Raw genomic sequence first — 230,686 nt, forward strand, 5'->3', positions numbered from 1 at the left:
CCGACCATTTAAATATTGGGGCCTTAGCTCAGCTGGGAGAGCGCCTGCCTTGCACGCAGGAGGTCAGCGGTTCGATCCCGCTAGGCTCCACCAATCATTATTACAAATGAATTAGAATTAAAATAAATATATGGCGGTGTAGCTCAGCTGGCTAGAGCGTACGGTTCATACCCGTGAGGTCGGGGGTTCGATCCCCTCCGCCGCTACCATAATATTTTGGAGGAATACCCAAGTCCGGCTGAAGGGATCGGTCTTGAAAACCGACAGGGGTGTCAAAACCCGCGGGGGTTCGAATCCCCCTTCCTCCTCCATATTTATTTTAATTTCATATCGCGGGGTGGAGCAGTCTGGTAGCTCGTCGGGCTCATAACCCGAAGGTCGTAGGTTCAAATCCTGCCCCCGCAACCAAAGGTCCCGTGGTGTAGCGGTTAACATGCCTGCCTGTCACGCAGGAGATCGCGGGTTCGATTCCCGTCGGGACCGCCATTATTTTATTAGGCTCAGTAGCTCAGTTGGTAGAGCAATGGACTGAAAATCCATGTGTCGGCGGTTCGATTCCGTCCTGAGCCACCATATCGAGTTCAATGAAATTCTATATATATTTATGTTGGCGGTTGTGGCGAAGTGGTTAACGCACCAGATTGTGGCTCTGGCACTCGTGGGTTCGATTCCCATCAATCGCCCCATCTTTTAAATATTACTGCGGGTGTAGTTTAGTGGTAAAACCTCAGCCTTCCAAGCTGATGTCGTGAGTTCGATTCTCATCACCCGCTCCATTATGGGCCTATAGCTCAGCTGGTTAGAGCGCACGCCTGATAAGCGTGAGGTCGGTGGTTCGAGTCCACTTAGGCCCACCATATATTCCACAGTAGCTCAGTGGTAGAGCTATCGGCTGTTAACCGATCGGTCGTAGGTTCGAGTCCTACCTGTGGAGCCAAACGGGGAAGTACTCAAGTGGCTGAAGAGGCGCCCCTGCTAAGGGTGTAGGTCGCGCAAGCGGCGCGAGGGTTCAAATCCCTCCTTCTCCGCCATCGAAATTTATATAAAATTGGCCCGTTGGTCAAGCGGTTAAGACACCGCCCTTTCACGGCGGTAACACGGGTTCGAATCCCGTACGGGTCATCTAAAAAAGCATGCAGAATCTGCATGCTTTTTGTTTTTTATCAGTTTTTGAAGCAGAAACTTTAGCGACGGTCACCGCCAAGGAAATCCCCAAGAGAACCGAGAACACTTCCTTCTCCGCGAGACTGTGTTCCAACAGGAGAGTTTGCAAACATTCGATCAGCAAGGCGACTAAATGGGAGAGATTGAATCCACACCTTTCCTGGACCTGTTAATGTTGCAAAGAATAATCCTTCTCCACCAAACAAAGCTGTTTTTACTTTTCCTACATATTCAATGTTATAGTCTACATCTTTTGTCATAGCAACTAAACATCCTGTATCAACACGTAGACGTTCACCACGTTCAAGTGTTTTCTCGTGGATTGTACCCCCGGCATGAAGGAAAGCAAGACCATCACCTTCTACTTTTTGCATAATAAATCCTTCTCCACCAAAGAAACCTGTTCCAAGTTTTCGTTGAAAATCAATTCCAACTGCTACACCTTTTGCTGCACAAAGAAAAGCATCTTTTTGACATATGATTTTACCGTTTAGTTCGCTTAAGTCCATTGGGATAATCTTTCCTGGATAAGGGGCAGCAAAAGAGACGCGACGTTTGTTATGAGCGCTATTCGTAAATGCTGTCATAAAAAGACTTTCGCCTGTTAGTACACGCTTACCAGCTCCCATAATCTTTCCAAATAGTCCACTTCCGCCAGAACTTTCTGCTCCATCTCCAAAAATGGTTTCCATTTCAATGTTTTCTTCCATCATCATCATACTTCCAGCTTCTGCTATAACACTTTCACGTGGATCAAGTTCAATCTCTACGAACTGCATATCATCTCCATAAAGTTTATAATCAATTTCATGTGAATTCATTTGTTCTCCTCTTTTCAAATAGTTTTCTCCTTGTAATACGTTATACAAAGTTAAAAAGTTTCAACATATAATAGAATAAACACAATGTTCTTTTCTAATGTATAGGATTATAAAGCATATAATTAGAAGACGATCTTAAGTAATGACAAATAACAGTATCGTAACATAAGAAAAAACACAGTCAAAAGACTGTGTTTTTTAGAAGAAGTAGCCGATAAAAAGACCAATGGATAATAAAAATCCAAAGAACGTATTTGTTTGTGCTGTAGCTTTCATAGCCGGTACCATTTGAATTGGCATTGTTTTTCCAATAAATCCTTTCACAGCTTGGATTGGTTTTGGAAGGCTAAGGAATACTAATAATAGCCAAGGGCTTGCTACTCCTGCAATAATAAGTCCAATAATCCATACATAAGATACGATGAACATAGAGGCTAACACTACAATAGACTGCTTCTTTCCGACGAGAATAGCTAACGTCTTACGGCCGAACTCTTTGTCTCCGTCAAAATCACGGATATTGTTTGCAAGTAGAATAGCCCCTACAAGAATTGCAATAGGAATAGATACGACAACACTTTCTGCTGTAATCTTTCCTGTTTGAATGAAGAAAGAAATCAATATGATGGAACTTCCCATCATAAGTCCTGATACAAGTTCTCCAAACGGTGTGTAAGCAATAGGGTATGGACCTCCAGTATAAAGATATCCAACAGCCATACAAAAAAGGCCGATAAGCGCAAGCCACCAGCTGCTACTCATGCAAATATATACCCCAATAATCATTGATAATAAGTATAAAATAAGAGCACTGTTCATAATTGTCCGAGGAGAAATTCCTTCACGAACAATTCCGCCACCAATTCCTACCGAGTTTTCGTTGTCAAGTCCACGCTTAAAGTCGTAATATTCGTTGAAAAGGTTCGTAGCAATTTGAATAAAAAGACAAGCAATTAACATTGCTAGAAAGATGGGAATATTAACTGAAGTAGATTGCATAGACAGAGCTGTTCCAATTAAGACAGGAACAAAAGCTGCTGTTAAGGTATGTGGACGTGTTAATTTCCACCATACTTTCCATCCTTTTTTTGGCGATTGAGCAGCACGCGGTTGGGATGATTGCATGCTTGTTCTCATCCTTTCTCTAGAAAGATATTTATAAAAACATTTTAAATAGACGTTTTTAGACAAAAACACCTAACATTAGTGTAGAGAAAATCACGAGAAAGTTCAACTTTTTTCATTTACTAAATCTTTGTGCAAATAAAGTTTAAAAAGGAATATAGAGATTACATTTAGATTATGAAGCCCTTCACTAGCATTTTTAAAGAGAAAGATTTATAATTATTTAGTTGCGTATTTCTACAATATTAGACAAGCATTTATTTTAAGATAAGATTTTTTTCTTTGTTACAACTTTCTATCTTTAAGAGAAGATTTTACCATATAGGTTTCCCTGAAATAAATTGGGAAATAAAAATAAGATTATGTCAGATTTTACTGGAGGGAGCTAGTGTGATTACAAGTATTGAGGAAGCGAAACGAAAAATTGAAGACGCTAGTTTACGTGCTAATAAATTAGAGAAGCCTCAGTTTGTTAGTATTGTAAAGCAAATTGCTCAGTTTGATCCTCTCTCTGTTTACTATAATGGGCGCCATTTATATGAAGGGAAGCGTTTCTTTTGGAAAGATGCGTATGAGCCTTTTTATCTAGTTGGATTTGATTATGCCCATATTATTGAAAAGAATAAGGGTAGAGATCGTTTTAAGTATGTTGAAGAAGAATGGAAGCGTTTTATTAAAGGTGCAGAGGACAACAAAACACCGTTTGGGACAGGTAACTTGCTTTTTGGAGGATTCTCTTTTCATCCTTATCAAAAGGAAGATAATTTATGGACGAGTTTTCCTGTTAGTCGTTTTTTTGTTCCTAAAGTTCTTTTTACCTCCTATAATAAAGAAGCTTTTTTAACCTTTAATCGATATATTAAGCAAGGCGAATCAGTAGAGGACATTATAAAAGAAATGGAGCATATTGAAGAAACTTTTCTTGCTTCTGATACTCTTCCATCTCAAGTTCATAACAGAGATGCTGTTCAACATGAAGTCGCTCCTGAAGAATGGAAAAGAGCTGTGAAGCATGCAACAGAACAGATTAGAAGTGGTGAAATAGAAAAAGTTGTATTAGCACGTGAATTACAAGTAACATTTCATGAAAAAATATGGAGTGAATATGCCTTATCAAGCTTGCTAGAAGAACAGAATTTAAGCTATATTTTCGCTGTTGAACAAGATAGCCAATGTTTTATCGGTGCTTCTCCAGAGCGGCTTGTAAAAAGTGTTGATGGTGAGGTCTTTTCAACGTGCTTAGCAGGCTCTATCCCAAGGGGACATTCTGCAGAGGAAGATGAAAAATTAGGGGAAGAGCTATTGAACGATGAAAAGAACTTGTTTGAACATAACCTTGTTGTAAATATGATTGAAAAGGCCATGAAAGAGACGTGCTTAAATGTATATGCCCCTGAGCATCCAACTCTTTATAAAGTAAAGCATATCCAACACCTATATACTCCTATTAGAGGAAAAGCAAAAGAAGGAACAACTCTTATTGAACTTGTGGAGAAACTGCACCCAACTCCTGCTCTTGGTGGATATCCTAAAGAAGAGTCTATTGAGGTGTTAGAAAAGCTAGAGGTGTTTGAAAGAGGATGGTATGCAGCTCCAATTGGATGGCTTGATGGGGATGGTAACGGTGAATTTATTGTTGGAATACGATCAGCATTGCTGCGTGGCCATGAAGCATCACTTTTTGCAGGTTGTGGAATTGTGGCAGATTCAGATCCTCAAAGTGAGTATGAAGAAACAAAAACAAAATTTAAGCCAATGCTTTCAGCGTTAGGAGGAATGAACAATGACAAGTGATGCTCTTACTTCATATGTAGCAACATTTGTAGATGGACTAGTAAGCAGTGGCATTGTGGACGTTGTTATCAGTCCTGGATCTCGTTCAACTCCGCTTGCACTTACAATGGCAGAGTGTGACGAACTAAATGTGTATACTAATATTGATGAACGATCTGCGGCTTTTTTCGCTTTAGGAATAGCGAAAGCAAAACAGCATCCTGTCGTTTTGCTTTGTACGTCAGGTACAGCAGCAGCTAACTATTTCCCTGCTATTGTAGAAGCCCATTATTCTCGTGTCCCGCTTGTTGTTGTAACAGCAGATCGACCGCACGAGTTAAGAGAAGTAGGGGCTCCGCAAGCAATTGATCAAGTAGACTTGTACGGCAAGTATGCCAAATGGTTTGTGGATGTTTCTATACCTGAAAGCTCAGTAGAAGCTCTTCGGTATATTAAACAAGTGGCTAAAAGAGCTGTTCATGTTGCTGAACGCGGTGGCCAAGGCGTTACACATGTGAACTTCCCGCTTCGAGAGCCACTTCTCCCTAACTTAGCAGAAGTGCATAATTTCTTTGAAGAAAGAAGAGAAGAGCGAAAAAAAGTAAGCGAGAGAATTGGTTCGCAAGCTGATGTTGCTTACGTAGAACAATTGTTGGAAAGAGCAGAAAAACCTCTTTTCATTTGTGGCCAACAAATTTCTGAAGAAGGAAGCAGGGAGATTGTTGCTTTAGCAGATATGCTTAATATTCCTATTCTTGCTGATCCTTTATCAAATATTCGAACAAATAATCTAGTGCAAGATGTTGTAATGGATAGTTATGATACTTTCTTAAAAAATGAAAGGGTAGCTGAAGAATTAGCACCAGATCTTATTGTTCGTTTCGGTGGAATGCCTGTTTCAAAAACAACGCTCAAGTTTATGACAAACTACGCTCCAGAAAATTTCATAATGGTAGATCATACATTAGATTGGCGTGATCCGACAGGAACGATAACAGATGTTATTGTATCGCATGAAGAATTTTTATGTAGAAGCTTAAGGGAACAATGTGAAAACATCACTTTCTCAAAAAATTGGCTTTCAAAATGGATGAATGTGCAAAATATCACAAGCGATCTTCTTCAGCAGGCAATGGCTAATACAGAGGAACTTGATGAAGGAAAAGTTGTTGTAGAACTTCAAGAAGCTCTTCCAGAACAAAGCCTTCTTTTTGTTGGAAACTCTATGCCTATTCGAGATGTTGATACATTTTTAAGAAAGTCATCTAAAAGTCTAGATGTATTAGCAAATAGGGGAGCTAACGGAATTGATGGAGTTGTTTCAGCAGCACTTGGTGCAAGTACTGCTTATCATCATTCTGTATTGTTAATTGGCGATGTATCTTTTTATCATGATTTAAATGGGTTATTAGCTGCACATTTGAATGAATTGAACCTAACCGTTGTGCTTGTTAATAACGATGGTGGGGGTATCTTCTCTTTTCTTCCTCAAGCAAAGGAAGAAAAGCATTTCGAACTTCTGTTTGGTACGCCGCTCGGAATTGATTTCTCAAATGCTGTAAAAGCTTATCATGGGTCATTTCATAAAGCGAGCAATTGGGCGGATTTTCGTTATTATCTTGAGGAATCTTTCAGAACCAAAGGTGTTACAGTCATTGAGATTGAAACAGTGCGTACGAAGAATGTTGAAACACATCGAAGTATGTGGAAAGATATTGAGGATGCTTTAAATGAGGAAAAGGAAAAATGAACAAAATCATTCGTGGAGTGAATTATAATATTGAAATCGAAGGAGAAGGCCCACCTCTTCTGCTTCTTCACGGTTTTACAGGATCTCAGGCAACATGGAAACATGTGAAGGAATATTTTACCCATTATAAAGTGATTACAATAGATCTTATTGGACATGGAGAAACAGACAAGCCTGCTGACCCTAGTCGTTATACGATGGAGGAAACTGTAGCAGATTTGGTTCAACTGTTCTATGAGTTAAAGATTGAAAAAGCAACGGTTCTTGGTTATTCAATGGGTGGAAGAGTTGCATTATCGTTTGGAATTTTATATCCTCATAAAGTGACGGCACTTATATTAGAAAGCTCTTCACCTGGTCTTAAGACAATTGAAGAAAAGAAAGCTCGTCAATTGAATGATGAGCAACTTGCTTCTTTCATTAACGAAAAAGGAATAGAGGCTTTTGTGGAAAAGTGGGAAAACATCCCGCTCTTTCATTCTCAAAAGTCCCTGCCAAATGATATTATTGAAGAAGTAAGAAAAGAGCGATTAAAAAATGTTCCCCGCGGTTTAGCAAATAGCTTAATTGGGATGGGGACAGGCATGCAGCCTTCATGGTGGCCGCTTTTGTCTACTCTCAATATGCCAATACTTCTTATCACAGGAAAACTTGATATAAAGTTTTGTCAAATTGGTTTAGAGATAGATGAGCAGCTTACAAACTCTTTTTTAGAAAGAGTTGAAGAAGTTGGGCATGCTATACATGTGGAAAAACCTCGAATTTTTAGTAAAATAGTAGATGGGTTTTTACAAAGTGTACATGAATAAAGGAGGACTAAAAAATGTCTACAGTAGAATGGACTGCAGAACGTAAGTACGAAGATATTTTATATGAAACGTACAATGGAATTGCTAAAATCACAATCAACAGACCAGAGGTGCATAATGCATTCCGTCCCCGTACGGTTTCAGAGCTAATCGATGCTTTTGCATATGCTCGTGATGATGCCAATGTTGGTGTTATTGTATTAGCAGGTGCTGGTGAAAAAGCATTTTGCTCTGGTGGAGATCAAAAAGTACGTGGTCATGGTGGCTATGTTGGGGACGATCAAATTCCTCGTTTAAACGTACTTGATTTACAACGTTTAATTCGTGTTATTCCAAAACCAGTTGTTGCGATGGTTTCAGGATACGCAATTGGTGGAGGGCATGTTTTACACTTAGTTTGTGACTTAACAATTGCAGCGGATAATGCTGTGTTTGGTCAAACAGGTCCAAAAGTAGGAAGCTTTGATGCTGGTTATGGTGCTGGTTACCTTGCTCGCGTTGTTGGACATAAAAAAGCACGTGAAATTTGGTTCTTATGTCGCCAGTACAGTGCACAAGAAGCATTGGATATGGGTCTTGTAAATACAGTTGTTCCTCTTGAGAAGCTAGAAGAAGAAACTGTTCAATGGTGCAACGAAATGCTTGAGAAAAGTCCAACTGCTCTTCGTTTCCTAAAAGCTGCGTTCAATGCAGATTCAGATGGACTAGCAGGTATGCAACAATTTGGTGGAGATGCAACGCTTCTTTACTACACAACAGATGAAGCAAAAGAAGGAAGAGATGCTTTCAAAGAGAAACGTACTCCAGACTTCAAGCAGTTCCCAAGATTCCCTTAAAAATAACAAAGAGAAAGCAGCTTAATGAATTTCGTTAAGCTGCTTTTTCGATAAAGAAGGAGTAATAATATGGAACAGACAATGCCAAGCTGGTTAAAAAAGAGAGCTTTTCTGTCTCCGAACCGGATTGCAATTAAAACGATGAAAGAAGAAATTACATTTAAAGAACTTTTTATAAAAGCAGAAGAAATAGGGAAGAAGTTAGGGGCACTTGGGATAGAAAAAGGAAGACATGTTGGGATTCTTGCTCACAATAGTTTAGATTTCGTCATTTTTCTTCATGCACTGCTTGGTATAGGAGCTAAAGTTGTGTTTTTAAATACTAAGCTAACGGAGAAAGAGCTGTCGTTTCAGCTAGAAAATAGTAAAGCTTCTATTCTTATTACAGATGATGAACTATTTAAAACGTCAATTACAGGTATTCAAAAAGCTTCATTTTCAGAAGTGAAAAAACTTGAAGAGCGTAATCTATCTTTCCAAGAGGAAGTTTCCCTTTCAGATGTAGCAACAATTATGTATACATCAGGAACAACAGGAAATCCAAAAGGGGTTGTTCAAACGTATGGGAACCATTGGTGGAGTGCGACTGGATCTTCTTTAAACTTAGGTCTTCATGATAATGATCGTTGGCTTTTGGCCGTACCACTTTTTCATATTAGTGGATTTTCGATTTTAATGCGCAGCGTCATCTATGGAATGACTGTAATTCTTCATGAGAAATTTGAGGCAGAAAGAGTGCAACATGCTATTTTTCATGAGGGGGTAACAATTATATCCTGTGTAACAGCAATGCTACAGAAAATGCTAGAGCATCTTCACGAGCCGTATCCAGATACATTTCGATGTCTTCTCTTAGGAGGAGGTCCAGCTCCTTTGCCAATACTAGAAAAGTGCAAAGAAGCAAACATTCCTGTCTATCAAACATATGGAATGACGGAAACTTCCTCACAAATTGTAACTCTTTCACCTGAGGATGCGCTTACTAAACTTGGGTCGGCTGGAAAGGTGCTTTTCCCTGCGCAGCTAAAAATAAAATCAGAGAATCATCAAGAAGTAGGAGAGATTGTTGTAAAAGGACCGAACGTGACAAAAGGATATCTCTACAACGAGGAAGCAACAAATAAAGCCATTATAGATGGGTGGCTTCATACAGGAGATATGGGATATGTTGATGAAGATGGTTATTTGTACGTACTTGATCGACGTTCAGACTTAATCATCTCAGGGGGCGAAAATGTATATCCGGCAGAAATAGAATCTGTGCTTCTTTCGCATCCTGCTGTTAAAGAAGCTGGTGTAACAGGTCAAGATGATGAAAGATGGGGGAAAGTTCCGGCTGCTTTTCTTGTCGTGGCACACTCTATAGAGGAAAGTGAGCTAAAATCGTTCTGTCAAAAAAGACTCGCTTCCTTCAAGATTCCAGCAAACTTTTATTTCGTAGATGAGCTAACAAGAAACGCTTCAAATAAATTAGTGAGACGAAAGCTGTTTTCTTTGCTAGAAGGTCAACAAAATGAAGATTGAGAATATCATCTTATATAGGTTGAGTCTGTCATTAAAAAGTCCTTTTTCCACAAAGTATGGAACAGTAAAAGATAGAGAGTTTTTACTTCTTAAAGTGAAAGATGAAACAGGAGCAGTTGGCTGGGGAGAATGTGTTGCTTTTGATGCTCCATGGTATACGGAAGAAACGGTAGATACGTGTGAATATGCGTTAAAGCATTTTTTAATTCCCTTTTTGAAAGGGAAAAAGGTAACACACCCAAGGGAAACAACCAAATTGTTTTCATTCGTTCAAGGTCATAGTATGGCTAAGGCATCGCTTGATTTAGCTCTATGGGACCTTTATGCAAAGAAGCTTGGCAAACCGTTAGGAAAGGTCCTTGGAGGCACAGCTTCTAAAATCTCTTCAGGAGTAGCTATTGGTATTAGTGATGAAGAATCTATGATTCAAAGTATTGATAGATATGTAAAAGCGGGATATAAACGCTTTAAAATTAAAATTAAACCTGGTCACGACTATGAAGTTTTGAAAAAGATTCGTCAACAATTTCCAGATTTACCGCTTATGGCAGATGCTAATGCTTCATATACATTCACTGATATGTCTCTTCTAGAACAGCTTGACACTCTTAACTTGATGATGATTGAGCAGCCCTTTGGAAAAGATGAATTTTTTCAACATAGCGAACTTCAGAAAGTATTGAAAACACCAATTTGTCTTGATGAAAGCATCACATCTGTTGAAAAAGCTTACCAAGCGATTCAATTTAAGAGCTGCAAAATTCTTGTTGTGAAACCAGGGAGAATTGGTGGGCTATCTCCATCTCTTCAAATTCATGAGCTAGCTCTTAAACATCATTTTCCACTCTGGGTTGGTGGGATGATTGAGTCTGGTGTGTCTCGTGCTCATAATGTAGCACTTGCAAGCTTGCCTGGTTTTACAATTCCAGGTGACATTTCTGCGTCAGATCGTTATTGGAGGCGAGATGTGGTCAAAAAAGGGATTAAAGTTTCTGATGGTCATATTGAAGTACCATCAGAAAGTGGTTTAGGATTTTTCATTGATGAGCCTTTTATTGATCAAATTGCAACTAAAAAAGAAGAATTTTAAATATAAAAGCTCGGAAAGAAGAATAATTTCTTTCTGAGCTTTTATATTTAGAGAGAAGATATTTGTGAAGAACAGAACGATAATATGATAAATATACAAAAAAAGTTGACATTTCTTCAATTAGGCTATATTTTTTGTATTAAGGAAACTTTTTAGTTTTTGGGCATAAATTATTCTAAAAAGAAACAAGGTATTTTTTTGCTCAAAAAGTTTCCTTAGGGCAAAAAAATAGTGTGAGCTCAAAAGGGGGATGTGTTTTGAAGAAGTTAGCCGTAATAATAGGGGCATTTTTGTTTATTTTATTACTGGCAGGTTGTCAAAGTGAAAAGGCAAGCTCGTCAGGGGATAAAGGAGAAAAAGTAAAAATCACAGTTACAACAGGTCAAGTTGCAGATATTGCTAAAAGTATTGGTGGAGACAAAGTTACAGTAGAAGCCTTAATGGGACCTGGTGTTGATCCACATCTTTATCAACCTTCTCAAGGAGATATTAAAAAAATACAAGAAGCAGATATAATTCTTTACAATGGTCTACATCTAGAAGGAAAGATGGGGGATATTTTTGAACGAATCCAGAAAGAAAAACCTGTTGTGCCTGTAGGAGAAGCTATTCCAAAAGAAAAGCTCATTAAATCTGCAGATGATGCAAAGCTTTATGATCCACATGTTTGGTTTGATCCAGAGCTTTGGGTGTATGCGGTTGAAGAGACAAAGGAAGAGCTTGTGAAGCTTGATCCTGATCACAAAGGTGAATATGAAAAAAATGCAGAGCAATATATAGAAGAATTAAATAAGGTGAAAAAAGAAGCGGAAGAGAAGTTTGCTGAAATCCCGAAGGAACGTCGTGTTCTTGTTACAGCTCATGATGCTTTTGGTTACTTCGGAAAAGCTTACAATATGAATGTTATGGGACTGCAGGGTTTAAGTACAGACTCTGAATATGGCTTAAAAGACGTTCAAAATTTAGTAGATACACTTGTCAATAAAAAGATTAAAGCTGTATTTATTGAAAGTAGTGTCTCTAAGAAATCAATCAATGCAGTTGTAGAGGGAACGAAAAAAGCAGGTCACAATGTAAAAATTGGTGGAGAACTTTACTCAGACGCAATGGGTGAAGAAGGAACAGAGGAAGGTACATATATTGGGATGTACCGTCACAATATTGAGCAAATTTCAAAGGCGCTTAAATAAAGGAGGTAGGACATGGAACCTATAAGAGTTGATAACTTAACGGTTGCTTATCATAAAAAACCAGTTCTTCAAAACGTTAGCTTTTCGATTCCAGAAGGAAAGCTGATTGGAATTATTGGACCAAATGGAGCTGGGAAGTCTACGCTTATTAAAGCAATATTAGGGTTGATACCAAAAGCAAGCGGACATGTATCTATTTATGATAAGCCATATGAAAAACAAAGAAGCCTTGTTGGTTACGTACCTCAAAGAGGATCTGTGGACTGGGACTTTCCAACAAATGCACTTGATGTTGTATTAATGGGAAGATACAGACACATTGGCTGGCTGAAATACCCTTCTAAAAAAGATAAACAGTTTGCAATGGAGTGTTTGAATAAAGTTGGAATGTCAGCATTTGCTGGAAGGCAAATTAGTCAGCTGTCTGGAGGACAGCAGCAGCGCGTATTTCTAGCAAGGGCACTCGCTCAAGATGCTAAAGTTTACTTTATGGATGAACCGTTTGTTGGAGTTGATGCTGCAACTGAAAAAGCAATTATTACTCTACTAGATGAACTGAAAAAACAAGGAAAAACGGTTCTTGTTGTTCATCATGATTTGCAGACTGTTCAAGAATATTTTGATTGGGTTTTTCTATTGAATATGAGAAAGATTGCAATAGGCCCAACAGAAGAGGTATTTACTTTTGATAATTTACAAACCACATATGGCGGGGGATTGGCATTTTTAAATCAAGAAATGCTTGTCACATCTAAAAAGTAGAGGAGGGAGGACGATGGAAGTTATTCAAGAAGTTTTTAAGAATGGAAACGTTCAGTGGGTATTGCTTGGAACATTACTGTTAGGTCTTTGCAGTGGAGTTCTTGGCAGCTTTGCTCTTTTAAAGAAGCAAAGTTTAATTGGAGATGCAATGGCACATGCAGCTCTTCCTGGAATATGTCTCGCTTTTCTCATTGTAGGAGAAAAGGCGCTTATTCCATTTATCATTGGAGCTACTATACTAGGAATGATTGCAACTTACTGTATTCAATTCATTGTGAGGCATTCACGTATTAAAGAAGATACGTCGATTGGCCTTGTGCTTTCTGTCTTCTTTGGTATTGGGATCGTTCTTCTTACGTATATCCAGCATAATGGAGCCGGAAATCAAAGTGGACTTGATGATTTCTTATTCGGTCAAGCGGCTTCTCTTGTTGGAGCAGATGTTCAGATTATTAGTATCATCTCTCTGCTTCTTTTATGTGTAACAGCTCTTTTATTTAAAGAACTTAAGGTCATCACATTTGATCCACAGTTTGCAAAAGGGTTAGGACTTCCTGTGAGAGGATTAAATGGTTTATTAATGACAATGATTGTACTTGCGGTTGTTATTGGCTTGCAAGCAGTTGGCGTGATTTTAATGTCTGCTTTACTCATCACTCCAGCTATTACGGCGCGCTACTGGACAGACAAGTTGAGCGTTATGACAATCTTATCAGGGGTAATGGGCCTTGTTTCTGGAGGAATTGGAACAATTGTGAGCTTAAGTTACGCCTCTTTACCAACAGGTCCTGTGATTATTTTGTCTTTAACTGTCCTCTTTCTTTTTTCACTTTTATTTTCTCCAAAGCGAGGGCTCATTTCCACATTGATTAAAAGAATGCGTTTTAATCAAAATATGCTAAAAGAGGATGTTCTTGTTCTTTTTTATGAAGGAGAAGAGCGGGCAAAGCTTCAGAAAAAGCAAGATTATTCTCCATCTATGTCTTCTTCAGATCTTATGAAAAAAAGGTTTATTTCACACAGGAAATTAGAACGAAATTTAAAAAAGTTATGTTCAGAGCGGTTATTGAAGAAGAATAGTAGAGAGGAATATCGTTTAACAGAAGAAGGTCTTTCAGTAGCTCACGAACTGACCTTAAAAAGAAGGCTAATGGAAGTGTATCTTATGAATGAAATGCACTATGGTCACCTCCAATTAAGAACAGCTCACGGGGAAATCAGAGATATACCAAAAGATATTCTAACAGAACTTCTGAACATTCTTAAAAATCAGGGTCGTACGCCTTTCCTTTTAAAAGAACAAGAGAGCAAACTAACAGAAACAAAGCCAGAAAATATATCGTAAAGGAGGTTAGGAATGTGAGCTTTGAAGGATGGATTATTATTACTGGAATGCTCGTTGGGATTGTTTGTGGAACAATTGGCTGTTTTTTAATTCTCCGTAAGATGGCAATGCTAGCAGATGCAATTAGTCATACTGTACTTCTCGGTATTGTTGTAGCTTTTTTAGTCAGCAACAGCTTGGACGGTATTTACATGCTGATTGGATCAGCCTCTGTTGGACTATTAACAGCTTGGTTTGTTCAGCTTTTGCATCAAAGCGGTGTTCAATCAGATGCAGCTATTGGGGTTGTGTTCACATCTCTTTTCGCGCTTGGCGTTGTTCTGGTGACCGTCTATGCAGATAAGGTGCATTTAGATGTGAATCATGCTCTTATGGGCGATATTACATTCGTGCCATGGAATACACTGGAGCTCTTCGGCTATTCTTTAGGCCCTAAAGCAGTATGGATGCTTGGAACTGTAGCTCTTATTAACTTTATATTAATATGGATTTTTTATAAGGAGTTGAAGATTACTTCTTTTGATCCTCAAATGGCACTTGCGCTAGGTATTCCAGTTACATTTATTCACTATTTGCTGATGGGGATGCTTTCCTTATCAACAGTTGCCTCATTTGATAGCGTTGGTGCCATTTTAGTTGTTGCAATGCTTATTGCTCCAGGAGCAACAGCCTATTTATTAACTGATCGTTTAATCGTCATGATTATACTAAGTGCGGCTGTTGGGGCAGTAGCGGCTATTGTTGGGTACTATAGTGCATCATATTGGAACATATCTATAGCAGGAGCAATGGCAGCTTCATGTGGTTTGCTTTTCTTGTTAGCTTTTCTTTTTTCACCAAAGCATGGCCTTCTATTTAAGCGACTGTCACAACAAAAGCTTAAACAAAGCGAAGCTTTTTTGGGAAAGTAGGGACCCTTCAAATGAAGGGTCTTTTTTGTATAAATTCTCCTTTACTGACAAAGCTAGTATGTGAATAGAAAAGGAGAATTTAACATGAAAGAAATTCTAATGAAAGATTCAAAGGTTATGCAAACAAAGCTTGTTCTTCCTCTTGATACAAATAATCTAGGAACAATGTTTGGAGGAAGAGTACTGGCCTCCATTGATGAGATGGCTGCTATTGTTTCGATGAAACATTCTGCTTCAACAACAGTCACAGCTTCTATTGATTCCGTAGATTTCTTATCTCCCGTAAAGGTTGGGGATATTTTAAGTATTGAAGGACTAATTGCTCATACAGGAAGAAGTTCAATGGAAGTATATGTGAGAGTGATAAAAGAAGATTGGAAAACAAAAGAGAGAGTCACTACCACAACTTCTTTTGTCACAATGGTAGCTATCAATGAAGAGGGGAAAACAATAGAAGTTCCAAAAATTGTGCCCCAAAGTGAAGAAGAGAAAGAAATTTATGAATCAGCTTTAAAGCGTAAAAGGCAAAGAATCTAACTATAAATGAGCATGCCATATAAGCATGCTCATTTATTTTTTCTATAGGACAGAACAACTAATTGATAAATGTTATCAATTAGTTGTTGACAAAGAGAATCATTCTCAATTATGCTAGTTATAGAAGAGCAAAGAGAAAAAATATTCTGATTGCTTGTTGAGGATACTTAACTATGATTATGGAACGCCAAGAATTTAACATAATGAACGTGAAAATAGAAGAAATAAAAGAAGGGTGGAGCTAAAATGGGATCGATTTTAGTTGTTGGAGGAGACCGTGTTAAACATATTACAACAAGATTAGAGAATGAAGGGTACAATGAGGTGATCCATTTAGACGGACGTAAGGCAAACATGGTAAAGCGAGATATTCCAGAACATATTCGTTTCGTGCTTGTTATTACTGATTTTATCAATCATAATCTTGCAAAAGTAATTAAAGAGAAAGCGAAAAAAAGTGCTAAACCAATTTACTTTGTTCATCATTCGTGGAGCGCAATTTACCGAGTAATTCAAAAGATGGACTAATAAAAAACGAAAGAGGGATAGTATGAGCTGTAAGGACATAAGGAAAGAAGGGTTGTTCTTAGATTGGATAATAGAAAGTACAAAAAGTGAAGCAAAGTGGAAGAAGCCTATTATAAGGGCAATAGAGAAAATTACAACTTTGTTCTATCAAGCCCCGCAAAAAGAACGTTCTTCTCTCTATTTACTTCAACTTATTGACAAGTACTGGCATAATATTCCGAGAGAGTCTTTTCAATCCTTAACTGAATACTACCTTTTGTTAGCAAAAGTCAGTGATTACTTATTAACAACTCTTTTATATAATCAAAAATCCCCTCTTAGAGAGTCCTAGGAGGGGATTTTTTTAATAGGCACCTTCTGGGTCATTATCATCTTTTGATTTGAAGTTCTTCTTCAGGTAGCCGCGATCTTTCATGAAAAGGCTCCAAAAATACACAAACCCAGGGAAGAGAATGATGAACGCTACAATATAAGTTATAAACAGAGCTTTAAAAGTTGCCGGATCTGTAAAACCTTCTTCAAGTGTTACATTTGGGTAAACCATATATGGAAGATGAGAGCGACCATATACATAGCTTGCAAAGAAATATTGAATAATAACCATCACAACGGAAATGCGGGGTCTTCCAAGCCTTGATTTTGTTGGAAGGAAGAGACACAGTCCTGCAATAATAAAAGCAATAATAGAAGCGACTAGAGCCCAAACATGATCCATCATATTGTTGTAAATCCAAGGGCTTTCAGTTCGTAATGTTGCTATAACAAGAAACCCAGCAATAAGGGAGCATGGGCCTGTAATGAGAGCATCACGTCGATATACTTCGTATGCATTGTACTGATCAGATGTTTTGGAGTAATCTGTCAATAGAAGTGATGAAAGAAACAGCGTTGACGTGAAGGCAAATAGCATAAACATATATACGTTTGGGCTAGTAAAAAGTGCTTCTAAATCTAAATGGTCGTTTCCATCCACTTTTTTAATATAGCCACCGTGTGTGATAGGGAGAACGCAAATTAACAGAGCAGGGATGAAAATACCTGATACGCCAGAAACGTAAATCAGTGCTTTTTCATATCCTTTAGCCATGTGAGAAAAAACAAGGAATCCACTTCGAATCGCAAGCAAGAGAAGCATAATACTTCCTGGAATAAGGAGAACCGTTCCGAGCGTAAATGTAGCACTTGGAAAGAAACTAAATAATCCAACCACAATAGCTACGATAAATACGTTTGTAACTTCCCATGTTGGTGAAAGGTAACGGTTGGCAATGTTCGTTGCATTCGTTTTTTCTTTGTTAATATACACCATAGACCAAAAACCAGCTCCAAAATCCATGGAAGCCATAATGGCATAGATAAAAACAAGTCCCCACAAAAGAGTAACAGCAATGAGTGTATCTGCCATTTAAATTCCTCCTTCAGAGTTTAGTTTAGCTAAATCTTCTGAAACAGGATGTCTCTTGAAGTAATAGCGAAGTACAAGAACAACAGCTATTCCTAAAATAATATAGACAAGAAGGAACAGGAAAAAGAGTAGACTTAAATCTGCTGATGTTGTAACAGCCTCAGACGTCTTCATCATACGGTAAATGATCCATGGCTGACGTCCTGTACAAGCAAAGATCCATCCAGATTCAATGGCAATTACAGCAAGTGGGCCTGAAATAATAAATGCCCAGAGAAAAAGTTTCGGAAATTCTTTTCTCTTTAAGAATTTCGTCCACACGAATGCTGCCAGAGCTAACATAAGAAGAAATCCACCAATAACAACCATTGAGTTAAATAAAGTGTGAATAAATAATGGTGGCCAATATTCTTTTGGGAAATCATTAAGCCCAATTACAGTCGTATCAAAACTGTTGCCAGCTAAAAAGCTTAACGCCCACGGGAACTCTATTCCGTATTTAATTTCTTGATTTTCAACATCCGTGAATCCTCCGAGTGTTAGTGGAGCATGATCCTGAGTTTCAAAAAGCCCTTCAGCACCTGCTAGTTTTTCTGGCTGATATTCATAAAGGTGCTGTGCTGATTCATGACCGTTAAGGGCTGTTAGAAAAGAGAATATTCCTCCAACTGTTAAACCGATAATAAGAGCCTTTCGATGGAAAGAGTATACCTTTTTATCTTTGCGCGAGCGTAGCATTTTGTATGCAGCAATCGAAGCAATAATAAAACCAACCGTTGTATATGCTGAGACAACAACGTGCCCTGCTGTGACTAAAAAGCTTGGATTAAAGAAAGCCGCCCAAGGTTCAACATTAGTAATATTTCCATCTGTAATTGTAAACCCTGCAGGAGTTCCTTCAAAAGCATGTACATTTGTAATTAAAACTGCTGAAGCTGCTCCCCCAATCGCAATAAATATTACACTCACAATGCGCATAAAAGGAGAAATGCGGTCTGCTGCATAAACGTAAATGGATAAAAAGAGAGCTTCAATAAAAAAAGCATAAATTTCAATTTGGAACGGAAGAGACATAACTTTACCAACAACCTCCATAAAACCAGGCCATAATAAAGAAAGCTGTGTTCCGGCAATTGTTCCAGTTGGAATAGCAACGCCAAGTAAAACAGAGAAACCTTTGATCCAACGCTGTGCCATAATGTTATAAGACGGATTTTTTGTTTTTTGATATAAAAGTTCTGCAATGAGAATCATAAGAGGAAGACCAACGCCTAGTGTTGCAAAAATAATATGAAAGCCCATTGTCATTCCAAACATTGAGCGCGCTGTAACTAAGTGATCCATAATGCTCCTACCTTTCCAGTGAAGTATCAATAAACCTTATTGTCCACTTACTGGAATTAATTATTCATGATTTTGGAAGGTAGGAAAACTTTTCATTTGCAAATAGTAATGGTTACGTTTTATAATAGGGATATGATTTTGAAAGGAGCACGATAACTTATGAAACAAAATTTACATCCAAATTATCAGCCTGTAGTATTTATGGACACAAACAGCGGATATAAATTTTTAAGTGGTTCAACAAAGAAATCAAACGAAACAATAGAGTGGGAAGACGGAAACACTTATCCGCTTTTAAAAGTAGAGGTTTCATCTGACACACATCCATTCTACACAGGACGCCAAAAATTTGGTAACCGTGATGGACGAGCAGAGCAATTTAAGAAGAAATATAATATGAAGTAAAAATAACAATAAAAGGAGGATGTTCTAAAAGGATAAATTTTAGGACATCCTCTTTTTTAAAAATTTGATATAATAAACAATGAATTTAATATTATAAGATATGATAAGGGGAGTAGAAAAATGTTAGAACAAGTTCTAGAATATAACAAGCAATTCGTTGAGAAACAAGAGTACAAAACATTTGAAACAACAAAGTTTCCAAACAAGAAATGCGTTATTTTAACATGCATGGACACAAGACTTATCGAACTTTTACCAGCAAGTATGAACTTAAAAAACGGAGACGCTAAAATTGTAAAATCAGCAGGTGCTGTTGTTTCAACTCCATTTGGCGGAATTATGCGCAGCCTTATTGTTGCTATTTATGAACTAGGCGCAGATGAGGTATTTGTTATTGGTCATCATGACTGCGGAATGAGCAGTATCAATCCAGAGGCCGTAAAGAAAAAATTTGTTGAGCGCGGTATTACAGAAGATACAATCCACACGTTAGAAAATGCTGGAGTTAACCTTGATGACTGGCTTCGTGGATTTGATAATGTAACAGATAGCGTTCAACAAAGCGTTGATCAAATTCGCAACCATCCGCTTGTACCAAACGTCCCTGTGCACGGTTTAGTCATTGACCCTGCAACAGGAAAATTAGATGTTGTAGATCGTGATGAAAAAGCCGTTACTTCATCAAAATAATTATTTTGAATGTGAATGCTTTTCCTTCTTTTCAGGAACTGGATCAAAGCCTCCTGGATGGAATGGATGGCATTTTAATATTCGTTTTATCGTAAGGTAGGTACCTTTAATGGCTCCAAAGCGCTGAATCGATTGAAGGCCATAGTGTGAACATGTGGGATGGAAGCGACAGCGTGGAGGAGAAAGAGGAGAGATGAACAGCTGATATCCTCTAATAAGCCAGAGCAATAATTTTTTCATAGATAAAACCTTCCTTAAAAAGAGTGTTCTAAATTTATTATAACCTACGATATGTTATACTAGATACGATTAAAAAATACAAATGATACATTGAAAGGAGAGCTTTTTTATGCCTTCAGTTGAAAGTTTTGAACTTGATCATACAGCCGTGAAAGCTCCTTATGTTCGTCATTGTGGTGTTCATAAAGTAGGAACTGATGGATTAATTAATAAGTTTGATATTCGTTTTTGTCAGCCGAATAAGCAAGCGATGAAGCCTGATACTATTCATACATTGGAACATCTTTTAGCATTTACAATCCGTAAATATGCAGAGAAACACGACCATTTTGATATCATTGATGTTTCTCCAATGGGTTGCCAAACAGGGTATTATTTAGTGGTAAGCGGTGAGCCAACTGTAAAAGAAATCATTACATTGTTAAGAGAAACATTTGAAGATGCTGTGAATATTACTGAAATCCCAGCTGCAAATGAAACACAATGCGGTCAAGCGAAACTTCACGATTTAGATGGAGCAAAACGTCTGATGAAGTTCTGGCTTGAACAGAATGATGAAGATTTAGAAAAAGTATTTGGTTAAGAAGAAAAGCGTCCTTTTTTTAAAATGGACGCTTTTTTTTCCATAATTTTAAGTTTGAACATCGTGTAAAAGTGGGTACAACTATAGTAGAGAAAATGTGTTAAAAAAAATGATTCGGAGGAATAACGATGTCAAACAATAAAGTTACAACAATTGTAAATAATCAAATCGCAAACTTCAGTGTACTTTACATTAAGCTACATAATTATCACTGGTATGTAAAAGGAGAAAACTTCTTTACCCTACATGAAAAGTTTGAAGAGCTTTACAACGAGACAGCTACAAATATTGATGATTTAGCAGAACGTTTATTAGCTCTTGAAGTAAAACCTGTTGCAACAATGAAAGAATATCTTGAAATGTCTTCTATCAAAGAAGCAGAAAAGAATGAAAGTGCAAAAGACATGGTAGCAAACCTTGTAGCAGACTTCAATACATTAACAAAAGAGTTAAAAGAAGGTATGGATGCTGCTGCAGAAGCTGACGATGAAACAACAGGAGATATGCTCCTTGCTATGCATAAAAGCTTTGAAAAACATACATGGATGTTAAATTCGTTCTTAGGACGATAAGAAAAAGCGGAGAATATCTCCGCTTTTTTGCTTATGGGAAATTTTTGAAACAGTTTCTCTCTTTGCTCCGTATATCTTTTTAAACAAAGAAAGGAGGCGGTGCAGGAGTGAAGCTAAAAAAGGAAAAGCAGAACAGAAGAAAGAAGAAAGTAGCAGAGACAGCGTTTGACGTTTTGCTTGAAGCTCCTGAACTTCTTTATTACGCTCCTCGCTTACTTTGGATGGGCTGCAAAACAGTTTTAAAAGCAATTTCAGAAGCGTGAGGGCAGAGAGTGTAGCAGATATTTGTTACACTCTCTGTTTTCATTTAATATAAATTGTATGGGAATATAAGAAAGGAGCATTTTTATGAAAGAGACTTTTAAAGCATTAGTTATTCGTGAACAAGGTGAAGATGTTTCACGGAACATTGAGCATCTATCTCTGTCAGACTTACCAGAAGGAGATGTTATTGTAAAAGTTGCTTACTCTGGTGTGAACTATAAAGATGGACTAGCAAGTATTAAAAATGGAAAAATTGTCTCTTCTTATCCCTTTATCCCTGGAATTGATCTTGCAGGAGAAGTTGTTTCATCAAAAGATGAGCGCTTTAAAGAAGGTGACAAAGTAATTGCAACAAGCTACGAAATTGGGGTTTCTCATTTTGGTGGTTATAGTGAATATGCACGCCTTCGTGGAGATTGGATTGTTCCGTTACCAGAAGGTTTAACATTAAAAGAAGCAATGATTTTAGGCACAGCAGGATTCACAGCTGCTCTATCTGTTCAACGACTAGAAGAAAACGGTCTTCAAGAAGAAAACGGTGATGTTCTTGTGACAGGAGCAACAGGTGGAGTTGGTAGCGTTGCTATCGCAATGCTTTCTAAGCGTGGATATACCGTTGTAGCAAGCAGTGGGAAAGAATCACAGCACGAGTATTTGAAAAGTATTGGGGCATCTGAGATTATCTCGCGTGAGGATGTTTACAATGGCAAAATAAAAGCGCTTGATAAACAAAAGTTTGCAGGAGCCGTAGATCCTGTTGGTGGTGAAGTGTTAGCGTCAATTCTTAGTCAAATCTCTTATAACGGTTCTGTTGCCGTAAGTGGGTTAACGGGTGGAGGTAAAGTTCCAACATCTGTTTATCCATTCATACTGCGCGGGGTAAACCTCCTTGGCATTGATTCTGTTTATTGTCCAATGGAGCGTAGACAAAAACTTTGGGAGCGAATGGGAGGAGATTTAAAACCCCAAGACTTCTCAAAGCTTGTGAATAAAGAAATTTCCTTAGAAGATCTTCCAAGTGCCCTAGACAACATTTTACAAGCAAAATCAACGGGTAGAGTTATTGTGAAAATGTAATGAAAAGCAAACAGGCCTTATGCTTGTTTGCTTTTTTATATGATATATGCCTCCTTTTCCCTCTTTTTTTACACGTTATCTTCATTTCTTTAAACTCCCACGCACTTTGGTAGTTTGTACATATAATAATATTGTGAATTAACTATTTCCTATCATAGGAGTTTGGGAGGAGGGAAACTGTGTTTAAACAGTCTTTCTTGCTCGGCATTGCTAGCATCGGATCTTTTACTGGACTGCTGTTCGGCGAATGGAATTATTTACTAACTATTCTTTTGGCATGCGTTATTCTCGATTATATAACTGGCTTGCTATCAGCTATTGTGCACAAGAAATTCAATAGCCGTATCGGTTATAGAGGAATTGCTCAAAAGATTTTAATTTTTATTTTAGTTGCTGTAGCAAACTTTATGGATGTTCTACTCTGGGATGAGAATTTCATCCGCAATACAACAATCCTATTTTATACGCTTAACGAAATCATTTCTATCACTGATAACGCAAAAAGGGCAGGACTACCTGTACCACAAATTATTATCAATGCAATTCAAGCCTTACAAAACCGATTTAAAAAATAAAATGAATACTTTTCTCCTTTTTGTGGGATAAGAACACTATTATCTCTACAAAGAGGAGAGAATTCTATGATAAACGAGCGACAAACCTATTACGTTACATTAGCAACAGGGGAAATTTCACAAATTAGCACTGCGTCAGATTGGAACTATACGATTTATGCCAATAATGAGGAAATAGAAGAACTAAGAGAAATTTTTAATGAAAACAGAGCAACAGATTGGGGTAACTACTTCAGAGCCCATGTTCCATACTTAGAATATCATCATGATAAAGGAAATGACATTTATGATCGCCATATTTGTGCTATATATGATAAATTGTATGAGCTTGGAGATGAGAATGCCAAAGCCCATATTGAACAAATCCTGCCGTTGCTGAACAGAAATAAAGAGTGATTTCAATAATTGCTCTTTTTTTGTCGGGAAAAAAGAACGTATTGAAAACTTCTATGCTACAATAGAAATCATAATAATGAGCGATGGAGTAATGTCATATGTACACGTTTAAAGATAGCTACCAGAATCAAGTTTTTTTGTCTTTTAATAAACATGCTTTTTCTAAAAACCCAAAACATGTCTGGGTTGTGTGTCGTTTCGAAGGCCAATGGCTCTTAACAGATCATTCAACACGTGGAATGGAGTTTCCAGGTGGAAAAGTAGAGCAAGGAGAGACACCTGCAGAAGCTGCTAGACGAGAGGTAATGGAGGAAACAGGTGGAGTTGTTACAGGTTTACACTATTTAGGGCAGTATAAAGTATGTAGCCGCCAACGAATTATTATCAAAAACATTTACTTTGCTTCTATTCCAGAGATTAAAAAAAGAGATGATTACCTAGAAACTAAAGGACCTGTTTTAGTAAGAGAATTACCAAAAGATATTAAAAATCATGAAGAATACAGTTTTATTATGAAAGATGACGTTCTTCAGCACGTGTTAACTGAAATGCGACGTCAGGGAATATTACCTCAAAAAGGAACATCTTCATAAGAGATGTTCCTTTTTATTATTTCATCAACTTTTTTTCAAGAATAGCAACGCCTTGATACATAAGCGTAGCTAAAATGGCAATAAGCAAGAGGCTTAGAAGCACAAGGGTAAAATTAAAGACTTGGAATCCATAAATAATCATATAACCGAGCCCTTGACTTGAAACGAGGAATTCCCCGACAATAACGCCTACCCAAGATAATCCAACGTTCACTTTAAAAGTAGAAATGATAGCTGGAAAAGAACTTGGTAGGATGGCTTCTTTAAAACATTGAAGTCGTGAAGCATTGAAAATACGAAGCACTTTTACATAGTTAGGATCCACTTCTTTAAATGATGTATAAATAACAATGGTAGTAATAATTACAGAAATGAGCGCCCCCATAATTAGAATGGAGGAAAAGTTGGGACCAATCGCAACAATCAGAATCGGTCCGAGCGCTACTTTAGGCATGGCATTTAATACAACAAGGTAAGGATCAAGAATTTTAGCAAGCTTTGGCGACCACCAAAGAAGCGATGCAAGTAAAATCCCAGCAAGCGTCCCAATTAAAAACCCGAGCAGTGTTTCAAAAAGAGTGACGCTTGTATGCTGTAGCAGAGAGCCATCCATCAGCTTTTCAATAAAAAGCTCGCTCACTTTAACAGGGGAACTGAAAATAAGCGGATCTAAAATTTTTGTTCGCGAACCAACTTCCCATAGAACAAAAAAAGAAACGAGAATAAGAAGTTGAAAAAGACGAACATAAACTTTTTCTCTTTTTAAGGTACGCAAATACTGTTCATGAAGGAAGGTTGTATTTTTATTATTGTTCAAGACGTTCAAACTCCTTCCAAATGCGTTGAAATAAGGCATTATATTCTTCATGTTGACGTGCTGCAAGCGGTGATAATCTCCGTAAACTTTGAGGAACGATAAATGTTTTAGAAAGCCTCCCCGGATTTCTTGAAAGAAGAAAAATACGGTCGCTCATTGCAATGGCTTCACCAATATCGTGTGTAACAAGAACGGCAGTTTTATTGAAATTCTTTAACGTTTCTCCAACAAGATCTTCAAGCTTTAATTTGGTTTGAAAATCTAACGCTGAAAAGGGTTCATCAAGTAATAAAAGCTGTGGATTCGTAATGAGGGTACGAACGAGTGAAACACGCTGCCTCATCCCACCTGAAAGCTCGCTTGGATAGAGGGATTCTACATTTGGCAATCCAACAGTTTCTAAGAGAGCTGTCGCCTTTTCCTCCCATTCTGCTGACTTTTGCTTTTTGATTTTAGGCCCAAGAAGGACATTTTCTTTTATCGTTTTCCAATTAAACAAATAATCTTGTTGAAGCATATAGCCAATTAAGTCTTTACGGTCTTTCATTTTTTGATCTTGGATAAGTATGCTCCCTTCTGTGGGGGAAAGGAGTCCAGAAATGATAGAAAGAAGCGTTGTTTTTCCACAGCCACTCGGTCCTAAAAGAGAAATAAATTCGCCTTCTTCAAGAGTGAATGAAATGTTCTCAAGAACGGAAGTAGCCTGCTTTTTTGAGAAGTACGTATGGCTTATGTTTTGAACATCAAGAAATGTCATTTTTTATCGCCTACTCTTCCATAGCCTTTTTGGCTATCTTCGTGTTTACAAGTTTTGTATAATCTACATTTTTAGGTAGTTCGCCTGCTTCTTTCATAATTTCCTCAAGCTGATTCCACTCTGCTTTGTTTAGCAAAGGATCTTTTGCATAGGAATCTTGTGACTTGTAACGATCAACAACAGTTTCAATTGTTTCTAAGGACGTATCTTCAAACTGAGGAGCAATCTCTTTTGCTACTTCCTCTGCGCTGTGCTCATCAACCCATTTTTGCGCTTTATAAAGAGCGCGTGTGAATTTCTCCATTGTTTCTTCATTTTCAGTAAGGTAGCTTTCTTTCGCCATAAAAGAAGTGTAAGGAACTTTCCCTGATTCGGTTCCAAATGAGGCAACAATATGGCCTTTTCCTTGTTGTTCAAAAATACTTGCCGTTGGTTCAAAAAGCTGTACATAATCACCTGTTCCTGATGCAAAGGCATTCGCAACGTTTGCAAAATCAATATTTTGGATAAGCTCTAAATCTTGTTTAGGATCAATATTATGCTGCTTTAATACATACTCACCAACCATTTGTGGCATGCCACCTTTACGCTGACCGAGAAATGTAGAACCTTTAAGCTGTTCCCATGAGAAGTTCTCTATTTTTTCTCTTGCTACTAAAAAAGTTCCATCGTTTTCTGTTAACTGTGCAAAGTTAACGACAGGATCATCTGCTCCTTGAGATTGCACATAAATGGATGTTTCAGAACCAACGAGAGCAACATCTATGCCGTCTGATAGTAAAGACGTCATTGTTTTGTCTCCGCCCCAAGTTGTTTTTAATTCAACCTCTAATCCTTCTTCTTCAAAATAACCTTTGGAAACAGCCACATACTGTGGAGCGTAAAAGATAGAATGCGTTACTTCCCCGACTCTGACCGTTTTTTTCGTTTCTTGACTACATCCAAACAAACTTAAGCAAACTAAGAGAAGAGCTATAGATAAATAAACTTTACCTTTTTTCATCATGAAAGAGTAAACCTCCTTTAAAAAGACTTATTTTGTCTATATTGATAAAATATGAGGAGGAGACAATTTGTGTGAATGCCTAGAAAAATTATTTTAAAGGATGATGTTTTTTGCTAAATGGAACGGTAGTTAGTAAGCAGCGATTTCCATCACCCAATCCGCATGTGCTCCTTCATATTGTGGAATATATGGTGGATGGATTGCGTGTTAAAGGGCTTTTGGCAGAGCCTGTAGCTAACGGAAGATACGACGGTTTTTTATATTTGAGAGGAGGCATTAAAAGCGTTGGCATGGTTCGAGTTGGTCGAATTGTTCAATTTGCTTCAGAAGGGTTTGTTGTTATGGCCCCTTTTTATAGAGGAAACCAAGGGGGAGAAGGAAATGAAGATTTTGCAGGAGAAGATCGTTATGACGCGCTGAGTGCTTTGAGAGTGCTTGAGCAACATTCAAAAGTAGACGAAGATAATATTCACGTTTTTGGATTTTCAAGAGGAGGAGTAATGGCTCTTCTTGTTGCTGAATTATCCGATACTGTTCGCTCTCTTGTATTATGGGGAGGCGTAACAGACATGGTGCTCACCTACAATGAGCGAAAAGACTTGCGTAGAATGATGAAGCGCGTTATTGGAGGAAGTCCAAATAAGGTGCCAGAGGCTTACAAGTGGCGTACGCCTCTTTATGAAGTGGATCGAATTTCTTGTCCTGTACTGCTTATACATGGAGTACAAGATGAAAATGTCTCAGTGCAACATGCTTACAAATTAGAAGAAGAACTCAAAAAGTTAAATCATACATATGAGGCATGGTACTTTGAGGGGTTTACACATTACTTTCCACCACGTGAAAATCGCCGAATTGTTCATTCACTTACAAGCTGGATGAAGAAGCATTCCAGTCTTTCACAGGTTTGATAATTTGATATAATAAAAAAAAAGAGGTGATTTTTATGGGTATGCCAATGGAGCTAAACACGATGATTGTAACAAAAGGCAACGAAGAAAGAGTAGGGGAGAACGAGTTTGCACTTGAAAAAAGTGGATACCGTCTTTACCCACTTGATATTCCAATTGACATCCGTACGACTAAAGAAGGCGAAAGTCGAGGACGAGCAATCATAAAGAAAATAGAATGGTCCAAAGAAACGACTTTTTTAACATATGAGTTCATTTCCTTGAATTCTACAAACTAAAAGAGCGAGCGCTGTTGCGCTCGCTCTTTCGATTAAACGATTGGTCCACCAAGCTTTTCAATCTTAGAATTGTTTGTTGAGAATTTTTTGAAATTCTCTTTGAATTGATATGCAAGCGTTGTTGCTGCATTTTTATATTCCTCAGGGTTTTTCCACGTCTTGAAAGGCTGCAGAACTTCATCTGGCACTCCAGGAACATGCATTGGCATATGAAGCCCAAAAATACCGTCTTGAACTGTTTCTACATTAGCAAGTTCACCTTCAAGTGCTGCTTGAACCATTGCGCGTGTGTAAGCTAGGTTCATACGTTGGCCAACACCATAAACGCCGCCAGTCCATCCTGTGTTTACAAGATAAACGTCCACACCGTGCTCTACAATTTTCTTTCCAAGCATCTCAGCATATACAGTAGCAGGAAGAGGAAGGAATGGAGAGCCAAAGCACGTAGAGAATGTAGCTTCAGGTGCTGTGACACCTCGTTCTGTTCCTGCTAGTTTACTAGTGTATCCGCTTAAGAAATGATACATAGCTTGTTCTTTTGTTAGTTTGCTAATTGGAGGTAGCGTACCTGTTGCATCTGCTGTAAGAAAGATGATTGTTGAAGGGTGACCTGCAACACTTGGTTTTATAATATTATCAATAGACTCAAGTGGATAAGCTGCTCTTGTATTTTCCGTTAGTGCATTATCATTATAGTCCGGAGCTTTCGTTTTTGGATCTACAAAAACGTTCTCAAGTACTGCTCCAAAACGGATAGCATCAAAAATTTGAGGCTCTTTTTCTTTTGTTAAACCAATACATTTAGCATAGCATCCACCTTCAATATTAAAGACGCCAGAATTTGACCATCCGTGCTCGTCATCTCCAATAAGACGGCGATTTTCATCTGCAGAAAGGGTTGTCTTTCCTGTTCCAGATAAACCGAAGAAAAGGGAAACATCACCTTCACTGCCAACGTTCGCTGAACAATGCATTGATAAAATATCTTGCTCAGGAAGAAGGAAGTTCATAACAGAGAAAATGGATTTTTTCATTTCCCCAGCATATTCTGTTCCTCCAATTAAGATAATGCGCTTTTCAAAAGAAATAATAATGAATGTTTCAGAGTTTGTGCCATCTATAGCCGGATCTGCTTTGAAGTCAGGTGCTGATACAATTGTAAACTCAGGCTTATGAATCTTTAAATCCGCATCTTTGTCAGGGCGGATAAATAGCTGACGCGCAAATAGATTGTGCCATGCATATTCATTAATAACGCGAAGAGGAAGCTGGTATTTCTCGTCTGCCCCTGCAAAACCATCAAATACAAAAAGTTCATCTTTTTTCTTTAAATGATTTACAACTTTCTCATATAAACGAGAAAACGTATCAGGAGCAATTGGTTGGTTTACCTGCCCCCAATTGATTTTTTTTTCGACAGAAGCATCACGAACAACAAATTTGTCAAGAGGAGAACGCCCTGTGTACTTTCCTGTTGCAACACTGACGGCTCCTGTTTCTGTTAATACACCTTCTTTACGATCTAAAATACGTTCAACAAGAGAAGGTGTTGCAAGGTTATGTTGAACAGACGGAAGCGTTAATAGTTCAGTTAATTTTGTTGACATATCGACAGTACTCATAAGCAATATCATCCTTTTTTCATAACGTTTTTATTTTAACTTAAAAAGAGTATAACACATTTATTTAAATAGTCTATACTAATTTATGAAAAAAGTGCATTTCTTTACTGATATTGTATTAGATAAATAATTTTATAATAAGGGTTGAGTGTTATATTGTTTCTGTAATTTAAAAGTGTTATACAATTTAAATTTGAGTTTTATTTTTTTTCGTTAGATGACACAAATTCAAAGAAACTAGGGATATTGTGTAAAAAGGGAGTTTGCATTTTCTCAAGCATTTTGAGTTTTAATTCTTGTTCTAAATCTTCTTGATAAACGGGATGGGCTTCTTTTACAAGGCTTGCAATCTTAGGTTGAAGCAGATTGAGAACAGCCATTTTATATTGTTCTTTAGTTTGTTCATTCAAAATTATCCTTCCTTTCTACCTTGCAGAAGTGCACGAAGTTGGGATACTTCGCGTTCTAAATTTTCCATGCGCTTCTCAAAACGAGATAACAAGTAGAATGTCATAGCTATCGGAAATCCTGCATGCTGGATAAGAGAGACAATGCTTATACTTTCCATCATATTCTAGACCTCCTCAGTTTTCTCAGGGCATTTTTTTTCGTTTTTGAGATGGCTTGGGGAGAGACAGCTAGCTTTTGAGCAATTTCAACGTTTGTTAAACAAACATAAAAATGTAGATAGAGAACGATTTTTTCGCGTTTTGTAAGCATTTTGACACAGTGATAAGTGTATTCGTTTGTAATACATTCCTCTATATGTTCCTCATGCTGATGATAATAATTAAAAAAATTGTTATCCTCAATCATATTTATTCTAGGCTCTCTGTTATTTTCAAACACTGGTTTATCCAATACAAAAGAGTGAGTATATTCATATTTTTGAATCTTCTTTTTAAAAACGATAGCTTCTGAAGAAAGAAATCGAGAAAAGTATGCGACAAGTCGAACTTCCTCATAAAAACATTTAAAAGCTTGATCAAGCTCTTTTTTTGTTTGCTTGCTTGGATTCTGCTGGTAGTTCTCAAACTTTCTTTGGTGAGAAGGTGAAGAGAAAAAATGCTTTAATAAGGAGTTATTAGGCAAAGAATGAAAAGGTTTCATAAAAAATCCTCCTAACCGGAACGTATGTTCTTTTTTAGGGTAAAAAAAATATGCTGGTAGAAAATCTGCCTATAGTAAAGTAAAGAGGAAAGTTCTAGTGAAAAAACAACCATCTTTTTTAAAAGTTTACCTTATTATAGCTATCTGAAACAGAGTCTTTCTTCCTTACTCTCTATGATAGATAGGAGGAGAGGAAAGATATCCTAGACTAGAGAAAAAAGAGTTTTCTCTCTTAAATGAAACGGATAACACATTAAGGAAAAGGAAGTTCCTAAAACGTATTGACACTTTTCCCTTTTGTACGTTAAGATAAGTCATTGAACGGATACTCTCTTATCCCGAGATGGTGGAGGGACATGGCCCTATGAAACCCAGCAACCGTCATCAATTAAAGATGAAAAGGTGCTAACCTGACGCAAGGGAAACCTTGATCGATAAGAGCGAAAGGCAAACTTTGACGTTAAACCTTTCCTCAAGCTAGGAAAGGTTTTTTTATATGTGTGTAAGAGGGAACTTTATTTACAATAATAAGGGAATGAGTACCGTATCATAGATTTGCTACCTTTAGAAGGAGGAACAAAGATGTCAGTTAAACGTCGTTTATTTACTTCTGAGTCTGTGACAGAAGGCCACCCAGATAAAATTTGTGACCAAATTTCGGACTCAATCCTTGATGCTATTTTAGAAAATGACCCTAATGCTCGTGTTGCTTGTGAAACATCTGTAACAACTGGTTTAGTATTAGTAGCAGGGGAAATTACAACTTCTACTTATGTGGATATCCCGAAAATTGTTCGTGAAACAATTAAAGGAATTGGTTACACTCGTGCAAAATATGGTTTTGATGCTGAAACTTGTGCTGTATTAACATCTATTGATGAGCAATCTGCTGATATCGCTCAAGGTGTTGACCAAGCTCTTGAAGCTCGTGAAGGATCAATGTCTGAAGAAGAAATTGAAGCAATTGGAGCAGGAGACCAAGGTCTTATGTTCGGATTTGCTTGTAATGAAACAAAAGAGCTTATGCCTCTTCCAATTTCATTATCACACCGTTTAGCTCGTCGCTTAGCAGAAGTACGTAAAGAAGAAATTCTTCCTTACCTTCGTCCAGATGCTAAAACACAAGTAACAGTTGAATATGATGAAAATGATAAACCTGTTCGTATTGATACAATTGTTATTTCAACGCAGCATCATCCAGAAATTACGCTTGAGCAAATTCAACGTAATGTAAAAGAATATGTTATTAACCCAGTTGTACCAGCAGAGCTTATTGATGAAGAAACAAAATACTTCATCAACCCAACAGGTCGTTTTGTAATTGGTGGCCCTCAAGGTGATGCAGGTTTAACTGGACGTAAAATCATCGTTGATACGTACGGTGGATATGCTCGCCACGGTGGTGGAGCTTTCTCTGGTAAAGATCCAACAAAAGTGGACCGCTCAGCAGCATATGCTGCTCGTTACGTAGCAAAGAACATTGTTGCTGCAGGTTTAGCTGACAAATGTGAAGTACAGCTTGCATACGCAATTGGTGTTGCACAACCTGTATCAATTTCAATTGATACGTTCAAAACAGGCAAAGTATCTGAAGAAGTACTTGTTGACGTTGTTCGCAACAACTTTGATCTTCGCCCAGCTGGAATTATCAACATGTTGAACCTACGTCGTCCAATTTATAAGCAAACTGCTGCTTATGGACACTTTGGTCGTACTGATGTTGAACTACCATGGGAATTAACGGATAAAGCTGAAGCTCTTCGTACTCAAGCCCTTGAAAAATAATCAAAAAAAGCTTGTCACTAATTTAGTGACAAGCTTTTTTTATATCTCTCTTCTTAGAGCAGAAAGGACATTTGTTTTTGTTGCTTTACGAGCGGGTCTTAATCCTGAAAGAACCGCAACGCCAGCGCTAATAACTACGGCAATAATAATGAGTGAAAGCGGAATATAAGAATAAGTAACATGGAATGAATCGTCCGTTCCTTCACTTAATACAGAAGTAAGAATCATTGGTAGAATAGCATTTGCCCCAAAGCTTACAATATAGGACACAATAATCCCAATAATAGACCCTAAAACTCCAATAAAGGCACTTTCCATTAAAAAGATTTTTTGAATAACTTTTGGTTGTGCCCCAATCGCTTTCATAATCCCAATTTCTTGAGTTCGTTCTGTGACAGCCATTGTCATTGTATTAAAAATACCGATAGCTGAAATAATTACAGCGATAGTTCCAACAAATACTAGTCCAATTTTGAAAGCTGTAAAAAACTTATTAATATTATCAAGCTGCTGTGTCACAGAGTTTGCTTGATAACCTTTATCTAACAGCACTTTTGTTAATCGCTCTACATGCTCAAATTTATCTGCAAAAACAGCTAAGTCTGTTGAAAAGCTGTCCTCTTCAACTCCAAGAATGTTTGAGAAATCACTTAGAAATGCATTACTAATAAAGATATTTGAATCAATAACCCAATCGTTTGAGTTTTCTTTTGTAATGCCTACAATTTTAAAAGTATAGGATTTCTCCTTCTTTACTTTCCCAGTCTCTTCGTCTGTATTAGACACCTTTAGAGTAATGCTTTTATTTAAAATATTACCTTGAAAGCCTTTAGGCGGTTTTATATCATGGTTTGCATTTTGTTCAGATTTTTTAAGTTCTTGTTCAAACTTTTCCTGTTCTTTCTTAGACCAAAGCTGACTTGCAAAATTATAGCCAACAACAATTTCATGTGACGAAGTTGGCATCCTTCCTTTTGAAAGATTCATTCCTGCGTTTGTTTCTTGTTTCATATCTGTAAAAATGAGAGAAGAATTCTCGTTAGATCGTTCCCCGAGCATTGTTTGAATAGGTTCGTTAACTGTTTTATGTTCAACAATAGCTTTGACATTTTCGTTGTCTTTTAAGTCTTTTTTTAAGTCACCACTTAAATCTTTAGTATCCTTGTCGCTACCGTAAATAGGAATCTTTGTGACAATCTGCTGTGAGAGTATTTCGTCTGTAACTGTCTTTTGCATTCCAAAACCAATTGAAGCAAGCACAACAAGAAATGCACACGACATAGCTGTTGCCAGAACGGTCATAAAGACGCGGAGACGGTTTTTCTTCATATTCCGTTTAATAAAACTAACTTGATCTTTAAAATTCATTTTTTACACCTTCTTTGCGTAGTACACCATCGTGTAAGTGAAGCTTATGATGTGCGATAGAGGATACTTCTTCATCATGAGTAATCATGACAAATGTAATTCCATATTGTTTATTTAACGTTTGAATGAAAGAAAGAATAACTCTCTCAGTCTCCGAATCTAAGCTTCCTGTTGGTTCATCTGCAAGAATAATAGAAGGGTTCAAAACAAGCGCTCTTGCGATACTAACACGCTGCTGCTGTCCGCCTGAAAGCTCATTAGGATAATGATTACGGTGGTTCTCTAATCCAACTGTTTGTAGAATTTCTAGAACCTTTTGTTTTCGGTGGGACTTGCGCATACCTTTTAAGGTAAGCGGCAGTTCAATATTTTCATATGTAGTAAGGCTAGGGATAAGTTGAAAGTTTTGAAAGATGAACCCAAAATGCTCAAGACGAAACTGAGCCCATTCCTTTTCATTGAAGTTTGTGACCGTTTGATTATTGATTTCGATGGTTCCTTCTGTTGGAGCAATGTAACCAGAAATTAAGTTAAGAAGCGTTGATTTACCGGAGCCACTTTTTCCAACAATACAGGTAATTTCACCTTTAGGAATGTCCATAGAAACATCTTTTAAGACAGGAACGGTCTCTTCTGTGCCTTTTTTGCCAATTTTAAAAGAATGGGAAATGTTTTTTATGCTAATCATGCTTTTTCCTCTCTTTCATTTTATAAAATTAAATTGTTATATCTGTATTAACATAAATAGTACAGTTAATACTGTATGTTGAAGTAGAGAGAAAGTCAATACTTTTTTCAGCAGAAAATGTAAAAAGAGATCCTCGTTGATAGCGAGGATCTCTTTTTTAAGCAAGCTTACTTGTTGTAGAAGCAACTGAAATTGTTTCTTCATACTGAGTAAGAAGGTTGGCGAAAATGTTATCCCATGTTTGAGTAAGGGCGTAATGACGAGCTTCATTTCCCATTTGCAGTCGATCATGATGCCTTGTTAAAAGAAGGATCACAGCTTTAATAAACTCATCAGGGGTAGTAGGATCACATAAAAAACCTGTTTTTCTATCTTTGACAATCGATTTTACTCCTCCTGCATTTGCTGCAACTGTTGGGATTCCTGAAGCAGCAGCTTCAAGAACAACATTTCCAAACGTTTCGGTTGTAGAAGGGAAAAAAAACAAATCAGAGGCTGCGTACAAAGGTGCAATTTCTTTGCTTTTTAGAAATCCTGTGAAAGACATATTTCTAGGTGCCTTTTGTTCAAGCTGTTTTTTCATTGGCCCATCGCCAATAATGAGCCAATGGACATTATCTTGCAGCTTGGAAGGAAGGGCCTGAGCCACATTCATTAGAAGTTCTAAATTTTTTTCAGGAGCAAGACGCCCAACATATGTAATAACGTAGGGTTCTTTAATATGATAAGCATCCCGAACATTTTTTTTATGGTAGTGAGGATGAAAAAGGCGATGATCAACGCCACGGGACCAAATGGAAAGATTAGAAAAACCACGTCGCATAAGCGTTTCTTTTGTATCTTGAGAAGGTACAAAAATCGTTTTCATTGAGCGATGAAACCATTTCATATACTTCCAGACAAGAGGAGAAAGAAACTCTAAATCATAGTAAGAAAGATATTGATCAAAATCAGTATGATAAGAACCAACGAGAGGGACGTTGAATTTTTTAGCATAGTGAATTCCACAAAGTCCTACATTGAAGGGAGTCGCTACATGAATAATATCTGGTTTGAAAGATTGAAGCTGTTGCCGGATTTTGAGCATGTTGGGAAGGGCGAGCCGACATTGTGGATAAAGAAAAAACGGTAAGCTCATAAATCGATGAACATTGAGCGAATATGGCTTTTCTCCCGTACTATCAGGAGCAAAAAGTTGGAATGAAATATGTTCATTACGCAAATGCTCCGTGAGTCTTTTCAATGTTTTCGCGACCCCATTAACATCAGGTGTAAAGGTATCTGTGAAGATGGCAATTTTCATTTCAATCCCTCCAATGAAAAATCATGATCTACAGAAAAAAAGAAAAACATCCATAGCCAAATGAACTGCCAATAAGCATACCAGCTGCAACATCGCTTGGGTAATGAAGACCAAGATAAATTCTCGAGAGTGCGACGCTTAATGAAAGTGGAAGAAGCAAAAGAGAAAGAACAGAAAATGAAATAATAAAAGGTGTTGAGATAGCAAAAATAGCTGTCGTATGACCAGATGGAAAAGAATGATCACGCAAAGGATTCTGTAAAACATAGCTGTTTATAATTTGAAGATAAGGTCGTTTTCTTGGATAAAGTTTTTTTAAGAGAGCAACTGGGATATGACTTAAAGCTAGTGCTAAAGCACTTGCCAAACTTGCTGCCTTCAATGTTTCAAAAGGCAAGAAAAGAAGTAAGAGACAAACGCTGATGGAGACAGCTGCTCCTCCTAGATGTGTAATAAAACGAAAATACCCGTTCAACCATTTACGGTGAAATTGGTTGTTAAGTGAACGGAATAAAAAGCATTCAAATATATAGGCTCTTTTTAGCCATCTTTCCATTTCGTGTTTCATCTCCTTTTTAAAGCCCTTACTTCTATTGTAGAAAGAAATTTTAGAGTTAGTGCTAAGAATTTGTAAAATTATCATGTAGCTTTTCTTTACAAAAAAACACACCGCATGAGCGGTGTGTAAATTCTGTCATTCAAGAGGAGACAGCTTCTTATAATATTGTCCTTTTTCTACATATCCTGTACGGATGCGTTCCATTTCTTTTATGTCTTCTTCTGTTAGCGTTCGAATAACTTTAGCTGGCCGTCCAAAAGCAAGAGAATTTGGAGGTATTTTTTTACCAGGAGGAACAAGACTTCCTGCACCAATAAAAGCTCCTTCGCCGATTTCTGCTCCATCTAAAATTGTGGATCCCATTCCAACTAATGCTTTTTTACGAATGATCGAGCTATGTAAAATAACGGCGTGACCGACTGTTACATCATCTTCAATTACAAGAGGATGATTGGGGCTCTGATGAAGTGTTGATTGATCTTGGATGTTCACTCGACGACCAATAATTGTTGGGGCAACATCCCCCCGGATAACGGTATTAAACCAAATGCTGCTTTCATCTCCAATTTCAACATCTCCTGTAATCGTTACATAGTCAGCAATGAAAACGGTATCTGAAATGCGTGGTTCTTTTCCTTTGTAAGCGTATAACATTTATTATCCCTCCATGTTATCAGTTGCAAAAAAACAAAGAATCTTCTAATGTAAGTGTACAAACTTTTTTTGCATCGGTAAATATAAAAAGAAGGGAAGTACATAATATGTGGACATGGGAAGTAGAGAACGCAAAGGGAGTCATGGTCATCATCCATGGAGCAGGAGAGCATCACGGACGCTATGAATGGCTGAGAGAAAGATGGAATGAAGAAGGTTTTCACGTTATTATGGGAGATCTTCCAGGCCAAGGAGTGACAACGAGAAGAAGAGGACATATTCGCTCTTTTAATGAGTATATTGAAGCAATTGAAGAATGGGTTGAAGAAGCGCAAACATACGACTTACCCATTTTTCTACTAGGACACAGTATGGGAGCATTGACGGCTATACGAGCGCTTCAACTTCGCAGTTTGCCTGTATGGGGAGTTATTTTATCATCACCAGCCTTAGGATTAAAAGAACAACCACCAGCCTTTAAAGATGTCCTTTCAAAAGGTTTAAATAAGCTCATGCCTGGTAAACTTGTTCAGTCTCCACTTGTGATTGAAAATGTCACAAGAAATCAGCGTCTGTGGAGAGAACATAAAGAAGATAAGCTGTATGTAAAAAAAGTGTCTGTACGCTGGTACCGTCAGTTTGTGGAAGCGATGAATTTAGCTTTTAAAGATATGGATAAATTTCCAGATGTACCGTTATTAATTCTTCAAGCTGGGGAAGATAAGATTATTGAGAAATTTATTGTAAGACAATGGTTTGATGATATGAGTTTAAGTGAAAAAATTTATAAGGAATGGACAGGACTTTATCATGAAGTATTCAATGAGCCTGAACAGGACCAAGTGTTTGCTTATGCGAAAAGCTTTGTTCATTTACATGTATAACGGGAAAAATAGAGCCGTAACAATCTCGAGGTGAGCAATGTGGAGATACCAAAACACCCTTTTATGTTAATGAGAAAAGTCTATAAAGAAGTAATGCCGATTGTTCATGAAGAATTGTTGAAGTGGAAGAAAAAAGCCAGAAATATTCCAAATGAAGAACTTCGAACTCAAGCGTTAGCAAGCATAAATGATAAAACCTTTCACTGTGAAGGTGGATCAATTATGGGGTTGCTTGCATGTGGAGAATTTAAAAAAGCAATCCGTTTTATTGTTGCTTACCAAACGATCAGTGACTACCTTGATAACTTGTGTGATCGAAGTACTTCGCTTGATCCACTTGACTTTGCGGCTCTTCATGAATCAATGCCGCATGCTCTTACCCCACATGCGACACTCGGAGAATATTATCGTTATCGAGAGGATCAAAATGATGGGGGGTATTTGCACGCTCTTGTTCAAACATGTCAGGAAGTGCTAGCAAGTATTGAACATTATCCACTCATTAAAAGCCATTTATTAGAGCTTTGCCACTATTATTGTGATTTGCAAATACATAAACATGTGAGAGAAGAGGAGCGCGTTCACCGGTTAGAAACGTGGTTTCACGAGCATCAGGAGAAATTTCCAAATATGACTTGGTATGAATTTTCGGCCTGTGCAGGTTCAACCCTTGGCATTTTTTGTCTTGTTTCTTATAGTTTTCAACGTGATTTCACTAAACAGCAAGCAATGCAAATTATGTCAGGATACTTCCCTTATATTCAAGGACTTCACATTTTATTAGACTATTTTATTGATCAAGAAGAAGATAAAGAAGAGGGAGATTTGAACTTCTGTTTTTATTATCCAGAACAAGAGGAAATGATGAAACGCTTTTACCATTTTGTGAGTGAAGCAGACAAAAAAATTAAAGGTCTTCCACATGAGCATTTTCACCACTTTATTAATAGAGGTCTTCTTGGATTGTATCTTTCAGATCGAAAAGTAAAAAAACAGCGAAATGTTCATAAGCAGGCTAAAAAGATTATTAAGCTTGGAGGAAAGATAAGCCGATTTTTTTATTGGAATGGACGTTTATATCGCATATTACAAAAAAGTACTCCGCATTAAGGAGTACTTTTTTCAATGGCAATGATAAAAGGAGGATTGTTTTTTTGATTTAAAAACTCGTATTTCAATACGCGCGCATTTTTTTGGTCTAGTGTTGCGACATACTGCATAAGGGCATCTCGTTCTACTGCTCCTTCTTCATGACCATGATAGACAACGAGAACAATAATTCCTCCCTTTTTCAACCATTGTAGAAGTCCTTTCACAGCTTCGATAGTTGTGTCAGGGGTCGTGACAATCTTTTTGTCTCCACCGGGTAAATAGCCAAGATTGAATATGGCACTGCTTAGCTTTCCTTTTAATTCAAAAGGGATGTATTGGTGGAAATGATGATGACCATCATGAATAAGCGTGACATTTTCGATTTTTTTTGCCTCATTCAAGCGATTATAAGTTTCATCAATTGCATTTTGTTGGATATCAAAGCTATAAAGGTGTCCTTTCTCGCCAACAAGATTTGCTAGGAAAAGAGTGTCATGACCGTTTCCTGCTGTTGCGTCAACAGCAAAATCTCCGTTCTCTGTTACTTTTTCAAGAAGCGTTTTGGAGAAAGTTAATACGCGTTCAATATTCATTACACTTTTACTTCCTTTCGTTCAAAAAGCCGTCCTTGGTAGCTATTTCGTTTTTTTAATTCATCATCGATTGCATTTAAAACACTCCACTTATCAACGCTCCACATTGGACCAATCATAAGGTTAATTGGACCATCTCCTGTTAAACGGTGAACAACCATTTCAGGAGGAAGCACTTCAAGTTGGTCACAGACAAGGTTGATGTAATCGTCAAAAGCTAAAAATTCAAGCTGTCCTTTTTCATATTGTTTGACCATTGGTGTTTTCTTTAAGAGATGAAGAAGATGGATTTTAATGCCTTGGACATCTAATTTTGCCACCTCGTGAGCTGTTTTCATCATCATGTCATAATCTTCAAGAGGCAGACCATTAATAATATGGGAACAAACGCGAATACCTCGCGCTCGTAGTTTATTAACTCCTTCAACGTAACATTCATAGTCATGAGCTCTATTAATTAATAGAGCTGTACGTTCATGAACAGTTTGAAGACCAAGTTCAACCCACAGGTATGTTCTTTCATTTAGTTCTGCTAAATAATCAACAACATCATCTGGAAGACAATCAGGACGTGTTCCAATGGAAAGTCCTACAACACCTTCAAGGTTTAGAACTGTTTCATATTTTTCTTTTAGTTCTGCAAGTGGCGCATGGGTATTTGTGAAGGCTTGGAAGTAAGCCATATACTTTCCGTTTTTCCACTTGTTGTGCATTTTGCTTTTAATATCATTAAATTGGGTGATTAAATCTTCAGCTCGATTTCCAGCAAAATCACCTGAGCCAGCTGCACTACAAAATGTACAGCCTCCATGAGCAACAGTTCCGTCTCTATTCGGACAGTCAAAACCCCCGTCAAGAGCTACTTTAAACACCTTGTGCCCAAAAGTGTTTCGTAAATGGTAATTCCATGTATGGTAGCGTTTATGATCGCTTGCAAACAGAAATGGATTAGTTTCTTTCATTCGGAGAATTTCTCCTTCCTTTTTTCATCATAAATCATAGACCATTTTAACAGAATGACTCCTTTTCTCCAATAAGAGGTGTTAAAGGAGAAGCTACATAAAAGAGAGGAAAGTCGTAAAAAATAACGTTGATATGCTATAAGTTAATGAAAATGGAGGGATTAATATGGCAACACGTCAATCTGTTGACAATCTTCTTCAACAGTGTGAAGACTCACTTCGCTATGCAAAAGGTCAGCTTAGTGAAGGAATGAAACAAGAACATTACAATGCAACAGAGTATACGAAAGCACAGGAAATGCTTGAGCAGTCTTACATGAACCTAGAAGAAATGGCACACAGTGCAAACGATCAGCAGCGTGAGCAGCTTTACCGTATGCGTCTACAAATTCAGCAGCTTCAAAATGAAATGATCTTAACAGATTATTAAAAATAAGGAGAGTTTCTAATGAAAAAACGTTCAAAGAAAAATAATCCTGAACAAAAAACACGTAATGGCTTCAACAGCAACGATATGGAAGTTGGAAAAGATTTCGATCCTGTTAAAGAATCAAAAAAACGTTACGAAGAGAGCGGCGGTCAGCCGGTTAAATCAAAACCTTCTAAGGAAAATGAAGGGAAATTGTAATACCAACAAAGAGAGCGGAAAAAATCCGCTCTTTTTTCTTTTTTTAGCGATATAGGCGGAATTTTTCGTTTATAATAACTTTTAGCAGGCGATAATAGGAAAAAGCGCTTTTTCATTGCTTGCAGTTTTATTCTAGATTATTTACAATACATAGTAACGAACACTATATTTGCTTTGATAAGGAGTAGTAGGAAACATGAGTCTTTAAGAGAGCTGACGGTTGGTGGGAGTCAGTAGAGGCATGTTTGTGAACTCGCCTTTGAGCTATAAATGTGAACGAAAGCAGTAGCATTTGTCGTTAGTCCACGTTACGGACGTAAAGCTGAGCGTTTTAAGCGCTAATTTGGGTGGTACCGCGGGAAAGCATCTCTCGTCCCTTTGTGGGAGGGGAGTTTTTTTATTTTTACTGGAATATATTGGCTTTAAGGAGGAAACACAATGGCTTATAATCATCAAGAAATTGAAAAGAAGTGGCAAAATTATTGGTTAGACAATAAAACATTTAAAACAGGGGAAGACAAAGGCAAGCCAAAGTTTTATGCGCTTGATATGTTCCCATATCCATCAGGAGCAGGTCTTCATGTTGGACACCCTGAAGGATATACGGCAACAGATATCCTTTCTCGTTTAAAACGCATGCAAGGTTATAACGTTCTTCATCCAATGGGATGGGATGCTTTCGGGTTGCCTGCAGAGCAATATGCGCTTGATACAGGAAATGATCCAGCAATCTTTACAAAGCAAAACATTGACAACTTCCGTCGTCAAATTCAATCATTAGGGTTCTCTTACGATTGGGATCGTGAAGTTAACACAACAGATCCTCATTATTATAAGTGGACACAGTGGATTTTCTTAAAGCTTTATGAAAAAGGGCTTGCTTATGTTGATGAAATCCCTGTAAACTGGTGCCCTGCACTTGGTACAGTACTTGCAAATGAAGAAGTAATCGATGGAAAAAGTGAGCGCGGTGGACACCCTGTTGAGCGTCGTCCAATGAAACAGTGGATTTTGAAAATCACAGAATATGCTGATCGTTTGTTAGACGACCTTGAAGAGCTTGACTGGCCTGAGAGTATTAAAGATATGCAGCGCAATTGGATCGGACGTTCTGAAGGAGCTCATGTTCAATTTGACATTGAAGGAACAGATGAAAGCTTCACAGCATTTACAACGCGTCCTGATACACTTTTCGGTGCGACATATGCAGTGCTAGCACCAGAGCACACTCTTGTTGAGAAAATTACAACAGCAGAACAAAAAGAAGAAGTTACATCTTATATTGACAAAGTGAAAACAAAAAGTGATCTTGAACGCACAGATTTGGCTAAAGAAAAAACGGGTGCTTTCACAGGAGCTTATGCAATCAATCCTGTAAGCGGCGAGAAAATGCCAATTTGGATTGCAGACTATGTTCTAGCAACATATGGAACAGGGGCAATTATGGCCGTTCCTGCTCACGATGAGCGTGACTATGAGTTTGCGCAAGCATTTGATCTACCAATTAAAGAAGTTGTTTCAGGTGGAGACGTTACGAAAGAAGCGTACACAGGAAACGGAGCACATGTGAACTCTGACTTCCTTAACGGTTTAGATAAAGAAGAAGCAATTGAGAAAATGATCTCATGGCTAGAAGAGAACAAAAAAGGTGAAAAGAAAGTAACATATCGTCTTCGTGATTGGTTATTCAGCCGTCAACGTTATTGGGGAGAGCCAATTCCAATCATTCATTGGGAAGATGGGACAACTACAGCTGTTGACGAAAGTGAGCTACCGCTTATGCTTCCAAAAACAGATGAAATTAAACCATCTGGTACAGGTGAATCACCACTTGCAAACGTTGAAGAGTGGGTAAACGTTGTAGATGAAAAAACGGGCAAAAAAGGCCGCCGTGAAACAAATACAATGCCACAATGGGCAGGAAGCTGCTGGTACTTCCTACGTTATATTGACCCGCATAACAGTGAGAAATTAGCGGACGAAGAAAAATTAAAACAATGGCTTCCAGTTGATATTTATATTGGAGGAGCAGAGCATGCTGTACTTCACCTTCTCTATGCTCGTTTCTGGCACAAATTCCTTTATGATATCGGCGTAGTTCCAACAAAAGAGCCATTCCAAAAGTTATTTAACCAAGGAATGATTCTTGGTGAAAATAATGAGAAGATGAGTAAATCAAAAGGGAATGTCGTTAACCCAGATGAGATTGTTGGATCACATGGTGCTGACACTCTACGCTTGTATGAAATGTTCATGGGTCCATTAGAAGCCTCTGTTGCATGGTCTACAAACGGATTAGATGGAGCTCGTCGCTTTATCGATCGTATTTGGCGCCTTATGGTAACAGATGAAGGTACAGTTGTGGAGAAGATTAAAGACCAAGACAACGAAGCCCTTGAACGCATTTACCATGAAACAGTGAAAAAAGTAACAGAAGACCTAGAAGGACTTCGTTTCAATACGGCAATTTCTCAGCTTATGGTATTCATTAACGAGTGCTATAAAACAGACGTTTTACCAAAAGAGTATATGCAAGGATTCCTAAAACTAATTGCTCCAATTACTCCGCATATTGCAGAAGAATTATGGAGTAAGCTTGGCGGAAGTGGAACAATTTCATATGAAGCATGGCCTGCTTATGATGAGAGCAAACTTGTTGATGATGAAATTGAAATCGTTGTTCAAATTAACGGCAAAGTTCGTGCTAAACTAAAAGTACCTGCTGAAACAACACGTGAAGGTCTTCAAGATCTTGCAATGGAAGACAGCAAAGTACAAGAGCAAATTGAAGGAAAAACAGTTCGTAAAGTGATTGCAGTACCTGGAAAGCTTGTAAATATCGTAGCTAACTAAGAAATGGAGAGGGTTCTTTTTGTAGAGAGCCCATTCTAACAAAACAAAGCTAGGAAAGGTTGAGGGTGTACTACTATGGTAAAAGAAATTACGACAGAAGAGCTTCAGAAAAAGTTAGAGAACGGTGAATCTCTTCACCTTATTGATGTACGTGAAAATGAGGAAGTTGCAGAAGGAATAATTCCTGGAGCAGTTCATATTCCAATGGGCGAGATTCCTCAAAAAATGGATCAACTTGATACAGACAAAGAGTATATCTTTATTTGTCGTTCAGGTCGTCGCAGTGAAAATGTATGCTTCTTTTTAGAAGACCATGGCTATCAAGCCCGTAATATGGTTGGAGGCATGTTAGAGTGGAATGGTGAAGTGAAACGATAAAATACCGTTTTCATTTGTTAAAGTGCGCTTTTAGTAGAAAGCGCACTTTTTTTAAAAATAAAAAATTCAAAATGTTCAGGAGGTTATTCCTTTGAAAGTAGCTCTTATTCAAGCAAATGTAAAGATTGGAGATCCAGATCAAAACTTTACAAACATAGAGAAACTTATGACGAAAGCGATTGAGAGGCAGCCTGATATGATTGTGCTTCCAGAAATGTGGAACAGTGGATATGCATTAGAGAAAGCTGACGAAGTATCAGATCTAAACGGAGAGCGAACAAAAGAATTTCTTTCTTCTTTTGCTAAAAAAAATAGTGTGATGATCATCGGAGGAAGTACACTTACAAGCACTCCGCAAAAAGATTTTAAAAACACAATGTTTGTGTTTGGTCAAGACGGCAGGGAGTTGTTAAGTTATGAGAAAATACACCTTTTCCGCTTAATGGATGAACACAAATATTTGCAAGCAGGAGAAAAAGTAGGTTTATTAGATTACGAGGATATGAAAATAGGATTTATGATTTGCTATGATCTTAGATTTCCACAGCTTTCTCGCAAACTTGTAAATGAAGGAGCAAGCCTGCTTGTAAATGTCGCTCAATGGCCTACTGCACGCCTTGATCATTGGAGACACCTTTTAATCGCAAGAGCAATTGAAAATCAATGCTTCATTGTTGCTGTTAATAGATGTGGAAAAAGTGGGGATACGGAGTTCCCTGGAAACTCAATGGTGATCGATCCATTAGGAAGAGTGCTTTTAGAAGGAAATGATGAGGAAGAAATATATCATATTGAGATATCACTAGATGAAGTAGAAGAAGTTAGAAATCATATTCCCGTCATAACAGATCAACGTTTAGATTTGTATTAAAAAAGGGAGGCTAGCCCCTCCTTTTTTAATCTATTTCTAAAGTTTCAAATGAACGAAGCGTCTTTTTAATTTTTACAGCAGGTTCTTCCACTTTTTTCTTCTTGTTCATTTCCTTATGTTCCTCAACATGCTCTTCACGAGAAATCCAAGCTTTAAAGTCCTCTTGCTTTTCCCATTTCGAAACAAAAACATATTCAACTGTTTCTCGATGCTCTTTACGCCAGCATTCAAATGAAACGACACCATCAGCTTCTAGAATTTCCTGTTTATTTTTCTTTGCTTTATGTGCTAAGCGATCTTCATGTTCTTTATCTATTTCAAAACTTGCATTCATAACAAACATTATTAAATCCTCCTCTAAGATATTATCTTATTCAATAAGATAATATAATGATAATCTTTCTCAACTAATAAGTCAAATCTTTAAGGTTGTTTTCTTTCTAACATAATTTGCTCTTTTTTCTCGTAATTATAAAAAAGAAATAATAGAGGAGGAAGAGAAATGAAAGTAAAACTGTTTGATAAAGAACATGAAGGGGATTTAGAAGAGGCGATAAATCGTTTTTTAAAAACACTATCAGATGAACAAATTATTGATATCAAATACAATGTAGCAACAGCGATGACAGAAAAAGATCAAGTCTACTGTTTTTCTGCTCTTGTTATGTACAAAAAAGGCTGACGCATTACGTGTCAGCCTGTTAACTTATGATGTTTGTGTCGAATGAACTGCTGCACTATGTCCTGCAAGGCGACCTGTTACAAAAGCAGCTGTAATGTTGTATCCGCCAGTATAGCCATGGATATCTAAAATTTCTCCACAGAAGTGAAGACCATCCATTAACTTTGAGGACATTTCTTTCGGATGAATTTCTTTTGTAGAGACGCCACCACCTGTTACAAAAGCTTTTTCAATTGAAAGTGTACCATTAACAGTAAACGAGAACTGTTTAAAACCTTCAACAAGTGAACGCACTTTTTCATGAGGAATTTGTCCACAAGCTTCTTGTTCAGAAATTCCTACTCTTTCTAAAAGGAAAAGAAGGAAGCGCTCTGGGACAAGTCCTTTTAATACATTTTTAATTGTTTTTTTCGGCTCTTCTTTCATTATTTTTACGATGGATTGGAAGAGTTCTTCTTTATTTTTTTCTGAAAAGCTATCAATTGTTAGTGTGATTGGTTCGTTTTTTCGTTTCTTTTGCTCTTTTACAACATATTGGCTACAGCGCAGAACTGCGGGCCCTGAAACTCCGAAATGAGTAAAAAGCATGTCCATTTTATGAGTGATGACTGCTTTTCCTTTTTTATTCAATACGCTAAGAGCTACATCACGAAGGGCAAGTCCTTGAAGTGTCTTTTGTTTAATGAATGGTTCATTTGATGTAAGTGGAACTTCTGTCGGGTACAAGTCTGTAATCGTATGCCCAGCCTCTTTTGCCCATGCATATCCATCACCAGTTGAGCCTGTATGTGGAACAGATTTACCTCCAACGGCAATAACAACACTTTTACTTAACATTTCTTCTCCATTTTCAAATAGAATTCCTTTTACAGCTCCATTTTCATACAGGACTTTCTTGACAGGTGTATTCGTTTTTGTTGTTACACCAAGTCTTCTTAAATGATTTAGCAGCGCTTCAACAACTGATTGAGCTTTGTTAGAAACGGGAAACATGCGCCCGTGGTCTTCTTCCTTCAGCTTCACTCCAAGTCCTTCAAAAAAATCAATAATGTTTTCGTTGTTGAATACCGAAAAGGCGCTGTATAAAAAGCGGCCATTTCCTGGAATGTGCTTAATAATTTCATCAACAGGAAGTCGGTTTGTGACATTACAGCGTCCGCCACCTGATATGGCTAATTTTCGACCTAGCTTATTTCCTTTATCAACGAGCAACACTTTTGCTCCTTCTTCTGCTGCAGAGATAGCAGCCATCAAGCCTGATGGCCCACCACCAATGACAATGACATCATAATTTAACAATTATTTCACCAGCCTACTTAATATAATCACTTGCGTAAATGCAAAGATATCTCTATTATCAATAGTTGAGTCAGCTTTTTTTGGAGGCACCAATATGTCTAATTCAAAACTATTGCAAGGAACACTTATTTTAACACTCGGTACATACATTGCGCGAGTACTCGGGATGATTTACGTTTTTCCATTTGAAAGTCTTGTTGGAAATAAAGGGGGAGCCCTTTTTCAATATGGCTATGGACAGTATACAATTTATTTGAGTATCGCAACAGCGGGAGTTCCGCTAGCGGTTTCTAAGTTCGTTTCTAAATATAACGCACTTGGGGATTATCATACAAGTATGCGAATGTTCAAAAGTGGAATGAAGTTCACCATGATTATGGGAGTTACCGTTTTTGCAGCGCTATTTTTCCTCTCACCAGTTATTGCAGAATTAATGCTAGGAGGAAATGGCCTTGATAACTCACTTGATGATGTTGTCATGGTTATTCGGATGGTTAGCGTGGCCATCATTGTAGTTCCAACAATGAGTCTTATCCGCGGATTTTTCCAAGGAAATGGTTCAATGGGACCGACAGCTGTTTCACAAGTTATCGAGCAGATTGCACGCGTTGTTTTCCTATTAGCGTCAAGCTACATTATTATTAAGATGTTAAATGGACGCATTGCAACGGCTGTTGGATTTGCTACGTTTGCAGCCTTTATTGGTGCACTTGGTGGATTAGCTGTTCTTTATTGGTATTGGAAAAAACGTAAGAAACACTTTGATAAATTGCTCGAACAAAGCGTTGAGCCTGCTAACATTTCAACGCGAGATATGTTTAAAGAGCTATTTTCTTATGCAGGTCCATTTGTGTTTGTAGGACTAGCTATTCCTTTGTTCCAATACGTTGATCAATTTATGTTTAATAGAGCAATGGTTGCCGCAGGACATAAAGACACGGCTGAAACGCTTTTTGGTATCACATTTGGATGGGTGCCAAAGCTTGTCATGATTCCTGTGTCTCTTGCAACAGCGTTCGGATTAACGCTTGTTCCAACAATTACGGATTCATATGTTAATGGAAAACGCAGAACATTAAAAAACCAAATTGATCAAACATATCAAACTATTATGTTTTTAGTATTACCAGCAGTTATCGGGATGTGCGTTCTGGCGTATCCTATTTATGCTCTTATGTATAGCACAAGTGACTTAGGAGGTCAGATGTTAGCAACGTATGCACCGCTTGCTCTGTTCTTCTCATTCTTTACAGTCAATGCAGCTATCTTACAAGGTATTAACAAGCAACGGTATGCTGTTATTAGTTTAGTGCTTGGTTTGCTAGTAAAAATTGTATTTAACTTTCCACTTACGTATTACATGCAAGCAACAGGTTCTATTCTTGCAACAGCACTTGGCTATTTTGTAGCTATTGCTTACACATTCTATATGATTCAAAAACATGCAGCATATAAATTTACGCTCTTTGTAAAGCGATCTATTTTAATTATTCTGTTTGTGGCTATTATGGCTCTTGCTGTATGGCTTGTGCAGCTTGGATTATCCTCTTTCGTATCTTACAAAGATGGACGAATTGCCGCTGGACTGATTTCATTTGCTGGGGTTGGCATTGGTGGAGCCCTATATTTAGGACTTGCTTACAAATCTCGTTTACTAAACATTGTGTTTGGAGATGGATTTGTGAATAAAATTACCCGTCGTTTTAAACGTAATAAAGTAAGAGAACAATAGAAAATAAAATGGCGCTAATCTTAGCGCCATTTTATTATGATTTTAGAAGTCTTCGTCTGTACCAAAGACTGAAAAACCGATTTGACGTTCAACACGACGAAGGCGTCGATTAAGTTGACGAAGTTTGCGATCGTGATCATTTAAACGATTTTCAATGCGATCAAGGCGTCGGTTGATGTTTGAAATAGTAGAGCCAGGGAAGAATCCTTGAGGCTGTTGGCGATAATAAGAATAAGGGTACATGAAAGTTCTCCTCTCTAATTGAGTTCACCATAAAGTATGAAAGTTATCTACAGGATGTATAGGCAGGAGTCTAAACTTTAAGAAGAATAGGAGGTATTTGTCATGAGAATTGACAAGCTTTTAGCGAATATTGGATATGGTAGTCGAAAAGAAGTAAAATCATTATTGAAATCAGGAGCTGTTAAAGTTGATGGAGTACCTGTAAAAGATGCGAAACAACATGTAAATCCTGATGAACAAGAGGTTACAGTTTATAACGAGGAAGTTGTATATCGAGAATTTATTTATCTTATGCTACATAAGCCACAAGGACTTATTTCAGCAACGGAAGATGTATCGCAACCAACTGTTGTTGATTTGTTAGAACCAGAAGATGCTGTTTTTGAACCTTTCCCAGTTGGGAGGCTTGATAAAGATACAGAAGGTCTTCTTTTATTAACAAACGATGGTAAGCTATCCCACCAGCTTCTTTCACCGAAAAAGCACGTCCCAAAAACGTACTTAGCTCACATTAACTCAGAAGTGACTGAAGAGGATGTGGAAGCTTTTAAAAACGGCGTAACACTTGATGATGGATATGTTACGAAACCAGGGGTGCTAGAGATTATCGAGAGTGGAGAAACGTCTGTTATTTATTTAACAATTACAGAAGGAAAGTTTCATCAAGTTAAGAGAATGTTTGAATCCGTAGGAAAAAAAGTAGTCTATCTCAAACGTCTCTCAATGGGAGAGCTAAAACTTGATGAAGAACTTGATCTTGGACAGTACCGTGAATTAACAGATGAAGAAGTGGCATTGTTAAAAGGAGAATAAAAGAGGAAAAAAGCCCTTAAACAATTTAAGGGCTTTTTAGATTTGAATTTTTTTAAAAAAAGGATTGACGAAGAAAGAAAATTTATATATTATAATCCCTATAGAATTAATTGGATATAAAATTATATATTTCTTATAGCTGATCGGAACACCGAAAGCACATGTTTCTTTTAAAGAAGCGTGTGCTTTTTTTGTTACCACTAAAGGAGTTGATGCTTTGTGAATGACTGTAAATATATATTGAAAAAGGCTGATCGGAACAACCGAAAGCTCTCTATCTTATTTAGATAGGGAGTTTTTTCATAAGGAGGAGAAGAAAAGTGGCAGTTTCAATTGTTGTAAATGAAAAAGCATTTATAAGTGATGAAAAGCGCAATGTAGTAATTGATGATATTAGCTTAGAAATTAAACAAGGTGAGTTTTTAACTATTATTGGGCCAAGCGGATGTGGAAAAAGCACACTATTAAAAATTATAGCTGGTCTTGATACTGATTATATGGGGAAAGTTCATATTGAAAACAGAAGGATTGTAGAGCCTGGAATCAATCAAGGATTTATTTTTCAAGAACACAGGTTGTTTCCATGGTTAACTGTTGAACAGAATATCGCAGCAGATTTGAATTTACGAGATTCAAAAGTGAAGCAAAAAGTAGCAGAGATTATTCAAATTGTTCGCTTAGATGGATATGAAAAAGCATATCCATCAGCACTGTCAGGAGGAATGTCTCAGCGTGTAGCTATTGCTCGCGCACTTATTCGCGAACCAGAGGTATTACTGCTCGATGAACCATTTGGGGCGCTTGATGCGTTCACGAGAAAGCATCTTCAAGATGTTTTGCTTCAAATTTGGCAGAAGAAAAAAATTACGATGATTTTAGTTACCCATGATATTGATGAGTCCATTTATTTAGGTACAAAGCTTGCGATTTTAAGATCAAAGCCAGGTGCACTTCAGAAAGTTATGCCTATTAAGCTTTCTTTTCCAAGAAATCGAACTGATTCATCTTTCCAGTATCTTCGTCAGGAAGTGTTAAAAGAGTTTGAAAAAACAAAAGAAGTGGTCTATGAACAAGGATCAGGAATTTAGGAGGGATTTCAATGAAGAAATGGTTGTTAGTAATAGCAGCTGCACTGTTGTTAACAGCTTGCTCTGCTAAAAGTTCAGCAGAACCAGGAAAATTAAAAGAGATTAATATTGGTATTCAACAAAGCCTAACACCACTATGGATTGCAAAAGAAAAGAAATGGTTTGAAGAAGCATTTGAAAAAGAAGGAATTAAAGTAAAATGGACAGAGTTCCAAAGTGGACCGCCTCAATTTGAAGGGATTGCAGGTGGAAAACTGGATGTGACACTAGTAGGAAATTCACCTGTTATTGGAGGGCAGGCTGGTGGTGTCCCATTTAAAGAAATTGCAATGACGTCAGATGGAGTGAAAGGCAATGCTATTTTAGTCAATAAAGACAGCAATATTAAGTCACTCAAAGATTTAAAAGGAAAGAAGATTGCTGTTGCAAAAGGAAGCAGTGGGTTTGACTTTCTCCACAAAGCATTAAAGAAAGCTGGGATTTCTCCTAAAGAGGTAGAAATTATTCAACTTCAGCCAGATGAAGCAATGCCTGCTTTTCAGAATGGATCTGTGGATGCGTGGTCAATATGGGAACCATTTATTTCACTTCAAATGATTGAACATGACGCTAAAATACTAGCAGATGGAGAAACGGTTGGTACATACTCTCCTAGTTTTGCAATTGCTAGAGAACAATTTATTAAAGATCACCCAAAGGAATTGGAAACATTTATGAAAGTGTACGACAAAACTGTAAAATGGCAGAATGCTCACAATGAAGAAGCTGTTGCAATTTATGCGAAGACGAAAAACTTAGATAAAAAAGTAGTGGCGAACGTCTTGAAAAATACAAAACAATTTAATGTTCCTATTTCAAAAGAAATTATTAAAGATCAGCAACATACGGCTGATTTCCAATATGAAATAGGCGCAATTAATAAAGAGATTGATGTATCCAAAGTAGTTGATAATACTTTCGTGAAAAAAGTAAGAGAGGAGGATGAAAAGTGAAAACAGCAGCCTACGTCCAAGTACAAAGAGAAGGGAAAACAAGAAAACTAAAGAGAAAAAGAAGTATACCGTTATGGATAAAGGGATGTGCTTTGCCAGCTGTTATCCTTGCTGTTTGGCAGTATATAGGGAGCATTGGGCTTGTTTCGGCTAATATCTTACCAACACCAATGGCTATTCTTTCTTCCTTTTATGAACTTACATTATCTGGAGAGCTTTTTAGTAATATGAAAATTAGTGTCATAAGAGCAGCGCTTGGTTTTCTACTTGGTGGTAGCCTTGGATTAATTTTTGGAATCTTAACAGGGTTTTCTAAAAAAACAGAGGCGTATATTGACCCAACTCTTCAAATGTTACGCACAGTTCCGCATTTAGCTGTAACACCGCTTTTTATTCTATGGTTCGGGTTTGATGAAATTTCCAAAGTATTATTAATTGCTCTTGGAGCGTTCTTTCCCATCTATATTAATACGTTTCTTGGAATAAGAAGTGTCGATACAAAATTGTTTGATGTTGCTAGAGTTTTAGAATTTAGTTTTAAAGATAAAATTACAAAGCTTATTCTCCCTGCTGCCATCCCTAATATTTTACTAGGTGTACGCTTATCACTTGGAATTGCTTGGCTTGGCCTGGTTGTAGCTGAGCTTATGGGTTCAAGCGCTGGGATTGGTTATATGATTATGGATGCGCGCTTATATTCATTAACGGATAAAGTGTTCGTGGGAATTATCATCTTTGCAGTTGTTGGAAAAGCAACAGACTCGCTTGTACGTTTGTTTGAACGAAAGTTATTAAAATGGCGAGATAGTTTCAAAGGTTAATAAAACAAATCTAAAGGAGCGATAAAAATGGAGATTTTATGGTTTATTCCAACGCATGGTGATGGTCGATATTTAGGAACACAAGTTGGAGGAAGAGAAGCTGATCATACTTATTTTCGTCAAGTTGCACAAGCAGCGGACAGATTAGGATATACGGGTGTTTTGATTCCAACAGGAAAGTCATGTGAAGACCCTTGGTTAACAGCAGCGGCCCTTGCAGCTGAGACGCAACGTCTAAAGTTTTTAGTAGCCGTTAGACCAGGTCTTATGCTTCCATCTGTTGCTGCTCGGATGACATCTACTCTTGATCGTATATCAAATGGTCGCCTGCTGATTAACGTTGTAACAGGGGGAGATCCGGTTGAGCTTGCAGGTGATGGTGTTTTCCTTTCGCATGATGAAAGATATGAAGCAACTGATGAATTTTTGAAAGTTTGGCGTAGTCTTTTAAAAGGAGATAAAGTTCATTTTGAAGGCAAGCATGTTTCTTCTCAAGGGGGAGAGCTTATCTTCCCACCTGTTCAACAACCAACACCACCTGTTTACTTTGGTGGATCCTCAGAAGCAGGGCAGAATGTGGCAGCAGAACATTCTGATGTGTACCTAACATGGGGAGAACCACCAGAACAAGTAAAGGAGAAGATAAAAAGCGTTCGCGAAAAAGCGGCTAAGGAAGGTCGAACAGTAAAGTTTGGTATTCGTCTTCACGTCATTGTACGTGAAACAAATGAAGAAGCATGGGCTACTGCTAATAAGCTTATTTCATATTTAGATGATGAGATTATTGAGCAAGCACAGCAACGGTTAAGTCGCCATGATTCCACAGGTCAAAATCGAATGGCTGATCTCCATAAGAAAGGAAAAGAAGCTGACTTAGAAATTAGTCCGAACTTATGGGCTGGAATTGGTCTCGTACGCGGGGGAGCGGGTACCGCTCTTGTTGGAGATGCTGAGACAGTTGCTGCAAGAATTAGAGAGTACCAAGAAATAGGAATTGAAAGCTTTATTTTCTCGGGGTATCCGCATTTAGAAGAATCTTATCGTTTTGCAGAGCTTGTTTTTCCACTCTTATCTTTCGGAATTGGCGAAGATATTGGACGTTCACGTGGAAACATTGGCGAAGCAATTGGAAATGATATTTTAGCGAAAGATATTAAAAAGCAGTTGATTTAAAAATTAATGATCAACAAAGTGCCTGAATAATTAAATTCAGGCGCTTTTTTAAAAGGAGAGAAAGAAGATGAATATTGATCACATAGAAGCTTTTATTTACGCGGTGCATCTAAACAGTATTCATAAAGCAGCGGATGCTTTATTTCTATCACAACCAACGGTAACGGCCCGAATAAAGACACTAGAGCGTGAACTTGGGCAAGCATTATTTAAACGAAGTGGAAGAGGAATTAAACTAACAGAAAAAGGGCGAGAATTTTTTTCGTATGCTGAACAAATTGTGCAAACATATGAAAAAGCGAAGAAGCAGCTTAGTAAAGAACTTATCCAAAAGGAAATAGTCATAGGAGCTAATCCTATCTCTTCCCAATACTTTATTCCTCATATTTTACCTTTGTGGAAGGAAGCTCTTCCTGATGTCCATTTTACATTTATAACGGCAACAAATGAGATACTTGTGGATCAACTAATTCGGAAAGAGATTCACATTGCCTTCTTAAAAGAAATGAGCCGCGATGCAATTTGTCAAAGTCCTGTACTTGATAATTCCGTTCACCTTGTTTGTCATCCAGATCATCCTTTGGCGAATAAGAAAAATATTAATGTGGGCGATTTATCCGAAGATTCTCTTGTCTTCTTTGAATGTGGTGCTTTTGATTGGAATAGAATTCATAAAATGTTTGAAGCGGCAAATGTTAGTCCTCGTATTGAATTTCGAATTGGTCATTTAGAAGTAGCTAAATCACTTATTCAACATAATAAAGGGATTGGGTTTTTACCTTCCTTATGTATAAAAGAAGAGCTAAAGAAAGGGACACTGGTTACGATTGAAACAGATCATATTTTAAATATAAAACAGCAAGTATATGGGACGTACTATGGAACAAACCCTCCTTATTTATGGGATCACCTTTGGAACGTAATCGAATCTTTTGAAGAAAAAAGCGAGCAAGCAGAAGCTATATAAATGTATTTATTTTTTCTATAAATACAATAAATCTTTCTATCATCAAAAGCATTTATTTTATGAAATGTAGATGATAGGATAAGTGTCAATTAGAAGAAACTTACTATCCTTATAAAAAAAGTTGGGTTAGGGAGATGAAAAGATGGAATACAAAATAAGTTTACTTGACCAAAGCCCTATATACGAAGGGGAAACGGCATTCCACGCTTTACAGAAAACAGTCGAGTTAGCACAAGAAGCAGAAAAATGGGGATATCATCGTTTTTGGGTTTCTGAACATCATAATGCAGAAAAGCTAGCGGGATCTTCACCAGAAGTGCTGATGGCTTACTTATTAGCAAAAACGAATAACATTCGGATTGGATCAGGCGGTGTTATGCTTCAGCATTACAGTCCGTATAAAGTAGCTGAGAACTTCAGTGTTTTATCGGCCTTAGCTCCGAAAAGAGTTGATTTAGGGATTGGCAAAGCCCCTGGTGGCTTACCCTTATCCACAAAAGCTTTACAATTTGGCACAGTGAATGATGGGGGAGATTTTGAAGAACGATTAAGTTTACTTTATGAGCTGTTAGAAAAAGAACTCCCACAAGGTCATCCGCTCGTTGAAGTGAATGTAATGCCAGAACCTCCTGAAAATCCTCGCTATTACTTGTTAGGGGCGAGTGCTAAAAGCGCTGAGATTGCTGCTAAGTTTGGCTGGAACTTTGTTTTTGCTAAATTTATTAATAGCGATTCTACAGCATGGACAGAAGCAGCGGAGGTATACAGAAGCTTATCACCAAACGGACATTTTGCGATGGCCATATCTGTATTTGCTGCAGATCATCAAAAAGAAGCGGAGGAACGTGTGAGCGATCAAACAATTTATAAAGTGGCTTTAGAAAGTGGTCGAATCGTCACCGTTAACTCTTTAGAACAAGCTGAAGGATTTGGACTGCAATCAGGTCAAGCGTACGAGATAAGAAAGCAGAAACTACAAACATTAGCAGGAACGCCTCAATATATTCATAGTGTTCTAAAGTACTATCACGAGCATTATGGTGTAAAAGAATTTATCTTTCATACTCCAATTGAAGACCGTCAAGCGAGAAAGTATTCATTTCACTTATTAAGTGCTGTACATTCTCTCAAAGAAAAGAGGAAAGAAAGTGTCTTCTAAAAAGCAAATAAAGTTTGGCGTTATGCTACATGGTCCAGGGGGACATATGAATGCATGGAAAGATCCATCTGTTCCAGCAGATGCGAGTGTAAATTTAAGCTACTATAAATCAATGATAGAGAAAGCAGAAGAAGCAGGATTCACGTTTGCATTTGTAGCTGACGGTTTATTTATTAATGAAAAATCAATTCCTCATTTTCTGAACCGTTTTGAACCAATTACGATTCTTTCAGCACTTGCAACTGTAACCTCAAAAATTGGCTTAGTTGGCACATTATCAACCTCTTATAGTGAACCATTTACAGTGTCAAGGCAGTTTGCTTCACTAGATAAAATTAGCGGAGGACGTGCTGGCTGGAATGTTGTGACATCTCCGTTAGAAGGGTCTGCTGAAAATTATAATAAAGGAGAGCATCCTTCTCATAAAAAACGTTATGAGATAGCTGATGAATATTTAAAAGTGGTAAAGGGACTTTGGGATTCCTGGGAGGATGATGCTTTTGTAAGGAATCGCGAAACAGGAGAATTTTTTGATCGAAACAAGCTTCATACATTAAATCATGAAGGGAAATTCTTCTCTGTAAAAGGTCCGCTTAATATTGAACGGTCAGAGCAAGGTCAGCCCGTTATTTTTCAAGCAGGAGCTTCTGAAAGAGGAAAGAATTTAGCTGCGAAAGAAGCAGACGCTGTATTTACAAATGCAGGATCTTTAGAAGAGGCACAAGCATATTACCAAGATATAAAAAACAAAGCAAAAACGTTTGGTAGGGATGAAGAAGACATAAAAGTATTTCCCGGTATCCACCCTATTGTTGGAGCTACTGTTGAAGAAGCAGAAGAAAAGTACAAAGAGATTCAAAACCTAGTTTCAATTGAAGAAGCATTAAACTATCTAGGGCGTTTCTTTGATCATTTTGATTTTAGTGTCTATCCATTAGATGAACCATTTCCTGACATCGGAAACATTGGTCAAAATAGCTTTCGTTCTACAACAGATAAAATTAAGCAGCGAGCCCGAGAGAAAAATCAAACATTACGAGAAGTAGCATTGGAAGTAACAACCCCAAAAAGTGCTTTATTTGGAACTTATGAAGAAGTAGCAGAAAAACTAATTGCGTGGGTTGAACAAAGCGGAGCTGATGGTTTTATTTTAGGGTCATCTGTTCTTGCAAGTGGTTTGGACGATTTCACAGAGCGTGTTCTTCCTATTGTAGAAAGCAAGGGATACTATAGTCGTCAATATGAAGGGCATACATTACGAACAAATTTAGGTCTTCCATTTAAGGAAAATCAATATATAAAACAAAAAGTTTAATAAGGGAGGAAATAAGCATGTCAAATTCATTTTCAGTTGTTGTTTGGTCAAAGAAAGGGTGCCATTATTGCACAGAGGTAAAAGAATATTTAAATAACCACAACATAGCTTATCAGGATATTGATGTAACAAATGATGATGACCGTCGTGATATTTTAGATATCAAATATGGAGTGCGTCACGTTCCAGTTGTTGAAATTGGAAAAGGTGAAGTGTATGAAGCTGTTACAAAAGTTGGTATTCAATATGTGCAAGAAGCCATTGATCGTATTAAAAAAGAAAAGGATTCTTTATTGTCTTAAAACCAACTAAATTTATCGATTTAATAGATAAAGGGGGAAATGTGATGGAAGATGTTATTCGCCTTGCAGAAACTGAAGATGTAGATCAAGTCCATGCTCTAACATTACAAGCTTACGCACCAATCCGTGAATTGAATATTAAGTTTTCAGCAGCAACAGCTGCTAGAGATCTTGTGGTTGAGAACATAACAAGGAATGCCTCTTATGTACTAGAGAGGGATGGAGAAATTGCGGCAACTGTGACTGTTCAATATCCTTGGACGCACCCAGAGCATATCGTCCCATACCCTTTTATTTGGTGGTTTGCTGTCCATCCAAAGTTTAAACGAAAAGGTGTTGGCTCTAAATTGCTTTCTTATGTAGAAGAGAAAATACTCGGAGAGCAAGCCAAAGCACCGGCTGTTTATTTGGCTACGGCTAAGCGCCACCCGTGGCTTGTGGAAATCTATGAACGACGGGGATATCAAGCTTTTCAAGAAAAAGTGCATGAAGGAGATGATATTGTCTTTCTTCGGAAAGTGCTAAACCCATCCCTTTATAACTTATTAGATCATCATGTAGGAATAGGAGAACAAAGATGAAGAAAAAGGCAGGTCTATTTTTAGCTCTTGTATTTACTTTACTAACAACGGCATGCTCGCAAGTTGAGAAAGTAAGGTCTGATGGAGAAAATAAGGAAAAGGTTCAAAAAATCATTGTTGGAACAGGAACACAGTTTCCAAACGTATGCTTCATCGATGACAATGGGAAACTTACAGGCTATGATGTGGAGCTTGTGCGCGAGATTGATAAAAAACTACCGGAATATGAATTTGAATTTAAAACAATGGATTTTTCTAATCTTTTGTTAAGTTTAGAAACAAATAAGATTGATTTTATTGCGCATCAAATGGAAGTGAACAAAGAGCGTGAGGAAAAGTTTCTTTTTAGCAAGGAGCCTTATAATATTTTCCCGCTACAAGTAGCAGTGAATGAGAAAAATAAAGACATCAAGTCTATTAAAGACTTGAAAGGGAAAAAAGTCATTGTAAGTGCAACAAGTAACTCAGCTGTTTTCATCGAAAAGTACAATAAAGAGCATAATGGAGGAATTAATATCGTTTATTCTGGCCAAGGATCTGACGATACGATTAACCAAATCCGTACAGGGCGTGCAGATGCAACTATTCATACCCCATTTGGAGTGAAATTGCAGAATGAACAGGCTAATGCAGAATTAAAAGTAGTAGGAGATCCTGTTCAAAATTCTAAAGTGTATTTTATGTTACGAAAAGGGGAAACAAAGCTTCAAAAGCGAATTGATGAAGCGGTAGCTGAACTAAAGAAAGAGGGAGAAGTCAGCAAATTAAGCAAGAAATGGCTTGGTGAAGATTATACAGTAGACTTCTAACGAGGAGGAAAGCAAGGTGGGTAAAGCATTTGATTTCACTTTAATTTGGACTTTTCTATCACAGCTTATTCCCTATCTATACGTTACGCTTGAAATCGTAGCCTTTTCAACAATTGCTGGAGTAATAATAGGGGTGGTAGCCGCCATCCCTAGAATTTTTAAGATTCCTTTCCTTTCTCAGCTTGTTGTACTCTATGCTTCCTTTGTGCGAGGAACCCCAATTTTAATTCAGCTGTTTCTAGTATTCTATGGAATTCCGGCTTTCATATTGTTATTTGGATGGGACGTTTCAAAAGTTAATCCGATGTATTTTGTGACGATTACGTACTCTCTTAGCAATGGAGCTGTTTTTTCTGAAATTTTCCGGAGTGCAATTAGAGCTGTTGACAGAGGACAGACAGAAGCTGCTTTATCTATTGGGATGAGCGATACACAAAATTTTATACGAATTGTAATTCCCCAAGCATTAGGAATAGCCCTTCCTAACATGGCAAACACAGTAATTGGATCCTTAAAGGATACATCCCTTGCTTTCACAATTGGTGTAATGGATATGGTTGGACGAGGAGAAGCATTGGTTGCATCTTCTATGCACGCTCTAGAAGTATATATAGCTCTCTCTGTTATCTACTATGGAGTTGTATGGGTGATGGAAAGAGGCTTTCAATTGTTTGAAAAACGAGCAAATCGATATAAACCAAGCGTCATGAAATCAACTTAAAAAGCAGGGAAGGAAGAATAAAATGACAATTGATATCCCGTTTATTTGGACAGCGTTAACGGAAATTATCAAGGCCCTGCCGATTACCTTAATGCTAACCCTTATTCCTTTATGTGCAGGCTTTCTTCTCGGGTTAATTTTAGCTATTATTCGGATTTATAAGGTGAGGATATTAGCACCATTTGCGGAAATGTATGTTTCTTTTTTAAGGGGAACACCTATTATTATGCATGTTATGTTGATTTACTTTGGCCTTCCTCTTCTTATTGATAAAGGGATGAAAGAAATGGACATGCATGTACAAACAAATGCTATTCCTGTTTCTTTATTTGTTCTTTTTGCTTTGTCACTGAGTGCAGGAGCCTATTTATCGGAAACAATCCGATCGGGTATTGTCAGTCTTCCAAAAGGTCAAGTAGAAGCTGCATACGCCACAGGCATGACAACTTTTCAAGTGATGAGATGTATCATCTTACCACAAGCTTTTGCTAGTTCTATTCCTAACTTTACCAATGTTTTTGTTGGCTTTTTGCATACATCATCAATTGCTTTTATCGTTTCTCAAAAAGAGATAACAGGGGCAGCAAATATCGTGGCATCTACAAATTTAAAGTTTCTAGAAGCCTTTATTGCAGCAGGGATGATTTACTGGGGATTAACTATTCTTATAGAAGTGTTATCATCTTGGATTGAACAAAGGGTGTATTCATATGCAAAAGGAGGAGTTCGGTGATTAAATTATCTGGAATTAAAAAATCGTTTGGAGATCAAGAGATATTAAAAGACATTAGTCTTAAGGTGGAGCATGGGAAAGTTGTGGCAATCCTTGGACCGAGTGGATCTGGCAAAACAACGTTGTTACGGTGCCTGAATTATCTTGAAAAACCAGATGAAGGCACTGTATCTGTTGGAGAGATAAGTTTAAATGCTCACAGCGTTCGGAAAAAGGAGATTATTGCGCTGCGCAGACAATCTGCAATGGTTTTTCAACATTACAACTTATTTTCCCATAAAACTGTGCTTCAAAACGTAATGGAAGGGCTTGTTGTTGTTCATAAAATGAAAAAATCAATCGCTAAAGAGCAAAGCAAACAAATGCTTACTAAAGTAGGGCTAGAAGATAAACTTCACCATTATCCAAGCCAGCTTTCAGGTGGGCAACAACAGCGAGTAGGAATTGCAAGAGCTCTTGCTCTTAACCCAAAAGTTATTTTATTCGATGAACCTACATCTGCCCTTGATCCTGAACTAGTCGGAGAAGTGCTTTCCGTTATTAAAGAAATTGCTAGAGAAGGAATTACAATGATTATCGTCACACATGAGATGAACTTTGCAAGAGAAGTAGCTGACTATGTTCTATTTATGGACGAAGGAGTCATCGTTGAAGAAGGAGTCCCAGAGCAACTATTTTATAAACCAAACGAAGAACGAACAATACGCTTTCTAAAAAGACTTGAAGGTAATGATTACAGGAATCAAGATCATATTGTAAAAGAAGTACATCAACATGCTTTATAAACAGAGGGTTAGGGTTTAAAAGAGATTATTCAAAAGAGTTTTCAAATCAAGACATTCTTGTGAAATGCTTTCGTTATGATTTATATAAAGGAGGAGAGGAAAATGAATGCCAAAGTTCTTGAGGAACGTCTCATTCATATTTATAGGCATTTACATCAATACCCTGAACTTTCTCATGAAGAATTTGAAACAACAAGTAGAATTAAAGAATGGCTAATAGACAAAGGTATTCGCTTGGAAGAGACAGCTTTAAAAACAGGAGTTGTTGCAAACATCGGAAATAATGAGGGACCTGTTGTGGCCATTAGAGCAGATATTGATGCTTTATCCATTCAAGAGAATACCGACCTTTCATATGCTTCGCAAATACCTGGAAAAATGCACGCATGCGGTCATGATTTTCATACAGCAGCTGCTATTGGAGCAGCCTATTTATTAAAAAAAGAAGAAGAACAACTGAGAGGCAGTGTTCGTTTCTTATTTCAACCTGCTGAAGAATACGGAGCTGGAGCAGAAAAGGTTATTAAAGCAGGCCATTTAGAAGATGTAGAAGGTATTATTGGCCTTCATAACAAGCCTGACCTACAAGTCGGTACAATAGGAATTAAAAGAGGCCCATTGATGGCGGCTGTTGATCGTTTTAAAGTTGTGATCAATGGAAAAGGAGCACATGCAGCTCTTCCTCATAACGGAAGCGATCCAATTGTAGCATCAGCTCACATAATTACAGCTTTACAAACCGTTGTAAGCCGAAATGTTTCTCCGTTAAAAAGTGCGGTTGTGAGTGTAACAAGAATAGAGGGAGGAAATACCTGGAATGTTATTCCGAACTCTGTTACGATTGAGGGAACAGTGAGAACATTTGATAAGGAAGTGCGTGTACATGTCAAAGAACGTTTCTACACAATTTTAGAAAATATATTTAATACATTTCTAATGGAGGGAGATATCAAGTGGTATGAAGGACCGCCGCCGCTGATTAATCACTGCAGCATACTTGAAGCAATAGAGTCTGGAGCCAAAAGTGCTGAACTAAAAGTTATTGAACCAGAGCTTTCAACGGCAGGAGAAGACTTTGCTCATTACCTAGAGAAAGTACCGGGGGCTTTTGCGTTTTTAGGAACAAGTGGAACAGAAGATTGGCATCATCCTTCTTTTACAATAAACGAAAAAGCATTAATAAAAGGAGCTTATTTCTTGTATAGCAGTGCTAAATACCTTTTGCAACAACAGCATGATGTATTGAAAATCTAACTATAATGTATAAAAAAACCTAATGAGAAGAGGAGAATTTATAAAAAGAAAAAAGAAGTGAAAATTTTATTCCTACTTTACAAATAGGAATAATTGATTTAATATAAACGTAATCTAATATTTGCCGGCTAGAAAACTAGAGGTCTTTGGTGTGTAGATACTACGCATCAAAGGCCTTTTCTTATTTCAAAGGAAAGGGTGATAAGGATGGAAACTAAGAAAAAGGTACAGTGGATTAGCAAGCAAGAGTTTGGTGGAGAAGTAATTCATGGTATGAAGATTGGAAGAAAGCTTGGATTTCCCACAGCTAATGTAGCTTCTTCATCTCCCTCGCTTCAAAATGGAGTTTATGGTGTGCAAGTTCATTTAAATTCCAAAAAGTACGAAGGTATTATGAACATAGGATTCAAACCAACGATAGGGTCTGACCTTAAACATACAATTGAAATTCACCTCCTAAATTTTGAAGGAGACTTATATGGTCAACATTTAAAATGCATTCCTCTTTTCTACATCCGCTCTGAACAAAAATTTTCTTCACTTCACTCACTTCTTAAACAAATAAAGGAGGACAAAGAATATGCAAGAGTTGTATTCAGAAGCGAAAATATCGATCAAAACAAGCGAATATCTTAACTTACCAAATATACATTTTTATAATTGGTGCTATCAAAGGTACGGTCTTAACCGAGGCACATTCAATACAATTGAAGACTGGCTTTATAATCACGGTGTTATTAATGTTCTTTCTCGTCGTATCTATTTATTAGCATTTTTAAATTATCTTGAAGAAAAAGGGATAAAAAAAGGAAGTACAAAGTATTTGAAGTTTGGGCAAGGAGGGTTAGCAAGAAAGTTTCATGATTTTTTAAATATCCTTGAAGAAAATCCATTAAGCAAGTATTAAAGAAAGGGGATAATAACATGACAAATGCAGTGATCATCTATGGAGGAAACAGTAAAAAATCACGTTTAAAAGGATTATTTGATAAAGCAGAGCAGTATTTTAAGAAAGAGAATGTTTTAACTGAAACAGTTTTTGTTTCAGAATTACCTGCAGAGGATTTGATTTCAGCTAATTTTCATAGCCAAGAAATTATAAAGGCTAACGAAAAGGTAGCAAATGCTCACATTGTTGTTGTCCTTACACCTGTTTATAAAGCTGCTTATACAGGTATTTTAAAAACCTATTTAGATTTGTTACCACAGAAAGGACTACAGGGAAAAACGGTTGTTCCACTTGTACTAGGAGGTTCTTTTGGACATCTACTTTCTATTGATTATGCAATAAAACCTGTACTATCAGCCCTTGGAGCAACAAATATTTTAAGCGGAGCATATGTTATAGACATACAAGTGGAGAAAGTAAACAGTGAACATTACGCTATTGAAGATGAGATAAGTGAACGTATTGATAAGTTATTAGCTTTATCTATTAATGAGGAAAAACGCACCATTCCTGTGAATTAATAAAATGTGCTTTCATTTATACACGTAATATGAAAACGAGATGCTCTTCTTTAGTCGTTAAGGCGAAATTCTTAACGACTTTTTACATCTAGAGATTTATTTTAGGGTAGACAATAAATCAGGAAATAGATATAATTATACTAATTCCGATAGGTATAATAAGTTTTAGGGGTGGGAATATGAAAGTCTCCAGTAAAGGCGAGTATGCACTGCGTGCTCTTATTGTTCTTGGTCAGAAGAAAGAGCTTATGTCTATCAGTGATATTTCTGATGCAACACTTGTTACAGTAAAATATTTGGAAAAAATTTTACTTACCCTTAAGAAACTAGGATACGTAGAGAGTAAACGTGGTATACACGGAGGTTACTTCTTAAGTCAACAGCCTGAAGACATTAACATTGGTGAAGTCATTCGAAAAATTGAAGGGCCTCTTTCTCCAATGAGCTGTGCTAGTGTAACAGCTTATGAACCTTGTGCACTTGAAAAGACCTGCTTATTAAAGCCACTTTGGACTCTTGTTCGAGACACAATTGCATATGTACTTGAACAAACTACGCTTGATGATTTATTAAAAGGAAATTTAAAACCTATCCAATTAAATTAACTACAAATTTTGTCTTTTTTTAGAAAACAGGTAGACATCATTTCATGAATAGGCTATAATCCAATTAATCATACAAAACCAATTGAATTACTAAGTTATAAAACTACATACTAAAAGATGCCGATTAGACAACTAAAGGCTCCTTCTTATCTAATTCCAATTAATGGTGTGTAGATGAAAGGAGTCTTTTTTATTTAAAACTCGACTGAATTAGTCGAGATTAAAAATGGAGGGATTTTCTATGGGAGAAAAGCAAATTGACCAACAGTGGATTGATCGTATTGTGCAGTCACTTCAAGGCATTGAATATGGGTCAGTGGAGATTGTTGTTCATGATTCACAAATTACTCAAATCGACAGATTAGAAAAGCAGCGTTTTCCTCTACAAAAGAAACAACAAACAGGAAAGTTAAAAGAAGTGAAATTTAAATAATATTGCTTAAAATAAGAGCTTTAAAGCTCTTATTTTTTGTTTTTATAGATAAAAAGGTGTAGAAAAGGGAAGATAAAAAAATAGAAGCTTTATTCTTTACATAGGGTAGGGGGGTATGTTAATCTCAAAATAGAAAGGGGGAGAATAATTGAAAGAAGAGAAAGTTGTAGAAGAAAATCTTTGTCATATTTCAACTGAGCGAAGAAGTCATCATTCTGAAGAAGTAAAAAAGAATTTAACAAGTCGCTTAAATCGTGTTGAAGGTCAGATCCGTGGCATTAAAGGATTGATTGATAAAGATACGTATTGTGATGACGTAATTACACAAATTGCAGCTGCTCAATCAGCTTTAAATAGTGTCAGTAAAATATTGCTTGAAGGTCATTTAAAACATTGCGTGGTAGAGCGTGTTAAAAATGATGATCCAGAAATTATTGATGAGTTATTAACAACAATGAAGAGATTAATGAAATAAAGGAGATGGAGAACATGGAAAAAGTAACTTTAAACGTTGAAGGCATGTCATGTAACCACTGTGTAAAAGCAATTGAAAGCAGCGTTGGAGAACTTAATGGAGTAGAAAAAGTAGACGTAAACTTGAATGAAAAAGCTGTAACAGTTGAATTTGATAAAGATAAAGCAACACTTGATGAAATTAAAGAAACAATTGATGACCAAGGCTATGATGTGAAATAAATAAATAGCGTACGAGATTTCGTACGCTATTTTTCTTAAAAATATATACCCTGTGCAGGTATATGGGGGAGGGCAATATGACAACGTATAAAGAAGCTTCCTTGTCTATTAGTGGAATGACATGTGCAGCATGTGCAAATCGAATTGAGAGAGGATTAAAAAAGTTAGAAGGGATAGAGGAAGCAAATGTAAACTTTGCGTTAGAGTCGTGTACCGTAAAGTATAATAAAGATGAAATAAACGAAAATCAAATTGAAGAAAAAGTGAATAAGCTTGGTTATGAAGTTGTAAAAGAAAAAACAGAGCTTATACTAATGGGGATGACATGCGCAGCATGTGCAAACCGGATTGAGAAAGGGCTGAACAAACTAGAAGGTGTAACAGACGCTACTGTAAACTTTGCACTTGAAACGGCAACAGTCGTTTATAACAAAAATACTCTATCACCATCAGATATGACTGAAAAAGTAAGAAAACTTGGGTATGATGCTAAAGTCAAAGAAGAAACGGAAAATGTTGATTATCGTGAAAAAGTTTTGAAAAGACAGCAAATGAAGTTTTGGGGTTCGCTTATATTAAGTTTGCCGCTTTTATGGACGATGGTCGGCCATTTTTCTTTTACTTCTTTTCTTCCTGTGCCAGCTTTATTTATGAATCCGTGGTTTCAATTCGCATTAGCAACGCCTGTGCAATTTATTGTTGGCGGGCAGTTCTATATTGGCGCTTTTAAAGCATTAAAAAATAAGAGTGCGAATATGGATGTGCTCGTTGCTTTAGGAACAAGTGCTGCTTATTTTTATTCTTTATATATGACTCTCCTTTCATCAGGAAGTCATCACATCGATCTTTATTATGAAACAAGTGCGGTTTTACTTACGCTCATTTTATTAGGCAAACTCTTTGAGGCAAAAGCAAAAGGACGTTCCTCAGAAGCAATCAAGAAAATGATGAGTCTTAAAGCAAAAACAGCCACTATTTTTCGCGACGGTGAAGAAATAGAAGTATCCATTGATGATGTAAGAAAAGGAGATATCTTATATATTAAACCAGGAGAGAAAATTCCTGTTGATGGGGAAGTTATTGCTGGAGAATCAAGCATAGATGAAGGAATGCTTACAGGGGAAAGCGTCCCAGTTGATAAAAAAGTTGGCGACAAAGTAATTGGAGCTACAATTAATAAAAATGGTTTTTTAAAAGTAGAAGCAACTAGAGTTGGAAAAGAAACAGCACTAGCTCAAATTATCCAAGTTGTTGAAGAAGCTCAGGGTTCGAAAGCTCCTATTCAGCGCTTAGCTGATAAAATTTCAGGGGTTTTTGTCCCTATTGTTGTTGGTATTGCAATCCTAACCTTTTTGATTTGGTATATCTGGGTTGAACCAGGACAGTTTGCACCATCTTTAGAAGTGTTGATCGCTGTTCTTGTGATTGCTTGTCCTTGTGCTCTTGGATTAGCAACGCCAACTTCAATCATGGCAGGATCTGGACGTGCCGCAGAATATGGTATTTTATTTAAGGGTGGCGAATATTTAGAAACAGCCCATAAAATTGATACGGTTATTCTTGATAAAACAGGTACGATTACAAATGGAACCCCGAAAGTAACGGATGTTTTAATACGTGGAAAAGTGAGAGTTACAGAACTCTTAAAAATAGCAGGATCAGCTGAAAAACAATCTGAACATCCACTTGCAGGTGCTATCGTAGAAGAAGCAGAAGGAAGAAAAATTGAGCTCTGTTCTGTTTCCCAATTCGAATCTCTCTCAGGGTTCGGAATCACAGCAACTGTAGAGGGAAGAAAAGTTCTTGTTGGTACTCGTAAGCTTATGCTCCAATATGATATTCATATTGAAGCAGCTGAAGAGCATATGAGCAAGCTTGAAGAAGAAGGAAAAACAGCGATGCTTGTAGCTATTGACGGAGCATATGAAGGAATTATTGCTGTGGCAGATACCGTAAAAGAGACATCAAAAGAAGCCGTACAGAGTCTTATAAATAAAGGGTTACAGGTTTTTATGATAACAGGTGATAACGAAAGAACGGCTAGAGCAATTGCAGCGCAAGTTGGAATCCGACGTGTTATTGCAGGAGTGCTTCCAGAAGAAAAGGCCAGCGAAGTGCAAAAGTTGAAAGAAAAAGGCCATTTTGTAGCTATGGTAGGAGATGGAATCAATGATGCTCCTGCTCTTGCCCTTGCTGATGTCGGAATGGCGATTGGAACAGGGACAGATGTTGCCCTAGAAGCAGCAGATATTACTCTTATGCGAGGGGATTTAAATAGTATAGGAGATGCTTTATTTATTAGTGACGAAACGATTAAAAATATTAAACAAAACTTATTCTGGGCATTTGGATACAACACATTAGGAATTCCAATTGCAGCAGCTGGATTACTAGCTCCATGGGTAGCAGGAGCTGCAATGGCATTTAGCTCTGTATCTGTTGTAATTAATGCTCTAAGATTACAAAGATTGAAATTATAAAGGAAGAGGAGTGCTTTTTACTCCTCTATTTTTTGTATAATAAAGTAAAAAAGGGGGAGAAGTCATGAACTTAAGGGTACTAGTTGATAATAATACATACATTGATCGTTATTTTACAGGAGAACCTGCCCTATCTTTCTTTATAGAAGATAGAGAAAAAAGAATATTGTTTGATACAGGCTATTCACATGCGTTTATTCGTAATGCCGAAAAAATGGGAATTAACCTTAGAAAGTTACACTATATTGCATTATCACATGGTCATATTGATCATACGTGGGGATTAACAGATCTTGTAAGGTTGTTTGTGGAGGCAAAAGGAGAAAAAATAGATCATGCAATTCCAACTGTTATTGGACATCCTTTTGTTTTTAACAGTAAGCTCTTTCCTTCAGAGGGTGAAATCGGCAGTCTCTTATCGGAGGAAAAGGTGAATTATCATTTTCCTGTGCATCTATCAAGAAAGCCTTTTTGGTTAACAGAGAAGCTTGTGTTCTTAGGAGAAATCGAAAGAAAGTTTGACTTCGAAGAAGATGAACCAATTGGGAGTGTAATTGTTGAGGGGCAATATGAAGCTGATTATGTAGTAGATGACACAGCCCTAGTGTATAAAGCAAAAGGGGGCCTTGTTGTAATTGTTGGATGTGCTCATTCTGGAATTTGCAATATTATTGAACAAGCAAAAATGGTGTGTGAAGAAGAACGAGTTATAAGTGTAATCGGAGGGTTTCATCTTCTAAATCCATCTAAAAACAGGATTGAGAAAACAGTGAGTTATCTAGAAAAGTTAGAGCTTCAGTCATTATACCCATGTCATTGTACAGATCTTCAATCTAAAATAGCGCTTGCTAGGACAGGGATTATTAAAGAAGTTGGGATAGGATTAAACATCGAGTGGAAGTGAAAAAGGATTTTTATATGAAAGGGCACATAAAAAAAGCTTGTAGTGCCATTCTTTATCCAGAGGGCAGTGGTCTACAAGCAGAAAAAAACGTATGCTGTTTTTTTCAATATCATGCTTCTTCGTTATTTTTTATTTTCGTAGTTAAGATGATGCTCGTACTTTCTTTTCTGTAGCCGTCCATTTTCCTCTACCAGGACTGCGAACTAAATCATTATATGCCAATACATTCAAATCTCGCTGGACAGTCCGTGGAGTAATCCCAAATTCGTCTACTAGCTCCTGAGTCGTTACTGTACCTTTTTGACTAATGAACATGTAAACTGATTTGATGCGAGTTAGCATTCGATTCGTTGCAGGTTTCAAACAACCACTTCCTTATCAGATTTTAACATGGTACGCTTTGCTGATTGGATAATGCCACTACACTTCTATTGTACACAAACACACAAACATTTGAAAAGCAAAAGGCATAAATTAACACAACATTTACAAAATTGTGTAACAATTATGTAATATTGAAGGAAGTCACCTCCATTTACACTTCTTATTTTTAATTATAATAAATTTTCTGAAATATATGAGTAGAATCTTCTAAAACGCTTTATTTTAATTCCTTTTTTATAAAAAGGTATAATGAGAGGGAAGATTTACATAGAAAGGACTGAGAAAAATGAAAAATATTGATTGGGTTCAAGAAGTAGAGAATAGAAAAAATGAACTTATTGAGGATACAAGAGAGCTGTTAAAAATAAAAAGTGTATTAGAAGAAGGAACAGAGAAAGCTCCTTTTGGAGAAGGAATAGCAGAAGCTCTTCACTTTTTGTTGGAAACCGGAAAAAAAGATGGTTTTGTTACAAAGAACGTTGATGGATATGCAGGTCATATTGAGCATGGTTCAGGAGAAGAATTAATTGGTGTTCTTTGTCACATTGATGTAGTTCCTGAGGGAGATGGATGGTCTGTTCCACCGTTTGGAGCAGTGGTGAAAGATGGTCGAATTTATGCAAGAGGAGCAATTGATGATAAGGGTCCAACAATGGCAGCCTACTACGCAATTAAAATTTTAAAAGAGCTTGAGATACCTTTGTCAAAGCGAATTCGAATGATTATTGGAACTGATGAAGAAAGTAACTGGCGCTGTGTCGATCACTATTTTGCTCATGAAGAGATGCCAGGGATTGGATTCGCTCCAGATGCCGACTTCCCTATTATCCATGCTGAGAAAGGCATTATGGATTTTGATCTTATCCAGAAAAAAGATGAGAAGGGAGACAAGGTGCTAAAGTCTCTGACATCAGGGCATCGTTATAATATGGTTCCGGATTATGCAGAAGCCTTGTTAGCTCTAGAAAACTTTGAAGAAGAAACTTTTCATACCTTTTTAGAGAATGAAAATTTAAGCGGTCATGTAACGATAAAGGGAGAAGAAGTGGTTTTGGTAATTGAAGGAGTTTCAGCCCATGGAAGCATGCCTGAACAAGGGGTTAACGCAGGAATTAAAATGTGCGAATTTCTTTCAAATCTTGCATTAGATGAGAAAGCAAATGAATTTGTGCGGTATGGAGCGCAGATGTTCTGTGGGGACTATTATGGGAAAAAGCTAGGAATCGCATATAAAGATGAAGTAAGCGGGCCGTTAACTGTAAATATTGGTCTTATTCGCTATAAGGAAGATGAAGGGGGAAAATACGGCCTCAACATTCGCTATCCTGTTACACAACAATCAAGCGCCATTATTGAAGGAATTGATCAAAAAACATTTTCAATTGAAAATGTTGATGATTCACCTCCACATCATGTTGAAAAAGATCATCAACTTATTCAAACACTGCAACGCGTTTACGAAGAGCGTACAGGAGAGGAGGCAACGCTCTTAGCTATTGGAGGAGGGACATATGCACGGGCATTGAAAGCTGGTGTTGCATTTGGGCCTTTATTTCAAGGACGAGAAGATGTTGCACATAAAAAAGATGAATATATGGATATAGAAGATTTATTAAAAGCAACAGCCATTTATGCTCAAGCACTATATGAATTAGCAAAGTAAAAAAATATAACAAAATAAAAAAGATAGAAGAATTCTCTTCTATCTTTTTTATTTATTCATTTTCAAAATCAAATAAGTCTGTTGATAAATAACGTTCTCCTGTATCACAAGCAATACAAACCACAACTTCCTGAGGAGATAAGCGTTTAGCAACTTCAATTGCTGCAAAGCATGCTCCCCCAGAAGATGGCCCAACAAGGATTCCTTCTTGAGAAGCAAGGCTACGTACCATCTCATATGCTTGTTCATCTTTTATTTTAAAAATTTCATCATAAACATCTTGGTGAAGCGTTTCAGGAATAAAACCAGGGCTTGTACCAACGAGCTTGTGGCGTCCTGGTTTACCTCCTGATAGAACAGGGGAACCAGCTGGTTCTACAACATGAACCGTAATATTTGGATCATGTTTTTTCAATGTTTCGCCTGTACCCGTAATCGTCCCGCCTGTTCCTGCTGTTGCAACAAAGGCAGTAAGTTTCTTCCCAATAGAATCAAGCGCATTTATAATTTCAGGTGCTGTTGTATTCCGATGGGCATCTGGGTTTGCTTGGTTTTTAAATTGCATTGGGATAAAAGAGTTCGGAATAGTTTTAGCAAGCTCCTCTGCTTTTCGGATAGATCCTTGCATTTTTTCTTCACCAGGCGTAAGTACAACGTCTGCCCCATATGCTTTTAATAAGTTAATTCGCTCTTGGCTCATTGTATCCGGCATCACAAGAATAGAACGATAGCCTCTTGCAGAAGCATTCATCGCTAAACCAATCCCCGTGTTTCCACTTGTAGGTTCAATAATAACAGAATCAGCAGTTAATAATCCGGCTTTCTCTGCTTCAATAATCATATTATAAGCGGCCCGGTCTTTTACGCTTTTACTTGGATTCATAAATTCTAATTTTAGATAAACAGACGCTCCATTTGCTGGCTGTAAGCGGTTTAACTTCACAAGGGGAGTTTCTCCAATTAATTCTCCCATGTTGTTGGCTACTTTCACTACTGTCACCTCAATCACTTTGTATGTAAATAAGAGTATTAAATATAATATTACTATAACATATCTTTAATTTCTTACGAAAAGCCACCTTGTAGTCTTTTCATAAATTGCGGTAAAGTAAAAAAAACTAATTCATTATAAAGGAGAAAAGTGGAATGTCATCTTCTCACTATTTTATTGGAATTAAACTTCCTAAAGAGATTAACGAACAAGTTCATGCATGGGTGCAAAAGTATAAAAAAGAGCTTCCGTTTAAAAAGTTTGTTCATGAAGAAGATTACCATATTACCCTTGCTTTTTTAGGAGAAACAACTAATGAAATCCTAGCATTATTAATTAAACAGCTTGAAGAAAACAGTAAGAATGTTTCCTCCTTTAAATTAGTAACACTTGAAACAGGTGTTTTTGGATCAGCATCAAAACCTCGCGTATTTTGGCTTGGTGTTCATCATGAGGAAAATCTGTTCCAGCTTGAACAAGTTGTTCGCACTAATTGTGAAAAAAGTGGAAAAAAACTTGAATCAAGACCGTACCGTCCTCATATTACATTGGCTAAACGATTTAATGAAGGAGATAAAGGTATCGAAGAAAAATTTATAAAAAATAATGATCTCCAAAGTTTATCATGGGATGTGGTAGAATATCAGCTTGTTAAAATTAATCCATCTAGAACCCCTAAATATGAAGTAGTTCAAAACTTTTCCTTAAATAGGGGAGAAGAGCTATGAAACGTTTTAGTTTGATAGCTCTTCAAATTTTGTTCCTTTACTTCTTGTATAAATGCGGTACATTTATAGCTTCATTTTTTCATCTTCCTGTTCCTGGAAGTATTGTGGGGATGCTCATATTGTTTTTGTTGTTACAGTTCAAATTAATACAAGCAAAATGGGTAAGTGAAGGAGCAAATTGGCTGCTTTCTTATCTTTCCCTTTTATTTGTTCCGGCAACCGTTGGGATTATTGATTATTTATCGTTCTTTGCTTCAAAAGGTATTCTTACAATTTTTATCGTTATTATAAGTACATTTCTCGTTATGATGACAGCAGGGTTGTTAACTCAATATTTTGCTAGAAAGCAAGAAAGGGTAACAAGAACAGGGGAAAGAGAGGTATCAAGATGAATGTGCTATTAGCGATTATAGTCATTTTAGCAACAATATTAATTTATATACTTATGAAACGTGTTTATGAGCAATATCGATTTCCACTCCTTGTTCCAACAGCAACTACAACGCTAATTCTTGTCGTGCTGCTCTTACTTTGTCAAATAGATTACAAACAGTATATGGTTGGTGGGAAGTGGATTGGAGAGCTGTTAGGTCCTGCCGTTGTTGCTCTGGCGTACCCATTATTTAGAAATAAGCATATTTTAAAGAAATACGGTTTTTCTCTTTCTTTAGGGGTTGTGGGAGGGGCGCTTGTAGGAATATTTAGTGGCATATATTTAAGTGTTTTATTACATATTGACTCGACATTCATTAAAGCGTTAGCCCCGAAGTCTGTTACATCTCCTGTTGCTATGGACGTTGCAATGATTACTAAAAGTTCTCCATCGCTTGCAGCTGTTTATGTAATGATTGCAGGAATATCAGGAGCTGTGTTTGGAAACATATTGTTAAAATATTGTCATGTGAATCATTTTGTTGGAATAGGAGCTGCATTTGGTACAGGAGCCCATGGAATTGGAACAGCAAAAGCTTTGGAACTTGGAGAAGAGAAAGGAGCCATCAGTTCTGTTGCAATGACGTTGAGTGCTATTGTTACTGTTCTTCTTTGTCCAGCAGCCATTTCCTTTATTTTGAATGCTTAGCATAACGAAATAAATGTTGTTCCGTCTCTGTATTTAATATTAAAATAAAAGTACTTATAAAATGATAAAAATGGGTAATTTAACATGATTATGGCAAAAAAATGTCCAAATATAACAGCTCGGGAGACGAGGACAAAATGGCACAGTTAATTAAACTACAAGACTATATATCACGCTATGAACAAGATATTTATCAATATCCTAGTCACTATATTCAATTGAAGAAAAAAAACTGGGAGTTAATAAGATTAGCATTTGATAAAGGAGAATCTTTAATTGCTGAGGAAGAGATTGTAGAAGAAGCAGAGACCAGAGCAAAAGAAAAGAGTACTTTTTTAGATAACTTAAAAACATTATTTCAACGGAGAAATAAAGAAGTAATGGTGGAAGAACAACAAGAGCCTGTAATGACAGAGGAGAAACTGTTTGAAAAGTCACTTCGTCATTTCACAACAGAACCAAAAACAATTGAGGATTTAAAAATTTTATTTTTAGACAATCTTTTTCAACTCCAAACGCAGTGGGCAAGTTCAACTGTTCTAACATCTCAAGCAATACCCTATTCTTTATATTATAACGAACATTTGAAATACTTTTTGCAACGTTTTCCTGATAATTATTTACTCTTATATAATCCTGTTTTAAAGCTCAAAAAAGCACCAATTGAAACAGACCTTATTTTAATTAGCCCACTTGAAACAATTTGTATTTCTATTGTTGAAGGAAAGGAAAATGGGATTTTTCAATATAACCAAGGAATATTTTGGAAGTATTTAGACGGAGAAGACGAAAAGAAAATTGTAAATCCTTTTATTAGTTTAAATAGAACAGGTCTTATTGTTCAAAAACTTTATGAGCGAGCAAACTGTGATTTTCCTGTACGTAAAGTTGTATTAAATCGAAAAGGATATTTTGACTGTCCTATTGTTCCTCATGATACGATGCTTGTTGATAGGAGAAATTATGGGGAATGGTTTGAGCAACTTAGAACGCTAACAACTCCTTTAAAGCATAGGCAGCTAAAGGCAGCCAAAGCCCTCCTAACAAGTACTCAAAATACACTTGTCACCAAAGAAGAAGAGTAAATCGTTATTGTAAGCTACGTTTAATTCATATTTGTTCAGGTTACATTAATAAAGATACGATAAAGCCTAATTTACGTGTGGAAACATTAAATAAGAGAAAACTTCTGCAACTATTCTTGTTTATCTGTCAGTTTTACTTGACGAAAAAAGATATTTGAGGATAAAATCAAAAAAGGATGGCTACTTGTCTGTGTATCCTCAGGTAGCTGTCTTTTTTATTTCTAAACTTCTAAATGAAATGTGTGTGTTGAAATTGAAGGTGAACTGGTTGGAACATATATTAGGAAGTGAATGGAAGATAACGCCAGCAGGCGGCTCAACAGGAGATGCTTATTTTGCGAAGTTTCAGGATCGGGAACTTTTTTTAAAGCGAAATTCATCGCCTTTTTTAGCTATGCTTTCAGCAGAAGGAATTGTTCCAAAACTTGTATGGACAAGAAGAATGGAAAATGGAGATGTTATTACTGCGCAACATTGGCTGAATGGCCGAGAACTAAAACCAAGTGATATGGTTTCAACAAAAGTAGCAAAACTGCTCAGTAAAATCCACTATTCTCAAGAACTGTTAGACATGTTAAAAAGATTAGGTAAAACGCCGTTGCGTCCAGATGAACTTTTACAAAGTTTATATCAACATATCGATCATGAACTACTAGCAATTCCAGCAGTTCAAGAAGGTATTCGATATCTACAGCGTGAATTACCAAACATTCATACGATTCGTTACGGAGTTTGTCATTGTGATGTTCATCATAACAACTGGCTGTTAGGAGAAAATGGACAGATGTACCTGATTGATTGGGACGAAGCAATGATTGCAGATCCTGCTATTGATTTAGGATTGCTTTTTTACCTCTATATTCCGAAATCAGAGTGGGGAGAATGGCTCGAAGAATATGGAGCAGAAATGACTGATGACTTAGAACACCGAATGAAGTGGTATGCCATCAGCCAAATGATCTCTCTTATGCAGTCACATAAAGACTGTCAAGATGAACGAGAAATGAATAGATTACATCATCACCTCAGCGAGCTTGTTTCATGATAAAGTGTGAAGTTCGTCCATCCATTGAGTTAAATTAGCTTGATTTGTTTGGATATATTGATTAAGCTCGCTGCTTCCTTTCCCAGTCTGTGAATAGTAATAAATGTTTTCTAAAGTTTTTTTAACTTCCTCCTTCGTCTGCGCATTTGCTAGCATCGATTTAGCGAGACGCTCCATTTGCTCACATTCCGAAACAGTTCCACAGCAGTCACTTTGATGTTCTGAAAGAATATCTTTTAATACACTAAGCTGATTTTGATAATTTAATGGCATAAGTATCACCTTTTCTTTACGTAGTGCCTTTAGTTTTATCTTTATCAACACATTTATGCGATATATTAACAACTAAAAATTTAACTGAACTAGACAGCCTTTCCTCTCAATTAGGAAAGAAGTGAAAAACATAAATAGATGAGGTGTGTAACATGCGTTTGCGAAACAAGCCATGGGCAAAAGATTATATTGATGCCCATCCACAGTACATTATTCCGACTCCAGAGAAACGTAAGGGGGATTGGAAGGGTGTATTTCAAAATGATAACCCAATCCATATTGAAGTTGGAACTGGGAAAGGTCAGTTCTTAATCGGAATGGCGAAACAAAATCCTCATATTAACTATATTGGGATTGAAGCATATCAAAGTGTTATTGTGAGTGCTCTTGAAAAGCTCATTGAGGAAGATTTACCAAATTTGAAGCTTCTTGACGTTAACGCGGAAAATTTAACAGACTATTTTGCTCAAGATGAGATTGACCGTGTGTATTTGAACTTTTCTGATCCATGGCCAAAGCCTCGCCATGAAAAAAGACGTCTCACATACAAAACATTCCTAGAGCAATATGAAGAAGTGCTTGTTAAAAATGGAGAAATTCATTTTAAAACAGATAATCAAGGATTGTTTGAGTATTCACTTCAAAGCTTTTCAGCTTATGGTATGCTTCTGACGTTTGTTAGTCTTGATCTTCATAAGCTAGAGGATGAAAATAATATTATGACAGAATATGAAGAAAAATTTTCTGAAAAAGGAAATCGTATTTATCGCTGCGAAGTGCAGTTCAAATAAGACTTATGCGCCGTACAAAGACGGCGCATTTTTTGTATGCGAAAAAAATGGAGCGTGATACAATAAAGAAAAAGCAAAAGGAGGTTATTTTTTGGAAACGTTATCATTAGGGGAGCTAAAACTTACTTGGTTAGATGGAGGAGACAATCATCTTGACGGTGGGGCAATGTTTGGTGTAGTTCCTAAGGCTTTATGGTCAAAAAAATATGAAGAAAATGAAAAAAATCAAATTCCGCTTCGTACAGATCCTATTTTAATTCAAAAAGAAAATAAAAACTTTCTTATTGATACAGGGCTTGGGGTTGCTAAACTAACAGAAAAGCAAAAGCGTAATTTCGGCGTAACAAGAGAATCTAATCTTATCCCTGCTCTTAAAGAATTAGGGATGTCTCCAGAAAATATTGATGTTGTTTTGATGACACATCTTCATTTTGACCATGCTTGCGGTTTAACAAGTGTAAAAGAGGGGCAGTTTGTATCTACATTTCAAAATGCTGAAATCTTCGTCACTAAAACCGAATGGGATGAGATGAGAAGTCCGAACCTTCGCTCACGAAACACATATTGGAAACAGAACTGGGAAGCAATAAGCAAGCAAGTCGTTCCTTTTGAAGAGTCAGTAAGTGTAATAAGTGAAATAGAAATGATTAAAACAGGAGGGCATAGCGGCGGTCATGCCATTATCCGACTAGAAAGTGATGGGCATGTTGCTTATCATCTTGGTGATTTGCTTGGTACACATGCCCATCAAAATCCACTGTGGGTTATGGCTTATGATGATTATCCGGTCACATCTGTTTTACAAAAAGAGCGTTGGTTAAAAAAAGCCATTGATGAAAAGGCTTGGCTAACTTTTTATCATGACTATTATTATCGTGCCTTAACATGGAACGATAAAGGTGTGATTGTTGATTCGGTAAAAATTCAAAGAGACTAGCCAATTTTCTTGAATTCGATAAGTGAGCCTGTCACACTATCAACAAAAAACTCATAGTGTTCTTGTAGACCATTTTTACTTCTTGTAATACCGCCTTGATATCCTTCAAAAAATAACTCATCTTTGTGAAACGTCTTTTTAGTTGTTTCAATCCAAGAACCGCTAACTGTTCCATTTTGTTTGAAAACGCGTTTTACAGTTTCAAGAGCTTTTTCAGCATCCATCTTTTGTTCACACGTTCTTTGAAGAAGATAAGTTCCAGCTGCACCTGCAGCAAGTCCAATAGCTAAGCTTTTCCAATTCATTTCTTCCACTCCATTTCTGTAACAGCTTTCATTATAAGAAAGTATACAGAACAAAAGGTGGTTTGTTAAGTAAAAAGGGGCGAATTCGTTCTGCAGTAGCAATTCATGATTGTTTTCGATAAAATAAAGAAATAACTATACATATCTAAAGGGGCATGATGATGAATCAAGAAACTTTAGCATTATTTAAAACATTAACCGAATTACCTGGAGCATCAGGCAATGAACATGCTGTTCGCACATTTATGAAAGAAGAGCTTGCGAAATATTCTGATGAAATTATTCAAGATCGTCTTGGCAGTACATTTGGAGTTCGAAATGGCAACGGTCCAAAAGTAATGGTTGCAGGTCACATGGATGAAGTAGGGTTTATGGTTACCTCTGTAACAGATAAAGGGATGCTTCGATTTCAACCTCTTGGGGGCTGGTGGAGTCAAGTACTGCTTGCCCAACGCGTAGAAGTTATAACAAAAAATGGACCTGTAGTAGGCGTTATTGCGTCCATTCCGCCACATCTTCTCGATGAGAGTCAGCGCAACCGCCCAATGGCCATTAAAAATATGCTTATTGATGTTGGAGCAGATAGCAAAGAAGAAGTAAAAGAAATGGGCATTAAGCAAGGAGATCAGATTGTACCTATCTGCCCATTCACACCGATGAAAAATGAGAAAAAGATCTTAGCTAAAGCATGGGACAATAGATATGGCTGTGGCTTAGCAATTGAGTTATTAAAAGAGCTTAAAGACGAAAAGCTCCCAAATACGCTTTATTCAGGCGCAACAGTGCAGGAAGAAGTTGGCTTAAGAGGAGCTCAATCTGCAGCAAATATGATTAATCCAGATCTCTTTTATGCTCTTGATGCAAGTCCTGCAAATGATACCTCTGGAGACAAGAATGCGTTCGGACAGCTTGGAAAAGGAGTGCTCCTCCGTATCCTAGACCGGACGATGGTCACACATCGAGGAGTAAGAGAATTCGTACTTGATACAGCAGAAACAAACAATATTCCATATCAATATTTTGTATCACAAGGTGGGACAGATGCTGGACGCGTTCATTTATCAAATAAGGGTGTTCCTTCAACAGTAATTGGAATCTGTTCACGCTATGTTCATACAAGTGCATCAATGGTTCACATTGATGACTATGCGGCAGCAAAAGAACTGCTTATCAAGCTTGTAAAATCTTCAGATCAAACAACGTTAAACACGATTTTAGAACAAGGTTAATAGACAAAGGTTCGGTCAAGCGTATGCTACGCTACCGAACTTTTTTATGAAAGGGGAAGAGAATATGATTGCGCTCGGTACGACAAATCCTGCAAAAATAAGAGCTGTACAAGCTGTCTTTACGACAACAGAAATTAAAGCTTTATCCGTATCAAGCGAAGTCTCCGCTCAGCCATTTTCAGATGAGGAAACCGTTGAAGGAGCTATTAACAGAGCCCGAAACGCAAAAGTTGAAGCAAACGTCGCAATTGGAATTGGGTTAGAAGGGGGCGTTGTGGAGACTGATAGAGGGTTGCTTTTATGCAACTGGGGAGCACTTCTTGCTTCAGACTGTGAGCCTATTGTAGCGGGAGGATTGCGTATTCCGCTTCCAGAGGAATTTGTTGCCCCTTTAAAAAGTGGTCGAGAGCTTGGGGAAATCATTGATGAATATGCCAAAAAAGAGAACGTTAGACAAAATGAAGGAGCTATTGGCATTTTAACAGGAGGATATATTTCAAGAGAGCAAGTTTTTACAGATATTGTAAAAGCTCTGATTGGACAGTATAAGCAATTAAAAAGTTGCCGATAAATGTTGTTAGTATACTTTCATTGCGGTGAATCTCTTCATTTGTTAACATCAAAAAGATATCATATTTTACTGTATAATCTAGGAGGAAAAGTGAATGGAAAAATTATCAACAATTGAACAATATAGAGAATTAGCTGGGAAAGAAGATGTTATTTTCATGTTTTCAGCAGACTGGTGTCCGGACTGTCGTGTAATTGAGCCCATTTTACCAGAAGTTATGGAGAAATATAATCAATATAAATTCTTCTATGTAGATCGTGATGACTTTATTGAGTTATGTCAAGAACTTAATATCTTTGGCATTCCAAGCTTTGTTGCATTCAGTAAGGGAGAAGAGATTGGTCGATTTGTAAGCAAAGATAGAAAAACACAGGAAGAAATTGAGCAGTTTATCGAAGGTCTATCCTCTAATTCTTAAGGAGTGAGAGCAGTTGAAAATGACAAGCTTGAAAATGCGTGATCTTTTAAAAGAACGATTGAAAAATGATCATTGGACGTTTTCTTTTGATCGTGAAAAAGACACGTTGCGCATTGAAGATAAAGAGACAAAAAAGGGAACAACAGTCTCTTTACCAGGGCTTATTGCCAAATGGGAAATAAGGAAAGAAAAAGCCATTGATGAGATGGTTTACTATATAGAAGAGGCATTGAAAGTAATGTCACAAGAACAAGAATTAACAGGCAAAGAACGGAATGTTTATCCTGTTATTCGCTCAACCTCTTTCCCAACAGAAGCGAACGATGGTACAAAGCTTTTATATGATGACCATACGGCAGAGACACGTATTTACTATGCCCTTGACCTTGGAACGACGTATCGTCTTATTGATGAACGCCTTTTGAAAAAAGAAGGATGGGATTTACTGAAAGTTCGTGAGATGGCTCGTTTCAACCTTCGTTCGTTGCCACTTTCATATCGAGAAGATACCGTGGCAGGAAATACGTTCTATTTTGTTAACAACAAAGATGGTTATGATGCTAGTCGCATTTTAAACGAGTCAATTTTAAAGAAATTCTCAGCCGAAATTCATGGTACAATGGCAGTGGCTGTTCCACATCAAGATGTTTTAATTATTGCCGATATTAAAAACGATACAGGTTATGACGTGCTTGCACAGATTACAATGAGCTTTTTTGCTGATGGTCATGTGCCGATTACAGCACTCTCTTTCCTTTATGAGAACGGTGGATTAGAGCCAATTTTCATTTTAGCTAAAAATAGAAAAAAGGACGGTAAAAAATCATGAACGTATTTTACAATCGAGAAGGAATCGGTGATACACTCATCGTAAAAATAAATGAGCTTGAGCTTCAAGATCGAGCTGTTGAGCGCAATGGTGATGTAGCACGCGTATATCACAATAAAACAAACGAAACAGCAGGATATAATATTTTTAATGCTTCTACATATTTTACAGTGTCAGCAAACGGCTTAGTTGATCTAACAGAAGAGTTAGCAGAGAAAATCAATGAAACAATCGAAAAAAGCGGTTTTAAAAAAGTAGAAGTTGATTTATCACCAAAGTTTGTTGTTGGATATGTAGAATCAAAAGAAAAGCACCCAGATGCAGATAAATTAAATGTATGTCAAGTAAACGTAGGAAATGAAACACTTCAAATTGTGTGTGGAGCGCCGAACGTTGATCAAGGTCAAAAGGTTGTTGTAGCAAAAGTTGGAGCTGTTATGCCAAGCGGAATGGAAATTAAAGATGCAGAGCTTCGCGGCGTAGCTTCTTCTGGAATGATCTGTTCAGCAAAAGAATTAGCACTTCCAGATGCACCGAAGGAAAAAGGAATTCTCGTTCTAGAAGATAATGCAGAAATTGGAAAACCTTTTTTGACAAATAAATAACAAATAGAAGAGAGTCTAGAGACAAATACTACATTTTTCTTTCAGACATTACAAATGTTTAAAAATCGTTGAAAGCTCTTTTTTATATTTGATAAAATTACAGACCACTAGTGTATACACTAGTGGTCTTTATTTGTAAAAATATGAAGAAGAGGATAGAAAATCTTAAAAACGTGGTAAAATGTATGTGAAAATGAAAAGAATTCCTTTGCGAAAAATTTAAGCCGAGATTTGAATAGATAAAGTAAAACGTTGGAGTGATGAAAATGGGTTTTATCCGAAAATTTGTGGATTACTTATTAGGATATGAAGTGAAGGAGATTATTGTAGAAGAACCTGCTCAAGAAGAGAAAAAGAAACAGCAGCAAAGTCCTAAAAAGCAACCAAAACATCCAATCGTAAAACCGAGTGGGCCAAACGGAGTGAAAACACCGCAGTCTGATTTGGAAACGCGAGTCGCTTATCAATATCCAAAAGGAAAGTTTCGTTTCCCTCTTATTGATGATAATGCAGACGTTAGACAGCCTCGACAAGAGCGAGAAGAGGAGCGTGAGGTGCGTCCGTCAGCGCGTTGGAAAGAAGAAGAAAACGCAGCTCCTCGTCACAGAGAAGAAGAACAACCAAAACGGTCATCTAATAGACCCTCTAATAGGAGAAGAAATCATGAGGTTCGTCCATCAGCACGATGGAAGGAAGAGTATGAAGAACTTCCTGTCTCTAATGAAGAAAGCTCTCTTTCTTCCAAAGAGAGAAGAAGAACGCCAAAACAATGGAGAGAGCAGCAAGAAAGTAGTGAAAGAATGTCTTCTGATCACCTAAAACCAAAGGTAGAAGAAGAAAAGTTAAGAGCAAGACCGTTTCGTCCAACTGAAATACCTTCTCCTATTTATGGATTTAATCAGCGTCCGGATAAAAAGGAGGAACCTGAGGAAGTTTATGACGACATTATTGAATTTGAGCTTCCTTCATCTGCGCCAATTAGAGAACGACGTGAAATAGAAAAGAAAGATGAATCAGCTTATCGTGCCTTTCCTACTTTTGAAGAGCATTCACCACCAACGCAAGAAGAGATTTATACGATGAATGAAAGTGAGCCACTTCAAAAGGAGAAGGTTGCTTCTTACGAAGAGGCGGAGCAGCTTGAAGAAGTAGATTCTATGTATACGAATGAAGCAAAAGAAGAAGTGTCAGCTACAGAAGAGCCTTCTTTATACGAAGAAGAGGAAGCTCCTGCTCACTCTTTTAAAAATGAAAGTGAAGATGAACAACCAACACAGAATGCTGTCTCTTTGTCTCCTATTCAAGAGATTGAAGAAGAGAGAAAAGAGGACATAAGCTCAGCTTCATTAGAAGATGAAAGAATAGAAGAATACGAGATAAAAGAACCCGAGCCTATTGAAGAGAAGCAGACTGAAGCTCCTGTTGAGGAAGTCCGTGAGCAAAGAAAAGTGTCACCTGACGACAGGGAAGAGAAACGAAAACGGCATGTTCCTTTCAATGTTATGATGCTTAAAAAAGACCGACAGGAATTAAAAAAAAAAGTAGAAAAAGAGACGATTCTTCCAACTAACGAAGAGATGAATGAACGTGATAGTAACAGGGATAGAGAATTGGAAGAAAAGATTAATAGAGAACATTATCAGTTTCCTGAGCTAGCTCTTTTGGCAGATCCCCCAAGAACGGAGGGGGATGATGAAGAGTGGATGCTAAGTCAAAGCGAGCTCTTGAACACAACTCTTTTTAACTTCAATGTTCGAGCAAGCGTTGTAAATGTTACGCAAGGCCCAACAGTAACTCGCTTTGAGGTACAGCCAGAACCAGGTGTAAAAGTAAGCAAAGTAACAAACTTAACTGATGACATTAAGTTAAGTATGGCGGCTCAAGATATTCGAATGGAAGCCCCTATTCCAGGCAAGAATGCAATTGGTATTGAGCTTCCAAACCGAAATAGCAAACCTGTTCTTTTAAAAGAAATTCTAGAAAGTAACGAATTTCAACAAAGCGCGTCACCGCTTTCTGTTGCTTTAGGTCTAGATATTTCAGGTGAGCCTATTGTGATGGATTTAAACAAAATGCCGCATGGTCTTATTGCAGGAGCAACGGGTTCAGGGAAAAGTGTGTGTATTAATACAATTATTGTCAGTCTTCTTTATAAAGCAGCGCCACATGAAGTGAAATTGATGCTCATTGATCCCAAAATGGTAGAGCTTGCGCCATATAATCATATTCCTCATCTTGTAAGCCCAGTTATTACAGATGCAAAAGCTGCTACTTCTGCTTTGAAGTGGGCTGTGGAGGAAATGGAAAGAAGATATGAACTCTTCGCTCATACAGGAGTACGTGATATTAAAAAGTATAATGAGCTTGTTGAGAAAAAAGGAGAAAAAGGGCAGGAGCTTCCTTACCTTGTTATTATCATCGATGAGCTTGCTGATCTTATGATGGTATCTCCAGGGGAAGTCGAAGAGGCAATCTGTCGAATCGCACAAAAGGCTCGGGCATGTGGTATCCATCTACTTCTGGCTACACAACGTCCATCTGTAGACGTAATTACAGGCCTGATCAAAGCAAACGTTCCGACGCGTATTGCCTTTTCTGTATCTTCACAAGTAGATTCAAGAACAATCATTGATACAGCGGGAGCTGAGAAGCTACTCGGAAAAGGAGATATGCTTCTGCTCGCAAATGGCTCGTCAAAATCAGTGCGGATCCAAGGGAACTTTGTGTCAGATGAGGAAATTGATGAAGTTGTTCAGCATGTAAGAGACCAAATGAAGCCGAACTATTTATTTAACCAAGAGCAGCTTCTTCAAAAGCATGATAGCTTTGCGAGCGATGAAGACGAGCTTTTTTATGATGCTTGTGAGTTTGTAATCAATCAAGGTGGTGCCTCAACATCAAGCGTTCAGCGTCGCTTTCGAGTAGGATATAACCGTGCAGCTCGTCTTATTGATATGATGGAGGAACAAGGGGTTATTTCAGGATCAAGAGGCAGTAAGCCTCGTGATGTGTTAATGAGTGAGGATGAGCTTATGGAGCTTCAAGGAACAAGTACATTTTAATAAAAGAATGGCATATATGTGAAGAATAAAACTTAACGTTGTCGAGATGCAAAAAATGTTTTACTATATGAAAAGACAGCATTGTTTTACAGCTAAAGAGCACATTGCTCTCTAGAAAGTAAAGTGCTCTTACTTCACGCCAAATAGTATGTCAAAGATGAAGAAGTACAGAAGCTAAAAGAAAAAAGCTATTTTTATGAATGAGAGAAGTAGAAAAAAGGGAAAGCTAAATATGGAAAAAAAGGAAAAACATACAGAAACTTATCCTCAATCGTAATGGTTTATTATCTAAAGAAATGGTATAATGATGAACTGTTACAGTGAAAAGCTGTACATAAAGTACGTTCTTTATTCTTTTTTAAGCTCGTTAGCACCCTGAGGCAAGGCTTTTTTCTACTGTCAAAAGCTCAAGATTTACGATTGGAAAATTTAATTTTATGCAAGCAACAGAAGTAAGATTACAAGTATTTATAACCAAATTAAGATAAACGTCATATACTGTCTTACAGATAGACGTATTTTGGAGGTTCTTTTCTATGACTGTTTACCATTTTGTTGGAATTAAAGGAACTGGCATGAGTGCACTAGCGCAGATTTTACATGATATGGACTTTCAAGTACAAGGCTCTGATATTGAGAAAAAGATTTTTACTCAAAAAGCGTTAGAAGAACGGAACATACCAATTCATCCATTTTCCAAAGATAATATCCACGAAGGATTAACGATTATTGCGGGTAACGCATTTCCAGATACGCATGAAGAAATTGAAGCAGCGAAAGAGCAAGGTTTAGAAGTCATTCGCTACCACCGTTTTTTAGGAGACTTTATGAAACAGTATACAAGCGTTGCTGTTACAGGAGCGCATGGGAAAACGTCTACAACAGGCATGCTTTCTCATGTTATTCAAGGTGCGCGTCCTACGTCATATTTAATTGGTGACGGAACAGGAAAGGGAACGGCAGATAGCCAATACTTTGCATTTGAAGCATGTGAATATCGTCGTCATTTCCTTTCTTACCATCCTGATTATGCAATTATGACAAACATTGACTTTGATCACCCTGACTATTTTGCTAACGTAGATGATGTATTTAGTGCGTTTCAGGAGATGGCTCTTCAAGTGCAAAAAGGAATTATCGCTTGTGGAGATGATGAACATCTGCAAAAAATCCAAGCTAAAGTACCTGTTCTCTACTACGGGTTCCGAGAAGGAAACGACTTTCAAGCTCGCAACGTAGAGAAAACAACAGAAGGAACAACATTTGATGTGTTCGTACGTAATACATTTTATGCAACATTCTATATCCCAGGTTATGGAGACCATAACATTTTGAATGCTCTTTCTGTTATTGCTCTTTGTCACTATGAGCAAATTGATTCCGAAATCATTCAAGAGCGTTTTAAATCCTATGAAGGAGTAAAGCGTCGCTTCAGTGAAAAAGTGTTAGGTTCTCAAGTAATTATTGATGATTATGCACATCATCCAACTGAAATTCAAGCAACAATTAGTGCAGCTCGTCAAAAATACCCTGATCGTGAAGTTATTGCTGTATTCCAGCCACATACGTTTACACGTACACAAACGTTTTTAGGGGAGTTCGCAGAATCTCTTCAAAGTGCTGACAAAGTTTATCTTTGCGATATTTTTGGTTCTGCTCGTGAAAAACAAGGAAACTTATCAATTGAAGACTTACGTTCTAAAATTGAAGGGGCAGAGCTTATTAGCGAAGAAAGCATTGAAAAGCTTGGCAAACATGAAAAAGGGGTCTTAATTTTCATGGGAGCAGGAGACATTCAAAAGTTCGAAGAATTATATCAAAAAACACTCGTATAAAAAAGGTTCCCTAATGGGAACCTTTTTTATTTTAGGTTTTCTGGATTTAGAGCTTCTAACTCTTTAATGACGAAGCGACCGTCTTTGCGGATAAGGACATCGTCAAAGTAAATTTCTCCTCCACCATATTCAGGGCGTTGGATCATTACCATATCCCAATGAATGTTAGAATGGTTGCCGTTATAGGCTTCTTCATAACATTCTCCAGGAGTGAAGTGGAAGCTACCGTCAATTTTTTCATCAAATAAGATGTCTTGCATTGGATGTTGAATGTATGGGTTTACCCCAATTGCAAACTCCCCAACAAAGCGAGCTCCTTCATCAGTATCAAAAATATGATTGATACGTTCAGTATCGTTTGCTGTTGCATCAACAATTTTTCCATTTTCAAACGTTAATTTTACATTTTCAAATGTGAATCCTTGGTATGGAGATGGTGTATTGTAAGTGATAACTCCGTTCACAGAATCACGAACAGGAGCTGTAAAAACTTCTCCATCAGGAATATTCATTTCACCTGCACATTTCACAGCAGGGATGTCTTTAATAGAGAATGTTAGGTTTGTATCTTTTCCAATAAGCTGAACTTTATCTGTTTTATTCATAAGTTCTACAAGAGCATCCATTGCTTTATTCATCTTACCGTAGTCAAGATTACAAACATTGAAATAGAAATCTTCAAAAGCTTCTTTACTCATTTTTGAAAGCTGAGCCATTGATTCTGTAGGATAGCGTAAAACTACCCATTTTGTTTTTGGTACACGAATTTCACGATGAACTTTCTTGCCTACTGTATCGCCTTGGATTTTCATTTTTTCAGCGGGTACATCTGATTGCTCAAAAATATTGTCTCCTGCGCGAAGTCCAATATAAGCGTCCATCTCTTTCATAACGTTCGCTTCAAACTGAGCGATAAGCTCGTACTGTTCTTCAGAAGCCCCCATTAAGAGACTTCTATCTACTGTATGGTCTTTTAAGCTTACAAATGGAAGACCACCAGCTTCATAAGCTTCCTTTACAAGTGCTGACACAAGTTCTTTTTGTAAACCGAAGTTTTCAATGAGAATTTTTTCACCTTTTTGTAGCTTCACGGAATATTGAATAAGGTTTTTCGCTAGTTGTTGAATTCTTGGATCTTTCATGAGGAACCTCCTTGGAAATAAATATCTGTCCTTATTGTACCCTAGAAGAGGAAAATTTCATAAAAATATGAATAAAAGGGAATAAAAAAAAGAGAGGAGTTTGTTTTCTTTCTGTCGAATGATAAAATAGTATAAGTACATAAAGAGACCTGCTTCCTTTTTCCGAGATTCCTGTCCACAGTGAATAATATGTTTGTTTCTAGGTGAAAAAGGGTAGTGAATCGTATCAAAGAGTAGGAGGTTACTGTTCATGATTATCATCTTGTACTTAAGCGTCGCAGTTATTGCTGTTGCATTTCTTTTCCTCGTTATTTCACTCTCTAAAACTTTGCGATCTGTTCAAACTACGTTAGACTCTGTGTCTACAACGTTAACAGGTGTGGAAACGCAAATGAAGGGTATTACCGTTGAAACAACAGAGCTGCTTCATAAAACAAATGCACTAGCAGTTGACATTCAAAAAAAATCAGAGTCACTAAACAGTGTAGTAGACTCTGTTAGACAAGTAGGAAACTCTATCCAAGGATTAAACACATCTATTTCGCGAGTGTCTACAACGGTCACAGAACAAACTGAAGCAAATAAGGATAAAATTGCTCAAGTTGTTCAATGGAGTAACGTCGCAATGGATATTTGGAACAAAGTAAAAGGAAAAAGAAATCAACAACAAAAGCAATCACCACAAATTGAAGAAGAGAACGTTCCGAAACGTTCACGTATGTATATGTAGGATTTAAAAAGGAGGAGATTCAATTATGGGCGATCGAAACGGGAAAGAATTTATCGTTGGGACTGTTATTGGCGGAGTGATTGGCGCAGCTACAGCACTTCTATTAGCACCGAAATCTGGTAAAGAACTTCGCACAGATTTAAACGAACAAGCTGCATATGTTCGCCTTAAAACAGAGGAATTTAAAAACGTAGCTGTTGAAAAAGGTCAAGGATTTGCTGAATCAGCAAAAGGAAAAACAGCAGACTTTTCTCAAAATTTCTCAAAGCAGTCCTCTAATGTGATGGATAAAGTGAAAAACTTCCGTAGCACAGAGGATGATGAAATCTCAAATGCAAGTCTTCAAGTTCTTGAAAGTGAAGTAGAAGATCAATTAGAAAAGCTAGATGAAGAAGTAAAAAGTCCTGAATACAAGGGAGAAACACCTTCAAGTCAGCACTAATGAAATAAAGCGTTGCTAATTTTATTAGCAACGTTTTAATTTTTACAAGCTAAAGGAGTCCTAAGCGTGGATAAAATTTTTTCAGAAGAGCAGTTAAATCAAGCACTAGAAGAAAATAATACATTATTTTTACTAAAGCATAGTACGACGTGTCCTATTAGCCAAAATGCTTTTGAACAATATGAGAAGTTTTCTAAAGAAGAAAATGTACCCTGCTATTATTTATATGTTCAAGAAGCACGCCCTCTCTCAAATTATGTGGCAGAACAATACAATGTAAAACATGAATCACCTCAAGTTCTTTATTTTAAGCAAGGCAATGTAGAGGGGAATACCTCTCATTTTGACATTACGTACGAGAAACTAAGTAGTTACTTACACGAATAGCATTCTTTTGGAGGAATATGTAAGAGTAATACCAAAGGCTCGGCGTGTTGCTGAGCCTTTTTTATGCGATTTAGTAAACTTTTTGTGAAAAATATACATGAGAGACCAATAAGCATTTGTCATTATGTAAATAGTATCGTATATTATTTACAGACAATGAATCCGAAATTTAATCACTATTATGTGAAAAATGTGGATAAGCTAAGCGAAAAGCGTTGATATAAGGAGTGTTAAAACATGAATATTACAATATATGATGTTGCAAGAGAAGCAAATGTTTCAATGGCAACCGTATCACGTGTAGTAAATGGAAACCCAAATGTAAAACCATCAACAAGAAAAAAAGTATTAGAAACAATTGAAAGACTTGGGTATCGCCCAAATGCTGTAGCAAGAGGTCTTGCTAGTAAGAAAACAACGACAGTAGGGGTTATTATCCCTGATATTTCAAGCATTTTCCACGCAGAACTTGCACGTGGTATTGAAGATATCGCAACAATGTATAAATATAATATTATTTTGAGCAACTCAGATCAAAACAAAGATAAAGAGCTCCATCTCTTGAATACAATGCTTGGCAAACAAGTGGATGGCATTATTTTCATGAGTGGAAATGTACAGGAAGACCATGTTGAAGAACTGAAAAAATCTCCAGTTCCAGTTGTGCTTGCTGCATCTGTTGAACAATCAGAAGAAATTCCATCTGTAAATATTGATTATGAACAAGCTGCTTATGATGCAGTAAACGCTTTAATCGAGAAGGGTCATCGCAAGATTGGCTATGTTTCAGGCCCTGAGGAAGAACCAATCAATAGTTTAAAGAAAAATGAAGGTTATAAGAGAGCTTTAAAAGAAGCAAATATTTCTTATAATGAAGATTATGTTGCTGAAGGAGACTACACATACGATTCAGGAATTGAAGCTGTTCAGCAACTTTTGAAATTAGAAGATCGTCCAACAGCTATCTTTGTTGGAACAGATGAAATGGCTCTTGGAGTTATTCACGGAGCGCAAGATGAAGGCGTTTCAATTCCAGAAGACATTGAAGTGCTTGGATTTGATAATACAAGATTAGCGACAATGGTGCGCCCACAACTATCAACTGTTGTACAACCAATGTATGATATTGGAGCTGTTGCAATGCGACTATTAACAAAATTAATGAACAAAGAGCAAGTTGACAGCAACATTGTTCAACTTCCACATCGAATTGAATATCGCAATTCTACAAAATAAATAAAAGCTCATCAGCAGCAGACTTCTAAGTCTGCTGCTGATGAGCTTTCATGAGTGAGAAGCTAACTTTCTAAAAAGCTTGGGGTAAAAGAAAATGGAGAAACGTAATGAAGAAATATGATATTCTTACACCGCTAGGATTAGTTGTTGGTTGTGCCATTATTATTTTTGGAGTTATTACAAGTGGAGGGATTGAGAACTTCTTTTCCCTTTTAAATATCCCTTCCTTCTTTATTGTGTTAGGAGGAGTTTTAGCAGGACTTTTTGTTAGTTTTCGTATAAACGAGCTTAAAAAAGTAGGAACCATTGCTAAGCAGGCATTTCGCACTCAAAATTTTGAGCCTGAACCATATGTGGATCTTTTTGTTACTTTTGCTAATAAAGCAAGAAAAGAAGGGCTTTTATCTCTTGAAGCAGAGATGGAAAATGTAGAAGATCGCTTTTTGAAGAAAGGGATTCTTTTAGCTGTTGATGGAGTAGAGACAGATACGATTGAGGAAATATTAAATCTAGAAGTTGATGCGCTAGAAGAACGTCATCGCAAAGGTCGAAGTATTTTTGAGAAAGCTGCTGAATATGCCCCAGCGTGGGGAATGATCGGTACTCTTATTGGTCTTGTATTAATGTTGAAAAATATGGATGATCCTTCTTTACTCGGGCCAAATATGGCAGTAGCTCTTTTAACAACACTATATGGTTCATTGCTTGCTAATTTAGTGTTTCAGCCCCTTGCAGCAAAACTTTCGTTACAAACAGAACAAGAGATCTTCCTAAGACAATGTGTAATTGAAGGCGTTATTGGAGTTCAAACAGGGCAAAATCCAGGTATGGTAGAAGAGAGGCTATCTGCCTTTTTATCAACAGAAGAACGTTTAAATCGTAAGAAGAACAAGTGGGAAAAAGGTGGACAAGGAGTTAAAGAAATTGAGATCTAGAAAACATCGTCTTCGTCGTCCAAAGCGTCGTGAAGATGGAGGAAATGTAAAATGGCTTGTCACATTTGCAGACTTGATTACGCTTATTCTCGTTTTTTTTGTTCTTTTATTCTCCATGTCTCATATTAATAGCAGCAAGTTTCAGAAGCTTGTTGGTTCAATGGATAAAACATTAGCTAGTGAAAAAACAAAAGATGTACATAGTAAAGAAAGTCAAGGAGAAGTACAGTCAACGATGAACTCTGATGAACTTTTGGCTTATATTAAAGGGAAATTGAAGAAAAACAACTTAGATGATAAAATCGCAGCTAAAAAAGATTCACGAGGAGTTGTACTTGTTTTACAAGAACAAATCCTTTTCCCAACAGGGGAAGCAAGTCTCGTTTCTGAATCTCGGCCATTTTTAAATAAGATAGGTGAAATTATTAAAGAACTGCCAAATGTTATTCGTGTTGAAGGTCATACAGATAAGAGACCTATTCGAAACAGTTATTATCCTTCAAATTGGGAGCTTTCTACTGCCCGAGCAAGCAGTGTTATTCAATACTTGTCAGAAACCTATAACATCAACTCAAGCAGGTTTGTGGCAATTGGATATGGGGATACAAAGCCACTTAAAATAAGTAATCAAGAAGAAGAGATGAAGAAGAACCGCCGTGTAGAAATTGTAATCTCAGATCTTAATAACTAATACAGTAAAAAATCCGCTTTTTTGCAGCGGATTTTTTAGTTTATGTGACATTTTTATTTCTTTCTGAGCCACGGATTGGAAAAAGCAAATTTTGAAGCGTACGGCTATTTTTTTCTTCAATTTCTTTCTTACGGGGCACCTTTTTATATAAATTAGGAGGATCACTCCATGTTGTACAGAGTGGATGCTGCGCTCTTTTAGACCATTTATCAACCCAGTTCTTTGGCAAAAGATCTTCTTTAAGAGTAAACCCCGTCATTTCAAGCCAAATTAGTGACCATGCTCTAGGAACTACGCGCCAAATATCATATCCCCCACCTCCAACAGCAATCCAGCGTCCATTACAATATTTATGAGCTAGTTCATGAGCTATTTTAGGAATGTGTTTGTAGGTTTCCATAGTAGTATAAAGATGTGTCAATGGATCATGATAGTGAGCATCTGCGCCATTTTGCGTTAAAATGACGTCAGGTTTGAAAAATTCAGCAATTTCTCTTATCGCTGTTTCGTATGTGTATAAAAATGATTCATCTTCTGTATAGGCATCAAGAGGTAAATTAAAAGAATAGCCGTATCCATTTCCATAGCCCCTTTCATTAATTGTTCCTGTGCCAGGAAAGAGATAGCGGCCTGTTTCATGAATTGAAAACGTACAAATTTGAGGATCATCATAGAAGGCAACTTGAACACCGTCTCCATGATGTGCGTCAGTATCAATATAAAGAACCCGTGCATTATAATTCTGCTGTAAATATTTAATGGCTACAGCACTATCATTATAAATACAAAAGCCAGATGCCTTGCCACAAAAACCGTGGTGAAGCCCTCCTCCTAAGCTGATTGCATGACGAGTGTTCCCAGACATCACAAGATCAACCGCAGTAAGCGTGCCACCTACAAGATAAGCACTTGCTTCATGCATGTTAGGGAAAATAGGTGTATCTTCCGTACCAAGTCCAAAGTTTAGCCCTTCATCTTTTGATAGAAGTCCTTGGCCGGCTTTTTGAACAGCCTGAATGTAAGCCTCATGGTGGATAAGCTTAAGCTCTTCTAGAGAAGCCTGACGAGGTTTTATTACTTGTTGATCGCCTAAGGCGCCTAGTGCTTTTAATAAATCGTATGTCATCTCGACTCGAAGTTGATTAAAAGGATGATGAGCATTAAATTTATATGTTAAGAAATCTGGAGAATAAACAAATAAAGCGTCATGTTTCATCGTATCACATCCGTTATATGAGGTCGTAATACTTCATAACCGTGTTCAACTAAGGTATAGATTGCTTTTGTCGGGTTGAGCGTTTCAATGCGAAAAACAATTGTACGGTATGTATCATCTTGCTTATAAGGATAAACGAGAACGCTTAAAATATTTAGGTGATGGTCACTTAATAGCTTTGTGACTTCACTAAGTTTACCTGCTACATTTGGAACCTTTACTTCAATTTGAGAACCTGGTTGGTGTGCACCTGTTAATTGAACAAGAGTATTCAATATATCAGTCTTGGTTACAAGTCCGACGAGCTTGCCTTTGCGAATAATAGGGAGGCAGCTAATTTTGTTTTCATAAAAGGTAAATGAGATTTCTTCAACAAAATCAAGCGGATATGCCACGATCACATTTTTCGTCATAATCTTATGAACAGGCTTCTCGAATTCTTCAAATTCGTGATCTTGGGCAAAAATTGAAGGAGCAGCATCTTTTATATCACGATCTGAAACAATGCCAAGAAGCGTATATTCTTTATCTACAACTGGAATATGACGAACATGATACTTATTCATGAGAACAACAGCTTGTTTAATCTTATCTGTTGGCAGAAGAGTAATTAGATTTCTACTCATAATCTCTTCAACAATCATCCTTCACAGCTCCTTTTGTAAATTAGTACATAAAGCGATTTTGAAAACGAAGTTGATCAAACTTCTGCACAGATTCATGATTTACTTTCTTACCGAACCGAGCCATTAAGCAGTTAGCGGGGTGAGAGCAAATTTCAGGATCATCTGTGGCTACCCAAGTAAGTCCTCCTGTTTCCATCATTTTTTCCATTGCTTTTCGATACTCCCAAACATTTAACCCAGTGCCTTTTAAATCCCAATGCCAATAGTATTCAGTTGTAATAATAATATAGTTTTCCATCATCTTATCCATCATTGAAACTTCTAAAAGATTTTTTCCAATAGATATTTCTCGAAAAGGAGGAGCAACTTCAATAGCACCAAGTTCAATCAAGTTCTCTAAATTTCCTTCAGACCACCGCTCAAGTGGATCAGGATATAGAAATGTGACATAGCCTACAACAGTATCCTTATAACGGGCAATAATAATGCGCCCTTCTTCAAGCTCTGAAATTTCAAGCAATGCTTCTTTCTGTTGATCAGAAGGTCTAAAGGCCGTTAATCCTTCATGAAAATGAAGCTCTTTTAATCTATTTGTTTGGATAGGGCCTTCTACAATGATTGGACCTTGCTTTGTTTTTATTTCTTTGGCGTGGTACGTTTTTATATGCCTCAAATGCATTCACCACCTCGAAAATCTTTTCTTATATTATATTATACATAAAAAAGCACCTTATAAAGCGTTTTCAATAGGCTAAAGGGTAAAATATATAAATATTTTAAAAATTGAGAAATATTCCATTTTATATTATAATAGATTTTGTAAATTGCTACATAAGGAGGAGTTTGATATGGGGATGGAAGCGCTTCCGGTGATTAATGGGAATTATAACTTACAAAATTATAATGATGTTTACAGCAATTTTAACTGGAAAAACGTTGAAGAGCAATTTTCGTGGTATGAGAGTGGGAAACTAAATATGGCCTATGAAGCAATTGACAGGCATGCAAACTCTTTCAGGAAAAATAAAGTAGCGCTCTTTTACGAAAACGGAGAAAGAAAAGAGAAATATACTTTTAGGGAAATGAGTGCTTTGTCTAACAAAGCTGCCAATGTTCTCAAAAAGACAACAGATGTAGAAAAAGGGGACAGGGTGTTCATCTTTATGCCTCGATCGCCTGAACTGTACTTTGCAGTGCTAGGTGCTATTAAAGTAGGCGCAATTGTAGGGCCGCTTTTTGAAGCATTTATGGAGGGGGCTGTAAAAGATCGCTTAGAAGATAGTGAAGCGAAAGTACTTATCACAACGAAGGAGCTGTTAGAAAGAGTTCCCGTCAGTGATCTTCCTGCTTTAAAAAGTGTTCTTATTGTAGGAGAAGATGTTGAGGAAGACGATGTTTACCTTGATTTTAATAAACATTTTAGTGAAGCAAGTTCAACATTTGAGCCTGTTTGGGTAGAACGTGAGGACGGACTTATTCTTCACTATACGTCAGGATCAACTGGAAAACCAAAAGGTGTTTTACATGTACACAATGCTATGGTACAGCATTACCAAACAGCAAAATGGGTGCTTGACTTACAAGAAGACGATATTTACTGGTGCACAGCAGATCCAGGATGGGTAACAGGTACGTCTTATGGTATTTTTGGACCGTGGCTTGCTGGAGCAACAAATGTAATTGTTGGGGGCCGTTTTAGTCCTGATAACTGGTATAAAGCATTGGCTGATTATGGAGTAACTGTTTGGTATAGTGCTCCAACAGCGTTTAGAATGTTAATGGGAGCAGGGGACGAGCTCATGAGGAAGTATGATTTAAGTAATCTTCGTCATATTGTGAGCGTTGGAGAGCCCCTAAATCCTGAAGTTATTAGATGGGGAATGAAAGTATTTAATCTTCGTATTCATGATACATGGTGGATGACAGAAACAGGAGGCCAAGTGATCTGTAATTACCCAGCAATGGAAATTCGTCCAGGATCAATGGGGAAACCAATTCCAGGAATTAAGGCAGCCATTGTAGATGATAGAGGACAGGAGCTTCCTCCAAACCGTATGGGTAATCTAGCTATTGCAAAAGGGTGGCCTTCAATGATGAGGTCAATTTGGAATAACCCTGAAAAGTATGAAACGTATTTTATGCCTGGCGATTGGTATGTGTCAGGTGATTCGGCTTATATGGATGAAGACGGATATTTTTGGTTCCAAGGAAGAGTAGATGACGTTATTATGACGTCGGGTGAACGAGTAGGTCCGTTTGAAGTGGAAAGTAAACTTGTAGAACATGAGGCTGTTGCAGAGGCAGGCGTTATCGGTAAGCCAGATCCTGTGCGTGGAGAAGTTATTAAAGCATTTATTGCTTTAAGAGATGGATATGAGCCTTCTGATGAACTTATCGAGAATATTCGTCAGTTTGTAAAGAAAGGCCTTGCAGCACATGCTGCACCACGAGAGATTGAATTTAGAGAAAAGCTACCGAAAACAAGAAGTGGAAAAATTATGCGTCGCGTGTTGAAAGCATGGGAGCTTGATTTGCCTGCTGGAGACCTTTCTTCAATGGAAGATTAATAAAAAGAGAGACTGCTTTTATAGCAGTCTCTCTTTTTTAAGGTTGAAAGCGTTCAGATGGAGCTATAAGATTAGGTTCCACTCGATATGCTGCATTCATATACTGAGCCCACAGTCGTAAGTGATCTCCTGGTTTTGCTGAACTTTGCGGACTATTTAAGCGTCCTACCCATGTTCCAAATGTTACATTTGGATTCGATGCAACAAACCATAAATCATTTTCATTTTGAGTTGTTCCAGTTTTTCCAGCAAGATCAGAATTAAACTGTAAGTAACTTCGTACTCTTGCAGCGGTTCCTGTTTGGACAACATCTCTCATTATACTAATCATTTGGTTAGAAGTATTAGTAGAGAACACGGTTGTTGGTTTTGTCTCGTGTTGATATAAAACTTTCCCATCGCGCGTTTCAATTTTTTCGATAAGGTAAGCGTCCTTGAATTGGCCTTTATTCGCAAACGTTGTATAAGCATTGACGTTTTCTTCAACTGTTACGCCTGTTCGCATGGCTCCTAATGCAAGGGAAGCATTCACGTAATCCTCTTTTTGGAGAGAAGTAAAGCCCATTTTTTCTAGGTAAGAGACTGGATTGTTTCCTTTGTTCATCTTATATACTCTCGCAGCTGGAATATTGTAAGAGTATGTAAGTGCTTTTCTTACCGTTACTGGAGCAGTATAATTTTTTCCTGCATTTTTTGGTGACCAGTTTCCCCAAGTAAAGGCACTATTACTAATCGTAGAGTTAGCGGAAATTAATCCGTTTTGGATAGCAGGTGCATATACAAGCAGTGGCTTCATTGTTGAACCATTAGGCTTTTCTACGCTTGTAGCATAGTTATATTGAGAACTTTCGTAATCGCGGCCTCCAACAAAACTAATAATAGCTCCTGTTTTGTTATCAATCATCACACTACCGGTATTGACTTTTACGTAATTATTAAAGCCGTTGAAATTTTTCGTTACGTTTTCCATTGCATCATAGATATCTTTATGAATTGTAGTGTGAATGCGGTAACCGTTTTGTCTCATATTAAGATCTGCTTGCTCGGTATACTGTTGAAGAAGAGCTTTATCACCATAGAGCTTTTCTGTACTAATACCTGCTTTGTTTGCAAGCTGCTCTGCTAAAATTTTACGCACTTGCTTTTCCACTTCAAAATTCAACCAAGGATACTTTTCTACAACAGAAGGAGAAGAAGTTTTAAAGTCTTTTGTAATATCGTAGTTTATTGCTTGTTCATACTCCTGTTTGGTAATGTACCCAGCTCGTTTCATGCGGAAGAGCACGGTTTTCATTCGTTTTACTCCTGGAGAAAGATCTTCCTTTAATTGTCCAGCTTGCGTAAATGGTGTATAGCGGGATGGACTTTGAGGAAGGCCAGCAATAAAGGCTGCTTGTTCAAGTGTCAGATCTTTTGCATCTCGTCCAAACAGTCCTTGAGCAGCTGTTTGAACACCTGCAATATTGCTTCCCGCTGAATTTCTTCCAAAGTAAGCAACGTTTAGATAAGCTTCTAAAATTTCCTCTTTGGAGAAGTAGTTTTCAACACGGAGGGCAAGAAGAATCTCATTTGCTTTCCTTGTAAAGGAAACTTCATTTGTTAACATCTGATTTTTAATAAGCTGCTGTGTTAATGTACTTCCGCCTGTTCTCGTAGCAGAATTTGAAACATCTTGATAAAGAGCTCGAAGAACAGCTTTTGGAACTACTCCGTCATGTTTATAGAAATACTCATCTTCTGTCGAAATGAGGGCATTAACGAGGTGAGGAGAAACATTTTCTAACTTCACTTCATCACGCTCAAGATTTGATCGTAGCTTTCCTAGAGATACATTGTTAGCAAAGTAAATTTCGCTTGTTTCGCTATAATTCGTTAAAGCGTCACTCATCTCCTTTTTAGAAGGAGGTGACTCGTCTTTAATGAGGGAAGCAAAATATCCAGAGCCTGCTCCAAAGGCAAATGAACCGATTACAAGTAAAAAAATGAAGCCAATAATAACAATATTATAAATAACGAGAGAGGCTAACTTTCCTCTTTTTATATAAGTGGATGATTGTCCATCTTTAAGGCTAGCTAATAGCTCCTTTAGTTTTGTTTTCCACTTTTCCCACATATATGATATCCCCCTTACTTCTGTTTATTATAGCATAGTTATTTTTACGAGAAATGTAGTATTTTGTCTTTAATGTAGTATATTTTCCATAATATTTGATACCTGTTTTTAGGACCAGTTCTTGCAATTTAAGATAAAATCGTTCATAATCAATGATATGTGAATATATGGACTGCTATGAAAGGAATTAGTAACAAACTTCTCCCTGTTTTAGAGAGCTGATGGATGGTGGAAATCAGTACAAAGTTGTTTTGTGAATTACCTCCTAGAGCATCTTTTGTGAACAATGAGGTAATCATTTATTAGCAAAAGACGGTGTATACCGTTAAAGTAACTGAGTGAAAACAATCTTTAGTGGATTGTTTTAACAAGGGTGGTACCGCGATCAAACCTCGTCCCTTCTAGCAATAGAAGGGGCGTTTTTTATTTGAAAAGAAAAAAGGAGCGAATAAAATGAATCTTATCGAAGATTTACAATACCGTGGTCTTATTAATCAAATGACAGATGAGGAAGGACTAACAAAGCTGTTAGCTGAAGAAAGTGTAACGCTTTACTGTGGGTTTGATCCGACAGCAGACAGTTTGCATATTGGTCATTTACTTCCTATCCTCATGTTAAAGAGATTCCAAGAAGCAGGACACCGTCCACTTCCTCTTGTTGGTGGAGCAACAGGTCTTATTGGAGATCCAAGTGGTAAGAAAGCAGAACGAACTTTAAATGAAAAAGAAGTTGTGGATCTATGGGTTGAGCGTATTAAAGAACAGCTTTCCCGCTTTTTAGAGTTTAAAGAAGGCGATAACGCAGCAAAAATGACAAACAACTATGACTGGGTTGGCAATATGGATGTTGTATCATTCTTGCGCGATATCGGAAAAAACTTTGGCTTAAATTACATGCTTGCTAAAGACACTGTACAATCTCGTATTGAAACAGGTATTTCATTTACTGAATTCACGTATATGATCCTACAATCACTTGATTTCCTTCGTCTATATCAAAATGAAGGGTGTCGTTTGCAAATTGGTGGAAGCGATCAGTGGGGAAATATTACATCTGGATTAGAATTAATTCGCAAATCAGAAGAAAATGCAAAAGCATATGGTTTAACTGTCCCACTTGTAACAAAATCTGATGGAACAAAGTTTGGAAAAACAGAAGGTGGCGCAGTTTGGTTAGACTCAGAAAAAACGTCGCCATATGAGTTCTACCAATTCTGGATTAATACAGATGATCGCGATGTAATTAAGTACATTAAGTACTTTACTTTCTTAAGTCATGAGGAAATTGAAGAACTTAATCGCAAAACAAAAGAAGAGCCCGAGCAACGCGCAGCTCAAAAAGCACTAGCTGAAGAAATGACGAAACTTGTTCATAATGAAAAAGCTTTAGAGCAAGCGATCCGTATTTCACAGGCATTGTTTAAAGGGGAAATCAAAGCTTTGACAGGTGCTGAGATTAAGCAAGGATTCAAAGATGTTCCAACATTTGAAGTGAAAAAAGACGAAGAGATCGGTCTTATTGATCTTCTTGTATCAGCAAAAATCTCTCCATCTAAACGTCAAGCACGTGAAGATATCGGAAATGGCGCAGTTTATATTAATGGAGAACGTGAGCAAGATTTACAAAAAACATTATCAGCGGAAGACCGTATTGACGGCGAGTTCACGGTTATTCGTAGAGGTAAGAAGAAGTACTTTGTAATTGAGTATAAATAATGAAAAAAGAAGCTAAACATTTATTGTTTAGCTTCTTTTCATATATAAATAAAAAAGCGATTGGACCAGTCCAATCGCTTTTTGTTATTAACGAGAGTAGAACTCTACGATAAGTGCTTCGTTGATCTCAGCTGGTAATTCAGAACGCTCTGGTAAGCGAGTGAAAGTACCTTCTAATTTCTCAGCATCAAATGTAACATAATCAGGTACGAAGTTTGTTACTTCGATTGCTTCTTTAACGATAGAAAGGTTACGTGACTTTTCACGTACAGAAACAACTTGACCTGGAGTTACACGGTAAGATGGGATGTCAACGCGAGAACCATCAACAAGAATATGACCATGGTTAACTAATTGACGAGCTTGACGACGAGTGCGTGCAAGACCTAGACGATATACGATGTTATCAAGACGAGCTTCAAGAAGTGTCATGAAGTTTTCACCGTGGATACCTTCCATTTTACCTGCTTTTACGAATAAGTTACGGAATTGACGTTCGTTAACTCCGTACATATGACGTAATTTTTGTTTCTCTTGTAATTGTAAACCATACTCAGAGATTTTTTTACGTTGTCCTGGACCGTGTGGACCTGGAGCGTAAGGACGTTTTTCTAATTCTTTACCTGTTCCGCTTAGTGAAACACCTAAACGACGAGATAATTTCCAACTTGGACCTGTATAGCGAGCCATAATGACTCCTCCTTTTGTGTGTTTTTATTTCGCATGAAATAAAAACAGCCACAATCCTTTATCATGTTCATTTTGTTTTCATGCATCCTCGCTCCAGCAGCCAAGAGTTACAAGATACACCTTATCGCTAAGGAACAAAATGAATTCACCATAAAGATTGCCAGTACTGCCTTTCATATTTCACACAGAGAGTATTATATAATCTTCTCAGAAAAAAATCAAATCTTTTTCTGTATAAAACAAATAAAGGAAGAAAAAGAGTGAAAGGTTAGAAGAAAACTTTTGAGGGTACAAAGTAATAGGTAAATGTAACTATATTGGTTACAATATATACTATAATTTAGAATACATACCTTAAATTACAATAGGAAGTTTATTTAAATTAAGGAGTTTGATATGCCTATAGAAAAACTAATGACCCATGTAAAACAAGCTTTTTTTGATATGCTTATGAAAAAAATACCTAAAGAAAATCCTTCCTCCTTATATGAAGAGGTCCTCCGTATTCTTGTTGATTCCTGTACATTAGAAGGTGCGTTTCTAGTATACGAAGTGGATAAATATATAGTGACTAGTGAGGAGGTTGCGTGGAATGAAGAACATAATATAGTAAACAGCGTTCAAAAAGTACCAGGTGATCAAACGATTTTTTCTTTTCAAGAGAGGGGAAGGGAAATCGCTGTTTTTCAATTTCCTTTTCTATCTTTGAAGGAATTTTATTTAGGAATTGTATACAGAGCAAATACTTTACCACCTGAATTTTCTCCTCTTTTATGGACAACATGTGCTCAGTTTTTAGAGTATGTAGATAAAGAGATAGAAAAAGAATATGAGAGAGCCCGATATGCAGGCCTTTACGATTTAACAATGAAGCTTTATTCTTCATTAGATTCTAATCAAGTGTTAAAAGATGTTATTACGGCGCTTGATACCATTTGTCCAAAAACAGAGTGTTCGCTTATTCTTTCACATGATAGTGAAGTAAGTCATGATTTTCCTATTCGTACAATGAAATATAACGACCAAAAGTTGAGTCCTGCAGTAATGAAAGCTTATGTTTCAGGAAGAATTCATATTGAAATGATAAAAGATGGAAAAAATCTGTTCTATATGCACCTTTGCAAGGAAAGCAAGGAGTGTATGGGGTTCTTGAAATGATCGGAGAAAATGGAGTTATTTGCTCAGAGCAGGAAATGAATTTTATTGAAAAATTCGCTCATACAACAGGAGCAGCTTTAGAAAATGCCAAGCTTCATGAACAGTTGGAACAGGTGATTGAAGATGTCAAACTTATTAATGAGACTTCACATAAGCTCAACTCAAGTCTACGGTTAGACGATACGATTCATTATATGACAGAGAAAATCCTTCCTTTTTTCATGCTAAAGGTGTTGGTTTTCTTCTCTGTAATTACAAATGATAAGTATAAAATATTAGAAGGTAGTACAGAATTATTTTTTCAAACAAAAAACAAGCCTTATATTGATAAAATTTATAAGAAAATTAACAGAGAAAAAGAGTCGAAATTTATCAATGACACAGATACACTATTTGGCGAGAAGTTTCCATATCGTTCTCTTATTGCTCTTCCTATGATTCACAACAATAAAATGTTCGGACTTGTCCTCATTGTTCATGTTAAGCCATACTTCTTTATATTTAACCACTATAGAGTATTACAATCCCTTGTACATCATTCAACACTTGCTTTTACAAATTCTATTTTGCGAGAGGAGTTAGAAAGTTTAGTTGTAACAGATCACCTTACAAAACTTTATTCACGAAGTTATCTAGATGAGCAAATTCAGCAGTCTATAGAACGGGACAAACTTGGTTCTCTTCTTTTGTTGGATATTGATAATTTTAAGCAAGTGAATGATACGTATGGTCATCAAACAGGAGATCAAGTCATTATACAAGTGGCCTCAATTATAAAAAATAATTTGAGAGATGGAAATATTGGAGCTAGATGGGGAGGTGAAGAGCTTGCTGTTTATTTGCCAAATGTTCCACAACATATCGCAGTCAGTATTGCACAGCGCCTTGTCGCAGAAGTCCATAAGGAAACTGTTCCACATACAACCGTTTCGTGCGGCGTTTCATCGTGGGAAAGGGGTGAAAAGTCAGCACATCGGTTATTTATTAAGGCTGATAAAGCTCTTTATCAAGCGAAAAATAACGGGAAAAATCAGGTTGTAAAAAGTTGTGAAAAATAAAGAAGCTGCCAGGATACCACTTTTTGTGGTTTATTGGCAGCTTCTTTATTATAGCGTTTGAACTAATACGTCAACAAACTGATTTAGATATTTTTCATCTTGTTCATCAAAACGGTTTTTAACAGGGCTATCAATATCTAAGACTCCAATTGTTTTTCCATCTTTGATAATTGGAACAACAATCTCAGATTGAGAAGCACTGTCACAAGCAATGTGGCCTGGAAACTCGTGTACATCTTTAACACGAAGTGTCTTTTGTTCAGCAGCAGCAGTACCGCAAACGCCTCTTCCAAATGGAATTCGAACGCATGCAGGAAGCCCTTGGAAAGGTCCAAGAACAAGTTGATTTTTAGCTTCATCTGTAAGATAAAAACCAACCCAGTTGATTTCTTCTAAAAATTGATTTAGAAGTGATGAAGCGTTCGCCAAATTAGCAATAGTGTTTGGTTCATCAGCTGTTAGAGCTTGAAGTTGTTTAATAACAAGCTCAAAGTCTTTCTCTCTTTGTCCACTATAATTTTCGACATGAAACATGGAAAAACCCCTTTCAACTATAAAAAAAATCAAATTTCGATTTCATATTTATAGAACCTTCAAACTTTGTCGAGTAAAAAGAGGAGGAAAGAAGGTTCATAAAACGAATCATCTATAATAAAGTCAAAAAATTAGATATTCTGCTCGTGTTTAATATTACTAGTACCCTTTATGTCTGCTTCTGTCACAATAGCCCTTATTATAAATTCCTTTTGTATCGTTCAAAGTATTGTTGCACATTCGTTTGTAATTTGCAAACACTTTATATTGAGAGGGTGACAATGTTGAAGGAAAAAGTAGAAACAAAAGAAAGAGTGTTGGATGCAGCTGTTTCCTTGTTTCAAATTAAAGGATTTAACGGGACTTCTGTTCGCGAGATTGCGAAAAAGGCAGGTGTGAATGTAGCAAATATCTCTTACTACTTTGATGGGAAAGAGGGACTCCTTGAGTATATTGTTACTAAGTTCTTTGAAGGCTATATTAAAGAAATGGATAAAGTATGGCGATCATTTCAAAATCGGCCTGTGCGAGAATGCTTCGGTCAAATGCTTTTTCACTTAATGAAATATCAGCACAAACATAGGGAAGTTGCTCGGGTCATTTACCGGGAACTTTCCGTAGATACAACGTTTGTTCGGGAGATTATGTCAACCTATTTAACGAAAGAGAAATATTATTTAAAAATGCTCCTAGAGCTTGGCATGAAAAGAAAAGAATTTCGACATGTGAGTATTTCATTTACAATTATGCAGCTTAAGGGCATGATGACAATGCCGTATTTGCATCAGCAGTATGCAGCGGAAGTGCTTCATGTCCTCACACATGAGGAGTATTTTGTTACTAAATATACGAGTGAGCTACAGCAGTGGATTAACGAGCATATATGCTTGCCATGCGCTCCGCTGCAGCTTGTTGTAAAATAACATTTATCTTTCAAAAAGTTTTGTGTAGCTTTGACCAACATCCTTCGCACAATGGGCATCTGACCCATAAACAAGAGGGATGTTTTTTTGTTGAGCAAGTGCAACAACTTCTTTAGAAGGATATGCTTCTTGACAAAGTGGTTTGTGAAATCCAGCTGCATTATAATCGAGTTCTAAATTTCGGTTCTTCACTTCATGTAAAATATGCAAAACTTCATTTTGAAAAGAGACTTCACATGGAAACTTTTTTTGGAATTTATGAACAAGTGTTATATGACCTATTCGTTTCGGCTTGTAAGACCCTAAATCTGCTTTAACTGATGAAGCAACTGCTTCAAAATAAGCTTTGTAAACTTCTTCCACAGAGCCAAACTTTGTGATAATATGTTCAAATTCTTCCTCACTATAGTCTAAACAGTAAAACGAATCTTCTCTATTAAGGAAATGAACAGACAATAAGCTATCGTCAAGATATGGCCCATATGTATTAAGAAATTGCCTAGTCTCTTCTTCATATTCGTTAATATAATCTACCTCTAATCCAACATTAATCTTCACTTCTTTTTGAAACTCTTTCTTCACTTTCTCAATTTGCTCAATATAGAGTTCCATTTCGCTCATTTTCATAGCACTATCTTTCAATGGAGTAGGATCCTTGAAAGAAGGAGGAAGGGGAGCATGCTCTGTGAAAGAAATTTCTTCAAATCCTTGTGTAACTGCTTTATAAACATAACTCCTTAATTCATCACTTGAACCATGGGGACAAAATGGAGTATGAATGTGACCGTCTTTCTTCATAATGTCTCTCTCCTTAACAGCAAAATATAAGCGTTTTCGATAAAAAAATGCTAGAATGTAGAAAAGTATGAGGAATATTGTTTATTTCGCTAAAAAAATTTAAAAATTTCCTCAAAAAATGTTATGAACATGGTATCATAAAAGCATTGACAAAAACATCATTCATTACATATTTACATAAGAAAATTGAACAGTCGGACGGCATTGTGAGGGGGAATAAAGATGGAGCTCGCGATTATAATCATTCTCCTTATTATAGGATTTATTTTGTACGGTTTCTTCCTTCGAAAAAAAATTTATCGAGAAGTTGATCGATTGGATTCTATAAAGGCGGCATTGATGAGCGAACCTGTAGCAGATGAAATTGCAAAAGTGAAACAGCTTAAAATGACAGGAGAAACAGAAGAATTATTTGAAAGCTGGCGTGAAAAATGGGACAACATTGTTGCTATACGCCTGCCCAAAATGGACGATGCGTTTTATGAAATTGAAGAACTTGCTGATAAGTACAAATTTCGAAAAGCAAAAGCGCGTATTTCTTCTTTAGATGAAGAGCTTGCTAACATTAAACAAGATATTGATACAATTTTAGAAGAGCTTCAAAACTTACTCGGTAGTGAGGAAAATAATAAGAAAACCATTGTAGAAATGGAAGAACTTTTCAGAGAAACTAAGAAACGATTGCTTGCACATCGTTACTCATATGGAAAAGCAGAAGAACCTCTTACAGAGAAACTTGAAAAAATTCAGAAACAGTTTGTGAAATTTAACGAAGAAACAGAAAATGGCAACTACTTGCAAGCAAGTGCCATTTTAATGAGCATTGAAGAACGGTTAGCAGTAATGACAAACAATCTTGAAAAAATCCCGGCTCTTTTTACAGAGCTTCAAACAACAATACCAACACAGCTTGAGGAATTAAGAGAAGGCTATATTGGGATGCTTGAAGAAGGGTACATTCTTGAGCATCTTCAAATTGAAGAGTCATTAGAGGAACTAAGCAGAGCAGCTAGAGCTATTATTGGAGAGATTGAAGTATTAAATATTGAAGAAGCAGAAGCGAGTGTTGCGGCAATTAACGCTAAGATTGACGGCATTTACGATATGCTTGAAAAAGAAGCGCGTGCATTTCAGCAAATGAATCAGGACATTGATCGAATTTCAGTTATGATTAAAGCCCTTCAGGCAAGAAATCACGAAGTGAAAGAAGAAGCGCTTCTTGTTCAAAAAAGCTACCATTTAACACCAGAGGAGCTTGAGCTTTATCAAAAGATTGATCGAGAGCTAAAGCGATTAACAAATCTTTATTACAACATTGTCAATAAAGCAGAGCAACAAAACATTGCTTATAGCGTGATTTTTGAGGAACTTGAAGAAGTGTTAACACAGCTGAATAAAGTCGAAGGTATTCAGCAAGCATATATTGAAATGCTTCAAGATTTAAGAAAAGACGAGCTAGCAGCTAAAGAGAAAATTGCAGACTTGCGCAAGCAGCTTTTTGAAGCTCGTCGTATTGTGGAAAAAAGCAATGTACCTGGAATTCCAGAATCTTATCGAGAAGATATTCAACGCGCTTATGGGAAGATCCAAGAAGTTAGCACAAAACTAGAAGAAAAACCGCTCGATACAGTAGCTGTAAATGAGCTGCTTGAGCAAGCTGTTGAAGAAGTTCAGCTTTCCTTCCGCGAAACAGAAGAATTGATTTTTGAGGCAGCACTTGTAGAACGAATGATTCAGTATGGAAACCGCTACAGAAGCCGTCATCCAGAAGTTGCTGAAAGTTTACTACAAGCAGAACAGGCTTTTAGACAATACGACTATAAGAGAGCCTATGAAGAAGCGTCTTCAGCGCTTGAGAGCGTTGAACCAGGTTCTGTTTCATCCATTGAAAGTTCGTTAAAAGAAGACGAGTCGCTACGATAAAATGTAGCGGCTTTTTTCTTTGTGTTTTCAATCAGCTTTATTGCAAAACTTTATTCGTATGGTATGATAAAAAAAGTTTGTAAAAAAAGAAATTAATCATAGTTATTATAAAAAGTAGGGAGGGAACTGAAGATGATTTATGCAGACAATAGTGCAACAACAAAGCCTTATAACGAAGTTATTGACGCTTATGCAAAGGTTGCGAAAGACTATTTTGCAAATCCTTCTTCTCTTCATAAGCTAGGCGGAGAAGCTGAAAAATTATTAACACATGCAAGAAGCCAAATTGGTGATTTGTTAGGTGTAAAAGCGAAAGAAATTGTTTTTACTTCTGGAGGAACAGAAGGAAACAACTTTGCTTTAAAAGGAACCGCTTTTACTTTTGGAAATCGAGGTAATCATATTATTACAACGACTGTTGAGCATGATTCTGTTCATAGTTCACTGCAACAGTTGGAAGATATGGGATTTAACATAACCTATGTTCCTGTAGATAGTGAAGGAAGAGTGTCTGTTAACGCTATTTTAGATGCTATTACACCTGAAACAATCCTTGTATCTGTTATGCATGTTAATAACGAAGTTGGTACAGTGCAGCCTGTAGAAGAAATTGGTCTTGCTTTGCAAAAGCATCCTAAAATCCTTTTTCACGTTGATTCTGTTCAAGGGATAGGCAAAGTCCCTATCAATTTAAAATTAGGTTATATTGATCTTTGCACCTTTTCCGCTCATAAATTTCATGGTGTAAAGGGTGCAGGTATTTTATATATAAGAGAGGGTATCTCTCTTTCACCCCTTCTTTCAGGCGGTGCTCAAGAACACGGCCATCGAGCGGGAACTGAAAATGTAGGAAGCATTGTAGCTATGGCTAAAGCTTTGCGGATGACATTTGAACACAACCAAGAGACTTTACGAAAAATGAGTGAAGAGTTTAGAAAAGTACTTTCTTCTTATCCAGACTTTATGATTAATACGCCGAAAGATGGAGTTGCTCCGCATATTATGAATGTAACAATTCCAGGGATGAAAGCAGAAGTTGTCATTCATAGCTTAGAGAATGAAAATGTATATGCATCTACAACCTCTGCTTGTTCTTCTAAAACAGCCCAACCGAGCAAAACTCTTCTTGCGATGGGGAAATCACCTGAACAAGCTAGTCAGGCTATTCGCTTTAGTTTTTCTTATTGTAATAATCCGGGAGATGGCAAAAAAGCAGCACAAGCGTTATATAAAACCATTTCACATTTAAAAAAGGTAGTGAGGTAATCTATGAAATATGATCATATTTTAATTCGATATGGAGAAATTTCAACAAAAGGTCAAAACCGTAAAAAGTTTGTAAGCCGATTACGCAAAAATATTAAGAGTGTTCTTTATGATGTTCCCGGAATAGAAATTGTTCACACTCGAGATCGCATGTACATTCAACTTCATGATGCAGATGAGAAAATAATCATTGAACGTTTACGAAAAGTTTTCGGGATTCAAAGCTTTAGCTTAGCTCAAAAAGTAGAGAATGATATAGAGAAAATTAAAGAAGCTGCTCTTGAGGCATTGAAAGAATATGATAAAGAGGGTGTGACATTTAAAGTCTCTTCACGCCGTTCTTTCAAAGATTTTCCATATGATACAAATGGATTAAATCAAACAATTGGTGCTCATTTGCTTCGCAATACAAAAAAACTAACCGTTGATGTTCGTAACCCAGATGTAAATGTAAAAGTTGAAGTGCGTAATGAAGCAACGTATATTATGAGTGGGGATTACGAAGGACTTGGTGGCCTTCCTGTTGGTACGAGCGGAAAAGCTGCTTTAATGCTTTCAGGCGGACTTGATAGCCCTGTTGCTGGTTATTTAACAATGAAGCGCGGCGTTGAAATTGAAGCTGTCCACTTTTTCAGTCCTCCTTTTACAAGTGAACGTGCAAAGGAAAAAGTAGTAGATTTAACAAAAGAGTTAACAAAATACGGAGGAAGCATTAAGCTTCATATTGTTCCGTTCACAGAGATTCAGCAGCTTGTTCATAAGCAGGTTCCAGAAAACTATACAATGACATCAACACGTCGTATGATGTTAAAAATTGCGGATAAAATTAGAGAACAAAACGGTGGTCTAGCTATTGTAACAGGGGAAAGTCTTGGACAAGTAGCAAGCCAAACGCTTGATAGCATGGTTGCGATTAATGATGTTACATCAATACCTGTTTTACGTCCACTTATTGCTACAGACAAAACTGAAATCATCTCAGTATCTAAAAAGATCAATACGTACGATATTTCGATTCGTCCTTATGAGGATTGCTGTACAATCTTTACACCAGTCGCGCCTAAAACTCGTCCAAAGCTTGAGAAGGTGCAGCGCTATGAAGAGTTCGTAGATTTTGATGAACTAATTGAAAAAGCTGTGAATGAAACAGAGACCATTCTTATTCAGCCAAATGACAGTTCTAACAGCATTGAAGAATCATTATTTTAGATAAGAAAAAGAGCAGAATTTCTGCTCTTTTTTTGTTGAGCTTATTTCTGTGTGATACGATACATAGTACAACAATTATGATGTTAAAAGGGGTTATGGTGATGGGAAAGCTTTGGTGTAACGGCATAATTTATACGATGAAAAATCAAGGAGAGACAGTTGAAGCAGTTTTTACTGAAAACGGAATTATAAAAGCTGTTGGAAAAAAAGAAAAGCTTCGCCAAGAATACAAACATGCTATTGAAGAAGTCATAAATTTACAAGGGTCTGTCATGTATCCAGGATTTGTTGATAGTCATATGCACCTTATAGGACACGGAGAACGGTTAATGCGTCTGGACTTATCAAAAGCGAAATCAAAGGAAGAAATGCTTCACCTCTTAGAAAGAAAAGCAGAAGAACTTGAAGAAGGGGAATGGCTTATTGGAGAAGGATGGAATGAAAATGAATGGGATAATAAAAGCATTCCAACAGCAGAGGAACTTAATAATGTAAGCAAGGGACATCCGCTCATTGCAAGAAGAATTTGTCATCATGCGAGTCTCGCGAATAGTTATTCACTAAAGCTAGCAAGTATTAATAAACATACTCCAAATCCTCCTGGTGGAGTTATTGTAAAAAATAGTAGAAAAGAGCCAACAGGAATGCTTCTTGATAGAGCTCAAGATTTGGTTACAGCATATATGCCTCCAGTTTCTAAAGCATATGTGCAAAAGGCCTTGCAGATGGGGATTGAAGATTGCTTAAAGGTTGGTCTAACTGGAGGGCATACAGAGGATTTAAACTATTACACAGGTTTTAAAGAAACGTATGAGGCATTTCTCTATGCAACAGAACAAAGCAGATACAAATTTCGTTTAAACTTGCTTGTTCATCATGAAGTTGTAGGAGATATGATTCAATATATGGCAAAGAATAAGAAACACTCTTCTTTTGTTGAACTTGATGCTATGAAGATTTTCTCTGATGGATCACTTGGCAGCAGATCTGCTCTTTTAAGCGTTCCATATAAGGATGATCCGTCAACAAACGGTGTTGCCATTCATACAAGGGAAGAGCTACAAGGGCTTGTAAAAGCAGCAAGAAGTCATGGGATGAATGTAGCAGTTCATGCCATTGGAGATCTTGCTTATGAATATGTTCTAGAAAGTTTAGAAGCTTATCCACCAAAAAAGGGACAGCGAGATCGTATTATTCATGCTCAAATTTTAAGAGATGATTTGATTCAACGAACGAAAGAAATTCCCGTTGTACTCGATGTTCAACCTCGTTTTGTTGCAAGCGATTTCCCTTGGATTCTTGATAAAATTGGGGAAAATACATTTTCATATCTTTATCCTTGGAAAACATTATTACAAGAAGGAATTATGTGTGCAGGAGGCTCAGATGCACCAATCGAGCCCGTAAATCCGCTTTTAGGGATTCACGCTGCTGTTACTACCAAAAGAGGACCATCTTCAAATATAGAGTATATTCCTTCTGAAAAGCTTTCCGTATATGAAGCAATAAAGCTTTTCACCGAAGGAAGTGCTCAAGCTGTTTGTCGAGAGAGAGATAGAGGGAAGATTGCGGAAGGGTATTTAGCAGATTTTACGGTGTTAGAACAAGATTTATTTAAGGTTGAAGAAGACGCTATTCCAAACGTTGGAGTAAGTATGACAGTCGTTGATGAAACAATTATGTTTGAGAAAAATAAAGAGAGCAGTGAATTTTAATTTTAGCACGTAATTTTATAGAATGTGAACATATATGCTGTAGACATTAAAAAAGCTTGGACATTCATTGTCCAAGCTTTTTTGTTTTTTATAAAAATGTGCGCTGTACACGGCGCCAGAACGAATTATCTTTTAATTTTACAGTTTTAATTTTTTGATGGTGAAGTTTTACTTCGATTTTTTCAAGCTGTTGAATATTCAATGCTTCATTATCAACGCCTACAATTGGATTTAAGTTTTGATAGCTTCCAAGTCTTAATGTAAGAGAGTTTTGCTCACTTAAAATAAAAGAAGAGCCAAGCGTTCTGTACGTATTATTATTAAGAGAAGCAATTTCACTAATTTGCATGCAGTCCATTAATGGATCTACAACAGCACCATTGATTGATTTGTTGTATGCTGTACTTCCAGTTGGCGTTGCAATAACAATGCCATCTCCTCGGAACGTTTCAAAATGTAGGTCATTAATATATACATCCGCTGTTAAAGTCTTAATTACAGACGAACGAATTGTACATTCATTTAAGCAATAAAAAGGGGGATTCTGATCCACCTTTACTTCTATAATAGGAAAGCGGCGTACTTCGATGTCAGCATTTGTCATAGCTTCAACCATTTTTTCTTTTTCATCGATGTTGAAGTCACAGTAAAAGCTAGGCTGTTCATCAAGCGTTACACCAGCATATAAACAGTCATCTCTGAACCCTGATTTACGGACAGCTTGTAGGAATGTTCCGTCTCCTCCAAGGGCTGCAATGATGTTTGCCTCTTTCATCGTGCTGACAATATTAAATCCATTTTGTTCGGCTAGCTCGTGTAAGCTGCTTAGGTTTGCAAGGATCTTTTCATTTTTTTTGTAGAATAAATAGATATTATTACGATGTGCTGTCATGATTTAACCTCCCATATGATGATAATAGAGTAACCGCTTTCTATCTTCTATCATATCACCAAGTGTTAGAAAATTAAAATAATTATTTCACATTCCATTAATTTTATAATTTTTGATTATGGGTAGAGAGCTAATTTGTTAATAGTAACTGGGTTTAGAGCGGGATAAATGGGAAATAATGAATATTTGGAGGTGGTAGAAGGTGAATGTTGTATTCATTATACTCCTTGTTCTTATCGCATTTTTTATTTTAGTTTGGTTTACTAACATAACAATAGAGATTCATCTTCGCCATCAGCATAAAGATGACTTTTATCAGATAAAATGCAAAGCACTCTTCGGGCTTATTCGCTATACATATGAAATTCCTGAAGCCACATTAAATGAAGATGATGGTGAAACTAAGCTTAAAATCAAGCAAACAGAATCTATTAACAATAATAAAAAAGGGGAGAAACAAGAAAGTATTTCGGTCGAAAATGTCACTGACGCATTTCATCGAGTACAAGAGATCATTCAAGATATTGTTTCTTTTCATGAAATTGTTCGAAGGTTTTTGAGAAAGGTGCACGTTCGTAATCTTGAGTGGGAAACAGAAATCGGTGTGAAAGATGCAGCAATAACGGGTGTTCTAAGTGGAGCATGCTGGGGAATTAAGGGAAGCATTGTGGGTCTACTTGTGGAATATATGAATGTTTATCCTGAACCAAAACTAGCTGTTACACCCATATTTAATAAGCCAGCTTCATATACGTCCTTCCAATGTATGGTTTCATTCCAAAACGGTCATGCTATATTAACGGGAATAGCTATGCTTACACATCGACGTAGCATAATACGTAAAAAAGAAAAAATTAAAAACGATCACAAGGAGGTTTCCTCATGAGTGAACACCCTATTGAAGGCTTAATGTCCACAGCAATGGAAAACTTAAAAGAAATGATTGATGTGAATACAATTGTAGGAGATCCTGTTGAAACACCTGACGGAAGCGTAATTTTAACCGTATCTAAAGTCGGTTTTGGTTTTGCGGCAGGAGGAAGTGACTTTTCTACAGATGGAGGAAAGAGAGAAGGAGGCAGCCAGTCAGCTCATACTCCGTCTAAAAAAGAGCGAAGTCCTTTTGGAGGAGGAAGCGGTGGGGGAGTATCCATTACCCCAATTGCTTTTCTGATTGTCAATTCCTCAGGAGTGAAAATGCTGCATCTTGATGAAAGTACGCATCTTTATGAGCGATTGTTAGAAACTGCACCACAAGCAGTAGAAAAAATCCAAGGGCTCTTTAAAAAGAAGGAAGATGGAAAGAAAAATGGCTCTTCTTCTGACAGCCATGCAAAAGGAATTGATCCTGAAGCATAATCAAAGTTTCTCCATGTGAAAAGTAATAGAACGAAATCGTTGCAATATGTACATAAACAGGCTAACATTTACATGTACATATTCTTTTTATATAGGAGGAAATTATCATGACAACATTTAAAGGAAATGAAGTAACGCTTCTAGGGAAAAAAGTAGAAGTAGGACAAAAAGCTCCAAACTTTACTGTATTAGCAAACGACTTATCAGAAGTTACTTTAGATGATTCAAAAGGTTCTGTTCGTATCATTAGCGTTGTGCCTTCAATTGACACAGGCGTTTGTGATGCACAAACACGTCGTTTTAATGAAGAAGCAGCTTCACTTGAAAATGTGAAAGTGCTAACGGTTAGCGTTGACCTTCCATTTGCTCAAGCTCGCTGGTGCGGTGCAAATGGTATTGAAAACGTTCAAACTTTATCAGATCATCGTGATCTTTCCTTCGGCGAAGCATTTGGCGTTACGATTAAAGAACTTCGTCTTTTATCGCGTTCTGTATTCGTAGTTGATTCAGAGGACAATGTAACATATGCAGAATACCTTGGAGAGGTAACAGAACATCCAAACTATGAAGCAGCTATCGAAGCGGCAAAAGCAGCAAAGTAATTTTCTCATAAAAAGGCCTCGAAACTCTCGAGGTCTTTTTTTGCGTCTCAATTTGGAAATATGCTAAAATAGTCAAGTTATCAAAAGAGATTTTTGATTCGGAGGAGATAGAAATGACTGAGCTCAAAGAGATGGAAACGCTCTTTAAAGTGATAGATGATACAGCAAACATTTTGCGAAATAAATTGAACTGCACGTATCTAGAAGCTGTTAGTGAAACAGGTGAAAATTTATTCGAAAAAGCGATTCTTCAGGAAGAAGTTGATGATGTAACAAAAAAGCGCGTTGAAAAAGAATATGAACGTGTAGATATCGAAAAGCTATCTAAAGAGAGTATTCGAAAAGCTTTTCAGCTCGCGGTATTAAAAGGAATGAAAGAAGCAACACAGCCTAATCATGAAATGACTCCTGATGCAGTCAGCATCTTTGTTGGTTATTTTGTTCAAAAATTAATGGAGAAAAAAGATGAATTTTCCATATTAGATCCTGCTGTTGGAACTGGGAATCTACTTACGGCTATTTTAAATGGAAATAGCAAAAAAGTAAGGGCGTATGGAAGTGATGTTGACGAGCTTCTTGTAAAACTCTCGTATGTTAATGCAAACTTGCAGCACCATGAAATGGAATTTTTTAATCAAGATAGCTTACAGCCTCTCTTTGTTGATCCTGTTGACGTTGTCACAGTAGACTTACCAGTTGGTTATTATCCTAACGATGAAGGTGCTTCAACTTATCGCCTGAGAGCAGAAGAAGGACATTCATATGCTCATTATTTATTTATTGAGCAAAGCTTCCGCTATTTAAAAGAAGGAGGCTATCTTATTGCTCTTGTTCCGAATAATATTTTTTCAGGGGATGAAGCGAAGAAACTACATGCTTTCATTAAAGAGGAAGGATTTATTCAAGGTCTGCTTCAACTTCCGCTTACAATGTTTAAAAAAGAACAGCATGCTAAAAGTATCTTCATCGTCCAGAAAAAAGGAGCTACTGCAACCCCACCTTCGCAGGCTTTGCTTGTTGATCTGCCTTCTTTCTCAAATAAAGAAGCTATGAGTGATATTATGAGTCAAATTAATGAATGGTTTACTGCAAAGCAATGAAGAATAAGAATACGATAGAAAACTGTCGTATTCTTATTTTATTTTGATATAGTAAATTTTTGAGGATTTATGCAAATAAAAAAGTAAACAATTACAAAAAGGTTATTTATGTTACGAAAATATATTAGATGTCAGAAAAAAATGAATATTTACTAATAGCGTTTACTATATTGAAATTGTGTACTACTAGTGATTAAATGGAATAGGATAGAAATTGTGTCGAATATCATAGAAAATTGTAGAACATGGTGGCGCAAAAAGCTACCTAGTCCGTGTCTATATGAAAAAAGGAGCTGTATTTGAGTATGACCAAAATTTTGGCAATTAATGCCGGTAGTTCATCACTTAAATTTCAATTATTCGAAATGCCAAGTGAGACGGTATTAACAAAAGGTCTTGTAGAACGTATTGGATTAGATAACGCGGTATTTAATATCGTTGTTAATGGAGAAAAGAAAGAAGAAATAACAGATATCCCAGATCACGCTGTTGCAGTGAAAATCTTGCTTGATAAATTAATTTCTGAAAACGTTATTAGTTCTTATGATGAAATCAATGGCGTTGGTCACCGTGTTGTACATGGTGGAGAAATATTCAGCGATTCTGCTCTTATTACTGATGAAACACTAGCACAAATTGAAGAGTTAAGCGAACTAGCTCCTCTTCATAACCCAGCAAACGTTGTAGGAATTAAAGCATTCAAAGAAATTATGCCAAATATTCCTTCAGTTGCTGTATTTGATACCGCATTCCATCAATCAATGCCAGAGCAATCTTATCTTTATAGCTTACCATATGAGTACTATGAGAAATATGGCGTACGTAAATATGGTTTCCATGGTACTTCACATAAATTTGTATCACAACGTGCTGCAGAGTTACTTGGTCGTCCGATTGAGCAACTTCGCATCATTACTTGCCACTTAGGAAACGGTGCAAGTATTGCTGCTGTTGAAGGTGGGAAATCAATTGATACTTCAATGGGATTCACACCACTTGCAGGTGTTGCAATGGGAACACGTTCAGGTAACATTGACCCAGCTTTAATTCCTTTCATTATGGAGAAAACAGGAAAAACAGCTGATGAAGTTCTTCAAGTATTGAACAAAGAAAGTGGACTTCTTGGTGTTTCTGGTATTTCAAGTGACCTTCGTGACCTACTTGGACAAGCCGAAGAAGGTAACGAACGTGCAGAGTTAGCTCTTGAAGTATTTTCAAGCCGTATCCATAAATATATTGGCTCATATGCTGCTCGTATGTCTGGTGTTGATGCAATCGTCTTTACTGCTGGTATCGGTGAAAACAGCGTAGAAATTCGTGAGCGTATCCTAAAAGGCCTTGAATTCATGGGCGTATATTGGGACAAAGATCTTAACAATGTACGTGGGGATGAAGCTTTTGTAAGCTATCCACACTCTCCAGTAAAAGTTATTGTTATCCCAACAAATGAAGAAGTAATGATTGCTCGTGACGTAACTCGTTTAGCAAACATGTAATAAAAGAGAAAGCCTCTTTTCCTTATGGGAAAGAGGCTTTTTTTTATAAAGAAGATTTATTTTGAGCATCTTAAGTGAAGTATAGAAGGGGAGATGATACAATATCTCTGTTTCAATTTAAAAATTTCGGGAGGCGAAAGATATGAAAACAAAGTTATTTTCTCCTTATACAGTGAAAGGTGTTACAATTAAAAATAGAATTGTCATGTCTCCTATGTGCATGTATTCAAGTGATGAAAGTGGAAAAGTGAAAAACTGGCACTTAACACACTATACAACTCGTGCTGTTGGTCAAGTTGGTCTTATTATGGTTGAAGCAACAGCTGTCTCATCAGAAGGACGTATTTCTCCTCGTGATCTTGGGATTTGGAGCGATGAACATATTGATGGATTAAAAAATATCGTTTCTTTAAGCAAAGAACATGGTGCAAAAGTAGCCATTCAGCTTGCGCACGCAGGTCGTAAAGCGGAGCTTGAAGAAGAAATTTTGGCTCCTTCTGCTATTGCTTTTGATGAGAGCTACAAAACACCGAAAGAAATGACAAAGGAAGATATTCAAAATAAAATCCAAAACTTTAAAGAAGGTGCGCGTAGAGCGAAAGCAGCTGGATTTGATATTATTGAAATTCACGGTGCACATGGTTATCTAATTAATGAATTTCTTTCTCCAATTAGTAATAAACGAGAAGATGAGTATGGTGGATCAGCCCAAAATCGCTATCGTTTCTTAAAAGAAGTGATTGAAGCTGTGAAAGAAGAATGGAATGGACCACTATTTGTTCGCGTTTCTGCATTTGACTATCTTGACGAAGGCTTAAAAGCCGACGACTATGTTCCATTTGCAAAATGGATGAAAGAACAAGGCGTAGATCTTATTGATGTAAGTTCAGGTGCTGTAGCTCCAGCGCCAATTACAGCATATCCTGGTTATCAAGTTCAATTTGCAGATCAAATTAAGAATGAGGCCAATATTGATACAGGAGCCGTTGGTCTTATTACAAACGGTTTCCAAGCGGAAGAGATTTTACGTAACAATCGTGCAGACCTAGTATTCTTAGCTCGTGAATTACTTCGCGATCCATATTGGCCAAGAACAGCTGCAAAAGAACTTCGTGAAGAAATTCAAGCTCCTGTTCAATACGAATACGGCTGGTAAATAAAAATCCCCCTCTATGAGGGGAATTTTTATTTAGGATAAAACCCAGTGATGAATAGCTTTGGCAACTCCATTTTCAATATTTGGAGAAGTAATCCAATCTGCTTTTTCTTTAACAACTTCTTGGGCATTTCCCATTGCAACTCCAACACCTGCCTCTTCAATCATAGCGATATCATTTAAGCTGTCTCCCATTGCAATGACGTTATCCATTGTAATATTTAATCGTTCACAAACTTTCATCAATGCTTTTGCTTTATTAATTCCAACAGCATTGATTTCAATGTTTGTTGGGCTTGAATTTGTGATTTCAAGCTGTTTGCTTTCTTGAAGTTCTCCTAAAACAGCTTCTCTGATGCTATCATCTGGAATATCAAATCCAAACTTTAACCACTCATGTTCCACAATTTTATCAGGGAATTCTTCTCTCCATAATCGTTCTGTTGTAGAAGCCCAAAAATGAATATTATACTTTTGTTTGAGTTCCCATAGTTTTTCGATATGAGCATGCTCAATAAGATTGCGGTCAACAAGCTTAAAAGAAGAATCCCATATTTCACTTCCATTTGAAGTAACAAGGAAGGAGGAAAGCTCCAACGATTCTGCATATTCACGACATGTAAGAAGTGAGCGTCCCGTACTCAATACAGTTGGAATTCCTTTTTGCTTAGCAAGATTAATAGCCTCTTTGTTTTGAGAAGATACATTTTGTTCGTTATCTAACAATGTACCATCCATATCGAGTGCGATAAGTTTTATTGAATTTTTCATAGGGAAAAATAGCCTCCTTCTTTTTACGTTCCGTCTCTTTCATTTTAATATAAAGGAATGATAACTGTAACCGCCTAATGTTTCTTATATCCCCTTGTGTTAAAATAATCTTTAACAATAACGGAGGTGTAAAAATGAAACGTACAAGCCGAGAAAGAATTATGCTTGAAGAAATCTTGCAATGGGAACAGGAGCTTGAAAAGTGGAGTTTAACATCAGCTGAGAGAGAGAACAAGCAGTTGCTGCAAAACTTTTTTGATTCCCTTCCTGAAGATAAATACTACAAGTACATGGAGCTTCTAGACAATGGGCTTTTTCACCTTCAAGGTTTTATTGATCGATCTTACATACAAAAAAGCGAGCGTAAACGTCTTCTAAGAACCGCTTCATTGCTAGACGAGCGCATAGAGGAGATTCAAGATCTTAAGATGCTAAATATTGATCAGCTGTCATACCTCGCTGATGAGCAGCTGAAAAAGCAGCGGCTTTATTCGTTTGTTCAAGGAGCAGCTTCTGGAACAGGAAATGTTTTATTTGTTGGCACAGATATTCCCCTTCTCATCACATTGAACTTTCAATCTATCCATTTAACAGCACTAAGCTATGGATATGATTGTGAAGATCCATTTGAAATGATTCTTATTCTAAAAATATTTCATGCAGCTATTGTGCCAAAAGAGTATCGTTTCGCTGCTTGGGAGCAACTGAAAGAAGAGATTGAGACGTTTGAAACGGCCTATTATAATGAGCAAAGCGAAAAAGTATTACATAATGCATTAAGTGCTCATCTATTACAACAGATTATTAAAACAATGCTTATTTTATCAACAAAACGCCACTCTTCAAAAAAGCGTTCTCTCTTTACAATGCTTCTTTCAGGCAGTTTCAACTACAAATTCACAGCTGAAGTAACGGATTTTGCAAAACGCTTCTATCAATATCGCTTCTTAATGGAAGAGAAGGGAGGAAAGCAAAATGAGCGTTGAAGAACACAAAAGGGAAGCACCAACGGTTGTTGCGTGTGGAGTTATTACAATTAGTGATACAAGAACAAAAGAAACAGACAAAAGTGGGGCACTCATAAAAGAGAAACTAGGAGAAAAGAATTTTAAAGTTGTTGAGCATATGATTGTAAAAGATGAAAAAGACGTGATTTTAGAAGCTGTTCAAAGGTTAATTAATGATGAACGTATTGAAGCAGTTATTACAAACGGAGGAACAGGACTTGCTAAAAGAGATGTAACAATTGAGACTGTCACACCTCTTTTTGAAAAGGAAATCGTGGGCTTTGGTGAACTTTTCCGTATGTTAAGTTATCAAGAAGATATCGGATCTGCAGCACTATTAAGTAGGGCTGCAGCCGGAGTGGTGCAGAACACAGCTCTTTTCTCTCTTCCAGGCTCTTCAGGAGCTGTTAAACTTGCAATGGATAAACTTATTATCCCTGAGCTTGCTCACGTTATAAAACATATTAAATAACTTTTTTAAAAGAAGCTGAGAGTTTTTCAGCTTCTTTTTATTTTATAACATACCTATAGAGAATTTAGGCTTCTCCCTTTATTCAACAATTCTTCCTTCTTTTCATAATGTATAAAAACTGTTGCTCCTCGCCCGCTATGTTAGTACTTGTTCCTGTTTTTTTAGAATATGTGTATTTGTTGAATATGTAGTGATTATTCATTGTTTCTTGCAAAAAGATAGGAAAAGAGAAAAAGGTGAATATTGAAAGCAAAAGAAGATGAAAGGGCTAAAAACCTTATGTTAGCGGGCTTAAATAAAAAGTAAGTAGAAAGAGAGAATAAAAAAAACAAGAAATATACACTAATATTTATACTTTTTTATGAATAAGTATTGAAAGTCTGAGAGATAGGTGATACATTATTATTAACAAAGATGAATAAAAAAACAAATCGATAAAAATATACTTATATATAAATGCAAGGACATTAAGAGGAGGATTTTAGAAATGGCAAAAGAAAAAGTCGTGTTAGCATACTCAGGTGGATTAGATACATCAGTCGCAATTAAATGGTTGCAAGAGAAGGGTTATGACGTTGTAGCATGTTGTTTAGACGTCGGGGAAGGAAAAGATCTAGATTTCGTTCAATCAAAAGCACTTTCTGTTGGTGCAATTTCTTCACATGTTATTGATGCAAAAGAAGAATTCGCGAATGTTTATGCATTAGCAGCTCTTCAAGCGCACACTCTTTATGAAGGAAAATATCCACTTGTTTCAGCGCTTTCTCGTCCGTTAATCGCTGCGAAACTTGTGGAAGTAGCTGAAAAAGAAAATGCAGTAGCTGTAGCGCACGGTTGTACGGGAAAAGGAAATGACCAAGTGCGTTTCGAAGTATCAATTAATGCTTTAAACCCAAATCTTGAAGTATTAGCTCCTGTTCGTGACTGGAAATGGTCTCGTGAAGAAGAGATTGAATATGCGAAAGAGAAAAATATTCCAATTCCAATTAATTTAGATAGCCCTTTCTCAATTGACCAAAACTTATGGGGAAGAAGCAATGAGTGCGGTGTTTTAGAAGATCCATGGGCAGCACCACCTGAAGAAGCATATGATCTTACAACTCCAGTTGAAGCAACACCAGATGTTGCGGATGTTGTAGAAATCGAGTTTGTTCAAGGGGTTCCTGTTTCGTTAGATGGAGAGAACCTTCCACTGTCTGAACTTATTTTAAAATTAAACAACATTGCTGGGAAACATGGTGTGGGACGTATCGATCATGTTGAAAACCGCCTTGTTGGAATTAAATCTCGTGAAGTATATGAGTGCCCAGGTGCTATGACGCTTATTAAAGCACATAAAGAGCTTGAAGACTTAACACTTGTAAAAGAAGTAGCTCATTTCAAACCAGTGATTGAAAAGAAACTAACAGAAGTGATTTATGAAGGTCTTTGGTTCTCGCCGCTTACAAAAGCGCTACTAGGTTTCCTAAAAGAAACACAAAAAACAGTAAACGGTACAGCACGCGTGAAACTATTCAAAGGTCATGCTGTTGTTGAAGGAAGAAAATCTCCAAATTCTCTATACGATGAGAAGCTTGCAACATATACAAAAGAAGATGAATTTAACCATGATGCTGCTGTTGGATTTATCAACCTTTGGGGCTTACCAACAAAAGTAAATAGCATGGTGAACAATAAGGAGAAGGTGAACTCATGACCAAATTGTGGGGAGGACGTTTTACCAAACGTCCTGAGCAATGGATTGACGAATTCGGAGCATCTATTACATTCGATAAAGCACTTGTAGAAGAAGATATTCAAGGAAGTCTTGCTCATGTTGCAATGCTTGCAAAATGCAACATTCTCACAGAAGATGAGAAAGACCAAATCACGGCTGGCCTAAACAAATTAGCAGAGAAAGCAAAAAGTAATGAGCTTTCTTTCTCTGCTCAGTATGAAGATATTCATTTGAATTTAGAGAAACTTCTTATTGATGAAATTGGGCCTGTAGGAGGAAAACTTCATACAGGGAGAAGCCGTAATGACCAAGTTGCAACAGATATGCATCTTTATTTAAAAAAGCACGTTACAGAGATTATCGGCTTATTAAAGAAACTACAAACAGTTCTTATAAATAAAGCCGAGGCACATATCGAGACCGTTTTCCCAGGGTATACGCACTTGCAACGTGCTCAGCCTGTTTCATTTGCTCACCACTTAATGGCTTATTTCTGGATGTTGCAACGAGACGTTGAGCGTTTTACAGAATCATTAAAACGTATTGATCTCTCACCGCTTGGGGCAGGAGCGCTTGCAGGTACAACTTTTCCTATTGATCGTAACTACTCAGCAGAGCTATTAGGCTTTTCAGGTATCTATGAAAACAGTATGGATGCCGTTAGCGATCGAGACTTTATTATTGAATTTTTAAGCAATAGTTCGCTTGTTATGACCCATCTTTCGCGATTCTGTGAAGAGTTGATTTTATGGTCAAGCCAAGAGTTTCAATTTATTGAAATGGATGACACATATGCAACAGGAAGCAGCATTATGCCACAAAAGAAAAATCCAGATATGGCAGAGTTAATCAGAGGGAAAACAGGCCGTGTATATGGAAATTTATTCAGTCTTTTAACTGTTCTAAAAGGAACTCCTCTTGCTTATAATAAAGATTTGCAAGAAGATAAAGAAGGAATGTTTGATACGGTAACAACACTTGAAGGTTCGTTGACAATTTTCAGCGGCATGATTGATACGATGACTGTCAAAACAGAGAATATGACGAAAGCAACTTCACAAGATTTTTCAAATGCGACAGAGTTAGCTGATTATCTAGCATCAAAAGGGATGCCGTTTAGAGAAGCGCATGAAGTTGTAGGAAAACTTGTTTTAACATGCATTAATCAAGGTATTTATCTTCAAGATCTTACGTTAGAGCAGTATAGAGAAGCATCGGATCTTTTCGAAAATGACATTTATGATGTAATTGATCCTTATAATGCTGTTAAGCGTCGTAATAGCCAAGGAGGCACAGGCTTTGCGCAAGTGAGCCTTGCAATTGAAAAGGCAAAGCAGCACATATCGTTATAAAAAGAAGACACCAATTAGGTGTCTTCTTTTTTTGGGAATAATGTTAAAAAATAAGTAGAAAATAACGAAGAATAAAGATAATTTGAGGAGTGATAATAGATGAAAGATCCAAAGTCAGTCAACAAGTCTTATGATGAAATGTTTTTTTACGATGAAGAAGGAGAGCAAATGACAACCCAGCATATTATGGAAGCGTATGAAAATGGTCATTTTGATACAGGATACAGTGAAAATCAAGGTGAAGGATAACGTCTGATTAAGACAAGTTCTGCATATAAATAAAGCAAAAGGAATAGTTAGGAGGTCCATATGAAACAGAAATATCTTTTATATGTTTTGCTAACAAGCCTTTTGCTTTATTATGCAATGCCATATCTACAGCCTTTTTATGGGGGGACATTTGGTCTTTTCTCACTAGTATGGATTCTTTTTGCCCTTCTTGTCTTAAGCGGTAATTTCTTAGCTTTTTTATCCGCCCCTAAAGGAGAGAAAAAAATAAAAGTAAAAACAGCAAAAGCCCCTTTGAAAAGAAGAATGTATCAGTAGCGAAATAGATGGAAAGCCTTTCATAAAAAGAAAGGCTTTTTATTATGAAAAACGAAAAGTAAGATAAAGAGTAGTTACATCATCGTAAAAAAATGGTTTAATGAAGTAGAGTATCCGAAATAAATGACGCTGTAGAGAAAGATAGGTAACAGTGGCGATTAACAAATAAACTAAGTAATTTTAAAGGGTGAAGAATCGTGGCGACAAAGCATCAACAAATTTTGCAGCATATCGATCATTTACCGATTGGCGAAAAGATCTCTGTTCGACAGATTGCAAAAGACCTTGGAGTAAGTGAAGGGACGGCTTACCGTGCCATCAAAGATGCTGAAAATAAAGGGTATGTTTCGACAATTGAAAGAGTTGGAACGATTAGAATTGAACGAAAACAAAAAGAAAATATTGAAAAATTGACGTATGAAGAAGTTGTTAATATCGTAGATGGTCAAGTGTTAGGCGGCATGGAAGGGCTTCATAAAACACTCAATAAGTTTGTTATTGGAGCAATGAAACTTGAAGCAATGATGCGTTACACAGGAGCAGATAATTTGCTTATTGTTGGAAATCGAACAGATGCTCATGAGCTGGCATTAGAAGCAGGAGCCGCAGTTTTGATAACAGGAGGATTTGACACAGAGGACCATGTTAAAAAGTTAGCGGACGAGCTTGCTTTACCTGTCATTTCAACAAGCTATGATACGTTTACAGTAGCAGCTATGATCAATAGAGCAATTTATGATCATCTTATAAAAAAAGAAATTGTCCTTGTCGAAGATATTTTAACATCTGCTGAGAATGCGGCTATTCTAAACATAAGTGATCCTATATCAAAATGGTATGAGTATAATCATCATACAAAACATACTCGTTTTCCAGTTGTAGATGATGATTTACATGTAAAAGGAATTGTGACTTCAAAAGACATTATTGACTATAGCAGAGATACGATTATTGAAAAAGTGATGACGAAAAATCCAATTACGGTTCACCAAAAGACGTCTGTTGCTTCCTCAGCTCATATGATGGTATGGGAAGGAATTGAAATATTACCTGTTGTGGATGAATATAATGTGCTTCAAGGAATTATTAGCAGACAAGATGTACTAAAAGCTCTGCAAATGATTCAAAAGCAACCACAAGTTGGGGAGACGATTGATGATATCGTGACAAGTCAGTTTCAAGACGTGTCAGAGGCAAAAGATAACTTCTATTATCGTTGTGAAGTAACCCCTCAAATGACAAACTATATGGGAACTATTTCAAATGGGGTTTTTATGACTATATTGACAGAAGCAACAAACAGAGCTCTTCGTGTCTATAAAAAAGGAGATCTCGTTATTGAAAATGTAACTTTATATTTTATCAAACCTGTCCAAATTGACAGTACGCTTGAAATTCGCCCAAAAGTACTTGAAATTGGTCGTAAGTTCGGAAAAGTAGATGTTGAAGCATATAGTGAAGGAGTGCTAGTTGGTAAAGCACTTATGATGGCCCAAGTACTTGATCGAACATAAAAAGGCGCAAAGCAACTCTGCTTTGCGTTTTTTATTATAGAATTTTATTTGCGTTCTTCAATCGTTTTGGGAAGATAGTATTTGTAAGCTTTGAAAGCGGCAATTACGCTTGCTCCGCCTAGTAAAACGAAAACAACTGCTACAATGGTGGAAACAACAGAATTATGGATGAAAAAGAGGTTTATTCCGAACAGAAAAACGAAGAGACCAAGAGCAATGCTACATTTAGCAGAGAGCCACTGTTTTTCCATTGGAGCTTTTGAACGAATGTACTTTGTTTTGTAGAAAAGATAAAAAACGAGCGAAAAAATAATCAATACTACAAAAATAGGCATACAATTCCTCCATTTTTTAATAGTGGTAATGCTTCATTTTCTTTTATTTTAGCTTGTAAAAAGGAATTTTTCTACAGCTCGGATGACATTTATTTAAAATAGAGCAATTGTATGATTTAATAGGTAATATAAATAGATCACAATACAGTAAATAAAGTGCGCAGTTTAGCGAAAGCATAGCTATAAATTTTAAAAATCTAATTTTGGATGTTTTAAGGAGAGAGAAAATGAAAGAAAGAATCTTGCAGGAAATTATGAAATATGAGACCATCATTATTCATCGACACGTACGTCCAGATCCTGATGCCTATGGTTCGCAGTGTGGATTAGCGGAAATTTTAAAGGCCTCTTTTCCAACTAAAAACATCTATGTAACAGGAGCTAGTGATCCCTCTTTAGAGTTTCTTTATAAAATGGACGAGATTGAGGATGCTATTTATCACGATGCTCTTGTGATCGTGTGTGATACCGCAAATGAAGCGCGTGTATCTGATCAGCGCTATAAAAATGGTAAGTTTATCATTAAAATCGATCATCATCCAAATGAAGATCCTTATGGAGATTTACTGTGGGTTGAAACGTCAGCAAGTTCAACAAGTGAGATGATTTATGAACTGTACATAGAGCTAAAAGACAGCGGACTTACAATGACAAAGGAAGCTGCACGCCTTATTTACGCAGGGATTGTAGGAGATACAGGTCGTTTCCTTTTTCCAAATACAACGCAAAGAACGCTTCAATATGCAAGTGAGCTTGTTCAAGCTGATTTTTCATTCACAGATCTTTATCAAGGCATGTATAAAACAAAGCTTAATGTCGCACGTCTTCAAGGTTATGTGTTAAACAATTTCACCTTTGAAGAAGAAGGAATTGCTTATATTACAATTACAAAGGATATCTTACAAGAATACAATGTAACTCCATCAGAAGCATCTCAGCTTGTCGGCCTTCTTGGAAACATTGATGGAGTAAAAGCATGGGTTTTCTTTGTTGAAGAAGAAAGTCTAATCCGAGTTCGCTTGCGTTCAAAGGGACCGGTTATTAACGGTGTTGCCCGTAATTATAACGGCGGTGGTCATCCGCTTGCTTCAGGAGCTTCTATTTACCAGTGGAGTGATGTTCAGTCCGTCTTAAATGATTTACGAAAAGTATGTCAAGAGTAGAGAAAGAGGTGGTTTCCTTTTGAATGGAAATCACCTTTTCCATAGTTTTTAAAGGGAGGATTTTACATCTGTGACTTTAAGTTGAACAGATAAAGTCCGATGGAAAAGGATTTCGCGAACTTCAATTTTGTATATTTTTTTATCGATTTCATATTGTCTGTTTTCGATGACTCTTTTTATAAGCTCTTTTGATTCATAAACTTTTTCAATAGGCTGAGAAATTAAGTTGTTCAACTCTTTCTTCACAGCTTCTTCGATAAAAAAGGTAGAATAGTATCCAAGTTTAAAGTTATCGCTGTTTATAATTTTAACATCTAAATTTTGGATAACGAGTTCTTTTGTTTGCGGTTTTTCTTCATTAGGTTTCTCGCTTTCGTGTTCATTTTGCCAAATTGACAGTTGATCTTGCAGTTGTTCAATTTCTCTTTTTTGTTTAATAATAGTAATGGTTTGTCTTTCTTGCAGTGTTCCGTACATAAACAGAAACACGCCCCAGCTAATTAATGCCCCGAAAAATGCTCCGACAAGTAGAAAGCGAAAAGAAGGACGTTCATGTAAAGGTGGAATTCTCATGATGAGAGATAGTCCTGGATAAGCCATTTGATAAGAAGTGCACCTGTTTGAGCACCGCCCAGAGCAGAAAGAATATAAAGAATCTGTTTGAACGCTTCTTTTGTTGCGCCTTGAAAAAAGCCTTTTTCAATGCTAAAAAAAGTGTCGAAAGTTCCGCCAATAGCCGCAATAAGGGCCCAGATTTTTAAGTTGTCGGAAAGAGTACTCATATATGTTAAAGGGGGCTTGCCCATTAAAAAGGCACCAAAAGAGCCGATAAAAGAGCCGCCAATAATAACACCAAGTGCAATAAAGTAACTCGTAATAAAAAGGGTTACAAATGTATCTTTCATCTCTTTCTCCTCCTTTTCTATATGTATATGTGTGAAGGAGACATGTATGAAAGAGGAAAAGAAAACGTTATGTTACAAAGGAAGGTGAAATGCAATGTCATTTGTTCACTTGCAAGTAAAAAGTGGATATACTTTGCTTCAGAGTACAGTGAAAATAAAAGAACTTGTTCAAAAAGCAAAGGAAGATGGCCAAAAGGCAATTGCTTTAACAGACCACAATGTCATGCACGCTATTCTTCCTTTTTATAAAGAATGCAAAAAAGAAGGTATCAAGCCAATTCTAGGGATAACTCTTACAGTACACGTCGAAGAAAACATCTATGATCTTATTTTGCTTGCTAGAAATAATCAGGGATATCAACACCTCTTAAAACTTGCGACAGCTGTACAAATCAATGAGAAAAAAGGAGTATCGCTTAAAACGTTGACAGCGTACAGTGAGCATCTGTTTGCACTGTTCCCTTATTCACAACTTCAAGAGCCGTTCTTTAATGAAAAACAGGTGAAAAACGTACTGTTACCGTTCTCCTCCCTATTTCGCCACTATTTCTACATAGCTGTAACAGAGAAAGATGTTTCAGAGGAAACGATAAATATGTTTCGCTCTTGTGGAATAAAAGCGGTAGGTACGAACGATGTTCGTTATTTAGAGAAAGAGCATCAGCTTGCTTATCAATGTTTAGAAGCGGTGAGAAAAGGTGTTAAAAGAGAAGAAATTGAAATCTACGAACAGGAACGTTATTTAAAAAAAGAAGAAGAAATGAAAGAAGTTTTTGCGCATTTTCCCTCTCTATTAGAAGAAACCGTCCACATTGCAAACAACTGCAGCGTCTCGTTGAGTCTTGGTTCTTCTTTTCTACCAAAATATCCTGTAGAAGAAGGAAAAAGCGCTCATGTTCTTTTAAAAAAGCTTTGTGAGAGAGGGATGGAGCAAAAGGGGCTTTCTGAAGATAAACGTTATCAACGTCGCCTTCAGTATGAGCTTCATATCATTGAGAAAATGAGCTTTAGCGATTACTTTTTAATTGTGGCAGATTTTATGCATTTTGCTCATCGAAAAGGAATTATAACAGGTCCTGGAAGGGGATCTGCTGCAGGATCACTTGTTGCTTATGCTCTTGATATTACAACTGTTGATCCTATTCAATATGATTTATTATTTGAACGTTTTTTAAACCCAGAGCGAATAAGCATGCCTGATATTGATATTGATTTTCCGGATCATCGCCGTGATGAAGTGATCCAGTACGTTATGAAAAGATATGGAAAAGAGCATGTTGCCCAAATCATTACGTTTGGAACATTAGCAGCAAAAGCAGCTTTGCGTGATATCGCAAAAGTATTTGGAGTAGACGGAGCAGAAATGAATAGGTTGTCAAAACTTATTCCTGCTAAGCAAGGAGTAACGTTAAAAGAAGTGTACAACACATCAGAAGAGTTTCGCTCCATTCTTCAATCTTCCGCTCTTTTGCAGACCGTATTTTCAGTAGCTCTTCTAGTTGAAGGCTTGCCTCGTCACTCTTCAATTCATGCAGCAGGCGTTGTAATTAGCGAGCAGCCATTAACACACTACGTACCGCTACAGGAAGGGCATGGAGACGTACCTTTAACACAATATGCCATGAATGAAACAGCTGCAGCAGGATTATTGAAAATTGATTTTCTTGGACTGAGGAACTTAACGATCTTAGAAAGAATCTTGAAATCTGTTCAAAAGTTCAACAGAACACTAACGCTTCAAACCATTCCTTTAGATGATTCAGAAGCTTTTCGTCTACTAAGCAATGGAGATACAGCGGGAATTTTTCAATTTGAATCGTCAGGTATTACAGAGGTATTAAAAACGTTAAAACCAAGTGAGTTCGAAGATTTAGTCGCTGTTAATGCTTTATATCGGCCAGGACCAATGGAGCAGATTCCTCATTATATAAAAAGGAAACATGGAAAAGAAGAAGTTCACTATTTGCATGAAGACTTAAAACCAATTCTAGAGAAAACATATGGAGTTATCGTTTATCAAGAGCAAATCATGCAAATTGCCTCACGATTGGCGGGTTTTACGCTTGGTGAAGCTGACTTGTTAAGACGAGCAGTAAGCAAAAAGAACCGAAGCGTACTTGAGGAAGAACGTCAGCACTTTATCAAAGGATGTTTGCAAAAAGGGTATGATACAGAAGTTGCTTCAAATCTCTATGGATTAATTGTGCAGTTTGCAAATTATGGGTTTAATAGAAGTCATGCTGTCGCATATAGCCTTATAGCCTATTATCTTGCTTATTTTAAAGCGCACTACAAAGCTCACTTTACAGCAGCTTTGTTAACGAGCGCAATTGGAAATGAGGAAAGAGTTAAACAATATATTCATGAAGCAAAATTCAAAGGCCTTGAAATTCTGCCTCCTTCTATTAATAAAAGTGTTTACGCATTTACTGTGGAAGGAGAGAATGCTATTCGCTACAGTTTAGCGCCAATCAAATACATTGGGCAAACAGCTCTTCGCGAAATTATTGAAAAAAGAAAAGAGAAAAGGTTCGCTAGCTTATTTGATTTTTGCATGCGCATTTCAGAACAAGCTGTTGGGCGGAATGGTCTCATTTCTCTTATTTATGCGGGAGGATTTGATGAGTTTGGGGAAGATAGAGCAACATTGATCAAATCCATTGACGTTGCTTTCGAACATGCAAGTCTTATGGAGGATTTTGGATTTGAACCAAAGTATGCAAAAGCAGAGCCTTTAACAGAGGAGGAAAAGCTTGGTTATGAAAAGCAAGCACTTGGACTTTACTTATCTAGTCATCCTTTGTCTTCTTATAGACCCTTCCTTCAAAAAGAAGGGGCACACCCTCTTTTCACTTTAGAACAGCAAAAAAGAGGAAACGTAAAAGTAGGGGCTCTTGTAACGGAACGACGAGAAATCCTTACAAAACGAGGAGAGAGAATGGCTTTTCTGAACTTGCAGGATGAAACAGGAGAAATAGAAGGAATTGTATTTCCGAATGCATTTAGAAAGTTTCAAGAAAAATTAAGTATTGATGGTAAAATATTAATAGTTGGAAAAATAGAGGAACGAAACCAAAAGTTTCAGCTACTTATTAATGAGGTTATTTCACTTGAAGATGTGAAACAAAGCTTTTTAAAAGCGCTCTATTTAAGAGTAGATTCACAGCAAAAGCAAGAAGAAGTTTTCATAGAGTTAGAAGAGACTTTTAAGCGATTTAAAGGCGATACAGCAGTCATGATTTACTATGCTGCTGAAGATAAAACCATTCGTTTAGCATCTTCTTTTAATGTGAATCCAAGTAATGAATGCTTGCAATATTTAAAGAAAATACTAGGGGATGGAAACGTGATTCTTCGTGAGTAATATGCTTTACATTCTGTCCCCATTTGGTATATTGTAAAAGAGTTAATGTCTTACATTAGAAAACTTCAAATTTATTAACTATTCTATACAATTGAGTAGTTTTGGGACAAAGGAGAGAGTTTTATGTCATTGAAAGAGGAAGCTTTACATATTCACCGTATGAATCAGGGTAAATTAGAGTCAAAAGCAAAAATTCCCGTAAAAAATGCGAAAGACTTAAGTCTTGCTTATTCACCAGGAGTAGCAGAGCCTTGTAAAGCCATCTATGATGATGTTAATAAGGTATATGAATACACAATGAAGGGCAACATGGTAGCAGTAGTTTCAGATGGAACAGCGGTACTTGGACTTGGGAATATTGGTCCAGAAGCATCTTTACCAGTTATGGAAGGAAAAGCTGTATTGTTCAAAAGTTTCGCTGGAGTGGATGCGTTTCCAATTTGCTTAAATACAACGGATGTAGATAAAATTGTTGAAACTGTAAAACTTCTTGAGCCAACATTCGGCGGCGTAAATTTAGAAGATATTGCCGCACCTAACTGCTTTGAGATTGAAGAACGTTTGAAAAAAGAAACAAACATTCCTGTGTTTCATGATGATCAACATGGAACAGCAATTGTAACAGTAGCAGGTCTTCTAAATGCATTAAAACTTGTTGGCAAATCAATGTCTGAAATCAAAGTTGTAGCAAATGGAGCAGGTGCAGCTGGAATTGCTATTATCAAACTTTTATACCGTTATGGTGTACGTGATATTGTGATGTGTGATTCGAAAGGCGCAATTTTTGAAGGTCGCTCATATGGTATGAACGATGTGAAGAAAGAAGTTGCTTCATATACAAACCGTGACAGAGTTGAAGGAGATTTAGCTGACGTAATTCGTGAAGCAGACGTATTCATTGGTGTTTCTGTTGAAGGTGCACTTACAAAAGAAATGGTACGAACAATGAATACAGATCCAATCATTTTTGCAATGGCAAATCCAACGCCAGAAATCATGCCTGAAGATGCAAAAGAAGCAGGTGCCAGAGTTATTGGAACAGGACGTTCAGACTTCCCGAACCAAGTTAACAACGTACTTGCATTCCCAGGGATTTTCCGTGGTGCACTTGATGTGCGTGCTACACATATTAATGAAAAAATGAAAATGGCAGCTGTTGAGGCTATTGCTGGTTTAATTTCTGAAGAAGAGTTAAATGCAGATTATGTCATCCCAGCTCCATTTAACCCAGAAGTAGCTCCGGCTGTGGCAGCTGCTGTTGCGAAAGCAGCTATGGAAACAGGAGTAGCTCGTATTGAAGTAAATCCAGAAGAAGTAGCGGAGAAAACGCGTAAGCTAACAATCATTGAGTAAAATTGTTTTCCTGCTTTCTATTTTTATATTCATTGAAAGAGCGCCTATTAAAAAAGGCGCTCTTCCAATGAAAGAAGAATGAGGCATCGTAAGAAATGCATACTTCTGGTCTTTAAACTCGATTTTCTAAATTTTTTCCTCGCGTTTTAAGTGCTTACAAGAAGTTTGAAAAGAAGGCTTTTCGAGCGGTGAAAAAGCAACTTTTACAAAAATCTCCTTGCTTTTTAAGCAAACATGACTTATTATTCGAGCAGATGTGTCAACATTTTTAAGTATGTAATAATAACTATATTATTCTTATTATGGAATAACTTATCATTTGTTCGTCTAGTAGGGAGCTCCTCATCCTTTAGTCCTGTATAATAGAATGGGTGAAGCACTTTTTACCTTTCGTTCACACTGTAGGAATGCTTATTTTAAGTGAAAATGTCGAAGGACATGCGTCACAAACTGACAGCATCTTTTAGAAAGTTCCGCTATTCTAATTCTAAAATACAAGCACCTTGAACGTAAGCAGATATGTACAAGTGTGATCTTCTTAGGCATTTTACGCTTGCCTTTTCACTCCAATGACACTAATGAAATGTAAGGGAGGGCAAACTTTGTTAAGAGACTGGTTTGTTAAAAAGAAAAAATATGCTTCGATTCCTTCAGAACATATAAGACAAGAAGTACCAGAAGGAATTATGACAAAGTGTAAGAAATGTAAAAAAATCATGTATACAAAAGAATTGAAAAAGAATTTAAAAGTTTGTTTAAACTGTGGATATCATCATCAAATGACAGGATATGAACGTATTTCGAGTTTGCTTGATGAAGAAAGTTTTGTTGAATATGACAAAGGTATGACGTCTGCAAATCCGTTAGACTTTCCGTCTTACCTTGAAAAAATCCAACAAGATCAACAGAAAACAGGAATGAATGAAGCAATTGTAACGGGTGAAGGAACGATCAATGGTGTAGCTGTTGTTATAGCGGTAATGGATTCTCATTTTAGAATGGGAAGTATGGGATCTGTAGTTGGCGAAAAAATTACGCGCGCGGTAGAAAAAGCAGTGGAAAAACGCGTGCCGTTTTTGATTTTCACAGCTTCTGGCGGCGCTCGTATGCAAGAGGGTGTATTAAGCCTTATGCAGATGGCTAAAACAAGCGTTGCTTTAAACCGTCTTGGTGAAGCAGGAGAGCTGTTTATTTCAGTAATGACGCATCCAACAACAGGAGGAGTTTCTGCAAGCTTTGCTTCGCTTGGTGACTACAATTTTGCCGAGCCTGGTGCACTTATTGGATTTGCTGGACGTCGAATTATTGAACAAACGATTCGCGAAGAACTTCCGGAGGACTTTCAAACAGCTGAATTTTTATTAAAACATGGTCAGCTTGATGCTGTCATTAAAAGGCATGATATGAAAGAAACGCTTGGAAATATTCTAGATATGCATAAGTCAGGAGGTGGAGAAGAATGGCAGTAGAGCTTGAATTCGAACGCCCTGTCGTGGAGCTTCGTAATAAAATTCAAGAGCTTAAAAACTTTGCTCAGAGCTCGGACGTTGACTTATCTGGAGAAGTAAGCAAGCTTGAAGAACGTTTGAAGCGTGTGGAACATGAAATTTATGACCATCTCGCTCCATGGGACCGTGTGCAGATTGCTAGACATGCTGAACGTCCTACAACAGCAGACTATATTGAGCAGTTGTTTACAAACTTTTTTGAGTGTCATGGCGATCGTCTTTTTGGTGAAGATGAAGCTATTATTGGTGGTATCGCTAAATTCCATGGTCTTCCTGTTACAGTTATCGGCCATCAGCGTGGAAAGGACACGAAAGAAAATCTTCGTCGTAACTTCGGGATGCCACATCCTGAAGGATATAGAAAAGCTCTTCGGCTTATGAAGCAAGCCGAGAAGTTTAACCGTCCGATTATTACTTTTGTCGATACAAAAGGAGCTTACCCAGGAAAAGCAGCTGAAGAACGTGGACAAAGTGAAGCAATTGCTAAAAACTTAATGGAAATGGCTGGATTTACGGTTCCGATTATCTCTGTTGTTATTGGAGAAGGTGGGAGTGGTGGTGCTATTGGTTTAGGTCTTAGCAATCATCTTCATATGCTTGAGAATTCCACTTATTCTGTCATTTCTCCAGAGGGAGCAGCAGCACTTCTTTGGAAAGATTCGACGCTTGCTAAAAAAGCAGCTGAGACAATGAGAATCACGGCTCCAGATTTGAAAGAATTAGGGGTTATTGATGATGTAATTGAAGAAATTCGCGGCGGAGCTCATCGCGATGTTGTGAAACAGGCACAGTTTATTGACGCGACAATTAAATCATCTCTTTTATCTTTAAGAAAACTTTCAAAAGAAGAGCTCGTTAACCAGCGCTATGCAAAATATCGCGAAATTGGCGAATTCTTAGAAGAACAAAAACAAAAAGTTACAAAATAGATAGCAGAAAAAAGATGCCTTTTTTAAAGGCATCTTTTTTCTATAAATGAAGAATGACTATTAATTCTCCGTAAAGACAAAGAACAGAGGGTTTCGAAAATGCCTTAATTGTAGCATAATAGAGAAGTGGAGTAACAAGCAAATAGTGGGAGGATCTAAATCATGAGAAAAACAAAAATTGTTTGTACAATTGGTCCAGCTAGTGAAAGTAAAGAAATGCTTGAAAAGTTAGTACAAGCGGGTATGAACGTTGCACGTTTAAATTTCTCGCATGGAGATTTTGAAGAGCATGGAGCTCGTGTAAAAACCATTCGTGAAGTTAGTCGTGAAAGTGGTAAAACCGTAGCGATTCTTTTGGATACAAAGGGGCCTGAGATTCGAACACATACGGTAGAAAACGGTGAGATTTCGCTTTCAAAAGATGATGAAGTTATTGTATCAATGAATGAAGTTGTCGGAACTCCACAAAAGTTCTCAATTACATACAAAGGGTTAATTAATGACGTTGAGAAAGGGTCAACCATTTTATTAGATGATGGATTAATTGAACTTGAAGTAATTGATATTAACAAAAAACATGAAGAAATCCGCACAAAGGTCCGCAATCCAGGGATTTTGAAAAATAAAAAAGGCGTCAATGTACCAGGAGTGAGCGTAAATCTCCCTGGTATGACTGAGAAAGATGCAAATGATATTAAGTTTGGCATCGAGCAAGAAGTTGATTTTATTGCAGCTTCTTTTGTTCGCAGAGCTTCAGATGTACTGGAAATCCGCCAACTTTTAGAAGAGAACGGCGGGGAGCATATTCAAATTATCCCGAAGATTGAAAATCAGGAAGGGGTAGATAATATTGATGAGATATTAGCTGTATCAGATGGTCTCATGGTCGCGCGTGGAGATTTAGGTGTTGAAATTCCTGCCGAGACTGTTCCCCTTGTCCAAAAAAGGCTAATAAAAAAATGCAATGAATTAGGAAAACCCGTTATTACGGCAACACAAATGCTTGATTCAATGCAAAGAAATCCTCGCCCAACGCGAGCGGAGGCAAGTGACGTAGCAAACGCTATTTTTGATGGAACAGACGCAATTATGCTTTCTGGTGAAACAGCAGCAGGTCATTATCCTGTTGAATCTGTGCAAACGATGAATGCTATTGCAACAAGAGTAGAAAAAGCTCTAAATTATCAAGATCTTCTAAAAAAACGAAGTCAACAAATTGGAGCTACTGTAACAGATGCTATTGGTCAATCTGTTGTGCATACATCTTTGAACTTAAATGTTAATGCAATATTAGCTCCAACTGAAAGTGGTTATACAGCGAAGATGATTTCAAAGTATCGTCCTCAAGCGCAGATTATTGGGGTTACAACAGATGAAAAAGTTTTAAGAAAGCTTGCACTCGTTTGGGGAGTACATCCCGTGCTTGGCGAGAATGTGGCCACAATTGATGAAATGCTTGATATGTCAGTTCGTGCTGCTCGTAAATCAAGCAATATTGAAAATGGAGATGTTGTTGTAATTACAGCAGGTGTTCCTGTCGGGAAATCTGGAACAACAAACCTTATGAAAGTGCAGGTTGTTGGAGAACTGCTTGCAAAAGGACAAGGTATTGGACGTAAATCAGCATTCGGAAAAGTAGTGGTTGCTAAAAACGCAAAAGAACTACAAGAAAAAATAACTGAAGGAAGTATTGTTGTTACAATTGGTACAGATCGAGATATGATGGATTCATTAGAAAAAGCATCAGCTATTATTACAGAAGAAGGTGGCTTAACAAGTCATGGAGCTGTTGTTGGTTTAAGTCTAGGTATTCCTGTCATTGTAGGAATTGAAAATGCAACAGAGCTCTTTAAAGATGGTCAAGATGTAACCGTTGATGGGAATGGCGGCGTTATTTATAAAGGACATGCAAGCGTGCTATAAAAGGAAAGTAGAGTCGATGTTCATGCATCGACTTTTTCTTTATAGCCGTTTTCTTTATCTTTTCAGCCATAACTCTTATAATAGAGGTAGTCCTCAAATCTATTGTGAGTGGAGGAAAGGTTATGAAAAAAATTTTTCCGTTCTTTTTAGTTTTAGTATTGCTTGAAATTGCAGCCATGATTTATATAGGAAGTGCGATTGGCTTTTTTTCTACCCTTTTATTGATAGTAGCTACAAGCATAGCAGGAGCCTATTTTTCAAAAAAACAAGGTCTTCTTGTATTACAAAAAGCTCGTTATCAAATGGAACATGGTTATGTGCCGGGAGAAGAAATTATGGATGGTTTATGTGTACTCCTTGCTGGAATATTGCTTATCATTCCTGGGTTTATTACAGATATAACAGGTCTTATATTCCTGCTTCCTTTTACAAGAAACCTTCTTAAACCAATAATTTCACGCTATCTCGGCACTATTTTCCGAAATAAAGGATTTGTCATGATGCGTCGTTTTTAAATAAATATTTTATCAACAAAAGAGCTTCTACTTGTAGAAGCTCTCTGTTGTTTTAGACGTCAAATTTTCTTTTTGTTATCTAAAATAAACGCTAAGAGATGATGAAAAACTCCAACTTTGTGTATTGTATTAAAGAGAACAAGAGAAGTTGGCCCAATAATAAGTCCAAAAAAGCCAAAAAGTTGAAAACCGATAAAAACAGCTATTAATGTTGCAAGTGGATCAATTCCAATACTTGATGAAAGAACTTTTGGCTCCATGATTTGCCTTTGGACAGCAACGACTACATAAAGTACAAGTAAGCCTATTCCGAGTGCGTTATTTCCACTTAAAAAGTTATAAAGGGCCCATGGTACAAGAATGACTCCTGTTCCTAAGTAAGGAATTAAATCAACAAAACCAACGATAAGAGCGATAGTAATGGCATAATCAATTCGTAAAATCAATAATCCTATAAGAACGATAATAGTTGTAATCGAAATAAGGGTAAGCTGTGCTTTTAGGAATCCTGTTAGCGCAAACTTTAGTTCAATGATGATGGTACGTAGGCTTTTTTTCACTTTAGGTGGGAAAACTTTATTTATTTTTCCTTTGAGCTTGTTTAAATCTTTACTAATAAAAAAAGTAGCAAGAAGGGAAAAGATGAAAAACGTAGCTGCATTTGGCAGCCATGTAAAAACGATTGGAATACTTTGTAAGAAACGTTGAATGAAAGTTCCGACTGTTTCAGATAGAGTTTCTCCAACATTTTGGATGTTCGTCATCATTGCAATTTGCTGCTCGTTTTCTAGGTTGTTGAAAAAAGAAGATAATTTATTATAAAGCGGGATAATTTGCTCTCCTAGAAACTGTTCGATGTATAAAACAAGATGAGTAAAGTTTTGAGGCACGGATTTTGCTAAATACTCAGCTCCTGCTACGATTTCAGTAAAAAGAAGCACTAATATACCTGCTACTGAACAAAAAAGAAGAAGAAGAGTTGTTAATATAGCTAAAGAACGTGGAAACCTCAGCCGATTCTCCAATAGATTTACAAAGGGATTAATCATTAGAGAAAGGATAAAAGCAACGATAAAAGGATAAATCAAGTGTGATAAATGATATAGGAACCAAAAGGAAAGAATGGTGAGGGAGACAACGAGTAGAATTCGACCAAATATGGAAACATAGTGTGAATTCATTTTTTTCCTCCTAGCATGTCCAGTTATTATATCTTACATATGCATGATGAATTTTAGAAGTTTACAGCTGGATTTTTAAATTTTTTACATTGGAATGTGCAAAAAAATACTTTTCTGAAATAGAAAATATTTACTTTGAAAAATCAAGAAAGGTGATGAGCACGTGTTCTCACAAGCAACATTATTTTTACTTATTTTCCTTGGAATTGCAGTCATTGCTAAGAACCAATCGCTTATTTTTGCTGTTGCTTTTTTACTGGTTATAAAACTGATTGGCCTTGATAGCAAGCTGTTTCCTTACCTACAAACTAAAGGAATTAATTTAGGAGTGACAATTATAACAATCGCAGTCCTTATCCCAATTGCTACAGGAGAAATTGGGTTTAAACAGCTTGGAGACGCTGTGAAGTCTTCCTATGCCTGGATTGCTCTAGGAGCAGGAATCGCTGTGGCGCTTATTGCAAAACATGGGTTAACGCTCCTTCAAAATGATCCTCAAATCACAGCTGCTCTTGTAATTGGAACAATTTTGGCTGTTGCCCTTTTTCAAGGAGTTGCCGTTGGGCCACTTATTGGAGCTGGAATTGCCTATATTTGTATGAAAATCGTTGAAATGTTTCAATGAATATTTTCTTGTTATAATAAAAATTTAAAATTTATTGATACTTATCATTCACAAAAGTCTGATAATTGTTTATAATGATAGGTGAACAACATTTAACCTACCTTTTTAGCGGGCACAAAAATGACTAGCTTAAAACAGGGCTAGCTATTTTTAGTGCACGAGAAAATGAAAGCATTTTCTTTGTGAATGCTTGCTCAAGGTAAGCTTAAATGTACGCTCTCAAGCGGAGAATTAACCTTTTTCTGTTCAAAAAGTCACTGTGCTGCGAATAAAAAGGAAAAATTCATACCGCAGGAGAAAAAGGGGAAATTTTTTATAGAAGGAGAGGAGAATATGACAGCAACTCGAGGTTTAGAAGGAGTCGTAGCTACAACATCAGCTGTAAGTTCAATTATTGACGATATGCTAACGTATCGAGGATACAATATTGATGATTTAACAAGCTATGCTACATTTGAAGAGGTAGTTTATCTACTTTGGCATGGTAAGCTTCCTAATGAAGGTGAATTATCAGAGTTTACTAGACTGCTATCTGAAAATGCAGAGCTTCCAAAAGAAGTTGTAGATCACTTCTCAACATATCCAGTTGAGAAAGTACATCCAATGGCAGCACTAAGAACAGCTGTATCATTGTTAGGTTTGTATGATGAGGAAGCGGACAGTGTTGAAGAAGAAGCGAACTATCGCAAAGCTATTCGCTTACAGGCACAGCTTCCAACAATCGTTACGACGTTTGCACGTATAAGAAAAGGACTTGATCCAATTGCTCCGAAAAAAGAGTACGGACTAGCGAAAAACTTTCTCTATATGTTAAATGGAGAAGAGCCAAGTGATATTGCTGTTGAAGCTTTTAATAAAGCACTTGTTCTTCATGCTGACCATGAATTGAACGCATCGACATTTACAGGCCGTGTATGTGTTGCAACACTATCTGATATGTATTCTGGTTTAACAGCTGCAATTGGCGCTTTAAAAGGACCTCTTCATGGAGGAGCAAACGAAGCTGTAATGAAGATGCTCTCTGATATTGGTGATGTGGACAGAGTCGATTCTTACATTCAAGCTAAACTGGATGGGAAAGAGAAGATTATGGGATTTGGTCATCGTGTTTATCGAGAGGGAGACCCACGCGCTAAACATTTAAGAGAAATGTCTAGAAAGCTTGCAGATGTAACGGGAGAAAAGAAATGGTATGAGATGTCATTGAAAATTGAAGATCTCGTTACAAGTCAAAAAGACTTACCGCCGAACGTAGATTTTTATTCTGCATCTGTCTACCATTCTTTAAAGATAGATCATGATTTATTTACACCAATTTTCGCAGTCAGCCGCGTTTCAGGATGGATTGCTCATATTCTAGAACAGTATTCAAATAATCGTTTAATTCGTCCGCGCGCTGAATATATAGGACCTGATAAACAGGCATATGTTTCTATTGAAGATCGTTAACTAAATCGATCTTGTGCTCAGGATTTGATTTCTTGAGCACAGCACCATTTTTTTACACAATACTAGGGAGGTTATTTCCATGACACAAGGAGAAAAAATTCAAGTTAACAACGGAGTATTACAAGTACCTAATAAACCAATCATTCCATATATCGAAGGAGACGGAATCGGTCCTGATATTTGGGCAGCAGCATCAAGAGTATTAGAAGCAGCTGTTCAAAAAGCGTATAATGGAGAGCGTGGCATCGTCTGGAAGGAAGTTTTAGCTGGAGAAAAAGCTTACAATGCAACTGGCGAATGGCTTCCTGCTGAAACATTAGATGCTGTACGTGAATATATGATTGCAATTAAAGGGCCTTTAACAACTCCTGTTGGCGGAGGAATTCGTTCTTTAAACGTTGCTCTTCGTCAAGAGTTAGACTTATTTGTTTGCTTACGTCCTGTTCGCTACTTTACAGGTGTTCCATCTCCTGTTAAACGTCCTGAAGATACAGACATGGTTATCTTCCGTGAAAATACAGAAGATATTTATGCTGGTATTGAATATGAAAAAGGTTCAGAAGAAGTGAAAAAACTTATTGACTTCCTTCAAAATGAAATGGGAGTAAATAAAATTCGCTTCCCAGAAACATCTGGTATTGGAATTAAGCCTGTATCAGAAGAGGGGACAAAACGTCTTGTACGTGGTGCAATCAACTACGCAATTAGTGAAGGACGTAAATCTGTAACCCTTGTACATAAAGGGAACATTATGAAATTTACAGAAGGCGCATTTAAAAATTGGGGCTATGAGCTAGCTGAACAAGAGTTTGGGGATAAAGTATTCACATGGGCTCAGTATGATCGCCTTGTTGAAACAGAAGGTAAAGAAGCAGCAAATAAAGCACAAGATGAGGCTGTTGAAGCTGGAAAAATTATTGTGAAAGATTCTATTGCTGATATCTTCTTACAACAAATCCTAACACGTCCAAGTGAGTTCGATGTTGTGGCGACAATGAACTTAAATGGCGACTATATTTCAGATGCTCTTGCAGCACAAGTTGGTGGAATTGGAATTGCTCCAGGAGCAAACATCAACTATGAAACTGGACATGCTATTTTCGAAGCAACACACGGTACAGCTCCGAAATACGCTGGTCTTGATAAAGTAAATCCATCTTCTGTTATTCTTTCAGGTGTACTAATGCTTGAACACTTAGGATGGAAAGAAGCAGCAGATCTTGTAATGAGCGCAATGGATAAAACAATTGCTTCTAAAGTCGTAACATATGACTTTGCTCGTTTAATGGACGGAGCAACAGAAGTGAAATGCTCTGAGTTTGGCGATAAGCTAATTCAAAATATGGAAGAAGAAGTAACAGTATAACGTTAGAAAGTAAGAAAAAAGAGGAGGAATTATGATGACAATGAGACGTAAGAAAATCTCCGTTATTGGTGCAGGCTTTACTGGAGCAACAACAGCATTTCTTTTAGGACAAAAAGAACTTGGTGATGTTGTTCTTGTCGATATTCCAAATGCAGAGGGACCAACAAAAGGGAAAGCATTGGACATGCTTGAGGCTAGTCCAATTGAAGGGTTTGATTCAAACATTGTTGGCACGTCTAACTACGAAGATACGGCAAATTCTGATGTTGTCATCATTACAGCAGGTATCGCTCGTAAGCCAGGAATGAGCCGCGATGATCTTGTTACAACAAACCAAAAAGTAATGAAAAGTGTAACGCAAGAAATTGTAAAGTATTCGCCAGATTGTCATATCATTGTATTAACAAATCCTGTTGATGCGATGACATACACAGTGTACAAAGAATCTGGTTTCCCGAAAAACCGCGTTATTGGTCAATCAGGGGTGCTTGACACTGGACGTTTCCGTACGTTTGTTGCGCAAGAGTTAAACGTATCTGTTAAAGATGTAACAGGTTTCGTTCTTGGTGGACATGGAGACGATATGGTACCGCTTGTGCGCTACTCTTACGCAGGCGGAATTCCACTTGAAACACTTATTCCGAAAGAGCGCCTAGACGCTATTGTAGAGCGTACAAGAAAAGGCGGCGGTGAAATTGTTGGTTTGTTAGGAAACGGAAGTGCTTATTACGCACCAGCAGCTTCATTAGTAGAAATGACGGAAGCAATTGTGAAAGATCAGCGCCGTATCTTACCTTCCATTGCATACCTTGAAGGTGAATATGGATACCAAGGAATTTACCTTGGCGTTCCGACAGTCCTAGGTGGAAATGGAATTGAACAAGTTATTGAATTAGAGTTAACAGATCCTGAACGTGCTCAACTTGATCAATCTGCAGAATCTGTTAAAAAAGTAATGAGCGTACTTGTATAATAAAAAAAGAAAGGTTCGGAGGCATATCTCCGAGCCTTTCTTTTTAAATATTAATGTAAGCGATTTCATTTTAAGGGGGCGTTCATGTGTTGGGGAAAAGAGTAAAACTTGGCAGGTTTATAGAAGAGCTTTCTGTTGGTGAAACATTTTTAAAAGAGGAAAAGATGGAGGATAGAGAGCTACTTTTATATTTAGGATTAACAGACGATGCTAACCCATTATATATTCAACATGATTATACAGCGCAAACTCCTGTAAAAAAGCCAATCGTTCCCTCTATTATGCTCTCAGGCATGATTACTTCTACGATATCCAAACACTTTCCAGGGCCAGGGAGCCAAATTTTAAGTCAATCTCTTCAATTTATACACCCTGTTTATCATTATGAAACAATTGAAATTTCGCTTAAAATTCTAGAATTAAATCGAGATTCTGAAACCATTAAAATAGACGTAGTAGCAAATAAAGATAATCGCAATGTTATAAAAGGAGAAATCCTAGTACGCACTCCATATCGGCCAAAAGAGTTAGACGAATACGTATTTCAGAACTTCTAAAAGCGATCCCTTAGACCATTTCCAATAGCAGCTATAAATAAATTGGAAAATGGTCTTTTTCCCTTTGAGAAGTTTAAAAATTCATTGTATGATTATAATGAATGGAAAAAAACTTGTTAAAAGTTTAACGTGAGCGGAGGCGCATATGGGTAAAAAGCTATTAGTAGTGGATGATGAACAATCTATCGTAACGTTATTACAGTATAACTTACAGCAAGCAGGCTTTGAAGTTTTAACAGCTATGGATGGAGAAGAAGGGCTAGAGTTAGCAAACAGCCAGGAGCTTGATTTAATTGTACTAGATTTAATGCTTCCAAAGATGGATGGGATTGAAGTATGTAAAAAGCTTCGTCAACAAAAAGTGATGGTTCCCATCTTAATGCTAACAGCTAAAGATGATGAGTTTGATAAAGTACTAGGTCTTGAACTTGGTGCAGACGACTATATGACAAAACCGTTTAGCCCACGAGAAGTTGTAGCTCGTGTGAAGGCCATTTTAAGAAGAACACAGTTTGCCCCACAGCAAAGTGAGGAAACATCTGGACTTGGTGATGAAGTTTTTATTGGATCACTTCGAATTTTACCAGAGCACTATGAGGCTTATTTTGAAGGAAACCGCATTGAACTTACTCCAAAAGAATTTGAACTTCTATTATATTTAGCGAAACATAAAGGACGAGTATTAACTCGTGATCAGTTATTAAGTGCTGTATGGAATTACGATTTTGCGGGAGATACAAGAATTGTAGATGTGCATATTAGTCATCTACGAGAAAAAATTGAGCGTAACTCCAGAAAACCTGTTTATATTAAAACAATTCGAGGATTAGGATACAAGCTAGAGGAGCCTAAATCGGATGAATAGATTTCGCTCTCGTCTCCTATTTGCTTTGCTTACTCTAATTATTGTCGTGCTTATTGGACTAGGTCTTTTGCTTGGTCAGCTTTTCAAAAGCTTTTATGTCCAAAACTTTCACGATCGATTAGAAAAAGAAGTAAGCCTTGTTGAAATTATCGTCTCTGAAAAAGGGCTGGGTTCAAAAGAGCTTCATGATGAACTTGATTCAATAAGCAAAATTTTAAGAGCGAGAGCTACCGTTTTCTCTGATAAGGGGAAGATTTTATTAGATTCAAATGGAGCAAATCTTCCTGTAACAGATAAAGATTTACAGGACTTTGTGAAAAAACGTATTAATGAACAAGATGGGGTTGTACGTGAAGGTGGTAACTCTGAAGTTTATTATTACGGCGCACCAATCGTTCAAAATAATCAAAAGGTAGGCAGCGTTGTATTAAGCGCTTCTATAGATTCATTAGACAAAATTAATACACAAATTTGGGGAGTTTTGATTGGTAGTTTAGGAATGGCCCTTGTTGTTATTTTACTTTTAGGGGTCAAAATTATGAATCAATATACAAAACCAATTGAATCCGCAACAAAAGTTGCCATGGAGCTTGCACGTGGGAACTATAAAGCTCGTACATATGAAGACTATGTTGATGAAACAGGAATGCTAAGTCAAGCAATTAATATTTTAGCACGAAATTTACAGGAGCTTATTGCTTCACAAGAAGTGCAGCAAGATAGATTAAGGACGCTTATTGAAAATATGGATAGCGGTCTTATTTTGATTGATGAAAAAGGCTATATTAATCTTATTAATCGCTCATATAAAGATACATTTAAGATTAATCCAACAGATTATCTTTATCAGCTGTATTACGAGGCTTTTTCACATCGTGAAATTGCAGCGATTGTCGAAGAGATTTTTATGACAGAGCTTCGAGTCCGAAAAAGTATTGTGATTCCAATCAATATTGAACGTCGTCATTTTGAAGTATATGGATCACCTATTATCGGGCTGAATGATGAATGGAAAGGGATTATCCTGGTTTTTCATGATGTTACGGAGTTGAAGAAACTAGAACAAATGAGAAAAGACTTTGTAGCGAATGTCTCGCATGAGCTAAAAACGCCAATTACGTCTATTACAGGGTTTAGTGAGACTCTACTCGAAGGTGCAGGGAATGATGAGGAGATTAGAAATCAATTTCTAAAAATCATTCACAAAGAAGGTCAACGGATGCAAAGCCTTATTCAAGACTTGCTCGATTTATCTAAAATTGAGCAGCAAGGTTATAAACTTACCATTGCAGAAGTTAATCTAGTAGAAGTGATTGAAGAAATTATCATGATTTTAAAAGAAAAAGCAAAATCAAAAGGGATTGAGCTTGCTTTTTATCATGAAAAAGAAGAAATGTTTATTGAAGCAGATAGTGAACGTTTAAAGCAAATCTTTATTAACCTTATTAATAATGCCATTACGTATACACCAAGTGGCGGAAAAGTCACGTTAAAGATGAGGGATGGTCGCCAGGGTGTTGAAGTATTAGTGAAAGATACTGGAATTGGCGTATCAGAGGAAGAAATCCCACGTATTTTTGAACGGTTTTATCGGGTAGACAGAGCAAGAAGCCGAAATTCAGGTGGAACAGGCCTTGGACTTGCTATTGTAAAACACTTAATTGAAGCACATCATGGACAAATTGATGTGGAAAGTGCTGTTGGAGAAGGCACAACTTTTAAAGTGAATCTTAAAAAGAAACAAGGAAAATAACCACCTTGTTTGGATATGAGATGAAAGTTTACATCAATTTTACAAACGATTTAACTAAGGTTAACATTCTATTGGTAAAGTAATAAGTGGAAACCCCTTCATCCAAGGAGCCAATGTTGATAGGTGAAAACAGACTAATCTGTTTTCACCTCTTTTTTTATGTTTATAAAAAGGACTGAATTTTTCTTTCTATGAGAGATTTTGATACAATACTAATAAGTGAAAGAAAGATGGAGGACGAAAAATGACCAAAAAGCTTGTCTTAGTTGATGGAAATAGCATTGCTTATCGCGCATTTTTTGCATTGCCGCTGTTAAGCAATGATAAAGGTATTCATACAAATGCAATTTACGGCTTTACTACAATATTGACACGTATTTTAGAAGAAGAAAAACCAACCCATATGCTTGTTGCATTTGATGCTGGAAAAACAACGTTTCGACATAAAACATTTACAGAATATAAAGGTGGACGTCAAAAGACACCGCCAGAGCTCTCTGAACAGTTTTCATTTATTAGAGAGCTGCTTGATGTATACGGTATTTCTCGCTATGAATTAACAAATTATGAAGCTGATGATATTATTGGGACGCTTTCTTTAACAGCAGAGAAAGAAGATTTCGAAGTCAAAGTAATTACAGGAGACAAAGATTTACTTCAGCTTGTTTCTCCTAAAACAACAGTAGCAATTACGAAAAAAGGAATTACAGAAGTAGATGCATTTACTCCTGAAAAAATTGATGAAACATACGGTATTTCCTCAAATCAAATTATTGATATGAAGGGATTAATGGGAGATAAATCAGATAACATTCCAGGAGTAGAGGGGATTGGAGAAAAAACGGCCCTTAAACTTCTAAAAGAGTTCGGATCAGTTGAAGAAGTGCTAAACTCCATCGATCAGATTAGCGGAAAGAAAATGAAAGAGCGTCTTGAAGAAAATAAAGAAACAGCTTTAATGAGCAAAGAGCTTGCCACAATTATGCGTGATTCACCAATTGAAATTTCTTTAGCTGAAACAGAATATAAAGGCTATGATGAAGAAAAGCTTATTGCTCTTTATAAGGAACTAGGATTTAAATCAATGCTCGAGAAGCTTGATGTAGAGGTGTCAGAAAGCGCAGAGCTTCAAGAAATTCATCCAACAGTTTTAAAAGATGTAAAAGAAGAGCATCTTGAAGGAAATGTAGCATTAACAGTTGAGCTTTTTGATGAAAATTATCATCACGGAGATATCCTAGGTTTTGGCCTAGTAGGTGAGAAGGAAAGTTATTATATCGACCGTGATACAGCTCTACAATCAGAAGTTTTTGTGAAATGGTTAGAAGACGAAAGTAAGAAAAAAGCTGTTTTTGATATAAAAAGGGCAGCTGTAGCGCTGAAGTGGAATCATGTAGAGCTTCGTGGAGTAGATTTTGACTTGCTTATTGCTGCTTATTTAATAGATCCTGCACAGTCTCATGAGGATGTAGCAGCAGTTGCCAAACTAAAAGGTTATGGTGGACAAGTTCAAGGGGATGAAGAAGTATACGGAAAAGGTGCCAAGCGAGCAGTTCCGAATGAAGAGTCTCTTGCCGAACATACCGTTCGTAAAGCTTTTATGATTAAAACATTAAAGGAACCGTTTTTAAAAGATCTAGAAGAGAATAACCAGCTGTCTCTTTTCAATGATCTTGAAATGCCCCTTGCCCTTGTATTAGGAGAAATGGAAGTACAAGGAGTTCATATGGATATGAACCGTCTTGAAGAAATGGGGAAAGAAATCGGAGAGCGTCTGAGTGAATATGAAAAAAACATTTATGCATTAGCAGGAGAAGAATTTAACATTAATTCACCAAAACAGCTCGGAGTTGTCCTTTTTGAAAACTTAGGTCTTCCACCAATTAAAAAAACCAAAACAGGATATTCTACATCAGCAGACGTGCTAGAAAAGTTGGCGAGTAAGCATGAAATTGTATCTGAAATTCTTCAATACCGCCAGCTAGGAAAACTTCAGTCTACATATATTGAAGGATTGAAGAAAGTAGTGTATAAAGAAACAGATAAAGTGCATACACGTTTTAATCAAACGCTAACTCAAACAGGTCGGTTAAGTTCTACAGATCCTAACTTGCAAAATATCCCAATTCGCCTTGAGGAAGGGAAGAAGATTCGTCAAGCTTTCGTACCTTCACATGAAGGATGGATGATTTTCGCTGCCGACTATTCGCAAATTGAACTGCGCGTTCTTGCTCATATTGCACAAGATAAAAAGCTTATTAACGCATTTAAACACGACCTTGATATTCATACCCAAACAGCTATGGATGTTTTCAAAGTTGAGCGTGACGAAGTAACAGACAATATGCGCCGCCATGCAAAAGCAGTCAATTTTGGTATTGTATATGGAATTAGTGATTACGGCTTATCACAAAGCTTGAATATCTCAAGAAAAGAAGCACAGAAATTCATTGATCGTTATCTAGAAAGTTTCCCAGGCGTTCAAGCTTACATGAATAATATTATCCAAGATGCCAAGGAAGCAGGCTATGTCACAACACTTCTTCATCGTCGTCGCTATCTTCCAGAGCTTACAAGTCGTAATTTTAACTTAAGAAGCTTTGCAGAACGTACGGCTATGAACACACCAATTCAAGGAAGTGCAGCAGATATTATTAAAAAAGCTATGCTTGAAGTGCAAAAGCGTCTTAAAGAGGAAGAGTTAGAAGCAAAACTTCTTCTTCAAGTCCACGATGAATTAATTTTTGAGGCTCCAACAAGTGAGATTGAGAAACTTCAAAAACTTGTACCAGAAGTGATGGAACATGCTATTGAATTAAGCGTGCCGTTGAAAGTTGATCATGCGTACGGAGAAACGTGGTTTGACGCTAAATAATAAAAGTACAATCAGTGAAGGGAAACTTTTCCCTTCACTAATTATGTTTAACAACATATAAGAAAGAAGGGACATCAATGCCAGAACTACCAGAAGTCGAAACCGTTCGTAAGACACTTATAAATCTTGTAAGTGGAAAAACAATTACAAGAGTGAACGTTCTTTGGCCGAATATTATTAAGCGTCCTGTTGAAGTTGCTCAATTCACAGATGCTTTAATAAATCAAAAGATTCATGACGTTGGACGAAGGGGGAAATTTCTTCTTTTTTATCTCGATGATTATACACTTGTATCTCATTTAAGAATGGAAGGAAAATATCGTCTTGTCGAGCAAGGGGAAGATCTTAACAAACATGACCACGTTATGATGCTTTTCAGTGATGGAACAGAGCTTCGTTATAATGACGTTCGAAAGTTTGGAACACTTCATCTTTTTAAAAAAGGAACAGAGTTTGATTCAGGTCCGCTTGTTGGGTTAGGGCCAGAGCCTTTTGCAGAAGAGTTTACAACTGCATCTCTACAAGCAGGGTTAGCGAAAACAAATCGGAAAGTAAAAGTAGCCTTACTAGATCAGAAAATTGTTGTAGGGCTTGGGAATATCTATGTAGATGAAGCGCTGTTTAGAGCGGGAATTCACCCTGAACGTGTTTCTCACACACTTGGTGAAGAAGATATTGTTCGTCTTCATCAAGAAATTATCGCAACGCTTGCTGAGGCAGTAGAAAAGGGTGGAAGCACAATTCGTTCTTATGTGAATACACAAGGAGAAATTGGCACATTCCAACATCAACATTTTGTATATGGGAAAAAAGGCGAGCCTTGCCAAAATTGTGGAACAGAAATTGAGAAATTTACTGTAGGCGGACGCGGGACACATATTTGTCCATCATGCCAACCTTTTCCTAGAATATAATAAGTATATAAACTTCGTCAGCTTTTAATAACAATGGATGGGCTTCTTCCATATAGTAATCGTAAAGAACTGGAAGGAGCCTAGTAATGACAGCACAACTTTCTTTATTTTTATTAGCATTTGCTGTAAGTCTTGATAGCTTTAGCGTTGGCGTAACATATGGATTGCGTCGCATGGGGCTGCCTTTTAAATCCATCATTATTATTGCTTGTTTTTCTATGTTTTCTCTTGTTTTTTCAATGTTTGTTGGAAAAGGCCTTTCTGCTGTTTTTTCACCAGAGGTGATGGAGAAAGTAGGCGGTGGAATTTTAATATTTCTTGGTGGATGGGTATTATTTCAATTTTTTCAGCAGTCAGATGAACCCCACAATAGAGTAGGCCCAAAAGTGCTCCTTGATTGGGAAATCAAATCATTAGGAGTAGTTGTCCACATTTTAAGAAAACCAACTTCAGCGGACTTTGATCGGTCAGGATCTGTTACAGGGATAGAGGCTGTTATGCTTGGTTTAGCCCTCTCGCTTGATGCTTTTGGGGCAGGAGTAGGAGCTTCCCTTTTAGGATATTCAACTATCTATCTTGCTATAGTTGTCGGGAGTATGAGTGCGCTCCTTTTGTATGCTGGTTTGAAATGTGGAAATGCTTTTTCACAACTTAGTTGGATGAAGTTTTTTTCATTTTTACCAGGTGTGTTACTTATTGTACTTGGAATATGGAAAATGTAAAAAGTGAAAGGACGAAGAAACATGGCCATTACAGTTGGATTAACAGGAGGAATTGCAAGCGGGAAAAGTACTGTTTCCGCTATATTGAGAGAACATAATATTCCTGTTATTGATGCAGATATTATTGCACGTGAAGTTGTAGAACCAGGAAAAGAAGCTTATAACCAAATTGTTAAATGTTTTGGTCGTGATATTCTTTTAGAAGATGGGACACTCAATCGCAGTGCTCTCGGAGAGATTGTGTTTAATGATGAGCAAAAAAGACAGCAATTAAACGTTATTGTTCATCCAGCAGTGAGAAAAGAAATGCTTTCTAAAAGAGATCATTATTTGCAACATGAAAGAAACGTTATATTAGATATACCGCTTTTATTTGAAAGTAATCTAACCCATCTTGTTGATAAAGTACTGCTTGTATATGTTGATGAAGAGGTACAGCTTAAACGTTTAATAGAGCGAAATGGCTTTAGTGAACGTGAAGCACTAGCACGTATAAAAGCTCAGGATCCTCTCAAGGATAAAGTGGCAAAATCGGATGGAATTATTAATAATAATGGCTCAAAAGAAGAAACAAGGAAGAAAGTTACACATATTATTGAAAGTTGGAACTTAAAATAGTTAAAAGAGGTCATCTCTTTTAGCTATTTTTTTTGAAATGTGTTTTTTAACTATAGCGTTTTCTTTTTAATGTGTTATACTTAAGTAACAATAAAAGATAAAAAGTATAACATAATTTGAGAGGGGAATGGCTATGAAGGCAAAAGTAGCAATTAATGGATTCGGAAGAATTGGTAGAATGGTATTCAGAAGCCTAATAAAAGAAAGCGGTGTTGATGTTGTAGCAATTAATGCAAGTTATCCAGCTGAAACACTTGCACATCTTATAAAGTATGACACAATTCATGGTAAATTCGATGGTGAAGTCATTCCTTTAGAGAAAGAGCTTCTTGTAGACGGAAAGAAAGTGCTGCTTTTGAACTCAAGAGATCCTCTTTTGCTTCCATGGGGAGATTTAGGAGTAGATATTGTTATTGAAGCAACTGGAAAGTTCAATTCCCGAGATAAAGCACAGCTTCATATTGATGCAGGGGCGAAAAAAGTAGTGTTAACAGCTCCAGGGAAACAAGAAGATATAACAGTTGTAATGGGTGTGAACGAGGAAAAATTAAATTTGGAGAAACATCATATTATTTCGAATGCTTCATGTACAACAAACTGTTTGGCACCTGTCGTAAAAGTTCTCGATGAGAATTTTGGAATTGAAAACGGCTTGATGACAACTGTTCATGCTTATACAAATGATCAAAAAAATATTGATAACCCACATAAAGATTTACGACGTGCGCGTGCATGCGGTCAATCAATAATTCCTACATCAACTGGGGCAGCAAAAGCTCTTTCGCTTGTACTTCCTCATATGAAAGGTAAAATGCATGGAATGGCTCTTCGTGTGCCAACGCCAAATGTTTCACTTGTCGATCTTGTTGTGGATGTGCAAAAGAACGTAACGACTGAAGAAGTTAATAAAGCATTCCAGCAAGCTGCTGCAACAAACTTACGAGGCATATTAGACTTTTCAGAAGAACCGCTTGTTTCAATTGACTATAATACAAATCCATTCTCAGCTATTGTTGATGGACTATCAACTCTCGTGATGGCTGATCGAAAAATTAAAGTATTAGCATGGTATGATAACGAATGGGGATACTCCAAAAGAGTTGTCGACCTTGTTAAGTTAGTGGGAAAAGAGCTTTTTCAACAAGCTGAACTTGGGATGAGTTAGAAAAAAGCCTGCCTTAATGGTGGGCTTTTTTACATAATTTTAATTGGCAATAAAGCTTTATAGAAATATTTCTCATTTTAAAAATGAAATCATAAATAAATATAGCTTCACAAATCCTAACGAAGTGGCACTTCTCTTTTTTATTTAAAAAAGATGTGTTGCAAAATAATTATAAACAAAGTATACTATGTTTTGTGAAATTCTTATAAGCCTTTTGCAGGCTAGCTACTTAAAGGGTTAGGACCTCCTTGGACTAACTTTCCCCCGTGGTAGTTAACGTGCGCTAGTGATCAGAGACTTATAAGGAATTTGTATTTAAAAATGTTGAAGGGGGAAACATAAGTATGGAAACAATTGGTCGTCACGTAATCTCAGAGCTATGGGGATGCGATTTTAACAAGTTAAATGATATGGATTTTATTGAAAAAACGTTCGTTGATGCAGCACTAAAATCAGGTGCTGAAGTTCGAGAAGTAGCTTTTCATAAATTTGCTCCACAAGGTGTAAGTGGAGTTGTTATTATTTCGGAGTCTCATTTAACAATTCACAGTTTCCCAGAGCACGGCTATGCAAGTATTGATGTTTATACGTGTGGAGAGATGGATCCTAACATTGCAGCAGATTACATTGCTGAAGAGCTAGGAGCAACAACTCGTGAAAATATTGAAGTTCCACGTGGAATGGGTCCTGTTCAAATTAAACAAAATCAAGCAAATGCGTTATAATAATAATACAGCTGTAGAAAGAGGTGTCTATGTACACCTCTTTTTTGTTATATCCTTTTATAAGTGGCAAACTAAGTAGCAGAAAGTAGAACTGTTTGTAATAAACCTTGTATTTATAAAAGAAGTTCTATAAGATAAAAATACAAAAGTGAGAAGTTGGAGCTGAGAATATGAAATGTCCTTCTTGCCATTCAAATAGCACAAGAGTCTTAGATTCACGACCAAGTGATGAAGGACGTGCTATTCGTAGGCGTCGTGAATGTGAATACTGTCATTATCGTTTCACAACATTTGAAAAAGTAGAAGAAATTCCGCTTATTATTGTTAAAAAAGATGGTGTGCGTGAAGAGTTTAGTCGAGAAAAAATCTTACGCGGTCTTATTAGAGCTTGTGAAAAAAGAGCGGTACCATTAAAAAAACTTGAGGAAACAGTACGAGAAATTGAAACAGAGCTTCGCAATCAAGGAGGATCTGAAATTTCATCTGATTTTATTGGTGAAATGGTGATGGAACGTTTAGCAAAGATTGATGAAGTAGCTTATGTTCGCTTTGCCTCTGTTTACCGTCAATTTAAAGATATTAACGTATTTATTGATGAATTAAAAGAATTAATTAAAAAAGAACAGCAGAAATAACCGGAGAAGAAAGGTACGAATAATATGACTTCTCAACATTGGAAAGAATTGATTGCTATTGATCGTTATGTTGTTCATACAAATGATATTCTCCATGACTATGATCGTCAAATTATTACAAAGCTTTATCAGCCTCTTATCGGTCCAATCGGCTACAGTTTGTATATGACATTATGGAGCCAACTGAAAGAAAAAGAGCACTGGGGAAAAGAAGTCACCCATCATTATTTAATGGCTATGATGCAGTGTGGTCTTCCAGAAATCTATAGAGAGCGTCAAAAGTTAGAAGGAATTGGTCTATTAAAAACATTCGTGAAGGAGGAGCAAGAGCATAGGCTTTTTGTTTATGAATTAATCCCACCGCTAACTCCTCACGAATTTTTTAATGATGGTGTTCTAAACGTTTATTTATACAATCGACTAGGTAAAAACGTTTTTCAGAATGTTAAACAACATTTCTTATATCCCTCTCTGTCAAAAGATCAGTTCAAGGACGTTACTCGTTCTTTCAATGACACATTCCAAACTCTACATATGAGCGAAATAAGCAGTGTGCAAAAAGAAGTAAAAAGCACATTAACGAATAAAGAAAACCTTAAATATGTAGGAGAAGCAAAAAGTAACGGTATATCACTTGATGATCACACGTTTGATTTTAAGCTTTTTCTAGCAGGTCTTAGTGATACAATGGTACCTAAAAAAGCGTTAACAATAGAAGTGAGAGAAGCAATTCAAAAAATCTCCTTCCTTTATAAAATAGATCCGATAGAAATGAAAAATGTTGTTATTGATGCAATTGATGAAAATGATGAGATCAACATTGAGAATCTTCGAAAGTCGGCACAAAACACGTATTTATTTAAATCAGGGGAAAGTTTGCCAACGCTTGTCGAAAAAATACAGCCTGATAAATTAAAAGAGGAAGAGAAAGAGCTAATAGGGCAAAATCCTGAAGATGAGCTCATTCCTCTTTTAAATAATATTTCGCCAAGAGAGCTTCTAGAAGGATGGTCACAAGGTGCTCAAGCTTCAAAAGCAGATTTGCAAATTATTGAAGACGTGATGTTTAAGCAGAAGCTAACACCTGGGGTTGTGAATGTTTTGATTTATTACGTGATGATTAAAACAGATATGAAGTTATCAAAGTCATACGTAGAAAAGATTGCAAGTCATTGGGCGCGAAAAGGAGTTAAAACAGTAAAAGAAGCAATGGATCTTGCTAAGAACGAGCATAAAGAATATCAGCAGTGGGAAGAGACGAAAAAGCAGTCAACAAATAAGAAAACAAGAAAACCTATAAGAAAAGAAATGGTTCCTGATTGGTTGAAAGAAAAAGAAGAAAATTCTGTTGAAAAGCTAGATGATGAAGAGAAAATAAAAGAAGAAGAGCGTAAAATGGAAGAGATATTAAAGCACTATCGCGAGTCAGAAGAGTAGTCTTTTTGTCGAAAAAGCGATACGATAGCTAGTGTCTTGTAACTAGTGAAGGTAGGTGAGGAAAGTGCAGCCAATTGATCGTTCTTTAAAAAAAGTAATGCAAAAGCCAGATTTTAAAACACGGCTTTCCAAAATGCGCATGATGGTGACAAATCAAAAAGAAGTGCAGGAATTTTTGCAAGAACATCGAGCAGAAATTGACGATAAGATGATTGATCGTAGCTTAATGAAGATGTATGAGTATACAACTCAAAGTAAACAGTGCAAAAACTGTCCATCATTAGATCAATGTATTAATTTAGTGAAAGGATATGAGCCAAAGCTTACTTTGCAAGGCAAAACAATTGATTTACAATATGATCGCTGTCCAAATAAAATTGCCCATGATCAAGAAAAAGAATACAAAACCCTTATTAAAAGCCTTCATCTTCCTCGTGAAATTTTGGATGCTAAGATGGGTAATATTGACATGGGACGAGGGCGAGCTAAAGCACTAACGCTTGTTCATGAGTTTTTACAAAACTATGAAAACGGAAAGCCTGCTAAAGGTTTATATATATATGGGTCGTTTGGCGTTGGAAAAACGTATTTTTTAGGTGCCATTGCAAACGAGTTAGCAAAGCGAAACATTCAGTCTATTCTTGTTTATCTGCCTGAATTTCTACGCGAGCTTAAAAACTCTTTAAAAGATTCAAGCTTAGGAGAAAAAATTGAGCTTGTGAAAACAGCTCCTATACTTATGTTAGATGACATTGGGGCAGAGGCGATGAGCAGCTGGGTACGAGATGATATTATTGGAACAATTCTTCAGTACCGAATGCATCAAAGTTTACCGACATTCTTTACATCAAATTTAGGAATCAAAGAGCTTACACATCATTTCACGTACTCACAGCGTGGTGAAGAAGAGGCGCTGAAAGCAGCTCGAATTGTAGAGCGGGTTAAGGCCCTTGCAACTCCTGTGAATTTGGTTGGAGAAAACCGAAGAGAACAAAAATGAGCAAGTCTATTACGAAAAGTAATGGACTTGCTCATTTTTTTTGCTTTCCTTCCATATATATGTAAGGGACGATGTTAGGTAAGGGGGGAATTGTTTGATTAGTGTAACGTTCGAACGAGAAGATGAAGCAATTATAATGCATAACTTATTAAAGCATTTTCGAAGAAGAACGCGTGTAAACAGGCTTTGTACAATTAATCGAATTAATACCGAAATTTTCATTCATATAAATGAACATAGAGAAACGACAATGAAAAATATTATTGTACCTGCTTTTACAACGTATGTTATTCGAGAGAAAGAAGAGAAATTTGTTTCATATCTTTTAGAAGACCTCTCTTTATATAGTACATGGGAAGAGCAGCAGCGGCTTTTTGCAACAATCTATTCTGTTATAAAGTGTGATGAAAAAGAACGTTCCCTTTACAAAAATTCAAGGTGGCAACTTGTAAACGAAGCTGTTCAAGATTTTCTTCAAGAAGATTTTGCTTTCTCTTTTGATGCCTTTAGAACATTCCGGTTAAAAGAGTACTATCAACGAATTTATCACTATATTCAGCTTGGGGTTGAAGAGCATGAGAAAGAAGAAGACTATCAAGTTTTTATTCATGAATTGCGTGATATTATTCAAAAAAAGAAAACGTGGTTTCAGCATATTTCCATTGTATATAATGGTGAATTTCGGTTTTATGAAGAGCCATTTTTGGAGATAACTAAAGAGAGCGTTGAAAAAGCAAGAAAAGAGTTTCTAACAGAATATCCGTCTTTACGCGTGAATGAAAGAATTATTGCCCCACTTTTAAAATGGGCTCCGCGTAAAATTCACCTTTATACAGATAAATGGGATCATGTTTTGATTTCCACTATCCAGACAATTTTTGAAGAACGTGTTTGTCTTCTTCCACTTCAAAAGTTTCCGCCTCCTTCCCAAAGTAAAGGTTGATTTACGACAAGATTATTCTTATAATAGGAACGTACATTTTTTAAATAACAAAAGTAATGATGAGGACACGAACGTATGCAATACGGTTTGCAGAGAGGGAAGATAAAGCTGTGAGCTTCCTAACACGATTCATATGTTTACCACCTCTAAACTTCAGTAGTGAACGAGCATGCGCTTTATTAATTGCTGACGGGAGCCCCCGTTATCAACACTTGGAGCTGTTCTAGTGCGGTTATTTTGCATGAGCAGAAACAAGGGTGGAACCACGATGATTATATACATAACTCGTCCCTTTTTTTAGGGACGAGTTTTTTATTTTTTACATTTAAAAGGAGTGACCGAAATGGAGGAAGTAAGAAAATTAACATTCCCAGATGGATCAGTAAAAGAATTCGAAGTGGGAACAACAACAGAGGATGTAGCTTTTTCAATTAGTCCTGGACTTCGCAAAAAAGCAATTGCAGGTAAAATAAATGGAAAAGAAATTGACTTAACAGCCCCAATTCAAGAGGATGGGAAAATTGAAATCTTAACACAAGGTTCAAAAGAAGCGCTTGAAATTCTTCGTCACAGTACAGCCCATTTAATGGCTCAAGCTATTAAACGCTTATATGGTAATGATGTTAAACTTGGCGTTGGCCCAGTTATTGAAAGTGGGTTCTACTACGACATCGATATGGAAGAATCTATTACACCTGAAGACTTACCTAAGATTGAAAAAGAGATGCAAAAAATTGTGGATGAAAACTTACAAATCGTTCGCGAAGAAGTATCTCGTGATGAAGCACACAAAATGTTTGCTGAGATTGGTGACAACTTAAAGCTTGAGCTTTTAGATGCTATTCCAGCAGATGAAACAGTGTCTATTTACCGTCAAGGCGAATTCTTTGATCTTTGTCGCGGTGTTCACGTACCTTCAACAAGCAAGATTAAAGTGTTCAAACTGCTAAGTTTAGCAGGAGCTTACTGGCGTGGAGATAGCAAAAATAAAATGCTTCAACGCATTTATGGAACAGCATTCTTTACAAAAGATGAACTAAAAGAACATATGCGTCTTCTTGAAGAAGCAAAAGAACGTGATCATCGTAAAATTGGTAAAGAATTAAACCTATTTGCAAACGTTCAAAAAGTTGGACAAGGCCTGCCGCTTTGGATGCCAAAAGGTGCAACAATCCGTCGTATTATTGAACGTTATATCGTAGATAAAGAAGAGCGTCTTGGCTATGACCATGTATACACTCCAGTTCTTGCAAGTAGTGAACTATATAAAACATCTGGTCACTGGGATCACTATCAAGACGATATGTTCCCTGTTATGGAAATGGACAACGAACAGCTTGTTCTTCGCCCGATGAACTGCCCGCATCACATGATGATTTATAAACAGGATATCCATAGTTATCGTGAACTTCCAATTCGTATTGCGGAGCTTGGAACAATGCATAGATATGAAATGTCTGGAGCACTTTCAGGCCTTCAACGTGTTCGAGGTATGACGCTTAATGATGCTCACGTTTTTGTTCGCCCAGCCCAAATTAAAGATGAGTTCGTTCGTGTTGTTCGTCTAATTCAAGAAGTATATCAAGACTTTGGATTAAACGACTACTCATTCCGTCTTTCTTACCGCGATCCTGAAGATACAGAAAAGTATTATGATGATGACGAAATGTGGAACAAAGCTCAAACTCTTCTTAAAGAAGCGATGGACTATCTTGAGCTTGATTACTATGAAGCAGAAGGAGAAGCAGCTTTCTATGGTCCTAAGCTAGACGTTCAGGTTCGTACAGCTCTTGGCAAAGACGAAACACTTTCAACTGTTCAGCTTGACTTCTTACTTCCAGAGCGTTTTGATTTAACTTACATTGGAGAAGATGGCAAACAGCATCGTCCTGTTGTTATCCACCGTGGAGTTGTATCAACAATGGAACGTTTTGTTGCTTTCCTTATTGAAGAGTATAAAGGTGCATTTCCAACTTGGCTTGCTCCTATTCAAGCAAAAGTCATTCCTGTATCACCTGATGTGCATTTAGAGTATGCAAAACAAATTGAAGATGAGCTTCGTCAAGCAGGATTACGTGTTGAAATTGATGAGCGTGATGAAAAAATGGGATATAAGATTCGTGAAGCTCAAATGCAAAAAATTCCATACATGCTTGTTGTAGGAGACAAAGAACGTGATGAGAAAGCTGTAAACGTTCGAAAATACGGTGAGCAGAAGTCAGAAACAGTAAGCTTTGAATCCTTCCTTTCAGCTCTTAAAAACGAAGTTGAACAAAAAGGAAAGTAATTTGTTAATAAAAATTGTTGCATATTTTTGAGTGCTCTGCTAAAATAGTTTTTGTTGCACTTTAAAGCAATTTGTTGACATGCTCAGTTGAGATGTGATATGATTTCTAAGGTAAATTGAATACTTGTTTGTGGAAAGAAGAGGCACCCGCTTCTCACCTGATTGACGCATCTTTTGCAGTTGATAGGTTTCAACACAACTTTTATGATAATATAAAAGCTGACGTGTGGGTGCTCTGTGCTCACACGTTTTTTATTGACTACTATCAACAGAGTGCTTCAATCCCAAACGTATTCCCTATAAAACCTTGGAGGTGGCTACTTATTAGCAAGGATAACACTTTAATCAATGAGAGCATCCGCGCTCGTGAGGTACGCTTAATCGATCAAAACGGAGATCAAGCCGGAATTAAATCTAAGCAAGAAGCGCTTGAAATGGCAGGTCGTGTAAACTTAGATCTAGTGCTAGTTGCGCCAAACGCAAAGCCACCGGTATGCCGTATTATGGATTATGGTAAATACCGCTTCGAGCAACAAAAGAAAGAAAAAGAAGCACGTAAAAATCAAAAAGTGATCAATGTGAAAGAGGTTCGTTTGAGCCCTTCTATTGATGAACATGATTTCAATACAAAGCTTCGCAATGCACGCAAATTTTTATCAAAAGGTGATAAAGTAAAAGCGGCTATTCGTTTTAAAGGTCGCGCCATTACTCATAAAGAGATTGGTCAGCGTGTACTTGACCGTTTTTCAGAAGAATGTGCAGATATTGCTGCTGTAGAATCTGCTCCGAAAATGGACGGTCGTAGCATGTTTCTTATGCTTACGCCTAAGACGGATAAATAATTTTTAAAATTAGATGAGGAGGAACATCTCATGCCAAAAATGAAAACACATCGTGGAGCTGCAAAACGTTTCAAGAAAACTGGATCTGGTAAACTTAAACGTTCTCACGGTTACACAAGTCACTTATTTGCAAACAAATCAACAAAACAAAAGCGTAAACTACGCAAAGGTGCTCTTGTAAGCTCTGGAGACTACAAACGCATCAACCAATTATTACACAACGTTAAGTAATTTATAGTTAGATACACAGGAGGGAATTATTATGCCACGCGTAAAAGGCGGAACAGTGACGCGTCGTCGTCGCAAAAGAGTACTTAAGTTAGCTAAAGGTTTTTTCGGTTCTAAACATCGTTTATATAAAGTAGCAAATCAACAAGTTATGAAATCTCTAATGTATGCATACCGTGACCGTCGTCAAAAGAAACGTGACTTCCGTAAACTATGGATCACACGTATCAATGCGGCTGCACGTACAAACGGTCTTTCTTACAGCCGTTTAATGCATGGTCTTAAACTAGCTGGTATCGAAGTTAACCGTAAAATGCTAGCAGACCTAGCTATCACTGATGAGAAATCATTTGCTGAATTAGCAAACGCTGCAAAAGCTCAACTAAACAAATAATATAAAGGTGTCCAAGCGGCACCTTTTTTATTTGGACGAAAAAAGCTCTGCTCTTTATAATGAAGAGGAGAGCTTTTCTATTAAGGAGTTATATATGGTAATTTATTATGTCATTGTAAATATAATTGGCTTACTCATAATGAGAGAAGATAAAAAAAGAGCACAACAGCATGCTTGGCGAATTTCAGAAAAAACGCTTTTTCTAATTGCCCTGCTTGGAGGAGCACTTGGCGAAACCATTGGGATGTACACGTATCGTCACAAAACGAAACATCCAAGTTTCACAGTTGGCTTTCCGCTTTTTATGCTGCTTCACATTGCTTTTATCTACATAATATTGAAATAAAAAGGAGAATTCTTTATGAACTTTACACAGTTATTTTCAATGCAACGCGAGCTTGATACACATATTGAACAAAAACACGGGTTACAGGAAGAATCATTAATCCAACGTAAAACGCTAGCTCTTCTTGTAGAATTAGGAGAGCTTGCAAATGAGACGCGCTGCTTTAAATTTTGGAGTTTAAAGAAACCGGCAGAACGAGAAGTAATCTTAGAAGAGTATGTAGACGGAATCCATTTCATCCTTTCTCTAGGACTTGAAATAAATATTGACCAAGAAAAAGATTTTAAAAAAGAAGAAAATGACAATAATATAAATGAGCAGTTTTTATACGCATATCAAACCATTTCTGCCTTTCAAGTCAATCAAGAAGAACAGCACTATGAGGCAATGTTCTCAGCTTATTTACAGCTTGGCCATCTTCTAGGCTTTTCGGCTGAGGATATCAAACGTGCATATTTAGAGAAAAATGAAGAAAATTTCAAGCGTCAAGAGCAAGGATATTAGAATAAAAGGTTCTTTTTCGATATAATAAAGAAGAATTTACCTTTAAGGAGGCTGAATAGGGTGGCTAAACTTGATGAAACTCTAACAATGCTTAAAGACTTAACAGACGCAAAAGGAATTCCAGGAAATGAACGCGAAGTTCGAGCCGTTATGGAGAAGTACATATCATCTTACGCAGACGACGTGACAACGGATCGTTTAGGAAGCTTAATTGCAAGAAAAGTGGGAGATGAGAATGGTCCCAAAATTATGATTGCAGGTCACTTAGATGAAGTCGGCTTTATGGTAACAAATATTGATGACAAAGGATTTATTCGTTTCCAAACCGTTGGAGGCTGGTGGTCACAAGTTATGCTTGCCCAGCGTGTCACAATTGTTACTTCTAAAGGAGATGTGACAGGGATTATCGGTTCAAAACCACCGCATATTCTTCCTCCAGAAGCGCGAAAAAAACCGGTTGAAATTAAAGACATGTTCATTGACATTGGCGCAAGCAGCAAAGAGGAAGCGTCAGAGTTTGGCGTTCGTCCTGGAGACCAAGTTGTCCCATATTTTGAGTTTACTGTGATGCAAAATGAAAAAATGATGCTAGCAAAAGCTTGGGATAACCGAATCGGGTGCGCTATTGCAATTGATGTTTTAAAAGGATTAAAAAATGAAAATCATCCGAACGTTGTCTATGGAGTTGGTACTGTTCAAGAAGAGGTTGGTTTACGGGGTGCTCGCACATCTGCAACGCAAATTGAACCTGATATTGCATTTGGTGTTGATGTTGGGGTTGCAGGAGATACACCTGGTGTCACAGAAAAAGAAGCATTAGGTAAAATGGGGAATGGTCCTCAAATTATCCTTTATGATGCCTCAATGGTTTCTCATAAAGGCCTTCGTGACCTTGTAACAGATACAGCAGATGAGTTGAATATTCCGTATCAGTTTGATGCAATGGCAGGCGGTGGTACGGATTCTGGTGCTATTCACCTTACAGCAAACGGAGTTCCTGCGCTTTCTATTACAATTGCAACGCGTTATATCCACTCACACGCTGCAATGCTTCATCGTGATGATTATGAAAATACAGTGAAGCTGATCACAGAAGTTGTGAAGAGACTTGACCGTGATAAAGTAAATGAAATTACGTTTAACTAATAAAAAAGGAGCTCATATGAGCTCCTTTTTTATTAGCTACTTAATCCTTGTTCAAGGGTTGAAAGCATCTCTTCTTGATCCTCGCGATTTGAATGTTCCCAAATAATTTCAAATAAAACACCAAGGCCAGGAAGCATTTTTTCTTCCTTACTTTCGATTGCATCTTTAATTGTTGCTTCAAGCTCTTGTTGAGAATTACCGGATACATTCGATATAATAGCATTGCGCAAGTTTAAATCCATTCTTTATCACCTCGTTACATTGTAATGAACAGTTTTATTATTTTCAGGTGAAAGGAATTATATGTATTGTTAGCATACTTTTAGAAGCAGAGATTGAATCAGCACCAAATGCTGTAGAAGGAGATATATTGTGAAACGAATTGACTCAGTAAAAAACCCTCGTGTAAAAGCGTGGAAGAAGTTAAAAACACGTAAAGAGCGAGAAAAAGAGGGTCTTTTTCTCGTTGAAGGCTATCATCTTGTTGAAGAAGCTTTAAAGCACGGTGTTCGTGAACTCATTATGAGTGAAGACATTGCACTTCCAAATCATTGGGATGTGAAGGAATGTGAAGTGTATATTGTTCCTAGTTCACTTATTAGAGAAATAGCGGATACTGAAACAACACAAGGAATTCTAGCGGTTTGTGAAATGAGAGAAGAAGATAAAGGGAAACCTGCCGAAAAAATATTATTAATTGATGGTATTCAAGACCCTGGAAACTTAGGGACGATTATTAGAACGGCAGAAGCATCTGGCATTGAGCTTGTTGTATTAGGAAAAGGAACAGTAGACCTTTATAACGGGAAAACAATTCGTTCTACACAAGGTGCTCTATTTCATGTACCAATTATTAGGGAAGACCTTGGTGCATTTATTTCTGAGCTTAAGGAAAGACAAGTCCCAGTGTATGGTACATCTTTGAAAAATGCTTTACCATATCGTGAAGTTGAAAAAAGTGAAAAGTTTGCTATTCTGCTTGGGAATGAAGGAAGTGGTGTAAAGGAAGAATACTTAGAGATGACAACTCAAAACCTTTACATTCCGATTATCGGGAAAAGTGAATCATTAAACGTAGCAGTTGCAGCAGGCATTGTCCTTTATCATTTCGTTTAATCCTTTGTTGCATCCTGCATATGTTTTACCTATAATAGTTCTATAAGAAATAAAATATAGCTGTAAAAACAATGACAGAGAATAGTAGCTTATGTTTCACAATCAGGGAGAAGATGCCGTGACTGAAAGCATTTTTATGGAGAAACGAAGTGAACGTTCACCTCTCGAGTTGGCACTGGGACCATTTAATTTTAAATGTAAAAGTGTACCGGTAAAATGCCGTTATTGAAATAAAGTTGAATGATATCTTTATGATACATTAACAAGGGTGGTACCGCGATCAAACCTCGTCCCTTTCTAGGGATGGGGTTTTTTATTGTTGTTTTTTAGAATACAGCACAGAAGTTAAAAGGAGGATGTTAGTTCATGAAAGAACGTTTGCAAGAGCTGAAAGAAGAAGCGTTAGGAAAAGTGGAAAGCGCACAGAATTTAAAAGAAGTTAATGACGTTCGCGTTGCATATTTAGGAAAAAAAGGTCCTATTACAGAAGTTCTTCGCGGCATGGGGAAGCTGTCAGCAGAGGAACGTCCTGTTATTGGATCATTAGCAAACGAAGTACGTGAAGAAATTGCCTCTCAAATTGCGGCAAAACAAGCTCGTCTAGAAGAGGAAGAAGTAGAGCGCCAACTCGCTTCAGAAACCATTGATGTAACATTACCTGGGCGTCCTGTGAAAACAGGAAATCATCATCCGCTTACGGCTGTTATTGAAGAAATGGAAGATCTATTCCTTGGGATGGGTTACAGCATTGCAGAAGGTCCTGAAGTTGAAAAAGATTACTATAACTTTGAAGCTTTAAATTTACCAAAGGGTCATCCTGCTCGCGATATGCAAGATACATTTTACATTACAGAGGATACGCTACTCCGCACGCATACATCTTCTGTGCAGGCTCGTACGATGGTTGCATGTGAAGGCAAGGGACCTGTTAAAATTATTTGCCCTGGTAAAGTGTATCGTCGTGACAATGATGATGCAACACATTCACATCAGTTTACCCAAATTGAAGGGCTTGTTGTAGATAAAGACATTCGCATGAGTGATCTAAAAGGAACGCTTGAAGTATTTGCGAAAAAAATGTTTGGAGAAGAGCGTGAAATTCGTCTTCGTCCAAGTTTCTTCCCGTTTACAGAGCCATCTGTAGAAGTTGATGTTTCTTGTTTCAAATGTTCTGGTAAAGGGTGTAACGTTTGTAAGAAAACAGGCTGGATTGAGATTCTAGGAGCAGGTATGGTGCATCCAAACGTACTTGAAATGGCCGGTTTTGACTCAAAAGAGTATCAAGGATTTGCATTTGGAATTGGTGCAGAGCGTATCGCCATGCTGCGCTACGGAATTGAAGATATTCGTGAATTCTATACAAACGACGTTCGATTCACAACACAATTTAAAAGAGCATAAGAGGAGGTTCTAATATGTTTGTATCTTATCGTTGGTTAGAACAATATATTAATTTAGAAGGAATTGACCCAAACGAACTAGCAGAGAAAATTACCCGCACAGGAATTGAAGTAGAAGGCGTAGAAACGTTAAACAAAGGAATCAAAGGCGTTGTTGTTGGTCATGTTTTAGAATGTGAGCAGCATCCAAATGCTGATAAATTAAATAAATGTCTTGTTGATGTTGGAGAAGGAGAACCTGTACAAATTATTTGTGGTGCTCCAAATGTTGCTAAAGGTCAAAAGGTAGCAGTAGCAAAAGTTGGCGCTGTACTACCAGGGAATTTCAAAATTAAAAAAGCAAAGCTTCGTGGTGAAGCATCCCACGGTATGATTTGTTCTCTTCAAGAGCTTGGTATTGAAGGTAAGCTTGTTCCAAAAGAATACCAAGAAGGCATTTTTGTATTTGCAGATGATGCGGAAATAGGGCGCGATGCACTTGAACTTTTAAATCTGGATGACCACGTTCTTGAGCTTGGCTTAACGCCAAACCGTGCAGATTGCTTAAACATGCTTGGAGTTGCATACGAAGTTGGAGCTATTTTAGATAACGAAGTGAAATACCCAAGCGTTGAGCTTCAAGAAAGCAGTGAAAAAGCAGAAGACTATATTAGAGTAAACGTTGAAGCAAAAGAAGATAATCCACTTTATATTGCACGCATTATTAAAAATGTAAAGATTGGACCATCTCCATTGTGGATGCAAACACGTCTAATGGCAGCTGGAATCCGTCCGCATAACAATGTTGTTGATATTACAAACTACGTTCTTTTAGAATATGGGCAACCTCTTCATGCCTTTGACTATGATCGAATTGGTTCAAAAGAAATTCTCGTTCGTCATGCGGTAGAAGGAGAAAAAATTACAACGTTGGATGATCAAGAAAGAACGTTAAAAGGTGATCATCTTGTTATCACAAACGGAGAAACGCCAATTGCTCTTGCTGGAGTAATGGGGGGAGCGGACTCTGAAGTGAAAGATGATACAATAAATGTATTATTAGAATCTGCTTACTTTGCTGGTTTGAGCATTCGTAAATGTTCTAAAGACCACGGTCTTCGAAGTGAAGCAAGTGCTCGTTATGAAAAAGGAATTGATCCAAATCGCGTTCGTGCGGCTTCTGAGCGTGCAGCAGCTCTTATTGCTCAGTATGCAGGTGGAGAAGTAGTAAGTGGAGTTGTTGAGGAAAATACATTAGATGCCGAGCCGAAAAGAGTAGATGTTACTCTTGCTAAAATTAATGGTGTACTTGGAACAGAGCTTACAGTTGATGAAGTAACAAGCATCTTTAAGCGTCTTCGCTTTGAAGCTATTGCAGATGGAGAGCAGATTTCTGTAACAGTTCCAACTCGTCGTGGAGATATTACGATTAGTGAAGACTTAATTGAAGAAGTTGCTCGTTTGTATGGATATGATCATATTCCTACAACACTTCCTGTCGGGGAATCAACGCCAGGACAGTTAACAAGTTATCAAGAAAAGCGCCGTCGTGTCCGTCGCTACCTTGAAGGAGCAGGAATGCTTCAAGCCATTACGTATGCCCTAACAAGTGAAGAAAAAGCAGAGCAGTTTGCACTTGAAGTGTCAAAGCATGTTCGTCTTGCTATGCCAATGAGTGAAGAGCGTTCAACGCTACGTTTAAGCCTTATTCCACACTTATTAGAAGTTGTGAAACACAACATTGCTCGTCAGCTTGATTCTGTTGCTCTGTACGAAACAAGCTCTGTGTTCCTTTCAAAAGAAAATCAAGATTTACCAACTGAAAGAGAACATTTAGCAGGTGCTGTTTCAGGGCTTTGGCATATGCATATGTGGCAAGGGGAGAAAAAGGTTGTTGATTTCTTCACTGTAAAAGGGATTTTAGAAGGGTTATTTGATGGTCTTGGATTAGCAGCACGCATCGAGTTCCAAGCAAGTAAGCATGACGGAATGCATCCAGGTCGAACAGCAACTATTTCGTTAGATGGAAAAGAAATTGGGATTATTGGTCAAGTTCATCCGCATACAGCAAAACGCTATGATGTTCGTGAAACATATGTATTTGAACTTGATTTACAAACGCTTCTTTCAGCAGATGTTGAGGATGTTGTTTATGAAACAATTCCGCGCTTCCCGTCTATTACTCGTGATATTGCTCTTGTTGTTGATAAAGGTATTTCAGCTGGCAAGCTAGAGCAAGAAATCCGTGCTACGGGTGGGAAACTATTGAAAGATGTAAAAGTTTTCGACCTTTATGAAGGTGAGCACGTTGAAGAAGGTAAAAAGTCAATTGCTTTCTCGCTACGTTACTTAGATCCAGAGCGCACGTTAACAGATGAAGAAGTAACTTCAACACATGAAAAAGTATTAGAAGCTCTTCATACTAAATTTGATGCATCACTACGTTCTTAAGTTAGAAAAGGGGAGAAGTCTTTGACTTCTCTCTTTTTATTTCTCTGAAAATCAATTTCTTGACCTGGAAAATTTTGATCCTGTATAGTTGTTGAAAAGTTATGTTGTAAAGAATATTAAGAGTATTTACTTAAAAGTTCTACATTTTTAAAATAGAAAATACATTAAGAGTGTGGCACAATGGCAGTAAATGTTTATAATGAAGAAGTAAAAGAGTGTCATAGAATTTTTTACATAAGGAAGCTATTTTACAAGAAATGGTGTTTCCTTCTTCATATCATCCGTGTTATGATATAGAATAGGATTTTTGTGGGAACGGAGGATCTTTTGTGTCAAAACGGAGAAGAAATCGAACAACGGTCGACATATATGGGCAACAGTATAATATAATAGGTGATGAAAGTACAAGCCATGTACGCCTTGTCGCTTCGATTGTTGATGATAAAATGAGAGAAATTAACTTAAAGAACCCACAACTAGATATTAATAAACTAGCGGTCTTAACAGCTGTAAATGTTGTGAACGATTATATAAAATTAAAAGAAGAAGTTGAAAGATTAGAAGAGGAACTCATAAATAAGAAGGAATGAAGAACTATGCTCGTCGATATTATAGTGTTAATAATGTTATGCTACGGGTTTTTAATTGGCTTAAAGAGAGGATTAATTCTACAAGTAATTCGTCTTGTTAGCATTGTGCTTTCCATTTTCGTAGCTTACATGTACCATGAAGCTCTTGCTGAAAAACTTCAGCTATGGATTCCGTATCCGTCTGTTGAAGGAGGAAATGCTGTATCTCTTCTTGTACAAAGTTCTTATGCAGAAGAGCTATTTTACCGTATCATCTCATTTGCCATTCTTTTCTTTTTGACAAATTTGGTGATTCATATTATTGGCTCGCTCTTTGATTTTGTAGCACAGCTTCCGATATTGCGTCATTTTAATAAATGGGCAGGAGCCATCCTTGGATTTGTAGAGATTTATGTAATTGTTTTTATTGTGTTGTATGTTATCGCACTGCTTCCTGTCGGCGGTATACAAGCACAAGTTCAAAACTCATCTCTTGCAGGGATTATTGTAAATCACACCCCATATCTCTCTGATATGATTCCAGAGCTATGGGGGAAAGATATGTAAAAAAGCTTGGCGATTTTTCGTCGAGCTTTTTTATGTTCTTTTGTAGAGAGAGAAAGAAGTAAGGGCAGAAGAAGGCGGTTAGCTTTGTAAAATGAGCTTCTTCGCTTTCATAAGCAAAATACGATATGATAATAAAGTTAATATGCTTCTAGGATATAAGGAGGCAGAGATTGTACTTTTTTAAAAAAACTTTGTATCATCTTCAATAGAAGAACGTATAAGAAGTGGGTGTGAAAATGAATAAAAAAGAGATTATTAAACTTTTGGAAAAGATTGCTGTATATATGGAGTTAAAAGGAGATAATGCATTTAAAATTTCGGCCTTTAGAAAGGCGGCAGGTGCGCTTGAGAATGATGAGCGCAGCTTGAGTGAAATTGAAAGCTTCACATCTCTCGCAGGCATTGGAAAAGGAACTAGTGCTGTTATTGAAGAGTATATTCAAGATGGACAATCTACTGTGTTAGAAGAGTTAAAAAAAGAAGTTCCAGAAGGATTAATTCCTCTTCTTGATTTGCCAGGATTAGGTGGGAAAAAGATTGCAAAGCTTTATCAACAGCTGAATGTTACGGATATGGTAACATTAAAGGCTGCCTGTGAAGAAGGAAAAGTACAGGGACTTAGCGGCTTCGGTAAAAAAACAGAGGAGAAAATTCTTGCTGCAATCGAGGAATATGGGACACGTCCTGAACGATTGCCACTTGCTATTATGTTACCACTTGTGGAAAAAATCGAAGAAATGCTTGCTGATATGAAAGGCATTATTCGTTTCTCACGAGCAGGCAGCGTACGCCGTATGAGAGAAACAGTGAAAGACTTAGATTTTATTATTTCTACAGAAGAGCCGTCTCTTATTCGTGATAGCTTACTCGCAATGCCGTCTATTAAAGAAGTAATTGCAAGTGGAAATACGAAAGTATCGGTTGTGCTTGAAGATGTTTATGATATATCTGTTGATTTTCGTCTTGTAGAAGACAAGGCTTTTCCAACAACGCTTCATCATTTTACAGGCTCAAAAGATCATAACGTAAGAATGAGACAGCTTGCGAAAGAACGTGGAGAGAAAATTAGTGAATATGGTGTTGAGAATATAGAAACGGGAGAAGTCCGTACGTTTTCATCTGAAGAAGAGTTTTATAACTACTTTAACTTGCCGTTTATTTTACCTGAAATGCGTGAAGATGGAACAGAAGTAGATAAGCTAACGAAAGAAGATCGCTTTATTTCTCTTCAAGACATAAAAGGAGACGTGCACATGCATTCTACATGGAGCGATGGCGCATACTCTATCGAGGAAATGGTGGAAGCATGCCGTGCAAGAGGCTATGAGTACATGGCTATTACTGACCATTCCCAATATTTAAAAGTGGCAAATGGACTAACACCAGAACGAATTCGTAAACAGCGAGAAGAAATTAAGAAGCTAAATGAAAAATATGATGACTTTACAATCCTTTCAGGAATCGAGATGGATATTCTTCCTGATGGTACGTTAGATTATGATGATGAGATTCTACAGGAAATGGATATCGTTATTGCTTCTATCCACTCAAGTTTTTCTCAGTCTCGCGAAGTTATTATGGAGCGATTAAAAACAGCTCTTAATAGTCATCATGTCGATATTATTGCACATCCAACAGGAAGACTTATTGGACGAAGAGGCGGATATGACGTTGATATGGATTTGTTAATTGAGCTTGCTTACGAAACAAATACAGCACTTGAACTCAATTCAAATCCACATCGCTTAGACCTTGCTTCTCATCATTTGAAAAAAGCACAAGAGCAAGGAGTAAAGCTTGTAATTAATACAGATGCACATAATCTGGACATGCTTGAAGATATGAAAGTTGGGGTGTCGACAGCTGTAAAAGGGTGGATTCGCAAAGAGAGCGTTATTAACACATATCCTTTAGAAGAATTGAGAGCATTTTTAAAACGCAACGATTAATACAAGGAAAGCAAGGTTTAAAAGGAGTGAACATGTTTGCAAGCGCGCATTTTAAAAACATTAGAGTTCGATAAAATTAAAGAAGGTCTGTTGAAACATGCAGCATCTTCACTAGGAAGAGAGAAAGTAGAGAGTCTTCGTCCGTCCATAAGTTTCCCAGAAGTAGAAGCTTGGCAAAACGCAACTGATGAGGCAGCTCAAGTGCTTCGTGTGAAAGGAAATGTTCCACTTGGCGGTATTCATGATATAAAAGCAAGTGCTAAAAGAGCAGAGATCGGTGGAACACTTTCAGCAAGTGAACTACTAGAAATCTCAAGCACAATTTATGCAACAAGACAGCTTTCGATATTTATGGAAAGTTTAGAAGAGAATACAGACCTTTCATTACCTATTTTGAAAGGGTATATTGAAGGGTTTATTATCTTAACAGATCTTGAGCGAACAATTGAGAACAGTATTGATGATAATGGGACAGTGTTAGACGGAGCGAGTGAAAAACTGCGAGGATTACGCCAAAAACTGCGCTCTACAGAAGCACGTGTTCGTCAAAAACTGGAGCAAATGACGCGTTCCTCTTCTGCGACAAAAATGCTTTCAGACGCAATTATAACGATTCGTAATGATCGCTATGTGCTTCCGGTTAAACAAGAATATCGCGGAGCATATGGAGGAATTATTCACGATCAATCTTCCTCAGGAGCAACGTTATTTATTGAGCCACAAGCAATTGTAAACTTAAATAATGAGCTTCAAGCGGCCCGAGTAGAAGAAAAGCGTGAGATTGAGCGCATTCTTGCACAAATTACAGCAGAAGTAGCAGAAGTTGCTCGCGAGCTTTCTGTTAACGTTGATATGCTAGCAGAAATTGATTTTATGTTTACAAAAGGGCAGTACAGCCACAAATTAAAAGGTTCAAAACCAAAGCTTAATGAAGAAGGATATATTAATCTGAAAAAAGCACGTCATCCCTTAATTACTGCAGAAGATGTTGTAGCAAATGATATTGAGCTTGGAGGAGAGTACCCGAGCATCGTTATTACAGGTCCAAATACAGGAGGAAAAACGGTAACGTTAAAAACAGTTGGGTTGTTTACACTTATGGCACAAGCAGGTCTTCAAATCCCGGCTTTGGATGGTTCTGAAGTAGCAGTCTTTGAAAATGTATTTGCTGACATTGGAGACGAACAGTCTATTGAACAAAGCTTGAGCACGTTTTCTTCTCATATGGTGAATATCGTTAACATTTTAAAAGGTGTTGATAATAAGAGCCTTGTATTATTTGATGAGCTCGGTGCTGGAACAGATCCTCAGGAAGGAGCGGCACTTGCTATCTCTATTCTAGATGAAGTATACAATAGAGGAGCACGTGTTATAGCGACAACTCATTATCCTGAACTGAAGGCGTATGGATATAATCGAAAAGGAGTAATGAATGCAAGCGTTGAGTTCGATGTCGAAACACTTCGCCCGACATATAAATTACTTTTAGGGGTTCCAGGACGAAGCAATGCATTTGAAATTTCACGCCGATTAGGTCTTTCAGAAGAAGTTATTAACGAAGCAAAGGGATATATTGGAGCAGATACAAATAAGGTAGAAAATATGATTGCTTCACTCGAGGACAGCCGCAAAAAAGCTGAAAGTGAAAAGGAAGAAGCTGCTTTATTTAGGAAAGAGGCAGAACAGCTTCATCGTGAACTGCAGGATCAAATTATAGAATTTAACAATGAAAGAGACAAACTGCTTGAGCAAGCTGAACATAAAGCAGCAAAAGCAGTAGAGGAAGCGCGGGCTGAAGCGGAGAATATTATTAAAGACCTGCGCAACATGCGTCTTAATCAACAAAGTGGAATAAAAGAACATGAGCTAATTCAAGCGAGAAAAGATCTTGAAGAAGCGGTTCCAACCTTAAGAAAAGGCACGAAAGCGGCACCGAAACCGAAAAAGGTAGAAAGAAAGCTTTCTCCAGGGGATGAAGTGAAAGTATCAACATTTGGTCAAAAAGGAACGCTATTAGACAAAGTATCAGATACAGAGTGGGAAGTACAGCTTGGTATTATGAAAATGAAAGTAAAAGAGTCAAACTTAGAGTTTATTAGTTCTCCAAAAGCTGTAGAAACAAGACCACTCGCAACAGTAAAAGGCAAAGATTATCATGTTAAACTTGAGCTTGACCTCCGCGGAGAACGGTTTGAAAATGCTATTCAGCGCGTTGAGAAGTATATTGATGATGCACTTCTTGCTGGGTACCCACGTGTTTCTATTATTCATGGAAAAGGAACAGGGGCTTTAAGAACAGGTGTGCAAGACTACTTGAAAAATCATCGTTTCGTCAAAAGCATTCGTTTTGGGGAAGCATCAGAAGGCGGCTCTGGAGTGACCGTTGCTGAACTAAAATAAGGGAGTGAGAGCCGCTGTGAAGGAATTTTGGGAGAATCCTTACGTATTAACAGCAGCGAACTATAGCGTTGTTATTTTATGCATTGTTCTAGCTCTTGTCATCTTTGAACTTGTGACAAGTTATAAAAACTGGGAGGAAATTCAGCGTGGAAATCTAGCCGTTGCTATGGCTACGGGTGGGAAAATCTTTGGTGTAGCAAATGTTTTTCAAGGCTCAATTAGCCAACACAATACGCTGTTTGTAATGGTGGGCTGGGGAGCTTTTGGCTTTATTCTTCTGTTAATTAGCTATTTTATTTTTGAATTTCTTACACCAAAATTCAAGATTGATCATGAAATTGCGCAAGACAACAGAGCCGTTGGGTTTATATCAATGGTCATTTCAATTGGAATGTCGTTTGTTATTTCAGCTGGAATAGGGTGATAAACAATGGAGAAGCTAGCCAAACTTTTGCTTATTCTTTGCGGTTTATTTATGACAATTGGGATTATTTATATATTGTTTATTGCATAAAACAAGAGAAGAAACATTTTGATGTTTCTTCTCCTGTTTTTCTTTGAAAGCCTTTTCTTTTTAGAGATCCCCAGTGTATAATGAACATAGTGTGCGTAATAAATGCGAAACTGAGGAGGTATTTTTTGTGCTTCAAGCATCCGAAAAACCGTGGTTGATTCACTATCCGCCTGAAATACCGGCAGAAATCACTCTTGGTGAAGCGACGCTTGTATCGCTATTTCAAAAAGCAGCAAAAGAATTTCAAGAAAATCCTGCTATTCACTTTCTAGGAAAAACCCTTTCGTTTAAAGAGCTAGCTGCCCAAACTGATCAACTTTCTTGCTATTTTTATGAGATAGGAGTTCGTAAAGGTGATCGAGTCGCTATTATGCTACCAAACTGTCCTCAAACTGTAATCGCCTTTAATGCCGTATTAAAATTAGGAGCAGTTGTTGTACTTATTAACCCGCTTTATACAGAAAGAGAACTGTCCCACCAACTCCAAGATTCAGGCGCAAGGTTCCTTATTACTCTAGATTTGTTGTATTCAAAAGCTTTTAAGATGAAAGCGCTAACAAAGATAGAGCATCTCATTATAACATCCATCAAAGATTACTTGCCTTTTCCAAAAAATCTTCTTTATCCATATCTCCAAAAAAAGACTCAAAAAACTGTCCAACACATAAAAGAAGACAGCGATACGCATAAATGGTCTACCATTTTAAAAACAAAAATAGCAAGTTCGGTAAAAGAAGAAGTGTATAGCGATGATTTAGCTCTTTTACAATATACAGGAGGAACAACAGGTTTTCCTAAAGGAGTAATGCTGACACATCAAAACTTAGTTGCTAATACGAAGATGTGTACAACATGGCTTTACAAATGTGAAAGAGGAAATGAGAGAATTTTAGGTGTTTTGCCCTTTTTTCACGTGTATGGCTTAACAACAGTGCTTGTTTTATCTATTCTAGAAGGATATGAAATGGTGCTTTTACCAAAATTTGAAATAAAAGAGGTATTAAAAACAATTGACAAGAGAAAGCCAACGCTATTTCCCGGAGCTCCCACAATTTATGTTGGACTGCTTAATAATACTAGTCTACCAAAATATGATCTTTCCTCAATTAAAGCTTGTATAAGCGGTTCTTCACCACTTCCTGCTTATGTTCAGGAAAAGTTTGAGGACCTTACAGGAGGGAAGCTTGTAGAAGGTTATGGACTAACAGAAAGTTCCCCTGTGACACATGCTAATTTTCTCTGGGGAAAAAGAAAACAAGGAAGTGTTGGTGTACCTTGGCCAAATACGGATGCTAAAATTGTTTCGCTTGAAACAGGGGAAGCTTTACCATGTGGTGAAATAGGAGAAATTGCTGTAAAAGGGCCTCAAGTGATGAAAGGATACTGGCACCAAGAAGAAGAAACAAAACAAGTGTTGAAAGATGGGTGGCTTTTTACAGGAGACTTAGGCTATTTTGATGAAGACGGCTATTTCTACATTGTGGATCGAAAAAAAGATATGATTATTGCGAGTGGATATAATATTTACCCTCGTGAAGTAGAAGAAGTGCTATACGGGTATTCAAAAGTAAAAGAAGCCGTTGTTATGGGCATTCCTGACTTATACAGAGGAGAAACGGTCAAAGCCTTTGTTGTATTAAAAGATGGTGTATCATGTTCAGAAAAAGAACTTGATGAGCATGTACGCTTGTCTCTTGCTTCCTATAAAGTTCCAAAAGTCTATGAGTTCAGAAAAGAATTACCTAAAACAGCTGTTGGGAAAATCTTAAGGCGTGTTTTAATAGAAGAAGAAAGAAAAGAATAGATAGTATTTTCCCTTCAAACCAAATTTCACTATAATTCTGTTGACAGGTTTGTCGGGATATTTTAAGATGATATTATGAATGAATAACCATTCATTTTATTCAATCGAACAAAATGATAATTAATGGTACAGAATATGGTGTACTCTGTTGGTAATTAATGAAGCAAGGGAGCAAACAATATGAATCGAAATAGACCAAAATTCAAACAAATTTTAGATGCAGCAGTTGTCGTCATTGCCGAACACGGCTATCATAGCTCTCAAGTATCTAAGATTGCTAAACAAGCAGGGGTAGCAGACGGAACTATTTATCTCTATTTTAAAAATAAGGAAGATATCCTCATATCCCTTTTTCAAGAGAAAATGGGACAATTTATTGAAAGAATTCAAGAGGATATTCAAAAAGAAGAAACAGCTTCTGAAAAGCTTTTCTTTTTAATTCAGCGTCACATTACGTTTCTTTCGGAAGATCAACACTTAGCAGCTGTAACTCAGCTTGAACTTCGCCAAACAAACCGCGATATAAGAAACCAAATTAACGAAGTTCTAAAAGGCTACCTTCAAATCATTGATGAAATTTTAGAAAGCGGCATTGAGAGCGGTGAGTTTCAAGAAGAACTAGATGCTCGTCTTGCTCGTCAAATGATTTTTGGAACAATTGATGAAGTTGTGACAACGTGGGTTATGAATGAGTATAAGTACGACATTACAGAACTTATTCCAAAAGTCCATAAGCTTCTACTTCATGGTTGTAAAAGATAAAGACTGCGCTATAGGAGGGATATGATGGCTTACGTTCAAATGAACAAAAATCAGCACGTCACAACTCTTACGCTAAATAAACCAAAAGCAAACGCTTTGTCAACCGCTCTTTTAAAAGAGCTTTGGAATACTTTTTCGTTACTTGAAACAGATGATGAAACACGCGTTATTGTGCTTCGAGGAGAAGGGAAGTTTTTTTGTGCAGGAGCGGATATTAAAGAATTCACATCCCTGCAAAAAAGTGAAGATTATGAGTCTCTTGCTCGCTTTGGGCAAAAGCTTATGAACAAGATTGAAACATACCCCAAGCCAGTTATTGCGGCTATTCATGGAGCAGCATTAGGCGGAGGTCTTGAACTGGCAATGGGGTGTCATATGAGGTTTGTTGCAGCAGAAGCCCGCTTAGGACTTCCAGAGCTTACACTTGGGATTATTCCCGGCTTTGCAGGAACGCAGCGACTTCCAAGGCTTGTCGGAGTAGGAAAAGCATGTGAAATGATGTTAACAGGTGAATCGATTTCTGGAAGTGAAGCTGTTCGCATAGGTCTAGCAAACGAGGCGTTTGAAGAGAATGAGCTTTTTCAAAAAGTAGCAAAGCTTGCTGGACAAATGGCAAGAAAAAGCCCTATGACTATTAAAGCAATTTTGCATCTTTTACAATATGCTAAAGATGCTCGCTATGAAGAAGGAATAGAAGAAGAAGCAAGGAAATTTAAAGAAGTATTCGGTTCAGAGGACGCTTCAGAAGGGATTGCTGCTTTTTTAGAAAAAAGAAAGCCATTCTTCCAAGATAAATAATCTTAATATTCAGTAAAGGGGTGGAGTTATGAATATTTTTGTGTTAATGAAGCGTACGTTTGATACAGAAGAAAAAATTTCACTTGATGGGGGAGAGATTATTGAGGATGGAGCAGAGTTCATTATTAATCCTTATGATGAATATGCAATAGAAGAAGCAATCTCTTTAAAAGAAAAACATGGAGGAGAAGTGACGGTTGTAACACTGGGGAACGAAGACGCTCAAAAAGAACTGCGAACGGCGCTTGCAATGGGGTGTGATAAAGCCGTGCTCATTGATACAGAAGATGAAATGGAAAGCGAAGATGAATATACCACATCCATTATTTTAGCCTCTTATTTAAAAGAACAGCAATGTGATTTGATTATTGGTGGAAATGTTGCTATTGACGGAGGAAGTGGACAGGTTTGTCCACGAGTCGCAGAGCTTTTAAATATGGCTTGTGTTACAACTATCACAAGTATTGAAATCCATGGGAATGATGTGGAAATAATAAGGGACGTCGAAGGAGATGAAGAAAAAATTCAAGCAGCTCTACCGCTTGTTGTAACAGCTCAACAAGGACTAAATGAACCACGCTATCCGTCTTTACCTGGTATTATGAAGGCCAAAAAGAAGCCGCTTGAAGAAATTGAATTAGATGATCTAGAAATAGAGGAAGAAATAGAAGCCAAAACAAAGGTTGTTGAACGGTTTTTACCACCTGAAAAAGAAGGAGGCAAAATACTTCAGGGTGAATCACACGAACAGGTGAAAGAGCTTGTTCATCTATTATACTCAGAAGCAAAAGTGCTTTAAAAAAGGAGGAATAGCTATGGCTCGCAAAGTATTGGCATTGGCGGAATTTAAAGGCGGAGAAGTCAGAAGTGTATCGTACGAAGCGATTGCAGCAGCACGCATGATTGCAGATGGCGGAGAAGTTGTTGTGGGAGCAGTTGGAGAAGACGTCGCTCGCCATACATCTTCATTTTTTCACTATGGTGGAGATCGTGTAGTCTTTATTGAAAGCGCTAACTTAAGAACATATACGCTTGATGGTTTCTCTCAATGTTTTCAGGCTCTCTTAGAGGAGGAAGAACCAGAAGCAATTATTATGGGCCATACTTCTCAAGGGAAAGAGGTTGCTCCAAAGCTTGCAGCAAAGCTTGAGAGTGGTTTAATTTCTGATATAACAGATATTGAAGTTGTGGGTGAAAATGTTATTCTAACGCGTCCTATCTACTCAGGAAAAGCTTTTGAGAAACGCATCCTTACTGACACCCCTTTATTTTTCACAATTCGACCAAATAATATCGAAAAGCTTGCAGCGGACCCAGGAAGAGATGGAGAAACAAAAGAAGTTGCAGAACCATCTCTAGATTTGCGTACAGTTGTAAAAGAAGTTATGCAAAAAGCGACGAGCGGAGTAGATCTTTCAGAAGCAAAAGTGATTGTAGCTGGAGGACGAGGTGTAAAAAGCGAGGAAGGGTTTAAGCCATTACAAGAACTTGCTGATGTGCTAGGTGGAGCAGTTGGAGCTTCAAGAGGGGCATGTGATGCAGAATATTGTGATTACTCGCTTCAGATTGGACAGACGGGAAAAGTTGTTACACCTGATTTGTATATTGCATGTGGCTTATCTGGTGCTATTCAACACTTAGCAGGTATGTCTAATTCAAAAGTGATTGTAGCTATCAATAAAGACCCAGAAGCAAATATTTTCAATGTAGCAGACTATGGGATTGTCGGAGAATTGTTTGAAATCATTCCGCTTTTAATCGAGGAGTGCAAAAAATTAAAAGTAGAAAAGAGCTAAAGGCGACACTCTGTCGCCTTTTCCGTGTTTTTTTATGAAAAATGCTGTTTTTAAATGATTCCTTAGGGTATAACTATGTAATAGGAAAGACATGACGAAACAAATAAATGGCACTCCCATTTTAATGATGTTATACTGTGAATATCTTAAAAGAAGTTACTTAGGTATAGGAGGAATTTTTAATGGCAATTACACATGCAACAGATCAAAACTTTACTGCTGAAACAAATGAAGGGGTAGTACTTGTTGACTTTTGGGCACCATGGTGCGGACCTTGTAAAATGATTGCTCCAGTTCTTGAAGAACTTGATTCAGATATGGGCGACAAAGTAAAAATCGTAAAGCTTGACGTAGATGAAAACCAAGAAACAGCAGGAAAATTTGGTGTAATGAGTATCCCGACTTTACTTGTTATGAAAGACGGAGAACAAGTTGACAAAATCGTTGGTTTCCAACCAAAAGAAGCACTTGCTGAAGCATTAAACAAACATCTATAAGCTTTAAAAAGGGCGCCTGCTTCTGCAGGTGCTTTTCTTATGACAAGAAGCAAAAGGGGGGGACGTTATGAACGCAATTATAAAAGAAAAGCTAGCGATTCTTCCAGATCAGCCTGGCTGTTACTTGATGAAAGATAAGGACGGTACTGTTATTTATGTCGGAAAAGCAAAAGTATTAAAAAATAGAGTACGCTCATACTTTACTGGAAGTCACGATGGAAAAACGCTTCGTCTTGTGAACGCTATTGTTGATTTTGAATATATCGTCACGTCTTCCAACATTGAAGCGCTTATTTTAGAAATGAACTTAATTAAGAAGTACGATCCAAAATATAATGTAATGCTAAAAGATGATAAAGGCTATCCATTTATTAAAATTAGCAATGAGCGCCATCCACGTTTATTTATCACGAGAAAAGTAAAAAAAGATGGGGGCAAATATTTTGGACCTTACCCAAACGTTCAAGCAGCAAATGAGACAAAGAGGCTGTTAGATCGCTTATATCCACTCCGGAAATGTTCTACTATTCCAGACCGAGTTTGTCTTTATCATCATATTGGCCAATGTTTGGCTCCCTGTGTTTATGAAGTGACAAAGGAGCAAAATAAGGAGCTTGTAGATGAGATTGCAAAGTTTTTGAACGGCGGATTCAAGCATGTTAAAGAAGAACTGACTGAAAAGATGATGAACGCATCAGAAAACCTAGAGTTTGAACGTGCACAGGAATATCGAGATCAAATTTCCCATATTGAAGCAACAATGGAAAAGCAAAAAATGATGTTTAATGACTTTATCAATCGAGATGTTTTTGGTTATTCCTATGATAAGGGATGGATGTGTGTCCAAGTGTTCTTTATTCGCCAAGGAAAACTAATTGAACGTGATGTTTCTATGTTTCCTTTTTATGGTGAACCTGAAGAAGATTTTCTCACTTTTTTAGGACAGTTTTATCAGCAGTCTAACCATGTAAAACCAAAGGAAGTGCTTCTTCCTGAGCATGTTGATTGTGAAATAGTGGAGCGTCTTTTAGAAATCAAAGCACACTGTCCTCAAAAAGGAAAAAAGAAAGATTTACTGAACCTAGCCAATAAGAACGCTAAAATTGCTTTAAAAGAAAAATTTTGGCTTATTGAACGTGATGAAGAACGGACAATTAAAGCAATTGAAAATCTTGGAGAGAAACTAAATATTGATACGCCAAATAGAATCGAAGCATTTGATAACTCAAACATTCAAGGAACAGATCCTGTATCAGCAATGGTCGTATTTGTTGATGGAAAACCGTATAAGAAAGAATATCGAAAATATAAAATTCGAACTGTTGAAGGTCCAAATGACTATGATTCCATGCGTGAAGTTGTACGACGAAGATATAGTCGTGTATTAAAAGACAATCTTCCACTTCCAGATTTAATTGTGATTGATGGAGGGAAAGGCCAAATTGCAGCTGCAGAGGATGTACTTGAAAATGAACTTGGATTGTTTGTTCCTGTTGCAGGGCTTGTAAAAGATAATAAGCACCGAACATCAAACATTATGATAGGAAATCCTTTAGAAGTAGTGCCTCTTGAAAGGAACAGCCAAGAGTTTTATTTACTGCAGCGGATTCAAGATGAAGTGCACCGCTTTGCGATTACTTTTCATCGACAAGTTCGGTCAAAATCTTCTTTTCAATCTGTTCTTGACGATATTAAAGGGGTTGGCGCAAAGCGAAAGAAAATGCTGCTTACTCACTTTGGATCTTTAAAGAAATTAAAAGAAGCAAGCATAGAAGAAATCCAAGGAGCAGGGATACCAAAAGATACAGCAACTACGATTTATAGCGCTCTTCGTGAGGAAGACGAAAAAAGTGATTGAAAACTTTTTAAATATTTGATAAGCTAAAAAAGATTTTAAAAACTGTATAATCACTTCAATATTACTGAGGTGAAGATAGAGGTGCGGATTTTAAGAGTATATAGCAGGAGGAAAATGAGTTCCGTTGATTGTTATAGAAAGGGAAATCTGCCGAAGTGGAAGCTAGCTCATCATAGCTTTTGCTGGTTTTGCATTGAATAAATGTAAGACTGTCAAGATCAAAATCTTGGAGGGCTATCTCACACATTGCGCAAATATAGATATTTTAAAAAAGCAATGAGAGATTCTCTCATTGCTTTTTTTTATTGCGTTCGCCCTACTTACGAGTAAACCATTTGTGTGAAAAAACAAACTGAGGAGAGGTTTTAGAAAAATGGGCTTAGTTGTTCAAAAATTTGGAGGAACTTCCGTAGGAACTAGCGAGAGAATTCAAAATGTAGCAAGTCGAGTTATTGAGGAGAAAGCAGCAGGTAATGATGTCGTTGTTGTTGTGTCTGCGATGGGAAAAACAACAGATGATCTTGTTTCATTATCAAAAGAGCTCAATGAAAACCCAAGTAAGCGGGAAATGGATATGCTTTTAACAACAGGAGAACAGATTACCATTTCTCTTCTTTCTATGGCTCTACAGGCGAAAGGTTATGATGCTGTTTCTTTAACAGGTTGGCAAGCTGGAATGAAGACAGAAGAGGTACATGGAAATGCTCGAATTACCAATATTGAAACCGCTCGAATCAAACAATATCTCAAAGAAAATAAAATTGTCGTTGTTGCGGGATTCCAAGGGATTACAGAGAACAATGAGATTACAACATTAGGTAGAGGTGGCTCTGATACAACTGCGGTGGCACTTGCTGCAGCTCTTGAAGCAGAAAAATGTGATATTTACACAGATGTAACAGGAGTCTATACGACAGATCCTCGTTATGTTAAAGGTGCGAGAAAACTTAACTCAATTTCTTATGATGAAATGTTAGAGCTTGCTAATCTAGGAGCAGGGGTTCTTCATCCAAGAGCTGTTGAGTTTGCTAAAAATTATGAAGTAAAGCTTGAAGTTCGATCAAGTTTAGAAAAAGAACGTGGAACAATTATTAAGGAGGAAGCAGAGATGGAAGATAATTTATTAGTAAGAGGAATTGCATTTGAGGACAATATTTCCCGAGTGACGGTTATTGGCATGGAGGACGACATTTATACCCTTCCTTCTATCTTCTCACTCCTTGCTAAACATCATATTAATGTAGACATTATTGTTCAAAGCGTTACGTCTGCTAAGTCAGCAGTATCATTTTCCGTAAAAACAGAGGAACTTCAACGTACATTAAGTGTGTTAGAAGCTCAAAAAAGATATTTACAATATGAAGAAGTTGAACATGAAAATGGACTTTCAAAAGTCTCGATTGTTGGTTCTGGAATGGTTTCAAATCCTGGGGTGGCTGCGAAAATGTTTGAGGTGCTTCAAGATAGTAAAGTTCAAGTGAAAATGGTTAGCACGTCTGAGATTAAAGTTTCAACAGTCATTGTGCAAAAAGATATGGTAAAAGCCGTCGAAGCTCTTCATGAAACGTTTGAGTTAACAAATGAACGTGTAGGTAAATAAAAAAGGAGGACTCGTTTAGCGAGTTCTCCTTTTTTATACTAGAATATCTCTTCTGTCATAAACGATGGAAAGGACGACCTTGTTACGGTATTTTTTCCATTGTTCAGCTTCTGCTGTATATCCTTTTTGAGCTTGAATTTGTTCAGCTAGAAATCCAGCCTCAAGTTGGAAAGAGCATGTTTCTTTATTATGTAAACGGCGTTCAACGCTAGGTCCGCTAAGTTCAAATTCGAGTGAGCTTCTTTGTTCTTTTTTTAGAGTAAGGGTGCCCCATCCTGCACGAATAAAAAAAGTTTGAAGATCTGCTAGGGACGGCTGTGGATAAACACGTGCAATATTCTTGCCAGCCCAATAGGAAATATTATCTGTTTCCTTTCCTAAAATATCTGGCAAAACAATATCTCTTAGCAGTTCATAACCAAATAAAGGAATGGTTTCTTCCTGTGTAACAGCAGATGGCCGTTCCTCTTCTTTTTCCACTTCTTCTAAACTATCTAACTCTTGTTTTTCTCGTTGCTCCATACCGATACCTCACTTTCTTTTCCATTATAAATGATTTTTTACGATTTATATAGTTTGTGTAAGAAAAAAGTAGCTTTTCCCTGTTTTAGAAGTGAAAATCACCTACAACAATTCTTGACGCTTACATTATGGGGGAGTACAATAAATTTGTCACATTTGTTTCACAATTTATAATTTGTTGAAAAATGCAAGGGGTTTCATTTTTCAACAAATTAGACTACAACAAAAAGGATGGGGAGCTCGGGTCTATTGGACTACACATGTTTTCTATTTCACAAGGGGGGTTTAGATATTGGAAGCAACAAAAGAATTTTATTATCGTAGGTTACACTCATTACTGGGTGTAATACCGATCGGGATTTTCCTTATCCAGCATCTTGTTGTTAACCACTTTGCAACAAGAAGCCCAGAGGCATTTAACACTGCCGCACACTTCATGGAAAAACTACCGTTTCGCTATTTATTGGAGATCTTTGTGATTTTCTTACCAATTATCTTTCATGCTGTTTATGGGTTATACATTGCTTTTACAGCCAAGAATAATGCGAACAGATATGGATTCTTTAGAAACTGGATGTTTGTTCTTCAACGTGTTACAGGTGTTATTACACTTATCTTTATTACATGGCACGTATGGGAAACGCGTATTCAAGCTATGAGAGGTACTGAAGTTAACTATGATATGATGGCAAACATCTTATCAAGCCCAGTTTCACTTGCTTTTTATCTTATTGGTGTTATTTCTACTATTTTTCATTTTGCTAACGGCTTATGGTCATTTAGCGTTAGCTGGGGTTTAACGGTAACTCCTCGTTCTCAAAGAATTGCAACATATGTGACGATTGGCGTATTTTTTGCTCTTACAATTGTAGGTGTCCGCGCCATCCTAGCGTTCACTTAATTTATTCATATCTCAAAGGAGTGAGTTACGATGAGTAACGGAAAAATTATTGTTGTCGGCGGTGGACTCGCTGGTTTAATGGCAACAATTAAAATTGCGGAATCTGGTAAGAAAGTAGACTTGTTTTCTATCGTTCCAGTGAAGCGTTCTCATTCAGTTTGTGCGCAAGGTGGAATAAACGGAGCCGTAAATACAAAAGGTGAGGGAGATTCGCCATGGGAGCACTTTGACGATACAGTTTATGGTGGAGACTTTTTAGCAAACCAGCCTCCTGTTAAAGCAATGTGTGAAGCAGCACCGGGAATTATTCATCTATTAGACCGTATGGGGGTTATGTTTAACCGTACGCCAGAAGGATTGCTGGATTTCCGCCGCTTTGGAGGTACACAGCATCATAGAACAGCTTTTGCTGGAGCAACAACAGGACAGCAACTTTTATATGCACTTGATGAGCAAGTTCGTCGTTATGAAGTAGCAGGTCTTGTAACTAAATATGAAGGATTTGAATTTCTAGGAGCCGTTATTGATGATGAAGGAACCTGTAGAGGGATTACCGCTCAGAATTTGCAATCAATGGAGATTGGTTCATACAAAGCAGATGCGGTAATTATGGCAACAGGTGGACCTGGGATAGTATTTGGTAAATCAACAAACTCCATGATCAATACAGGATCAGCAGCTTCTATTGTTTATCAACAAGGAGTACACTATGCAAACGGGGAGTTTATTCAAATTCATCCAACCGCAATTCCAGGGGATGATAAACTTCGTCTTATGAGCGAATCAGCACGTGGTGAAGGTGGCCGTGTTTGGACATATAAAGACGGAAAACCTTGGTACTTCCTTGAAGAAAAGTATCCAGCATACGGAAACTTAGTTCCGCGTGATATCGCAACTCGTGAGATTTTTGATGTTTGCGTTAATCAAAAATTGGGTATTAACGGAGAGAACATGGTATATCTTGATCTTTCTCATAAAGATGCGAAAGAACTAGATATTAAGCTTGGTGGAATTATTGAGATTTATGAAAAATTCATGGGTGACGATCCGCGTAAAGTACCAATGAAGATCTTCCCTGCCGTTCACTATTCAATGGGTGGCCTTTGGGTTGATTATGATCAAATGACAAATATTCCTGGTCTTTTCGCAGCTGGTGAATGTGATTATTCTCAGCACGGTGGAAACCGCTTAGGTGCAAACTCTCTACTTTCAGCTATTTACGGTGGTATGGTTGCAGGACCAAACGCAGTAAAATATATTGAAGGTCTTAATAAATGGACAGATTCTATAGAGTCTTCACTTTATGATAAACATGTAAAAGAGCAAGAACAAAAATGGCAAAACATTCTTTCTCTAGATGGAAAAGAAAACGCTTATGTCCTTCATAGAGAACTTGGAGAATGGATGACTGATAACGTAACAGTTGTACGTTATAATGATAAATTGTTAAAAACAGATGATAAAATTCAAGAGCTTCTTGAGCGCTATCAGAATATTAATATTAACGATACAGCAAAATGGAGTAACCAAGGAGCGGCATTTACGCGTCAGCTAGCAAATATGCTTCAACTTGCTCGTGTTATTACACTTGGTGCTTATAACCGTAATGAAAGTCGCGGAGCACATTACAAACCAGATTTCCCAGAACGTAATGATGAAGAATTCCTAAAAACAACGATGGCAACTTTTGTAGATCGTGAGTCAGCACCTAACTTTTCTTATGAAGATGTAGATGTTTCATTAATCAAGCCGCGTAAACGTGATTATTCACAGAAGAAAGATAGTGGATCAGCATCCTCTAAAAAAAAAGAGGGGGTTAGTGAGAAATGACTGAGACAAAAACAAAAACCATTAAGTTGATTATTACACGCCAAGATTCACCGGAAACAGCTCCATATGATGAGGAATTTGAGATTGAATATCGTCCAAATATGAACGTTATTTCAGCTCTAATGGAAATTCGTCGAAATCCAGTAAATTCAAAAGGTGAGCATACAACACCAATTAACTGGGATATGAACTGTTTAGAAGAAGTTTGTGGAGCATGCTCAATGGTTATTAACGGACGCCCTCGTCAATCTTGTACAGCGTTAGTTGATAAACTTGAACAACCGATTCGACTCAAGCCAATGAAAACTTTCCCTATTGTGAGGGATCTACAAGTCGACCGTAGCCGCATGTTTGATTCATTGAAAAAAGTAAAAGCATGGGTACCGATTGATGGAACTTACGATTTAGGGCCGGGACCACGTATGCCAGAGAAGAAACGCCAATGGGCATACGAGCTCTCAAAATGTATGACTTGTGGAGTATGCTTAGAAGCTTGTCCAAATGTAAACAGTAAATCAAATTTCATTGGACCTGCTCCATTATCACAAGTTCGCTTATTCAATGCACATCCGACTGGAGCAATGAATAAACATGAACGACTTGATGCTCTAATGGAAGATGGAGGACTTTCAAATTGCGGTAACTCACAAAACTGCGTAAAATCTTGTCCAAAAGGTATTCCATTAACAACATCAATTGCTGCTTTAAACAGAGACACTACTCTTCGCTCTTTCCGAAAGTTTTTTGGAAGTGATGCAGAATAAAAAAGAAACCTCTCCAGTATGGAGAGGTTTCTTTTCATCAAAGGAGGAAGATGAATGAAAAAGCCGGATTATATTAACAATATAGAGACTTGGAAGCACGATTTTACCTTTAATAGAGAGATTCGAGTTCGCTTTTGTGAGACAGATATGTTTGGTCACATGAATAATACCGTTCCTTTCCTTTATTTTGAAGAAGCCCGAACAGCTTTTTTTCAGCATATTGGTTTTATGGAAATATGGAAGAAGTCTGATAGTGAAACAATGCCCGTTGTTGCTGATTTACAGTGTGATTTTGTTCAGCAAGTCTTCTTTGGAGAAGTGCTTAGAGTAAAAACGAAAATTGAGCATACTGGACGTTCATCTGTTGATTTACACTATGTGGGGATAAATGAAAAAGAGGAAATTTGTTTCACAGGACGAGGCGCTCTTGTACAGGTCTCCAAAAGAACGGGTAAATCTGTTCCATGGACAGAGGAGCAACTTGAAAAATTAAAGCCTTATCAATCGAAAAAAAGTGAATAAAATATAGCATAACTTGCGAATTCTAGGAACCGCTTTATCCTTTTTTACATAGTATATCGTGACTAACTTACACCCATCCGATAGTTCGACTCTGGATCAGGCAAGGAGGGTTACATTGAAGGATAAAGAATTTCCACCTAAACCGTTACTTACAAAGAGAGAACGAGAGGTTTTTGAACTTCTAGTACAGGACAAAACAACGAAAGAGATCGCAAGTGAGCTGTTTATTAGTGAAAAGACGGTTCGCAATCATATTTCTAACGCAATGCAAAAGCTTGGCGTTAAAGGGCGTTCTCAAGCTGTCGTTGAACTTCTTCGCATGGGAGAACTCGAGTTATAACATGTGGCCGACTATCAGTAAAAGATAGTCGGTTTTGTTTTCTAGCGAAATGAAAGATTATTACAGTCAAAAAAGGGAAGTAGAAAAATAAAGAAATATAGGGGGAGAAAGAAATGTACAATAAAATTCTTGCAGCCGTAGATGGCTCAAAACAGGCCAAAGAAGCTCTTGGGAAAGCTTTTTCCATTGCTTCTTGTTATCGTACACCACTGCAAATTCTTCACGTGAAAGAAGGAGATGATAAAACTAAAACATCTTGGCATAAACGCTCTAATTTAAACAAGCTAGAAGACAGGCAAGAATTTCTTCGTGAAATTGATACTATGGCCGTAAAGTATAACATTACTCATAAGGTTCATTTTAGAGTTGGAAATCCTGCTGAAGAAATTATTCGTTATGCAAATGAGAACGATATTGAACTTATTGTGGTAGGAAGTAGAGGATTTAATAGATTTCAAAAAGTAGTGCTTGGTAGTGTTAGTTCTAGAATAATAGAAAAGGCCTCCTGCTCCGTTCTCCTTGTGAAATAAGAGAAGGGATGAGGCTTCTCCTATTCTTCAATTGAATTCTTTATTGAAAAATGAGCCAACATCCTCTATCATTGTAGTTAATTAGAAAACTCATATAAGAAAAAATTTTTACATAAATCAAAAAAGTAGCAGATAGAGAACTATCCTAGCATACTGCACATAAGGGAGGTCATCATCACAGCTAAATTTGTTTAGGGTGAGATAGTGATTCCACTATGTATGTTTTGCTAGGGAGAGTTCTTCTTTCATTTTAAAGACAATTTCATATTGTAAACAGGAAGGTACATAGCTTTAAAGCCTATGTTGAAAAGGGAAGCCAGTGAAAATCTGGCACGGTGCCCGCCACTGTAAAAGGGAGTTCTATTACAACGTGTCACTGAATTTTTTTGGGAAGACGTAGTAGAACGATTACCTTGAGTCAGGAGACCTGCCTTAACTGTTTGCTTCATTTGAAACCTACGGGACATAGGAAGAAGTGCTAATCCATTGTGCAAACTCGTGTACAGGTGTGCATTTTACATCTCTTTCTCGTAGAGGTGTTTTTTTTATGCGTTTTTTGAGAAAACGATTTTAACGAGGGAGTTGGTATGGATGACAACGTGGAATTTAAATGAAACAAAGCATCATCTCTTAATTTGTAATGGTGGAACTTGTATGAAAAAGGGCGGAGAAGAAGTAACGGTTGCTGTTCGAGATGAAATTGAAAAGCTTGGGGCAGATGCTCAAATTCATACAACAAGAACGCGATGTAATGGACGATGTAAAGACGGATGTGTAGCAATTGTATACCCTGAAGGAGTTTGGTATAAAGAAATGACACCAGAGCTTGGAAGAGAGATGGTAAGAGAGCATCTCTTAAATGGGAATAAGCTTGAAAACTCTATCATCTACACATATGAGGAAGGATTTAAAGCTCCTGAAAATTCCTCATCGCCAAAAGGAATTTCAAAAGAGAAAGTGAAATAACTGTTTTCGAAAGAATCGCATCATTCGAAAAACTTGTGGTAGGAGGAAAAAATATGAGTGGTAAATTGCTTATTGTCGGATTTGGTCCAGGAAATTTTGAACATATTACAGAACGAGCGAAAGAGGCACTTCAAGAAAGTGACATGATTATTGGCTACAAAACATATGTGGAACTTATCCAAGGATTATTGTCAAATCAACAGGTTATTAGTACTGGAATGACTGAGGAAGTGACAAGAGCCCAAGAAGCAGTAAAGCAAGCTGAGCAAGGGAAAAAAGTAGCTGTGATCTCAAGCGGAGATGCAGGAGTATATGGAATGGCTGGTCTTGTGTATGAAGTGCTTGTTGAAAAAGGTTGGTCAAGAAAAGACGGAGTGGAAATTGAAATTATTCCTGGTATCTCCGCTATTAACTCTTGTGCTTCATTATTAGGAGCTCCTGTTATGCATGATGCGTGCACAATAAGTCTAAGCGATCATTTAACACCATGGACACTTATTGAAAAAAGGATTGAAGCTGCGGCATCTGCTGATTTTGTTATTGCTCTTTATAATCCGAAAAGTGGAAGAAGAACCCGTCAAATTGCTGAAGCTCAGCGTATCCTGCTTCAATATAGATCACCAGATACTCCTGTTGGCCTTGTGAAAAGCGCGTATCGGGACCGTCAGAATATCGTAATTACCAATTTAAAAGAAATGCTTGAACATGAAATTGGAATGCTAACAACTGTTATTATTGGAAATTCTTCAACATTTCTCTATGATGATTTAATGATTACCCCACGCGGCTATCAACGTAAATATACGCTAAATGAAACAAAACAGCCGCTAAAACCGCATCAACGTTTGAAAAAAGAGGCAGAGCCATGGGCACTTTCACAAGAAGAAGCAGCACCAGCAGTGGAAGAGAAGGAAGCAGAAAAAGTTGAGAAAGTTAAAGAAGTAGAGAAAATTTCTTCAAGGGAGATTGCGGAGAAAGCTCTTAGCCTTGTGACAGGAAAAGAGGAGCAAACAACATTTGAAAAAGTAACGGCTAAGATGGAATCCATCTTCGAACTTGCTGTAAGCCCAGGACTTGTAAGTAAAAAGTTTACACCAGTTCAGCTCACTACAATTGCTGAAGTTGCAGGCGAAAAAGGGTCAATTGAATATACACCAGATCATCAAATTCGTCTTGAAGTACCAACTGCTGAACCAGAAAAAGTAACAAAGCGACTTAGCGAAGTAGGTCTACTCCTTGCTCCTGTTGGAGACGTTTTAACCATGAAGGCGTGTGACTTCTGCGATGGGGAGAAAAAAGATTCCATTCCATATGCAGAAGAACTGCAAGAAAGACTTGGCGGAGTGAACATGCCAAAAGTTACAAAAATCGGGTTCAACGGCTGTGGTATGGCTTGCTACAGAGCTGTACAAGATGACATCGGAATTGTATATCGAAAAGGAAAGTTTGATTTGTTTCTTGGAGCGAAAACAGTAGGCCGATCAGCACATTCTGGACAGCCTGTTGCGGAAGGAATTTCTCCTGAAAAGATTGTTGATGTTGTTGAAGGGATTGTTGATGAGTATAAAGAAAAGGGTCATCCTAATGAGTCGTTCTTTAAATTCTTTAAACGTGTAAAAGAAGTAGGTGGTTTTATTTACCAAGATGTAACACCCAAAATTAAAATTGAGCCAGCTCCTTGTGGAGACTAGGAAAATAGAGGAGGAAAACAAATGGAAGCTGTATTATTTATTGGACACGGAAGCCGTGACTTTGAAGGAAATGAAGAAGTACGTCAATTTGTAGAGAAAATGAGGACTCTTTTGCCAGAGACGTTGTTAGTAGAAACAAGCTTCTTAGAATTTGAGCGTCCAACAATTGCAGATGGAATTGATACCTGTATAGAAAAAGGAGCACATCATATTATTTTAATTCCAATCATGCTTCTTCCTGCTGGCCATTCTAAAATTCACATTCCAGGAGCGATTGATGAAGCAAGAGAAAAGTATCCAAACACGAAATTTACATATGGCAGACCAATTGGTATTCATGAAGAAACGTTTGAAATTTTAAATACAAGATTAAAAGAGTCTGGTGAAAATTTAGAAAGTCCTGGAGAAGAAACAGCGGTTATCTTACTTGGGCGCGGTGGAAGCGATGCTGACGCGAACAGCGAGCTTTATAAAATCACGCGTCTTCTTTGGGAGAAAACAAACTATAAGCTTGTTGAAACATCCTTTATGGGTGTAACAGATCCTTTGATTGAACAAGGAGTAGAACGCTGTATTAAGCTTGGAGCAAAGAAAATTGTTGTGCTTCCATACTTCCTTTTTACAGGGATTTTAATTAAACGTCTTGAAAAACTTGTTGAAGGATTTAAAGAAAAATATCCAGAAGTTGAATTTAAGCTTGCTCAATATTTCGGCCTTCATCCAAAGCTTCAAACGATTTTGAAAGATAGAGTTGAGGAAGCGCTTGAAGGTGAAGTGAAAATGAATTGTGATACCTGTCTTTACAGAATTGAAGCAATGGAGCATATTGATCACCACCACCATCATGATCACGACAATGACCACGGCCATCACCACCATCACGACCATGAGCATGGGCATCGTCACCATGAGGATGACGAAAAAGCTGGTGTTTTAAAATGATTTTATTTATTGCTGGAACAAGTGATGCAAGAGAGCTTGCTATCCGGATCAGTGAGGAAGGCTATCCTCTTTTAGCAACGGTTGTAACAGAAAATGCCGCGATTGAATTACAGCGAGCCCACTTATCTGTTCAAGTCGGTAGATTAGATGCAGACGAGATTGTGAAATTAATAGAAGAAAAAGGGATGAGCGCTATTGTCGATGGGAGCCATCCTTTTGCAGAAGAAGCATCTAAAAATGCAATGAGAGCAGCTGGAGAGGCTCAAATTCCATACTTTCGCTATGAACGTGAGTCTCAAACCTTTCAATATGACAAGCTAACGCTTGTTAATGATTATGAGGAGGCAGCTGAAGAAGCAGCAAAAAGAAAAGGCGTTGTAATGCTTACAACAGGAAGCAAGACCCTTGCTACTTTTACAAAAAAGCTACTTCCAATTGAAGACATTCGCTTGATTGCGCGAATGCTTCCTCGAAAAGATAATATGGAAAAGTGTGAAGATCTTGGTCTTCCTCAAAAGAACATTGTTGCCATTCAAGGTCCTTTTACAAAAGAATTTGATCAAGCATTATATAAGCAGTATGGCGTTACACTTATGGTGACAAAAGAGAGTGGGAAAGTAGGGTCTGTAGATGAAAAGCTTAGTGCTGCAAGGGAGCTTGGAATCGAAACTATTATGATTCGAAGACCACGTATTGAGTACAAAGAAGTATATAGTGATTTTCCAAGTATTCTAGAAGCGTTAAAGAAAACGGTTCAACTACAAAAACATTAAAGGAGCGTTAATTATGGACTTTCGTACAGACTTTAAACCAATTACAGTACAGCCTCAAATGATTGAAGGAAGAAGTTTTGAAATGATTACAGAGGAGTTAGGGGAGCATCATTTCACAGAAGAACAATACCCAATTGTTCAACGTATTATTCACGCTTCAGCAGATTTCGAGCTTGGAAGAAGCGTTCTTTTCCATCCAGATGCAGTTAGAGCAGGCGTTGCAGCAATCAGAAGCGGTAAACAAGTTGTAGCAGACGTGCAGATGGTCCAAGTTGGGACAAACAAGCCTCGATTGCAAAAATTTGGAAGTGATGTGCACGTTTATATTTCCGATGAAGATGTTATGGAAGAAGCAAAACGGTTAGATACAACGCGTGCTATCATTTCAATGCGCAAAGCTATTCAACATGCTGAAGGCGGCATATTTGCTATCGGAAATGCTCCAACAGCTTTACTTGAGCTTATTCGTCTGATTAAAGAAGGAGAAGCAAAACCAGGGCTCGTTATCGGAATGCCTGTAGGCTTTGTGTCTGCAGCAGAGTCCAAAGAGGAACTTGCAAAACTTGATATTCCGTTCATTACAAACATTGGACGAAAGGGCGGAAGTACAGTTACTGTTGCTGCACTAAACGCGATTTCAATTTTAGCAGATCAGGTGTAATTGTGATGAAAGCTAAAAAAGAAGATAAACCACTTCGAGAAGGGTATACAACAGGTTCTTGTGCAACAGCTGCAACAAAAGCGGCCCTTCTTTCTCTTATCACAGGTGAAGTGCAAAAAGAGGCAACAATTAAGCTTCCAATGGGGAGAATTGTGACCTTTTCAATGGAACAATGTGAAGTCAAAGAAAATATGGGATTCGCTGAAATTATTAAAGATGCAGGAGATGACCCAGACGCAACGCACGGCGCTCGTATCCAATCAACCGTAACATGGAAAGACACACCAGGCATTGAGATTGACGGCGGAGTTGGGGTTGGACGAGTCACAAAACCAGGATTGCCCGTCCCAGTTGGTGAAGCAGCTATCAATCCTGTTCCACGTAAAATGCTTTATAACGTAGCGGAGGAAGTTTTAAAAGAGCATGGTTCAAATAGAGGAATTAAAATCATAATTTCAGTTCCTGAGGGAGAAGAGATGGCCAAAAAAACGCTTAACGGTCGTCTAGGCATCCTTGGGGGGATTTCTATTCTAGGAACAAGAGGAATTGTTGTTCCTTTTTCAACAGCTGCTTACAAAGCAAGTATTGTACAAGCCATTAGTGTTGCGAAAACAAGTGGGTGTGATCATCTTGTTATTACAACAGGTGGGCGTAGTGAGAAATATGGGATGAAAGAATATCCGGATCTTCCTGAAGAAGCATTTGTGGAGATGGGAGACTTTGTTGGGTTTACTCTCAAACAGTGCAAACGCCAAGGAATTAAGCATGTCTCAATGGTTGGAATGATGGGGAAGTTCTCAAAAGTTGCCCAAGGTGTGATGATGGTACATTCCAAAAGTGCTCCTGTTGATTTTAACTTTTTAGCTGATATTGCAGAGCGCGTTGGGGGAGACGAAGAGCTCTTAGAAAGTATCCGTAATGCAAACACGGCTTCTCAAGTTGGTGATTTCATGGTAGAAAGAAATTTGCCTCATTTCTTTGATAGTTTATGTGAAAACTGCTGTCGTTCGGGTTTAAGAGAAGTGGGCGGCGGAATGAAGATTGAAACTTCTCTCTATACGTTCAAAGGAGCGTTTCTTGGAAAGGCGGTTTATGATGAAAGGTAATATAAAGCTTATTGGCATTGGAGATGAAGGGAGAGCAAGTTTGCTCCCCCTTTATGAAACATTTATTAAACAAAGTGATGTATTAGTTGGAGGGGAAAGACAGCTTAAGTTCTTCTCTGATTATAGCGGTGAAAAAGTGGTGATAAAAGGTGGACTTAAAAACTTAGTTGATATGCTGCAAAGTGAGGAACGAGAAGTTGTTGTGCTTGCTTCAGGAGATCCCCTTTTCTATGGAATTGGTGGCTATCTTTCCAAAAAGGTAGACGTAAGCATTTATCCATACTTAAGTTCCGTTCAGCTTGCTTTTTCAAGAATGGGAGAAAAATGGCAAAATGCAAAACTTCTAAGTGTTCATGGGAGAGATATGCTAGGGCTTGCACAAAAGATTGATGGTGAAGACCTTGTAGCTATTTTAACAGATGAAAAAAATTCTCCTTCTGAAATTGCAAAATATTTGCTCTCTTTTAATATGACGGAGTATGAAATATTTATTGGCGAGCACCTTGGTGGAGAAGAAGAAAGATGTAGAACGTTAACCCTTGAAGAAGTAACTGATACCGAGTTTGCATCTTTAAACATTGTGATTTTAAAAAGAATGAAAAAAGGACCATCTTGGTCATTTGGAATTCATGACGAAGAGTTTATTCAACGTAAACCTGAAAAAGGTTTAATTACAAAAAAAGAGATTCGTACGCTAAGCCTAGGTGCTCTTGGTCTAAAAAAAGACAGCATTGTTTGGGATATTGGAACATGTACAGGCTCAGTGGCAATTGAAGCTGCTCGTATTGCTAAAGACGGGAAAGTGTTTGCTATTGAAAAAAACGAAGGCGATTACCAAAACTGTTTGGAAAATATGAAAAAATTCCGTACAGATTTCACGGTTATCCACGATAAGGCTCCGAACGGTTTAGAGACGTTTGACAATCCTGATGCTGTTTTTATTGGTGGAACAGCAGGGGGAATGAAAAATATTTTAAAACAGTGTTGTGAACGCCTGAATGAAGGCGGACAGATTGTGCTAAATGCTGTAACAATTGAAAATTTAGGAGAAGCTGTATCCACTTTTAAAGAAAATGGCTACTCCGTAGATATTACACTTGCTCAAGTTTCAAGAAGCAAGCCAATTTTAAACTTAACTCGTTTTGATGCTCTAAACCCCATCTATATTATTAGCGCTCGTCGTGAAGAAGGAGAAAAGTGATGATAGGAACATTATACGGTCTTGGTGTAGGACCAGGAGATCCAGAACTTATTACAGTAAAAGCATTCAGAAAGCTAAAAGAAACAGATGTTATTGCTTATCCGAAGAAAAGAAAAGGAAGTAAAAGCTATGCACATCGCATTGTTGAAGCATATTTCAATCCAAGTGAAAAAGAAATGCTTGGGCTTGTATTTCCAATGACAAAAGATAAAGAGATTCTTCAAAAGAAATGGAGCGAAACAACGGAAACGGTATTTGCTGAACTTCAGCAAGGAAAAGACGTTGCTTTTGTAACAGAGGGTGATCCTCTTTTATACAGTACATTTATTCATATGATGAAACTGATGAAAGAACGCCATCCAGAAGTACAGATTGAAACAGTACCAGGTATCTCTTCTATTAATGGCGCAGCTTCACGTCTTGGTCTGCCGCTTGCAGATGGTGATGAACATGTAGCAATTGTTCCTGCTCGAGAAGACTATGAAGAAATGAAAAAAGTGCTTCTTGAAAACGACTGTATTGTATTTATTAAAGTCGCAAAAGTAATTGATTTTATGATTCCGTTATTAAAAGAATTGAATTTATTACATAAAGCATCTGTTGTAACGAAAGTAACATCAGAGGAAGAAATCGTGTGGAATATTGAAGAATTAGAAGGCGCAGAGCTTGAATACTTAACATTAATGGTGGTGCGAAAATGAAGCTATTTATTATCGGAGCAGGACCAGGAGATCCAGATTTAATTACTGTAAAAGGTTTAAAACTACTTCAGGAAGCAGATGTTGTACTTTATGCTGATTCTCTTGTAAATGAAGAGCTTGTAAACAAGGCAAAAGAAGGCGCAGAAGTGTTGAAAACAGCTGGCATGCATCTAGAAGAAATGGTTAACCTTATGGTAGATCGACTAAGTGAAGGAAAGAAAGTTGTTCGTGTGCATACAGGAGATCCTGCTGTCTATGGAGCAATTATGGAACAAGTTGCACTATTAAAAGAGCGTGACGTTGAAGTTGAAATCATTCCAGGAGTTAGCTCTGTATTTGCCTCAGCAGCAGCTGTTGGAGCTGAGCTTACCATCCCAGATTTAACTCAGACGGTTATCCTCACAAGAGCAGAAGGAAGAACCCCAGTTCCAGAGTTTGAGAAACTAAAAGATTTAGCAAAGCATCAGTGCACAATTGCATTATTTTTAAGTGCTACATTAACAAAGAAAGTGATCAAAGAGCTGGTTAGCGCTGGATGGAGTGAAGATACTCCTGTTGCTGTTGTATATAAAGCAACATGGCCAGACCAAAAGATCGTACGCACAACGCTTGTTAATCTTGATGAAGACATGAAGAAAAATGGAATTCGTAAGCAAGCAATGATTTTAGCTGGCTGGGCTTTAGATGAACATATTCATACAAAAGATTATCGTTCAAAGCTCTATGATAAGACATTTACACATGGATTTAGAAAGGGGCTTCCATCATGATTGCATTGCAAGAAGGTGAAGTACCGGCTGTCACACAACGAGGAGATTACGCTGTTGTTGCTATCACAAAGCACGGAGTTGAGCTTGCTCGAAAGCTCGGCTCCTCTTTTCAAAATTCTGACGTGTACTATATGAGCAAGTTTGAAAAAGGGGATGAAGAAGATAACGGCATTCAGCTTTTCTCAGGAAGCGTTCGATTGTTACTTCCAGCTCTTTTTCAACATTACAAAGGGATTATTATTATTATCTCACTTGGTGCAGTTGTTCGCATGATTGCGCCTCTTTTAAAAGATAAAAAAACCGATCCAGGTGTTGTTGTTGTAGATGATAAAGGAGAAAACGTCATCAGTGTTCTTTCAGGTCATATCGGAGGGGCAAATGAGTTAACAAGAGAGATTGCAGCTCTATTAAAAGCTCATCCTGTTATTACAACGGCATCTGACGTACAAAAAACAATTCCTGTTGACTTGTTTGGGAAACGTTTTGGCTGGGTGTGGGATTCAGCTGAGAAGTTAACGCCTGTTAGTGCATCTGTTGTAAATGAAGAAAAAGTAGCGGTAATTCAAGAGAGTGGAGAAAGAGGATGGTGGCATTATGATACACCAATTCCTGAAAATATTAACTCCTACTCTTCCATTGAGGAAGCGGAAAAAGACGGTTTTCAAGCTGCGCTTGTTGTAACACATCGCTTACTAAAAGAAGAGGAAAAACATGTATTAAATAATGGGGTTCTTTATAGACCTAAAAATATTGTGCTTGGCATGGGGTGCAACAGAGGCACTTCTGCTTTTGAAATTGAGAGCGTTATGTTAGAAACGCTTGAAGAACTACAATTTTCAGTGAAAAGTGTCAGAGCTATTAGCACAATTGATCTAAAAAAAGATGAAGAAGGATTACTTCAAGTAGCCAAAAAATACGGATTAGAGTTTTCATACTACACACCAGAAGAATTAAACGAAATGGAAATTAAGAATCCTTCTGAAACAGTTTTTAAATATACCGGTGCATATGGAGTAAGTGAGCCTGCAGCTCTTTTAAAAAGCGGAGCATCTGAGCTGTATCTTGAAAAGAAAAAAAGTGGGAACGTTACGATATCTGTTGCCGTTATCCCATATAACTAAGGGGGGAAACAACATGGTACATCGCCGACTTGTTGTGGCAGGTACAGGAAGCGGAGTGGGGAAAACAACGCTTACAATCGGCCTTATGGCAGCATTTAAAAAGAAAGGATACACTGTACAAGGTTTCAAGTGTGGTCCTGATTATATTGATCCAACGTATCATACAGCTGTAACGGGTAGAGTATCGCGAAATATTGATAGTTGGATGCTTCCCCATGACACAGTGGAAGAAATTGTAAAACGCAATAGCGAGGATGCTGATATTTCGATTATTGAAGGAGTAATGGGCTTTTATGATGGAAAAAGTCCCCTTGATAATAGAGGCACAACGGCTGAAATTAGTGTTTTAACAAATAGTCCTGTTTTACTTGTTGTAAACTGTGCAAGTATGGCAAGAAGCGCTGCAGCTATTGTGAAAGGTTTTCAAATGATGTGGGAAGAACCAAACATTGTCAGTGTTATTGCTAACAATGTTGGAAGTGAAGGACACTATAAGTTAGTAAAAAAAGCAATTGAGCAAGAGTGTGGAATTCCAGTGGTTGGATATGTAAAACGAAACGAAAGCTTATCTATTCCAGAGCGACACCTAGGACTTGTGCCGTCTATTGAAAGAGGAGAGCTTCATTCTTATTTTCATGAACTTGGAGACTTAATTTCTGAAACAGTGGATTTAGAAGCATTATATACATTAGCGGAAACAGAAGTGCTAGATGTAGAAAATCCTAAACTAGTAGCAAAAGATCCTGTGGTGAAAATTGCAGTTGCAAGAGATAAAGCTTTCAATTTTTATTATGAAGAAAACTTGGAACTGTTAAAAGCAAATGGAGCAGAAATCGTAGAATTCTCACCGTTAAATGGAGAGAGCGTTCCAAGCAATGTTCAAGGGCTTTATATTGGCGGAGGCTTTCCGGAAGAGTTTGCAAACGAGCTTTCTTTACAAGAACAGGTAAAAGAGTCCTTCAAAGACGCAATAGGCTCAGGAATGCCAACTCTTGCTGAGTGCGGAGGGTTTATGTTTCTAGCGGATTCAATCGAAACAACGAACGGAGAAATACATAAGATGGTTGGTGTTGTTCCTGGGCGTGTCAAAATGCAAAAGAAACGAGCAGCACTTGGTTATCGAGAGATTAGAGGAAGTGAAGGGAACTATCTATTAGAGGGAGGTCTTGAAGCAAAAGGACACGAGTTTCATTACTCAACATTTGAAGGTGATGAAGAATTTACTCCAGCTTATGAGACAAAAGGAATGAGAGGTGTTAAAAAAGAAGGATATATGAAAGGAAACCTTCTTGCCGGATACACTCATTTCCATTTTGGGTCATGCCCTCAGATGGTTGAAAAATGGATTACAAAATGCGAGGGGCACAAAGGATGAACAAGAAAGCTCTTTCCATTATGTTTCAAGGAACTCATTCAGATGCAGGCAAAAGCGCAATTGCAACTGCTTTTTGTCGAATCTTTTTCCAAGACGGATATAAAACAGCTCCCTTTAAGTCTCAAAATATGGCCTTGAATTCTTATATAACAGTAGATGGCAAGGAAATTGGTAGAGCTCAAGGCGTACAAGCAGAAGCAGCAGGAGTTACTGCAACAACAGATATGAATCCTATTTTAATCAAACCAACAAGAGATTCTGAATCGCAAATTGTTGTACATGGAAAGCCGTATAAAAATATGAAAGCAATGGCATATAGACAAGAGTTTTTCGAGACAGGCCTTGGATTAATTAAAGAGGCATTTAAAAGTTTAAAAGGAACCTATGAAAGAATTGTGATTGAAGGAGCTGGAAGTCCGGCTGAAGTTAATTTAAATGATCGAGAGCTTGTGAACATGCGCGTTGCAGCCATTGCAGAATCTCCTGTGGTGCTTATCGGCGATATCGAAAAGGGAGGAGTATTTGCAAGTCTTGTTGGAACACTCCAACTTTTAAGTGAGAAAGACCGTGAACGGGTTATTGGTGTTGTAATTAACAAGTTCAGAGGTGATGTATCACTGCTTACTCCTGGTCTTGAATGGTTTGAAGAATATACAGGAACCCCTGTTTTAGGCGTTATTCCATATATGCCTAACCTAAATATTGATGCGGAAGATTCTGTTGTTTTATCTCGTTATTCTCAGGTGAAAAACCTCGAAAAAGTAATTGATATTGCTGTTATTCAATATCCAAGAATCTCAAATTTTACAGACGTAGACCCTTTTTTTGTTGAGGAAGACTGTCACGTTCGGTTTGTAACAAAACTTGAACAGCTTCAGAATCCAGATCTTATTATCTTGCCAGGCAGTAAAAATACGGTTGAGGACTATCTATTTCTAGAAGAAACAGGTATTTCAGGACGCTTAAAAGAGCTCTTTGCAAGAAATGAAACAGTTATTGTTGGGATTTGTGGAGGATACCAAATGCTTGGCGAGAAAATCTTTGATCCCTTTCATGTTGAATCACCTCATGAGGAAGTTAAGTCACTTGATTTTATTCCTCTTCATACAACAATTAGAGAAGAAAAGAAAACGATTCTTTCAGAAGGAATGCTAAATTTTCAACATGAAAAGATGCCTGTAAAAGGATATGAAATTCATATGGGCACATCAACGTTTACAAGAGAAGTTGATTGTCTTATTCAATTAAAAAATGGAGAAGATGGCTGTTATTTTGAAAAAGAAAAAGTCATTGGAACGTATTTTCACGGTATTTTTCATAATGATTCTTTTAGAACAGCTTTATTAAACAGTATAAGAGCACAAAAAGGACACCCTCCTCTTTTAGAGCGACCATCGTTTAATAAAATGAGAGAAGAAGCCTTTGACTTACTTGCTGATCATGTGCGAAAACATGTGAACATGGAATATATTCAGTCTAAAATGGTCGAATTTTCTCAAAAAGAAACGAATTCAGAGAAGTTTTCGGTATAATTTGATGTAACTGCAAATGTAAGGAGGAAAAACTATGAGTGTTGGTACTGTTTACCTTGTTGGAGCAGGACCTGGAGATCCGAAACTTATTACAATTCATGGATTAGAGTGCATCCAAAAAGCTGATGTCATTTTATATGATCGTTTAGTTAGTGAAGAGCTTCTAAAACATGCAAAAGAAGGAGCAGAGCTCATCTTTTGTGGTAAGCTCCCAGGGAAACATGGGGAAATTCAAGATGATATTCATCGAACTCTAGTTGAGAAGGCAGAGCAAGGAAAGACTGTCACACGTTTAAAAGGCGGCGATCCTTTTATTTTTGGACGTGGTGGAGAAGAAGCAGAAGTACTTGCTAAAAGAGATATTCCTTTTGAAATTATTCCTGGTATTACGTCAGGTATTGCAGCTCCTGCTTATGCAGGAATTCCCGTCACATACAAAGATAAAGCAATGTCGTTTGCTATTGTTACAGGTCATGGACGAGAAGAAAAAGGGCAGGATACTCTAAATTGGGAGGCGCTTGCAAAAGGGATAGATACGATTGCCTTTTACATGGGAGTAGGTAACTTACCACATATCGTTTACAAGCTTACGGAACATGGACGGAGTAAAGAGACTCCTGTTGCTATTATTCATAAAGGAACAACACAAGAGCAGCGCACTGTTGTTGGTACCTTAGCAACAATAGAAGAAATGGCTAAGGTTGAGAATGTGAAGCATCCTTCTATGATTATTGTGGGAGAGGTTGTAGACATTCGTGAAAAAATTCAATGGTTTAACGAAAAAGGAGAGAAAACAACTTATGACAACACTATTTGATAACTTACAAAAAAGACGTGCACTCCGCGATCACGATGGTCGTCCTGTTGAAGATGAAAAGCTTGAAAAGATTTTAGAAGCTGCAACATGGGCTCCTAATGACCGTATGCGTGAACCATGGTCATTTTATGTTATTAAAGGGGAAGCGAAAAAGAGGTATGAAGAGCTTGCACATACATATTTAGAAGAGCGTTTTCCAACAAAACCTCATCTTGTTGAAAGTTCAATGAAGAGTGTTAAAAACACACCTATTCACATTGTTGTAACCGCAGACGTTGTTGAAGGAGATGAAGAAGCAACTGGTGACAACGTATATGGAGTATGCTGTGCAATTAATTCAATGTGGTTAGCAGCGGAAGAGCTTGGTTTAGGTTTTGTATGGAGAACAAGAGGCGTAGGCCTTATTCGTGACGAACGTCTTTACGAATTTATTGGAGCACCTGAAGGAAAACAAATTGTAGGAAACCTTTTTATTGGCTATCCAACAGAAGAATCGCTTGGTAAGCTTAAAGATAAAAAGCGAACAGACTATTCTGAGAAAACCGTTTGGTTGTAAGGAGGAGTTTTATGGCTTCAAAGGAAAGAGGTTTATGCCTTGTTTACACAGGGGATGGAAAAGGGAAGACAACAGCTTCTTTAGGACTTGCTGTGCGTGCAACAGGCCGAGGTCAGCGCGTGTTGATAGTTCAATTTATTAAATCTCCTCAGCGTACGTATGGAGAAAAGATTATCTTTGATAAGCTTGGAATTGAAATGCACCAAACAGGTGTGGGTTTCACATGGACGAAAACTCCAGAAGAGCATAGAGAGGCTTTAAAGAAAGCATGGGCTTTTACGAAAGAGAAAGTCATGTCCGGACAATATGATGTTGTGATTCTTGATGAAATTCATAATGCCCTTTCTATTACGAAGTTTCCGATTGATGATGTTTTACCACTTCAAGAGGTGCTTGAGCTTATAGAAAATCGACCGCAAGGCATGCATCTTATCTTAACAGGTCGTTCAGCTCGGAAAGAAGTAATTGAAGCTGCTGATTTAGTCAGCGAAATTAAACCTATAAAGCACTACTATGAAGAAGGAATTCCAGCTGTTAAAGGGCTCGAATTTTGAAGAAGGCTCTAGTTTCTCATAGGAAACTAGAGCTTGTTTTTTTATGAAAAGGAAATTGTAGGTCAAAAGAAAGGGATTATTGTAGAAACAATAGACATTTCTAATGAACTGAGTTAACATTTTCATCATAATCTTTTTGATAAGCGAGGCAACGTCTATGGCTAAACGAAGGAAACATCATGAGACAATAGCTGAACTAGAGCGGTCTCTTCGATATATGTCTGTTATTATCAAGCAAAAAGGTCGCGAAATCTTAAACGACTACAACATCACTCCTCCACAATTTGTGGCTCTTCAGTGGCTGTTTGATTTAGGTGAAATGACAATCGGAGATCTTTCTAGCAAAATGTATTTAGCATGCAGTACAACGACAGACTTAATTGACCGAATGGAGAAAACAGGTCTTGTCACAAGAGCAAAAGATGAACAAGACCGGCGTATTGTTCGCGTTGTTCTGCTTGAACGTGGTAAGAAACTCATTGAAGAAGTGATAGCGAAAAGGCAAAATTACTTAGCGGAGGTTGTTTGTGAGTATGATCGCGCTGAAGTTGAGCTTCTTTGTGAAAATTTGCAGAAGCTTCATAAGGAGATGAGTAGCGAATGAATCGGCCAATTGGGGTAATAGATTCAGGAGTTGGTGGGTTAACAGTTGCAAAAGAAATTATGAGACAGTTACCGAAAGAGCAAATTATTTATATGGGAGATACAGCTCGTTGTCCGTACGGTCCTCGACCTGAAGAGGAAGTGCGTGCTTTTACATGGGAACTGACAAATTATTTACTTCAATTTGATATTAAAATGCTCGTTATCGCCTGCAATACAGCAACAGCAGTTGTGTTAAAGGAGATTAGCGAGACTCTAAATATTCCTGTCATCGGCGTTATTGAACCAGGAGCTCGTGCTGCGTTAAAAGCAACAAGCAATCATAATATCGGTGTTATTGGAACAAATGGTACAGTAAAAAGTAAGGCTTATGAACAAGCTTTAAAAAGGCTTCATCATAACGTACATGTGAAAAGCTTAGCATGTCCTTTATTTGTGCCCCTTGTTGAAAGCGGGGATTTCGAAGGAAATGAAGCAAGAGAAATTGTTTTTCAAACGTTAAAACCTCTATATCAGACGGAAATTGATATATTGATTTTAGGCTGTACACATTATCCAATTTTAAAGGAGCTTATTAAAGAAGCGATGGGAGATCGCGTTGCACTCATCAGTTCTGGAGAAGAGACAGCAATTGAGGTAAGCACCATTTTGTCATTTCGTAATGAACTGCATACGGAAAAACGTGAAAAAGAACATGTATTTTTTACAACAGGGAATGCTTCTCTCTTTGAGCTTATTGCGTCAAAATGGTTTGATCATCCTATTCAAAACGTTCAGCATATTGATTTAACGAAAGTGAACTAATCATTAGTTCACTTTTTTCTTTAAAAAAAGAAAAAAGTGAGCGGTCTAATTTGATTAGCAGCTCGTATACATAATAGTACAAACTGTCTTAGGAGGGAAAGGTATGTCCAAAATAAAAATAACGGCGGTTTCTACTATGCTTGCGACATCAATGCTTTTAACGGGGTGCGGCTTGTTTGGAGGAGAAGATGTAGCAGAGGAAATTGATCCACCACAAGACGTTGAGTACACGAAAGACAATCAAAAAATAAAAGAAGAAGCAAAAGAAACAGCTAAAGAAAAGGAGAGTAAAAAAGCAGAAGAAACATTAACAAGAGAAGTGTATTTAATTGACAAAAATGGCTTTGTTGTTCCTCAAACAATTGATGTGCCAAAAGCAGATGCAGCAGCTGCTGAAATTATAGAATATCTTGTTGTAGGAGGACCAATTGATCAAATGCTTCCAAACGGTTTTAGAGCTGTTCTTCCTGCTGGAACAGAAGTTAAGAGCGTCAATTTGAAAGAAAATGGTACACTTGTTGTTGACTTCTCTCCAGAATTTAAGGAGTATAAAGCAGAAGATGAAAGCCGAATTTTGCAATCTTTAACATGGACGCTAACACAGTTTGACGCTGTTAAGAATGTACAGCTTCAAATTAATGGCTATGATCAAAAAGAAATGCCTGTTAATAAGACTCCTATTAGTGAGGAATTGACAAGAGCGGACGGCATTAACATGCAAACAGAAGGAATTACAGATATGACAAGCACATCTTCTGCGACTCTTTACTATTTATCACAAAATGCTGATGGAACATATTATGTTCCGGTAACAAAGCGTCTCGATCTAGGAAAGACAGATGAGGAGCGTTTTACAGCTGTTGTTGATAGTTTAATAAAGGATGTACCAAAAGGGCTTGTTGGTGATTTTAATAATGAAGCAGCGCTTGTAGCGAAACCTGAGTACGAAGATGGAACAGTAACGCTAACATTTAATAAAGCTCTTTTAAATTCTGCAGAAAAGAGCCAGCTTTCTAAACATGTGGTAGATGCCCTAGCTCTTTCCCTTACAGAACAAAAAGGGGTTGAAAATGTCTCGATTGAAGTAAAAGGACAAAAGAATATAACAGTGGATTCTGGTCAAAAATTAACAGAAGAAGTTTCCCGGCCTGAAAATATAAATGCAGAGGCATTTTAAATATGATTTCGTGTTAAGAATAGTTTTTGATATACTGTAATAAAAAAGAGGTCTTTAGAGGCCTCTTTTACTTTTTACTTTTAAAGGGAGTTACCCTTTTACATAGATTTTAAAGGAGGAAACATGTTGCGTATTGACGGAAGGGCGAAAGACGAAATAAGAGAAGTTAAAATTGAGAAAGACTACATAAAGCATCCAGAAGGATCAGTACTTATTAACGTTGGGGATACAAAAGTAATTTGTTCAGCTACAATTGATGATAGAGTACCTCCTTTTATGAGAGGAAAAGGAAAAGGATGGATTAATGCGGAGTACGCTATGCTTCCACGAGCAACAAATCAGCGTAATATCCGTGAATCTTCAAAAGGAAAAGTATCAGGTCGTACAATGGAAATACAACGTTTAATTGGGCGAGCTTTACGAGCGGTCGTTGATTTAGAAGCGTTAGGTGAGCGCACAGTGTGGCTTGACTGTGACGTTATTCAAGCAGATGGTGGAACAAGAACAGCTGCGATTACAGGTGCGTTTGTGGCAATGGCTTTAGCCCTTGGACGAGCTGTTAAAGAAGAGAAACTTACCACTTACCCAATCCGTGATTATCTAGCAGCAACGTCTGTTGGAGTTGACGTTGAACATGGAACAATTTTAGATTTAAACTATGAAGAAGATTCCAATATTGAGGTTGATATGAATATTGTTATGACAAGTAAAGGTCAATTTGTAGAGCTTCAAGGAACAGGAGAACAAGCAACTTTTTCAAAAGAGCAATTTGATGAAATGCTTGAACTTGCTTCAAAAGGAATTTCTGATCTTGTTGCAGTACAAAAAGAAGCGTTAAGTGAGTTTTCACATCTTCTAGAAAGTGAAGGTGAAGAGAAATGAAAAAAATTTTAATTGCTACGAAAAATAAAGGAAAAGTGGCCGAATTTGCTACTCTTTTTGAAAAGAAAGGCTACAGTGTGCAATCGCTTCTTGATTTAGAAGGAGACCTTGATGTTGAGGAAACAGGCACAACCTTTGAAGAAAATGCGATTTTAAAAGCTGAAGAGATTTCGAAATTGTTGGATTGTCCTGTTGTTGCAGACGACTCTGGACTTGAAATTGATGCTTTAAATGGAGAACCTGGCGTATATTCAGCACGTTATGCAGGACTTGAAAAAAGTGATGAGAAAAACATTGATAAAGTATTAGAAAAATTAGAAGGTATACCTGAGCCAGAGCGAACAGCACGTTTTCAATGTGCCCTAGCACTTGCTTTGCCAGGAAAAGACACCGTTGTTGTAAGAGGGAATTGCGAAGGTACTATTACGCATAAAAGAGTAGGAGAGCAGGGATTTGGGTATGATCCAATATTTTATGTACCATCTCTGCAAAAAACGCTTGCAGAACTCCCAAAAGAAGAAAAAAATAAAATAAGTCATCGAGCAAAGGCACTTCAAAAGCTAGAAGAAGTAATAGATGGAATATTGTAGAGGAGGAGAGAAATATGCGTGTGCTTATCCTAAGCGATAGTCATGGCCTAACAGAGGAACTGCATACAATTAAAAATCGTCATAAAGATGTCGATGCTTTTGTGCACTGCGGGGATTCTGAGCTTCAAGCAGATTCAAGCGAAATGGAAGGTTTTCTTGCTGTACGCGGAAATTGTGATTATGACGAACGATATAAAAATGAAGAAACGTTACATATAGGAGAAGATCTCCTTTATGTAACACATGGTCATCTATACAATGTGAAAATGACACTTATGAATTTAACATACCGGGCTAAAGAGCGGGATGCTAAAGTTGTCTGCTTTGGACATTCTCATATTGCAGGAGCCGAGAAGATTGATGGGACGTTATTTATTAATCCAGGAAGTATTCGCCTACCGAATCGAAGAAAAGAGCGTACATATGCCATCCTCCAGTATGAAGAAAATAAAGCAACTGTAAATTTTTACGATCATGAAGGAAATGAAGTAAAAGACTTAACAAATTCATTTTCTCTATAGTATAATTAGAGAGAGAAATAATTTATTTTCTCTCTCTAAATTTTTTGGAAAAATGGTTGACTTTATGTTTTTTAGAGCGTATAATAAAACTTGTCTTAAGAGTTCAATACATATTATAATATGTCCCAGTAGCTCAGCTGGATAGAGCAACGCCCTTCTAAGGCGTCGGTCGGGAGTTCGAATCTCTCCTGGGATGTCTACTTTTTTTAAAACGTAAAAAGCACTTTTTTATTAGTTATTAATGACTAGTAAGAAAGTGCTTTTTTGTGTTTAAAATTTTAAGATTTAGGACTATTAGATGAAAGTGTAATTTTTTGTTTACTGGATGTCGCATCGGGTACAAACAAATAAGTAAGAAAATAGTAAAAAAATTAGGAAAAACAAAAGGAGGAATTACAAATGGCAGACAAAAACAATAACCAAAACAACAACAAAATGTCTTATGAAGAAGCAGGCCGCAAAGGCGGAGAGAAAACAGCTAAAAATCATGATAAAGAATTTTACCAAGAAATTGGTGAAAAAGGCGGAAAAGCAAACCGCGATAACAACAATTAACTTTCTAAAACCAATGTAAAAAACAAATCAAATATTCTGTTTAATAATTAAAATGGCGGGTACATCAAAAATAAGTGAGAAACTACTATATTTTGATAGCAAAATAAAAGGAGGAATTACAAATGGCAGACAAAAACAACAACCAAAATAACAACAAAATGTCTTATGAAGAAGCGGGTCGTAAAGGCGGAGAAAAAACAGCGCAGAATCATGATAAAGAGTTTTTCCAAGAGATCGGTGAAAAAGGTGGACAAGCTACAAAGGAAAATCATGATAAAGAATTTTATCAAGAAATTGGTGAAAAAGGCGGAAAAGCCAATCGCGACAATAATAAAAATAACAACTAATCTTCAGATCTTAAAAAGATTAGCTGTTATTAGAAAAGGTTAAAGTAATTTTATCACATTATGTCAAAAAAACAAAATATTCTGTTTATAGATTTATAAAATATCGAACTATCACATAACAATTAATAGGGAGGAATTACAAATGGCAAACAAAAACAATAACCAAAATAACAATAATAACAAAATGTCTTACGAAGAAGCAGGCCGTAAAGGTGGAGAGAAAACAGCGCAGAATCATGATAAAGAGTTCTTCCAAGAAATTGGCGAAAAAGGTGGACAAGCTACAAAGGAAAATCATGATAAAGAATTTTATCAAGAGATTGGTGAAAAAGGCGGAAAAGCCAATCGAGAGAATAACAGTGGAAATACCAATCGTGACAACAATAATTCTCAAAATAGCTAATAAGTACGCAACATTATAGTGATATAAAATATTAAATATTTTTAATTTATAGAGGAGGCGTTACAAATGGCAGATAATAACCAAAACAACAAAAACAATAATAGTAATAATAAAATGTCTTATGAAGAAGCGGGTCGCAAAGGCGGAGAGAAAACAGCGCAGAATCATGATAAAGAATTTTACCAAGAAATTGGCGAAAAAGGCGGAAAAGCCAATCGAGAGAATAACAGTGGAAATACCAATCGTGACAACAATAATTCTCAAAATAGCTAATAAGCACGCAACATTATAGTGATATAAAATATTAAATATTTTTAATTTATAGAGGAGGCGTTACAAATGGCAGATAATAACCAAAACAACAAAAACAATAATAGTAATAATAAAATGTCTTATGAAGAAGCGGGTCGCAAAGGCGGAGAGAAAACAGCGCAGAATCATGATAAAGAATTTTACCAAGAAATTGGCGAAAAAGGCGGAAAAGCTACCTCACAAAGTCATGATAAAGAATTTTATCAAGAGATTGGTGAAAAAGGTGGAAAAGCCAATCGAGAGAATCGTGAGGATAACAACAGATAATTCTCTTTGTTGAAGGAATAGAAAATCCTCCATATCAATTTTGGATATGGAGGATTTTACTGTGCGTGAGGTAAAGAGGAAATCCGCTGCTACCTATCTTAGCAAGAGTTTAACTTTTTTAGTGAAATGATTTTCTTATAGTGATTTTACTATAAATTTTAGTTTTCCCTCTTTTTTTAAGTGGTAATAAATATATTACAATCATAAAAAAGCAGGAGGGGAATAAATGCCTAAGCCAAAGGTGAAACACACTGAAGAATATTTAGACATAAAGGCAGGGCGGTTTCGGATTTACTTTCATAAACGCTATAAAGTTATCACTACAGTAAATGATCTTTTAATTGGTTTATTTTTTGTAGTAGGGAGTGTGCTTAATTTTTTCACTGACACATCTATATATGGAAAATCACTTTATCTTTGTGGAAGCGTTTTACTTGGTAGCCGTCCTATATTGAGAATTATGCATGATACATCACTTAGAAACGAGATGAAGAAGAAAGATTCTTATAATCCATATGAAGAGAATAAATAAAAGTTTATATGGAAAGGTGAACTCCGCCTGTGTTGAGAAGAGATTAGAGAAGGGATACTCCTCTCTAAGTTTCTGCTATTGCTTCTGAAGATGCGAAAATATGAAAAGTTCAATGCAAACCACTCTTCTTAATAAGAGTGGTTACTTGTTATTTTTTAAGATATAATTCGATAAGATTTTATAAAACTATCTATTCTAGTTATATAGACAAGTTGAGTTAATTTTTACCAATTAAATACATAAAAAATAAAATTATGGTAAATAAGAACTGTTTTTATCGATTAAATTAAAGGATTTATAAGATATTTTTAAAAATTAAGATTACTAATAGCACAATGATGTAAACGGATACAAAGGTTAGTTGGTATAAAAGGTGTGAAAAAAATTCAAGAAAACACCTTGACGCTTCTTAAAATAGGGCGTAGTATATAGTTCAAATAAAGAATTCAGAAAGTTTTCAATTAGCTTAATAGTTGGCGAATTGAAAACTAACATATATAAAGCGACGAAGAGGATAAGTAATCTTAAGAGAGAATCTTTCACAGAGAGCCGGGGTAGCTGGAAGCCGGTAGATTTACTTAAGATGAACTCACCTCAGAGTGTTAGTCTGAAATAGTTAGAGTAGGGCTAACCGGGTGGTTGACACACAGACACTCGTTATTAAAACGAATGCTTGAAAAAAGCATTCATGAGGCAGCGCAAATTTGCTGTAAATAAGGGTGGTACCGCGTAAAGTAAAGTCTTTTCGCCCCTTAAGCCTTGTAGGGAAGGCTTATATTGGGGATGAAAAGGCTTTTTTATTTTATCTAAAACTTTAAAATTTAATTATTGTTTGGAAAGGATGGGGAAAAGTGGGAGCCGAAATGAGAATGCAAGAACCAGTAAGCTTAAAAGCAGAAATGACGGGTGCAGAGCTGCTTATTGAAGCCTTAAAAAAAGAAAATGTGGAAGTTCTTTTTGGATATCCTGGTGGTGCAGTACTTCCTCTATACGACAAACTTTACGATTCTGGTCTCTTTCATGTTTTAGCAAAACATGAACAAGGAGGAATTCATGCGGCAGAAGGATATGCAAGAGTATCTGGAAAACCGGGAGTTGTAATTGCTACATCAGGACCTGGAGCAACAAATATTGTGACAGGGCTTGCGGATGCGATGATTGATTCATTACCGCTCGTTGTTTTCACAGGGCAAGTTGCTTCAACTGTAATTGGATCGGATGCTTTCCAAGAAGCAGATGTGTTGGGAATTACAATGCCAATTACAAAGTACAGCTATCAAGTGCGAGATCCAAAAGACTTTCCAAGAATTGTGAAAGAAGCTTTTCATATCGCGACAACAGGTCGACCAGGGCCAGTGCTCATTGACATTCCAAAAGACATGAATACAGCTATAGCTCGAATGGAAGAAGATGAACCACTTAATTTACCTGGCTACCAACCGACATATGAACCAAATGCTTTTCAGGTAAGAAAGTTATTGGAAGCTATTGAATCAGCGAAAAAGCCTGTTATTTTGGCAGGTGCAGGAGTTTTACATGCGAAAGCAAATCAAGAATTGTTAGAATTTGCAGAAAAGTATGAATTGCCTGTAATTCATACGTTGCTTGGTTTAGGAGGTTTCCCGTTTGATCATAAGCTAAGTCTCGGCTGGGCTGGAATGCATGGGAACTATACAGCAAACATGGCAATCTATGAAAGTGACTTACTTATTAGCATTGGCGCACGATTTGATGATCGGGTAACAGGAAACTTAAATCATTTCGCTCCAAATGCAACTGTAGCTCATATTGATATTGATCCAGCTGAAATTGGTAAAAATGTGCCAACGAAAATTCCAATTGTTGGCGATGCTAGAGCTGTTCTACAAGAACTGCTTGCACAGCAGGGGAAAAAAGGCGATTACACAGAATGGTTTGCCTGTTTGAGGGAACGACAAGTTGAGAACCCACTTTGGTACGAAGAAAGTAAAGATGCTCTAAAACCACAAAAAGTAATTGAAATGGTTCATGAAATAACGAATGGCGATGCTATTGTTACAACAGATGTTGGTCAGCATCAGATGTGGGCAGCGCAGTTTTATCCATTTAAGAAACCAAATCGTCTTGTAACTTCAGGTGGTCTTGGAACGATGGGCTTTGGATTACCAGCAGCAATTGGCGCACAGCTTGCAGAAAAAGATACAACGGTTGTTGCTTTTCTGGGTGATGGTGGTTTTCAAATGACGCTACAGGAACTTGGTGTAATTCGTGAATTAAACCTTCCTGTAAAAGTTATTATTTTAAACAACAAATCACTAGGAATGGTAAGACAATGGCAGGAAATCTTTTATGAAGAAAGATATTCGCACTCGCTTATTCCGAATCAGCCAAACATTGTAAAACTTGCTGAAGCTTATGACATTAAAGGGTATGAAGCATCAACAGAAGAAGAAGTGACAAAAGTATTGCAAGAAGCTTTTTCGCACAATGAACCAGCTGTATTAAACATTCATATTGCTCCTGGTGAGAATGTTTACCCAATGGTAGCGCCTGGAAAAGGACTTCATGAAATGGTAGGTGTAAAACCATGAAAAGAATCATTACAACAACTGTATTAAACAGAGCTGGTGTACTAAATCGTATTACTGGGTTGTTTACAAAAAGAAATTTTAATATTGAAAGTATTTCTGTTGGTCATACTGAAACAAGTGACATTTCACGGATGACATTTGTTGTTCATGTTGAAGATGATAAAGCAGCAGAACAAGTAACAAAGCAGCTGCACAAACAAATTGATGTACTAAAAGTACATGACATTACAAATCAAGCTGCTGTTGCAAGAGAGCTTGCTCTCATTAAAGTAACATCTCCAGTAGCAATGCGAAATGAGATGTATGCTTTAATTGAACCTTTCAGGGCCACGATTATTGATGTGAGCCGTGATAGTGTCATTATTCAAGCAACAGGAACATCTGAAAAAATCGAAGCGATTATTGATCTCTTAAAGCCATATGGCGTAAAAGAAGTAACAAGAACAGGGACAATCGCCTTAAAACGAGGAACACAAAAAACTTCTTCGTCAGAAAAAGTTACATCAATCTTGTAATGTATAAATCTATTAATGATTAATATACAAAATATAAAAATTAGAGGAGAGATTTTAAATGACTAAAGTTTATTACAATGGAGACGCAAACGATCAATTATTACAAGGTAAAAAAGTAGCAATCATCGGTTATGGTTCACAAGGTCATGCACATGCACAAAACTTACGCGACAGCGGGATTGACGTAGTTATTGGTTTACGCCAAGGAAAATCATGGGACCAAGCAGTTGAAGATGGCTTTAATGTTTACTCTGTAAGAGAAGCAGCAGATCAAGCAGATTTAATCATGATTCTTCTTCCAGATGAACTTCAACCAAAAGTATATAATGAAGAAATTGCTCCAGTATTACGTGAAGGACAAAGCCTATTTTTTGCTCATGGATTTAATGTTCACTTCACTCAAATCGTACCACCAAGCTATGTAGATGTAGCTCTTGCTGCACCAAAAGGACCTGGTCATCTTGTTCGTCGTACGTATACAGAAGGCGCTGGAGTTCCTGGGTTAATTGCAGTTTGGCAAGATGTAACAGGCCAAGCAAAAGACGTAGCTCTTGCATATGCAAAAGGAATTGGAGCTGCTCGCGCAGGTGTTCTTGAAACAACGTTCCAAGAAGAAACAGAAACAGATCTTTTCGGTGAGCAAGCTGTTCTTTGCGGAGGCCTAACAGCTCTTGTAAAAGCTGGGTTTGAAACATTAGTAGAAGCTGGATACCAACCAGAAGTAGCATACTTCGAGTGTCTACATGAGTTAAAACTAATCGTTGATCTTATGTATGAAGGTGGATTAGAAGGTATGCGCTACTCAATCTCTGATACAGCACAATGGGGTGACTTTGTAACAGGACCACGTATTGTTGATGATCGTGTAAAAGGTGAAATGAAAAAAGTTCTTGAAGACATTCAATCTGGTAAATTTGCAAGAGAGTGGATCCTAGAAAATCAATCAAATCGTGCTGTATTTAACTCAACAAATCGTCGTGAAAACGAACATCTCATTGAGGAGGTTGGCGCAAAACTTCGTGATATGATGCCATTTGTTAAGCAATCACAAAAACGAAAAGAAGCGGTGATGACAAGTGAACAAAATTAAAATCTTTGATACAACACTTCGAGACGGAGAGCAATCACCAGGCGTAAATTTAAACTTCCAAGAAAAAATGGAAATTGCTCGCCAGCTAGAGAAATATGGTGTTGATATTATTGAAGCTGGTTTTCCAGCTGCTTCGAAAGGTGACTTTCAATCTGTTCGCGAGATCGCTAATACAATTAAAGGTTGTTCTGTAACGGGGCTAGCTCGAGCTGTGAAAAGTGATATTGACACAGCTTGGGAAGCACTAAAGGGCAGTGAGGAGCCAAGGTTGCATGTTTTTATTGCAACCTCTCCTATCCATATGGCTTACAAGTTTAATAAGAAGCCAGAAGAAATTGTTGAGATTGCCGTTGAGATGGTGAAATATGCTTCGAGATTCTTCCCTGTTATTCAGTGGTCAGCTGAAGATGCTTCTAGAAGTGAGCTTCCGTTTTTAGCTCATATTACAGAGGAAGTCATTAAAGCAGGAGCAAACGTTGTTAACCTTCCTGATACAGTTGGTTATACAACGCCGAAAGAATATGGAGCAATGTTTTCATATTTAAAAGAAAACGTACCAAACATCCATAAAGTAGATCTTTCAACACACTGTCATGACGACTTAGGAATGGCAGTTGCCAATTCATTAGCTGCGGTTGAGAATGGTGCTACACAAATTGAGGGAGCAATTAATGGGATTGGTGAAAGAGCTGGGAATGCAGCAATTGAAGAAGTAGCAGTTGCTCTTCATACACGTAAAGATTTCTATCAATCTTATACTAATATTACGCTTTCTGAGACGAAACGCACAAGTGATTTGGTAAGTAAGCTGACAGGGATGGCTATTCCTGCTAACAAAGCTGTTGTTGGTCGAAATGCTTTTGCACATGAATCTGGTATTCACCAAGATGGCTTTTTAAAAAATCGTTCAACGTACGAGATTATTTCTCCAGAGCTTGTTGGTGTACAGCAAAAAGAAGTAGTACTTGGCAAACATTCCGGGCGTCATGCATTTAGAACACATCTCATGGATCTTGGCTTTACGCTACAAGATAACCAGATTGATAGCTTGTTCGAAAAGTTCAAAGACTTAGCGGATAAGAAGAAAGATGTAACAGATGATGATTTGTTCTCTCTTGTACTCCAAAAAACAGTGAACAGTGATGAACTTTATAAACTAGATTCATTACAAGTACAATATGGAAGCCACAACATTCCAACAGCTACGATTACGCTGACGAAGAATGATGGGGAATCTGTTCAGGAAGCTGCAACAGGAAGCGGAAGTGTTGAAGCTATCTATAATACTCTTAACCGATGTGTTGATAGTGAATTAAAACTGCTTGACTATCGTCTTCAATCTATTAATGGCGGGCCTGATGCTCTTGCAGAAGTCTTTGTTAAAATTGAAGGAAATGGTGTTGAAGCAAGCGGACGCGGTCTTGCATATGACGTATTAGAATCATCTGCAAAAGCTTACTTAAATGCAATTAATCGCATGATTGCGATTCAAGAATATCGAAAAGAAACAAAACAAGAAGTAATGTAGGAACAGGAAGGGAGGAACTGCCGTGAAAAAGACAATCGCTGTTTTGCAAGGAGACGGTGTTGGAAAAGAAGTAACAGCAGGAGCAGTAAATGTATTAAAGGTGATTGCTGATCGGTTTGATCATGAGTTTCACTTTGAATACGGTCTAATCGGAGGGGAAGCTATTGATCAACAAGGTGTTCCACTTCCAGATGAGACAATTACTCTTTGTAAAAACTCTGATGCCATTTTGCTAGGGGCAGTTGGGGGCGAAAAGTGGAACAGTATTCCACGCCATCTTCGTCCTGAACAAGGGTTGTTAAAAATTAGAAAAGAGCTTGATGTTTATGCAAATCTTCGTCCTGTGACAGTTCAAGGAGCTCTAGCAGATAGCTCACCATTGAAGCGTGAGTATGTAGAAGGCGTAGATTGCATGATTGTAAGAGAGCTAACAGGTGGCTTATACTTCGGCCGCCCGAGTGAAAGAGTTGAGCGAGATGGAGAAGAAGCAGTAGTTGACACGCTCTTTTATAAACGTAGCGAAATTGAGCGTATTTTACGCAGTGCTTTTGAAATGGCCCAAAAGAGAAATGGTCGTGTAACATCAGTGGATAAAGCAAACGTGCTTGAATCAAGTCGTTTGTGGAGAGAAGTTGCAGAAGAGGTCGCAAAAGATTATGAAGACGTAAAGCTTGAACATATGCTTGTTGATGCAGCAGCAATGCAGCTTATTCGTAATCCAAAATATTTTGATGTTCTTGTAACAGAAAATCTATTTGGCGACATCTTGAGTGATGAAGCTTCAATGCTTGCTGGTTCGCTAGGGATGTTACCATCAGCCAGTCTTTCGAGTGATGGAGCTTCAATTTATGAACCTGTCCATGGTTCAGCTCCTGATATCGCAGGTCAAAATAAAGCAAATCCGATTGCGGCTATTTTATCTGCAGCAATGCTTCTTCGTCATTCATTTGATCTTCATCAAGAAGCAGACAAAATTGAAGATGCTGTTGAGCGCGTGTTAGCACAAGGCTATCGAACACCTGATATTGCAGATGGTGAAGAAAGTGTCTCAACGGACAAAATGGTCGATGTCATTATTGAGGCAATTCAAGCCCCAGTAGCAAATTAAAAAGAATAATCTTTTATAAAACGTTTCCTACCATTATAGTAGGAAACGTTTTTCAAAAAGATGTTAAGGAGATGAAAATTATGACACCACAAACGATTATTGATAAAGTTTGGAATAACCATGTTGTACATCAAGAGGGAAACAATCCAGCTCTTCTTTATATCGATCTACATTTAATCCACGAAGTTACTTCCCCGCAAGCTTTTGAAGGATTAAGATTAACAGGACGCAAGGTGCGTCGCCCTGAGCGAACATTTGCCACAATGGATCATAATGTCCCAACTGTCAATCGTTTCAACATTACAGATGAAATTGCGAAAAAGCAAATTGATACGCTAGCTTCTAACTGTAAAGAGTTCGGTATTCGTCTTGCAGATTTGAAAAGTAAAGATCAAGGGATTGTCCATGTCATTGGTCCAGAGCTTGGCTTAACACAGCCAGGTAAAACGATTGTATGTGGAGATAGTCATACATCAACACATGGAGCATTTGGAGCTCTTGCCTTTGGTATTGGAACTAGTGAAGTTGAGCACGTTTTAGCAACCCAATCTTTATGGCAAAAGAAACCTAAAACACTTAATGTCCATGTAAAAGGACCAAAACCAGCAGCTGTATCTGCAAAAGATATTATTTTAGCTATTATTCAAAAATACGGCGTTCGTTTTGGGACAGGTTACATCATTGAATTCACTGGTGAAGCAATTAAGGAGCTTTCAATGGAAGAGCGTATGACAATCTGCAATATGTCCATTGAAGCTGGAGCAAAAGCAGGTTTAATTAGTCCTGATGAAACAACAGTTGAATATCTTCGTGGGCGCCCATATTGTCCAGAAGGCGAAGAATTTGAAAAGGTAGCCAAAGAGTGGCTTTCATTAGCTTCTGATGAAGGAGCAGTCTATGATGACACAATTGAGCTTGATGCACCAAGCCTTGAACCTGTTGTAACATGGGGCACAAACCCAGCAATGAGCTCGTTTGTAACAGGCAAAGTACCGAAGCTTGAAGAGGTTGCAAATGAAAATGAACGTGAAAATTTAAGAAGAGCTCTTGAATATATGGGGTTAACACCAGGTATGCCAATTACAGATATTCCAGTTCAGCACGTTTTCATCGGCTCCTGTACGAACTCTCGCTTGTCAGATCTAAGACAGGCTGCAAACCTTATTAAAGGAAAGAAAGTATCTGATCAGGTTACGGCAATCGTTGTTCCTGGTTCGCAAAAAGTAAAGGAAGCAGCAGAACAAGAAGGATTAGACCAGGTTTTTAAAGAGGCAGGTTTTGAATGGAGAGAGTCAGGCTGCAGCATGTGCTTAGGCATGAATCCAGACCTTGTTCCAGAAGGAGAGCACTGTGCTTCAACATCAAATCGTAACTTTGAAGGTCGTCAAGGTAAGAACGCAAGAACACACTTAGTCAGCCCTGAAATGGCAGCTGCCGCAGCTCTTCATGGTCGTTTTGTTGACGTGAGAAATCTAAGAGAAGAAGCATTAGTATAAGGAGGAGAAAACGATGAACCCATTTACAACACATGAAGGAAAAGTAGCTGGTCTTAATCGAGCAAACGTTGATACAGATCAAATTATTCCTAAACAATTTTTAAAACGTATTGAACGCAGTGGTTTTGGACAATTTGCTTTCTTTGACTGGCGTTACAACCGAGATGGTTCTTTAAATCCAGACTTTGAGCTTAACCAGCCGCAAAATGAAGGAACAAGCATTTTAGTTTCTCATGAAAATTTTGGCTGCGGATCTTCCCGTGAGCACGCACCATGGGCCCTTCTTGATTATGGATACAAAGTAGTCGTAGCCCCGTCTTTTGCTGATATCTTCTATCAAAACTGTTTGAAAAACGGTATTGTACCAATTCCACTTACAGTAGAAGAAACAGAGTATTTACTCGAGGAATCTAAAAATGCGGACTATACATGCACAGTTGATTTAGAACAGCAAACAATCTACGATAATAAAGGGTTTAAAGCAGCGTTTGACATTGACTCTCATTGGAAGAAGATGTTGATTAACGGTTGGGATGAGATTGACCATACGCTTTTACTTGAAGAGAAAATTTTAGCTTTTGAAGAACGCCGTTAAACAGCTTTCATTTGTTCTTTTTATTGTTCCTTGCTACACTGTTACATAAAGTAACGCTTTCTACTGTAAAATAAAAAGTAGAACTAGCTTAAATGAAGTGATAAGCAACTGCTTATCACTTCTATGTAACGGAATAAATTTTATAAAGCGAGGAATGGATATATCCATGAAATCACCTGATGAAGACAAAATGATTTTGTTTCCTAATTTAACAGAGCGATTAATTGAAAAAGCTACTTCTTTAATGAAGGAAGAAGATTTTCAAGCTGCGCTATCGCTTTTCTTGCAAGGATTAGAACTTGAAGAAGAGAATGAGCAAATGCAATATGGTGCAGTCGTATGCTTTTTTGAAATGGGGAACTTAACGGAAGCTAAGTCATATTGTAAGAAGCTTCTTCATGGAGCTACGGACAATTATTATGAAGTTTTACAGATTTATTTAACAATCCTTGTTCAACAAAGTGATTATGCAGAAGCTTTTTCTTTTGTTGAAGCTCTTTTACAAGAACAGGATGTTCCTACCCCATATGCCCAACACTTCAAACATTTAATGTCGTTTTGTGAGGCTCAAATGAACGGCGCAGAGACAACGACAAATACTGCACAATCTGAAGTTTTCCCAAACCTTTCATTATATAAGGAAGAAAAACAACTTTTGCTTCTTCAAGAGATCAAGGGAATGAATCTTGCCTACTTTGAAAAAGAGCTTAATGAAGCTTTAATACACAGCAGCGTTCATCCATATGTGAAAAGTGCTTTGTTAAATGAAATTGTGAATCAAAAGGTTCAAGGAAAGTGGAAGGTACAAAAGTTTTCACATCAAAATACATATGTTACACAAGATTTAGAAAACTTGCTCTGTCACCCTTTTATTGGGGAAGTAGAAAAAAGACTGGAAGACGAACTTTTTCACCATAATCCGACATTGTATCAAATGGTTACAGATGTCTGGAAACGATATCTTTTTGTGGTTTTTCCGTTTATTCCGACAGAAAAAGAAGATCTCTGGGCATGTGGCCTTCATTTGCTGCTTCTAGAGATTGGAAACGTTGAAACCGCAAAAGAAGAAGTAATGGAGCTTTATAATGTAAATGAACTAGACTTAAAAAAGATTATGAATCATTTGAAAGAAGTGGAAACCTACACAACGATAGAATAATGTTGAAACCATAATATCCTATGGTATAATATAGTGGTCGTAAAGTGTACATCTATTTAACGTATAGATTTAAACTTTTGAAAGTTCCTACCATACACTCTGTAGGATATTCGCTAGACAGTGAGGAATAGACAGCCTACTGTCTACTTTAATGAAATGAAAATAAGCTTTGGAGGGAAACATACATGTCTGCAAAATGGGAAAAACAAGAAGGAAATCAAGGAGTTTTAACTGTTGAAGTTGAAGCTGACCAATTCAATGCTGCACTTGATAAAGCATTCCAAAAAGTTGTGAAACAGGTAAACATTCCTGGATTCCGTAAAGGAAAAGTACCTCGTAGTCTTTTCGAACAACGCTTTGGTGTTGAATCTCTTTATCAAGATGCTTTAGATATTATTTTACCAGAAGCATACGGAAGCGCGATCGAAGAAGCAGGAATTGAGCCTGTAGACCGTCCAGAAATCGATGTTGACCAAATTGGTAAAGGTCAAGCACTAGTCTTTAAAGCGAACGTAACTGTAAAACCAGAAGTGAAACTTGGAGACTACAAAGGTCTTGAAGTAGAAAAAGTAGATACAGAAGTTACTGATGAAGATGTAGACGCTGAAATCAAAACTCTTCAAGAACGTCAAGCTGAGCTTGTAGTGAAAGAAGAAGGAAAAGTTGAAGAAGGCGATACAGCTGTTATCGATTTCGAAGGTTTCGTTAATGACGAAGCATTTGAAGGTGGAAAAGGTGAAAACTATTCACTTGAAATCGGTTCTGGTTCATTCATCCCTGGCTTTGAAGAGCAATTAGTTGGTCTTGAAGCTGGAGCAGAAAAAGACGTTAAAGTAACGTTCCCAGAAGAGTACCATGCTGAAGATTTAGCTGGTAAAGAAGCAACTTTCAAAGTGAAAGTTCACGAAATCAAAGCAAAAGAACTTCCAGAGCTTGATGATGAGTTCGCTAAAGATGTTGATGAAGAAGTTGAATCACTTCAACAACTTAAAGACAAAACAAAAGAAAATCTTGCTGAGCAAAAGAAAAACGAAGCAGAAGCAACTGTTCGTGATACATTAGTAGAAAAAGCTGCAGACAATGCAGAAGTTGACATTCCAGAAGCAATGTTCGAAACAGAACTTGGTCGCATGATGCAAGAATTCGAACAACGTCTTCAAATGCAAGGTTTAAACCTTGACCTTTACTACCAATTCTCTGGTCAAGATGAACAAGCTCTTCGTGAGCAAATGAAAGCTGATGCTGAAAAACGCGTAAAAATGAACTTAACATTAGAAGCAATCGCAAAAGCTGAAAACCTTGAAGTATCAGACGAAGAAGTAGAAAAAGAAATCAACACAATGGCTGAAAGCTACAACATGCCTGCTGAAAACATCAAAAACATGCTTGGTGGATCAACTGAAGGTTTAAAACAAGATCTTCAAATCCGCAAAGCGATCGATTTCCTTGTAGAAAACAGCAAAACTGTTGCATAATAAAAAGTAAGTAAAAGCAAGGCACGATTTTCTCGTGCCTTGCTTTATAAAAATAAAGACCCTTTTAAAGAACTTTTAGCAATAAGAAGGAATCCATACGCATATCATAACGTTAACAAAATTATCAACATGCTACATATCAGAGGTCTGATTAGGAAAGTCTAATAATTACTTACATAACGAGTGTTTTTGTATTCAAACTGCAGAGTTTTGTGGTAAAATGCAGTAAAAACTCTCACTAGCAGCAAAAGTTGTCTTTTAGTCAGCTAAGAAATGGGTTTATCCTTCTGTTTTGTTCTTTTAGGCTTCTTAAAACTTATTTCTCGCATTTTACTCACACGTGTGTTACAGTGCGTACATAGCGCAGAAGGCTCGGAAGCTGGAAGGTGTGTTTATTAAACAATATAAGGGGTGACACGATGTTTAAGTTTAACGAAGAAAAGGGACAACTAAAATGCTCTTTCTGTGGTAAAACACAAGACCAAGTTCGTAAGCTTGTTGCAGGTCCTGGAGTTTACATTTGTGACGAATGTATTGAACTTTGTACTGAAATCGTGGAAGAAGAGCTAGGCACGGAAGAAGAAGTAGAGTTCAAAGATGTTCCAAAACCGAAAGAGATTTGCGATATTTTAGACGAATATGTAATCGGCCAAGATGCTGCGAAACGCTCTTTATCTGTAGCCGTTTACAATCACTATAAACGAGTAAATTCAAATAGCAAGATTGATGACATTGAACTTGCTAAAAGTAATATTGCAATGATTGGACCAACAGGAAGTGGTAAAACACTTCTAGCACAAACGCTTGCTCGTATTTTAAATGTTCCATTTGCAATTGCTGACGCAACATCATTAACAGAAGCTGGATATGTAGGGGAAGATGTAGAAAATATCTTACTAAAACTTATCCAAGCAGCTGACTATGACGTTGAGCGTGCTGAAAAAGGAATCATCTATATTGATGAGATTGATAAAGTAGCTCGTAAATCAGAAAATCCGTCAATTACACGTGACGTATCTGGTGAAGGTGTACAACAAGCCCTTCTTAAAATCTTAGAAGGCACAGTTGCGAGCGTTCCACCACAAGGTGGCCGTAAGCATCCGCATCAAGAGTTCATTCAAATTGATACAACAAATATTCTTTTCATCTGTGGTGGTGCATTTGACGGAATTGAACCAATTATTAAACGCCGTTTAGGCAAGAAAGTTATTGGATTCGGTTCTGAAGCGAAAAAACCTGAAGCAGAACAAAAAGATCTTCTAACAAGCGTGTTGCCAGAAGATTTACTGAAATTTGGATTAATTCCAGAATTCATCGGTCGTCTTCCGGTTATTGCAAGTCTTGAACAACTTGATGAAGGCGCACTCGTTGAAATTTTAACAAAGCCAAAAAATGCTCTTGTGAAGCAGTATCAAAAAATGCTTGAACTTGATCATGTTAACCTTGAGTTCGAAGATGAAGCATTGAAAGAAATTGCTCGTAAAGCAATTGAACGTAAAACAGGTGCTCGTGGACTTCGTTCGATTATTGAAGGCTTAATGCTTGATGTGATGTTTGACCTTCCTTCACGTGAAGACATTGATAAATGTGTCATTACAGGTGAAGCTGTTCGTGAAGAAGGTGAACCAAAACTTGTTTTAAAGGATGGTTCAACAGTTCAAAAAGGTAGCAAAACATCAGCTTAATAAAGAGAAGAAAGCTTTTTAGCTTACTTTTTTGTTATAAAACGAAGAAGAGGAATTCCAACTCATTTGGAATTCCTCTTCTTTTTTTCAATTTAAACGGTTTATTCCAACTTTGACAAGGAGATACTAGCATGTAAACTTACAAAACATGCAGGAGGTCACTTTATGAGTTGGACAAATATCATTATCCTTGTACAGCTGTTTTTTGGCATTATTATTGGGCTGTACTTTTGGAGCTTATTGCGCAATCAACGTACACAAAAAGTGTCCATTGATCGGGAATCCAAAAAAGAAATGGAACAGTTAAGGAGACTTCGCTCTATTTCTTTAACAGAACCGCTAGCAGAACGAGTAAGACCTGCTACTTTTAAAGACATTGTTGGTCAAGAAGACGGCATTCGTTCACTAAAAGCTGCTCTATGCGGTCCAAATCCACAGCATGTTATTATATATGGCCCTCCTGGAGTGGGGAAAACGGCTGCGGCTCGCCTCGTATTAGAGGAAGCAAAAAAGAATACAAAGTCACCGTTTAAGCAAGATGCTGTTTTCGTTGAACTTGATGCTACAACAGCACGCTTTGACGAGCGGGGAATTGCAGATCCTCTTATTGGTTCTGTTCATGATCCCATTTATCAAGGAGCAGGGGCGATGGGACAAGCGGGGATTCCTCAACCAAAACAAGGAGCTGTTACTCACGCTCACGGAGGCATGTTGTTTATTGATGAGATTGGGGAACTTCATTCAATTCAAATGAATAAAATGCTAAAAGTGCTAGAAGATCGAAAAGTATTTTTGGAAAGTGCGTATTATAGTGAAGAAAATAATCAAATTCCAACACATATTCATGATATCTTTCAAAATGGATTACCGGCTGACTTTCGTCTAGTTGGAGCCACAACTAGAACACCTGATGAAATTCCTCCGGCAATACGTTCTCGCTGTTTAGAGATTTTCTTTAGAGAGCTTGAAAAAGGTGAAGTTGAAACGGTAGCCAAAAAGGCTGCAGATAAAGTTGGGATGCCAATTAGTGAATATTCATTATCGTTGTTAGCTACATATGCAAGAAACGGGCGGGAAGCTGTTAATATGATTCAAATTGCAGCAGGAGTGGCTATTTCTGCTGATAAGAAAGAAATTGAAGATAGCGATATGGAATGGGTTATTCATTCAAGTCAAATGTCTCCACGCCTTGATCCAAAGATAGGGCAAAAAGAGCAAGTTGGAATTGTGAATGGACTTGCAGTTTACGGTCCAAATTCTGGTGCTTTGTTAGACATTGAAGTGACAGCTCTAAAAAGTAAAGATAAAGGAAAAATCAATATTACAGGAATTGTTGAGGAAGAAAGCATTGGTGGAAGCGGAAAATCGATTCGTCGCAAAAGTATGGCGAGAAGTTCCATTGAAAATGTTATTACTGTTCTCCGTACAATGGGTATGGAAGAAAGTGAATACGATATTCACGTGAATTTTCCAGGAGGAATTCCTATTGATGGGCCTTCAGCAGGTATTGCGATGGCTACGGGAATCTATTCGGCCATTTACAATGTTCCTGTTAAGCATACGATAGCAATGACAGGAGAAATTGGTCTTCATGGGAAAGTAAAGCCAATTGGTGGAGTTGTAGCAAAAGTGAAAGCTGCAAAGCAGGCAGGAGTCGAAACAGTCATTATTCCAAAGGAAAATATGAACTCACTTTTAGAAGAAATAAAGGGGATTGAAATTATCCCAGTTACACACATTAAAGAAGTTCTAGCTCTAACATTAGTTAAAACGGCTCATCCTCTTTTGAATCGTGAAGAAGATGTGTCCCTTCCAAAACGTGAATCAATATAAAAAACAGGCTTTGTCCTTAAAAGGATAAAGCCTGTTTTTCTGAAAATAAGAGGAGATGTTTTTACATGTTCTCCATAGGAAAGGCTCACAATAAGGAAGAGACAATGTTTTAGATTAGACAATGTTTTTTAAATAAGATAGAATTGTTGAAAGACTATACGTATTGAATTTTCGGTTAATTTTATGGAGAGAAAATATTTTTTATTACAATAATGTAGTAAATAGTGGAATAAAGTGAAGGCTTTCTTCCTATAATACAAGACTCCCCTTTAACCGAATAGCTTAGATGGAGGTGTAGAAAAGTGGCAACCAAACAAACAACAACAGTTCCGCTTCTGCCACTAAGAGGCTTGCTTGTATATCCAACAATGGTTTTGCATTTAGATGTTGGTCGAGATAAATCTGTGCAAGCTTTAGAAACAGCAATGATAGAAGATCACCTCATTTTTCTTGTTTCACAAAAGGAAATGGGGATTGATGAACCAACAGAAGAAGATTTTTATCATACAGGAACACTAGCGAAAATTAAGCAAATGTTAAAACTCCCAAATGGAACGATGCGCGTTCTCGTAGAAGGATTAAACAGAGCGAAAATTGTATCTTTTAAGCAAGAAGAAAAGATGTTTTCTGTAGATATTGAGCAGCACACCGAGGATCATGAAAAAACTTCAGAAGATGAAGCTTTAATGAGAACGTTGCTACAGTATTTTGAGCAATACATAAAATTGTCTAAAAAAGTATCTCAGGAAACACTTGCAACAGTAACAGATATTGATGAGCCTGGACGTCTTGCTGATATTATCACATCACATCTTCCTGTTAAAGTTGATCAAAAACAGGAAATTCTAGAAATGCTTGACGTTAAAGAACGGTTAGAAAAAGTTATTGAATATATTAATAATGAACAAGAAGTTTTACAGCTTGAGAAGAAAATTAGTCAGCGTGTTAAAAAATCAATGGAGCGTACTCAAAAGGAATATTATCTTCGGGAACAAATGAAGGCAATTCAAAAGGAACTTGGAGATAAGGACGGCAAGACGGCTGAAGTGTCTTCACTGCTTGAGAAAATTGAAAAAGCCGGTATGACAGACCATATCAAAGAGGTTGCTTTAAAAGAGCTTGATCGATATGAAAAAGTACCTGCAAGTTCTGCTGAAAGCTCTGTGATTAGAAACTATATTGAATGGCTCATTTCGCTACCTTGGACAAAAGAAACAGAAGATATTTTAAATATTAAACGAGCAGAAAAAATATTAGATGACGAGCATTATGGACTTGAAAAAGTGAAAGAACGCGTGCTGGAGTACTTGGCTGTTCAGCAGTTGACAAAATCATTAAGAGGTCCAATTCTCTGCTTATCAGGACCGCCTGGAGTTGGGAAAACATCGCTTGCTAGATCAATCGCTACTTCTCTTAACCGTCAGTTTGTTAGAGCCTCTCTTGGCGGTGTACGCGATGAGTCAGAAATTAGGGGGCATCGACGCACATATGTTGGAGCAATGCCTGGTCGTATTATTCAAGGGATGAAGAAAGCAGGAACAATTAACCCGGTTTTCTTGCTCGATGAAATTGACAAAATGTCGAATGACTTCCGTGGTGACCCTTCATCAGCTCTTTTAGAAGTATTGGATCCAGAGCAAAATAATACGTTCAGTGACCACTATATTGAGGAAACTTATGATTTGTCTAATGTCCTTTTTATTGCTACAGCAAATAATTTAGCAACAATTCCAGGTCCGCTTCGTGACCGGATGGAAATTATTGATATTGCTGGTTATACAGAGCTAGAAAAGTTAGAAATTGCGAAGCGTCATCTTTTCCCAAAACAACTAAAAGAGCACGGATTAGGAAAAACCCAGCTTAATATAAAAGACGAAGCTTTTCTAAAAATTATTCGCATGTATACGAGAGAAGCGGGAGTTCGTAGCCTTGAGCGAACATTAGCTTCTATTTGCCGAAAAGCAGCAAAACAAATTGTTGGAGAAGAGAGAAAAAGAATTACGGTTACACCAAAAACGCTTGAGGATTTCTTAGGAAAACCACGTTTCCGCTATGGACAAATTGAAGAAGAAGACCAAGTTGGTGTTGCAACAGGTCTTGCTTATACAACGGTTGGCGGAGATACACTTTCTATTGAAGTAAGTGTTGCTCCTGGTAAAGGAAAACTAATTTTAACAGGGAAACTTGGCGATGTAATGAAAGAATCGGCACAAGCTGCTTTTAGCTACATTCGCTCACGAGCAGACGAGCTAGGGGTTGACCCTTCATTTCATGAAAAGTTAGATATTCATGTTCACGTTCCAGAAGGAGCTGTGCCAAAGGATGGCCCTTCAGCAGGTATTACGATGGCTACTGCTCTTGTTTCAGCTTTAACAGACAATCCTGTTAGAAAAGAAGTAGGAATGACAGGTGAAATTACACTTCGAGGACGTGTGCTTCCAATCGGAGGGTTAAAGGAAAAGACGCTTAGTGCTCATAGAGCCGGTTTGACAAAAGTATTGATTCCACGTGATAATGAGAAGGACATTGAGGAAATTCCAGAAAGCGTGCGGGAGTACCTTGAAATTGTTCCAGTTTCTCATTTGGATGAGGTGCTAAAGCACGCATTAGTAGGAGAGAGTTTATGAAAGTAAAAAACGCAGAGATTGTGATAAGTGCTGTAAAGCCAGCACAGTACCCCGTTGGTCATCTTCCTGAGATTGCACTTGCAGGGCGTTCAAATGTGGGGAAATCATCTTTTATCAATAAAATGCTGAATCGTAAAAATTTAGCGCGTACATCTTCAAAGCCAGGTAAAACACAAACGTTAAATTTCTATAATATTGATGACATTCTACATTTTGTAGATGTTCCAGGTTATGGATATGCTCGTGTTTCAAAAACAGAGCGTGCAGCATGGGGCAAAATGATTGAAACGTATCTAACAAACCGAGAACAGCTTAAAGCTGTTGTACTTATCGTAGATGTACGTCATAAGCCAACTCAAGATGATATTATGATGTATGATTTTCTAAAGCATTTCGGACTTTCCGTTATTATCATTGCTACAAAAGCTGATAAGATACCAAAAGGAAAGTGGCAAAAACATTTAAAAATCGTAAAAGAAACGTTGGAGCTTGAAGAGGGCGATGAAATGATTTTATTCTCTTCGGAAACGGCTCAAGGAAAAGACACGGCGTGGAATGCTATTAAAAGCTTTCTATAAAAACGTCTGCTTTTACGAGGAAACAAGCATATTATGTGATGGAATATTATATTATACAAGAGACCCTTTAGAAAATTAAAGGGTCTCTTGTATAATTTTTTTCTTTTGTAAAACAATAAAGAAAAAGGAAAAATAATGCTATACGAAGAAGATAGTAACGGAGCTTCTCATAAATGCTAGCGCTTTCTATTAACAATCAAAAAAGTTGAGAATTTAAGAAAGTGTGCTAAACTAATTACATAATAAGAAATATTACTTTATAATCATTTTAAATAATGTTCACATTTTGTATGAAAAGAGCTAAAGGAAACATGTTATAATAAATAAAGGATAATACGAGCATTACGTTAAGGGGGTACAGAAAAGAATGCACATTATTGCGATCGGCTTAAATTATCGAACAGCCCCTGTTGAAATTCGCGAAAAGGTAAGTTTTAACGATAGTGAACTGTCTGAAGCGATGCGTGTTCTTAAAGAGCAAAAGAGCGTTTTAGAAAACGTAATTGTGTCAACATGCAATCGGACAGAAATCTATGCAGTTGTTGATCAGTTGCATACAGGGCGTTATTATGTAAAAGCTTTTTTAGCTGAATGGTTTAATATAAGTAAAGAGGAACTTTCTCCATATTTAACAATATACGAGCATGATGCTGCGATTGAGCATTTATATCGTGTTGTTAGCGGGTTAGATTCAATGGTATTAGGTGAAACTCAAATTCTTGGTCAAGTTCGTTCAAGCTTTTTAACAGCGCAAGGCCAAGGAGCAACAGGAACGGTATTTAATCAGCTTTTTAAAGAAGCTGTGACACTTGCAAAACGAGCACATCACTACACGGATATCGGTGCAAATGCTGTGTCTGTTAGCTATGCAGCTGTTGAACTTGGGAAAAAGATATTTGGTAATCTGTCACAAAAGCATGTCCTTATTTTAGGTGCTGGTAAAATGGGCGAGCTTGCTGCTAAAAACTTATCTGGCAGTGGAGTTGGCAATGTGACGGTTATTAATCGTACAAAGGAAAAAGCAGAAGCCTTAGCACAGCGTTTTGAAGGAAATGCAAGAAGTTTTGAAGATCTTGCAGGTGCCTTGCTTGAAGCGGATATCGTCATTAGTTCAACATCAGCAACAGAATATGTTATTACTAAAGAGACGATGAAAGAAGTAGAAAAGTTGCGCAAAGGTCGCCCAATTTTTATGGTGGATATTGCTGTTCCGCGCGATTTAGATCCATCTCTTAGCGAACTAGAAACAGTTTTCTTATATGATATTGATGATTTAGA

At 37.3% G+C, this 230,686-nt stretch carries 232 protein-coding genes, 13 tRNA genes, 5 pseudogenes, 3 riboswitches and 5 other annotated features (1 of these 258 cut by a window edge); of the genes and pseudogenes, 208 read left to right on the forward strand and 42 right to left on the reverse strand.

Annotated features, from left to right (window positions below):
• The first annotated feature begins 17 nt into the window (after window positions 1–17).
• The 12 genes from B9N79_RS00005 to B9N79_RS00060 all read left to right on the forward strand — a co-directional run bounded on the left by B9N79_RS00005 (window position 18) and on the right by B9N79_RS00060 (window position 1,122).
• Window positions 18–93 (forward strand) — tRNA-Ala (locus B9N79_RS00005).
• Window positions 94–132: 39 nt separating this feature from the next.
• Window positions 133–209 (forward strand) — tRNA-Met (locus B9N79_RS00010).
• A gap of 9 nt (window positions 210–218) precedes the next feature.
• Window positions 219–311: transfer RNA gene (locus B9N79_RS00015), tRNA-Ser, on the forward strand.
• Window positions 312–331: 20 nt separating this feature from the next.
• Window positions 332–408: transfer RNA gene (locus tag B9N79_RS00020), tRNA-Met, on the forward strand.
• A 2-nt stretch (window positions 409–410) separates the two neighbouring features.
• Window positions 411–486: transfer RNA gene (locus B9N79_RS00025), tRNA-Asp, on the forward strand.
• An 11-nt stretch (window positions 487–497) separates the two neighbouring features.
• Window positions 498–573 (forward strand) — tRNA-Phe (locus B9N79_RS00030).
• A gap of 37 nt (window positions 574–610) precedes the next feature.
• A tRNA-His gene (locus B9N79_RS00035) sits at window positions 611–686 on the forward strand.
• A gap of 16 nt (window positions 687–702) precedes the next feature.
• Window positions 703–776, forward strand: a tRNA-Gly gene (locus tag B9N79_RS00040).
• A gap of 4 nt (window positions 777–780) precedes the next feature.
• A tRNA-Ile gene (locus tag B9N79_RS00045) sits at window positions 781–857 on the forward strand.
• A 5-nt stretch (window positions 858–862) separates the two neighbouring features.
• Window positions 863–937 (forward strand) — tRNA-Asn (locus tag B9N79_RS00050).
• Window positions 938–940: 3 nt separating this feature from the next.
• A tRNA-Ser gene (locus B9N79_RS00055) sits at window positions 941–1,031 on the forward strand.
• A 19-nt stretch (window positions 1,032–1,050) separates the two neighbouring features.
• Window positions 1,051–1,122, forward strand: a tRNA-Glu gene (locus B9N79_RS00060).
• A gap of 62 nt (window positions 1,123–1,184) precedes the next feature.
• Here B9N79_RS00060 and B9N79_RS00065 read toward each other — a convergent pair.
• Entirely contained in the window at window positions 1,185–1,985 is an 801-nt protein-coding gene (locus B9N79_RS00065) for a TIGR00266 family protein (protein ID WP_085118066.1), read from the reverse strand.
• Window positions 1,986–2,183: 198 nt separating this feature from the next.
• On the reverse strand, window positions 2,184–3,110 hold the full coding sequence (locus tag B9N79_RS00070) for a 1,4-dihydroxy-2-naphthoate polyprenyltransferase (RefSeq protein WP_372450199.1): 927 nt from the start codon (window positions 3,108–3,110) through the stop codon (window positions 2,184–2,186).
• 390 nt (window positions 3,111–3,500) lie between these two features.
• Here B9N79_RS00070 and B9N79_RS00075 point away from each other — a divergent pair, with 390 nt between their 5' ends.
• From B9N79_RS00075 to B9N79_RS00135, 13 genes are all read left to right on the forward strand, one after another.
• Window positions 3,501–4,904 (forward strand): isochorismate synthase, encoded by a 1,404-nt coding sequence (locus B9N79_RS00075; RefSeq protein WP_046217931.1) that lies wholly within the window; start codon window positions 3,501–3,503, stop codon window positions 4,902–4,904.
• Window positions 4,894–6,633 (forward strand): 2-succinyl-5-enolpyruvyl-6-hydroxy-3-cyclohexene-1-carboxylic-acid synthase, encoded by a 1,740-nt coding sequence (gene menD, locus B9N79_RS00080; protein ID WP_046217930.1) that lies wholly within the window; start codon window positions 4,894–4,896, stop codon window positions 6,631–6,633. The genes B9N79_RS00075 and menD overlap by 11 nt, the downstream gene beginning before the upstream one ends.
• Complete coding sequence (menH, locus tag B9N79_RS00085) at window positions 6,630–7,442, forward strand: 2-succinyl-6-hydroxy-2,4-cyclohexadiene-1-carboxylate synthase (RefSeq protein WP_040056992.1); 813 nt, start codon at window positions 6,630–6,632, stop codon at window positions 7,440–7,442. The genes menD and menH overlap by 4 nt, the downstream gene beginning before the upstream one ends.
• 14 nt (window positions 7,443–7,456) lie before the next feature.
• On the forward strand, window positions 7,457–8,278 hold the full coding sequence (gene menB, locus B9N79_RS00090) for a 1,4-dihydroxy-2-naphthoyl-CoA synthase (protein ID WP_019391070.1): 822 nt from the start codon (window positions 7,457–7,459) through the stop codon (window positions 8,276–8,278).
• A gap of 69 nt (window positions 8,279–8,347) precedes the next feature.
• Window positions 8,348–9,802, forward strand: coding sequence for an o-succinylbenzoate--CoA ligase (locus B9N79_RS00095; RefSeq protein WP_040056991.1), 1,455 nt, complete (start codon window positions 8,348–8,350; stop codon window positions 9,800–9,802).
• Window positions 9,792–10,892, forward strand: coding sequence for an o-succinylbenzoate synthase (gene menC / locus B9N79_RS00100; protein ID WP_046217929.1), 1,101 nt, complete (start codon window positions 9,792–9,794; stop codon window positions 10,890–10,892). Before B9N79_RS00095 ends, menC begins: the two co-directional genes overlap by 11 nt.
• Window positions 10,893–11,149: 257 nt before the next feature.
• Window positions 11,150–12,082 carry a metal ABC transporter solute-binding protein, Zn/Mn family gene (locus B9N79_RS00105; RefSeq protein ID WP_085117652.1) on the forward strand — a complete coding sequence of 311 codons (933 nt, stop codon included), beginning with the start codon at window positions 11,150–11,152 and terminating at the stop codon, window positions 12,080–12,082.
• A gap of 12 nt (window positions 12,083–12,094) precedes the next feature.
• Window positions 12,095–12,844, forward strand: coding sequence for a metal ABC transporter ATP-binding protein (locus B9N79_RS00110; protein ID WP_085117654.1), 750 nt, complete (start codon window positions 12,095–12,097; stop codon window positions 12,842–12,844).
• A 13-nt stretch (window positions 12,845–12,857) separates the two neighbouring features.
• Complete coding sequence (locus B9N79_RS00115) at window positions 12,858–14,189, forward strand: metal ABC transporter permease (RefSeq protein ID WP_046217926.1); 1,332 nt, start codon at window positions 12,858–12,860, stop codon at window positions 14,187–14,189.
• A gap of 14 nt (window positions 14,190–14,203) precedes the next feature.
• Complete coding sequence (locus B9N79_RS00120) at window positions 14,204–15,100, forward strand: metal ABC transporter permease (protein ID WP_085117656.1); 897 nt, start codon at window positions 14,204–14,206, stop codon at window positions 15,098–15,100.
• 84 nt (window positions 15,101–15,184) lie between these two features.
• Entirely contained in the window at window positions 15,185–15,637 is a 453-nt protein-coding gene (locus B9N79_RS00125) for an acyl-CoA thioesterase (protein ID WP_040056985.1), read from the forward strand.
• 246 nt (window positions 15,638–15,883) lie between these two features.
• Window positions 15,884–16,165: a DUF2325 domain-containing protein gene (locus tag B9N79_RS00130; RefSeq protein ID WP_019391078.1), complete on the forward strand. Its 282-nt coding sequence runs from the start codon at window positions 15,884–15,886 to the stop codon at window positions 16,163–16,165.
• A 22-nt stretch (window positions 16,166–16,187) separates the two neighbouring features.
• Window positions 16,188–16,496, forward strand: coding sequence for a hypothetical protein (locus tag B9N79_RS00135; protein ID WP_040056984.1), 309 nt, complete (start codon window positions 16,188–16,190; stop codon window positions 16,494–16,496).
• Window positions 16,497–16,508: 12 nt separating this feature from the next.
• Here B9N79_RS00135 and B9N79_RS00140 read toward each other — a convergent pair whose 3' ends face one another.
• Both B9N79_RS00140 and B9N79_RS00145 read right to left on the reverse strand, forming a co-directional pair.
• Window positions 16,509–17,570 carry a cytochrome d ubiquinol oxidase subunit II gene (locus tag B9N79_RS00140; RefSeq protein WP_048896883.1) on the reverse strand — a complete coding sequence of 354 codons (1,062 nt, stop codon included), beginning with the start codon at window positions 17,568–17,570 and terminating at the stop codon, window positions 16,509–16,511.
• Complete coding sequence (locus B9N79_RS00145) at window positions 17,571–18,914, reverse strand: cytochrome ubiquinol oxidase subunit I (RefSeq protein WP_040056982.1); 1,344 nt, start codon at window positions 18,912–18,914, stop codon at window positions 17,571–17,573. It lies immediately after the preceding gene.
• Between the two features lie 159 nt (window positions 18,915–19,073).
• Between B9N79_RS00145 and B9N79_RS00150 the strand changes: the two genes are divergently transcribed.
• Together B9N79_RS00150 and B9N79_RS00155 are read left to right on the forward strand one after the other, a co-directional pair.
• A complete protein-coding gene (locus B9N79_RS00150; RefSeq protein ID WP_019391082.1) occupies window positions 19,074–19,319 on the forward strand; it encodes a type B 50S ribosomal protein L31 in 246 nt (81 codons plus the stop codon).
• A 120-nt stretch (window positions 19,320–19,439) separates the two neighbouring features.
• Complete coding sequence (locus B9N79_RS00155) at window positions 19,440–20,009, forward strand: beta-class carbonic anhydrase (protein WP_019391083.1); 570 nt, start codon at window positions 19,440–19,442, stop codon at window positions 20,007–20,009.
• On the opposite strand, the gene yidD is transcribed toward B9N79_RS00155, so the two are convergent.
• A complete protein-coding gene (gene yidD / locus B9N79_RS00160) occupies window positions 20,010–20,249 on the reverse strand; it encodes a membrane protein insertion efficiency factor YidD (RefSeq protein ID WP_019391084.1) in 240 nt (79 codons plus the stop codon).
• A 109-nt stretch (window positions 20,250–20,358) separates the two neighbouring features.
• On the opposite strand from yidD, the gene B9N79_RS00165 reads away from it, so the two are divergent.
• The 7 genes from B9N79_RS00165 to ytkD all read left to right on the forward strand — a co-directional run bounded on the left by B9N79_RS00165 (window position 20,359) and on the right by ytkD (window position 24,309).
• Window positions 20,359–20,832 (forward strand): S-ribosylhomocysteine lyase, encoded by a 474-nt coding sequence (locus tag B9N79_RS00165; RefSeq protein WP_019391085.1) that lies wholly within the window; start codon window positions 20,359–20,361, stop codon window positions 20,830–20,832.
• Window positions 20,833–20,960: 128 nt separating this feature from the next.
• Window positions 20,961–21,404, forward strand: coding sequence for a Dps family protein (locus B9N79_RS00170; protein ID WP_019391086.1), 444 nt, complete (start codon window positions 20,961–20,963; stop codon window positions 21,402–21,404).
• 107 nt (window positions 21,405–21,511) lie between these two features.
• Complete coding sequence (locus tag B9N79_RS25945) at window positions 21,512–21,667, forward strand: hypothetical protein (RefSeq protein WP_156134337.1); 156 nt, start codon at window positions 21,512–21,514, stop codon at window positions 21,665–21,667.
• An 85-nt stretch (window positions 21,668–21,752) separates the two neighbouring features.
• Window positions 21,753–22,745, forward strand: coding sequence for an NADPH:quinone oxidoreductase family protein (locus tag B9N79_RS00175; RefSeq protein WP_040056980.1), 993 nt, complete (start codon window positions 21,753–21,755; stop codon window positions 22,743–22,745).
• A 179-nt stretch (window positions 22,746–22,924) separates the two neighbouring features.
• Window positions 22,925–23,320, forward strand: a complete 396-nt coding sequence (locus B9N79_RS00180) for a phage holin family protein (RefSeq protein WP_040056979.1) — start codon at window positions 22,925–22,927, stop codon at window positions 23,318–23,320.
• Window positions 23,321–23,386: 66 nt separating this feature from the next.
• Window positions 23,387–23,716 (forward strand): hypothetical protein, encoded by a 330-nt coding sequence (locus B9N79_RS00185; RefSeq protein WP_019391090.1) that lies wholly within the window; start codon window positions 23,387–23,389, stop codon window positions 23,714–23,716.
• A gap of 98 nt (window positions 23,717–23,814) precedes the next feature.
• A complete protein-coding gene (ytkD, locus tag B9N79_RS00190; protein WP_040056978.1) occupies window positions 23,815–24,309 on the forward strand; it encodes an RNA deprotection pyrophosphohydrolase in 495 nt (164 codons plus the stop codon).
• 16 nt (window positions 24,310–24,325) lie between these two features.
• On the opposite strand, the gene B9N79_RS00195 is transcribed toward ytkD, so the two are convergent.
• The 3 genes from B9N79_RS00195 to B9N79_RS00205 are packed head-to-tail and all read right to left on the reverse strand — an operon-like array spanning window position 24,326 to window position 26,886.
• Complete coding sequence (locus B9N79_RS00195) at window positions 24,326–25,126, reverse strand: ABC transporter permease (protein ID WP_019391092.1); 801 nt, start codon at window positions 25,124–25,126, stop codon at window positions 24,326–24,328.
• Window positions 25,116–25,883 (reverse strand): ABC transporter ATP-binding protein, encoded by a 768-nt coding sequence (locus tag B9N79_RS00200; RefSeq protein WP_040056977.1) that lies wholly within the window; start codon window positions 25,881–25,883, stop codon window positions 25,116–25,118. Before B9N79_RS00200 ends, B9N79_RS00195 begins: the two co-directional genes overlap by 11 nt.
• 10 nt (window positions 25,884–25,893) lie before the next feature.
• On the reverse strand, window positions 25,894–26,886 hold the full coding sequence (locus B9N79_RS00205; protein ID WP_040057075.1) for an ABC transporter substrate-binding protein: 993 nt from the start codon (window positions 26,884–26,886) through the stop codon (window positions 25,894–25,896).
• 113 nt (window positions 26,887–26,999) lie between these two features.
• Between B9N79_RS00205 and B9N79_RS00210 the strand changes: the two genes are divergently transcribed.
• Both B9N79_RS00210 and B9N79_RS00215 read left to right on the forward strand, forming a co-directional pair.
• The gene (locus B9N79_RS00210; RefSeq protein WP_019391095.1) at window positions 27,000–27,800 is read left to right on the forward strand and encodes an alpha/beta hydrolase family protein; all 801 of its coding nucleotides are present in this window, start codon (window positions 27,000–27,002) and stop codon (window positions 27,798–27,800) included.
• Window positions 27,801–27,835: 35 nt separating this feature from the next.
• Window positions 27,836–28,078, forward strand: a complete 243-nt coding sequence (locus B9N79_RS00215; protein WP_019391096.1) for a DUF2584 domain-containing protein — start codon at window positions 27,836–27,838, stop codon at window positions 28,076–28,078.
• 32 nt (window positions 28,079–28,110) lie between these two features.
• Here the strand turns inward: B9N79_RS00215 and pckA are convergent, their stop codons facing one another.
• From pckA to B9N79_RS00235, 4 genes are all read right to left on the reverse strand, one after another.
• On the reverse strand, window positions 28,111–29,700 hold the full coding sequence (pckA, locus tag B9N79_RS00220) for a phosphoenolpyruvate carboxykinase (ATP) (protein WP_040056976.1): 1,590 nt from the start codon (window positions 29,698–29,700) through the stop codon (window positions 28,111–28,113).
• A 200-nt stretch (window positions 29,701–29,900) separates the two neighbouring features.
• A complete protein-coding gene (locus B9N79_RS00225) occupies window positions 29,901–30,110 on the reverse strand; it encodes a hypothetical protein (protein WP_040056975.1) in 210 nt (69 codons plus the stop codon).
• Between the two features lie 2 nt (window positions 30,111–30,112).
• On the reverse strand, window positions 30,113–30,271 hold the full coding sequence (locus B9N79_RS00230; RefSeq protein ID WP_019391099.1) for a YvrJ family protein: 159 nt from the start codon (window positions 30,269–30,271) through the stop codon (window positions 30,113–30,115).
• Complete coding sequence (locus B9N79_RS00235) at window positions 30,268–30,810, reverse strand: sigma-70 family RNA polymerase sigma factor (protein WP_040056974.1); 543 nt, start codon at window positions 30,808–30,810, stop codon at window positions 30,268–30,270. The genes B9N79_RS00230 and B9N79_RS00235 overlap by 4 nt, the downstream gene beginning before the upstream one ends.
• Window positions 30,811–31,140: 330 nt before the next feature.
• A riboswitch (SAM riboswitch) is annotated at window positions 31,141–31,251 on the forward strand.
• 141 nt (window positions 31,252–31,392) lie between these two features.
• On the opposite strand from B9N79_RS00235, the gene metK reads away from it, so the two are divergent.
• The gene (metK, locus tag B9N79_RS00240; RefSeq protein WP_019391101.1) at window positions 31,393–32,595 is read left to right on the forward strand and encodes a methionine adenosyltransferase; all 1,203 of its coding nucleotides are present in this window, start codon (window positions 31,393–31,395) and stop codon (window positions 32,593–32,595) included.
• A 39-nt stretch (window positions 32,596–32,634) separates the two neighbouring features.
• On the opposite strand, the gene B9N79_RS00245 is transcribed toward metK, so the two are convergent.
• The 5 genes from B9N79_RS00245 to B9N79_RS00265 form a co-directional block, all read right to left on the reverse strand.
• On the reverse strand, window positions 32,635–33,963 hold the full coding sequence (locus B9N79_RS00245; protein WP_040056973.1) for an ABC transporter permease: 1,329 nt from the start codon (window positions 33,961–33,963) through the stop codon (window positions 32,635–32,637).
• Window positions 33,953–34,651, reverse strand: a complete 699-nt coding sequence (locus tag B9N79_RS00250) for an ABC transporter ATP-binding protein (RefSeq protein ID WP_019391103.1) — start codon at window positions 34,649–34,651, stop codon at window positions 33,953–33,955. The genes B9N79_RS00245 and B9N79_RS00250 overlap by 11 nt, the downstream gene beginning before the upstream one ends.
• A gap of 157 nt (window positions 34,652–34,808) precedes the next feature.
• Entirely contained in the window at window positions 34,809–35,954 is a 1,146-nt protein-coding gene (locus B9N79_RS00255) for a glycosyltransferase family 4 protein (RefSeq protein WP_040056972.1), read from the reverse strand.
• Window positions 35,955–35,982: 28 nt separating this feature from the next.
• On the reverse strand, window positions 35,983–36,510 hold the full coding sequence (locus tag B9N79_RS00260; RefSeq protein ID WP_040056971.1) for a phosphatase PAP2 family protein: 528 nt from the start codon (window positions 36,508–36,510) through the stop codon (window positions 35,983–35,985).
• 138 nt (window positions 36,511–36,648) lie between these two features.
• The gene (locus B9N79_RS00265) at window positions 36,649–37,167 is read right to left on the reverse strand and encodes a gamma carbonic anhydrase (RefSeq protein ID WP_040056970.1); all 519 of its coding nucleotides are present in this window, start codon (window positions 37,165–37,167) and stop codon (window positions 36,649–36,651) included.
• Between the two features lie 107 nt (window positions 37,168–37,274).
• On the opposite strand from B9N79_RS00265, the gene B9N79_RS00270 reads away from it, so the two are divergent.
• Entirely contained in the window at window positions 37,275–38,051 is a 777-nt protein-coding gene (locus B9N79_RS00270) for an alpha/beta hydrolase (RefSeq protein ID WP_019391107.1), read from the forward strand.
• A 39-nt stretch (window positions 38,052–38,090) separates the two neighbouring features.
• The gene (locus B9N79_RS00275) at window positions 38,091–39,161 is read left to right on the forward strand and encodes a tetraprenyl-beta-curcumene synthase family protein (RefSeq protein ID WP_040056969.1); all 1,071 of its coding nucleotides are present in this window, start codon (window positions 38,091–38,093) and stop codon (window positions 39,159–39,161) included.
• Here B9N79_RS00275 and mnmM read toward each other — a convergent pair.
• Both mnmM and mnmL read right to left on the reverse strand, forming a co-directional pair.
• Window positions 39,158–39,736 carry a tRNA 5-(aminomethyl)-2-thiouridylate-methyltransferase MnmM gene (mnmM, locus tag B9N79_RS00280; protein WP_019391109.1) on the reverse strand — a complete coding sequence of 193 codons (579 nt, stop codon included), beginning with the start codon at window positions 39,734–39,736 and terminating at the stop codon, window positions 39,158–39,160. The genes B9N79_RS00275 and mnmM overlap by 4 nt on opposite strands.
• A complete protein-coding gene (gene mnmL / locus B9N79_RS00285; protein ID WP_019391110.1) occupies window positions 39,736–40,698 on the reverse strand; it encodes a tRNA modification radical SAM protein MnmL/YtqA in 963 nt (320 codons plus the stop codon). Before mnmL ends, mnmM begins: the two co-directional genes overlap by 1 nt.
• 166 nt (window positions 40,699–40,864) lie before the next feature.
• On the opposite strand from mnmL, the gene B9N79_RS00290 reads away from it, so the two are divergent.
• The 5 genes from B9N79_RS00290 (at window position 40,865) to B9N79_RS00310 (ending at window position 45,428) form a co-directional block, all read left to right on the forward strand.
• Window positions 40,865–41,128 (forward strand): YtzC family protein, encoded by a 264-nt coding sequence (locus B9N79_RS00290; RefSeq protein ID WP_040056968.1) that lies wholly within the window; start codon window positions 40,865–40,867, stop codon window positions 41,126–41,128.
• Window positions 41,129–41,146: 18 nt separating this feature from the next.
• A complete protein-coding gene (locus B9N79_RS00295) occupies window positions 41,147–41,326 on the forward strand; it encodes a hypothetical protein (protein WP_019391112.1) in 180 nt (59 codons plus the stop codon).
• Window positions 41,327–41,491: 165 nt separating this feature from the next.
• Window positions 41,492–41,707 (forward strand) — a binding site (T-box leader).
• A 57-nt stretch (window positions 41,708–41,764) separates the two neighbouring features.
• Window positions 41,765–44,179: a leucine--tRNA ligase gene (gene leuS, locus B9N79_RS00300; RefSeq protein ID WP_019391113.1), complete on the forward strand. Its 2,415-nt coding sequence runs from the start codon at window positions 41,765–41,767 to the stop codon at window positions 44,177–44,179.
• Window positions 44,180–44,254: 75 nt separating this feature from the next.
• Window positions 44,255–44,557, forward strand: a complete 303-nt coding sequence (locus B9N79_RS00305; RefSeq protein ID WP_019391114.1) for a rhodanese-like domain-containing protein — start codon at window positions 44,255–44,257, stop codon at window positions 44,555–44,557.
• Between the two features lie 91 nt (window positions 44,558–44,648).
• Window positions 44,649–45,428, forward strand: a complete 780-nt coding sequence (locus tag B9N79_RS00310; protein WP_085117658.1) for a carbon-nitrogen family hydrolase — start codon at window positions 44,649–44,651, stop codon at window positions 45,426–45,428.
• 25 nt (window positions 45,429–45,453) lie between these two features.
• Here the strand turns inward: B9N79_RS00310 and B9N79_RS00315 are convergent, their stop codons facing one another.
• The gene (locus B9N79_RS00315; protein ID WP_085117659.1) at window positions 45,454–45,771 is read right to left on the reverse strand and encodes an antibiotic biosynthesis monooxygenase family protein; all 318 of its coding nucleotides are present in this window, start codon (window positions 45,769–45,771) and stop codon (window positions 45,454–45,456) included.
• Between the two features lie 159 nt (window positions 45,772–45,930).
• Between B9N79_RS00315 and B9N79_RS00320 the strand changes: the two genes are divergently transcribed.
• Window positions 45,931–46,110 (forward strand): sporulation protein Cse60, encoded by a 180-nt coding sequence (locus B9N79_RS00320; protein ID WP_019391117.1) that lies wholly within the window; start codon window positions 45,931–45,933, stop codon window positions 46,108–46,110.
• A gap of 24 nt (window positions 46,111–46,134) precedes the next feature.
• On the opposite strand, the gene B9N79_RS00325 is transcribed toward B9N79_RS00320, so the two are convergent.
• Window positions 46,135–47,409 (reverse strand): BaiN/RdsA family NAD(P)/FAD-dependent oxidoreductase, encoded by a 1,275-nt coding sequence (locus B9N79_RS00325; RefSeq protein WP_085117661.1) that lies wholly within the window; start codon window positions 47,407–47,409, stop codon window positions 46,135–46,137.
• Between the two features lie 94 nt (window positions 47,410–47,503).
• Between B9N79_RS00325 and B9N79_RS00330 the strand changes: the two genes are divergently transcribed.
• Entirely contained in the window at window positions 47,504–49,141 is a 1,638-nt protein-coding gene (locus tag B9N79_RS00330; RefSeq protein ID WP_046217920.1) for a putative polysaccharide biosynthesis protein, read from the forward strand.
• A 42-nt stretch (window positions 49,142–49,183) separates the two neighbouring features.
• Here B9N79_RS00330 and B9N79_RS00335 read toward each other — a convergent pair whose 3' ends face one another.
• Window positions 49,184–49,384 (reverse strand): hypothetical protein, encoded by a 201-nt coding sequence (locus tag B9N79_RS00335; RefSeq protein WP_061802287.1) that lies wholly within the window; start codon window positions 49,382–49,384, stop codon window positions 49,184–49,186.
• 102 nt (window positions 49,385–49,486) lie between these two features.
• On the opposite strand from B9N79_RS00335, the gene B9N79_RS00340 reads away from it, so the two are divergent.
• From B9N79_RS00340 to B9N79_RS00455, 24 genes are all read left to right on the forward strand, one after another.
• Window positions 49,487–50,197 (forward strand): pseudouridine synthase, encoded by a 711-nt coding sequence (locus tag B9N79_RS00340; RefSeq protein WP_085117663.1) that lies wholly within the window; start codon window positions 49,487–49,489, stop codon window positions 50,195–50,197.
• Between the two features lie 320 nt (window positions 50,198–50,517).
• Complete coding sequence (locus B9N79_RS00345; protein WP_019391122.1) at window positions 50,518–51,285, forward strand: ABC transporter ATP-binding protein; 768 nt, start codon at window positions 50,518–50,520, stop codon at window positions 51,283–51,285.
• 11 nt (window positions 51,286–51,296) lie between these two features.
• On the forward strand, window positions 51,297–52,277 hold the full coding sequence (locus B9N79_RS00350) for an aliphatic sulfonate ABC transporter substrate-binding protein (RefSeq protein WP_085117665.1): 981 nt from the start codon (window positions 51,297–51,299) through the stop codon (window positions 52,275–52,277).
• The gene (locus B9N79_RS00355; protein ID WP_085117667.1) at window positions 52,274–53,098 is read left to right on the forward strand and encodes an ABC transporter permease; all 825 of its coding nucleotides are present in this window, start codon (window positions 52,274–52,276) and stop codon (window positions 53,096–53,098) included. The genes B9N79_RS00350 and B9N79_RS00355 overlap by 4 nt, the downstream gene beginning before the upstream one ends.
• A gap of 27 nt (window positions 53,099–53,125) precedes the next feature.
• Window positions 53,126–54,271, forward strand: coding sequence for an FMNH2-dependent alkanesulfonate monooxygenase (gene ssuD, locus B9N79_RS00360; RefSeq protein WP_085117669.1), 1,146 nt, complete (start codon window positions 53,126–53,128; stop codon window positions 54,269–54,271).
• Between the two features lie 67 nt (window positions 54,272–54,338).
• Complete coding sequence (locus B9N79_RS00365; protein ID WP_040056959.1) at window positions 54,339–55,238, forward strand: LysR family transcriptional regulator; 900 nt, start codon at window positions 54,339–54,341, stop codon at window positions 55,236–55,238.
• A 142-nt stretch (window positions 55,239–55,380) separates the two neighbouring features.
• A complete protein-coding gene (locus B9N79_RS00370; protein WP_085117671.1) occupies window positions 55,381–56,397 on the forward strand; it encodes an MsnO8 family LLM class oxidoreductase in 1,017 nt (338 codons plus the stop codon).
• A complete protein-coding gene (locus B9N79_RS00375) occupies window positions 56,387–57,712 on the forward strand; it encodes an LLM class flavin-dependent oxidoreductase (RefSeq protein WP_085117673.1) in 1,326 nt (441 codons plus the stop codon). Before B9N79_RS00370 ends, B9N79_RS00375 begins: the two co-directional genes overlap by 11 nt.
• Window positions 57,713–57,729: 17 nt before the next feature.
• The gene (locus B9N79_RS00380) at window positions 57,730–58,014 is read left to right on the forward strand and encodes a glutaredoxin family protein (protein ID WP_040056956.1); all 285 of its coding nucleotides are present in this window, start codon (window positions 57,730–57,732) and stop codon (window positions 58,012–58,014) included.
• A gap of 44 nt (window positions 58,015–58,058) precedes the next feature.
• Window positions 58,059–58,595, forward strand: coding sequence for a GNAT family N-acetyltransferase (locus tag B9N79_RS00385; RefSeq protein ID WP_046217918.1), 537 nt, complete (start codon window positions 58,059–58,061; stop codon window positions 58,593–58,595).
• Window positions 58,592–59,404, forward strand: a complete 813-nt coding sequence (locus B9N79_RS00390) for an amino acid ABC transporter substrate-binding protein (protein WP_040056954.1) — start codon at window positions 58,592–58,594, stop codon at window positions 59,402–59,404. The genes B9N79_RS00385 and B9N79_RS00390 overlap by 4 nt, the downstream gene beginning before the upstream one ends.
• Window positions 59,405–59,420: 16 nt before the next feature.
• Window positions 59,421–60,125 (forward strand): amino acid ABC transporter permease, encoded by a 705-nt coding sequence (locus B9N79_RS00395; protein WP_040056953.1) that lies wholly within the window; start codon window positions 59,421–59,423, stop codon window positions 60,123–60,125.
• A 22-nt stretch (window positions 60,126–60,147) separates the two neighbouring features.
• The gene (locus B9N79_RS00400; RefSeq protein ID WP_040056952.1) at window positions 60,148–60,858 is read left to right on the forward strand and encodes an amino acid ABC transporter permease; all 711 of its coding nucleotides are present in this window, start codon (window positions 60,148–60,150) and stop codon (window positions 60,856–60,858) included.
• Window positions 60,855–61,643 carry an amino acid ABC transporter ATP-binding protein gene (locus B9N79_RS00405; protein ID WP_040056951.1) on the forward strand — a complete coding sequence of 263 codons (789 nt, stop codon included), beginning with the start codon at window positions 60,855–60,857 and terminating at the stop codon, window positions 61,641–61,643. Before B9N79_RS00400 ends, B9N79_RS00405 begins: the two co-directional genes overlap by 4 nt.
• Window positions 61,644–61,718: 75 nt before the next feature.
• The gene (locus B9N79_RS00410) at window positions 61,719–62,897 is read left to right on the forward strand and encodes an amidohydrolase (RefSeq protein WP_239695481.1); all 1,179 of its coding nucleotides are present in this window, start codon (window positions 61,719–61,721) and stop codon (window positions 62,895–62,897) included.
• A gap of 207 nt (window positions 62,898–63,104) precedes the next feature.
• Window positions 63,105–63,533: a riboflavin kinase gene (locus B9N79_RS00415; protein WP_046217916.1), complete on the forward strand. Its 429-nt coding sequence runs from the start codon at window positions 63,105–63,107 to the stop codon at window positions 63,531–63,533.
• Entirely contained in the window at window positions 63,478–63,804 is a 327-nt protein-coding gene (locus tag B9N79_RS00420; protein ID WP_019391137.1) for a hypothetical protein, read from the forward strand. Before B9N79_RS00415 ends, B9N79_RS00420 begins: the two co-directional genes overlap by 56 nt.
• 17 nt (window positions 63,805–63,821) lie before the next feature.
• Window positions 63,822–64,367 (forward strand): NADPH-dependent FMN reductase, encoded by a 546-nt coding sequence (ssuE, locus tag B9N79_RS00425; RefSeq protein ID WP_040056949.1) that lies wholly within the window; start codon window positions 63,822–63,824, stop codon window positions 64,365–64,367.
• A 179-nt stretch (window positions 64,368–64,546) separates the two neighbouring features.
• A complete protein-coding gene (locus tag B9N79_RS00430; RefSeq protein WP_040056948.1) occupies window positions 64,547–64,972 on the forward strand; it encodes an RrF2 family transcriptional regulator in 426 nt (141 codons plus the stop codon).
• 241 nt (window positions 64,973–65,213) lie between these two features.
• Entirely contained in the window at window positions 65,214–65,405 is a 192-nt protein-coding gene (locus B9N79_RS00435) for a YezD family protein (RefSeq protein WP_019391140.1), read from the forward strand.
• A gap of 148 nt (window positions 65,406–65,553) precedes the next feature.
• Window positions 65,554–65,880, forward strand: coding sequence for a metal-sensitive transcriptional regulator (locus B9N79_RS00440; protein ID WP_019391141.1), 327 nt, complete (start codon window positions 65,554–65,556; stop codon window positions 65,878–65,880).
• A gap of 14 nt (window positions 65,881–65,894) precedes the next feature.
• Entirely contained in the window at window positions 65,895–66,101 is a 207-nt protein-coding gene (gene copZ / locus B9N79_RS00445; RefSeq protein ID WP_019391142.1) for a copper chaperone CopZ, read from the forward strand.
• A 77-nt stretch (window positions 66,102–66,178) separates the two neighbouring features.
• Window positions 66,179–68,581, forward strand: coding sequence for a heavy metal translocating P-type ATPase (locus B9N79_RS00450; RefSeq protein WP_040056945.1), 2,403 nt, complete (start codon window positions 66,179–66,181; stop codon window positions 68,579–68,581).
• 64 nt (window positions 68,582–68,645) lie between these two features.
• Window positions 68,646–69,485 (forward strand): MBL fold metallo-hydrolase, encoded by an 840-nt coding sequence (locus B9N79_RS00455; RefSeq protein ID WP_046217913.1) that lies wholly within the window; start codon window positions 68,646–68,648, stop codon window positions 69,483–69,485.
• A gap of 141 nt (window positions 69,486–69,626) precedes the next feature.
• Here B9N79_RS00455 and B9N79_RS00460 read toward each other — a convergent pair whose 3' ends face one another.
• Entirely contained in the window at window positions 69,627–69,848 is a 222-nt protein-coding gene (locus B9N79_RS00460; RefSeq protein ID WP_019391145.1) for a DeoR family transcriptional regulator, read from the reverse strand.
• A 307-nt stretch (window positions 69,849–70,155) separates the two neighbouring features.
• Between B9N79_RS00460 and pepV the strand changes: the two genes are divergently transcribed.
• Window positions 70,156–71,532 carry a dipeptidase PepV gene (pepV, locus tag B9N79_RS00465; protein WP_040056943.1) on the forward strand — a complete coding sequence of 459 codons (1,377 nt, stop codon included), beginning with the start codon at window positions 70,156–70,158 and terminating at the stop codon, window positions 71,530–71,532.
• 52 nt (window positions 71,533–71,584) lie between these two features.
• On the opposite strand, the gene cysK is transcribed toward pepV, so the two are convergent.
• A complete protein-coding gene (cysK, locus tag B9N79_RS00470; protein ID WP_162493193.1) occupies window positions 71,585–72,505 on the reverse strand; it encodes a cysteine synthase A in 921 nt (306 codons plus the stop codon).
• Window positions 72,506–72,678: 173 nt separating this feature from the next.
• Between cysK and thpR the strand changes: the two genes are divergently transcribed.
• From thpR to B9N79_RS00495, 5 genes are all read left to right on the forward strand, one after another.
• Window positions 72,679–73,251, forward strand: a complete 573-nt coding sequence (thpR, locus tag B9N79_RS00475; RefSeq protein ID WP_046217912.1) for an RNA 2',3'-cyclic phosphodiesterase — start codon at window positions 72,679–72,681, stop codon at window positions 73,249–73,251.
• Window positions 73,248–73,643, forward strand: a complete 396-nt coding sequence (locus B9N79_RS00480; protein WP_019391149.1) for a CidA/LrgA family protein — start codon at window positions 73,248–73,250, stop codon at window positions 73,641–73,643. Before thpR ends, B9N79_RS00480 begins: the two co-directional genes overlap by 4 nt.
• Window positions 73,640–74,332 carry an LrgB family protein gene (locus B9N79_RS00485; RefSeq protein WP_019391150.1) on the forward strand — a complete coding sequence of 231 codons (693 nt, stop codon included), beginning with the start codon at window positions 73,640–73,642 and terminating at the stop codon, window positions 74,330–74,332. Before B9N79_RS00480 ends, B9N79_RS00485 begins: the two co-directional genes overlap by 4 nt.
• A 137-nt stretch (window positions 74,333–74,469) precedes the next feature.
• The gene (locus tag B9N79_RS00490; RefSeq protein WP_085117675.1) at window positions 74,470–75,417 is read left to right on the forward strand and encodes a nuclease-related domain-containing protein; all 948 of its coding nucleotides are present in this window, start codon (window positions 74,470–74,472) and stop codon (window positions 75,415–75,417) included.
• Between the two features lie 268 nt (window positions 75,418–75,685).
• Entirely contained in the window at window positions 75,686–76,462 is a 777-nt protein-coding gene (locus B9N79_RS00495; protein ID WP_026009468.1) for a phosphotransferase family protein, read from the forward strand.
• Here B9N79_RS00495 and B9N79_RS00500 read toward each other — a convergent pair.
• Complete coding sequence (locus B9N79_RS00500; RefSeq protein ID WP_019391153.1) at window positions 76,457–76,735, reverse strand: YtzH-like family protein; 279 nt, start codon at window positions 76,733–76,735, stop codon at window positions 76,457–76,459. The genes B9N79_RS00495 and B9N79_RS00500 overlap by 6 nt on opposite strands.
• A 152-nt stretch (window positions 76,736–76,887) precedes the next feature.
• Here B9N79_RS00500 and trmB point away from each other — a divergent pair, with 152 nt between their 5' ends.
• Both trmB and B9N79_RS00510 read left to right on the forward strand, forming a co-directional pair.
• Window positions 76,888–77,526 carry a tRNA (guanosine(46)-N7)-methyltransferase TrmB gene (gene trmB / locus B9N79_RS00505; protein WP_046217910.1) on the forward strand — a complete coding sequence of 213 codons (639 nt, stop codon included), beginning with the start codon at window positions 76,888–76,890 and terminating at the stop codon, window positions 77,524–77,526.
• A gap of 91 nt (window positions 77,527–77,617) precedes the next feature.
• The gene (locus B9N79_RS00510) at window positions 77,618–78,463 is read left to right on the forward strand and encodes a YtnP family quorum-quenching lactonase (protein ID WP_019391155.1); all 846 of its coding nucleotides are present in this window, start codon (window positions 77,618–77,620) and stop codon (window positions 78,461–78,463) included.
• Here B9N79_RS00510 and B9N79_RS00515 read toward each other — a convergent pair.
• A complete protein-coding gene (locus B9N79_RS00515) occupies window positions 78,460–78,768 on the reverse strand; it encodes a hypothetical protein (protein WP_019391156.1) in 309 nt (102 codons plus the stop codon). The two genes, B9N79_RS00510 and B9N79_RS00515, sit on opposite strands and share 4 nt — an antisense overlap.
• Before the next feature lie 161 nt (window positions 78,769–78,929).
• Between B9N79_RS00515 and B9N79_RS00520 the strand changes: the two genes are divergently transcribed.
• The 7 genes from B9N79_RS00520 (at window position 78,930) to murC (ending at window position 87,317) form a co-directional block, all read left to right on the forward strand.
• On the forward strand, window positions 78,930–79,997 hold the full coding sequence (locus B9N79_RS00520; RefSeq protein ID WP_046217909.1) for a M42 family metallopeptidase: 1,068 nt from the start codon (window positions 78,930–78,932) through the stop codon (window positions 79,995–79,997).
• 64 nt (window positions 79,998–80,061) lie between these two features.
• Window positions 80,062–80,568, forward strand: coding sequence for a DUF84 family protein (locus B9N79_RS00525; RefSeq protein ID WP_019391158.1), 507 nt, complete (start codon window positions 80,062–80,064; stop codon window positions 80,566–80,568).
• A gap of 94 nt (window positions 80,569–80,662) precedes the next feature.
• Complete coding sequence (locus tag B9N79_RS00530; RefSeq protein ID WP_019391159.1) at window positions 80,663–80,986, forward strand: thioredoxin family protein; 324 nt, start codon at window positions 80,663–80,665, stop codon at window positions 80,984–80,986.
• Between the two features lie 19 nt (window positions 80,987–81,005).
• Window positions 81,006–81,815 (forward strand): DUF1444 domain-containing protein, encoded by an 810-nt coding sequence (locus B9N79_RS00535; RefSeq protein WP_026009469.1) that lies wholly within the window; start codon window positions 81,006–81,008, stop codon window positions 81,813–81,815.
• Window positions 81,812–82,420: a YtpR family tRNA-binding protein gene (gene ytpR, locus B9N79_RS00540; protein WP_046217908.1), complete on the forward strand. Its 609-nt coding sequence runs from the start codon at window positions 81,812–81,814 to the stop codon at window positions 82,418–82,420. The genes B9N79_RS00535 and ytpR overlap by 4 nt, the downstream gene beginning before the upstream one ends.
• Window positions 82,421–82,686: 266 nt before the next feature.
• Window positions 82,687–85,482, forward strand: a complete 2,796-nt coding sequence (locus B9N79_RS00545) for a DNA translocase FtsK (RefSeq protein WP_048896882.1) — start codon at window positions 82,687–82,689, stop codon at window positions 85,480–85,482.
• 536 nt (window positions 85,483–86,018) lie between these two features.
• Window positions 86,019–87,317 (forward strand): UDP-N-acetylmuramate--L-alanine ligase, encoded by a 1,299-nt coding sequence (gene murC, locus B9N79_RS00550; protein ID WP_040056935.1) that lies wholly within the window; start codon window positions 86,019–86,021, stop codon window positions 87,315–87,317.
• A 26-nt stretch (window positions 87,318–87,343) separates the two neighbouring features.
• Here the strand turns inward: murC and B9N79_RS00555 are convergent, their stop codons facing one another.
• Window positions 87,344–88,459 carry an aminopeptidase gene (locus B9N79_RS00555; protein WP_046217907.1) on the reverse strand — a complete coding sequence of 372 codons (1,116 nt, stop codon included), beginning with the start codon at window positions 88,457–88,459 and terminating at the stop codon, window positions 87,344–87,346.
• A 250-nt stretch (window positions 88,460–88,709) separates the two neighbouring features.
• Here B9N79_RS00555 and B9N79_RS00560 point away from each other — a divergent pair, with 250 nt between their 5' ends.
• The 6 genes from B9N79_RS00560 to B9N79_RS00585 all read left to right on the forward strand — a co-directional run bounded on the left by B9N79_RS00560 (window position 88,710) and on the right by B9N79_RS00585 (window position 92,880).
• Window positions 88,710–89,189, forward strand: a complete 480-nt coding sequence (locus B9N79_RS00560; protein ID WP_019391165.1) for a DUF948 domain-containing protein — start codon at window positions 88,710–88,712, stop codon at window positions 89,187–89,189.
• Window positions 89,190–89,214: 25 nt separating this feature from the next.
• Window positions 89,215–89,631: a YtxH domain-containing protein gene (locus B9N79_RS00565; RefSeq protein WP_019391166.1), complete on the forward strand. Its 417-nt coding sequence runs from the start codon at window positions 89,215–89,217 to the stop codon at window positions 89,629–89,631.
• Window positions 89,632–89,697: 66 nt separating this feature from the next.
• Window positions 89,698–90,018 carry a bacillithiol system redox-active protein YtxJ gene (gene ytxJ, locus B9N79_RS00570; RefSeq protein WP_040056933.1) on the forward strand — a complete coding sequence of 107 codons (321 nt, stop codon included), beginning with the start codon at window positions 89,698–89,700 and terminating at the stop codon, window positions 90,016–90,018.
• Window positions 90,019–90,255: 237 nt separating this feature from the next.
• Entirely contained in the window at window positions 90,256–91,254 is a 999-nt protein-coding gene (gene ccpA / locus B9N79_RS00575; RefSeq protein ID WP_040056932.1) for a catabolite control protein A, read from the forward strand.
• A gap of 107 nt (window positions 91,255–91,361) precedes the next feature.
• Entirely contained in the window at window positions 91,362–92,189 is an 828-nt protein-coding gene (locus B9N79_RS00580) for a MotA/TolQ/ExbB proton channel family protein (RefSeq protein WP_019391169.1), read from the forward strand.
• Window positions 92,179–92,880 carry a flagellar motor protein MotB gene (locus tag B9N79_RS00585; RefSeq protein WP_019391170.1) on the forward strand — a complete coding sequence of 234 codons (702 nt, stop codon included), beginning with the start codon at window positions 92,179–92,181 and terminating at the stop codon, window positions 92,878–92,880. The genes B9N79_RS00580 and B9N79_RS00585 overlap by 11 nt, the downstream gene beginning before the upstream one ends.
• Window positions 92,881–92,920: 40 nt before the next feature.
• Here B9N79_RS00585 and B9N79_RS00590 read toward each other — a convergent pair whose 3' ends face one another.
• The 3 genes from B9N79_RS00590 to B9N79_RS00600 are packed head-to-tail and all read right to left on the reverse strand — an operon-like array spanning window position 92,921 to window position 95,395.
• On the reverse strand, window positions 92,921–94,096 hold the full coding sequence (locus B9N79_RS00590; RefSeq protein ID WP_040056930.1) for an acetoin utilization protein AcuC: 1,176 nt from the start codon (window positions 94,094–94,096) through the stop codon (window positions 92,921–92,923).
• A complete protein-coding gene (locus B9N79_RS00595; RefSeq protein WP_019391172.1) occupies window positions 94,093–94,740 on the reverse strand; it encodes an acetoin utilization AcuB family protein in 648 nt (215 codons plus the stop codon). Before B9N79_RS00595 ends, B9N79_RS00590 begins: the two co-directional genes overlap by 4 nt.
• 22 nt (window positions 94,741–94,762) lie before the next feature.
• Entirely contained in the window at window positions 94,763–95,395 is a 633-nt protein-coding gene (locus tag B9N79_RS00600; protein WP_040056929.1) for a GNAT family N-acetyltransferase, read from the reverse strand.
• A 175-nt stretch (window positions 95,396–95,570) separates the two neighbouring features.
• Here B9N79_RS00600 and acsA point away from each other — a divergent pair, with 175 nt between their 5' ends.
• Window positions 95,571–97,289, forward strand: coding sequence for an acetate--CoA ligase (gene acsA, locus B9N79_RS00605; protein ID WP_019391174.1), 1,719 nt, complete (start codon window positions 95,571–95,573; stop codon window positions 97,287–97,289).
• Between the two features lie 37 nt (window positions 97,290–97,326).
• Here the strand turns inward: acsA and B9N79_RS00610 are convergent, their stop codons facing one another.
• A complete protein-coding gene (locus B9N79_RS00610) occupies window positions 97,327–99,402 on the reverse strand; it encodes a transglycosylase domain-containing protein (RefSeq protein WP_052264230.1) in 2,076 nt (691 codons plus the stop codon).
• A gap of 168 nt (window positions 99,403–99,570) precedes the next feature.
• Window positions 99,571–99,805 (forward strand) — a binding site (T-box leader).
• 50 nt (window positions 99,806–99,855) lie between these two features.
• On the opposite strand from B9N79_RS00610, the gene tyrS reads away from it, so the two are divergent.
• Complete coding sequence (gene tyrS / locus B9N79_RS00615) at window positions 99,856–101,118, forward strand: tyrosine--tRNA ligase (RefSeq protein WP_040056927.1); 1,263 nt, start codon at window positions 99,856–99,858, stop codon at window positions 101,116–101,118.
• A gap of 87 nt (window positions 101,119–101,205) precedes the next feature.
• On the opposite strand, the gene rpsD is transcribed toward tyrS, so the two are convergent.
• Window positions 101,206–101,808 (reverse strand): 30S ribosomal protein S4, encoded by a 603-nt coding sequence (gene rpsD / locus B9N79_RS00620; RefSeq protein WP_019391177.1) that lies wholly within the window; start codon window positions 101,806–101,808, stop codon window positions 101,206–101,208.
• A gap of 396 nt (window positions 101,809–102,204) precedes the next feature.
• Between rpsD and B9N79_RS00630 the strand changes: the two genes are divergently transcribed.
• Window positions 102,205–102,966, forward strand: coding sequence for a hypothetical protein (locus B9N79_RS00630; RefSeq protein ID WP_053102092.1), 762 nt, complete (start codon window positions 102,205–102,207; stop codon window positions 102,964–102,966).
• Window positions 102,963–104,024: a sensor domain-containing diguanylate cyclase gene (locus tag B9N79_RS00635; protein ID WP_123796585.1), complete on the forward strand. Its 1,062-nt coding sequence runs from the start codon at window positions 102,963–102,965 to the stop codon at window positions 104,022–104,024. The genes B9N79_RS00630 and B9N79_RS00635 overlap by 4 nt, the downstream gene beginning before the upstream one ends.
• Window positions 104,025–104,072: 48 nt before the next feature.
• On the opposite strand, the gene B9N79_RS00640 is transcribed toward B9N79_RS00635, so the two are convergent.
• On the reverse strand, window positions 104,073–104,558 hold the full coding sequence (locus B9N79_RS00640) for a GAF domain-containing protein (protein ID WP_040056926.1): 486 nt from the start codon (window positions 104,556–104,558) through the stop codon (window positions 104,073–104,075).
• Between the two features lie 281 nt (window positions 104,559–104,839).
• On the opposite strand from B9N79_RS00640, the gene refZ reads away from it, so the two are divergent.
• Window positions 104,840–105,481: a forespore capture DNA-binding protein RefZ gene (refZ, locus tag B9N79_RS00645; protein WP_040056925.1), complete on the forward strand. Its 642-nt coding sequence runs from the start codon at window positions 104,840–104,842 to the stop codon at window positions 105,479–105,481.
• 3 nt (window positions 105,482–105,484) lie between these two features.
• On the opposite strand, the gene hisJ is transcribed toward refZ, so the two are convergent.
• Window positions 105,485–106,279 carry a histidinol-phosphatase HisJ gene (gene hisJ / locus B9N79_RS00650; RefSeq protein ID WP_040056924.1) on the reverse strand — a complete coding sequence of 265 codons (795 nt, stop codon included), beginning with the start codon at window positions 106,277–106,279 and terminating at the stop codon, window positions 105,485–105,487.
• 222 nt (window positions 106,280–106,501) lie between these two features.
• Here hisJ and ezrA point away from each other — a divergent pair, with 222 nt between their 5' ends.
• The 4 genes from ezrA to B9N79_RS00670 all read left to right on the forward strand — a co-directional run bounded on the left by ezrA (window position 106,502) and on the right by B9N79_RS00670 (window position 112,392).
• On the forward strand, window positions 106,502–108,202 hold the full coding sequence (gene ezrA, locus B9N79_RS00655; RefSeq protein WP_046217904.1) for a septation ring formation regulator EzrA: 1,701 nt from the start codon (window positions 106,502–106,504) through the stop codon (window positions 108,200–108,202).
• Window positions 108,203–108,334: 132 nt separating this feature from the next.
• The gene (locus B9N79_RS00660) at window positions 108,335–109,468 is read left to right on the forward strand and encodes a cysteine desulfurase family protein (RefSeq protein ID WP_046217903.1); all 1,134 of its coding nucleotides are present in this window, start codon (window positions 108,335–108,337) and stop codon (window positions 109,466–109,468) included.
• Between the two features lie 3 nt (window positions 109,469–109,471).
• Complete coding sequence (gene thiI / locus B9N79_RS00665) at window positions 109,472–110,677, forward strand: tRNA uracil 4-sulfurtransferase ThiI (protein ID WP_040056922.1); 1,206 nt, start codon at window positions 109,472–109,474, stop codon at window positions 110,675–110,677.
• A gap of 101 nt (window positions 110,678–110,778) precedes the next feature.
• Window positions 110,779–112,392, forward strand: a complete 1,614-nt coding sequence (locus B9N79_RS00670; RefSeq protein WP_040056921.1) for an amidohydrolase — start codon at window positions 110,779–110,781, stop codon at window positions 112,390–112,392.
• Between the two features lie 88 nt (window positions 112,393–112,480).
• On the opposite strand, the gene B9N79_RS00675 is transcribed toward B9N79_RS00670, so the two are convergent.
• Window positions 112,481–113,284 carry an NAD kinase gene (locus B9N79_RS00675; protein ID WP_019391189.1) on the reverse strand — a complete coding sequence of 268 codons (804 nt, stop codon included), beginning with the start codon at window positions 113,282–113,284 and terminating at the stop codon, window positions 112,481–112,483.
• 202 nt (window positions 113,285–113,486) lie between these two features.
• Here B9N79_RS00675 and B9N79_RS00680 point away from each other — a divergent pair, with 202 nt between their 5' ends.
• The 6 genes from B9N79_RS00680 (at window position 113,487) to namA (ending at window position 118,997) form a co-directional block, all read left to right on the forward strand.
• The gene (locus tag B9N79_RS00680; RefSeq protein WP_019391190.1) at window positions 113,487–114,170 is read left to right on the forward strand and encodes a DUF2953 domain-containing protein; all 684 of its coding nucleotides are present in this window, start codon (window positions 113,487–113,489) and stop codon (window positions 114,168–114,170) included.
• Window positions 114,167–114,643: a GerW family sporulation protein gene (gene ytfJ / locus B9N79_RS00685; RefSeq protein WP_019391191.1), complete on the forward strand. Its 477-nt coding sequence runs from the start codon at window positions 114,167–114,169 to the stop codon at window positions 114,641–114,643. The genes B9N79_RS00680 and ytfJ overlap by 4 nt, the downstream gene beginning before the upstream one ends.
• A gap of 101 nt (window positions 114,644–114,744) precedes the next feature.
• On the forward strand, window positions 114,745–115,245 hold the full coding sequence (tpx, locus tag B9N79_RS00690; protein WP_087944369.1) for a thiol peroxidase: 501 nt from the start codon (window positions 114,745–114,747) through the stop codon (window positions 115,243–115,245).
• 131 nt (window positions 115,246–115,376) lie between these two features.
• Window positions 115,377–116,345, forward strand: a complete 969-nt coding sequence (locus tag B9N79_RS00695; protein ID WP_040057072.1) for a class I SAM-dependent methyltransferase — start codon at window positions 115,377–115,379, stop codon at window positions 116,343–116,345.
• A gap of 305 nt (window positions 116,346–116,650) precedes the next feature.
• Window positions 116,651–117,841, forward strand: coding sequence for an acetate kinase (locus B9N79_RS00700; RefSeq protein ID WP_019391194.1), 1,191 nt, complete (start codon window positions 116,651–116,653; stop codon window positions 117,839–117,841).
• Window positions 117,842–117,983: 142 nt separating this feature from the next.
• On the forward strand, window positions 117,984–118,997 hold the full coding sequence (namA, locus tag B9N79_RS00705) for an NADPH dehydrogenase NamA (protein WP_019391195.1): 1,014 nt from the start codon (window positions 117,984–117,986) through the stop codon (window positions 118,995–118,997).
• A gap of 33 nt (window positions 118,998–119,030) precedes the next feature.
• Here the strand turns inward: namA and B9N79_RS00710 are convergent, their stop codons facing one another.
• The gene (locus B9N79_RS00710; RefSeq protein WP_040056920.1) at window positions 119,031–119,768 is read right to left on the reverse strand and encodes a Cof-type HAD-IIB family hydrolase; all 738 of its coding nucleotides are present in this window, start codon (window positions 119,766–119,768) and stop codon (window positions 119,031–119,033) included.
• Window positions 119,769–119,902: 134 nt separating this feature from the next.
• Here B9N79_RS00710 and B9N79_RS00715 point away from each other — a divergent pair, with 134 nt between their 5' ends.
• The 7 genes from B9N79_RS00715 (at window position 119,903) to B9N79_RS00740 (ending at window position 126,376) form a co-directional block, all read left to right on the forward strand.
• Complete coding sequence (locus tag B9N79_RS00715) at window positions 119,903–120,754, forward strand: EcsC family protein (protein WP_040056919.1); 852 nt, start codon at window positions 119,903–119,905, stop codon at window positions 120,752–120,754.
• Window positions 120,744–121,247 (forward strand): MogA/MoaB family molybdenum cofactor biosynthesis protein, encoded by a 504-nt coding sequence (locus tag B9N79_RS00720; RefSeq protein WP_019391198.1) that lies wholly within the window; start codon window positions 120,744–120,746, stop codon window positions 121,245–121,247. The genes B9N79_RS00715 and B9N79_RS00720 overlap by 11 nt, the downstream gene beginning before the upstream one ends.
• A 487-nt stretch (window positions 121,248–121,734) precedes the next feature.
• Complete coding sequence (locus tag B9N79_RS00725; RefSeq protein WP_019391199.1) at window positions 121,735–122,943, forward strand: argininosuccinate synthase; 1,209 nt, start codon at window positions 121,735–121,737, stop codon at window positions 122,941–122,943.
• Window positions 122,940–124,316, forward strand: a complete 1,377-nt coding sequence (gene argH / locus B9N79_RS00730; protein ID WP_040056918.1) for an argininosuccinate lyase — start codon at window positions 122,940–122,942, stop codon at window positions 124,314–124,316. The genes B9N79_RS00725 and argH overlap by 4 nt, the downstream gene beginning before the upstream one ends.
• Window positions 124,317–124,415: 99 nt before the next feature.
• Window positions 124,416–124,565, forward strand: coding sequence for a hypothetical protein (locus tag B9N79_RS25950; protein WP_019391201.1), 150 nt, complete (start codon window positions 124,416–124,418; stop codon window positions 124,563–124,565).
• 60 nt (window positions 124,566–124,625) lie between these two features.
• Entirely contained in the window at window positions 124,626–124,862 is a 237-nt protein-coding gene (locus tag B9N79_RS00735; protein ID WP_019391202.1) for a hypothetical protein, read from the forward strand.
• A 197-nt stretch (window positions 124,863–125,059) separates the two neighbouring features.
• Window positions 125,060–126,376: a DRTGG domain-containing protein gene (locus B9N79_RS00740; protein ID WP_019391203.1), complete on the forward strand. Its 1,317-nt coding sequence runs from the start codon at window positions 125,060–125,062 to the stop codon at window positions 126,374–126,376.
• A gap of 44 nt (window positions 126,377–126,420) precedes the next feature.
• Here B9N79_RS00740 and B9N79_RS00745 read toward each other — a convergent pair whose 3' ends face one another.
• On the reverse strand, window positions 126,421–126,711 hold the full coding sequence (locus B9N79_RS00745; RefSeq protein ID WP_019391204.1) for a YtpI family protein: 291 nt from the start codon (window positions 126,709–126,711) through the stop codon (window positions 126,421–126,423).
• Between the two features lie 227 nt (window positions 126,712–126,938).
• Between B9N79_RS00745 and B9N79_RS00750 the strand changes: the two genes are divergently transcribed.
• Complete coding sequence (locus B9N79_RS00750; protein WP_019391205.1) at window positions 126,939–127,874, forward strand: DHH family phosphoesterase; 936 nt, start codon at window positions 126,939–126,941, stop codon at window positions 127,872–127,874.
• 48 nt (window positions 127,875–127,922) lie between these two features.
• Here the strand turns inward: B9N79_RS00750 and ytrI are convergent, their stop codons facing one another.
• Window positions 127,923–128,474, reverse strand: a complete 552-nt coding sequence (gene ytrI, locus B9N79_RS00755) for a sporulation membrane protein YtrI (RefSeq protein WP_019391206.1) — start codon at window positions 128,472–128,474, stop codon at window positions 127,923–127,925.
• A complete protein-coding gene (gene ytrH, locus B9N79_RS00760; protein ID WP_019391207.1) occupies window positions 128,444–128,779 on the reverse strand; it encodes a sporulation membrane protein YtrH in 336 nt (111 codons plus the stop codon). Before ytrH ends, ytrI begins: the two co-directional genes overlap by 31 nt.
• 94 nt (window positions 128,780–128,873) lie before the next feature.
• Here ytrH and dnaE point away from each other — a divergent pair, with 94 nt between their 5' ends.
• The 6 genes from dnaE to B9N79_RS00790 all read left to right on the forward strand — a co-directional run bounded on the left by dnaE (window position 128,874) and on the right by B9N79_RS00790 (window position 138,371).
• Window positions 128,874–132,143 carry a DNA polymerase III subunit alpha gene (gene dnaE, locus B9N79_RS00765; RefSeq protein WP_040056917.1) on the forward strand — a complete coding sequence of 1,090 codons (3,270 nt, stop codon included), beginning with the start codon at window positions 128,874–128,876 and terminating at the stop codon, window positions 132,141–132,143.
• Between the two features lie 123 nt (window positions 132,144–132,266).
• Window positions 132,267–133,496 (forward strand): NADP-dependent malic enzyme, encoded by a 1,230-nt coding sequence (ystJ, locus tag B9N79_RS00770; RefSeq protein WP_019391209.1) that lies wholly within the window; start codon window positions 132,267–132,269, stop codon window positions 133,494–133,496.
• Window positions 133,497–134,098: 602 nt separating this feature from the next.
• On the forward strand, window positions 134,099–134,965 hold the full coding sequence (gene accD, locus B9N79_RS00775; protein WP_019391211.1) for an acetyl-CoA carboxylase, carboxyltransferase subunit beta: 867 nt from the start codon (window positions 134,099–134,101) through the stop codon (window positions 134,963–134,965).
• Window positions 134,956–135,933, forward strand: coding sequence for an acetyl-CoA carboxylase carboxyl transferase subunit alpha (gene accA, locus B9N79_RS00780; RefSeq protein ID WP_040056916.1), 978 nt, complete (start codon window positions 134,956–134,958; stop codon window positions 135,931–135,933). The genes accD and accA overlap by 10 nt, the downstream gene beginning before the upstream one ends.
• A 162-nt stretch (window positions 135,934–136,095) precedes the next feature.
• Window positions 136,096–137,856, forward strand: a complete 1,761-nt coding sequence (pyk, locus tag B9N79_RS00785) for a pyruvate kinase (protein ID WP_040056915.1) — start codon at window positions 136,096–136,098, stop codon at window positions 137,854–137,856.
• Window positions 137,857–137,978: 122 nt separating this feature from the next.
• Complete coding sequence (locus B9N79_RS00790; protein WP_040056914.1) at window positions 137,979–138,371, forward strand: FxsA family protein; 393 nt, start codon at window positions 137,979–137,981, stop codon at window positions 138,369–138,371.
• Between the two features lie 59 nt (window positions 138,372–138,430).
• Here the strand turns inward: B9N79_RS00790 and ytvI are convergent, their stop codons facing one another.
• Window positions 138,431–139,552 (reverse strand): sporulation integral membrane protein YtvI, encoded by a 1,122-nt coding sequence (gene ytvI, locus B9N79_RS00795; protein WP_040056913.1) that lies wholly within the window; start codon window positions 139,550–139,552, stop codon window positions 138,431–138,433.
• 163 nt (window positions 139,553–139,715) lie between these two features.
• Here ytvI and B9N79_RS00800 point away from each other — a divergent pair, with 163 nt between their 5' ends.
• The 24 genes from B9N79_RS00800 to B9N79_RS00915 all read left to right on the forward strand — a co-directional run bounded on the left by B9N79_RS00800 (window position 139,716) and on the right by B9N79_RS00915 (window position 163,921).
• Window positions 139,716–140,177 carry a DUF441 domain-containing protein gene (locus B9N79_RS00800; protein ID WP_019391216.1) on the forward strand — a complete coding sequence of 154 codons (462 nt, stop codon included), beginning with the start codon at window positions 139,716–139,718 and terminating at the stop codon, window positions 140,175–140,177.
• Window positions 140,178–140,510: 333 nt separating this feature from the next.
• The gene (citZ, locus tag B9N79_RS00805; RefSeq protein WP_019391217.1) at window positions 140,511–141,626 is read left to right on the forward strand and encodes a citrate synthase; all 1,116 of its coding nucleotides are present in this window, start codon (window positions 140,511–140,513) and stop codon (window positions 141,624–141,626) included.
• Window positions 141,627–141,699: 73 nt separating this feature from the next.
• Window positions 141,700–142,992 carry an NADP-dependent isocitrate dehydrogenase gene (gene icd, locus B9N79_RS00810; RefSeq protein ID WP_268586573.1) on the forward strand — a complete coding sequence of 431 codons (1,293 nt, stop codon included), beginning with the start codon at window positions 141,700–141,702 and terminating at the stop codon, window positions 142,990–142,992.
• Between the two features lie 34 nt (window positions 142,993–143,026).
• Window positions 143,027–143,965 carry a malate dehydrogenase gene (mdh, locus tag B9N79_RS00815; protein WP_019391219.1) on the forward strand — a complete coding sequence of 313 codons (939 nt, stop codon included), beginning with the start codon at window positions 143,027–143,029 and terminating at the stop codon, window positions 143,963–143,965.
• Between the two features lie 86 nt (window positions 143,966–144,051).
• A complete protein-coding gene (locus tag B9N79_RS00820; RefSeq protein WP_019391220.1) occupies window positions 144,052–144,522 on the forward strand; it encodes a MaoC/PaaZ C-terminal domain-containing protein in 471 nt (156 codons plus the stop codon).
• Between the two features lie 145 nt (window positions 144,523–144,667).
• Window positions 144,668–145,387 (forward strand): response regulator transcription factor, encoded by a 720-nt coding sequence (locus tag B9N79_RS00825; RefSeq protein ID WP_019391221.1) that lies wholly within the window; start codon window positions 144,668–144,670, stop codon window positions 145,385–145,387.
• Window positions 145,380–147,140, forward strand: a complete 1,761-nt coding sequence (gene pnpS / locus B9N79_RS00830) for a two-component system histidine kinase PnpS (protein ID WP_040056912.1) — start codon at window positions 145,380–145,382, stop codon at window positions 147,138–147,140. The genes B9N79_RS00825 and pnpS overlap by 8 nt, the downstream gene beginning before the upstream one ends.
• Before the next feature lie 244 nt (window positions 147,141–147,384).
• A complete protein-coding gene (gene polA / locus B9N79_RS00835) occupies window positions 147,385–150,015 on the forward strand; it encodes a DNA polymerase I (RefSeq protein WP_040056911.1) in 2,631 nt (876 codons plus the stop codon).
• Window positions 150,016–150,092: 77 nt separating this feature from the next.
• A complete protein-coding gene (mutM, locus tag B9N79_RS00840; RefSeq protein ID WP_019391224.1) occupies window positions 150,093–150,929 on the forward strand; it encodes a DNA-formamidopyrimidine glycosylase in 837 nt (278 codons plus the stop codon).
• Between the two features lie 86 nt (window positions 150,930–151,015).
• Window positions 151,016–151,651: a sporulation membrane protein YtaF gene (ytaF, locus tag B9N79_RS00845; RefSeq protein WP_019391225.1), complete on the forward strand. Its 636-nt coding sequence runs from the start codon at window positions 151,016–151,018 to the stop codon at window positions 151,649–151,651.
• Window positions 151,652–151,672: 21 nt separating this feature from the next.
• Window positions 151,673–152,269: a dephospho-CoA kinase gene (coaE, locus tag B9N79_RS00850; RefSeq protein WP_040056910.1), complete on the forward strand. Its 597-nt coding sequence runs from the start codon at window positions 151,673–151,675 to the stop codon at window positions 152,267–152,269.
• Window positions 152,270–152,402: 133 nt separating this feature from the next.
• On the forward strand, window positions 152,403–153,434 hold the full coding sequence (locus tag B9N79_RS00855; RefSeq protein WP_019391227.1) for a glyceraldehyde-3-phosphate dehydrogenase: 1,032 nt from the start codon (window positions 152,403–152,405) through the stop codon (window positions 153,432–153,434).
• A 344-nt stretch (window positions 153,435–153,778) separates the two neighbouring features.
• Entirely contained in the window at window positions 153,779–154,159 is a 381-nt protein-coding gene (gene speD, locus B9N79_RS00860) for an adenosylmethionine decarboxylase (protein ID WP_019391228.1), read from the forward strand.
• Between the two features lie 170 nt (window positions 154,160–154,329).
• Window positions 154,330–154,794: a transcriptional regulator NrdR gene (gene nrdR, locus B9N79_RS00865; RefSeq protein WP_019391229.1), complete on the forward strand. Its 465-nt coding sequence runs from the start codon at window positions 154,330–154,332 to the stop codon at window positions 154,792–154,794.
• Window positions 154,795–154,818: 24 nt separating this feature from the next.
• Complete coding sequence (locus B9N79_RS00870) at window positions 154,819–156,231, forward strand: replication initiation and membrane attachment family protein (RefSeq protein ID WP_040056909.1); 1,413 nt, start codon at window positions 154,819–154,821, stop codon at window positions 156,229–156,231.
• 64 nt (window positions 156,232–156,295) lie between these two features.
• Window positions 156,296–157,231 (forward strand): primosomal protein DnaI, encoded by a 936-nt coding sequence (gene dnaI / locus B9N79_RS00875; protein ID WP_019391231.1) that lies wholly within the window; start codon window positions 156,296–156,298, stop codon window positions 157,229–157,231.
• Window positions 157,232–157,325: 94 nt separating this feature from the next.
• Complete coding sequence (gene ytxC, locus B9N79_RS00880; protein ID WP_040056908.1) at window positions 157,326–158,174, forward strand: sporulation protein YtxC; 849 nt, start codon at window positions 157,326–157,328, stop codon at window positions 158,172–158,174.
• A gap of 343 nt (window positions 158,175–158,517) precedes the next feature.
• A complete protein-coding gene (thrS, locus tag B9N79_RS00885; protein WP_085117676.1) occupies window positions 158,518–160,461 on the forward strand; it encodes a threonine--tRNA ligase in 1,944 nt (647 codons plus the stop codon).
• 129 nt (window positions 160,462–160,590) lie between these two features.
• Window positions 160,591–160,720 (forward strand) — a sequence feature (ribosomal protein L20 leader region).
• Window positions 160,721–160,760: 40 nt separating this feature from the next.
• Window positions 160,761–161,303 carry a translation initiation factor IF-3 gene (gene infC / locus B9N79_RS00890; protein WP_046217995.1) on the forward strand — a complete coding sequence of 181 codons (543 nt, stop codon included), beginning with the start codon at window positions 160,761–160,763 and terminating at the stop codon, window positions 161,301–161,303.
• Window positions 161,304–161,333: 30 nt separating this feature from the next.
• Entirely contained in the window at window positions 161,334–161,534 is a 201-nt protein-coding gene (rpmI, locus tag B9N79_RS00895) for a 50S ribosomal protein L35 (protein WP_019391236.1), read from the forward strand.
• Window positions 161,535–161,565: 31 nt separating this feature from the next.
• The gene (gene rplT / locus B9N79_RS00900) at window positions 161,566–161,925 is read left to right on the forward strand and encodes a 50S ribosomal protein L20 (protein WP_019391237.1); all 360 of its coding nucleotides are present in this window, start codon (window positions 161,566–161,568) and stop codon (window positions 161,923–161,925) included.
• A gap of 94 nt (window positions 161,926–162,019) precedes the next feature.
• Entirely contained in the window at window positions 162,020–162,271 is a 252-nt protein-coding gene (locus B9N79_RS00905; protein ID WP_082023552.1) for a DUF1294 domain-containing protein, read from the forward strand.
• 15 nt (window positions 162,272–162,286) lie between these two features.
• The gene (locus B9N79_RS00910) at window positions 162,287–162,775 is read left to right on the forward strand and encodes a dUTP diphosphatase (RefSeq protein WP_019391239.1); all 489 of its coding nucleotides are present in this window, start codon (window positions 162,287–162,289) and stop codon (window positions 162,773–162,775) included.
• 60 nt (window positions 162,776–162,835) lie between these two features.
• On the forward strand, window positions 162,836–163,921 hold the full coding sequence (locus tag B9N79_RS00915; RefSeq protein ID WP_040056906.1) for a M42 family metallopeptidase: 1,086 nt from the start codon (window positions 162,836–162,838) through the stop codon (window positions 163,919–163,921).
• A gap of 32 nt (window positions 163,922–163,953) precedes the next feature.
• On the opposite strand, the gene sspI is transcribed toward B9N79_RS00915, so the two are convergent.
• Window positions 163,954–164,163, reverse strand: a complete 210-nt coding sequence (sspI, locus tag B9N79_RS00920; protein WP_019391241.1) for a small acid-soluble spore protein SspI — start codon at window positions 164,161–164,163, stop codon at window positions 163,954–163,956.
• 130 nt (window positions 164,164–164,293) lie between these two features.
• Between sspI and B9N79_RS00925 the strand changes: the two genes are divergently transcribed.
• From B9N79_RS00925 to B9N79_RS01000, 16 genes are all read left to right on the forward strand, one after another.
• The gene (locus B9N79_RS00925) at window positions 164,294–165,037 is read left to right on the forward strand and encodes a TrmH family RNA methyltransferase (protein ID WP_040056905.1); all 744 of its coding nucleotides are present in this window, start codon (window positions 164,294–164,296) and stop codon (window positions 165,035–165,037) included.
• 62 nt (window positions 165,038–165,099) lie between these two features.
• Window positions 165,100–165,335: a binding site (T-box leader), on the forward strand.
• A gap of 68 nt (window positions 165,336–165,403) precedes the next feature.
• Window positions 165,404–166,438 carry a phenylalanine--tRNA ligase subunit alpha gene (gene pheS, locus B9N79_RS00930; RefSeq protein WP_040056904.1) on the forward strand — a complete coding sequence of 345 codons (1,035 nt, stop codon included), beginning with the start codon at window positions 165,404–165,406 and terminating at the stop codon, window positions 166,436–166,438.
• 14 nt (window positions 166,439–166,452) lie between these two features.
• Window positions 166,453–168,867 carry a phenylalanine--tRNA ligase subunit beta gene (gene pheT / locus B9N79_RS00935; protein ID WP_019391244.1) on the forward strand — a complete coding sequence of 805 codons (2,415 nt, stop codon included), beginning with the start codon at window positions 166,453–166,455 and terminating at the stop codon, window positions 168,865–168,867.
• Between the two features lie 329 nt (window positions 168,868–169,196).
• Window positions 169,197–169,457: a cell division protein ZapA gene (gene zapA / locus B9N79_RS00940; protein ID WP_019391245.1), complete on the forward strand. Its 261-nt coding sequence runs from the start codon at window positions 169,197–169,199 to the stop codon at window positions 169,455–169,457.
• Between the two features lie 6 nt (window positions 169,458–169,463).
• Entirely contained in the window at window positions 169,464–170,003 is a 540-nt protein-coding gene (locus B9N79_RS00945; protein WP_019391246.1) for a CvpA family protein, read from the forward strand.
• A gap of 236 nt (window positions 170,004–170,239) precedes the next feature.
• Window positions 170,240–171,952 (forward strand): DNA polymerase/3'-5' exonuclease PolX, encoded by a 1,713-nt coding sequence (gene polX, locus B9N79_RS00950; protein WP_082864762.1) that lies wholly within the window; start codon window positions 170,240–170,242, stop codon window positions 171,950–171,952.
• 36 nt (window positions 171,953–171,988) lie between these two features.
• Window positions 171,989–174,352: an endonuclease MutS2 gene (locus B9N79_RS00955; RefSeq protein WP_046217900.1), complete on the forward strand. Its 2,364-nt coding sequence runs from the start codon at window positions 171,989–171,991 to the stop codon at window positions 174,350–174,352.
• Between the two features lie 16 nt (window positions 174,353–174,368).
• Window positions 174,369–174,776: a DUF350 domain-containing protein gene (locus B9N79_RS00960; protein WP_019391249.1), complete on the forward strand. Its 408-nt coding sequence runs from the start codon at window positions 174,369–174,371 to the stop codon at window positions 174,774–174,776.
• Window positions 174,777–174,957: 181 nt separating this feature from the next.
• Window positions 174,958–176,670, forward strand: a complete 1,713-nt coding sequence (locus tag B9N79_RS00965; RefSeq protein ID WP_372450206.1) for an AMP-binding protein — start codon at window positions 174,958–174,960, stop codon at window positions 176,668–176,670.
• A gap of 180 nt (window positions 176,671–176,850) precedes the next feature.
• Window positions 176,851–177,432, forward strand: coding sequence for a fatty acid metabolism transcriptional regulator FadR (locus B9N79_RS00970; protein ID WP_019391251.1), 582 nt, complete (start codon window positions 176,851–176,853; stop codon window positions 177,430–177,432).
• 24 nt (window positions 177,433–177,456) lie between these two features.
• Window positions 177,457–178,230 carry an enoyl-CoA hydratase gene (locus B9N79_RS00975; protein WP_085117678.1) on the forward strand — a complete coding sequence of 258 codons (774 nt, stop codon included), beginning with the start codon at window positions 177,457–177,459 and terminating at the stop codon, window positions 178,228–178,230.
• Between the two features lie 28 nt (window positions 178,231–178,258).
• Window positions 178,259–179,029: an electron transfer flavoprotein subunit beta/FixA family protein gene (locus tag B9N79_RS00980; RefSeq protein WP_040056900.1), complete on the forward strand. Its 771-nt coding sequence runs from the start codon at window positions 178,259–178,261 to the stop codon at window positions 179,027–179,029.
• Window positions 179,030–179,045: 16 nt separating this feature from the next.
• Window positions 179,046–180,026: an electron transfer flavoprotein subunit alpha/FixB family protein gene (locus tag B9N79_RS00985; protein ID WP_085117680.1), complete on the forward strand. Its 981-nt coding sequence runs from the start codon at window positions 179,046–179,048 to the stop codon at window positions 180,024–180,026.
• Window positions 180,027–180,208: 182 nt separating this feature from the next.
• A complete protein-coding gene (gene trxA, locus B9N79_RS00990) occupies window positions 180,209–180,523 on the forward strand; it encodes a thioredoxin (protein ID WP_040056898.1) in 315 nt (104 codons plus the stop codon).
• 67 nt (window positions 180,524–180,590) lie between these two features.
• Window positions 180,591–182,381, forward strand: a complete 1,791-nt coding sequence (gene uvrC / locus B9N79_RS00995) for an excinuclease ABC subunit UvrC (RefSeq protein WP_040056897.1) — start codon at window positions 180,591–180,593, stop codon at window positions 182,379–182,381.
• Window positions 182,382–182,449: 68 nt separating this feature from the next.
• Window positions 182,450–182,626: riboswitch (Lysine riboswitch) on the forward strand.
• A 128-nt stretch (window positions 182,627–182,754) separates the two neighbouring features.
• Complete coding sequence (locus B9N79_RS01000) at window positions 182,755–183,981, forward strand: aspartate kinase (protein WP_040056896.1); 1,227 nt, start codon at window positions 182,755–182,757, stop codon at window positions 183,979–183,981.
• Between the two features lie 33 nt (window positions 183,982–184,014).
• On the opposite strand, the gene B9N79_RS01005 is transcribed toward B9N79_RS01000, so the two are convergent.
• Window positions 184,015–184,503, reverse strand: a complete 489-nt coding sequence (locus tag B9N79_RS01005) for a YslB family protein (protein ID WP_040056895.1) — start codon at window positions 184,501–184,503, stop codon at window positions 184,015–184,017.
• A 292-nt stretch (window positions 184,504–184,795) separates the two neighbouring features.
• Here B9N79_RS01005 and B9N79_RS01010 point away from each other — a divergent pair, with 292 nt between their 5' ends.
• From B9N79_RS01010 to hemA, 48 genes and pseudogenes are all read left to right on the forward strand, one after another.
• On the forward strand, window positions 184,796–185,404 hold the full coding sequence (locus B9N79_RS01010; protein WP_019391259.1) for a succinate dehydrogenase cytochrome b558 subunit: 609 nt from the start codon (window positions 184,796–184,798) through the stop codon (window positions 185,402–185,404).
• A gap of 30 nt (window positions 185,405–185,434) precedes the next feature.
• The gene (gene sdhA, locus B9N79_RS01015; RefSeq protein WP_019391260.1) at window positions 185,435–187,234 is read left to right on the forward strand and encodes a succinate dehydrogenase flavoprotein subunit; all 1,800 of its coding nucleotides are present in this window, start codon (window positions 185,435–185,437) and stop codon (window positions 187,232–187,234) included.
• Complete coding sequence (gene sdhB / locus B9N79_RS01020; protein WP_019391261.1) at window positions 187,231–187,998, forward strand: succinate dehydrogenase iron-sulfur subunit; 768 nt, start codon at window positions 187,231–187,233, stop codon at window positions 187,996–187,998. Before sdhA ends, sdhB begins: the two co-directional genes overlap by 4 nt.
• A gap of 54 nt (window positions 187,999–188,052) precedes the next feature.
• Window positions 188,053–188,520: an acyl-CoA thioesterase gene (locus B9N79_RS01025; protein WP_040056894.1), complete on the forward strand. Its 468-nt coding sequence runs from the start codon at window positions 188,053–188,055 to the stop codon at window positions 188,518–188,520.
• A gap of 115 nt (window positions 188,521–188,635) precedes the next feature.
• On the forward strand, window positions 188,636–188,860 hold the full coding sequence (gene gerE / locus B9N79_RS01030) for a spore germination transcription factor GerE (protein ID WP_019391263.1): 225 nt from the start codon (window positions 188,636–188,638) through the stop codon (window positions 188,858–188,860).
• Window positions 188,861–188,973: 113 nt separating this feature from the next.
• The gene (locus B9N79_RS01035; protein WP_019391264.1) at window positions 188,974–189,390 is read left to right on the forward strand and encodes a universal stress protein; all 417 of its coding nucleotides are present in this window, start codon (window positions 188,974–188,976) and stop codon (window positions 189,388–189,390) included.
• Between the two features lie 262 nt (window positions 189,391–189,652).
• Window positions 189,653–189,839, forward strand: a riboswitch (cobalamin riboswitch).
• A 142-nt stretch (window positions 189,840–189,981) separates the two neighbouring features.
• Window positions 189,982–190,356, forward strand: coding sequence for a (2Fe-2S) ferredoxin domain-containing protein (locus B9N79_RS01040; RefSeq protein ID WP_019391265.1), 375 nt, complete (start codon window positions 189,982–189,984; stop codon window positions 190,354–190,356).
• 53 nt (window positions 190,357–190,409) lie between these two features.
• A complete protein-coding gene (gene cobJ, locus B9N79_RS01045; protein ID WP_040056893.1) occupies window positions 190,410–192,047 on the forward strand; it encodes a precorrin-3B C(17)-methyltransferase in 1,638 nt (545 codons plus the stop codon).
• 21 nt (window positions 192,048–192,068) lie between these two features.
• Window positions 192,069–192,989: a sirohydrochlorin chelatase gene (locus tag B9N79_RS01050; protein ID WP_040056892.1), complete on the forward strand. Its 921-nt coding sequence runs from the start codon at window positions 192,069–192,071 to the stop codon at window positions 192,987–192,989.
• Complete coding sequence (gene cobK, locus B9N79_RS01055; protein WP_040056891.1) at window positions 192,986–193,762, forward strand: precorrin-6A reductase; 777 nt, start codon at window positions 192,986–192,988, stop codon at window positions 193,760–193,762. The genes B9N79_RS01050 and cobK overlap by 4 nt, the downstream gene beginning before the upstream one ends.
• Before the next feature lie 13 nt (window positions 193,763–193,775).
• On the forward strand, window positions 193,776–194,423 hold the full coding sequence (locus B9N79_RS01060; RefSeq protein WP_040056890.1) for a precorrin-8X methylmutase: 648 nt from the start codon (window positions 193,776–193,778) through the stop codon (window positions 194,421–194,423).
• Between the two features lie 5 nt (window positions 194,424–194,428).
• Entirely contained in the window at window positions 194,429–195,529 is a 1,101-nt protein-coding gene (locus B9N79_RS01065; RefSeq protein ID WP_019391270.1) for a cobalt-precorrin-5B (C(1))-methyltransferase, read from the forward strand.
• Window positions 195,519–196,730, forward strand: coding sequence for a bifunctional cobalt-precorrin-7 (C(5))-methyltransferase/cobalt-precorrin-6B (C(15))-methyltransferase (locus tag B9N79_RS01070; RefSeq protein ID WP_046217897.1), 1,212 nt, complete (start codon window positions 195,519–195,521; stop codon window positions 196,728–196,730). The genes B9N79_RS01065 and B9N79_RS01070 overlap by 11 nt, the downstream gene beginning before the upstream one ends.
• Window positions 196,730–197,431, forward strand: a complete 702-nt coding sequence (gene cobI / locus B9N79_RS01075) for a precorrin-2 C(20)-methyltransferase (protein WP_019391272.1) — start codon at window positions 196,730–196,732, stop codon at window positions 197,429–197,431. Before B9N79_RS01070 ends, cobI begins: the two co-directional genes overlap by 1 nt.
• A complete protein-coding gene (cobM, locus tag B9N79_RS01080) occupies window positions 197,428–198,201 on the forward strand; it encodes a precorrin-4 C(11)-methyltransferase (protein ID WP_040056887.1) in 774 nt (257 codons plus the stop codon). Before cobI ends, cobM begins: the two co-directional genes overlap by 4 nt.
• A complete protein-coding gene (locus B9N79_RS01085) occupies window positions 198,198–199,322 on the forward strand; it encodes a cobalt-precorrin 5A hydrolase (RefSeq protein ID WP_019391274.1) in 1,125 nt (374 codons plus the stop codon). The genes cobM and B9N79_RS01085 overlap by 4 nt, the downstream gene beginning before the upstream one ends.
• 13 nt (window positions 199,323–199,335) lie before the next feature.
• Window positions 199,336–200,697 (forward strand): cobyrinic acid a,c-diamide synthase CobB, encoded by a 1,362-nt coding sequence (locus B9N79_RS01090; protein WP_046217896.1) that lies wholly within the window; start codon window positions 199,336–199,338, stop codon window positions 200,695–200,697.
• On the forward strand, window positions 200,694–202,229 hold the full coding sequence (locus B9N79_RS01095) for a cobyric acid synthase (protein WP_019391276.1): 1,536 nt from the start codon (window positions 200,694–200,696) through the stop codon (window positions 202,227–202,229). The genes B9N79_RS01090 and B9N79_RS01095 overlap by 4 nt, the downstream gene beginning before the upstream one ends.
• 34 nt (window positions 202,230–202,263) lie before the next feature.
• Window positions 202,264–203,046 (forward strand): uroporphyrinogen-III C-methyltransferase, encoded by a 783-nt coding sequence (gene cobA / locus B9N79_RS01100; RefSeq protein WP_040056885.1) that lies wholly within the window; start codon window positions 202,264–202,266, stop codon window positions 203,044–203,046.
• The gene (locus tag B9N79_RS01105; protein ID WP_040056884.1) at window positions 203,030–203,602 is read left to right on the forward strand and encodes a nitroreductase family protein; all 573 of its coding nucleotides are present in this window, start codon (window positions 203,030–203,032) and stop codon (window positions 203,600–203,602) included. The genes cobA and B9N79_RS01105 overlap by 17 nt, the downstream gene beginning before the upstream one ends.
• 11 nt (window positions 203,603–203,613) lie before the next feature.
• Window positions 203,614–204,156: a cob(I)yrinic acid a,c-diamide adenosyltransferase gene (gene cobO / locus B9N79_RS01110; protein WP_040056883.1), complete on the forward strand. Its 543-nt coding sequence runs from the start codon at window positions 203,614–203,616 to the stop codon at window positions 204,154–204,156.
• A 157-nt stretch (window positions 204,157–204,313) separates the two neighbouring features.
• Complete coding sequence (locus tag B9N79_RS01115) at window positions 204,314–204,760, forward strand: MarR family winged helix-turn-helix transcriptional regulator (protein WP_040056882.1); 447 nt, start codon at window positions 204,314–204,316, stop codon at window positions 204,758–204,760.
• Window positions 204,757–205,563, forward strand: coding sequence for a glutamate racemase (gene racE / locus B9N79_RS01120; protein WP_019391282.1), 807 nt, complete (start codon window positions 204,757–204,759; stop codon window positions 205,561–205,563). The genes B9N79_RS01115 and racE overlap by 4 nt, the downstream gene beginning before the upstream one ends.
• Before the next feature lie 103 nt (window positions 205,564–205,666).
• A complete protein-coding gene (locus B9N79_RS01125) occupies window positions 205,667–206,740 on the forward strand; it encodes a GerMN domain-containing protein (RefSeq protein ID WP_040056881.1) in 1,074 nt (357 codons plus the stop codon).
• 126 nt (window positions 206,741–206,866) lie between these two features.
• On the forward strand, window positions 206,867–207,622 hold the full coding sequence (gene rph / locus B9N79_RS01130) for a ribonuclease PH (RefSeq protein ID WP_040056880.1): 756 nt from the start codon (window positions 206,867–206,869) through the stop codon (window positions 207,620–207,622).
• Window positions 207,619–208,212 (forward strand): XTP/dITP diphosphatase, encoded by a 594-nt coding sequence (locus B9N79_RS01135; protein WP_085117682.1) that lies wholly within the window; start codon window positions 207,619–207,621, stop codon window positions 208,210–208,212. Before rph ends, B9N79_RS01135 begins: the two co-directional genes overlap by 4 nt.
• 14 nt (window positions 208,213–208,226) lie before the next feature.
• Window positions 208,227–208,733 (forward strand): metallophosphoesterase family protein, encoded by a 507-nt coding sequence (locus B9N79_RS01140; protein ID WP_040056879.1) that lies wholly within the window; start codon window positions 208,227–208,229, stop codon window positions 208,731–208,733.
• 122 nt (window positions 208,734–208,855) lie between these two features.
• Window positions 208,856–208,929: transfer RNA gene (locus tag B9N79_RS01145), tRNA-Arg, on the forward strand.
• Between the two features lie 203 nt (window positions 208,930–209,132).
• Window positions 209,133–209,285, forward strand: a pseudogene (locus B9N79_RS01150) (KGG domain-containing protein); the annotation flags it as partial.
• A 125-nt stretch (window positions 209,286–209,410) separates the two neighbouring features.
• Window positions 209,411–209,620 (forward strand): annotated as a pseudogene (locus tag B9N79_RS01155) (KGG domain-containing protein); the annotation flags it as partial.
• Window positions 209,621–209,777: 157 nt separating this feature from the next.
• Window positions 209,778–209,993: pseudogene (locus B9N79_RS26695) on the forward strand (KGG domain-containing protein); the annotation flags it as partial.
• Between the two features lie 111 nt (window positions 209,994–210,104).
• Window positions 210,105–210,255 (forward strand): annotated as a pseudogene (locus B9N79_RS26700) (KGG domain-containing protein); the annotation flags it as partial.
• 122 nt (window positions 210,256–210,377) lie between these two features.
• Window positions 210,378–210,602: pseudogene (locus B9N79_RS01165) on the forward strand (KGG domain-containing protein); the annotation flags it as partial.
• Between the two features lie 241 nt (window positions 210,603–210,843).
• Window positions 210,844–211,149 (forward strand): YrhK family protein, encoded by a 306-nt coding sequence (locus B9N79_RS01170; protein WP_046217893.1) that lies wholly within the window; start codon window positions 210,844–210,846, stop codon window positions 211,147–211,149.
• 496 nt (window positions 211,150–211,645) lie between these two features.
• Window positions 211,646–211,905: a binding site (T-box leader), on the forward strand.
• Between the two features lie 95 nt (window positions 211,906–212,000).
• On the forward strand, window positions 212,001–213,719 hold the full coding sequence (ilvB, locus tag B9N79_RS01175; protein WP_040056875.1) for an acetolactate synthase large subunit: 1,719 nt from the start codon (window positions 212,001–212,003) through the stop codon (window positions 213,717–213,719).
• Window positions 213,716–214,234, forward strand: coding sequence for an acetolactate synthase small subunit (gene ilvN, locus B9N79_RS01180; RefSeq protein WP_019391293.1), 519 nt, complete (start codon window positions 213,716–213,718; stop codon window positions 214,232–214,234). Before ilvB ends, ilvN begins: the two co-directional genes overlap by 4 nt.
• 58 nt (window positions 214,235–214,292) lie before the next feature.
• A complete protein-coding gene (ilvC, locus tag B9N79_RS01185) occupies window positions 214,293–215,324 on the forward strand; it encodes a ketol-acid reductoisomerase (protein ID WP_019391294.1) in 1,032 nt (343 codons plus the stop codon).
• Complete coding sequence (locus B9N79_RS01190; protein WP_019391295.1) at window positions 215,311–216,852, forward strand: 2-isopropylmalate synthase; 1,542 nt, start codon at window positions 215,311–215,313, stop codon at window positions 216,850–216,852. Before ilvC ends, B9N79_RS01190 begins: the two co-directional genes overlap by 14 nt.
• 22 nt (window positions 216,853–216,874) lie before the next feature.
• On the forward strand, window positions 216,875–217,960 hold the full coding sequence (gene leuB / locus B9N79_RS01195; RefSeq protein ID WP_040056873.1) for a 3-isopropylmalate dehydrogenase: 1,086 nt from the start codon (window positions 216,875–216,877) through the stop codon (window positions 217,958–217,960).
• Window positions 217,961–218,040: 80 nt separating this feature from the next.
• Window positions 218,041–219,456 (forward strand): 3-isopropylmalate dehydratase large subunit, encoded by a 1,416-nt coding sequence (gene leuC, locus B9N79_RS01200; protein WP_040056872.1) that lies wholly within the window; start codon window positions 218,041–218,043, stop codon window positions 219,454–219,456.
• A gap of 13 nt (window positions 219,457–219,469) precedes the next feature.
• Window positions 219,470–220,051 (forward strand): 3-isopropylmalate dehydratase small subunit, encoded by a 582-nt coding sequence (leuD, locus tag B9N79_RS01205; RefSeq protein WP_019391298.1) that lies wholly within the window; start codon window positions 219,470–219,472, stop codon window positions 220,049–220,051.
• Between the two features lie 166 nt (window positions 220,052–220,217).
• Window positions 220,218–221,210: a tetratricopeptide repeat protein gene (locus tag B9N79_RS01210; RefSeq protein ID WP_019391299.1), complete on the forward strand. Its 993-nt coding sequence runs from the start codon at window positions 220,218–220,220 to the stop codon at window positions 221,208–221,210.
• Between the two features lie 185 nt (window positions 221,211–221,395).
• Window positions 221,396–222,685, forward strand: a complete 1,290-nt coding sequence (gene tig, locus B9N79_RS01215; RefSeq protein ID WP_019391300.1) for a trigger factor — start codon at window positions 221,396–221,398, stop codon at window positions 222,683–222,685.
• A 419-nt stretch (window positions 222,686–223,104) separates the two neighbouring features.
• The gene (gene clpX / locus B9N79_RS01220) at window positions 223,105–224,370 is read left to right on the forward strand and encodes an ATP-dependent protease ATP-binding subunit ClpX (RefSeq protein ID WP_019391301.1); all 1,266 of its coding nucleotides are present in this window, start codon (window positions 223,105–223,107) and stop codon (window positions 224,368–224,370) included.
• A gap of 165 nt (window positions 224,371–224,535) precedes the next feature.
• Window positions 224,536–226,203: an ATP-dependent protease LonB gene (gene lonB / locus B9N79_RS01225; RefSeq protein ID WP_019391302.1), complete on the forward strand. Its 1,668-nt coding sequence runs from the start codon at window positions 224,536–224,538 to the stop codon at window positions 226,201–226,203.
• A gap of 368 nt (window positions 226,204–226,571) precedes the next feature.
• Window positions 226,572–228,830, forward strand: coding sequence for an endopeptidase La (gene lon, locus B9N79_RS01230; protein WP_239695522.1), 2,259 nt, complete (start codon window positions 226,572–226,574; stop codon window positions 228,828–228,830).
• The gene (yihA, locus tag B9N79_RS01235) at window positions 228,827–229,408 is read left to right on the forward strand and encodes a ribosome biogenesis GTP-binding protein YihA/YsxC (protein ID WP_019391304.1); all 582 of its coding nucleotides are present in this window, start codon (window positions 228,827–228,829) and stop codon (window positions 229,406–229,408) included. The genes lon and yihA overlap by 4 nt, the downstream gene beginning before the upstream one ends.
• 367 nt (window positions 229,409–229,775) lie before the next feature.
• A protein-coding gene (gene hemA, locus B9N79_RS01240) for a glutamyl-tRNA reductase (protein ID WP_040056869.1) crosses the window boundary here: on the forward strand, window positions 229,776–230,686 show its 5' portion. Its footprint extends 430 nt past the window's final position; 911 of the gene's 1,341 nt are visible here — the first part of the coding sequence; the start codon lies at window positions 229,776–229,778; the stop codon falls past the right edge of the window.

It is taken from the genome of Priestia filamentosa (genome assembly GCF_900177535.1).
Taxonomy (GTDB): Bacteria; Bacillota; Bacilli; order Bacillales; family Bacillaceae_H; genus Bacillus_I; species Bacillus_I filamentosa.

Bases quoted from the DNA above. Each gene is read 5' to 3' on its own strand.
- B9N79_RS00455 (WP_046217913.1), top strand. From the start codon at position 68,646: ATGAACTTAAGGGTACTAGTTGATAATAATACATACATTGATCGTTAT.
- coaE (WP_040056910.1), top strand. From the start codon at position 151,673: ATGGCCATTACAGTTGGATTAACAGGAGGAATTGCAAGCGGGAAAAGT.
- B9N79_RS00555 (WP_046217907.1), bottom strand. From the start codon at position 88,459: ATGAAAGATCCAAGAATTCAACAACTAGCGAAAAACCTTATTCAATAT.
- B9N79_RS01050 (WP_040056892.1), top strand. From the start codon at position 192,069: ATGGAAGCTGTATTATTTATTGGACACGGAAGCCGTGACTTTGAAGGA.
- B9N79_RS00515 (WP_019391156.1), bottom strand. From the start codon at position 78,768: ATGAATTGGAAAAGCTTAGCTATTGGACTTGCTGCAGGTGCAGCTGGA.
- B9N79_RS00905 (WP_082023552.1), top strand. From the start codon at position 162,020: ATGGTAATTTATTATGTCATTGTAAATATAATTGGCTTACTCATAATG.
- B9N79_RS00155 (WP_019391083.1), top strand. From the start codon at position 19,440: ATGTTAGAACAAGTTCTAGAATATAACAAGCAATTCGTTGAGAAACAA.
- B9N79_RS00415 (WP_046217916.1), top strand. From the start codon at position 63,105: ATGGAAACTAAGAAAAAGGTACAGTGGATTAGCAAGCAAGAGTTTGGT.
- B9N79_RS00485 (WP_019391150.1), top strand. From the start codon at position 73,640: ATGAATGTGCTATTAGCGATTATAGTCATTTTAGCAACAATATTAATT.
- B9N79_RS00245 (WP_040056973.1), bottom strand. From the start codon at position 33,963: ATGAATTTTAAAGATCAAGTTAGTTTTATTAAACGGAATATGAAGAAA.
- B9N79_RS00745 (WP_019391204.1), bottom strand. From the start codon at position 126,711: ATGCCTATTTTTGTAGTATTGATTATTTTTTCGCTCGTTTTTTATCTT.
- B9N79_RS00070 (WP_372450199.1), bottom strand. From the start codon at position 3,110: ATGCAATCATCCCAACCGCGTGCTGCTCAATCGCCAAAAAAAGGATGG.
- B9N79_RS00435 (WP_019391140.1), top strand. From the start codon at position 65,214: ATGGGAGAAAAGCAAATTGACCAACAGTGGATTGATCGTATTGTGCAG.
- cobM (WP_040056887.1), top strand. From the start codon at position 197,428: ATGAAGCTATTTATTATCGGAGCAGGACCAGGAGATCCAGATTTAATT.
- B9N79_RS01085 (WP_019391274.1), top strand. From the start codon at position 198,198: ATGATTGCATTGCAAGAAGGTGAAGTACCGGCTGTCACACAACGAGGA.
- B9N79_RS01105 (WP_040056884.1), top strand. From the start codon at position 203,030: ATGACAACACTATTTGATAACTTACAAAAAAGACGTGCACTCCGCGAT.
- racE (WP_019391282.1), top strand. From the start codon at position 204,757: ATGAATCGGCCAATTGGGGTAATAGATTCAGGAGTTGGTGGGTTAACA.
- B9N79_RS00530 (WP_019391159.1), top strand. From the start codon at position 80,663: ATGGAAAAATTATCAACAATTGAACAATATAGAGAATTAGCTGGGAAA.
- ilvC (WP_019391294.1), top strand. From the start codon at position 214,293: ATGACTAAAGTTTATTACAATGGAGACGCAAACGATCAATTATTACAA.
- B9N79_RS00735 (WP_019391202.1), top strand. From the start codon at position 124,626: ATGAAACAGAAATATCTTTTATATGTTTTGCTAACAAGCCTTTTGCTT.
- sspI (WP_019391241.1), bottom strand. From the start codon at position 164,163: ATGGATTTAAACTTGCGCAATGCTATTATATCGAATGTATCCGGTAAT.
- ccpA (WP_040056932.1), top strand. From the start codon at position 90,256: ATGAATATTACAATATATGATGTTGCAAGAGAAGCAAATGTTTCAATG.
- B9N79_RS00695 (WP_040057072.1), top strand. From the start codon at position 115,377: ATGGAAACGCTCTTTAAAGTGATAGATGATACAGCAAACATTTTGCGA.
- B9N79_RS00385 (WP_046217918.1), top strand. From the start codon at position 58,059: ATGGAAGATGTTATTCGCCTTGCAGAAACTGAAGATGTAGATCAAGTC.
- B9N79_RS00580 (WP_019391169.1), top strand. From the start codon at position 91,362: ATGAAGAAATATGATATTCTTACACCGCTAGGATTAGTTGTTGGTTGT.
- ytpR (WP_046217908.1), top strand. From the start codon at position 81,812: ATGAACGTATTTTACAATCGAGAAGGAATCGGTGATACACTCATCGTA.
- B9N79_RS01115 (WP_040056882.1), top strand. From the start codon at position 204,314: ATGGCTAAACGAAGGAAACATCATGAGACAATAGCTGAACTAGAGCGG.
- B9N79_RS01090 (WP_046217896.1), top strand. From the start codon at position 199,336: ATGGTACATCGCCGACTTGTTGTGGCAGGTACAGGAAGCGGAGTGGGG.
- B9N79_RS00635 (WP_123796585.1), top strand. From the start codon at position 102,963: ATGATCGGAGAAAATGGAGTTATTTGCTCAGAGCAGGAAATGAATTTT.
- lonB (WP_019391302.1), top strand. From the start codon at position 224,536: ATGAGTTGGACAAATATCATTATCCTTGTACAGCTGTTTTTTGGCATT.
- B9N79_RS00390 (WP_040056954.1), top strand. From the start codon at position 58,592: ATGAAGAAAAAGGCAGGTCTATTTTTAGCTCTTGTATTTACTTTACTA.
- thiI (WP_040056922.1), top strand. From the start codon at position 109,472: ATGAAATATGATCATATTTTAATTCGATATGGAGAAATTTCAACAAAA.
- B9N79_RS00610 (WP_052264230.1), bottom strand. From the start codon at position 99,402: ATGTGGGAAAAGTGGAAAACAAAACTAAAGGAGCTATTAGCTAGCCTT.
- B9N79_RS00975 (WP_085117678.1), top strand. From the start codon at position 177,457: ATGGCTTACGTTCAAATGAACAAAAATCAGCACGTCACAACTCTTACG.
- B9N79_RS00315 (WP_085117659.1), bottom strand. From the start codon at position 45,771: ATGTTTGTTATGAATGCAAGTTTTGAAATAGATAAAGAACATGAAGAT.
- leuS (WP_019391113.1), top strand. From the start codon at position 41,765: ATGGCTTATAATCATCAAGAAATTGAAAAGAAGTGGCAAAATTATTGG.
- B9N79_RS00640 (WP_040056926.1), bottom strand. From the start codon at position 104,558: ATGTTTCATGTCGAAAATTATAGTGGACAAAGAGAGAAAGACTTTGAG.
- B9N79_RS25950 (WP_019391201.1), top strand. From the start codon at position 124,416: ATGAAAGATCCAAAGTCAGTCAACAAGTCTTATGATGAAATGTTTTTT.
- thpR (WP_046217912.1), top strand. From the start codon at position 72,679: ATGTCATCTTCTCACTATTTTATTGGAATTAAACTTCCTAAAGAGATT.
- B9N79_RS00335 (WP_061802287.1), bottom strand. From the start codon at position 49,384: ATGTACCCTTATTCTTATTATCGCCAACAGCCTCAAGGATTCTTCCCT.
- B9N79_RS01095 (WP_019391276.1), top strand. From the start codon at position 200,694: ATGAACAAGAAAGCTCTTTCCATTATGTTTCAAGGAACTCATTCAGAT.
- ytrH (WP_019391207.1), bottom strand. From the start codon at position 128,779: ATGAAAGATACATTTGTAACCCTTTTTATTACGAGTTACTTTATTGCA.
- B9N79_RS00110 (WP_085117654.1), top strand. From the start codon at position 12,095: ATGGAACCTATAAGAGTTGATAACTTAACGGTTGCTTATCATAAAAAA.
- rpsD (WP_019391177.1), bottom strand. From the start codon at position 101,808: ATGGCTCGCTATACAGGTCCAAGTTGGAAATTATCTCGTCGTTTAGGT.
- polX (WP_082864762.1), top strand. From the start codon at position 170,240: ATGAATAAAAAAGAGATTATTAAACTTTTGGAAAAGATTGCTGTATAT.
- B9N79_RS00215 (WP_019391096.1), top strand. From the start codon at position 27,836: ATGGGTATGCCAATGGAGCTAAACACGATGATTGTAACAAAAGGCAAC.
- B9N79_RS00115 (WP_046217926.1), top strand. From the start codon at position 12,858: ATGGAAGTTATTCAAGAAGTTTTTAAGAATGGAAACGTTCAGTGGGTA.
- B9N79_RS00125 (WP_040056985.1), top strand. From the start codon at position 15,185: ATGAAAGAAATTCTAATGAAAGATTCAAAGGTTATGCAAACAAAGCTT.
- B9N79_RS00185 (WP_019391090.1), top strand. From the start codon at position 23,387: ATGATAAACGAGCGACAAACCTATTACGTTACATTAGCAACAGGGGAA.
- B9N79_RS00150 (WP_019391082.1), top strand. From the start codon at position 19,074: ATGAAACAAAATTTACATCCAAATTATCAGCCTGTAGTATTTATGGAC.
- uvrC (WP_040056897.1), top strand. From the start codon at position 180,591: ATGAACGCAATTATAAAAGAAAAGCTAGCGATTCTTCCAGATCAGCCT.
- B9N79_RS00715 (WP_040056919.1), top strand. From the start codon at position 119,903: ATGAAACGTACAAGCCGAGAAAGAATTATGCTTGAAGAAATCTTGCAA.
- B9N79_RS01135 (WP_085117682.1), top strand. From the start codon at position 207,619: ATGAAAAAAATTTTAATTGCTACGAAAAATAAAGGAAAAGTGGCCGAA.
- cysK (WP_162493193.1), bottom strand. From the start codon at position 72,505: ATGGGAGAATTAATTGGAGAAACTCCCCTTGTGAAGTTAAACCGCTTA.
- B9N79_RS00490 (WP_085117675.1), top strand. From the start codon at position 74,470: ATGGCACAGTTAATTAAACTACAAGACTATATATCACGCTATGAACAA.
- menH (WP_040056992.1), top strand. From the start codon at position 6,630: ATGAACAAAATCATTCGTGGAGTGAATTATAATATTGAAATCGAAGGA.
- clpX (WP_019391301.1), top strand. From the start codon at position 223,105: ATGTTTAAGTTTAACGAAGAAAAGGGACAACTAAAATGCTCTTTCTGT.
- B9N79_RS00525 (WP_019391158.1), top strand. From the start codon at position 80,062: ATGATTGCGCTCGGTACGACAAATCCTGCAAAAATAAGAGCTGTACAA.
- cobI (WP_019391272.1), top strand. From the start codon at position 196,730: ATGATAGGAACATTATACGGTCTTGGTGTAGGACCAGGAGATCCAGAA.
- B9N79_RS00790 (WP_040056914.1), top strand. From the start codon at position 137,979: ATGAAAAAAATTTTTCCGTTCTTTTTAGTTTTAGTATTGCTTGAAATT.
- B9N79_RS00365 (WP_040056959.1), top strand. From the start codon at position 54,339: ATGAATATTGATCACATAGAAGCTTTTATTTACGCGGTGCATCTAAAC.
- mdh (WP_019391219.1), top strand. From the start codon at position 143,027: ATGACAATGAGACGTAAGAAAATCTCCGTTATTGGTGCAGGCTTTACT.
- cobK (WP_040056891.1), top strand. From the start codon at position 192,986: ATGATTTTATTTATTGCTGGAACAAGTGATGCAAGAGAGCTTGCTATC.
- B9N79_RS00710 (WP_040056920.1), bottom strand. From the start codon at position 119,768: ATGAAAAATTCAATAAAACTTATCGCACTCGATATGGATGGTACATTG.
- pyk (WP_040056915.1), top strand. From the start codon at position 136,096: ATGAGAAAAACAAAAATTGTTTGTACAATTGGTCCAGCTAGTGAAAGT.
- B9N79_RS01065 (WP_019391270.1), top strand. From the start codon at position 194,429: ATGAAAGCTAAAAAAGAAGATAAACCACTTCGAGAAGGGTATACAACA.
- polA (WP_040056911.1), top strand. From the start codon at position 147,385: ATGACCAAAAAGCTTGTCTTAGTTGATGGAAATAGCATTGCTTATCGC.
- B9N79_RS01170 (WP_046217893.1), top strand. From the start codon at position 210,844: ATGCCTAAGCCAAAGGTGAAACACACTGAAGAATATTTAGACATAAAG.
- B9N79_RS00825 (WP_019391221.1), top strand. From the start codon at position 144,668: ATGGGTAAAAAGCTATTAGTAGTGGATGATGAACAATCTATCGTAACG.
- B9N79_RS00545 (WP_048896882.1), top strand. From the start codon at position 82,687: ATGGGTTTTATCCGAAAATTTGTGGATTACTTATTAGGATATGAAGTG.
- B9N79_RS00520 (WP_046217909.1), top strand. From the start codon at position 78,930: ATGAATCAAGAAACTTTAGCATTATTTAAAACATTAACCGAATTACCT.
- ezrA (WP_046217904.1), top strand. From the start codon at position 106,502: ATGGAGCTCGCGATTATAATCATTCTCCTTATTATAGGATTTATTTTG.
- B9N79_RS00855 (WP_019391227.1), top strand. From the start codon at position 152,403: ATGAAGGCAAAAGTAGCAATTAATGGATTCGGAAGAATTGGTAGAATG.
- B9N79_RS00380 (WP_040056956.1), top strand. From the start codon at position 57,730: ATGTCAAATTCATTTTCAGTTGTTGTTTGGTCAAAGAAAGGGTGCCAT.
- pnpS (WP_040056912.1), top strand. From the start codon at position 145,380: ATGAATAGATTTCGCTCTCGTCTCCTATTTGCTTTGCTTACTCTAATT.
- B9N79_RS00130 (WP_019391078.1), top strand. From the start codon at position 15,884: ATGGGATCGATTTTAGTTGTTGGAGGAGACCGTGTTAAACATATTACA.
- mnmL (WP_019391110.1), bottom strand. From the start codon at position 40,698: ATGAAAGAAACTAATCCATTTCTGTTTGCAAGCGATCATAAACGCTAC.
- acsA (WP_019391174.1), top strand. From the start codon at position 95,571: ATGGGGATGGAAGCGCTTCCGGTGATTAATGGGAATTATAACTTACAA.
- rplT (WP_019391237.1), top strand. From the start codon at position 161,566: ATGCCACGCGTAAAAGGCGGAACAGTGACGCGTCGTCGTCGCAAAAGA.
- B9N79_RS00290 (WP_040056968.1), top strand. From the start codon at position 40,865: ATGGCAACACGTCAATCTGTTGACAATCTTCTTCAACAGTGTGAAGAC.
- B9N79_RS00165 (WP_019391085.1), top strand. From the start codon at position 20,359: ATGCCTTCAGTTGAAAGTTTTGAACTTGATCATACAGCCGTGAAAGCT.
- B9N79_RS00270 (WP_019391107.1), top strand. From the start codon at position 37,275: ATGTGGACATGGGAAGTAGAGAACGCAAAGGGAGTCATGGTCATCATC.
- B9N79_RS00265 (WP_040056970.1), bottom strand. From the start codon at position 37,167: ATGTTATACGCTTACAAAGGAAAAGAACCACGCATTTCAGATACCGTT.
- B9N79_RS00140 (WP_048896883.1), bottom strand. From the start codon at position 17,570: ATGGCAGATACACTCATTGCTGTTACTCTTTTGTGGGGACTTGTTTTT.
- B9N79_RS00630 (WP_053102092.1), top strand. From the start codon at position 102,205: ATGCCTATAGAAAAACTAATGACCCATGTAAAACAAGCTTTTTTTGAT.
- B9N79_RS00340 (WP_085117663.1), top strand. From the start codon at position 49,487: ATGAGAATTGACAAGCTTTTAGCGAATATTGGATATGGTAGTCGAAAA.
- leuC (WP_040056872.1), top strand. From the start codon at position 218,041: ATGACACCACAAACGATTATTGATAAAGTTTGGAATAACCATGTTGTA.
- ystJ (WP_019391209.1), top strand. From the start codon at position 132,267: ATGTCATTGAAAGAGGAAGCTTTACATATTCACCGTATGAATCAGGGT.
- mnmM (WP_019391109.1), bottom strand. From the start codon at position 39,736: ATGAATATTGAACGCGTATTAACTTTCTCCAAAACGCTTCTTGAAAAA.
- menC (WP_046217929.1), top strand. From the start codon at position 9,792: ATGAAGATTGAGAATATCATCTTATATAGGTTGAGTCTGTCATTAAAA.
- B9N79_RS01005 (WP_040056895.1), bottom strand. From the start codon at position 184,503: ATGGAGCAACGAGAAAAACAAGAGTTAGATAGTTTAGAAGAAGTGGAA.
- speD (WP_019391228.1), top strand. From the start codon at position 153,779: ATGGAAACAATTGGTCGTCACGTAATCTCAGAGCTATGGGGATGCGAT.
- pepV (WP_040056943.1), top strand. From the start codon at position 70,156: ATGAAAAATATTGATTGGGTTCAAGAAGTAGAGAATAGAAAAAATGAA.
- B9N79_RS00295 (WP_019391112.1), top strand. From the start codon at position 41,147: ATGAAAAAACGTTCAAAGAAAAATAATCCTGAACAAAAAACACGTAAT.
- B9N79_RS00980 (WP_040056900.1), top strand. From the start codon at position 178,259: ATGAATATTTTTGTGTTAATGAAGCGTACGTTTGATACAGAAGAAAAA.
- lon (WP_239695522.1), top strand. From the start codon at position 226,572: ATGGTTTTGCATTTAGATGTTGGTCGAGATAAATCTGTGCAAGCTTTA.
- B9N79_RS01140 (WP_040056879.1), top strand. From the start codon at position 208,227: ATGCGTGTGCTTATCCTAAGCGATAGTCATGGCCTAACAGAGGAACTG.
- menB (WP_019391070.1), top strand. From the start codon at position 7,457: ATGTCTACAGTAGAATGGACTGCAGAACGTAAGTACGAAGATATTTTA.
- leuD (WP_019391298.1), top strand. From the start codon at position 219,470: ATGAACCCATTTACAACACATGAAGGAAAAGTAGCTGGTCTTAATCGA.
- ytfJ (WP_019391191.1), top strand. From the start codon at position 114,167: ATGAGTGAACACCCTATTGAAGGCTTAATGTCCACAGCAATGGAAAAC.
- B9N79_RS00750 (WP_019391205.1), top strand. From the start codon at position 126,939: ATGAAAGAAAGAATCTTGCAGGAAATTATGAAATATGAGACCATCATT.
- B9N79_RS01040 (WP_019391265.1), top strand. From the start codon at position 189,982: ATGACAACGTGGAATTTAAATGAAACAAAGCATCATCTCTTAATTTGT.
- ssuD (WP_085117669.1), top strand. From the start codon at position 53,126: ATGGAGATTTTATGGTTTATTCCAACGCATGGTGATGGTCGATATTTA.
- B9N79_RS00450 (WP_040056945.1), top strand. From the start codon at position 66,179: ATGACAACGTATAAAGAAGCTTCCTTGTCTATTAGTGGAATGACATGT.
- B9N79_RS00420 (WP_019391137.1), top strand. From the start codon at position 63,478: ATGCAAGAGTTGTATTCAGAAGCGAAAATATCGATCAAAACAAGCGAA.
- tyrS (WP_040056927.1), top strand. From the start codon at position 99,856: ATGAATCTTATCGAAGATTTACAATACCGTGGTCTTATTAATCAAATG.
- yihA (WP_019391304.1), top strand. From the start codon at position 228,827: ATGAAAGTAAAAAACGCAGAGATTGTGATAAGTGCTGTAAAGCCAGCA.
- B9N79_RS00230 (WP_019391099.1), bottom strand. From the start codon at position 30,271: ATGATGGAAAGTATAAGCATTGTCTCTCTTATCCAGCATGCAGGATTT.
- B9N79_RS00590 (WP_040056930.1), bottom strand. From the start codon at position 94,096: ATGAAACATGACGCTTTATTTGTTTATTCTCCAGATTTCTTAACATAT.
- B9N79_RS00305 (WP_019391114.1), top strand. From the start codon at position 44,255: ATGGTAAAAGAAATTACGACAGAAGAGCTTCAGAAAAAGTTAGAGAAC.
- B9N79_RS00320 (WP_019391117.1), top strand. From the start codon at position 45,931: ATGAAAGTAAAACTGTTTGATAAAGAACATGAAGGGGATTTAGAAGAG.
- nrdR (WP_019391229.1), top strand. From the start codon at position 154,330: ATGAAATGTCCTTCTTGCCATTCAAATAGCACAAGAGTCTTAGATTCA.
- dnaE (WP_040056917.1), top strand. From the start codon at position 128,874: ATGTCATTTGTTCACTTGCAAGTAAAAAGTGGATATACTTTGCTTCAG.
- B9N79_RS00595 (WP_019391172.1), bottom strand. From the start codon at position 94,740: ATGATTGTTGAAGAGATTATGAGTAGAAATCTAATTACTCTTCTGCCA.
- B9N79_RS00565 (WP_019391166.1), top strand. From the start codon at position 89,215: ATGGGCGATCGAAACGGGAAAGAATTTATCGTTGGGACTGTTATTGGC.
- B9N79_RS00370 (WP_085117671.1), top strand. From the start codon at position 55,381: ATGGAATACAAAATAAGTTTACTTGACCAAAGCCCTATATACGAAGGG.
- refZ (WP_040056925.1), top strand. From the start codon at position 104,840: ATGTTGAAGGAAAAAGTAGAAACAAAAGAAAGAGTGTTGGATGCAGCT.
- mutM (WP_019391224.1), top strand. From the start codon at position 150,093: ATGCCAGAACTACCAGAAGTCGAAACCGTTCGTAAGACACTTATAAAT.
- trxA (WP_040056898.1), top strand. From the start codon at position 180,209: ATGGCAATTACACATGCAACAGATCAAAACTTTACTGCTGAAACAAAT.
- B9N79_RS00700 (WP_019391194.1), top strand. From the start codon at position 116,651: ATGACCAAAATTTTGGCAATTAATGCCGGTAGTTCATCACTTAAATTT.
- ytkD (WP_040056978.1), top strand. From the start codon at position 23,815: ATGTACACGTTTAAAGATAGCTACCAGAATCAAGTTTTTTTGTCTTTT.
- sdhB (WP_019391261.1), top strand. From the start codon at position 187,231: ATGACTGAGACAAAAACAAAAACCATTAAGTTGATTATTACACGCCAA.
- B9N79_RS00135 (WP_040056984.1), top strand. From the start codon at position 16,188: ATGAGCTGTAAGGACATAAGGAAAGAAGGGTTGTTCTTAGATTGGATA.
- B9N79_RS01000 (WP_040056896.1), top strand. From the start codon at position 182,755: ATGGGCTTAGTTGTTCAAAAATTTGGAGGAACTTCCGTAGGAACTAGC.
- hisJ (WP_040056924.1), bottom strand. From the start codon at position 106,279: ATGAAGAAAGACGGTCACATTCATACTCCATTTTGTCCCCATGGTTCA.
- B9N79_RS00660 (WP_046217903.1), top strand. From the start codon at position 108,335: ATGATTTATGCAGACAATAGTGCAACAACAAAGCCTTATAACGAAGTT.
- cobA (WP_040056885.1), top strand. From the start codon at position 202,264: ATGAGTGTTGGTACTGTTTACCTTGTTGGAGCAGGACCTGGAGATCCG.
- B9N79_RS00145 (WP_040056982.1), bottom strand. From the start codon at position 18,914: ATGGATCACTTAGTTACAGCGCGCTCAATGTTTGGAATGACAATGGGC.
- B9N79_RS00205 (WP_040057075.1), bottom strand. From the start codon at position 26,886: ATGAAAAAAGGTAAAGTTTATTTATCTATAGCTCTTCTCTTAGTTTGC.
- B9N79_RS00170 (WP_019391086.1), top strand. From the start codon at position 20,961: ATGTCAAACAATAAAGTTACAACAATTGTAAATAATCAAATCGCAAAC.
- ilvN (WP_019391293.1), top strand. From the start codon at position 213,716: ATGAAAAGAATCATTACAACAACTGTATTAAACAGAGCTGGTGTACTA.
- B9N79_RS00500 (WP_019391153.1), bottom strand. From the start codon at position 76,735: ATGCCATTAAATTATCAAAATCAGCTTAGTGTATTAAAAGATATTCTT.
- accA (WP_040056916.1), top strand. From the start codon at position 134,956: ATGGCAGTAGAGCTTGAATTCGAACGCCCTGTCGTGGAGCTTCGTAAT.
- B9N79_RS00430 (WP_040056948.1), top strand. From the start codon at position 64,547: ATGAAAGTCTCCAGTAAAGGCGAGTATGCACTGCGTGCTCTTATTGTT.
- menD (WP_046217930.1), top strand. From the start codon at position 4,894: ATGACAAGTGATGCTCTTACTTCATATGTAGCAACATTTGTAGATGGA.
- B9N79_RS00410 (WP_239695481.1), top strand. From the start codon at position 61,719: ATGATTTATATAAAGGAGGAGAGGAAAATGAATGCCAAAGTTCTTGAG.
- argH (WP_040056918.1), top strand. From the start codon at position 122,940: ATGACCAAATTGTGGGGAGGACGTTTTACCAAACGTCCTGAGCAATGG.
- ssuE (WP_040056949.1), top strand. From the start codon at position 63,822: ATGACAAATGCAGTGATCATCTATGGAGGAAACAGTAAAAAATCACGT.
- pckA (WP_040056976.1), bottom strand. From the start codon at position 29,700: ATGAGTACTGTCGATATGTCAACAAAATTAACTGAACTATTAACGCTT.
- B9N79_RS00725 (WP_019391199.1), top strand. From the start codon at position 121,735: ATGGCAAAAGAAAAAGTCGTGTTAGCATACTCAGGTGGATTAGATACA.
- pheS (WP_040056904.1), top strand. From the start codon at position 165,404: ATGAAAGAACGTTTGCAAGAGCTGAAAGAAGAAGCGTTAGGAAAAGTG.
- ytrI (WP_019391206.1), bottom strand. From the start codon at position 128,474: ATGGCTTATCCAGGACTATCTCTCATCATGAGAATTCCACCTTTACAT.
- B9N79_RS01210 (WP_019391299.1), top strand. From the start codon at position 220,218: ATGAAATCACCTGATGAAGACAAAATGATTTTGTTTCCTAATTTAACA.
- B9N79_RS00330 (WP_046217920.1), top strand. From the start codon at position 47,504: ATGTCTAATTCAAAACTATTGCAAGGAACACTTATTTTAACACTCGGT.
- ytaF (WP_019391225.1), top strand. From the start codon at position 151,016: ATGACAGCACAACTTTCTTTATTTTTATTAGCATTTGCTGTAAGTCTT.
- pheT (WP_019391244.1), top strand. From the start codon at position 166,453: ATGTTTGTATCTTATCGTTGGTTAGAACAATATATTAATTTAGAAGGA.
- B9N79_RS01025 (WP_040056894.1), top strand. From the start codon at position 188,053: ATGAAAAAGCCGGATTATATTAACAATATAGAGACTTGGAAGCACGAT.
- B9N79_RS01035 (WP_019391264.1), top strand. From the start codon at position 188,974: ATGTACAATAAAATTCTTGCAGCCGTAGATGGCTCAAAACAGGCCAAA.
- citZ (WP_019391217.1), top strand. From the start codon at position 140,511: ATGACAGCAACTCGAGGTTTAGAAGGAGTCGTAGCTACAACATCAGCT.
- B9N79_RS00535 (WP_026009469.1), top strand. From the start codon at position 81,006: ATGACAAGCTTGAAAATGCGTGATCTTTTAAAAGAACGATTGAAAAAT.
- cobJ (WP_040056893.1), top strand. From the start codon at position 190,410: ATGAGTGGTAAATTGCTTATTGTCGGATTTGGTCCAGGAAATTTTGAA.
- B9N79_RS00985 (WP_085117680.1), top strand. From the start codon at position 179,046: ATGGCTCGCAAAGTATTGGCATTGGCGGAATTTAAAGGCGGAGAAGTC.
- B9N79_RS01060 (WP_040056890.1), top strand. From the start codon at position 193,776: ATGGACTTTCGTACAGACTTTAAACCAATTACAGTACAGCCTCAAATG.
- ytvI (WP_040056913.1), bottom strand. From the start codon at position 139,552: ATGAATTCACACTATGTTTCCATATTTGGTCGAATTCTACTCGTTGTC.
- B9N79_RS00480 (WP_019391149.1), top strand. From the start codon at position 73,248: ATGAAACGTTTTAGTTTGATAGCTCTTCAAATTTTGTTCCTTTACTTC.
- cobO (WP_040056883.1), top strand. From the start codon at position 203,614: ATGGCTTCAAAGGAAAGAGGTTTATGCCTTGTTTACACAGGGGATGGA.
- B9N79_RS00675 (WP_019391189.1), bottom strand. From the start codon at position 113,284: ATGACAGCACATCGTAATAATATCTATTTATTCTACAAAAAAAATGAA.
- B9N79_RS00095 (WP_040056991.1), top strand. From the start codon at position 8,348: ATGGAACAGACAATGCCAAGCTGGTTAAAAAAGAGAGCTTTTCTGTCT.
- murC (WP_040056935.1), top strand. From the start codon at position 86,019: ATGACTGTTTACCATTTTGTTGGAATTAAAGGAACTGGCATGAGTGCA.
- B9N79_RS01070 (WP_046217897.1), top strand. From the start codon at position 195,519: ATGAAAGGTAATATAAAGCTTATTGGCATTGGAGATGAAGGGAGAGCA.
- B9N79_RS00065 (WP_085118066.1), bottom strand. From the start codon at position 1,985: ATGAATTCACATGAAATTGATTATAAACTTTATGGAGATGATATGCAG.
- B9N79_RS00350 (WP_085117665.1), top strand. From the start codon at position 51,297: ATGAAGAAATGGTTGTTAGTAATAGCAGCTGCACTGTTGTTAACAGCT.
- trmB (WP_046217910.1), top strand. From the start codon at position 76,888: ATGCGTTTGCGAAACAAGCCATGGGCAAAAGATTATATTGATGCCCAT.
- B9N79_RS00670 (WP_040056921.1), top strand. From the start codon at position 110,779: ATGGGAAAGCTTTGGTGTAACGGCATAATTTATACGATGAAAAATCAA.
- sdhA (WP_019391260.1), top strand. From the start codon at position 185,435: ATGAGTAACGGAAAAATTATTGTTGTCGGCGGTGGACTCGCTGGTTTA.
- thrS (WP_085117676.1), top strand. From the start codon at position 158,518: ATGGAGGAAGTAAGAAAATTAACATTCCCAGATGGATCAGTAAAAGAA.
- B9N79_RS00175 (WP_040056980.1), top strand. From the start codon at position 21,753: ATGAAAGAGACTTTTAAAGCATTAGTTATTCGTGAACAAGGTGAAGAT.
- B9N79_RS00235 (WP_040056974.1), bottom strand. From the start codon at position 30,810: ATGAAACCTTTTCATTCTTTGCCTAATAACTCCTTATTAAAGCATTTT.
- yidD (WP_019391084.1), bottom strand. From the start codon at position 20,249: ATGAAAAAATTATTGCTCTGGCTTATTAGAGGATATCAGCTGTTCATC.
- metK (WP_019391101.1), top strand. From the start codon at position 31,393: ATGTCAGTTAAACGTCGTTTATTTACTTCTGAGTCTGTGACAGAAGGC.
- rpmI (WP_019391236.1), top strand. From the start codon at position 161,334: ATGCCAAAAATGAAAACACATCGTGGAGCTGCAAAACGTTTCAAGAAA.
- B9N79_RS00910 (WP_019391239.1), top strand. From the start codon at position 162,287: ATGAACTTTACACAGTTATTTTCAATGCAACGCGAGCTTGATACACAT.
- B9N79_RS00870 (WP_040056909.1), top strand. From the start codon at position 154,819: ATGACTTCTCAACATTGGAAAGAATTGATTGCTATTGATCGTTATGTT.
- tig (WP_019391300.1), top strand. From the start codon at position 221,396: ATGTCTGCAAAATGGGAAAAACAAGAAGGAAATCAAGGAGTTTTAACT.
- B9N79_RS00970 (WP_019391251.1), top strand. From the start codon at position 176,851: ATGAATCGAAATAGACCAAAATTCAAACAAATTTTAGATGCAGCAGTT.
- B9N79_RS00400 (WP_040056952.1), top strand. From the start codon at position 60,148: ATGACAATTGATATCCCGTTTATTTGGACAGCGTTAACGGAAATTATC.
- B9N79_RS00720 (WP_019391198.1), top strand. From the start codon at position 120,744: ATGAGCGTTGAAGAACACAAAAGGGAAGCACCAACGGTTGTTGCGTGT.
- namA (WP_019391195.1), top strand. From the start codon at position 117,984: ATGAAAACAAAGTTATTTTCTCCTTATACAGTGAAAGGTGTTACAATT.
- B9N79_RS00255 (WP_040056972.1), bottom strand. From the start codon at position 35,954: ATGAAAATTGCCATCTTCACAGATACCTTTACACCTGATGTTAATGGG.
- B9N79_RS00260 (WP_040056971.1), bottom strand. From the start codon at position 36,510: ATGGAAAGATGGCTAAAAAGAGCCTATATATTTGAATGCTTTTTATTC.
- B9N79_RS01125 (WP_040056881.1), top strand. From the start codon at position 205,667: ATGTCCAAAATAAAAATAACGGCGGTTTCTACTATGCTTGCGACATCA.
- B9N79_RS00560 (WP_019391165.1), top strand. From the start codon at position 88,710: ATGATTATCATCTTGTACTTAAGCGTCGCAGTTATTGCTGTTGCATTT.
- B9N79_RS00250 (WP_019391103.1), bottom strand. From the start codon at position 34,651: ATGATTAGCATAAAAAACATTTCCCATTCTTTTAAAATTGGCAAAAAA.
- copZ (WP_019391142.1), top strand. From the start codon at position 65,895: ATGGAAAAAGTAACTTTAAACGTTGAAGGCATGTCATGTAACCACTGT.
- B9N79_RS00945 (WP_019391246.1), top strand. From the start codon at position 169,464: ATGCTCGTCGATATTATAGTGTTAATAATGTTATGCTACGGGTTTTTA.
- B9N79_RS00200 (WP_040056977.1), bottom strand. From the start codon at position 25,883: ATGACATTTCTTGATGTTCAAAACATAAGCCATACGTACTTCTCAAAA.